At 40.7% G+C, this 230,686-nt stretch carries 193 protein-coding genes, 14 tRNA genes and 12 pseudogenes (2 of these 219 only partly in view); 68 read left to right on the forward strand and 151 right to left on the reverse strand.

Annotation, left to right across the window (positions count from 1 at the left end; genetic code table 11):
* From htpG to A4V03_RS08650, 5 genes are all read left to right on the forward strand, one after another.
* Positions 1 to 1,841, forward strand: the 3' portion of a protein-coding gene (htpG, locus tag A4V03_RS08630) for a molecular chaperone HtpG (RefSeq protein WP_065540352.1). It extends 205 nt beyond the left edge of the window; the window shows 1,841 of its 2,046 coding nt (coding positions 206-2,046); its start codon lies beyond the left edge, outside the window; the stop codon is at positions 1,839 to 1,841.
* Positions 1,842 to 2,012: 171 nt separating this feature from the next.
* A complete protein-coding gene (locus A4V03_RS08635) occupies positions 2,013 to 4,313 on the forward strand; it encodes a patatin-like phospholipase family protein (RefSeq protein WP_065538580.1) in 2,301 nt (766 codons plus the stop codon).
* 80 nt (positions 4,314 to 4,393) lie between these two features.
* A tRNA-Arg gene (locus tag A4V03_RS08640) sits at positions 4,394 to 4,467 on the forward strand.
* A gap of 20 nt (positions 4,468 to 4,487) precedes the next feature.
* A tRNA-Arg gene (locus tag A4V03_RS08645) sits at positions 4,488 to 4,561 on the forward strand.
* A gap of 21 nt (positions 4,562 to 4,582) precedes the next feature.
* Positions 4,583 to 4,656, forward strand: a tRNA-Arg gene (locus A4V03_RS08650).
* Positions 4,657 to 4,772: 116 nt separating this feature from the next.
* Here A4V03_RS08650 and A4V03_RS08655 read toward each other — a convergent pair.
* From A4V03_RS08655 to ligA, 5 genes are all read right to left on the reverse strand, one after another.
* Entirely contained in the window at positions 4,773 to 5,756 is a 984-nt protein-coding gene (locus A4V03_RS08655) for an ISAon1 family transposase (RefSeq protein ID WP_236588648.1), read from the reverse strand.
* Positions 5,749 to 6,120, reverse strand: coding sequence for an ISAon1 family transposase N-terminal region protein (locus A4V03_RS08660; RefSeq protein ID WP_065537581.1), 372 nt, complete (start codon positions 6,118 to 6,120; stop codon positions 5,749 to 5,751). Before A4V03_RS08660 ends, A4V03_RS08655 begins: the two co-directional genes overlap by 8 nt.
* Before the next feature lie 524 nt (positions 6,121 to 6,644).
* On the reverse strand, positions 6,645 to 8,300 hold the full coding sequence (locus A4V03_RS08665) for an IS1182 family transposase (protein ID WP_065538581.1): 1,656 nt from the start codon (positions 8,298 to 8,300) through the stop codon (positions 6,645 to 6,647).
* A gap of 169 nt (positions 8,301 to 8,469) precedes the next feature.
* Positions 8,470 to 9,363 carry a 4-hydroxy-tetrahydrodipicolinate synthase gene (gene dapA / locus A4V03_RS08670; protein WP_065538582.1) on the reverse strand — a complete coding sequence of 298 codons (894 nt, stop codon included), beginning with the start codon at positions 9,361 to 9,363 and terminating at the stop codon, positions 8,470 to 8,472.
* A gap of 59 nt (positions 9,364 to 9,422) precedes the next feature.
* Positions 9,423 to 11,423, reverse strand: coding sequence for an NAD-dependent DNA ligase LigA (ligA, locus tag A4V03_RS08675; RefSeq protein WP_065538583.1), 2,001 nt, complete (start codon positions 11,421 to 11,423; stop codon positions 9,423 to 9,425).
* A 75-nt stretch (positions 11,424 to 11,498) separates the two neighbouring features.
* Between ligA and trmD the strand changes: the two genes are divergently transcribed.
* Positions 11,499 to 12,176: a tRNA (guanosine(37)-N1)-methyltransferase TrmD gene (gene trmD / locus A4V03_RS08680; protein ID WP_004312919.1), complete on the forward strand. Its 678-nt coding sequence runs from the start codon at positions 11,499 to 11,501 to the stop codon at positions 12,174 to 12,176.
* A 216-nt stretch (positions 12,177 to 12,392) separates the two neighbouring features.
* On the opposite strand, the gene A4V03_RS08685 is transcribed toward trmD, so the two are convergent.
* From A4V03_RS08685 to A4V03_RS08705, 5 genes are all read right to left on the reverse strand, one after another.
* Positions 12,393 to 13,304, reverse strand: coding sequence for a dihydroorotate dehydrogenase (locus tag A4V03_RS08685; protein WP_065538584.1), 912 nt, complete (start codon positions 13,302 to 13,304; stop codon positions 12,393 to 12,395).
* A complete protein-coding gene (locus A4V03_RS08690; RefSeq protein ID WP_004312917.1) occupies positions 13,292 to 14,068 on the reverse strand; it encodes a dihydroorotate dehydrogenase electron transfer subunit in 777 nt (258 codons plus the stop codon). Before A4V03_RS08690 ends, A4V03_RS08685 begins: the two co-directional genes overlap by 13 nt.
* A gap of 76 nt (positions 14,069 to 14,144) precedes the next feature.
* A complete protein-coding gene (locus A4V03_RS08695) occupies positions 14,145 to 14,615 on the reverse strand; it encodes a helix-turn-helix domain-containing protein (protein WP_065538585.1) in 471 nt (156 codons plus the stop codon).
* Positions 14,616 to 15,835: 1,220 nt separating this feature from the next.
* Positions 15,836 to 16,855 carry a DNA polymerase III subunit delta gene (gene holA, locus A4V03_RS08700; RefSeq protein WP_065538586.1) on the reverse strand — a complete coding sequence of 340 codons (1,020 nt, stop codon included), beginning with the start codon at positions 16,853 to 16,855 and terminating at the stop codon, positions 15,836 to 15,838.
* A 24-nt stretch (positions 16,856 to 16,879) separates the two neighbouring features.
* Positions 16,880 to 17,656, reverse strand: coding sequence for an AMP nucleosidase (locus A4V03_RS08705; RefSeq protein ID WP_065538587.1), 777 nt, complete (start codon positions 17,654 to 17,656; stop codon positions 16,880 to 16,882).
* A gap of 63 nt (positions 17,657 to 17,719) precedes the next feature.
* On the opposite strand from A4V03_RS08705, the gene A4V03_RS08710 reads away from it, so the two are divergent.
* A complete protein-coding gene (locus A4V03_RS08710; RefSeq protein ID WP_065538588.1) occupies positions 17,720 to 18,169 on the forward strand; it encodes a type I restriction enzyme HsdR N-terminal domain-containing protein in 450 nt (149 codons plus the stop codon).
* 184 nt (positions 18,170 to 18,353) lie between these two features.
* Here A4V03_RS08710 and A4V03_RS08715 read toward each other — a convergent pair whose 3' ends face one another.
* Together A4V03_RS08715 and A4V03_RS08720 are read right to left on the reverse strand one after the other, a co-directional pair.
* The gene (locus A4V03_RS08715) at positions 18,354 to 19,184 is read right to left on the reverse strand and encodes a zinc ribbon domain-containing protein (protein WP_065538589.1); all 831 of its coding nucleotides are present in this window, start codon (positions 19,182 to 19,184) and stop codon (positions 18,354 to 18,356) included.
* Between the two features lie 5 nt (positions 19,185 to 19,189).
* Positions 19,190 to 20,284 (reverse strand): Nif3-like dinuclear metal center hexameric protein, encoded by a 1,095-nt coding sequence (locus A4V03_RS08720; protein WP_065538590.1) that lies wholly within the window; start codon positions 20,282 to 20,284, stop codon positions 19,190 to 19,192.
* 108 nt (positions 20,285 to 20,392) lie between these two features.
* Between A4V03_RS08720 and A4V03_RS08725 the strand changes: the two genes are divergently transcribed.
* Positions 20,393 to 20,806 carry a DUF4891 domain-containing protein gene (locus A4V03_RS08725; protein WP_065538591.1) on the forward strand — a complete coding sequence of 138 codons (414 nt, stop codon included), beginning with the start codon at positions 20,393 to 20,395 and terminating at the stop codon, positions 20,804 to 20,806.
* A 254-nt stretch (positions 20,807 to 21,060) separates the two neighbouring features.
* On the opposite strand, the gene A4V03_RS08730 is transcribed toward A4V03_RS08725, so the two are convergent.
* The 4 genes from A4V03_RS08730 to A4V03_RS08745 form a co-directional block, all read right to left on the reverse strand.
* Positions 21,061 to 22,716: an IS1182 family transposase gene (locus A4V03_RS08730; RefSeq protein WP_065538227.1), complete on the reverse strand. Its 1,656-nt coding sequence runs from the start codon at positions 22,714 to 22,716 to the stop codon at positions 21,061 to 21,063.
* A gap of 287 nt (positions 22,717 to 23,003) precedes the next feature.
* Complete coding sequence (locus A4V03_RS08735) at positions 23,004 to 23,285, reverse strand: hypothetical protein (RefSeq protein WP_065538592.1); 282 nt, start codon at positions 23,283 to 23,285, stop codon at positions 23,004 to 23,006.
* Complete coding sequence (locus A4V03_RS08740) at positions 23,282 to 24,076, reverse strand: ABC transporter permease (protein WP_065538593.1); 795 nt, start codon at positions 24,074 to 24,076, stop codon at positions 23,282 to 23,284. The genes A4V03_RS08735 and A4V03_RS08740 overlap by 4 nt, the downstream gene beginning before the upstream one ends.
* Positions 24,077 to 24,109: 33 nt before the next feature.
* A complete protein-coding gene (locus A4V03_RS08745) occupies positions 24,110 to 24,730 on the reverse strand; it encodes an ABC transporter ATP-binding protein (RefSeq protein WP_065538594.1) in 621 nt (206 codons plus the stop codon).
* Positions 24,731 to 24,895: 165 nt separating this feature from the next.
* Here A4V03_RS08745 and A4V03_RS08750 point away from each other — a divergent pair, with 165 nt between their 5' ends.
* From A4V03_RS08750 to A4V03_RS08790, 9 genes are all read left to right on the forward strand, one after another.
* The gene (locus A4V03_RS08750; RefSeq protein WP_065538595.1) at positions 24,896 to 25,807 is read left to right on the forward strand and encodes a helix-turn-helix transcriptional regulator; all 912 of its coding nucleotides are present in this window, start codon (positions 24,896 to 24,898) and stop codon (positions 25,805 to 25,807) included.
* A 24-nt stretch (positions 25,808 to 25,831) separates the two neighbouring features.
* Positions 25,832 to 26,206 (forward strand): hypothetical protein, encoded by a 375-nt coding sequence (locus A4V03_RS08755; protein ID WP_065538596.1) that lies wholly within the window; start codon positions 25,832 to 25,834, stop codon positions 26,204 to 26,206.
* Between the two features lie 375 nt (positions 26,207 to 26,581).
* Positions 26,582 to 27,070: a hypothetical protein gene (locus tag A4V03_RS08760; RefSeq protein ID WP_065538597.1), complete on the forward strand. Its 489-nt coding sequence runs from the start codon at positions 26,582 to 26,584 to the stop codon at positions 27,068 to 27,070.
* A 3-nt stretch (positions 27,071 to 27,073) separates the two neighbouring features.
* The gene (locus tag A4V03_RS08765; protein WP_065538598.1) at positions 27,074 to 28,192 is read left to right on the forward strand and encodes an SPFH domain-containing protein; all 1,119 of its coding nucleotides are present in this window, start codon (positions 27,074 to 27,076) and stop codon (positions 28,190 to 28,192) included.
* Positions 28,189 to 29,295, forward strand: coding sequence for a TFIIB-type zinc ribbon-containing protein (locus A4V03_RS08770; protein WP_065538599.1), 1,107 nt, complete (start codon positions 28,189 to 28,191; stop codon positions 29,293 to 29,295). Before A4V03_RS08765 ends, A4V03_RS08770 begins: the two co-directional genes overlap by 4 nt.
* A 41-nt stretch (positions 29,296 to 29,336) precedes the next feature.
* Positions 29,337 to 29,699, forward strand: a complete 363-nt coding sequence (locus A4V03_RS08775; RefSeq protein ID WP_065538600.1) for a hypothetical protein — start codon at positions 29,337 to 29,339, stop codon at positions 29,697 to 29,699.
* Between the two features lie 166 nt (positions 29,700 to 29,865).
* Entirely contained in the window at positions 29,866 to 30,408 is a 543-nt protein-coding gene (locus A4V03_RS08780; RefSeq protein WP_065538601.1) for a ferredoxin domain-containing protein, read from the forward strand.
* Positions 30,409 to 30,497: 89 nt separating this feature from the next.
* A complete protein-coding gene (locus A4V03_RS08785; RefSeq protein WP_065538602.1) occupies positions 30,498 to 31,613 on the forward strand; it encodes an agmatine deiminase family protein in 1,116 nt (371 codons plus the stop codon).
* Positions 31,614 to 31,642: 29 nt separating this feature from the next.
* Entirely contained in the window at positions 31,643 to 32,527 is an 885-nt protein-coding gene (locus A4V03_RS08790; protein WP_065538603.1) for a carbon-nitrogen hydrolase, read from the forward strand.
* 299 nt (positions 32,528 to 32,826) lie between these two features.
* Here the strand turns inward: A4V03_RS08790 and A4V03_RS08795 are convergent, their stop codons facing one another.
* From A4V03_RS08795 to A4V03_RS08805, 3 genes are all read right to left on the reverse strand, one after another.
* Positions 32,827 to 33,216 (reverse strand): GtrA family protein, encoded by a 390-nt coding sequence (locus tag A4V03_RS08795; protein ID WP_065538604.1) that lies wholly within the window; start codon positions 33,214 to 33,216, stop codon positions 32,827 to 32,829.
* A complete protein-coding gene (gene aspS / locus A4V03_RS08800; RefSeq protein WP_065540353.1) occupies positions 33,213 to 34,976 on the reverse strand; it encodes an aspartate--tRNA ligase in 1,764 nt (587 codons plus the stop codon). Before aspS ends, A4V03_RS08795 begins: the two co-directional genes overlap by 4 nt.
* Before the next feature lie 108 nt (positions 34,977 to 35,084).
* Positions 35,085 to 36,110 (reverse strand): diacylglycerol/lipid kinase family protein, encoded by a 1,026-nt coding sequence (locus tag A4V03_RS08805; RefSeq protein ID WP_065538605.1) that lies wholly within the window; start codon positions 36,108 to 36,110, stop codon positions 35,085 to 35,087.
* Between the two features lie 220 nt (positions 36,111 to 36,330).
* On the opposite strand from A4V03_RS08805, the gene spt reads away from it, so the two are divergent.
* The gene (spt, locus tag A4V03_RS08810) at positions 36,331 to 37,515 is read left to right on the forward strand and encodes a serine palmitoyltransferase (protein WP_065538606.1); all 1,185 of its coding nucleotides are present in this window, start codon (positions 36,331 to 36,333) and stop codon (positions 37,513 to 37,515) included.
* A gap of 285 nt (positions 37,516 to 37,800) precedes the next feature.
* On the opposite strand, the gene A4V03_RS08815 is transcribed toward spt, so the two are convergent.
* The 5 genes from A4V03_RS08815 to A4V03_RS08835 all read right to left on the reverse strand — a co-directional run bounded on the left by A4V03_RS08815 (position 37,801) and on the right by A4V03_RS08835 (position 42,038).
* The gene (locus tag A4V03_RS08815; protein WP_065537976.1) at positions 37,801 to 39,492 is read right to left on the reverse strand and encodes a transposase; all 1,692 of its coding nucleotides are present in this window, start codon (positions 39,490 to 39,492) and stop codon (positions 37,801 to 37,803) included.
* An 852-nt stretch (positions 39,493 to 40,344) separates the two neighbouring features.
* The gene (locus A4V03_RS08820; protein WP_065538607.1) at positions 40,345 to 41,328 is read right to left on the reverse strand and encodes an ISAon1 family transposase; all 984 of its coding nucleotides are present in this window, start codon (positions 41,326 to 41,328) and stop codon (positions 40,345 to 40,347) included.
* Positions 41,294 to 41,680, reverse strand: coding sequence for an ISAon1 family transposase N-terminal region protein (locus tag A4V03_RS08825; protein WP_024988949.1), 387 nt, complete (start codon positions 41,678 to 41,680; stop codon positions 41,294 to 41,296). The genes A4V03_RS08820 and A4V03_RS08825 overlap by 35 nt, the downstream gene beginning before the upstream one ends.
* Before the next feature lie 173 nt (positions 41,681 to 41,853).
* Positions 41,854 to 41,928: transfer RNA gene (locus A4V03_RS08830), tRNA-Pro, on the reverse strand.
* A 35-nt stretch (positions 41,929 to 41,963) separates the two neighbouring features.
* A tRNA-Pro gene (locus A4V03_RS08835) sits at positions 41,964 to 42,038 on the reverse strand.
* Positions 42,039 to 42,312: 274 nt separating this feature from the next.
* Between A4V03_RS08835 and A4V03_RS08840 the strand changes: the two genes are divergently transcribed.
* On the forward strand, positions 42,313 to 42,507 hold the full coding sequence (locus tag A4V03_RS08840; RefSeq protein WP_065540354.1) for a hypothetical protein: 195 nt from the start codon (positions 42,313 to 42,315) through the stop codon (positions 42,505 to 42,507).
* Positions 42,508 to 42,622: 115 nt separating this feature from the next.
* On the opposite strand, the gene A4V03_RS08845 is transcribed toward A4V03_RS08840, so the two are convergent.
* Positions 42,623 to 43,333 (reverse strand): tRNA1(Val) (adenine(37)-N6)-methyltransferase, encoded by a 711-nt coding sequence (locus tag A4V03_RS08845; RefSeq protein WP_065538608.1) that lies wholly within the window; start codon positions 43,331 to 43,333, stop codon positions 42,623 to 42,625.
* Between the two features lie 216 nt (positions 43,334 to 43,549).
* On the opposite strand from A4V03_RS08845, the gene lon reads away from it, so the two are divergent.
* From lon to A4V03_RS08860, 3 genes are read left to right on the forward strand one after another with little or no spacing between them, the layout of a single operon-like run.
* Positions 43,550 to 46,015 carry an endopeptidase La gene (gene lon, locus A4V03_RS08850; RefSeq protein WP_065538609.1) on the forward strand — a complete coding sequence of 822 codons (2,466 nt, stop codon included), beginning with the start codon at positions 43,550 to 43,552 and terminating at the stop codon, positions 46,013 to 46,015.
* Positions 46,012 to 47,142: a tRNA guanosine(34) transglycosylase Tgt gene (gene tgt, locus A4V03_RS08855; RefSeq protein WP_065538610.1), complete on the forward strand. Its 1,131-nt coding sequence runs from the start codon at positions 46,012 to 46,014 to the stop codon at positions 47,140 to 47,142. Before lon ends, tgt begins: the two co-directional genes overlap by 4 nt.
* A gap of 3 nt (positions 47,143 to 47,145) precedes the next feature.
* Positions 47,146 to 48,243: an LptF/LptG family permease gene (locus A4V03_RS08860; RefSeq protein ID WP_065538611.1), complete on the forward strand. Its 1,098-nt coding sequence runs from the start codon at positions 47,146 to 47,148 to the stop codon at positions 48,241 to 48,243.
* A gap of 220 nt (positions 48,244 to 48,463) precedes the next feature.
* On the opposite strand, the gene A4V03_RS08865 is transcribed toward A4V03_RS08860, so the two are convergent.
* Together A4V03_RS08865 and A4V03_RS08870 are read right to left on the reverse strand one after the other, a co-directional pair.
* Complete coding sequence (locus tag A4V03_RS08865; protein ID WP_065538612.1) at positions 48,464 to 50,023, reverse strand: IS1634 family transposase; 1,560 nt, start codon at positions 50,021 to 50,023, stop codon at positions 48,464 to 48,466.
* A gap of 259 nt (positions 50,024 to 50,282) precedes the next feature.
* Positions 50,283 to 50,786: a thioredoxin family protein gene (locus A4V03_RS08870; protein ID WP_065538613.1), complete on the reverse strand. Its 504-nt coding sequence runs from the start codon at positions 50,784 to 50,786 to the stop codon at positions 50,283 to 50,285.
* A 269-nt stretch (positions 50,787 to 51,055) separates the two neighbouring features.
* Here A4V03_RS08870 and serB point away from each other — a divergent pair, with 269 nt between their 5' ends.
* Positions 51,056 to 52,285, forward strand: coding sequence for a phosphoserine phosphatase SerB (gene serB / locus A4V03_RS08880; protein WP_065538615.1), 1,230 nt, complete (start codon positions 51,056 to 51,058; stop codon positions 52,283 to 52,285).
* Between the two features lie 46 nt (positions 52,286 to 52,331).
* The gene (locus A4V03_RS08885; RefSeq protein ID WP_065538616.1) at positions 52,332 to 53,594 is read left to right on the forward strand and encodes a DEAD/DEAH box helicase; all 1,263 of its coding nucleotides are present in this window, start codon (positions 52,332 to 52,334) and stop codon (positions 53,592 to 53,594) included.
* Positions 53,595 to 53,675: 81 nt separating this feature from the next.
* Here the strand turns inward: A4V03_RS08885 and A4V03_RS08890 are convergent, their stop codons facing one another.
* From A4V03_RS08890 to rfbC, 3 genes are read right to left on the reverse strand one after another with little or no spacing between them, the layout of a single operon-like run.
* On the reverse strand, positions 53,676 to 54,473 hold the full coding sequence (locus tag A4V03_RS08890) for a DUF4738 domain-containing protein (RefSeq protein WP_065538617.1): 798 nt from the start codon (positions 54,471 to 54,473) through the stop codon (positions 53,676 to 53,678).
* Positions 54,474 to 54,508: 35 nt separating this feature from the next.
* Positions 54,509 to 55,822, reverse strand: a complete 1,314-nt coding sequence (locus A4V03_RS08895; RefSeq protein WP_065538618.1) for a UDP-glucose dehydrogenase family protein — start codon at positions 55,820 to 55,822, stop codon at positions 54,509 to 54,511.
* 26 nt (positions 55,823 to 55,848) lie between these two features.
* Positions 55,849 to 56,397: a dTDP-4-dehydrorhamnose 3,5-epimerase gene (gene rfbC / locus A4V03_RS08900; RefSeq protein ID WP_065538619.1), complete on the reverse strand. Its 549-nt coding sequence runs from the start codon at positions 56,395 to 56,397 to the stop codon at positions 55,849 to 55,851.
* Between the two features lie 90 nt (positions 56,398 to 56,487).
* On the opposite strand from rfbC, the gene A4V03_RS08905 reads away from it, so the two are divergent.
* From A4V03_RS08905 to tnpC (A4V03_RS08930), 6 genes are all read left to right on the forward strand, one after another.
* Positions 56,488 to 57,579, forward strand: a complete 1,092-nt coding sequence (locus A4V03_RS08905) for an HU domain-containing protein (protein WP_065538620.1) — start codon at positions 56,488 to 56,490, stop codon at positions 57,577 to 57,579.
* 18 nt (positions 57,580 to 57,597) lie between these two features.
* Positions 57,598 to 58,125, forward strand: coding sequence for an FHA domain-containing protein (locus A4V03_RS08910; protein ID WP_065538621.1), 528 nt, complete (start codon positions 57,598 to 57,600; stop codon positions 58,123 to 58,125).
* Between the two features lie 33 nt (positions 58,126 to 58,158).
* A complete protein-coding gene (locus A4V03_RS08915) occupies positions 58,159 to 58,347 on the forward strand; it encodes a DUF3791 domain-containing protein (RefSeq protein ID WP_071807652.1) in 189 nt (62 codons plus the stop codon).
* An 8-nt stretch (positions 58,348 to 58,355) separates the two neighbouring features.
* Positions 58,356 to 58,724, forward strand: a complete 369-nt coding sequence (locus A4V03_RS08920) for a hypothetical protein (protein WP_065538622.1) — start codon at positions 58,356 to 58,358, stop codon at positions 58,722 to 58,724.
* Between the two features lies 1 nt (position 58,725).
* On the forward strand, positions 58,726 to 59,070 hold the full coding sequence (tnpB, locus tag A4V03_RS08925; protein WP_009131421.1) for an IS66 family insertion sequence element accessory protein TnpB: 345 nt from the start codon (positions 58,726 to 58,728) through the stop codon (positions 59,068 to 59,070).
* 87 nt (positions 59,071 to 59,157) lie between these two features.
* Positions 59,158 to 60,939: an IS66 family transposase gene (gene tnpC, locus A4V03_RS08930; RefSeq protein WP_065538623.1), complete on the forward strand. Its 1,782-nt coding sequence runs from the start codon at positions 59,158 to 59,160 to the stop codon at positions 60,937 to 60,939.
* A gap of 471 nt (positions 60,940 to 61,410) precedes the next feature.
* Here tnpC (A4V03_RS08930) and tnpC (A4V03_RS08940) read toward each other — a convergent pair.
* From tnpC (A4V03_RS08940) to A4V03_RS08985, 9 genes and pseudogenes are all read right to left on the reverse strand, one after another.
* A pseudogene (gene tnpC, locus A4V03_RS08940) lies at positions 61,411 to 62,980 on the reverse strand (IS66 family transposase).
* Between the two features lie 79 nt (positions 62,981 to 63,059).
* Positions 63,060 to 64,358: a hypothetical protein gene (locus tag A4V03_RS21120; RefSeq protein WP_201442221.1), complete on the reverse strand. Its 1,299-nt coding sequence runs from the start codon at positions 64,356 to 64,358 to the stop codon at positions 63,060 to 63,062.
* Positions 64,330 to 65,520: a hypothetical protein gene (locus tag A4V03_RS08950; protein ID WP_065538625.1), complete on the reverse strand. Its 1,191-nt coding sequence runs from the start codon at positions 65,518 to 65,520 to the stop codon at positions 64,330 to 64,332. Before A4V03_RS08950 ends, A4V03_RS21120 begins: the two co-directional genes overlap by 29 nt.
* 14 nt (positions 65,521 to 65,534) lie before the next feature.
* Positions 65,535 to 65,870, reverse strand: a complete 336-nt coding sequence (locus A4V03_RS08955; RefSeq protein WP_065538626.1) for an SHOCT domain-containing protein — start codon at positions 65,868 to 65,870, stop codon at positions 65,535 to 65,537.
* A gap of 32 nt (positions 65,871 to 65,902) precedes the next feature.
* On the reverse strand, positions 65,903 to 66,586 hold the full coding sequence (locus tag A4V03_RS08960; RefSeq protein WP_065538627.1) for a hypothetical protein: 684 nt from the start codon (positions 66,584 to 66,586) through the stop codon (positions 65,903 to 65,905).
* Positions 66,587 to 66,919: 333 nt separating this feature from the next.
* Positions 66,920 to 67,798 carry a hypothetical protein gene (locus tag A4V03_RS08965; RefSeq protein ID WP_065538628.1) on the reverse strand — a complete coding sequence of 293 codons (879 nt, stop codon included), beginning with the start codon at positions 67,796 to 67,798 and terminating at the stop codon, positions 66,920 to 66,922.
* 1,365 nt (positions 67,799 to 69,163) lie between these two features.
* The gene (locus tag A4V03_RS08975) at positions 69,164 to 69,649 is read right to left on the reverse strand and encodes an HU family DNA-binding protein (protein WP_065538630.1); all 486 of its coding nucleotides are present in this window, start codon (positions 69,647 to 69,649) and stop codon (positions 69,164 to 69,166) included.
* Positions 69,650 to 70,114: 465 nt separating this feature from the next.
* The gene (locus tag A4V03_RS08980; RefSeq protein WP_065538631.1) at positions 70,115 to 71,554 is read right to left on the reverse strand and encodes a tagaturonate reductase; all 1,440 of its coding nucleotides are present in this window, start codon (positions 71,552 to 71,554) and stop codon (positions 70,115 to 70,117) included.
* Positions 71,555 to 71,580: 26 nt separating this feature from the next.
* Positions 71,581 to 72,648, reverse strand: coding sequence for a LacI family DNA-binding transcriptional regulator (locus A4V03_RS08985; RefSeq protein ID WP_065538632.1), 1,068 nt, complete (start codon positions 72,646 to 72,648; stop codon positions 71,581 to 71,583).
* Positions 72,649 to 72,846: 198 nt separating this feature from the next.
* Here A4V03_RS08985 and uxaC point away from each other — a divergent pair, with 198 nt between their 5' ends.
* Entirely contained in the window at positions 72,847 to 74,253 is a 1,407-nt protein-coding gene (gene uxaC, locus A4V03_RS08990; RefSeq protein WP_065538633.1) for a glucuronate isomerase, read from the forward strand.
* Between the two features lie 146 nt (positions 74,254 to 74,399).
* On the opposite strand, the gene A4V03_RS08995 is transcribed toward uxaC, so the two are convergent.
* From A4V03_RS08995 to A4V03_RS09025, 7 genes are all read right to left on the reverse strand, one after another.
* The gene (locus A4V03_RS08995; RefSeq protein WP_236588648.1) at positions 74,400 to 75,383 is read right to left on the reverse strand and encodes an ISAon1 family transposase; all 984 of its coding nucleotides are present in this window, start codon (positions 75,381 to 75,383) and stop codon (positions 74,400 to 74,402) included.
* Complete coding sequence (locus tag A4V03_RS09000) at positions 75,376 to 75,747, reverse strand: ISAon1 family transposase N-terminal region protein (protein WP_065537581.1); 372 nt, start codon at positions 75,745 to 75,747, stop codon at positions 75,376 to 75,378. Before A4V03_RS09000 ends, A4V03_RS08995 begins: the two co-directional genes overlap by 8 nt.
* Positions 75,748 to 75,881: 134 nt before the next feature.
* Positions 75,882 to 75,954 (reverse strand) — tRNA-Lys (locus tag A4V03_RS09005).
* Between the two features lie 31 nt (positions 75,955 to 75,985).
* Positions 75,986 to 76,058: transfer RNA gene (locus A4V03_RS09010), tRNA-Lys, on the reverse strand.
* An 89-nt stretch (positions 76,059 to 76,147) separates the two neighbouring features.
* Positions 76,148 to 76,951, reverse strand: a complete 804-nt coding sequence (locus A4V03_RS09015) for an MBL fold metallo-hydrolase (RefSeq protein WP_065538634.1) — start codon at positions 76,949 to 76,951, stop codon at positions 76,148 to 76,150.
* Between the two features lie 82 nt (positions 76,952 to 77,033).
* Positions 77,034 to 78,422, reverse strand: coding sequence for a peptide MFS transporter (locus tag A4V03_RS09020; RefSeq protein ID WP_065538635.1), 1,389 nt, complete (start codon positions 78,420 to 78,422; stop codon positions 77,034 to 77,036).
* Positions 78,423 to 78,579: 157 nt separating this feature from the next.
* The gene (locus A4V03_RS09025) at positions 78,580 to 78,828 is read right to left on the reverse strand and encodes a DUF6965 family protein (protein WP_065538636.1); all 249 of its coding nucleotides are present in this window, start codon (positions 78,826 to 78,828) and stop codon (positions 78,580 to 78,582) included.
* A gap of 161 nt (positions 78,829 to 78,989) precedes the next feature.
* Between A4V03_RS09025 and A4V03_RS09030 the strand changes: the two genes are divergently transcribed.
* From A4V03_RS09030 to A4V03_RS09040, 3 genes are all read left to right on the forward strand, one after another.
* Complete coding sequence (locus A4V03_RS09030; protein WP_065538637.1) at positions 78,990 to 79,445, forward strand: DoxX family protein; 456 nt, start codon at positions 78,990 to 78,992, stop codon at positions 79,443 to 79,445.
* A gap of 87 nt (positions 79,446 to 79,532) precedes the next feature.
* A complete protein-coding gene (locus A4V03_RS09035) occupies positions 79,533 to 80,084 on the forward strand; it encodes a DUF3332 domain-containing protein (protein ID WP_065538638.1) in 552 nt (183 codons plus the stop codon).
* Between the two features lie 94 nt (positions 80,085 to 80,178).
* Positions 80,179 to 80,631 (forward strand): nuclear transport factor 2 family protein, encoded by a 453-nt coding sequence (locus A4V03_RS09040; RefSeq protein ID WP_065538639.1) that lies wholly within the window; start codon positions 80,179 to 80,181, stop codon positions 80,629 to 80,631.
* Here A4V03_RS09040 and tamL read toward each other — a convergent pair.
* Positions 80,585 to 82,894 carry a translocation and assembly module lipoprotein TamL gene (gene tamL, locus A4V03_RS09045; protein WP_065538640.1) on the reverse strand — a complete coding sequence of 770 codons (2,310 nt, stop codon included), beginning with the start codon at positions 82,892 to 82,894 and terminating at the stop codon, positions 80,585 to 80,587. The two genes, A4V03_RS09040 and tamL, sit on opposite strands and share 47 nt — an antisense overlap.
* Before the next feature lie 142 nt (positions 82,895 to 83,036).
* On the opposite strand from tamL, the gene A4V03_RS09050 reads away from it, so the two are divergent.
* On the forward strand, positions 83,037 to 83,801 hold the full coding sequence (locus A4V03_RS09050) for a TrmH family RNA methyltransferase (RefSeq protein WP_065538641.1): 765 nt from the start codon (positions 83,037 to 83,039) through the stop codon (positions 83,799 to 83,801).
* On the opposite strand, the gene A4V03_RS09055 is transcribed toward A4V03_RS09050, so the two are convergent.
* The 5 genes from A4V03_RS09055 to ileS all read right to left on the reverse strand — a co-directional run bounded on the left by A4V03_RS09055 (position 83,752) and on the right by ileS (position 89,870).
* Positions 83,752 to 84,138 (reverse strand): hypothetical protein, encoded by a 387-nt coding sequence (locus A4V03_RS09055; RefSeq protein ID WP_065538642.1) that lies wholly within the window; start codon positions 84,136 to 84,138, stop codon positions 83,752 to 83,754. The two genes, A4V03_RS09050 and A4V03_RS09055, sit on opposite strands and share 50 nt — an antisense overlap.
* 5 nt (positions 84,139 to 84,143) lie before the next feature.
* Positions 84,144 to 85,220, reverse strand: coding sequence for a DUF4296 domain-containing protein (locus A4V03_RS09060; RefSeq protein ID WP_065538643.1), 1,077 nt, complete (start codon positions 85,218 to 85,220; stop codon positions 84,144 to 84,146).
* Complete coding sequence (locus A4V03_RS09065; RefSeq protein WP_065538644.1) at positions 85,210 to 85,866, reverse strand: lipoprotein signal peptidase; 657 nt, start codon at positions 85,864 to 85,866, stop codon at positions 85,210 to 85,212. The genes A4V03_RS09060 and A4V03_RS09065 overlap by 11 nt, the downstream gene beginning before the upstream one ends.
* A 98-nt stretch (positions 85,867 to 85,964) precedes the next feature.
* Positions 85,965 to 86,345, reverse strand: a complete 381-nt coding sequence (locus A4V03_RS09070; protein WP_065538645.1) for a TraR/DksA family transcriptional regulator — start codon at positions 86,343 to 86,345, stop codon at positions 85,965 to 85,967.
* A gap of 36 nt (positions 86,346 to 86,381) precedes the next feature.
* On the reverse strand, positions 86,382 to 89,870 hold the full coding sequence (ileS, locus tag A4V03_RS09075) for an isoleucine--tRNA ligase (RefSeq protein WP_065538646.1): 3,489 nt from the start codon (positions 89,868 to 89,870) through the stop codon (positions 86,382 to 86,384).
* Positions 89,871 to 90,080: 210 nt separating this feature from the next.
* Here ileS and A4V03_RS20730 point away from each other — a divergent pair.
* Positions 90,081 to 90,236 (forward strand): annotated as a pseudogene (locus A4V03_RS20730) (DUF2776 family protein); the annotation flags it as partial.
* A gap of 110 nt (positions 90,237 to 90,346) precedes the next feature.
* On the opposite strand, the gene xylE reads toward A4V03_RS20730, so the two are convergent.
* The 4 genes from xylE to A4V03_RS09095 form a co-directional block, all read right to left on the reverse strand.
* Positions 90,347 to 91,801 carry a D-xylose transporter XylE gene (gene xylE / locus A4V03_RS09080; protein ID WP_065538647.1) on the reverse strand — a complete coding sequence of 485 codons (1,455 nt, stop codon included), beginning with the start codon at positions 91,799 to 91,801 and terminating at the stop codon, positions 90,347 to 90,349.
* 110 nt (positions 91,802 to 91,911) lie between these two features.
* Positions 91,912 to 93,228, reverse strand: coding sequence for a xylose isomerase (gene xylA / locus A4V03_RS09085; protein ID WP_065538648.1), 1,317 nt, complete (start codon positions 93,226 to 93,228; stop codon positions 91,912 to 91,914).
* Positions 93,229 to 93,270: 42 nt separating this feature from the next.
* Positions 93,271 to 94,794, reverse strand: coding sequence for a xylulokinase (locus tag A4V03_RS09090; RefSeq protein WP_024987507.1), 1,524 nt, complete (start codon positions 94,792 to 94,794; stop codon positions 93,271 to 93,273).
* 119 nt (positions 94,795 to 94,913) lie between these two features.
* On the reverse strand, positions 94,914 to 95,645 hold the full coding sequence (locus A4V03_RS09095; protein ID WP_024987506.1) for an NUDIX hydrolase: 732 nt from the start codon (positions 95,643 to 95,645) through the stop codon (positions 94,914 to 94,916).
* Between the two features lie 340 nt (positions 95,646 to 95,985).
* Here A4V03_RS09095 and thiD point away from each other — a divergent pair, with 340 nt between their 5' ends.
* Together thiD and fabD are read left to right on the forward strand one after the other, a co-directional pair.
* On the forward strand, positions 95,986 to 96,822 hold the full coding sequence (thiD, locus tag A4V03_RS09100; RefSeq protein ID WP_024987505.1) for a bifunctional hydroxymethylpyrimidine kinase/phosphomethylpyrimidine kinase: 837 nt from the start codon (positions 95,986 to 95,988) through the stop codon (positions 96,820 to 96,822).
* 50 nt (positions 96,823 to 96,872) lie between these two features.
* Complete coding sequence (fabD, locus tag A4V03_RS09105; RefSeq protein ID WP_024987504.1) at positions 96,873 to 97,760, forward strand: ACP S-malonyltransferase; 888 nt, start codon at positions 96,873 to 96,875, stop codon at positions 97,758 to 97,760.
* Positions 97,761 to 98,376: 616 nt separating this feature from the next.
* On the opposite strand, the gene A4V03_RS09110 is transcribed toward fabD, so the two are convergent.
* Positions 98,377 to 98,622, reverse strand: coding sequence for an RNA recognition motif domain-containing protein (locus A4V03_RS09110; RefSeq protein ID WP_065538649.1), 246 nt, complete (start codon positions 98,620 to 98,622; stop codon positions 98,377 to 98,379).
* A 398-nt stretch (positions 98,623 to 99,020) separates the two neighbouring features.
* Between A4V03_RS09110 and A4V03_RS09120 the strand changes: the two genes are divergently transcribed.
* From A4V03_RS09120 to A4V03_RS21765, 6 genes and pseudogenes are all read left to right on the forward strand, one after another.
* On the forward strand, positions 99,021 to 99,530 hold the full coding sequence (locus tag A4V03_RS09120; RefSeq protein ID WP_049702732.1) for a hypothetical protein: 510 nt from the start codon (positions 99,021 to 99,023) through the stop codon (positions 99,528 to 99,530).
* Between the two features lie 13 nt (positions 99,531 to 99,543).
* A pseudogene (locus A4V03_RS09125) lies at positions 99,544 to 99,966 on the forward strand (DUF362 domain-containing protein); the annotation flags it as partial.
* A 2-nt stretch (positions 99,967 to 99,968) separates the two neighbouring features.
* Positions 99,969 to 100,840: pseudogene (locus A4V03_RS09130) on the forward strand (4Fe-4S dicluster domain-containing protein); the annotation flags it as partial.
* Between the two features lie 238 nt (positions 100,841 to 101,078).
* The gene (locus A4V03_RS09135) at positions 101,079 to 101,885 is read left to right on the forward strand and encodes a patatin-like phospholipase family protein (RefSeq protein WP_065538650.1); all 807 of its coding nucleotides are present in this window, start codon (positions 101,079 to 101,081) and stop codon (positions 101,883 to 101,885) included.
* A 53-nt stretch (positions 101,886 to 101,938) separates the two neighbouring features.
* Positions 101,939 to 103,636: an alpha-amylase family glycosyl hydrolase gene (locus A4V03_RS09140; RefSeq protein WP_065540355.1), complete on the forward strand. Its 1,698-nt coding sequence runs from the start codon at positions 101,939 to 101,941 to the stop codon at positions 103,634 to 103,636.
* Between the two features lie 112 nt (positions 103,637 to 103,748).
* Positions 103,749 to 103,844: pseudogene (locus tag A4V03_RS21765) on the forward strand (PepSY-like domain-containing protein); the annotation flags it as partial.
* Between the two features lie 87 nt (positions 103,845 to 103,931).
* On the opposite strand, the gene A4V03_RS09145 reads toward A4V03_RS21765, so the two are convergent.
* The 6 genes from A4V03_RS09145 to A4V03_RS09170 all read right to left on the reverse strand — a co-directional run bounded on the left by A4V03_RS09145 (position 103,932) and on the right by A4V03_RS09170 (position 109,848).
* Positions 103,932 to 105,944 carry an alpha amylase C-terminal domain-containing protein gene (locus A4V03_RS09145; RefSeq protein ID WP_065538651.1) on the reverse strand — a complete coding sequence of 671 codons (2,013 nt, stop codon included), beginning with the start codon at positions 105,942 to 105,944 and terminating at the stop codon, positions 103,932 to 103,934.
* An 18-nt stretch (positions 105,945 to 105,962) separates the two neighbouring features.
* Positions 105,963 to 106,409, reverse strand: coding sequence for a YhcH/YjgK/YiaL family protein (locus A4V03_RS09150; RefSeq protein WP_065538652.1), 447 nt, complete (start codon positions 106,407 to 106,409; stop codon positions 105,963 to 105,965).
* A gap of 37 nt (positions 106,410 to 106,446) precedes the next feature.
* Positions 106,447 to 107,121, reverse strand: a complete 675-nt coding sequence (locus A4V03_RS09155; protein ID WP_084081132.1) for a DUF2461 domain-containing protein — start codon at positions 107,119 to 107,121, stop codon at positions 106,447 to 106,449.
* 277 nt (positions 107,122 to 107,398) lie between these two features.
* On the reverse strand, positions 107,399 to 107,995 hold the full coding sequence (locus A4V03_RS09160) for an aminotransferase class IV family protein (RefSeq protein WP_065538653.1): 597 nt from the start codon (positions 107,993 to 107,995) through the stop codon (positions 107,399 to 107,401).
* Complete coding sequence (locus A4V03_RS09165; RefSeq protein ID WP_065538654.1) at positions 107,979 to 108,986, reverse strand: aminodeoxychorismate synthase component I; 1,008 nt, start codon at positions 108,984 to 108,986, stop codon at positions 107,979 to 107,981. The genes A4V03_RS09160 and A4V03_RS09165 overlap by 17 nt, the downstream gene beginning before the upstream one ends.
* 127 nt (positions 108,987 to 109,113) lie before the next feature.
* The gene (locus A4V03_RS09170) at positions 109,114 to 109,848 is read right to left on the reverse strand and encodes a hypothetical protein (RefSeq protein ID WP_065538655.1); all 735 of its coding nucleotides are present in this window, start codon (positions 109,846 to 109,848) and stop codon (positions 109,114 to 109,116) included.
* A 288-nt stretch (positions 109,849 to 110,136) separates the two neighbouring features.
* Between A4V03_RS09170 and A4V03_RS09175 the strand changes: the two genes are divergently transcribed.
* A tRNA-Arg gene (locus tag A4V03_RS09175) sits at positions 110,137 to 110,210 on the forward strand.
* A 128-nt stretch (positions 110,211 to 110,338) separates the two neighbouring features.
* Here A4V03_RS09175 and A4V03_RS09180 read toward each other — a convergent pair.
* The 3 genes from A4V03_RS09180 to A4V03_RS09190 are packed head-to-tail and all read right to left on the reverse strand — an operon-like array spanning position 110,339 to position 116,903.
* Positions 110,339 to 111,793, reverse strand: a complete 1,455-nt coding sequence (locus A4V03_RS09180; RefSeq protein ID WP_065538656.1) for an AbgT family transporter — start codon at positions 111,791 to 111,793, stop codon at positions 110,339 to 110,341.
* Between the two features lie 29 nt (positions 111,794 to 111,822).
* Positions 111,823 to 112,551, reverse strand: coding sequence for a DUF5932 domain-containing protein (locus A4V03_RS09185; RefSeq protein ID WP_004317459.1), 729 nt, complete (start codon positions 112,549 to 112,551; stop codon positions 111,823 to 111,825).
* A 35-nt stretch (positions 112,552 to 112,586) separates the two neighbouring features.
* Positions 112,587 to 116,903: a DUF5113 domain-containing protein gene (locus A4V03_RS09190; protein WP_084081133.1), complete on the reverse strand. Its 4,317-nt coding sequence runs from the start codon at positions 116,901 to 116,903 to the stop codon at positions 112,587 to 112,589.
* Between the two features lie 153 nt (positions 116,904 to 117,056).
* Here A4V03_RS09190 and A4V03_RS09195 point away from each other — a divergent pair, with 153 nt between their 5' ends.
* Positions 117,057 to 117,995, forward strand: coding sequence for a ribose-phosphate pyrophosphokinase (locus A4V03_RS09195; RefSeq protein WP_065538657.1), 939 nt, complete (start codon positions 117,057 to 117,059; stop codon positions 117,993 to 117,995).
* Positions 117,996 to 118,195: 200 nt separating this feature from the next.
* On the opposite strand, the gene A4V03_RS09200 is transcribed toward A4V03_RS09195, so the two are convergent.
* From A4V03_RS09200 to A4V03_RS09340, 29 genes and pseudogenes are all read right to left on the reverse strand, one after another.
* Entirely contained in the window at positions 118,196 to 119,365 is a 1,170-nt protein-coding gene (locus tag A4V03_RS09200; protein WP_065538658.1) for an MORN repeat-containing protein, read from the reverse strand.
* Positions 119,366 to 119,450: 85 nt separating this feature from the next.
* Entirely contained in the window at positions 119,451 to 120,734 is a 1,284-nt protein-coding gene (locus A4V03_RS09205) for a M16 family metallopeptidase (RefSeq protein ID WP_065538659.1), read from the reverse strand.
* Positions 120,735 to 120,738: 4 nt separating this feature from the next.
* Positions 120,739 to 121,491 (reverse strand): 3-deoxy-manno-octulosonate cytidylyltransferase, encoded by a 753-nt coding sequence (gene kdsB, locus A4V03_RS09210; protein ID WP_065538660.1) that lies wholly within the window; start codon positions 121,489 to 121,491, stop codon positions 120,739 to 120,741.
* A complete protein-coding gene (locus tag A4V03_RS09215; protein WP_065538661.1) occupies positions 121,492 to 121,878 on the reverse strand; it encodes a 2-amino-4-hydroxy-6-hydroxymethyldihydropteridine diphosphokinase in 387 nt (128 codons plus the stop codon).
* A gap of 110 nt (positions 121,879 to 121,988) precedes the next feature.
* Entirely contained in the window at positions 121,989 to 124,316 is a 2,328-nt protein-coding gene (locus tag A4V03_RS09220; RefSeq protein WP_065538662.1) for a transglycosylase domain-containing protein, read from the reverse strand.
* A 60-nt stretch (positions 124,317 to 124,376) separates the two neighbouring features.
* Positions 124,377 to 124,625, reverse strand: coding sequence for a hypothetical protein (locus A4V03_RS21770; RefSeq protein ID WP_065538663.1), 249 nt, complete (start codon positions 124,623 to 124,625; stop codon positions 124,377 to 124,379).
* A 21-nt stretch (positions 124,626 to 124,646) separates the two neighbouring features.
* Positions 124,647 to 125,174 carry an HU family DNA-binding protein gene (locus A4V03_RS09225; RefSeq protein WP_065538664.1) on the reverse strand — a complete coding sequence of 176 codons (528 nt, stop codon included), beginning with the start codon at positions 125,172 to 125,174 and terminating at the stop codon, positions 124,647 to 124,649.
* 238 nt (positions 125,175 to 125,412) lie between these two features.
* Positions 125,413 to 126,972, reverse strand: a complete 1,560-nt coding sequence (locus A4V03_RS09230; RefSeq protein ID WP_065538665.1) for an ATP-binding protein — start codon at positions 126,970 to 126,972, stop codon at positions 125,413 to 125,415.
* A 664-nt stretch (positions 126,973 to 127,636) separates the two neighbouring features.
* A pseudogene (locus tag A4V03_RS21125) lies at positions 127,637 to 127,984 on the reverse strand (hypothetical protein); the annotation flags it as partial.
* A gap of 510 nt (positions 127,985 to 128,494) precedes the next feature.
* On the reverse strand, positions 128,495 to 130,255 hold the full coding sequence (tnpC, locus tag A4V03_RS09240) for an IS66 family transposase (RefSeq protein ID WP_065538666.1): 1,761 nt from the start codon (positions 130,253 to 130,255) through the stop codon (positions 128,495 to 128,497).
* An 82-nt stretch (positions 130,256 to 130,337) separates the two neighbouring features.
* Positions 130,338 to 130,685: an IS66 family insertion sequence element accessory protein TnpB gene (gene tnpB, locus A4V03_RS09245; RefSeq protein ID WP_065538472.1), complete on the reverse strand. Its 348-nt coding sequence runs from the start codon at positions 130,683 to 130,685 to the stop codon at positions 130,338 to 130,340.
* A 1-nt stretch (position 130,686) separates the two neighbouring features.
* Positions 130,687 to 131,055 (reverse strand): hypothetical protein, encoded by a 369-nt coding sequence (locus A4V03_RS09250; protein WP_065538471.1) that lies wholly within the window; start codon positions 131,053 to 131,055, stop codon positions 130,687 to 130,689.
* Positions 131,056 to 131,257: 202 nt separating this feature from the next.
* Positions 131,258 to 132,127: a glycosyltransferase gene (locus tag A4V03_RS09255; protein ID WP_065538667.1), complete on the reverse strand. Its 870-nt coding sequence runs from the start codon at positions 132,125 to 132,127 to the stop codon at positions 131,258 to 131,260.
* 325 nt (positions 132,128 to 132,452) lie between these two features.
* Positions 132,453 to 133,289, reverse strand: coding sequence for a LicD family protein (locus tag A4V03_RS09260; protein ID WP_065538668.1), 837 nt, complete (start codon positions 133,287 to 133,289; stop codon positions 132,453 to 132,455).
* The gene (locus A4V03_RS09265) at positions 133,286 to 134,344 is read right to left on the reverse strand and encodes an NAD-dependent epimerase/dehydratase family protein (RefSeq protein ID WP_065538669.1); all 1,059 of its coding nucleotides are present in this window, start codon (positions 134,342 to 134,344) and stop codon (positions 133,286 to 133,288) included. Before A4V03_RS09265 ends, A4V03_RS09260 begins: the two co-directional genes overlap by 4 nt.
* The gene (locus tag A4V03_RS09270) at positions 134,344 to 135,066 is read right to left on the reverse strand and encodes an IspD/TarI family cytidylyltransferase (RefSeq protein WP_065538670.1); all 723 of its coding nucleotides are present in this window, start codon (positions 135,064 to 135,066) and stop codon (positions 134,344 to 134,346) included. The genes A4V03_RS09265 and A4V03_RS09270 overlap by 1 nt, the downstream gene beginning before the upstream one ends.
* Entirely contained in the window at positions 135,063 to 135,812 is a 750-nt protein-coding gene (locus tag A4V03_RS09275) for a glycosyltransferase family 2 protein (protein ID WP_065538671.1), read from the reverse strand. The genes A4V03_RS09270 and A4V03_RS09275 overlap by 4 nt, the downstream gene beginning before the upstream one ends.
* Before the next feature lie 28 nt (positions 135,813 to 135,840).
* Positions 135,841 to 137,025: a glycosyltransferase family protein gene (locus A4V03_RS09280; RefSeq protein WP_065538672.1), complete on the reverse strand. Its 1,185-nt coding sequence runs from the start codon at positions 137,023 to 137,025 to the stop codon at positions 135,841 to 135,843.
* Positions 137,018 to 138,310 carry a hypothetical protein gene (locus A4V03_RS09285; RefSeq protein ID WP_141243588.1) on the reverse strand — a complete coding sequence of 431 codons (1,293 nt, stop codon included), beginning with the start codon at positions 138,308 to 138,310 and terminating at the stop codon, positions 137,018 to 137,020. The genes A4V03_RS09280 and A4V03_RS09285 overlap by 8 nt, the downstream gene beginning before the upstream one ends.
* Positions 138,311 to 138,421: 111 nt before the next feature.
* The gene (locus A4V03_RS21650; protein ID WP_065538674.1) at positions 138,422 to 139,258 is read right to left on the reverse strand and encodes an acyltransferase family protein; all 837 of its coding nucleotides are present in this window, start codon (positions 139,256 to 139,258) and stop codon (positions 138,422 to 138,424) included.
* The gene (locus A4V03_RS09295; protein WP_065538675.1) at positions 139,255 to 139,434 is read right to left on the reverse strand and encodes a hypothetical protein; all 180 of its coding nucleotides are present in this window, start codon (positions 139,432 to 139,434) and stop codon (positions 139,255 to 139,257) included. Before A4V03_RS09295 ends, A4V03_RS21650 begins: the two co-directional genes overlap by 4 nt.
* 134 nt (positions 139,435 to 139,568) lie before the next feature.
* Positions 139,569 to 140,737 (reverse strand): annotated as a pseudogene (locus tag A4V03_RS09300) (IS4 family transposase).
* Between the two features lie 152 nt (positions 140,738 to 140,889).
* Complete coding sequence (locus tag A4V03_RS09305) at positions 140,890 to 142,116, reverse strand: glycosyltransferase (protein ID WP_065538676.1); 1,227 nt, start codon at positions 142,114 to 142,116, stop codon at positions 140,890 to 140,892.
* Between the two features lie 111 nt (positions 142,117 to 142,227).
* On the reverse strand, positions 142,228 to 143,760 hold the full coding sequence (locus tag A4V03_RS09310; RefSeq protein WP_065538677.1) for a lipopolysaccharide biosynthesis protein: 1,533 nt from the start codon (positions 143,758 to 143,760) through the stop codon (positions 142,228 to 142,230).
* Between the two features lie 162 nt (positions 143,761 to 143,922).
* The gene (locus A4V03_RS09315) at positions 143,923 to 145,335 is read right to left on the reverse strand and encodes an undecaprenyl-phosphate glucose phosphotransferase (protein ID WP_065538678.1); all 1,413 of its coding nucleotides are present in this window, start codon (positions 145,333 to 145,335) and stop codon (positions 143,923 to 143,925) included.
* Between the two features lie 18 nt (positions 145,336 to 145,353).
* Entirely contained in the window at positions 145,354 to 146,484 is a 1,131-nt protein-coding gene (locus A4V03_RS09320; RefSeq protein WP_065538679.1) for a Wzz/FepE/Etk N-terminal domain-containing protein, read from the reverse strand.
* Between the two features lie 30 nt (positions 146,485 to 146,514).
* Complete coding sequence (locus A4V03_RS09325) at positions 146,515 to 148,929, reverse strand: SLBB domain-containing protein (RefSeq protein WP_065538680.1); 2,415 nt, start codon at positions 148,927 to 148,929, stop codon at positions 146,515 to 146,517.
* Positions 148,907 to 149,503 carry a UpxY family transcription antiterminator gene (locus tag A4V03_RS09330; RefSeq protein ID WP_065538681.1) on the reverse strand — a complete coding sequence of 199 codons (597 nt, stop codon included), beginning with the start codon at positions 149,501 to 149,503 and terminating at the stop codon, positions 148,907 to 148,909. Before A4V03_RS09330 ends, A4V03_RS09325 begins: the two co-directional genes overlap by 23 nt.
* A 335-nt stretch (positions 149,504 to 149,838) precedes the next feature.
* Positions 149,839 to 150,810, reverse strand: a complete 972-nt coding sequence (locus tag A4V03_RS09340; RefSeq protein WP_065540358.1) for a tyrosine-type DNA invertase cluster 3b — start codon at positions 150,808 to 150,810, stop codon at positions 149,839 to 149,841.
* Positions 150,811 to 150,941: 131 nt separating this feature from the next.
* Here A4V03_RS09340 and A4V03_RS09345 point away from each other — a divergent pair, with 131 nt between their 5' ends.
* The 8 genes from A4V03_RS09345 to glyA all read left to right on the forward strand — a co-directional run bounded on the left by A4V03_RS09345 (position 150,942) and on the right by glyA (position 157,111).
* On the forward strand, positions 150,942 to 151,352 hold the full coding sequence (locus A4V03_RS09345; protein WP_065538682.1) for a DUF4119 family protein: 411 nt from the start codon (positions 150,942 to 150,944) through the stop codon (positions 151,350 to 151,352).
* 231 nt (positions 151,353 to 151,583) lie between these two features.
* Entirely contained in the window at positions 151,584 to 151,928 is a 345-nt protein-coding gene (locus tag A4V03_RS09350; RefSeq protein ID WP_065538683.1) for an SH3 beta-barrel fold-containing protein, read from the forward strand.
* A gap of 24 nt (positions 151,929 to 151,952) precedes the next feature.
* Positions 151,953 to 152,732, forward strand: a complete 780-nt coding sequence (locus tag A4V03_RS09355) for a DUF4373 domain-containing protein (RefSeq protein WP_065538684.1) — start codon at positions 151,953 to 151,955, stop codon at positions 152,730 to 152,732.
* Positions 152,733 to 152,857: 125 nt separating this feature from the next.
* Positions 152,858 to 153,799 carry an aspartate carbamoyltransferase gene (gene pyrB / locus A4V03_RS09360; protein ID WP_065538685.1) on the forward strand — a complete coding sequence of 314 codons (942 nt, stop codon included), beginning with the start codon at positions 152,858 to 152,860 and terminating at the stop codon, positions 153,797 to 153,799.
* Positions 153,796 to 154,257, forward strand: a complete 462-nt coding sequence (gene pyrI, locus A4V03_RS09365) for an aspartate carbamoyltransferase regulatory subunit (RefSeq protein ID WP_009039537.1) — start codon at positions 153,796 to 153,798, stop codon at positions 154,255 to 154,257. Before pyrB ends, pyrI begins: the two co-directional genes overlap by 4 nt.
* Positions 154,258 to 154,369: 112 nt before the next feature.
* Complete coding sequence (locus tag A4V03_RS09370; protein ID WP_004303449.1) at positions 154,370 to 154,939, forward strand: flavin reductase family protein; 570 nt, start codon at positions 154,370 to 154,372, stop codon at positions 154,937 to 154,939.
* A 16-nt stretch (positions 154,940 to 154,955) separates the two neighbouring features.
* A complete protein-coding gene (locus A4V03_RS09375; protein ID WP_065538686.1) occupies positions 154,956 to 155,696 on the forward strand; it encodes a porin family protein in 741 nt (246 codons plus the stop codon).
* 134 nt (positions 155,697 to 155,830) lie between these two features.
* On the forward strand, positions 155,831 to 157,111 hold the full coding sequence (glyA, locus tag A4V03_RS09380) for a serine hydroxymethyltransferase (protein ID WP_065538687.1): 1,281 nt from the start codon (positions 155,831 to 155,833) through the stop codon (positions 157,109 to 157,111).
* A 343-nt stretch (positions 157,112 to 157,454) separates the two neighbouring features.
* Here glyA and A4V03_RS09385 read toward each other — a convergent pair whose 3' ends face one another.
* The gene (locus A4V03_RS09385; RefSeq protein WP_065538688.1) at positions 157,455 to 159,122 is read right to left on the reverse strand and encodes a formate--tetrahydrofolate ligase; all 1,668 of its coding nucleotides are present in this window, start codon (positions 159,120 to 159,122) and stop codon (positions 157,455 to 157,457) included.
* A 169-nt stretch (positions 159,123 to 159,291) separates the two neighbouring features.
* On the opposite strand from A4V03_RS09385, the gene A4V03_RS09390 reads away from it, so the two are divergent.
* Both A4V03_RS09390 and A4V03_RS09395 read left to right on the forward strand, forming a co-directional pair.
* Positions 159,292 to 159,483 carry a hypothetical protein gene (locus A4V03_RS09390; RefSeq protein WP_065538689.1) on the forward strand — a complete coding sequence of 64 codons (192 nt, stop codon included), beginning with the start codon at positions 159,292 to 159,294 and terminating at the stop codon, positions 159,481 to 159,483.
* 106 nt (positions 159,484 to 159,589) lie between these two features.
* Positions 159,590 to 160,132: an occludin gene (locus A4V03_RS09395; protein ID WP_065538690.1), complete on the forward strand. Its 543-nt coding sequence runs from the start codon at positions 159,590 to 159,592 to the stop codon at positions 160,130 to 160,132.
* A 105-nt stretch (positions 160,133 to 160,237) separates the two neighbouring features.
* Here the strand turns inward: A4V03_RS09395 and A4V03_RS09400 are convergent, their stop codons facing one another.
* Positions 160,238 to 161,254 carry an SDR family oxidoreductase gene (locus tag A4V03_RS09400; RefSeq protein WP_065538691.1) on the reverse strand — a complete coding sequence of 339 codons (1,017 nt, stop codon included), beginning with the start codon at positions 161,252 to 161,254 and terminating at the stop codon, positions 160,238 to 160,240.
* Positions 161,255 to 161,457: 203 nt separating this feature from the next.
* Here A4V03_RS09400 and A4V03_RS09405 point away from each other — a divergent pair, with 203 nt between their 5' ends.
* A complete protein-coding gene (locus A4V03_RS09405; RefSeq protein ID WP_065538692.1) occupies positions 161,458 to 162,360 on the forward strand; it encodes a helix-turn-helix domain-containing protein in 903 nt (300 codons plus the stop codon).
* A 179-nt stretch (positions 162,361 to 162,539) separates the two neighbouring features.
* Here A4V03_RS09405 and A4V03_RS09410 read toward each other — a convergent pair.
* From A4V03_RS09410 to atpD, 10 genes and pseudogenes are all read right to left on the reverse strand, one after another.
* Positions 162,540 to 165,147 (reverse strand): annotated as a pseudogene (locus A4V03_RS09410) (helix-turn-helix domain-containing protein).
* Positions 165,148 to 165,232: 85 nt separating this feature from the next.
* Positions 165,233 to 166,129 carry a F0F1 ATP synthase subunit gamma gene (locus A4V03_RS09415; protein ID WP_065538694.1) on the reverse strand — a complete coding sequence of 299 codons (897 nt, stop codon included), beginning with the start codon at positions 166,127 to 166,129 and terminating at the stop codon, positions 165,233 to 165,235.
* Between the two features lie 38 nt (positions 166,130 to 166,167).
* Positions 166,168 to 167,751 carry a F0F1 ATP synthase subunit alpha gene (gene atpA / locus A4V03_RS09420; protein ID WP_065538695.1) on the reverse strand — a complete coding sequence of 528 codons (1,584 nt, stop codon included), beginning with the start codon at positions 167,749 to 167,751 and terminating at the stop codon, positions 166,168 to 166,170.
* A complete protein-coding gene (locus tag A4V03_RS09425) occupies positions 167,751 to 168,311 on the reverse strand; it encodes a F0F1 ATP synthase subunit delta (protein WP_065538696.1) in 561 nt (186 codons plus the stop codon). The genes atpA and A4V03_RS09425 overlap by 1 nt, the downstream gene beginning before the upstream one ends.
* A gap of 5 nt (positions 168,312 to 168,316) precedes the next feature.
* Entirely contained in the window at positions 168,317 to 168,820 is a 504-nt protein-coding gene (gene atpF / locus A4V03_RS09430; protein ID WP_065538697.1) for a F0F1 ATP synthase subunit B, read from the reverse strand.
* A 121-nt stretch (positions 168,821 to 168,941) separates the two neighbouring features.
* Positions 168,942 to 169,199 carry an ATP synthase F0 subunit C gene (gene atpE, locus A4V03_RS09435; RefSeq protein ID WP_004295758.1) on the reverse strand — a complete coding sequence of 86 codons (258 nt, stop codon included), beginning with the start codon at positions 169,197 to 169,199 and terminating at the stop codon, positions 168,942 to 168,944.
* 111 nt (positions 169,200 to 169,310) lie between these two features.
* Entirely contained in the window at positions 169,311 to 170,450 is a 1,140-nt protein-coding gene (gene atpB, locus A4V03_RS09440) for a F0F1 ATP synthase subunit A (protein WP_065538698.1), read from the reverse strand.
* A complete protein-coding gene (locus tag A4V03_RS09445) occupies positions 170,434 to 170,868 on the reverse strand; it encodes a hypothetical protein (protein ID WP_008022610.1) in 435 nt (144 codons plus the stop codon). The genes atpB and A4V03_RS09445 overlap by 17 nt, the downstream gene beginning before the upstream one ends.
* Before the next feature lie 80 nt (positions 170,869 to 170,948).
* Positions 170,949 to 171,194, reverse strand: a complete 246-nt coding sequence (gene atpC, locus A4V03_RS09450) for an ATP synthase F1 subunit epsilon (RefSeq protein ID WP_065538699.1) — start codon at positions 171,192 to 171,194, stop codon at positions 170,949 to 170,951.
* Positions 171,195 to 171,206: 12 nt separating this feature from the next.
* Positions 171,207 to 172,724, reverse strand: a complete 1,518-nt coding sequence (gene atpD / locus A4V03_RS09455) for a F0F1 ATP synthase subunit beta (RefSeq protein WP_004315305.1) — start codon at positions 172,722 to 172,724, stop codon at positions 171,207 to 171,209.
* Positions 172,725 to 173,353: 629 nt separating this feature from the next.
* Here atpD and purT point away from each other — a divergent pair.
* Both purT and A4V03_RS09465 read left to right on the forward strand, forming a co-directional pair.
* The gene (gene purT, locus A4V03_RS09460; protein ID WP_065540359.1) at positions 173,354 to 174,520 is read left to right on the forward strand and encodes a formate-dependent phosphoribosylglycinamide formyltransferase; all 1,167 of its coding nucleotides are present in this window, start codon (positions 173,354 to 173,356) and stop codon (positions 174,518 to 174,520) included.
* A 20-nt stretch (positions 174,521 to 174,540) separates the two neighbouring features.
* Positions 174,541 to 175,011, forward strand: a complete 471-nt coding sequence (locus tag A4V03_RS09465) for a GNAT family N-acetyltransferase (RefSeq protein ID WP_065538700.1) — start codon at positions 174,541 to 174,543, stop codon at positions 175,009 to 175,011.
* Positions 175,012 to 175,186: 175 nt separating this feature from the next.
* Here the strand turns inward: A4V03_RS09465 and A4V03_RS09470 are convergent, their stop codons facing one another.
* The 4 genes from A4V03_RS09470 to A4V03_RS09485 form a co-directional block, all read right to left on the reverse strand.
* Positions 175,187 to 176,338, reverse strand: coding sequence for an acyltransferase family protein (locus tag A4V03_RS09470; RefSeq protein WP_065538701.1), 1,152 nt, complete (start codon positions 176,336 to 176,338; stop codon positions 175,187 to 175,189).
* 44 nt (positions 176,339 to 176,382) lie between these two features.
* Entirely contained in the window at positions 176,383 to 177,777 is a 1,395-nt protein-coding gene (locus A4V03_RS09475; protein WP_065538702.1) for an acyloxyacyl hydrolase, read from the reverse strand.
* A gap of 35 nt (positions 177,778 to 177,812) precedes the next feature.
* On the reverse strand, positions 177,813 to 178,436 hold the full coding sequence (locus tag A4V03_RS09480; protein ID WP_065538703.1) for a chloramphenicol acetyltransferase: 624 nt from the start codon (positions 178,434 to 178,436) through the stop codon (positions 177,813 to 177,815).
* 144 nt (positions 178,437 to 178,580) lie between these two features.
* Entirely contained in the window at positions 178,581 to 180,098 is a 1,518-nt protein-coding gene (locus A4V03_RS09485) for a DUF4301 family protein (RefSeq protein WP_065538704.1), read from the reverse strand.
* 106 nt (positions 180,099 to 180,204) lie between these two features.
* On the opposite strand from A4V03_RS09485, the gene A4V03_RS09490 reads away from it, so the two are divergent.
* The gene (locus tag A4V03_RS09490; RefSeq protein ID WP_065538705.1) at positions 180,205 to 182,421 is read left to right on the forward strand and encodes a RelA/SpoT family protein; all 2,217 of its coding nucleotides are present in this window, start codon (positions 180,205 to 180,207) and stop codon (positions 182,419 to 182,421) included.
* Between the two features lie 161 nt (positions 182,422 to 182,582).
* On the opposite strand, the gene A4V03_RS09495 is transcribed toward A4V03_RS09490, so the two are convergent.
* The 3 genes from A4V03_RS09495 to A4V03_RS09505 all read right to left on the reverse strand — a co-directional run bounded on the left by A4V03_RS09495 (position 182,583) and on the right by A4V03_RS09505 (position 185,422).
* On the reverse strand, positions 182,583 to 183,740 hold the full coding sequence (locus A4V03_RS09495; RefSeq protein WP_065538706.1) for an MFS transporter: 1,158 nt from the start codon (positions 183,738 to 183,740) through the stop codon (positions 182,583 to 182,585).
* A gap of 8 nt (positions 183,741 to 183,748) precedes the next feature.
* Positions 183,749 to 184,570, reverse strand: coding sequence for a 3-methyl-2-oxobutanoate hydroxymethyltransferase (gene panB, locus A4V03_RS09500; protein ID WP_065538707.1), 822 nt, complete (start codon positions 184,568 to 184,570; stop codon positions 183,749 to 183,751).
* 204 nt (positions 184,571 to 184,774) lie between these two features.
* Positions 184,775 to 185,422: an HAD family hydrolase gene (locus A4V03_RS09505; protein ID WP_065538708.1), complete on the reverse strand. Its 648-nt coding sequence runs from the start codon at positions 185,420 to 185,422 to the stop codon at positions 184,775 to 184,777.
* A gap of 150 nt (positions 185,423 to 185,572) precedes the next feature.
* Here A4V03_RS09505 and A4V03_RS20745 point away from each other — a divergent pair.
* Positions 185,573 to 185,722: pseudogene (locus A4V03_RS20745) on the forward strand (MATE family efflux transporter); the annotation flags it as partial.
* Here the strand turns inward: A4V03_RS20745 and A4V03_RS09510 are convergent.
* Positions 185,721 to 185,925: pseudogene (locus tag A4V03_RS09510) on the reverse strand (hypothetical protein); the annotation flags it as partial. The pseudogenes A4V03_RS20745 and A4V03_RS09510 overlap by 2 nt on opposite strands.
* A 124-nt stretch (positions 185,926 to 186,049) precedes the next feature.
* On the opposite strand from A4V03_RS09510, the gene A4V03_RS09515 reads away from it, so the two are divergent.
* The 4 genes and pseudogenes from A4V03_RS09515 to A4V03_RS21660 all read left to right on the forward strand — a co-directional run bounded on the left by A4V03_RS09515 (position 186,050) and on the right by A4V03_RS21660 (position 188,773).
* Positions 186,050 to 186,853: a metallophosphoesterase family protein gene (locus tag A4V03_RS09515; RefSeq protein ID WP_065538710.1), complete on the forward strand. Its 804-nt coding sequence runs from the start codon at positions 186,050 to 186,052 to the stop codon at positions 186,851 to 186,853.
* On the forward strand, positions 186,834 to 187,637 hold the full coding sequence (locus tag A4V03_RS09520) for a hypothetical protein (protein WP_084081202.1): 804 nt from the start codon (positions 186,834 to 186,836) through the stop codon (positions 187,635 to 187,637). The genes A4V03_RS09515 and A4V03_RS09520 overlap by 20 nt, the downstream gene beginning before the upstream one ends.
* Before the next feature lie 68 nt (positions 187,638 to 187,705).
* A pseudogene (locus A4V03_RS21655) lies at positions 187,706 to 188,437 on the forward strand (sigma-54-dependent transcriptional regulator); the annotation flags it as partial.
* A 33-nt stretch (positions 188,438 to 188,470) separates the two neighbouring features.
* Entirely contained in the window at positions 188,471 to 188,773 is a 303-nt protein-coding gene (locus tag A4V03_RS21660) for an ATP-binding protein (protein WP_353937933.1), read from the forward strand.
* A 223-nt stretch (positions 188,774 to 188,996) separates the two neighbouring features.
* On the opposite strand, the gene A4V03_RS09530 is transcribed toward A4V03_RS21660, so the two are convergent.
* Entirely contained in the window at positions 188,997 to 190,181 is a 1,185-nt protein-coding gene (locus A4V03_RS09530; RefSeq protein WP_065538713.1) for a uracil-xanthine permease family protein, read from the reverse strand.
* A 167-nt stretch (positions 190,182 to 190,348) separates the two neighbouring features.
* On the opposite strand from A4V03_RS09530, the gene A4V03_RS09535 reads away from it, so the two are divergent.
* Both A4V03_RS09535 and A4V03_RS09540 read left to right on the forward strand, forming a co-directional pair.
* Complete coding sequence (locus A4V03_RS09535; protein ID WP_065538714.1) at positions 190,349 to 191,815, forward strand: potassium/proton antiporter; 1,467 nt, start codon at positions 190,349 to 190,351, stop codon at positions 191,813 to 191,815.
* A gap of 280 nt (positions 191,816 to 192,095) precedes the next feature.
* Positions 192,096 to 193,760: a long-chain fatty acid--CoA ligase gene (locus tag A4V03_RS09540; protein ID WP_065538715.1), complete on the forward strand. Its 1,665-nt coding sequence runs from the start codon at positions 192,096 to 192,098 to the stop codon at positions 193,758 to 193,760.
* A 248-nt stretch (positions 193,761 to 194,008) separates the two neighbouring features.
* Here A4V03_RS09540 and nagA (A4V03_RS09545) read toward each other — a convergent pair whose 3' ends face one another.
* The 9 genes from nagA (A4V03_RS09545) to nspC all read right to left on the reverse strand — a co-directional run bounded on the left by nagA (A4V03_RS09545) (position 194,009) and on the right by nspC (position 198,495).
* The gene (gene nagA, locus A4V03_RS09545) at positions 194,009 to 195,181 is read right to left on the reverse strand and encodes an N-acetylglucosamine-6-phosphate deacetylase (RefSeq protein ID WP_065538716.1); all 1,173 of its coding nucleotides are present in this window, start codon (positions 195,179 to 195,181) and stop codon (positions 194,009 to 194,011) included.
* Between the two features lie 21 nt (positions 195,182 to 195,202).
* Complete coding sequence (nagA, locus tag A4V03_RS09550) at positions 195,203 to 196,369, reverse strand: N-acetylglucosamine-6-phosphate deacetylase (protein ID WP_065538717.1); 1,167 nt, start codon at positions 196,367 to 196,369, stop codon at positions 195,203 to 195,205.
* 252 nt (positions 196,370 to 196,621) lie between these two features.
* Positions 196,622 to 196,697, reverse strand: a tRNA-Gly gene (locus tag A4V03_RS09555).
* Positions 196,698 to 196,735: 38 nt separating this feature from the next.
* Positions 196,736 to 196,817: transfer RNA gene (locus tag A4V03_RS09560), tRNA-Leu, on the reverse strand.
* A 32-nt stretch (positions 196,818 to 196,849) separates the two neighbouring features.
* A tRNA-Gly gene (locus A4V03_RS09565) sits at positions 196,850 to 196,922 on the reverse strand.
* Between the two features lie 19 nt (positions 196,923 to 196,941).
* Positions 196,942 to 197,025: transfer RNA gene (locus A4V03_RS09570), tRNA-Leu, on the reverse strand.
* A gap of 23 nt (positions 197,026 to 197,048) precedes the next feature.
* Positions 197,049 to 197,130, reverse strand: a tRNA-Leu gene (locus A4V03_RS09575).
* 34 nt (positions 197,131 to 197,164) lie between these two features.
* Positions 197,165 to 197,237: transfer RNA gene (locus A4V03_RS09580), tRNA-Gly, on the reverse strand.
* Positions 197,238 to 197,355: 118 nt separating this feature from the next.
* On the reverse strand, positions 197,356 to 198,495 hold the full coding sequence (nspC, locus tag A4V03_RS09590; protein WP_065538718.1) for a carboxynorspermidine decarboxylase: 1,140 nt from the start codon (positions 198,493 to 198,495) through the stop codon (positions 197,356 to 197,358).
* A gap of 178 nt (positions 198,496 to 198,673) precedes the next feature.
* Between nspC and A4V03_RS09595 the strand changes: the two genes are divergently transcribed.
* Positions 198,674 to 199,231, forward strand: coding sequence for an NAD(P)H-dependent oxidoreductase (locus A4V03_RS09595; RefSeq protein ID WP_065538719.1), 558 nt, complete (start codon positions 198,674 to 198,676; stop codon positions 199,229 to 199,231).
* A gap of 50 nt (positions 199,232 to 199,281) precedes the next feature.
* On the opposite strand, the gene A4V03_RS09600 is transcribed toward A4V03_RS09595, so the two are convergent.
* The 26 genes and pseudogenes from A4V03_RS09600 to A4V03_RS09725 all read right to left on the reverse strand — a co-directional run.
* Positions 199,282 to 202,572 (reverse strand): efflux RND transporter permease subunit, encoded by a 3,291-nt coding sequence (locus tag A4V03_RS09600; RefSeq protein WP_065540361.1) that lies wholly within the window; start codon positions 202,570 to 202,572, stop codon positions 199,282 to 199,284.
* Between the two features lie 166 nt (positions 202,573 to 202,738).
* Entirely contained in the window at positions 202,739 to 204,253 is a 1,515-nt protein-coding gene (locus A4V03_RS09605) for a TolC family protein (RefSeq protein ID WP_065538720.1), read from the reverse strand.
* A gap of 123 nt (positions 204,254 to 204,376) precedes the next feature.
* Positions 204,377 to 207,463 carry an efflux RND transporter permease subunit gene (locus A4V03_RS09610; protein ID WP_065538721.1) on the reverse strand — a complete coding sequence of 1,029 codons (3,087 nt, stop codon included), beginning with the start codon at positions 207,461 to 207,463 and terminating at the stop codon, positions 204,377 to 204,379.
* 91 nt (positions 207,464 to 207,554) lie between these two features.
* Positions 207,555 to 208,646, reverse strand: a complete 1,092-nt coding sequence (locus A4V03_RS09615; RefSeq protein WP_065538722.1) for an efflux RND transporter periplasmic adaptor subunit — start codon at positions 208,644 to 208,646, stop codon at positions 207,555 to 207,557.
* Positions 208,647 to 208,732: 86 nt separating this feature from the next.
* Complete coding sequence (locus A4V03_RS09620; protein ID WP_065538723.1) at positions 208,733 to 209,809, reverse strand: 6-bladed beta-propeller; 1,077 nt, start codon at positions 209,807 to 209,809, stop codon at positions 208,733 to 208,735.
* Positions 209,806 to 210,264 carry a hypothetical protein gene (locus tag A4V03_RS09625; RefSeq protein ID WP_065538724.1) on the reverse strand — a complete coding sequence of 153 codons (459 nt, stop codon included), beginning with the start codon at positions 210,262 to 210,264 and terminating at the stop codon, positions 209,806 to 209,808. Before A4V03_RS09625 ends, A4V03_RS09620 begins: the two co-directional genes overlap by 4 nt.
* A complete protein-coding gene (locus A4V03_RS09630; protein WP_236588647.1) occupies positions 210,252 to 211,259 on the reverse strand; it encodes a DUF4221 family protein in 1,008 nt (335 codons plus the stop codon). Before A4V03_RS09630 ends, A4V03_RS09625 begins: the two co-directional genes overlap by 13 nt.
* Before the next feature lie 208 nt (positions 211,260 to 211,467).
* A complete protein-coding gene (locus tag A4V03_RS09635; protein ID WP_071807658.1) occupies positions 211,468 to 211,722 on the reverse strand; it encodes an NVEALA domain-containing protein in 255 nt (84 codons plus the stop codon).
* 104 nt (positions 211,723 to 211,826) lie between these two features.
* A complete protein-coding gene (locus A4V03_RS09640; RefSeq protein WP_065540362.1) occupies positions 211,827 to 213,479 on the reverse strand; it encodes an O-antigen ligase family protein in 1,653 nt (550 codons plus the stop codon).
* A 24-nt stretch (positions 213,480 to 213,503) separates the two neighbouring features.
* Positions 213,504 to 214,379 carry a signal peptidase I gene (gene lepB, locus A4V03_RS09645; protein WP_065538726.1) on the reverse strand — a complete coding sequence of 292 codons (876 nt, stop codon included), beginning with the start codon at positions 214,377 to 214,379 and terminating at the stop codon, positions 213,504 to 213,506.
* Positions 214,376 to 216,268, reverse strand: a complete 1,893-nt coding sequence (locus A4V03_RS09650) for a glutaminase domain-containing protein (protein ID WP_065538727.1) — start codon at positions 216,266 to 216,268, stop codon at positions 214,376 to 214,378. The genes lepB and A4V03_RS09650 overlap by 4 nt, the downstream gene beginning before the upstream one ends.
* The gene (locus A4V03_RS09655) at positions 216,259 to 218,268 is read right to left on the reverse strand and encodes a transglutaminase domain-containing protein (RefSeq protein WP_065540363.1); all 2,010 of its coding nucleotides are present in this window, start codon (positions 218,266 to 218,268) and stop codon (positions 216,259 to 216,261) included. Before A4V03_RS09655 ends, A4V03_RS09650 begins: the two co-directional genes overlap by 10 nt.
* A 154-nt stretch (positions 218,269 to 218,422) precedes the next feature.
* A pseudogene (locus tag A4V03_RS21310) lies at positions 218,423 to 218,617 on the reverse strand (6-bladed beta-propeller); the annotation flags it as partial.
* A gap of 268 nt (positions 218,618 to 218,885) precedes the next feature.
* Positions 218,886 to 219,938 carry a BF3164 family lipoprotein gene (locus A4V03_RS09665; protein ID WP_071807662.1) on the reverse strand — a complete coding sequence of 351 codons (1,053 nt, stop codon included), beginning with the start codon at positions 219,936 to 219,938 and terminating at the stop codon, positions 218,886 to 218,888.
* A gap of 167 nt (positions 219,939 to 220,105) precedes the next feature.
* A complete protein-coding gene (locus tag A4V03_RS09670; protein WP_065538729.1) occupies positions 220,106 to 220,975 on the reverse strand; it encodes a DUF1573 domain-containing protein in 870 nt (289 codons plus the stop codon).
* Positions 220,976 to 221,100: 125 nt separating this feature from the next.
* Positions 221,101 to 222,120, reverse strand: a complete 1,020-nt coding sequence (locus A4V03_RS09675; protein WP_065538730.1) for a 6-bladed beta-propeller — start codon at positions 222,118 to 222,120, stop codon at positions 221,101 to 221,103.
* Between the two features lie 58 nt (positions 222,121 to 222,178).
* The gene (locus A4V03_RS09680) at positions 222,179 to 223,231 is read right to left on the reverse strand and encodes a BF3164 family lipoprotein (RefSeq protein WP_024988738.1); all 1,053 of its coding nucleotides are present in this window, start codon (positions 223,229 to 223,231) and stop codon (positions 222,179 to 222,181) included.
* A gap of 179 nt (positions 223,232 to 223,410) precedes the next feature.
* The gene (locus A4V03_RS09685; RefSeq protein ID WP_065538732.1) at positions 223,411 to 224,292 is read right to left on the reverse strand and encodes a DUF1573 domain-containing protein; all 882 of its coding nucleotides are present in this window, start codon (positions 224,290 to 224,292) and stop codon (positions 223,411 to 223,413) included.
* Positions 224,293 to 224,295: 3 nt separating this feature from the next.
* Positions 224,296 to 225,339: a BF3164 family lipoprotein gene (locus tag A4V03_RS09690; RefSeq protein WP_065538733.1), complete on the reverse strand. Its 1,044-nt coding sequence runs from the start codon at positions 225,337 to 225,339 to the stop codon at positions 224,296 to 224,298.
* Positions 225,340 to 225,439: 100 nt separating this feature from the next.
* Positions 225,440 to 225,676, reverse strand: coding sequence for an NVEALA domain-containing protein (locus A4V03_RS09695; RefSeq protein ID WP_065538734.1), 237 nt, complete (start codon positions 225,674 to 225,676; stop codon positions 225,440 to 225,442).
* Between the two features lie 210 nt (positions 225,677 to 225,886).
* The gene (locus A4V03_RS09700; RefSeq protein ID WP_065538735.1) at positions 225,887 to 226,975 is read right to left on the reverse strand and encodes a BF3164 family lipoprotein; all 1,089 of its coding nucleotides are present in this window, start codon (positions 226,973 to 226,975) and stop codon (positions 225,887 to 225,889) included.
* A complete protein-coding gene (locus tag A4V03_RS09705) occupies positions 226,944 to 227,174 on the reverse strand; it encodes an NVEALA domain-containing protein (protein WP_065538736.1) in 231 nt (76 codons plus the stop codon). Before A4V03_RS09705 ends, A4V03_RS09700 begins: the two co-directional genes overlap by 32 nt.
* Before the next feature lie 176 nt (positions 227,175 to 227,350).
* Entirely contained in the window at positions 227,351 to 228,409 is a 1,059-nt protein-coding gene (locus tag A4V03_RS09710; protein ID WP_084081134.1) for a winged helix-turn-helix domain-containing protein, read from the reverse strand.
* 205 nt (positions 228,410 to 228,614) lie between these two features.
* Positions 228,615 to 229,538, reverse strand: a complete 924-nt coding sequence (locus tag A4V03_RS09715; RefSeq protein WP_065538737.1) for an Rpn family recombination-promoting nuclease/putative transposase — start codon at positions 229,536 to 229,538, stop codon at positions 228,615 to 228,617.
* 366 nt (positions 229,539 to 229,904) lie between these two features.
* Complete coding sequence (locus tag A4V03_RS09720) at positions 229,905 to 230,594, reverse strand: hypothetical protein (protein WP_065538738.1); 690 nt, start codon at positions 230,592 to 230,594, stop codon at positions 229,905 to 229,907.
* Positions 230,595 to 230,614: 20 nt separating this feature from the next.
* Positions 230,615 to 230,686: the end of an ATP-dependent helicase gene (locus tag A4V03_RS09725; protein ID WP_065538739.1), read on the reverse strand. 2,307 nt of this gene lie beyond the right edge of the window; the window shows 72 of its 2,379 coding nt (coding positions 2,308-2,379); the start codon falls outside the window, past its right edge; it ends in the stop codon at positions 230,615 to 230,617.

Below are 230,686 nucleotides of genomic sequence, written 5' to 3' on the forward strand. Positions count from 1 at the left end.
CTATTACTATTTCTGACCGTGGTATCGGTTTGACTGCAGAGGAAATTGAAAAGTACATCAATCAAATTGCCTTTTCAGGAGCTAACGACTTCCTGGAGAAATATAAGAATGACGCAAATGCCATTATCGGACATTTCGGACTTGGCTTCTACTCTGCTTTTATGGTTGCAAAGAAAGTGGAAATTATCACTAAATCATACAGAGATGGTGCACAAGCCGTAAAATGGACTTGTGATGGCAGCCCTGAATTCACTATTGAAGAAATTGAAAAAGCCGACCGTGGATCAGACATCATCTTATACATTGATGATGACTGCAAAGAATTCCTCGAAGAAACACGTATTTCCGAGCTTCTGAAGAAATATTGCAGTTTCCTTCCTGTTCCTATTGCATTTGGAAAAAAGAAAGAATGGAAAGACGGCAAACAGGTAGAAACAGCCGAAGATAATATAATCAATGATACCACTCCTTTGTGGACACGTAAACCTAGCGAACTTTCGGATGAAGATTACAAATCATTCTACAGTAAACTATATCCGATGTCTGACGAACCACTATTCTGGATTCACCTGAATGTTGATTATCCATTCCATCTGACCGGTATCCTCTATTTCCCGAAGGTAAAGAGCAATATTGAATTAAATAAGAATAAGATTCAGTTATATTGCAACCAGGTATATGTTACAGACTCGGTTGAAGGTATTGTGCCGGACTTCCTGACTTTGTTACATGGTGTTATTGATTCTCCGGATATTCCGTTGAACGTTTCCCGTTCGTATTTGCAAAGCGATTCGAACGTGAAGAAGATTTCAACTTATATCACAAAGAAAGTATCCGACCGTTTGCAATCTATATTCAAGAATGACCGCAAGCAGTTTGAGGAAAAGTGGAATGATTTAAAAATATTTATCAATTATGGAATGCTCACACAAGAGGATTTCTATGATAAAGCGCAAAAATTCGCCCTTTTCACCGATACAAATGACAAGCATTACACATTTGAAGAGTATCAGACCCTTATTAAAGATAATCAGACAGATAAAGATGGAAACCTAATTTATCTGTATGCAAATAACAAGGACGAACAATATAGTTATATTGAAGCTGCCACCAACAAAGGATACAATGTTCTGCTCATGGATGGCCAGTTGGATGTAGCTATGGTGAGCATGCTGGAACAAAAACTTGAAAAATCCCGTTTCACTCGTGTAGACAGTGATGTTGTTGACAATCTTATTGTAAAAGAAGATAAGAAAGGTGAAACGTTGGAAGCCAATAAACAGGATGCAATCACAACAGCCTTCAAGAGTCAATTGCCTAAAATGGATAAAGTTGAATTCAATGTCATGACACAGGCATTAGGAGAAAATTCAGCTCCAGTCATGATTACTCAAAGCGAATATATGCGTCGTATGAAAGAAATGGCGAATATTCAGGCCGGAATGAGTTTCTATGGTGAAATGCCTGATATGTTTAATCTAATTCTGAATTCAGACCATAAGTTGATAAAACAGGTATTGAATGAAGAAGAAAGCGCTTGTCAGGCAGAAGTAGCTCCGATACTTTCTGAAATGGACAATGTCAACAAACAACGCAATGAGTTGAAAGACAAGCAAAAGGATAAAAAAGAAGAAGAAATCCCCACATCAGAAAAAGATGAACTAAACAATCTGGATAAGAAGTGGGATGATCTGAAAGGTAAGAAAGAAGCTATCTTTATCGGCTACGCAAGCAATAATAAAGTTATCCGCCAGCTGATCGATTTGGCCTTATTGCAAAACAATATGCTAAGAGGTGAAGCTTTGAATAACTTCGTAAAACGTAGCATAGAATTGATTTAATATCGCCCCTTTAAACATTACACATACTTCAAGAAAGAGCATTCAACGTTAAATACATGTTGTAATGCTCTTTTTCAATTTAAAACAATCGGTAAAATATCGATTAATTGAAAAGTATTGTATATATTTGAACACTTAATAGACAAAAAATTCAATTGTTTGATTTGGGTTATGAGAAAGATTCTTTTAGTGTTAATTACTTTATGGCTGATTATTCCGGCTATCCATGCCCAAAAAGTAGGACTTGTATTAAGCGGTGGTGGCGCCAAAGGGATGACGCACATTGGTATCATTCGCGCTTTGGAGGAAAACAACATTCCTATTGATTACATTGCAGGCACTTCCATGGGAGCCATTGTCGGTTCTTTATATGCCATGGGATACTCTCCTGACGACATGGTAGAACTTCTCAAGTCGGAAGATTTTAAACGATGGTATTCCGGAGAAGTAGAAGAGAAATATGTATATCATTTCAAAAAGAATCTTCCCACTCCCGAATTTTTCAATATTCGTTTTTCATTCAAAGACTCACTGAAAAATTTCAAACCTCAATTTCTGCCTACCAGTGTTGTCAATCCAATTCAGATGAATCTCGTTTTTGTAGACCTGTACGCACGTGCCACAGCTGCTTGTAAGGGAGATTTTGATAAACTTCTTGTTCCTTTCCGTTGCATTGCGTCCGATGTATACAACAAGAAACAATTAGTCATGAAGGAAGGAGATTTAGGAGATGCCGTCAGAGCTTCCATGAGTTTCCCGTTCATGTTTAAACCTATTGAAATAGACAATGTATTAGCCTATGACGGAGGTATTTATAATAACTTTCCTACAGATGTCATGAGAGATGATTTTCATCCGGATGTCATCATAGGAAGCGTCGTGTCAACCAATCCCACTAAACCCAAAGAAAATGATCTCATGAGTCAAATTGAGAATATGGTGATGCAGAAAACCGACTATTCCATTCCGGACTCCATGGGGATTTTAATGACGTTCAAATATGACAATGTTAATCTAATGGATTTTCAACGCATTGACGAATTACATGATATAGGATATAATCGAACCATCAGCATGATGGATTCAATCAAAAGTCGTATTCATCGGCGTGTAAATCTGGACAATATACGTTTAAGAAGAATGGTATACCGGAGTAATTTTCCGGAGCTACGCTTTAAAAATATCATCATCGACGGAGCTAATCCCCAACAACAAGTATATATTAAAAGAGAATTTCATAAATCAGATAACAAAGAATTCACTTATGAGGATTTAAAACAAGGCTATTTCCGATTGTTATCTGATAAAATGATTTCCGAAATTATACCGCATGCAATTTATAATCCGGAAGACGACACCTACGATCTACATTTAAAGGTGAAATTAGAAAATAAATTTGCGGTGCGGTTGGGAGGAAATATATCCACTTCCAACTCCAATCAGATCTATCTGGGGCTTAGCTATCAGGATTTAAACTACTATGCCAAAGAGTTTATCCTCGACGGACAACTCGGAAAAGTGTATAATAACGTGCAGTTTATGGCAAAAATTGACTTCGCCACTGCCATTCCTACCTCATACCGCCTTATAGGCTCAATCAGTACTTTTGACTATTTCAAGAAAAACAAACTTTTCTCACGAAATAACACCCCTGCCTTTAATCAGAAAGACGAACGTTTCTTAAAATTGCAGGTCGGATTACCCTTCCTTTCGAGCAAGCGAGCAGAGTTTGGGGTCGGAATTGCGAAAATAGAAGATAAATATTTTCAGAAAAGCGTCATTGACTTTGGAAATGACAAATTTGACAAAAGTCGCTATGATTTATTCGGTGGATCAATCAGTTTTAACGGAAGTACCCTAAATTCCAAACAATACCCCACACGTGGATACAGAGAAGCTCTTGTTGCCCAAATTTTCGTTGGAAAAGAACGATTCTACCCAGACGAAGGAAGTATCACCACCAACAATAATAAAAACCATCACTCATGGTTGCAATTATCATACATGAAAGAGAAATACCATAATATGAGTGAACATTGGGTTTTAGGATGGTACTTGAAGGCATTATATGCCTCTAAAAACTTTTCCGAGAACTATACGGCTACAATGATGCAGGCTGGAGAGTTTTCTCCCACGCTACATAGTAAATTGACCTACAACGAAGCCTTCCGGGCCAATCAATTTATAGGGGTCGGTATTCGACCTATTTACCGTTTAAACCAAATGTTTCATCTTCGGGGAGAATTTTATGGTTTTATGCCCATTTATCCAATCGAAAAAAACTCGTTGAATAAAGCATATTATGGAAAAGCTTTCTCCAAGTTTGAATATTTAGGAGAAATTTCTGTTGTATGCCAATTACCTTTTGGAGACATCTCTGCTTATGTAAATCATTATAGCTCACCGAAAAGAGAGTGGAATGTCGGACTAAGTATAGGTTGGCAACTATTCAATTATCGGTTCATAGAATAATTTTCTACAAAAAAAAGTTGCTGAAAAGCTTGCTAATTCAGGAAAAGTCCGTATCTTTGCACCCGTTAAAACGAAATAATGGTCGCGTAGCTCAACTGAATAGAGTAGCTGACTACGGATCAGCCGGTTACAGGTTTGAATCCTGTCGCGATCACTTTTTTGAATTAACAAAATGGCCGCGTAGCTCAACTGAATAGAGTAGCTGACTACGGATCAGCCGGTTACAGGTTTGAATCCTGTCGCGGTCACTGAAAAATTGCAAAATATAGGGTCGCGTAGCTCAACTGAATAGAGTAGCTGACTACGGATCAGCCGGTTACAGGTTTGAATCCTGTCGCGATCACTTAATCCTCTGCATTTTATGTGGAGGATTTTATTTTTCTCCCCATTTCATCGAAGAAATCGGTCTTTTTCGGGCTCAGTTGTAATTCTTGGGGGATTAATATTTGTAACTTCCATTTATGCATATACCTTTGCTAGCCTAAAAAGGAAGAATCTCATATCCACGACTCCTCTAAATGATGCCCTAAATGCTTTGATTTTAGCATTGAATGCTTCTGCAGCTGCATTTGTACTCCTGTTCACAAAGAAGTTTAAAATCCTTTCGTAATGGTTCTCAATAGAGTTTGCTACTGTTGTGAATGTATCGTATCCATATTCTTCAATCTTATTATACCATAGTGCCAGCTTTGCTCTTGCTACATCCTTGTCATAGTTTGTGGAAAATATCTTTCCCAACTCCAATGAGTAGTAATATACGTGCTTAATATCTTCAAACTGCTTGAAAAGTAATTCTGCCCTGATTTTCTGACTCTTGGTCCATTTATCAGGTGATTTAAATAATAAATATCTGCTTCTGGCCAATAATTGCCTGAGTGTATCTCCGTTTTCGAGTTCTTCCGCTTTATATACTTCCCCCTTCTCTTTTGCCGCTTTCATGGCTTTATTCTCCTCTTTTATCACTTGCCATCTATATGTAATGCGCAACTCTTGTACAGCTTCATATACAAGTTTTTGTACATGAAACCTATCAATCACCTGCATGGCACGTGGAAAGCACGTTTTCGCAATCTTTTGCATGCTCCCTGCCATATCCAGTGTGATTTCTTTGACTTGATTCCGCAGCTCCTGTGGCATCTTTGTAAGTACCGCAATGATATCATCGGTTTTAGTGCCCTGAATTACAGCTATAATAGAACCTTTCCTGCCTCGCTTATCTCTATTTATTAAGATGGTATAAAGATCTCCCTTGCTTAAAGCCGTCTCGTCAATACATAGGTGATAACCCATATTCTTTGGATAAAGGATATACTCTTGGGCATGTGCTCTCTGATCCCAATTCTGGAAGTCACTCAGGTGGTCCTTATATTGGCTTTGAAGCTGTTTGCCATCCATGCAGTAATGCTCGGCTACACTTTGGCAGCTAACAGCGTGATTATCCAAGTAATTCTTTTAAAAAAGCACCGAACTCAGCGGTTATGCGAGTACCGGTGGCTACCAAACTCCAGTCACGACTATACGTCTGCCCGGTGGATGGATCTTCCCAGCGACGACGCTTGATACGTAAATAAACGGCTTTACCACGGATAGGGAAGTCCTGAACTTCAATCTCAGGGAGGAAACCTTTTGAGTGAAGATGGAGATCAGAGTACTCGGAAGGAATAGTCGCTTTCTCCTCTAAATAAAGAATAAAGCAAGTATCCTGAGATACATGATTGACTAGGGTGAAGTAATCAAGGATTCCTGAAGGCAAGAACAAGCTTAAAGAAGCAACAGGATCAATCGTTTGGGAAGAGGATGTTTTCATGATGCAAAAATAAGAATTTTAACGCAATCCCCCAAATTTTCAGACTGAGCCCCGAAAACCCTGTGGGTGATTAATCGTAAACGATGAGTTATAATACTGGTACCCAATCAAGCGGTTGTCTGACATACTTAATTTAATAATGCCTTAAAAGAATCTGTATTCTTACATTGCAATATTGGAATTTTTTCAAAATATTATGCCCACAGGGTTTTCGGACTGATCCGATAAAAGTATCTTGCACACCGTCTGCTGTGATTACTTAGTTGTTCCTTCCTGTTGACGGTAATTCCCATTTGTTTCAAGCACTTGAAACAAAGTGTTCATAGGCTTGAAACAAGGTGTTTACTTACTTGGAACAAAGTGTTTCATTACTTTGAACAAGTAATTTGATGCCTTGATTCTATAAATGGCTGCATAGTTTTCGGGAATTATCAGGAACTTTTTGAAAAAGACAAAGGAGGTGTGTCGTAATGCACGATACACCTTCTTTTTTATTCATTACTATACAACTCGGTTCATTTTCTTTAAGCTGCGATATTTTGAGGATTTCTTTGATTTATGTGTTCGCAACATCTAAATATAGCTACTGTAAACTCATAAAACCGTCTAATCAGCCAATCCATACCTTCTTTAGCCATTTTTGCACACATCTTTTTTATATTGAAGGCAACGGCAAAGAAGGCAAAGTCCATGAAGACCTTATCCTTTCCAAAATGGCGGAAACGTTTGTAATTCATATTGTTTTTCATTTGTCCGAACACGGCTTCCGGTTCTATGCATCTTTGTCCTCTGTGTTTCAGTCCTTCCTTGGAACATAGCAACTCTTTAGCTTTCTGCCTGTATTTTCTGAGCCTGTGATTCAGTTCTATCGTCCTGTTTCCTTTTGCTTTAAAACATCGGCATCTTAGCGGACAGCCTTCACATCTGACGGCTCTGTATCTGGCATTCTCGCTGACATATCCGGATGCGGTTTTCACATGTCCGGTCCCTATTCTTTGCATCTTCTGTCCCATGGGGCAAATGCAAAAGTCATGTTCTTCATTGTAGTAGAAGTTTTCCGCCTTGAACGGGTCCGGTTTGAACCTCGACCGCTGTTCCATGTGGAAGTAGTTGTACTTGACGTAGGCTTCCATACCGTTTTCTGACATGAAGCGGTAATTCTCCTCAGAACCGTAGCCGGAATCGGCCACCACCGTATGGGCCAACCTGTCATATCTGCCTGAGAAGGATTGCAGGAAAGGTATCATGGTCAGTGTATCCGTAGGGTTCGGGAAGAGTGCAAAATCGGTAATGAACTGGTTCTCGGTGCCGATCTGGAGGTTGTAACCGGGCTTTGTCTGGCCGTTACGCATGGCATCCTCCTTCATTCTCATGAAAGTAGCGTCCTTGTCCGTTTTGGAATAGGAGTTCCTGTCCTGCAGCGTGTCCAGATGGTTGGCGTATTCCTGCAGCTTGTCCCTGTGCTCCTCCAGTTCCTTCAGCTGTTTGCGTTTCTTTTTCAACGCAGTCTTTTCCTCTTTCGTGGAGGGTTCAGGAACCTGTTCAAGGGCTTGACGCAATTCTCCCGCCATTTCAGTCAGCATGGCCGGAGTGAATTCTATTTCCTCATTGCTTTCCGATGAGTTCTCCTGGGCGATGACATCGTCTGTCTGTTCCAACAGGACATGTATCTTCTTCATCAGACGTTCACGGTTCCGCTCAACCGTTTTTCGCCAGACGAAAGTATACTTGTTGGCTTTGGACTCAATCTTGGTCCCGTCAATATATTCCACATTCAGGCTGATGAAGCCTTTGGAAGAGAGAAGGAGTACGGTTTGGGTAAATACTTCGTTGATTTCCTTCTTCACCCGGTTGCGGAAACGGTTGATGGTAATGAAATCCGGTTTCTCATATCCGGCAAGCCAGATATAATGGATGTCACGGTGAAGGAGCTTCTCAATTTTCCGGCAGGAATAGACGTTGTTCATATAGGCATATAGAATGACCTTGAGCATCATCCTGGGATGGTAAGGGCTGCGGCCGCATTCCTTATACAACTTCCTGAAACTTTCAAGATTCAGGCTATCAACCAGAGCGTTAACCATGCGCACCGGATCATTCTCTGCAATATCCTCGTCAATTCTTTGAGGAAAAAGAACTGTTTGGTTGGGATTGTAAGGACGAAAATGTATCTTTGTCATAGTATAAATTGTATGCTTAAAGATACAAATTCTTTAGGTAATAACAAAGCCCCAGCTTGTGAAAGTAGGGGCTTTGTGCATAAAAAAAGAAGGTGCGCATTTTGACACACCTTCATTTATTTTAAACACTTCGATGTTTATTATAAACTAGTCAAGAATCCATCTTTTTTCAGCATTTAATATTTAATTCATTCAGAACCTTGCGTATTGCCTCAAATGTAGTAATACGAGTAGGAACCAGCGGCAAACGAAGTTTATTTTCAATCATTCCCATCGCATTTAACATTGATTTTACACCTGCCGGATTTCCATCAACAAATAACAGGTTAAATAATTCTGTAAATCGATGGTGAATAGTCAATGCATTGGCAAAGTCTCCTTGAAGCGCCAAACGTGTCATGCGACTAAATTCACGAGGAAAAGCATTACCAATTACCGAAATCACGCCAACAGCTCCCAATGTTATGAGAGGAAAGGTAATGCCATCATCTCCAGAGATTACATTAAAGTTTTCCGGTTTATTTTTAATAATATCATCCATTTGCGTGATATTGCCGGATGCTTCTTTAATAGCAATTACGTTATTGAAATCACGGGCAATCCGCAACGTAGTTTCAGCAGTCATATTTACTCCCGTACGCCCTGGGACATTATACAATACAATGGGGAGCTCCGTAGCTTCCGCAATCGCTTTATAATGCTGATAAATACCTTCTTGAGAAGGTTTATTATAATATGGCACCACAGACAGTATAGCATCAACCCCTGTAAAATCATCGTTTTTCAATGTTTCTACAATAGCACGAGTATTATTACCACCTACACCCAACAGAATAGGAATTCTTCCGTTAACGCGGTCAATTACCATCTTTTTTATAGTTTTCTTTTCTTCCTCGGTCAGAGTCGGTGTTTCAGCTGTAGTTCCCAGCACACACAAGAAATCCGCATTATTCTGCAATAGATAGTCCACCATACGCATCAACGCGTCATAGTCAACGCTCTCATCCTCTTTGAAAGGAGTAATCAGTGCTACCCCCATTCCTTTCAATTTAGTCTGTATCATGAGTTTTAATTATAATCTCTAATTTATTTAGCCGCAAAAGTACGAATATTTTTCTTATCTTACGATATAAGTTTCAGAAATTCGTCTTCGCTTAATATGGTTATTCCAAGTTTTTTTGCTTTTTCGAGCTTTGCAGGTCCCATATTATCTCCAGCCAGGATAAAACTCGTTTTTGCGGAAATGCTTCCAACATTTTTCCCTCCGTTTTTCTCGATAAGTTCCTTATATTCGTCACGTGAGTGATGGATAAACACACCGCTAATAACAATTGACTGTCCTGCCAACTTATCAGTGTATCCACTCAAATCTTCCTCTGTTCGATAAAGTTGTAGACCAGCTTCCTTTAGCCTGTTAACCAACTCACGATTAGATTCGTTAGCAAAATAAGCAAGTATACTTTGAGCAATTTTCTCTCCGATTTCATCGATACTTACCAATCTTTCAAGATCTGCCTGCTGTAAATCATCGATATTCTCAAATGACTTCGCTATCTTTTTGGCCACAGTCTCGCCAACAAAGCGGATTCCTAAAGCAAAGATTACACGCTCGAAAGGAACTGTTTTACTTTGCGCAATTCCCCTTACGATATTCTCTGCCGATTTTTCACCCATACGATCCAAACCTTTGATATCACCAGCTGTAAGTTTATACAAGTCGGCCGTATTTTCAATTAATCCCAAACGATAGAACATATCCACCGTTTCCGGCCCTAATCCATCAATATTCATAGCCTTTCGACTAATAAAATGCTCTATTTTGCCTTTGATTTGAGGAGGACAAGCTGTTTCATTCGGACAATAATGAGCAGCTTCTCCTTCATATCTGACTAATTTACTGCCACATTCGGGACAATTAACGATGAACCGAACCTTCTCACCAAGCATAAAACTACGCGCATCTTTATCTACTCCTGTAATCTTAGGAATAATTTCACCGCCTTTTTCCACATAAACCATGTCTCCAATGTGTAAATCAAGCCCCTCAATAATATCCGCATTATGCAAGGACGCACGTTTTACAACCGTTCCTGAAAGTTGCACAGAATCCAGATTGGCTACCGGTGTGACAGCTCCGGTCCTTCCCACCTGATAAGTCACCTTATTCAAACGGGTCAACGCACGTTCTGCCTGGAATTTATAAGCAATAGCCCATCGAGGAGATTTAGCCGTAAAGCCCAAATTCTTCTGTTGCCTCAAACTGTTCACCTTTAAAACAATCCCATCTGTGGCAACCGGCAGATTTTTACGCTCTACATCCCAATAATTGATAAATTCAAAAACCTCCTCTAATGTTTGGCACTTACGTGTCAAATCGGAGATTTTAAAGCCCCATTTTGCCGCTTCCTGAAGATTTTCATAATGCCCGTCACAAGGCAGGTTATCACCCAGCAAATAATACAAATAAGCATCCAGTTTGCGGGAAGCCACAATAGAAGAATTCTGCAACTTCAATGTGCCGGAAGCCGCATTTCTCGGATTGGCAAAAAGTGGCTCTTCACGCGCTTCCTTCTCTCGATTCAGTTCTTCAAACACTTCCCATGGCATAAGAATTTCTCCACGTATCTCAAAAGAGGCAGGATAATTATCACCATGCAATACAAGCGGAATAGAACGGATCGTTTTCACATTATCCGTCACATCATCCCCCTTTTCTCCATCACCACGGGTGACGGCACGAACTAACTTCCCATTTTCATAAGTCAGCGAAATAGAAGTACCGTCATATTTCATTTCACAACAAATCTCGAAATCCTCATTCAATGCCTTCCGGACACGATCGTAGAAGTCCGTCACTTCCGCTTCCGAATATGTATTTGCCAGTGACAACATAGGATATTTATGAGCCACTTGCGTGAAATTCTTGTTTAAATCGCTACCTACACGCATCGTAGGCGAATTTTCATCTTTATATTCCGGATGTGCCTGTTCCAAATCCTGAAGTTCACGCATCTTGTCGTCAAACTCTTTATCCGAGATTTCAGGAGCATTCAACACATAATAATTATAATTATGCCGGTGAAGTTCGGCACGCAATTCCTCTATTTTTTCCTTTATATCCATATTTCTTCGATTGTTTAAGGCAAAAATACATGTTTATCTTTGAATATTTGTACTTTTGCGAAAAATTAAAAGATTATGCGTATTGATATTATAACAGTTTTACCCGAAATGATTGAAGGTTTCTTCAATTGTTCTATCATGAAACGAGCTCAAGACAAAGGACTTGCAGAAATACATATTCACAATCTGCGTGATTATACCGAAGATAAATATCGCCGTGTCGATGATTATCCCTTTGGAGGGTTTGCCGGAATGGTTATGAAAATAGAACCCATTGAGCGTTGCATCAATGCTCTGAAAGCAGAACGCGACTACGATGAAGTTATTTTCACGACCCCCGACGGAGAACAGTTCAACCAGCCGATGGCCAACAGCCTCTCGTTGGCACAGAATCTCATTATTCTTTGCGGGCATTTCAAAGGTATCGATTATCGCATCCGCGAACACCTGATTACTAAAGAAATCAGCATTGGAGATTACGTATTAACGGGAGGAGAATTGGCAGCAGCGGTGATGGCGGACGCCATCGTACGTATCATCCCCGGAGTCATTTCTGATGAACAGTCCGCACTTTCCGATTCTTTCCAGGATAATTTGCTGGCAGCACCTGTATATACACGACCTGCGGATTATAAAGGATGGAAAGTTCCCGATATTCTCCTATCCGGCCATGAAGCAAAAATCAAAGAATGGGAACTGCAACAATCCCTGGAACGTACCAGAAAACTTCGTCCCGACTTATTGGGAGAATAAAATAAAGTGTAAATAAAAACGACGGTGAAGAATATGTAAATCCTCACCGTCGTTTTTATTTTACCTTCAGTTTATAAAAATCTTGCTGATAGCTAATCGTTAAACACTGACTTATTTTTCATCCGCTATTTCCAGCCTGCTTATTCTTCCTTTACCCAAAAGACAAATAGCATTTTTCTCGCAGACTTAGCGCGAATGGTTATTGTATGTTTTCAATTACACCTCAAGCGCACCAATAATTTCCTTTACAGACTTACATCCATGTCTTTCCAAGTAATTATTTATACCATCCTCCACTTTAATAGTGACAGCAGGATCTATGAAATTTGCCGTACCAATCTGGATAGCCGTCGCACCTGCAAGCATGAATTCGACAGCATCTCTCCAGTCCATAATACCCCCTAAACCAATGACAGGAATATTTACCGCCTTAGCAACTTGCCACACCATACGCAATGCGATAGGTTTTACGGCCGCTCCCGACATTCCTCCTGTTATCGTTGATAAAATAGGGCGTTTACGTTCCGCATCAATCGCCATACCCAGCAATGTATTGATTAATGACACGCTATCTGCACCACTTTCTTCTGCTGCACGAGCTATTTCGGTGATATCCGTAACGTTTGGGGAGAGTTTTACGATAAGTGTCTTTTTGTAAGCAGAACGCACTGCTTTCACTACTTCTGATGCCCCTTTTGCTGACACACCAAAAGCCATACCTCCTTGCTTCACATTGGGGCAAGAGATGTTTAGTTCTATAGCAGGAATTTTGTCAAGTTCATTAATGATTTCAGCCGTTTTCACATAATCCTCGATAGCAGACCCCGAAACGTTTACAATCATATTCGTTTGAATGTCTTTTATACGGGGATATATATGCTCTACAAAGTAGTGAACACCCTTATTTTGCAGTCCTACAGCGTTTAACATCCCAGAAGGAGTCTCTGCCATACGCGGATAAGGATTCCCTTCACGTTTGTGAAGAGTCGTTCCTTTTACAATAATACCACCTATTCGCGTTATATCAATGAAATCAGAGAACTCTTCACCATATCCAAATGTACCGGATGCCGTCATTACCGGATTCTTCATTTGTAATTCACCAATGTTTACACTCAAATCTGCCATAGTAGTTTATTTATATTAAAAACAGGACCTTCTTTACATACACACAAGTGACCTTCTGTCGTATTTTCCACACAGCACAAGCATGCTCCGATACCACAAGCCATTGTATTTTCCAAAGAAACTTCACATTCTATCTGATTACTTTTGGCATATTTTGCCACAGCCACCATCATTGGTTTAGGACCACAAGTGTAAATCTGCTCAAATCGTACCTTATTTAATATAGAATGTTGAGTTACGTATCCTTTTTCGCCATGGCTACCATCTTCCGTAGTAGTATACACCTCTCCATATTTGGCAAACTCTTCCAGTTGCAACAAATCTTTGTCGCTACGGGCACCTAACAAGAACGTAGGTTTGTGGCCTTTTTTAGCCAATTGTTCACCTAAATACAACATGGGAGCTGTTCCGACACCTCCACCAACTAATAAAAGCTTATCAGAAGCCTCTTGCGGCATTGTGTATGCATTTCCCAGCGGAAGCACCACATTAATTGTATCACCGGAATTAGCCTCTGCCAGACGTCTTGTTCCATCACCAACCAGCTGGATCAGAAACCAAACCTCATTTCGCTGTTTATCTACAAAATTAATAGAAATAGGACGACGCAAGAATGTAGTAGGCGAACCGTCCACTCGGATTTCTGCAAACTGCCCAGGTAACATTTCGGGCAGTAATGACTGAGACGTCAATTTTAGCAATACATAGTTTGCATTCAATCTGATATTCTCGGTCACTGTCAGATCTAAAATAAATTTCTTCATGTATGGATATAAAAGTATAAATTCGTATTCCGGGTGCAAAGATACAGGAAATTGCTCAAACCACCGATTTTACTCTTTATTTTTCAGGTCTAAACGTCTCATAGGTATTATCATCAAAAAATATTCTTATTTCCGTGATTTTCCTAGCAGGCTTTTCTATATACCTAATCTCTTGTTTTACAATCTCTTTAGGGGCATTTTCCGCGTTTCTTAATGGCATTTCCTTGCGATTTTCTGAAATAGCCGGCTCTTTGGACGAATTTATGAGATTCTCGTCGAATAAAGAAGGCAGATAATCGCTATTAGAAGAAGAAAAAGATGTCTCTTCTTGAGATGCCATCATTTCACCCTTTCCATAAAGCAACCATTCAAGATTTACATAGTCATACTTTTGATGGAGCTTCATTACAACTTCTAAACTGGGTTTATTCCGATCATTTAAAATATGAGAGAGAGTAGATTGTTGTACTCCGATTGTTTCAGCAAAAACTCTAGGAGGAACTTTTTCTCTCTCCATTATTATTCTGATTCTGTCTTTTATTTCCATACTACCTTCTTTTTAGTACAATTGTATGTATTATGCACCTGATTCACAAAAATACGTATTACATCATTGATAATACAAAGGTAAATATTTAAATTCACAAAAGCAAATCACAAATATAAAAATACCGATATCACAAAAGTATACAATGTTATACAATTCGAATATCACGTTTGTAACTCAAATAAAAACAGTAAATACAGACATATATCTTTAATTAAACAATTGTACATAAATTACAGATTTATAGACATATAATAAAGTTGGCTATAAACAAAGATACGGTTATTCACAAATATATACGCTACATAGGCGAGGCTTTTATAGTATAAATTGATAAGATAATGTATACCATACTGTTTTTCAATCAAATAAACGGGAAAATATTATTTATTAATAGTCATACAACTACATTTGTATATGTAATATTAGTATTGTAATTACATAAATATATCATTGTGAATATCTATTATTTTCCACATGTGTATTATATTCACATTAATACTTTATACATCGGTAACACATCAAATATACAAAAGTAAATATCGATAGTTGCAAAAGCAATAAAAGGAAGGAATCAATCCATACTTTACCAATGTATATTACTATTTTTATCTAATCATCCTTTACAATTTTCTCTAAAAAGCAAATCCTTGCGATATTTCTGTACGAATCTCCAGATATTTATTTTTTTTCGATTCTAGAAGGCTTATTTTTCGCATAAATAAATGATATACAATAAATTGAGTCCAATAAAGTGAATCTATATTTCTATTAAACTAGAAAAAAATCATGCTGTAACAATCCAATATAGTCTGAACTATCAAAATGACATTAATGGGCAACTTTAGAAAAAGAGAAAATCTCCATTCTCACTATAAAATAGTAGCATCAAAATCTTAAACGCTTTTTTGATAAAACTCAAGGATCAGTAAACTTTTCTCGTTAAGAAATTCAAGCTTTAGATTTAATGAAAATGTATTTTCTGAAGATAGGGCAATATAAAATTAAAAAAACAATTTGTGCGATTAACCCCAAACAGCAACTCTATAAAACGATGAAATAACTAAATTTATTTGTAAAAATAGAAAAATAGTCACAGAAAATAGTGAGGGGCTTTTTGTGATAAGTATAATTTCGGGAATATAAAAAAGACATATACTCCCCATTTCTATCTATGGTAAAAGTATATGTCTGATGATATATGTAATTCTTAATTCGACTTAATGCAAAATTTTAAACACCAGCTCGCGAAGAATATCCCCATCTGTCATAGAACTGTTTTGGACTCCTTTAGATTTTGCATCAGCATATCGTATTTCTCCAACAATTTGCATCGTCTTTACTCCACTATATTTTCGCATTGCCGCCATATAATCCCGAGCCTGCCACGGAGTTCTTAATCCTAGCATGTTTGCAATTCCCTGCTCTGATTTATCCGGTGCATAATAAGCCAACATCAAGTTGGAGTAAAAGCTAAATAATAGAGACAACGTCATTTGGATCGGATTAGTTTTCGGATTTTCTTCAAAATATTTTATTATTTTGTTCGCTTTCAATATATCCTTTTCCACTAAAGCACTGCGCAATTCAAAGTTATTATAGTCTTTGCTTATGCCGATATTCTTTTCTATCTGTTCAGGAGTAACACGCTTCTGTCCGGCAGGCAAAGTGATAATCAACTTTTCAAGTTCTCCAGTCAAACGACTTAAATCCGAGCCTACAAAATCAGCAAGCATAGAAGTTGCCTTCGGCTCCATATCAACTCCTTTTCGTTTCATATATGAAGCAATAAAACCAGGAAGTTGCGCATCTTTGATTTTTTTAGACTCAAACAATACACCTGTTTTTTCCACCTCGGCAGCCAACTTCTTTCTACGATCTAAAGTTCCATGCTTATGGCATACCACTAAGATAGTAGAAAGCAAAGGCTTTTGAAGATAATATGACAACTCCTCCATATTGCGCACGGCCTGCGCTTCCTTAACTACTACTACTTGATGTTCTGACATCATGGGATAACGCTTTGCGGCATTTATAATCGTTGCTACATCCACGTCAGCACCATACACAACAGTCAGGTTGAATTCTTTTTCCGTTTCACTCAACACATTATCCGTTATGTAATCTGCAATCAAGTCGATATAATACGACTCTTCTCCCATCAAGTAATAGATAGGGCGATACTGCTTTGCTCTCAATTCTTTGAGGATGTCATCACAGGTCAATTCTTGTTTTGCCATATATATTTTTTCAGAAAGACCGGATTACCAGTCGAATTTCAAGTGTTTAACAGTTTTCTTTTCATCAATAATCATACGCAGAGAAGCAATGCCAATTTCAACATGCTCTTCTACGTAATTCTTGGTAACCAGATTATCGCTTTTATCCGTTTTCACTCCATCGGGAGTCATTGGCTGATCGGATACCAATAATAATGCACCGGTAGGAATATGATTGGCAAAGCCACAACTAAACAGAGTTGCAGTTTCCATATCGACTGCCATAGCCCGTGTCTTTGTCAGATATTCTTTGAACGCATCATCATGTTCCCAAATACGACGGTTAGTGGTATATACAGTACCGGTCCAATAGTCGCGGCCTTTGTCACGAATGGATGAAGAAACGGCACGCTGCAACATAAATGCGGGCAACGCAGGAACTTCGGGAGGAAAATAATCATTGGAAGTTCCCTCCCCACGGATAGCCGCAATAGGAAGAATCAAGTCACCAAGCTGGTTTTTCTTGTCGATACCACCACATTTTCCAAGGAATAAACATGCTTTGGGGCGGATAGCACCCAGCAAGTCCATGATAATAGCAGCGTTGGGACTTCCCATACCGAAGTTAATCATTGTGATACCTTCGGCAGAAGCAGAAATCATATTTGCGTCCCTTCCTAAAATAGGAACATTAAACTGATTTGCGAAAATCTCGACGTACTTGTTGAAGTTAGTCAACAGAATATACTCTCCAAAATCCTCCAGGTTACGTTTTGTGTAACGCGGCAGCCAATTAGCTACGATTTCTTCTTTTGTTTTCATAATTATCTATTAAATTTGTGCTCCCAATAATGGGAGCCATTATTTAACTTACAAAAATAATAAATGTTATCGTTAAACCTACCAGCATTCGACACTAAAATAAATGTACGAAACGGAAAAAATGTAATTTTCGACGTTATTCGTAAACGATATGTCGCCCTTACCCCTGAAGAATGGGTACGGCAACACTTTGTTCACTTTCTTATTGCACACAAAGGATATCCGACTACCCTTCTTGCCAATGAAGTAATGGTGAAGTTGAACGGTACTACCAAACGATGCGATACAGTACTTTACCGGAGGGATTTATCAGCCCGGATGATTGTAGAATATAAAGCACCACACATTGAAATAACGCAAGCTGTTTTCGATCAGATCACCCGATATAATATGGTACTGAAAGTAGATTACCTGATTGTCAGCAACGGAATGCAACATTATTGCTGCCGTATGGATTATGAACATCAGAGTTATACGTTCCTACAGGATATTCCTGATTACCATTCTTTATAAAATAATCCGTTGTATTCATCCTCAAAAACAGCCATACCGACAAGAATAAAATAGTATCACTATCCCAACTACCCGTACAATAGGCACTTACTAATACCAAAAAGCCCTGCATTGCTGCAGGGCTTACTTTATATCTCCAAATAGTAACTTTACTACTACTTGACTGTTTACTTAACTACTTTTCTTATTCGGCAGTTTTTCTTCTAATAGCTCTTTTAGTAGTAGCTGCCGGAGCTTCTTCCACCTTGTGTTCGATTTGTACACCAGCTAATTCCGGGTCAATCATAATACGTCCGCAATATTCGCAAACGATTACTTTCTTACGAGAACGGATATCCAGCTGTCTCTGGGGCGGAATCTTATTAAAGCAACCACCACATGCGTCACGTTGCACATACACAATGCCCAATCCGTTACGAGAGTTCTTACGGATACGTTTGAAAGACTGCAACAGACGTGGTTCAATCTTAGTTTCCAAGTCTTTAGCTTTGTCTCTCAATTTCTCTTCTTCCTGTTTGGTTTCAGAGATAATTTCATCCAGTTCACTCTTTTTCTGCTCCAGATCTTTCACTCTTTCGTTAAGAATCTGATCGTTCTTTGTCACTTCAGCTTCTTTTCCTTCTTTATCAGCAGAGTATTCTTTGATTCTCTTTTCACAAAGTTCGATTTCCAATGTTTGGAATTCAATTTCTTTCGTCAAGAAGTCATATTCACGGTTGTTGCGAACATTATCTTGTTGTGACTTATATTTTTCTACTGAAGCCCTTGCTGCTTCAATTTCTACTCTCTTGCCGGCAATAGCAGATTTCAGTTCATCCACTTCAGCTTTGATCTTGTCGATACGGGTACTCAAACCAGCAATTTCATCTTCAAGGTCTTGCACTTCCAACGGAAGTTCACCTCTCAATGTCTTGATTTCATCAATCTTAGACAACATTGTTTGCAGTTGGAACAGTGTTTTCAGTTTCTGTTCTACCGTCAACTCATTCGGATCTTTTTTTGCTTCTCTAGCCATTTTACTTATAAATATTTTATGGGATTCGTATTTATTTTACTCAATTGGAGTGCAAAATTAGGAAATAAATCCCGGATTATGGAATAAAAAATTTCTTTTGTATATTGTTCGCTTTCGTAATGACCTATCTCTGCCATCAGAATATCTTCTTCATGACCGAAATAATCATGATATTTAATCTCGCCAGTAATAAAAACATCCGCTCCCGACCGGATTGCCTGTGGAAGCAAAAATGCACCTGCACCGCCACACAATGCTACTTTCTGTATCTCTCTTCCCATCAGCTTGTTGTGACGCAGCCCCCCTACTTCGAATGTCTTCTTGATACGCTTCAAAAATTCAATTTCTGTTTCCGATTCATCCAATTCACCGACAATTCCCGACCCCGCCTGCGACCAGTCGTTCAATAACGGATAAATGTCGAATGCCGGTTCCTCATAAGGATGAGCAGCCAATAATGCCTTGATGGTTTCCGCCTTCTTAAAGGCAGGAAGAATCGTTTCAATCCTCACCTCCTCTTCGTGGTGCAGCTCTCCGATTGTTCCACAAAAAGGATGCGTTCCCTCTTTTGCACGGAAAGTTCCCTCTCCTCTCAGATTGTAACTGCATGAATCATAGTTGCCTATATTTCCGCATCCGGCGGCAAACAATGCTTGGCGTACCACATCAGCTTGTGCGTAAGGGACAAAAGTCACCAACTTAACCAAGTTGCTCTCTTTCGGCTCAAGCACTTTCAAATTTTTCAATCCGATTTTTTCGGCTATTTTATAATTGACTCCACCTTGTGCATTATCCAGATTAGTATGCGCTGAATAGATTACAATATCATTCTTTATTGCTTTCAATATACAGCGTTCCACATAATCCTTGCCTGTAATGGATTTATATCCTTTAAAAATTAGCGGATGATGAGATATAATGAGATTGTAACCCAACGCGATTGCTTCATCCAGCACTGCTTCAGTAACGTCAAGACACAACAAAGCCCCTGTTGCTTCCGCTTCTGTCAATCCGATTTGCAGGCCGGCATTATCAAATCCGTCTTGCAATGGCAGAGGCGCGAATCGTTCAAGGGCGCTTACTATTTCCTTAATTTTCATTATTGGTAGAAAATTTGGTTGCAAAGATAAGAAAATAAAAGGGAACAACTGCTCATTGCCCCGCTTTTTTTAGTAATTTTGTTGCATATACTATAATAATTGAATACGATGAAAACAATTCTATCCTATTTTCTATTAGTTATTTTGACTGTTTCCTGTCAATTGAAGCCAAATGGGAACTCTGAAAAGTCTGTTACCAAAGATATGAGTAATGGTGATACAGAAGAATGTATTGCAGATACAGTAAAAGCTACCGCTATCTTCTGGATAGATAAGGCAGAGACAAAACACTGCAAAGAATGGGGTTTCCGTACAATTAAAGCTAAAGTTTTCATTTATGAAAACGGAAAGGTTGCCTTAAAAGCTTTCGTCAAAAAGCAATCACCAGACGCAGAGAAGTATATACGCCACCATCTCTCTAAATTTCAAGTCTCAGAAAAAATGTTTAAAAACGGATATGTGCAACCGGGAGAACAGTTTGTTCAACTTCGTTGCTTATATGAAAAACTCAAAGGGAAATAAGGAGCTGATTTGTTTCATATAGGAGAACTATTTGTTTCAAGGAATGAAACTAAATGTTTCATGCTTTGAAACTGTAGTTCCATCTGCGTGAAACATTAGTTTCATACCGTTGAAACTTTAGTTTCCATTGCTTGAAACTAAAATTTTAAATAACGTCAGTTCTATATAAGCTTATACTATTCCGATGGAGGTGTGTCGTAATGCACGATACACCTTCTTTTTTATTCATTACTATACAACTCGGTTCATTTTCTTTAAGCTGCGATATTTTGAGGATTTCTTTGATTTATGTGTTCGCAACATCTAAATATAGCTACTGTAAACTCATAAAACCGTCTAATCAGCCAATCCATACCTTCTTTAGCCATTTTTGCACACATCTTTTTTATATTGAAGGCAACGGCAAAGAAGGCAAAGTCCATGAAGACCTTATCCTTTCCAAAATGGCGGAAACGTTTGTAATTCATATTGTTTTTCATTTGTCCGAACACGGCTTCCGGTTCTATGCATCTCTGTCCTCTGTGTTTCAGTCCTTCCTTGGAACATAGCAACTCTTTAGCTTTCTGCCTGTATTTTCTGAGCCTGTGATTCAGTTCTATCGTCCTGTTTCCTTTTGCTTTAAAACATCGGCATCTTAGCGGACAGCCTTCACATCTGACGGCTCTGTATCTGGCATTCTCGCTGACATATCCGGATGCGGTTTTCACATGTCCGGTCCCTATTCTTTGCATCTTCTGTCCCATGGGGCAAATGCAAAAGTCATGTTCTTCATTGTAGTAGAAGTTTTCCGCCTTGAACGGGTCCGGTTTGAACCTCGACCGCTGTTCCATGTGGAAGTAGTTGTACTTGACGTAGGCTTCCATACCGTTTTCTGACATGAAGCGGTAATTCTCCTCAGAACCGTAGCCGGAATCGGCCACCACCGTATGGGCCAACCTGTCATATCTGCCTGAGAAGGATTGCAGGAAAGGTATCATGGTCAGTGTATCCGTAGGGTTCGGGAAGAGTGCAAAATCGGTAATGAACTGGTTCTCGGTGCCGATCTGGAGGTTGTAACCGGGCTTTGTCTGGCCGTTACGCATGGCATCCTCCTTCATTCTCATGAAAGTAGCGTCCTTGTCCGTTTTGGAATAGGAGTTCCTGTCCTGCAGCGTGTCCAGATGGTTGTCGTATTCCTGCAGCGTGTCCCTGTGCTCCTCCAGTTCCTTCAGCTGTTTGCGTTTCTTTTTCAACGCAGTCTTTTCCTCTTTCGTGGAGGGTTCAGGAACCTGTTCAAGGGCTTGACGCAATTCTCCCGCCATTTCAGTCAGCATGGCCGGAGTGAATTCTATTTCCTCATTGCTTTCCGATGAGTTCTCCTGGGCGATGACATCGTCTGTCTGTTCCAACAGGACATGTATCTTCTTCATCAGGCGTTCACGGTTCCGCTCAACCGTTTTTCGCCAGACGAAAGTATACTTGTTGGCTTTGGACTCAATCTTGGTCCCGTCAATATATTCCACATTCAGGCTGATGAAGCCTTTGGAAGAGAGAAGGAGTACGGTTTGGGTAAATACTTCGTTGATTTCCTTCTTCACCCGGTTGCGGAAACGGTTGATGGTAATGAAATCCGGTTTCTCATATCCGGCAAGCCAGATATAATGGATGTCACGGTGAAGGAGCTTTTCAATTTTCCGGCAGGAATAGACGTTGTTCATATAGGCATATAGAATGACCTTGAGCATCATCCTGGGATGGTAAGGGCTGCGGCCGCATTCCTTATACAACTTCCTGAAACTTTCAAGATTCAGGCTATCAACCAGAGCGTTAACCATGCGCACCGGATCATTCTCTGCAATATCCTCGTCAATTCTTTGAGGAAAAAGAACTGTTTGGTTGGGATTGTAAGGACGAAAATGTATCTTTGTCATAGTATAAATTGTATGCTTAAAGATACAAATTCTTTAGGTAATAACAAAGCCCCAGCTTGTGAAAGTAGGGGCTTTGTGCATAAAAAAAGAAGGTGCGCATTTTGACACACCTTCAACCATGCGGACAAAATTATATCGAACTTACGTTAAATAAAGGAAACAACTTGGAACTTGCTTCTTGTGACAGCAACATTTGCCATCACACTACCGTCACACCGTGCTGTCACACTCTAACCTCGCGCTAATCAGCCCTTTAAGCACCAAAATGTGACAGATGACAGCAAGTTTTATTTCTTATACATATAGAGAGAGGTTTTATTCTTAAGGGCATAACGTTCATCAACTACTCTATCCGTAGGGAAAAAAGTAAAAATCAATCGCCACTCTCCTTCCCGGTAGATGAATTTACGACCGTTCGCACCTCGAAGAATTGCCTTATGCTTTTCCTGCAAAAAGGTTTCAATACCTTGGGGCATCCCACTACCCATTGCTGCAAATTCCACTGTAACAAAGAAATGCGGTATGGATATTTCGGCGACTTTCTGAAATATATGGTCGGTTATTGTCATTTCTTAGTTTCTTTCGATACTTCCAGAAGCTTCCCATATGCATCAAATGACTTTCGCGAAGCCAATGAAATGGTTATCATCAACGACAGCATAGATGCAGCGAATGTGATTACCATTATCATCATCTGATATTTAATGGCAACGTTCGGAGTACTTCCGCCTAGAATCTGTCCAATCATTGTCCCCGGGAAAGCTACCAATCCCATTACCGCAATATTCGCAATCAACGGGCTGAATGATTTAATAATCGCCTGCCGGATAAACGGAGCCTGCGCTTCCTGTCTGGTAGCCCCGTTGCCCAATAAATATCTATATAATTGTTGTTCACGTTTCAATCCGCTATAATAAGTATTCAAGGCGATAACATTGCTCGAAAGCATATTCCCCATCAAAATACCGAATATCGGAATAAAGTATTGAGCACTGAAAATATTATCCAATTGAAGAACGATACCTATGAAATACAACCCTACCAACACGACACTGCACAGAAACCCAACTGAAACCGGAATCAGCAAAATACTGCGTTTCAACTGGGTACGTACCAATGCGGTTTGTCCGGCTACGAATATCATAATAATCACCCAAAGGAAATTAATCCAGGGATTATTCCATAAAAAAAGATATTTCAAGTACATGCCGATGAAGAACAGTTGGATAATCATCCGTATTGTACCGATCACGGCAGGTTTCAGTAATCCTGTCTTGAATTTCCATAAATAAAAGAACGGAATGGCAAGCAGAAGCAAGCCTATGGCTAAGTTATAATATGATATGTCAATCGTTCCCACGGTATATATTCTTACTGTTTTATTCGATTTGGATTATAGTTCTATTACATAATGACACCCCGATGCAAAGTCCTTGTCGTGAGACACAGCAAGTACAGCCGCTCCTTTTTCCGCCTGTCGCCGGAAAAAAGAAAGCACTTTATCGGTTGTTCCGGAATCCAAGGCAGAAGTCGGTTCATCTATGATAATGAGAGGTTTATCAAGCATCGCAGCCACTGCAAGCATAATACGTTGCCGTTGTCCGCCCGAAACTTCATTCACTCTCTTTGTATATAATTCGTGATCCAATCCTAATTCGTCAAAGCAAGCGAAAAGCCTTTCTTCCGAAAAAGGAACCGAGCGGTTCACTTTCAACTCGAACGGCAGGGCGACCATTTCTTTCACCCATTCAAATGGTAACGCTAACTCTTGCGGAATCCATGCAATCTGACGCCGGACACTATCAATAGTGGATCTATCAAGAAATATTTCCCCCACTCGAATAGTCCCTTCTTTCAATGGGACGAATCCCATCACTGCATTCAGCAACGATGTTTTTCCGCAACCAGATTGTCCTACGATACAGGTTGTTTCTCCCCGTTCCAGTTTCAGGTTAAAACCGGAGAAAAGCACTTCTGTCCCAAAGGTTATGCAGGCGTTATTGATATGTAACATTTATTTGTTCTCTTGAAATTCTCGCCAAAAGTACACAAAAAACAAGATTTTTCGGATATTGATGGGAAACAAAAGCGGGAGGTTTTGTATAAATTCGACAGAACGACATGTTTTGTCGTCATGGCTCATTATCTTTGCCGGTAGAAATCCAAAAGAAAGCAGACTATGGGAAAGAAATTGGAAGGCATACAACGAATGCTGGTTATTATCAACAAATTGAAAGAAAGGCAACGTTATGTTCCGCGTGAAGAGCTGGAGGAATATGTGCGGCTTCGCATGGAAGAGCGTGACGCGACGCCTGTTGATATTCGGACCATACAACGTGATTTTAAAAATATAGAAGATTTGTTCGGCATTTGCATCCGCTTTGACAAAAAATGGAGCGGCTATTATATCAATGAAGAGGACAGTCTGATTAACGAGCAATACGAACGCCTGTTGCTGAACTTCGATTTACTGAATGCTTTGGATAAGACATCCAATCTGCATACTTATGTCCTTGCCGAACATCACCGTCCGTCTGACACCGAATGCCTTCCGGCATTGATAAAGGCCATCAAATTCTCTCATCCGGTAGCATTCGATTATATATATGTACGCGAAGAAGGCAGAATGCGCAAAAAGAAAGTTCTTCCCCATTATCTGAAAGAAGACCAGCAACGCTGGTATCTCCTCGCCTACGATAATAACATGCTGAAAACATTCAACGTAGACTGTATCCGTAACCTCCGGATTTATTATGAAGAAACCTTCAAGAGAGATATGGATATTGATGCAAACGACTTATTTAAGGACAGTTATGGTATCTGGAACCAGCCGGATATTCCCATAGAAGATATTGAATTGAGTTACAGTGCACTAGATGGCAGATTCTTAAAATCTGTTCCTCTACACCATTCGCAGAAAATCATTGCAGACAACGAAACAGAATTCCGGATTACATTGCGCCTCCGTATTACCAATGATTTTGTCATGGCATTACTCGCACGTAGTAGCTCGCTTACGGTAATCAAGCCGCTACATCTTCGGGAACGTATCCGAAAAGTATATGAGGAAGCATTGCAGAGGAATACATAAAAATAGAACTTCAATTTCCTAAATATGAAAATAAAAAAGATATTCAGAACCGTAGGTATCTCGGCCCTTGTTGTTGTCTTTAGCTATTTTGTTTATCAAGACCAGCTGGCACAGAAAGAGTTAATGAGAAGTCTTGACAGGAATGCTTCATCCATTCATCCTGATTCCGACAATTGTTCATACACCTCTTCTTCACCGAGCAACGAAGACGAACTTCTTCTGAAAACAGAAAAGAAGGAAAATGGCTCCAACACTTATTACCCGGAAGATAATTTCAACGAACGTTTGGATGATTTTCTTGCCGATCCGGAAGATGAGATGACTTTTCCATCGGAAGTTTTCGATACACAAATAGATGAATGCGATGATGAACTGATAGAAAATGAGATTGATTATTAGCGAATAATTTATACGCTAAAAACAAAAAACAATGCCCTTGAAGTGTTATATTGCAAAAGATTGTCTATATTTGCAACGTTGTCACAAGTAGTTGTGCAACTTTACATATAATTAATAGATGAAAGTGTTTTGCTTTTATCCTTATTCGGGAAATCTGGTAAATTTCAAAAGGAACAGGGATAACAATAACACTCGTCACTTGTATTCCATTATGTGCTGTCATGTGCATATCTATACAAGTGTGGGGTATTGTTTATTTGTTCCTTAGGTTTACCAGAGCCTCCCGATAGATAAGCAGACGACTCCACACTTTCTTTTTTATAATTCGGTTATAATGGTGGAGTCTTATAACCAACTTTTTAAATCATAATATTTATGCAAAACGAATTACGCGCCAAAGGTTTCAGTGGTTTCATTACTTTTCAAGAATTGATAAAAGACAGTACCTTGATTCCTTCTCAAAAAGGAGTTTACATTGTACTGAGAGATAACATGGAAAAGCCTCATTTTGTGCCGAAAGGGACTGGAGGTTTCTTTAAGCAAAAAGACCCTAATATTGCGATTGCGGAATTAGAGAAGAAATGGGTAGATAATTCTTCCATCCTGTATATTGGAAAAGCAGGAGGAGAAAATAATCGTGCAACATTAAAATCTCGTATTGAACAATATATCAAATTTGGTCAGGGAAAACCTATTGGACACAAAGGAGGACGCTATATTTGGCAATTAGCAGATGCTTATTCCTTAATTGTTTGTTGGAAAACACTGTCCGAGGAAGAACCAAGGGAAGTGGAAAAACAAATGATTCAGGAATTCAAAGAAGAACACGAAGGGAAACGTCCATTTGCTAACTTGAAAGATTAAGAAATGGCTATAATTGACATTGTTAAATACGAACAACAAGAAGGGGTAATAGTGCACAAATTTCCTTCATGCGATTTACGTTGGGGAACACAATTAGTAGTCTATCCTGGACAAATTGCTTTCTTTGTAAAAGGAGGCAAAGTTTGTGATAAATTCACTGACGGTACATATACATTGAAAACCAAGAATATTCCTTTACTAAACAAGATAATTAATATCCCATTTGGCAATGATTCTCCTTTTCAAGCAGATGTTTGGTTTGTTAACACACTACAACGTCTTAGTTTGAAATGGGGCACTGAAACACCGATTCAACTTGAAGATCCCAAATATGAAATCATTGTTCCCGTAAGAGCCTACGGACAATATGGCTTTTGTATCAGTAATGCAGAGCTGTTTTTGTCTAGTTTTGTTGGTAATATGCCTCATTTTGATGAACAACAGTTGCAATCTTATTTCAGAGGATTGTTATTAATGAAACTAACAGATATTATTGCTAAAAAAATTATCTCCGACAAAATTCCGGTTCTAGAAATCTTAACACATTTACAAGAAATTTCCACTTATTGCGAAAATGAACTTAAACCTTATTTCGCAGACTATGGAGTTGAAATCATATTATTCAATATTATTTCAATCAATATTCCAGAAAACGATGTAAGTTTAGCTGAAATAAAAAAAGCCAAAAATCTTTCTGCAAGATTAAAGATTACAGGTAAAGAAAATTATTCATTGGAACGTTCTTTTGATGTAATGGATAAAGTTGCCGAAAATGAGAGTGGAACTGGGGCAGCATTTATAAATGCCGGTTTAGGGCTTGGTACCTCTTTGAATATAGGAAAACATATAAGTGAACAATTACTGTCAAACAGCGAAATTACTCCTCCACCAATTCCGTCCGCCATATCCTATTATCTTGTTGTAAATGGAAAGCAAGAAGGACCATATACAGAACAAGAAATTCGTAATGCATTGACTAAGGACTCCTATGTACTTAAGTTGTTAGCATGGAAAAGGGGAATGCCAGATTGGCAACCACTTAGTACATTCCAAGAGTTTGTTGATACTGATACAAAGAATTGTCCTCCCCCATTCCACAATAATAAAAATAATATATTATGAGTTTAGTAGATATAAAATGTCCCAATTGTGGTGCATCAATTCAATTAGATAACAGTAGAGAAAGTGGTTTCTGCTCTTACTGTGGATCAAAAGTACAGATTCAAGAAGCTATCAACAAAATTAAGATTGATAGGTCTGGGGATATAGAGAAATATTTATCTATAGGGTTCGCAGCTACAGAGATGGGCAATGGACAAGAAGCGTATGACTATGCCAATAAAGTATTGGAAATAGACTCTCAAAATGCAGAGGCTTGGGAATTAAAAATGTCGGGTATAGGATGTATGCCTGGTTATAATTGTCATCAAATGGTTGCAGCCGGTAATAAGGCTTTAGAACTCACAACCTCATCAGAAATAAGAAATAGAGTATATATAGCTCTTCTATCAATATGTCCATTTTATCTTCAAAATACGTATAACGAATTATTACAGGATTTACAAATACAAAAGGACTTATACGAATCTTATAGAAAGTTATATCCATCAACCGCTGCAGAACGAATGTTAAAAGAGGATTTTATTTTGATGTCTACATATGAAAATATGACTCAGATACCAACCTTACGTTTCACCGTTCCTGATGAAGAAATAGAGAAAAACGAAGAATTTGCAGAAATAACGGTAGAAATAGCCAAAGGATGGATTGCATGTGGATTGGCGTTAAATGAAAGATACAAGATTTATAATATGTATCTTTCAGATGAAGGATTGGAATATTGGAAAGATATTTTAGAAAAGATTAAACGGGGATTACCTGATAAGTATTTGACACAAGAGATTAGTTCTGATAATCTTAATTTAAACCAATTACCACCTAAATCAAATACTCCAAGAAGACGAGTAAATAATCCACCTCCTAAAAACGAAGGTTGTTACATTGCAACCGCTGTTTATGGTTCCTATGAAGCACCAGAGGTAATAATTCTTCGTCAGTTTAGAGACAACACTCTGAAAAAAACTTATTTAGGGAGATGGTTCATTAAAACGTATTATTACTTAAGCCCTCCTGTTGCAGAGAAATTGAAAAATGCAAAGTTCATCAACAAATTCATTCGTTCATTATTAAATAAATTGGTAAAACATTTAAGAAAAAAACACTAAATGATGAATTAATAAGTATAAATGGTATAAATTCTAACAAAATGAAAGATTCTACAAATTTTATTCTGCGTATTGAAAACACAGAAAGCAATACAAATAGAAGTTTAAAGATTGTAAGTAACAGTGATTTGGAATCACTTGAACAGCATGAGATGATAGAAAAGATTATTGATTCAGTATCAATAAAAGTTCTTTCAAAATCAATAGATCTTATTGATATGCCAAGTACAAAACTATATCTATATCAGCCTGTTGAGATAGATAAAGAATTATTTTTAAAACTTTTAGAAGACAGAGATCTTATTGAAGCTAAAAGTAGTATTATATCTTGTTTGGATGAGCTATCCAATGATAAGAAAAAAAGGATATTAGATGAACTCATATCACAATACACTAATATCTAATTCTGACAATGGAAAAACTAAATTCAACGAAAATGATGAAGAAACACTGTCATAATGGATGAGAGAAAATCTATTAATAGAACATAACTCCTATTTCTCTCGCCATTTAGTTCAGGTTTACCAATTTTCATTTATCTTTGCCTCACTAATTAATTCAAGAAAAGTTATGATACTGAACGAAAGAGATGCCCGTCACGAGCATGTACTACAAGTAGCCCGCCAAATGATGACGGCTGCGCGTACTGCTCCCAAAGGAAAAGGAATCGATATTATTGAAGTGGCACTAATCACGGATGAAGAGATTAAACAACTATCGGACACTATGATAGCTATGGTAGAAGAACACGGAATGAAATTTTTCCTTCGTGATGCTGACAACATTTTAAATGCCGAATGTGTTATATTAATAGGAACGTGCGAGCAGGCACAAGGCTTGAACTGCGGTCATTGCGGCTTCGCCACCTGCGCCGGACGTACCGAAGGAGTTCCTTGCGCATTGAACAGCATAGATGTAGGCATCGCCATAGGCTCCGCCTGTGCTACGGCAGCCGATTTGCGTGTAGATACACGTGTGATGTTCTCCGCCGGACTGGCAGCACAACGCCTGAACTGGCTGAAAGACTGTAAGACGGTAATGGCAATTCCGGTAAGCGCATCCTCCAAGAATCCGTTCTTTGACCGGAAGCCAAAGCAAGAAACAAATTCATAATAATACGTAATGATTGCGCAACAGGCACACTAATGACTGACGCAGACAATAAACTGATTTTATAAATAACTAAATAGATAATAGTCTTAATGGGAATCATGGTTGGACTTCCCAGCCCAAGCGGCTCGGAAAAAGATTTGCAGTTGAATTTCGGCAAAAATATGACCGTGCAGGTAGAAATGAGAGCACCTCATCTGCCCGCCGAATGGCATATGCAGAGTGGTATACAGTTGACATGGCCACACGCCGGTACAGACTGGGCATACATGCTGGCAGAAGTGCAAGAGTGTTTTATAAACATAGCCAGGGAAATAGCGAAACGAGAGTTGCTATTGATTGTCACCCCCGAACCGGAAGAAGTGAAAAAACAGATAGCCGCTACCGTCAACATGAACAACGTCCGCTTTCTGGAATGTGCCACCAATGATACATGGGCACGCGACCACGGAGCCATCACCATGATAGACACCGGCACCCCTTCCCTGCTCGACTTTACATTTAACGGTTGGGGACTGAAATTTGCTTCCGAACTGGATAATCAAATCACCAAACAAGCGGTAGAAGCCGGGGCTTTGAGAGGCCAGTATATCGACCGCCTCGACTTCGTTCTCGAAGGAGGTTCTATCGAAAGCGACGGAATGGGCACATTGCTCACTACCTCCGAGTGTCTGCTTTCTCCCCAACGGAACGGAAAGCTGAACCAAGCAGAGATAGAAGAATACCTGAAATCCACCTTCCATCTGCAAAAGGTTCTTTGGTTAGACCACGGCTATCTTGCCGGCGATGACACTGACAGCCACATCGACACTTTGGCACGTTTCTGTTCTACTGACACCATTGCTTACGTGAAATGCGATGACAAAGAAGACGAACACTACGAAGCATTGCTCGCAATGGAGGAACAACTGAAGACATTCCGCACCCTAGCAGGAGAACCCTATCGCCTGTTAGCCTTACCGATGGCAGACAAGATAGAAGAAGACGGCGAACGCCTGCCCGCAACTTACGCGAACTTCTTGATTATGAACGAAGTTATTCTATACCCGACATACCATCAGCCGGTGAATGACCAGAAAGCAAGTGAAGTGTTACAACAAGCATTTCCAGACCATCAAGTAATCGGAATAGACTGTCGTGCCCTGATTAAGCAACACGGTTCCCTGCATTGTGTCACCATGCAATACCCATTAGAAGTTATAAAATAACAAATGAATCAACCAAGTAACTATTCATTATGAAAAAGATAAAAGTCGGAATCATCCAACAATCCAATACCGCAGATATTCGGGTCAACCTGATGAACCTCGCAAAGAGTATCGAGGCTTGCGCTGCTCACGGTGCGCAACTGATTGTGCTTCAAGAGTTACACAACTCACTTTATTTCTGCCAAACAGAAAACACCAACCTGTTTGATTTGGCCGAACCCATCCCCGGCCCTTCCACCGGATTCTATTCAGAACTGGCGGCAGCCAATAAAGTAGTTCTTGTGACCTCTCTTTTTGAGAAACGTGCACCGGGACTTTATCATAACACTGCCGTTGTTTTCGACCGTGATGGAAGCATTGCGGGAAAGTACCGGAAAATGCATATTCCCGATGACCCGGCTTACTACGAGAAATTCTACTTCACTCCCGGAGACATCGGTTTTGAACCCATTCAAACCTCATTAGGAAAGTTGGGCGTATTGGTATGCTGGGATCAATGGTACCCGGAAGCTGCCCGCCTGATGGCACTGAAAGGTGCGGAACTTTTAATTTATCCTACCGCCATCGGCTGGGAAAGCAGTGACACGGACGACGAAAAAGCCCGCCAACTCAACGCTTGGATTATTTCGCAGCGTGCCCATGCCGTTGCCAATGGTCTTCCTGTTATCTCTGTCAACCGTGTAGGACACGAGCCCGATCCTTCTGGACAGACAAACGGCATTCTATTTTGGGGAAACAGTTTCGTTGCAGGACCGCAAGGAGAATTTCTGGCACAAGCCGGAAACAATCATCCGGAAAACATGGTAGTAGAAATAGATATGGAACGCTCAGAAAACGTCCGCCGTTGGTGGCCCTTCCTCCGCGATCGCCGGATTGACGAATACGAAGGACTTACCAAACGCTTCCTCGACTAAAGTTCAATGCAGAAGTTCCCCAATAAAGTTTACTCCCAAGACATAAGAGAGGAAATTTATAAATATCACAACCCCCAAAAAGGAAGCTGTCTAACGAATTCTAAATATTGAAAATCACCCACGCTACAGAGAGTTATAGCGTGGGTGAAATTATTAATGAGAGACTTGTCAGACAGCCCTTTCTATATTTATTATGTGAAAGATGTCCCCTACTACAGTAAGAAAATAAGAATGGCACAGAGCCAAAATCTAAATTTAAAACTCTGTGCCATTCCTATACACTATATATAATAACTATTTCATTGAAAAGTTATTTTCTTGTTAGCTAGAAAATTAGCCCCTCCATAAATAAACAACCCCAAAAATTGAGCCAGATATTCATTTACATCCAATCCTTCCACTAATAAAATAAGGAATAAGAATTGTGCTGTATACGCCAACCCGAAAGCAGAACAAAAGAATAGTATCTGTTTCCAGATACTATTCTTTTTATTTTCTACGGGGAATATCCAATATTTACACCAGATAAAATTATGGATTTGAGCTATCAGATACGCTGTTATATTAGCCACCATATAGTCGCCGTTAAATGACATTTGTTTCATCATTAACCACACAACCAACGCCATAATCAAAGCGTTCATTGTACCAATGACTATAAAACGGAATATGCGTACAGATTCTTTCACTCGCCCTCTTTCAAATCTACGATCAAGTTCAGTTCATCAAGCTGGCTCTGGTCGATTACAGAGGGTGCGTCCAACATCACATCACGTCCGGAATTATTTTTCGGGAACGCAATACAGTCGCGTATAGAATCCAATCCTGCAAACAAAGACACCCAACGGTCGAGTCCGTATGCCAAACCACCATGAGGAGGCGCACCATACTTAAAGGCATTCATCAGGAAGCCAAACTGTGCCTCTGCCTTCTCCGGAGTGAATCCAAGAATCTCGAACATCTTTGCCTGCAATTTCGCATCGTGGATACGGATAGATCCGCCGCCAACTTCCACACCGTTGATCACCATATCGTATGCATCTGCACGTACAGCAGCCGGATCAGTGTCCAACATCGGAATGTCTTCCTCTTTCGGATGAGTAAACGGATGATGCATAGCCATCAGACGACCTTCCTCTTCGCTCCATTCGAACATCGGGAAGTCAATCACCCAAAGGCAAACAAACTTATTCTTATCACGCAATCCCAGTTGAGCACCCATTTCCAGACGAAGCTCGCAAAGTTGTTTACGTGTTTTCATTACATCGTCGCCAGACAGAATCAGAATCAAATCACCCGGTTTAGCTCCGAATGCTTCTTTCATTTGCTGGAGCACCTCTTGCGTATAGAATTTATCTACACTCGATTTCACCGTTCCATCGGCTTCCACACGGGCATAAACCATTCCTTTCGCACCAATCTGTGGTTTCTTTACGAACTCAGTCAATGCATCCAGCTGCTTGCGGGTATAAGTCGCAGCACCTTCGGCACAGATACCACCCACATAAGCCGCATTATCGAATACTGAGAATCCGTGACCTTTCATGATATCCATCAGTTCCACGAATTTCATGCCGAAACGCAAATCCGGTTTATCGCTACCATAATATTTCATGGCGTCCGCCCAAGGCATACGTTGGAATGGTTCATTCAGTTCTACACCACGAAGAGTCTTAAACAAATGTTTAGCCATTCCTTCGAAAGTAGTGATAATATCTTCCTGCTCAACGAAACTCATTTCGCAGTCGATCTGTGTAAATTCCGGCTGACGGTCGGCACGCAAATCTTCGTCGCGGAAACATTTCGCAATCTGGAAGTAACGGTCGAAACCGGAAACCATCAACAACTGCTTCAAAGTCTGCGGAGATTGCGGAAGTGCGTAGAACTGTCCCGGATTCATACGTGAGGGCACCACGAAGTCGCGTGCACCTTCAGGAGTAGAACCGATCAAAACGGGCGTTTCCACTTCGATGAACCCCAGACTATCCAGATATTTGCGAACTTCAATGGTCATCTTATGACGCAGTTCCAAGTTGGAACGTACTGCGTTACGGCGTAAATCCAAATAACGGTATTTCATGCGGATATCATCTCCCCCATCCGTGTTATCTTCGATAGTGAACGGAGGAGTCATGGCAGTATTTAGTACGTTCAGTTCGGAAACAATGATTTCAATGTCTCCAGTAGGAATGTTTGCATTCTTGCTGAAACGTTCATTAACCGTTCCTGTCACTTGAATGACGAACTCACGTCCCAATTTATTAGCACGTTCACAGAGTTCAGCATTAATTTCTTCATTAAAAACCAATTGGGTAATTCCGTAACGGTCGCGAAGGTCAATGAATGTCATCCCTCCCATCTTACGGCTGCGCTGTACCCATCCGGACAGCGTGACTTGCTTGTTTACATCAGAGATTCTAAGTTCTCCACATGTGTGCGTTCTAAACATATATTTTTTATTTAAACGATTATCACTCGCGTTTTTATTTTGATTGAACCAAAACTGCGCAAAAGTACGCAATAATTTGTAATTCGGTGTCAGTAATCCGTTATTTTATCAGACTTTCTTTGTCAGTTTTTTCAATATTTTCTTGTTTTTATCTGTTATATTGTCGACGATGGCTTCATTCATCAATTTGATGCCATTCATATATTCCTGCGCTCTTTGGAGCACATTGGCTGCGTCCTTTTCCGGTGCTCGTGGCACTACCACGCGCAATCCTCCTTGAATCAGTTGAATGTTTATATTGGCATCCGTTTCCATGGGGTCACCATCAAAATGCACTACCCCCGGAGTAGTACGGCGGATGCACAACTGCTTACAACGGAAAGTCTTGATACGGCTATTTTGATCGATTGTTTTATTGAATAATTGAAAGGCTAATGAAGGAACGTCCAATACGGTGAACGGTTCGAGAATGGTCACATCCAGCAAACCATCTGTCAGAGTGGCTTGCGGTGCGATATAAGCATTGTTTCCGTATTGCGACGCGTTTCCGCAGGCAATCAGGAAGGCTTTATACTTGGAGACTCCGTTTTCCGTTTCCAACTCATACGTTTCCGGCTCATATTTAAGACTTTCCTGGAGAGTTTTCTCCAAATACGTCAATAGCCCCCGTTTTCCGGCAAGTGCAAACTTCAGACTGACAAACGCATCGAATCCTACTCCGCAAGTGCAGAAAAAATCTGTACCGTTGATCTTACCATAATCTATTACATCCATGCAACCTTCATTCAGCACTTCCAATGCCCTTTTCGGTTCCATCGGTATATGCAGATGCCTCGCCAATCCGTTACCCGATCCGCAGGGAATAATTCCCAACGCGGTATCAGTATGCACTAACGAACGGGCTATTTCATTGATCGTTCCGTCCCCACCAATAGCCACTACTATATCTGTTTTCTCTTCGGCAGCTTTGGCAGCTATTTCTACTGCATGACCGGCTCTTTCCGTATACACTACTTCCCAAGAGTATCTCGCCTTGTCTATTTTTCCATCCAGCAAGTTAAGAATCAATTCTTTACTTTGTGTTCCCGAAATAGGATTGACAACGAATTTTATTTTTTTCATTCTTTCGTTCATGCTATTCTTGTCGATTGTAGACGACAAAAGTAATATAAATATCTTAAATTTTAATCTATTAGAGGTTTCTAATCATACGAGAGCAACTTTTTTCTCTTAAAAAGAACAGATAAAAGTAAATTTTGTTATCTTTGCCCCCTGTTTTTAAACACTTGTTAAGATAAAAGGATGTAAGATCGTCAGCGAACGATTTGAGTATGAGTATAATAAATTATAATTCATGGGATTATTACAAGATAAGTTAGCTAAGTACGACCTGCCACAAAAGTTTATGGCACAGGGCGTTTACCCATATTTCCGTGAGATAGAAGGAAAGCAGGGTACAGAGGTAGAAATGGGCGGGCACGAAGTGTTGATGTTCGGTTCCAACGCATACACTGGCCTTACGGGAGATGAAAGAGTGATTGAAGCTGGTATCAACGCCATGCATAAATATGGTTCCGGTTGCGCAGGCTCGCGCTTCTTGAATGGTACGCTTGACCTGCACGTTCAGTTGGAGAAAGAACTGGCTGCCTTTGTTGGCAAAGATGAAGCGCTCTGCTTCTCAACCGGTTTTACAGTGAATTCCGGAGTTATTCCTGCTTTGACAGACCGCAATGATTATATCATTTGCGATGACCGCGACCACGCATCTATCGTAGATGGCCGTCGCCTCTCCTTCTCCCAACAATTAAAATATAAGCATAACGATATGGCGGATCTGGAAAAGCAACTTCAAAAGTGCAATCCGGATTCTGTAAAACTAATCATAGTGGACGGTGTGTTCTCTATGGAAGGTGACTTGGCAAACTTGCCTGAAATCGTACGCTTGAAACACAAATATAATGCTACCATCATGGTAGACGAAGCTCACGGCTTGGGTGTATTCGGTAAACAAGGACGTGGCGTCTGCGACCATTTCGGTCTGACTCACGAAGTTGATTTGATCATGGGTACTTTCAGCAAGTCACTGGCTTCTATCGGTGGATTTATCGCTGCTGATTCTTCTATCATCAACTGGCTACGTCACAACGCACGTACTTATATTTTCAGTGCATCCAACACTCCGGCTGCTACTGCATCTGCTCTCGAAGCTCTCCACATCATCCAAAATGAGCCGGAAAGACTTGAAGCATTGTGGGAAGCTACCAACTATGCATTGAAACGTTTCCGTGAAGCTGGCTTTGAAATTGGTGCAACAGAATCACCTATCATTCCTCTTTACGTACGTGACACAGAAAAAACATTTATGGTTACCAAATTAGCTTTTGACGAGGGGGTATTCATTAATCCGGTTATTCCTCCTGCATGTGCACCGCAAGACACTTTGGTACGTGTGGCATTAATGGCTACTCATACAAAAGATCAAATAGACCGTGCTGTAGAAAAGCTAGTTAAGGCATTTAAAACACTGGATCTTTTATAATCTACGAGAAATAAATCACTCATATCAAGTGAATAAAATAAAGTCTGGCACATTGATTTGTGTCAGACTTTTATTTTATCCCCCCCAGACCGTCCGAGAACTCTGATTTTCGCTGTAGGATGGCATTCTTGCAGCGGATTTGAGGTCGTAGAGACTATCTGGTGGAATTTGTTTTTCAATTGAAAGAATAAATTCTCTCATGATAATCGGTTTTAGAAGCTTAAAATGCACTTTAAAATGTGGTTATTACCTATATTCGTAAGGATGTGCACCTCGGCAAGTCTTTTATCGGAGTGCGGCAAGCAGTGCGGGTACACCTTTGAGACTTATAGCACGACGTAGGTTATAGGATAGACAGAGCAATCCCATCTCTGCACCTACTTTTGCAAAACCTTTTAGTAAAAAATAGTAGTATCCGAGCGTTCTTTTAATTGTCCCGAACGGATGTTCCGACAAACATTTGCGATTATCCATTTTCTTTTGGTCAAGATGTAGCACATAGCGTACCACCTTTTTCATAACGGTTATTCTTGTTGGTTTCAGATTCGCATTGCCGTCATTTGCTGCATCTTGTTTCCTTCGGGTATCAGCAACCTTTATTAGATCATCCTTACTAAAGTCCGCTTCCTTGAACTTGGATATGGTACACTTGCATTTGCATTTCTTGCAGGCCAACTTGTTGCAGTAACGTATATTGCCGTTTCGTTTAATGGATTTCTGTCTAAGAATCTCACCTTGCGGACAATAGACAAGGTTACGTTCGGCATCCCTAACGAAGAAGCCTTCAAGAGCTTTGGCACGCATTTGTTCGGAAGTCATGTCCAGCACTGCTGAATCGGATGTCGGCAATGTACGCTTTTTTACCTCAACAATTTCCATATCAGTTAAGATTCCGTTGTAGACATCGGGAATTACTCCGGCTTGAAGACATGCCTTCAAGTCCTCGGGGTTGGTACTAACTTTCTGTTCATCGGTTATGGTGTTTCCAATGTACTCAAACTCAACCTGCTCGGTGCAGCCACCGTCACGCCGGATGACATTGGGTACAATGCCCGATGCAAGTGCGTCGGTATGGTCTTCGGGGCATTCATAGCCCTTGTCTGCTGTAGTCTCAAGGATGTCAATCCCATAGTCTTTTTTCACATCTGTAGCTACGTTTGTTATTTGGCCATGGTCAGTAGGACTGTTAGTGACCCGGAAGCCGGCAATCATGTGGCTGTCCGCGTCAACAGCCGTCTGCATGTTATAGCCTACGCAGAAACCTTCATTCGCTTTCATCAGTCTTGCATCCGGGTCAGTAAGCGATATCTGTTTTTCATTAGACTCCTCTAATGTAGTGCGGTATGCTTCGTAACGGGCTTTGCGTTCTTTACAGACATTCAGTTTGTGCTCAAGTTCTTCTCTGGAAAGTTTGCGACCTTCTTCCCGATCGCATGAGTCAAGCTCTTCCATGTATAAAGTGATATGTTCATCCAAACGTTTGATACGGTCGTCAAGTTTGTTGAGCGTAAAATTGTTATCCTTGGCATTTACAGCCTTGAACTTGCTTCCGTCAATAGATATGTATGACTTGGAGAAGAGCTTCAACCCCATGCAGAACTTATTGAACTCCTTGAATACTTTAGTTATGCTATCCTTATTATCCTTGCGAAAATCGGAAATGGTGCGAAAATCAGGATATAATTTGCCCAGTAGCCACATCACCTCCACGTTGCATTTGCACTCACGGGCCAACTTGCGCGATGAACGCACTTGGTAAAAGTAACCATAAATATACAGTTTTAACAGGTCACGAGGGTCGTACCCGGGACTTCCCGTGGCTTTGGGAATGTTCCGTATAAACTCTAACTTGCCCATATCCAAACTATCAACGAATGCATCAAACAAACGAACCGGAGCATCCTCCTCAACATAGTCGTCTATGCAATCGGGGAAAAGTACTTTCTGTTGTCGTTCTTCACCTTTCTTATATGCCATAACTCTGTTTCTTAGCTTAGGTAAAGATAAGAAAAATGAATGAGAAGCATGAATATCTAATGTTAAACCATGCTACAAACAGGGGCTATTGCGGAGGGACAACGACAAACCTCTGTTTAAAGAGGAGTTCTCGGACAGTCTCCCCCAAAAAATAGGAAATCAAACTATAGACAGAGCCTCTGTTTTTCTTCTTTTTCCTCTATCCGAAATCCGACTACTCCTCACATACTTCAACTTATTCTAATTTTTATATTTGATGTTCCATTTCGTTTTATATGTCCTCCTGTTTGGAAAACAATCGCTTTAAATGTCGCCCGTCCGAAAAGCTCAGTTGTAATTCTTAGGGATTTGATTCAAGGCAATCACATTCCTAAAATTTAATTCATTCTATACTGTAATGAATGAGATTTTGTTTTCAATAACTGATTTGCATTAATATAACATGAACTTTTGATTTATAAGCTCCACCTGTTTCACCTTATAACTGAAACATCGATGAATAAGGAGATAGCGGGTGAAAGCGTAGAAAAAAACAGGTGAAGTCTTCCATTATCGCTTTCACCTTTTGAATTTATTTATACCGATTGCTGGACATATATAGCCACCGTGCTGAATGTATAGATGCAATACGGTGAGTATATAGATGCAATCTGTCGAATCTATAGATGTACCAATTCAAGTATTAACAGATGAGAACCAAGGTATTAACACCTGACAACTAGGCTATTAACATCTGACAGTTCATCTATTAGTACCAGACAATGGATTTGCTATAAGCATATTTTCATTAGCTATAATGATATCCGGATTAGCTATAATGATATTGGGGGTCACCCGTAAATTCTAGTGGGGTTATGCATAAATTTTAGTTAGTCTATACAAGAAAAACGGTATATCTATAACTCCTCTAAGTTGTGCTCTGAACTGTTTTATTTTTGCGTTAAACGATTCTGCTGCCGCATTTGATGCCCTATTAATATAGAAGTTTAATATTTCCTCGCTTCTGTCGTATAATGTAGCTGCTATGGTGTTAAACGAGTCAAATCCTGATTGTTCTACTTCCTGATACCACTTCGCCAAATTGGTTCTTGCTCCTGCCTTTATCGATCGTTTATTAAAAATCATCCTTAAGGAATGACTAAGGGAATATGCCCGTTTAATATCCGGATATTCTCTGAATAATATTGCAGCTCTGCGTTTCTGTGATTCAGTCCATTTTTCAGCAGATCTGAAAAGCAGATACCGGCTCCTCGCCAATAGCTCCTTACGTGTGTCACCATTCTCAAAAGTAGGAGAAACATATTTCTTCTTTAATCCTTTCGCTTCCTGTCTGGCATCTGTTTCTTCTTGTATAGCTTCCCAGCGATGTCCGATTCTGATTTCTTGTACAGCATCACAGGCTAACTTTTGAATGTGGAAGCGGTCTATCACACGGATGGCTGAAGTGAAGCATCTGCGAACGATCTTGCGCATGCTTTCTGACAAGTCAAGAGTGACTTCCTGCACCATCTGAAGCGCCTCCTCAGGGATTTGTTCTACCACAGCAATGACATCGTCGGCTTTAGTCCCCTTGACAATAGCTACGATAGCACCTTTACCGCCGTGGGCCTCTCTATTGATGATTATAGTATATAACTCCCCATTGGAGAGGGAAGTCTCATCAATACTCAAGTACGGACCCAGGTTCTCAGGAAACAGCAACCAGTTTTCAGCATGGGACAATTGGTCCCACATGCGGTAGTCACTTAAATACTCTTTATATTGCCGCTCAAACTGATCACCGTCAATATGATAATAACGTTCAAGAGAGCGGGCCGTAATCGGGTATTTCTCCAAGCAGTCCTTTTAAAAAAGACGCGAATTCTTTTGAATGTCGCGTTCCTTGGGCAGTAAGCTCAAAAGTGTTACAGATGATAGAACCGGTTTCTTTGTTGAGCCATTTACGCCGCCGTACACATAAGGTTACCTTACGGTCACGGATAGGAAAATCACGGATATACACCGCAGGAAGAAAACCTTTGGACTCTAAAGAGTGAACCGTAGGAGACAAGGGAGGAAGATTCTGCTCATCCAAATGAATGGTTAACATTTCAGCATCATTCTCTATTTCAACAATGTCAAAACAATCCAATAGCTCAACCGGAAGAATTAAGCGAGCAAGAACTAAAAGAGTATCGTAACTAGTCATAAAAGTTTTTTAGGGCAAAGATACTAATTGTTGAGAAGCCCACATGATTTTATCGGTGAGCCTTTATTTGCCCCAAAATAGGGGATAATTGGGTCTATTTTGCACAAACAAAAAAGCCGATACAAACTGCATCAGCTCAACACTATTCAATTTTTATTGACTTAATTTTCTCGTCGGGGTAGCGGGATTCGAACCCACGACCCCCTGCTCCCAAAGCAGGTGCGCTAACCGGACTGCGCTACACCCCGAAAAACTTTTAACAGAACCTCCTTTTTCTTTGTAGTCGGGGTAGCGGGATTCGAACCCACGACCCCCTGCTCCCAAAGCAGGTGCGCTAACCGGACTGCGCTACACCCCGCTACTTCTTGAAGGGTTGTTCTTTTCAAAAGCGGTGCAAAGATAGAGAGTATTTTTTAAATTAACAATAGCTAAACGAATGTTTTTTATCTATCATTTTTCAACATATTGAATCTCACAACTTTGCGTCTTTACTTTTTTTCTTGGCAGAGATCAAAAGCATCATCGGACACTATATTTGTGCGCAGTTGTCCTGTACATAAATCATCTATGAGTATGAACTATCTTTCGATGTTTTCTGTTTTATAAATAAGAATTTTAAAATGAAAAGCCTTATGAAAACAAGAAAACAAAAAGAAACAAGTGAAAAAGAATTACACTTGTTAGAGCAAAAAGGACATGAAAAAATGGCGAATGAAATTGTTCCCATTCAACAGGCGGAAGCATATCTCAATCCGACTCATCAAGCAGTTAAAGAAGCTGTTAAGATGCTAAATCCGGATACAAATAGTATGGGCAGCAGAGGATGATTTATCCTCTACTGCCCAAATTAATCCATCCAATTATACCCTATTGGGAGACAAACAAAAGGGATAATTCTTTGAACTATTTGCAAGTTTTAGATCAAACACCAGCGTCACTATATTACATGTTCAAATAATACTCCCGCGTCAACGCTATATACTCATTACTATACTGATGACGAGCCAATTCCGTCAACAACTCTTCTACCACACACTCCTGAGCGGTAAAAGAAAAGGTAATCAGCGTACGTTTTGAGACACCGCCAGGTTTAGTAATCACATGAAGCTGGCGAACCGCATACAACCTCTTCGCAGACGCAATCTCCTTTACCCGACCGGCCACATCCGACGGAATAACCACCGTAAAAAGTCCGTCGTCCGCCAACAACTCACAGACTCCTTCCAACAAATCGTCATAAGTCAATGAATCATTGTGACGAGCCACAGCCCTCTGCCGATCCGGACACTCCAGCGAATCGACAAAATAAGGGGGATTGGAAACAATCACGTCAAATTTATCCGAAGACCGATATTTCTTAAAATCAGTATGCACCACCTCTACCCGCTCCCGCCAAGGAGAACGAACCACATTTTCCCTAGCCTGTCCGGCCGCCGCCTCGTCTATCTCCAACGCCACAATCTTTGCATCTGGCATACTGCGTTGAGCCAACATTAAAGCCACTAACCCCGTCCCTGTACCAATATCCAATATCTGGCGCGCACCCTCAACTGAAGTCCAAGCTCCCAAAATCACCCCATCCGTACCGACTTTCATGGCACATTGATCATGCCACACTGTAAATTGCTTAAATTGAAAATAAGGATTCGACATTTTATCCGTTTATCTTAAAGCTGTTTTATTCTACTATTTTATTGCAAATCGCCAAAAATAAATAATAATTATGGAATACTCCCCCTACAAGCCGATATTTTGGCATTGTTTTTGTGTTTTTTATTCTACGCAGTGCTTTATTATTAGAGAGAATCAATTAACTTTGCAAACGATTTATGCATATCAGTATGGCATAAACTAAATTAAAACGAAAAGATGAAAGAAAGATATTTATTGGAAGATGGAAGCAATAACGGCTTCTCGCTAATCACTGACTATGATGGGAACGATGAACAGGCATTTGATGTAAATGTGAAATCTGGTGAAATTCTTCCGGTACTCCCTTTACGTAACATGGTGTTGTTTCCTGGAGTATTCCTACCAATTACAGTGGGTCGTAAGTCTTCTCTGAAACTCATACGAGACGCTGATAAGAAACATAAAGATATTGCCGTAGTATGCCAGAGATCGGCACATACAGAAGATCCGAAGCTGGAGGACTTGCACAATATCGGCACCGTAGGACGAATTGTGCGGATATTGGAAATGCCCGATCAAACAACGACTGTCATCCTTCAAGGAATGAAACGTCTGAACCTGATAAACATTATCGAAACCCATCCGTATCTGAAAGGTGAAATAGAACTTCTGGAAGAAGATATTCCAAGCAAAGACGATAAAGAGTTTCAAGCCTTGGTAGAAGCTTGTAAGGACCTGACAATGAGATATATCAAATCATCAGATGTGATACATCAGGATTCAGCATTTGCTATCAAGAATATCAACAGCCCGATGTTTATGGTCAATTTCATCTGCTCGAACCTGCCGTTCAAGAAAGACGAGAAGATGGACTTGTTGAGCATCCAGTCATTACGTGAACGCACATATCATTTACTGGAAATCCTGAACCGCGAAGTGCAACTGGCAGAAATCAAGGCATCCATCCAAATGCGTGCCCGAGAAGATATCGACCAGCAGCAACGCGAATACTTCCTGCAACAGCAAATCAAGACTATCCAGGATGAACTGGGTGGCAGCGGTCAGGAACAGGAAATAGAAGAAATGCGCCAAAAGGCAGAAAGAATGCATTGGAACGCAGAAGTCAGGGAAACATTTATGAAAGAACTGGCTAAACTGGAACGTACCCATCCGCAATCTCCGGATTACAGCGTACAGCTTAACTATCTGCAAACCATGCTCAATCTTCCTTGGGGTACATATACAACTGACAATCTGAACCTTAAAAACGCAGAAAAGACGTTGAACAAAGACCATTACGGATTGGAGAAAGTGAAAGAACGCATTTTGGAGCATTTGGCTGTATTAAAGTTGAAAGGTGATATGAAATCACCGATTATCTGCTTATATGGTCCTCCGGGAGTAGGTAAAACATCTCTTGGAAAATCCATTGCATCTGCGCTCAAACGGAAGTATGTACGTATGTCTTTGGGCGGTGTGCATGACGAAGCTGAAATCCGCGGTCATCGAAAAACTTATATCGGTGCCATGCCCGGACGAATCATCAAGAGCTTGATTAAAGCTGGTGCATCCAATCCTGTCTTTATCTTGGATGAAATAGACAAGGTTAGCGCCGACCGTCAGGGAGACCCCTCTTCCGCATTACTGGAAGTGCTTGATCCGGAACAGAATACTGCTTTCCACGATAACTTCCTAGATGTAGACTACGACCTCTCAAAGGTATTGTTTATCGCAACAGCCAACAACCTGAATACAATCCCCGGTCCATTGCTCGACCGTATGGAATTGATTGAGGTTAGCGGATATATCACAGAAGAGAAAATAGAGATAGCCCGCAAGCATCTGGTTCCCAAAGAGCTGGAAGCCAACGGACTTAAAAAGACAGATATCAAGCTTCCCAAAGATACGCTGGAAGCTATCATCGAGTCATACACCCGTGAAAGCGGCGTTCGTGAGCTGGAAAAGAAGATTGGTAAAATCCTTCGTAAATCAGCCCGACAGTATGCTACGGACGGTTATTTCACCAAAACAGAAATCAAACCGTCGGATTTGTATGACTTCCTGGGAGCACCGGAATATACACGTGACAAGTATCAAGGAAATGATTACGCAGGCGTAGTCACCGGATTGGCATGGACAGCCGTCGGAGGCGAAATCTTATTTGTAGAAACGAGCTTGAGCCGTGGCAAGGGCGGACGTCTCACACTGACCGGTAATCTGGGGGATGTGATGAAAGAATCTGCCATGTTGGCACTTGAATATATCAAGGCGCACGCTTCGGTCCTGAATCTGGACGAGGATATCTTCGACAACTGGAATATCCATATCCACGTTCCCGAAGGCGCAATTCCGAAAGACGGTCCGTCAGCAGGTATCACGATGGCCACCTCTTTGGCTTCTGCCCTGACCCAAAGAAAAGTGAAAGCCAACATTGCCATGACAGGCGAAATTACCCTTCGCGGCAAAGTGCTTCCCGTGGGTGGCATCAAAGAGAAGATATTGGCAGCCAAGCGTGCCGGAATCAAGGAAATCATCATGAGTGCCGAGAACAAAAAGAACATAGATGAGATTCAGGAGATTTATCTGAAAGGACTGACTTTCCACTATGTAAACGATATAAAAGAGGTATTTGCCATTGCGCTGACCAATGAGAAAGTGTCGGACGCTATTGATTTATCCGTTAAGAAACCCAGCCAGGAATGACATTTGAGTTACAATATACAGACACTAAAAGTAATGCCCGTGCGGGTCTGATTACCACAGACCACGGGCAGATACAAACACCGATCTTTATGCCGGTGGGCACACTGGGCACAGTTAAGGGAGTACATCTGACTGAATTGAAAGAGGATATTCAGGCACAGATTATTCTAGGCAATACCTATCACCTTTATTTACGTCCGGGACTGGATGTAATCGAGAAAGCAGGCGGACTGCACCGTTTTAACGGTTTCGACCGCCCGATGCTGACTGACAGCGGTGGTTTCCAAGTATTCTCTTTGGCTGGAATCAGAAAGCTGCGAGAAGAAGGAGCCGAATTTCGTTCGCATATCGACGGAAACAAACACATCTTCACTCCGGAAAAGGTGATAGACATAGAACGCACCATCGGCGCAGACATCATGATGGCATTTGACGAATGCCCTCCCGGTGATTCGGATTATGAGTATGCCAAAAAGTCATTAGGTTTGACGCACAGATGGCTCGATCGTTGTATACAACGTTTTAATGAGACGGAACCTAAATATGGTTACAAGCAAGCTCTCTTCCCTATTGTACAAGGTTGTGTCTACCCCGACCTGCGCAAACAATCAGCAGAGTTTATCGCGTCGAAAGGGGCCGAAGGAAACGCAATTGGCGGTTTGGCAGTAGGTGAACCGGTAGACAAGATGTATGAAATGATCGAGATTGTTAATGAAATACTTCCCAAAGACAAACCTCGTTACCTGATGGGTGTCGGAACCCCTGTTAATATTCTTGAAGGAATAGAGCGTGGCGTGGACATGTTCGACTGCGTTATGCCTACACGAAACGGACGAAATGGCATGTTGTTCACCAAAGATGGCATTATCAACATGCGAAACAAGAAATGGGAAACCGACTTCTCTCCCATCGAAGCCGACGGGGCTTCGAGCGTAGATACGTTGTACAGCAAGGCTTATTTGCGCCATCTTTTCCACGCGCAAGAGCTACTGGCCATGCAAATTGCCTCGATACACAACTTGGCATTCTATCTGTGGCTGGCAGGAGAAGCAAGAAAGCATATTATCGCCGGAGATTTTTCGACTTGGAAGCCAATGATGGTCAAAAGAGTATCAACTAGATTATAAGAAATGAAAAGCAATCGATTTATAAAACGGCTGGATTGGTATATCATCAAGAAGTTCTTGGGGACATACGTATTTGCTATTGCATTGATCATTTCTATTGCAGTGGTATTCGATTTCAACGAAAAGATGGATAAATTGATGGAGCATGAAGCTCCTTGGGATAAGATCATCTTTGAATACTACATGAACTTTATCCCCTATTTCTCCAATCTGTTCAGTCCGCTGTTCGTATTCATTGCTGTTATTTTCTTTACCTCCAAACTGGCAGAGAACTCTGAAATCATCGCTATGTTCTCCACCGGTATGAGTTTTAAGAGAATGATGCGTCCTTATATGATTTCGGCCGCTATCATTGCGCTGACCACCTTCACGCTAAGTTCGTACGTGATTCCTAAAGGAAGCGTGACGCGCCTGAACTTTGAAGATAGGTACATCAAACCCAAAAAACAAAATTCGGTAAGCAATGTGCAATTAGAGGTAGACAGCGGGGTTATAGCGTACATTGACAACTATAACAACGCCATGAAAACCGGTAACCGTTTTTCATTGGATAAATTCGTTGACAAGAAGCTGGTTTCCCATCTGACCGCACGACGCATCACTTACGACACTGCAACTATTCATAAATGGACAATCCACGACTATATGATACGCGAATTAGATGGTTTAAAAGAAAAAATCACTAAGGGAGACCGAATCGACTCTATTATCAATATGGAGCCTTCTGACTTTCTTATCATGAAAAATCAGCAGGAGATGCTAACCAGCCCCGAACTAAGTGACTATATAGAAAAACAAAAGCGAAGAGGATTTGCCAACATCAAGGAGTTTGAGATTGAATATCACAAACGCATTGCCATGTCATTCGCCTCTTTCATCCTTACCATCATCGGTGTATCGCTTTCATCCCGCAAAACAAAAGGTGGTATGGGACTCCACTTGGGTATCGGATTAGGATTAAGTTTTTCTTATATCCTCTTCCAGACGATTACCTCCACCTTTGCCGTGAACGGAAATGTGCCTCCTGCCATTGCAGTCTGGATTCCCAATATCCTTTATGCAGGTATCGCATTCTTCCTGTATCAGAAAGCACCCAAATAACCAGAAAGCAACAAATAAAAGGATTGCAAGCCTTCCGCAGTCTTCAGGAACTCGATCCGCAGACTATCCAAAGGCTTCGGATATACCGCAGAAAGAAAGATATAAAAACAAGAAGTTCCGCCTATTCCTGCTAATGCAAGTGTAGGCGGAACTTTTTTGTTGTATCCATTTCCTCTTTTGTCTATTCTCCATTCCTGACTTTATCATTGCGTCACCCAAATCATAACTCTAACCAATCATCAGTATCAATGAGGTACGCTATAGCTCTCTCCTCCTCTGTGAGGCAGAGAGTTTTTGTTATAGTGTCTTTATTCTCCGGACGTGCAATCTCAATAGTAACTATAGTCTCGGCTATCTTGAGTGTTTCATCTACAGAGTATGGACACCCAGACAATTTTAATAGCCTTTCAAGTTCCTTGTATACTTTCAAAGCAACGAAACATATACAAACATGAGCCTCAATTCTTCTTGGCGTGAAATGGAACATCGGTCTTACATCCAGCGTACCTTTGGTAATACGAAACGACCGTTCCACATTCCATAGATTCTGATAGGCTTCATAGACTTTCTCTGGACTTAGATCCGTATTTGTCTTATACCCTTTTAATCCATCCCATATTGCATCTTCCTTTATCTTTTCCTCATCTATACTGACTGTAATTCCAGAACTGACTGAAAGGAACTTGTTGTAGCCTCGTTTGTTGATGTCCGCCTTCGTCAGTGTTCCCTTAGAAAAACGTTTTCTTAGCCTTTCCACACCTTGTTCTCTATCGAATGCGTTCTTCTTTGCCCTTTCATCAGAGTATCCAACAATAAGCCTGTCTCCATCCGGATATTTGATATCATTGAACACCCCACACCGACGCTCTGTTGCAATTATTTTCTCCATTATCCGGCCGGATTCCTTCTTTATCCTGGCACCTATTATATACTTATATCCACCATCACGGAGTAGCTTTACATTCTTTGCGCTCATAAGCCCGGAGTCTGCAATTACTACAAAATCATTGCCGAGATTGAATCTTTGAACAAAATCATCTACGATGGGAAGCATTGTATATCCCTCATATTGTGAACCGTTAAACAGAGAATAAGACAAGGGATATCCTCCACGACTGACAAGAAGTCCTAAAACTACTTGTGAATTTGCATTTTTACCATCTTTGGAAAAACCGGATTCCCGTAACTCGTCCTTATTCGTTGTCTCAAAATAAAGGGTTGTGACATCGTAGAAAAGTATCCCTAAATTCCCGCCAAACAATCCTTTTGTATGCTTAACACTTATCTCCTGCACGAGTTCCTGCTGGGTATTATATAGTTTATCGAGATAACGATAAATCTTCTGTAAACTGACCTCTTCCTTGAAATGCCGTCTCAGATAATCCACTGTGGCCTTCTTGCTCATAGGAGAGCATATTCTGGATACTACAAGATGACGTAGTTCTTCATCCTGTATGATATTGAATCCGATTTTATCGTAAACTTTATTGATGATTCTCTGAGGTGAATTCAGAGAAGTACTTATTATATTGGATACTATGTACTCAGTCATTGAATTCTCTTCCCGTCTTAGTTTTTCACACTCATCATCAGGGAAGCTTATGGTTTGCTGTCCACCGTAATGGGCTATCCAATTCTTTCCTTCATTTACAAGTTGACTAATTTCATCCTCGGTTGTACCCACACCTATGACATGGAGTTCCGTAAATCTACTGGAACTCTTATCGGCGACGACAACACTGGTCGAACCGGATCGATTCTTTTTCCTACGCACAAACATAGCACGAAGATACAAAATTCCCGTGCGTCACCCAAATTAGACTTAAAAACACTGCTACAGATATCTATAGGGCAGGTTCATGAGAAAATTTTAAAAAAGTGATAAAGTCAGGAAAAACAAGAAGTTCCGCCTATTCCTGCTAATGCAAGTGTAGGCGGAACTTTTTTGTTGTATCCATTTCCTCTTTTGTCTATTCTCCATTGTTTTCACCTGACGGTGATCCGGAAAATCCCTCTTTCTCCTTACATTCCTAAAATCGTTAACCGATTTCTTTTACATAAGCAGAAAGATCTGCAGCAGAGATGTTTTTGGCTATTATTACACCATTTCCATCCAATAAATAGTTAGTGAATCCCCGATTTAAACGGTATTTCTTAAACAATCCGGAATCCTCGCCTTCTGTTTCCACGAAACAAGTGGGCGTAACTATTTGATCCTTACGAACAGTTTCCTTAAATATTGACTGATATTCGTCAAATGAAACAGAAACCATTTCCACATTATGAGAAGAACGAAGCGCATTGCTTAAACTTACGTTTTGCATCCGGGACTGCGCGTCATAACTTGCCCAAAAACTCAGCAACACATATTTGCCTTTCAAATTTCCCAACTTAAAGGCGGGTTGCTCATTTGACGTAGATTCGATTTTGAAATCAGGGGCTACGTCGCCCTCATTCAAACCTCCGGTAGGTTTGTCTTTCTCAACGAAAGCGGTCAAGGAACAAATCAGTAATACAACAAAAATCCATTTTACATACTTCATGTAATTCGGTTCTAGTTAATACTATCCGGGGACTGTCCTTAAACAGTGGTTTCTTCCCGAAACGTTGTCTTTTCAGGCATCAGGCGAAGAGGAATCCGCTGATTATCAGAGCCTTTGTTTTTTTGAAACCGAGTGCAAAGGTAAGCAAATATTAAATTAACTTCCAAGCAAATAAGCAAAAATCTCACTTTTCGGGTATAACTTTTTATGTTATTTAGCATAAAAACGAACTTTTTTCTCTACTTTTGCAAAGTTAAAGTCTATTTTTTATGCAACCATCAAATACTGAATTGATTCTGATTCGAGTTACCGGCGAAGATCGTCCGGGACTGACTGCTTCTGTGACTGAAATTCTTGCCAAATATGATGCTACGATCCTTGATATCGGCCAGGCAGATATTCATAATACCTTATCGTTGGGGATTCTGTTCAAGAGCGAAGAAAAACACTCCGGATTCATTATGAAGGAACTCCTGTTCAAAGCTTCTTCATTGGGAGTGACCATCCGGTTTGAACCTATCACCACCGAACAATATGACAATTGGGTAGGCATGCAAGGGAAAAACCGCTATATCCTGACAGTGTTGGGACGCAAACTTTCCGCCCGCCAGATTTCTGCCGCTACAAGCATATTAGCCGAACAGGGTATGAATATCGATGCTATCAAGCGTCTGACAGGTCGTATCCCGTTGGACGAATATCAGACTGATACACGTACTCGAGCTTGCATCGAATTTTCAGTAAGAGGTACTCCGAAAGACCGCATTGCCATGCAGGAGAAGCTAATGGAGCTGGCCAGCGAACTGGAAATGGACTTTTCTTTCCAACAAGATAATATGTACCGCCGTATGCGCCGCCTGATTTGTTTTGATATGGACTCTACCTTAATAGAGACAGAAGTGATTGACGAACTAGCCATCCGTGCTGGTGTAGGCAACGAGGTGAAAGCCATCACGGAAAGCGCCATGCGTGGAGAAATAGACTTTACAGAGAGCTTTACCCGCCGCGTAGCCTTATTGAAGGGGTTGGACGAATCGGTAATGCAGGAAATAGCCGAGAACTTGCCTATCACAGAGGGTGTAGAGCGACTGATGTATGTATTGAAGAAGTACGGTTACAAGATCGCCATCCTTTCGGGAGGGTTCACATATTTCGGTCAGTACCTGCAAAAGAAATATGGTATAGATTATGTCTATGCCAACGAACTGGAAATCATCGACGGTAAACTGACCGGACGTTACTTGGGGGATGTAGTAGACGGAAAACGGAAAGCCGAACTGCTCCGCCTCATTGCACAAGTGGAAAAGGTAGATATTGCACAGACCATCGCCGTAGGAGACGGAGCCAACGACCTTCCTATGCTAGGGGTTGCCGGACTAGGAATCGCCTTCCATGCCAAGCCCAAAGTAGTGGCCAATGCCAAGCAATCAATCAACACTATCGGACTGGATGGAGTGCTCTATTTCCTCGGATTCAAAGATTCTTACTTGAATATGTAATTAGACCAAAAAATAGATTATCTTTGCTGACAAATAAAATAAAAGAATGAAGTTTTCCGAACTACAATTAAATGCAAATGTACTTGAGGCGCTTGATGCCATGCGATTTGACGAATGTACGCCTATACAAGAACAAGCAATTCCAATCATACTCGAGGGTAAAGATTTGATCGCAGTAGCACAGACAGGGACAGGTAAAACAGCAGCGTTTCTGCTTCCTGTATTGAACAAATTATCTGAAGGTCAACATCCGGAGGATGCGATTAATTGTGTCATCATGTCTCCTACCCGGGAATTAGCTCAACAGATTGACCAGCAAATGGAAGGTTTTTCCTATTTCATGCCGGTATCGAGCGTTGCTGTATATGGCGGAAATGACGGGATATTGTTCGAACAACAGAAAAAGGGACTCACATTGGGAGCTGACGTTGTCATTGCTACTCCCGGACGTCTGATCGCCCATTTAAGCCTTGGATATGTAGATCTTTCCAAGGTTTCTTATTTTATTTTAGATGAAGCAGACCGGATGCTCGACATGGGATTCTACGAAGATATCATGCAAATAGTCAAATATCTGCCGAAGGAACGACAGACTATCATGTTTTCAGCAACAATGCCGACAAAGATACAGCAATTGGCAAATACGATCTTAAACGATCCGTCGGAAATAAAGCTCGCAGTTTCCAAACCTGCCGAAAAGATTATTCAGGCGGCATACGTCTGCTATGAAAATCAAAAGCTGGGCATCATACGCAGTCTTTTTATGGATGAGGTCCCGGAACGTGTGATTATCTTTGCTTCTTCCAAAATCAAGGTTAAAGAAGTTGCCAAGGCATTGAAATCAATGAAACTGAACGTAGGTGAGATGCATTCGGACTTGGAACAGGCTCAACGGGAAACGGTTATGCACGAGTTTAAAGCCGGACGAATCAATATATTAGTAGCTACGGACATCGTTGCACGTGGTATCGACATCGATGATATCCGCTTGGTTATCAACTTCGACGTGCCTCACGACAGCGAGGACTATGTGCACCGCATCGGTCGTACAGCACGTGCCAACAATGACGGGGTGGCACTTACGTTTATCAACGAAAAGGAACAGAGTAACTTCAAAAGCATTGAGAATTTCCTGGAGAAAGAGATTTATAAGATTCCCATCCCTGAAGAATTGGGAGAGGCTCCAGAATACAAACCGCGTTCGTTCAACAAAAACAGGAATAGGAATTTCTCTAAAAGAAAAGATTTCCGAGGAAAAAGAAACAACGGAGGGAAGAAAAGCAACTACTCTGCGCCCAGACAAAAATAGAATCTATAATTCTTTGTTTGGATAGAATCCGTATTTCTTATTGGGGAAAACCTAATTTCTATTTGGATAGAAGTAGAATCCTTATTTAGATGAGGTAATCTCCAAATCGCCTTTAAAACTCACTTCCATATTTACAATGCTATATATGGAAGTTTCCGGAATGGCTAATACAGCTTGATAATGGAAACCATTCCGGTTTACTTTCACAAACTTTGTATCTGACAGGATTGATTGTGCCAAGAAATCCACAGGAAGTACTTTGTCAAACATCTGTTTGGTTATATCGCTGGCAAACAGACTCCTTTTACCTTCGTATACACAGATGTGCATCACATTATCGTAGTACACATTATCCATACTAATCCCGTCCTCGGAATAAGTCGTCTTGATGACTTTCATCTTAGATGGATTAATATATACGTATGCACGATAGCGAGTGCCATTGTAGGTCACTACACTATCGCGTTTGGTTACTTCCGTATAAGTCGGAATCACTAGTTTCTGACGGACAAAATAAATAGAATCATTGAGATCTTCGGATTTATGCAGTTTTATTACATTATCCGTGATGGAATGAAACCAAAATATATGTTCTCCTTGCTTATTAATCTTGTAATAAGTGGTATCATTTCCATAAGTGTAAAGAATGTCCCGCATTATTTTAAATGCAATGGGAGTACTTTGTGCGTCTGCATAGTAGATGGTATCTCCTTCCACACGCATCAACGGGCTCTCCGTTTCATCGTCCAGCCAAATTCCCTGTAGTATCTCTTTTGCACTAAGATCCTCTTTCTCCTGTTGAAGAGAATGAGGACTCTTATTACCGCCACATGCCGCGAAAAGGATTGCCATTAACGATACAGCCACATTTTTCATCATCTATCTTAGTTTTGTATAAAGATACTCCTATTTTTTTATTTACCAATACAATGGTAAACAAATCCGAGCTCTTCCATCTCTTTTTTATCATATATATTACGTCCGTCCAACACTATTTGTTGAGACATCGTCTTCTTGATAACGGCCCATGAAGGCAGACGGAATTCTTTCCATTCGGTAACTAGCATCAATACATCAGCATCCAACACTGCATCGTACATGTCACAAGCATAATAGATTGTATCTCCAATTCTACGTTTGCACTCTTGTACGGCAGCCGGATCGTATGCACGCACCTTGCAACCAGCTTCTAGCAATTTATTGATCAGGACTAATGCCGGAGCCTCACGCATGTCATCCGTTTCCGGTTTAAATGCCAGTCCCCACAAAGCAACAGTCTTACCTTGCAAATCGCCATTAAACTGTTTCTTTAACTTCTCAAACAGGACGCTTTTCTGTTGTTCATTTACTTCTTCCACAGCACTAAGTACCCGCATACTATAACCGTTTTGTTCCGCAGTCTTAATCAATGCTTTCACGTCTTTAGGAAAGCAGGAACCACCATATCCGATGCCCGGATACAAGAATTTACGTCCGATACGGGTGTCCGAACCTATTCCGCTACGTACCATGTTCACATCCGCACCAACGATTTCGCATAAGTTCGCGATATCATTCATAAAACTGATACGAGTTGCCAACATCGAGTTTGCTGCATATTTAGTCATTTCCGCAGATGGAATATCCATGAAAATCACACGGAAATTATTCAATAAGAATGGCTTGTATAGTTTGGACATCAATTTCTCCGCACGTGCCGACTCTACTCCCACTACCACACGGTCCGGACTCATAAAGTCACTAATCGCATTTCCCTCTTTCAGGAATTCCGGATTAGAAGCCACGTCAAAATCAACTTTCATGCCTCTCTTATCCAATTCTTCCTGAATAACCGCGCGAACCTTACTGGCAGTACCCACCGGAACGGTACTTTTGGTAACTACCAATTTATACTGTTTCATATTGCGACCAATGGTGCGAGCCACCTCCAACACGTATTTCAAATCAGCGCTACCGTCTTCATCCGGAGGGGTACCAACCGCACTGAATATAACTTCCACGTCGTCCAGACAACTTTCTAATGAGGTTGTAAACTTCAATCGCTTTGCTTTCATATTACGGAGCACCATCTCTTCCAATCCATTCTCATAAATCGGAATATTCCCCTTTTGCAAAGATTCGATTTTCTCTTTATTCGTGTCTACACACGTTACATTCACGCCAATTTCGGCAAAGCATGTACCTGAAACCAGACCCACATACCCTGTTCCCACGATTGCTATTTTCATACTTGAGCTATTGTTTATTTAGAAATTCATTCAAAATAAACAGCGTCTTTAAAGGCAGTCCCCTCTCTGTCTTTCGCCGATAATACCATTTGCGAATCTGCCAACGGCCAATCTATCCCCAATGTTTCATCATTATACAAAATAGACGCTTCTGCCTGCGGAGCATACTTGTTATCTACCTTATACGTAAATACAGCTTCTTCGCTCAAAACTGCAAAACCATGAGCAAAACCACGGGGAATAAAAAATTGTCTCTTGTTTTCCTCACTAAGCAATACGCAAACGTGCTTTCCAAACGTAGGCGATGATTTACGCAAATCAACGGCAACGTCCAGTACCTTCCCTTTGAGAACACGAACCAGTTTCGCCTGACTGTATTCTCCTTTCTGATAGTGCAATCCGCGTAACACACCAAAAGATGATTTCGACTCGTTGTCCTGTATAAAATCTACAGGACCGATATTGGCATCAAACTCTTCTTTCTTATAGGCTTCCATAAAATAGCCCCGTTCATCGGAGAAAACTTTAGGCTCTATCAGCCATACTCCGTCTATTTCCGTCTGTATATAGTTCATTATTGATAGTGATAAATAAAACGATGCAAAAGTAGTGAATTTTTCGAAGTTTTCTGGGATATATTCAATTTATCTCGTAATTTTGCAGACATGATTGAATTGGCACAACATATAGAGACTTTACTACTGGAAAATGATTGCGTCATTGTTCCGGGCTTTGGCGGTTTTGTAGCGCATTACTCGCCTGCAACCCGCATTAAGGAAGAAAATATATTCTTACCTCCTACCCGCACAATCGGCTTTAATCCTCAATTAAAACTGAATGACGGCGTATTGGTGCAATCTTATATGTCAGCGTATGACACAAGTTTTGCTGACGCCAGCCGCATAGTAGAAAAGGAAGTAAACGAATTCATCGGTCTCCTTCATGAAGAAGGAAAAGCACATTTGGATAATATAGGCGAGATTCATTATAATGTTTACGGTAACTATGAGTTTATACCTTATGACTCTAAGATAACGACTCCTTCATTATACGGTCTTGATTTCTTTGAAATGCAGGAACTTTCCGTTCTGCAACAGAAAGAAAAAGTATGGGTACCGACTCATCAGGAGAAGGAAAAGAAGACTTTTGAAATTAGTATCAATCGTGCATATCTTCGCAATGCTGCAGCAATGATTGCTGCTATCGTTTTATTCTTTGCCTTTTCAACTCCGGTAGAGAATACCGATGTTCAAAAGAACAATTATGCACAATTATTACCCAGTGAGCTTTTTGAGCAAATAGAAAAGCAATCGGTTGCAGTAACTCCTGTGTATGTTAAGAGCGAGGCAATGCAACAAGCTAAGAAGCTTTCTGCTTCTTCAACAAAGGCTTCATCCACTAAAAAGCATACAGCAGATAAGGTCAAGACTTCCAAACCAATCGCAGTTAAAGAAGTGAAAGTGACCAAACAGGGAACATCAGCGACTACTGCCGCTACTGCCCCTGCGGTTAAATCTCAAAAAAGCGTTAACCATCCTTTTCATATCATTGTGGCAGGAGGAATCAGCCTGAAAGATGCAGAAGCCATAGCAACCCAATTAAAATCAAAAGGGTTTGCTAATGCAAAAGCGCTGAATATGGATGGAAAAGTACGTGTCAGCATCAGTTCATTCGACAACCGTAATGAAGCGACTAAGCAATTACTTGAGCTAAGAAAAAACGAAACTTATAAGAATGCCTGGTTACTGGCTAAATAAAAATCCCTTTTTAAAAGCATGAAACGAGTTCTTTGCCCTAAATGTGAGAATTACCTTTTTTTTGATGAAACCAAGTATAGCGAAGGCCAATCACTGGTATTTGAATGTGAGCATTGTGGCAAGCAATTCAGCATCCGGCTTGGAAAAAGCAAAGTAAAGGCTCTTAGAAAGGAAGAAAAACTGGAAGAAGAAGCTGAATCCCATAAAGAAGAATTCGGATATATCACTGTTATCGAAAATGTATTCGGTTATAAACAGATATTGCCCTTACAAGAAGGTGACAATGTCATAGGTCGTCGTTGCGTGGGAACTTCTATCAATACGCCCATTGAAAGCGGTGATATGAGTATGGACCGCCGCCATTGCATCATCAATATCAAACGTAATAAGCAAGGAAAACTTGTTTATACATTGAGGGACGCTCCGAGCCTGACAGGTACTTTCCTCATGAATGAGATCCTAGGGGATAAAGACCGTGTACGCATTGAGGATGGTGCTATTGTGACTATTGGGGCTACAACGTTTATTTTGCACGTTGCTGAATAAATTCTCCTTTTTATTTAAAAACATCTAATACACTTGCTAATAATTTATCCATATGGCGGCTTAGCTTTCTTAGACGAATGTTACGAGGCGGAACATTTGTTATCAATAGAAGATGCTATTAACAATATAGCCATTATCTGCAAAAACAATGGTAACCATTCTATTTTCCGCCTTGACACGCATCGCAACCCAGCATATCTTTGCGCCATAACCAATTACTAACAAAGATTATGGCAAAAGAAAAAGTAAACTACCAGGAGGTGTACGACCTCTATCAGCTGTGCTGCGAAACCAAAGACCTTCGCGAGTTCTGTGCGGATTATGGAGTGAATTACGACAAGTTCATGAACTGGCAGCGCCACCAGCTATGGAGTGAGAAGTTAGGCAAGACAGTCTGGGTGGAACAACCCAAGGTTGCCAAGGTGCAGATAACCGGCAATCCCTGCAACAGTCCAACCGTGAAAATGGAAGTGAAACAGCTTGAAGGTGAGCCTCCTATAAGATGGGTTAAGTTGCAATTGACATCAGGTGCCACACTGTTTCTGAGAAACACCACAGTTCTTGATTTGAGCTTGTTGCTTAATAAAATGATAGGATGATATGCTTGGACTGAGTGCTAACCTGAACTATTATCTGTTCAACGGTAATGTGGATTTGCGGAAAGGCATTTTCCGTCTGTGTGAGAGTATAAGGGAAGAGATGTCACTTGACCCGAGCGATGCATCCAATGTATATATGTTCATGTCCCGTAACCGGAAGGTTGTGAAGATACTTCATTACGAACGCGGTTTTTATGTGCTTTACGAGAAACGTCCTGTCATGGGAAAGTTCAAGAAACCGGTATTTGATGAGGTCTCCAAATGCTACCGGATACAATGGTCAGACATGGCCTATCTTACGGAAAGCATTGTAGTTGACAAGATGTACGTTAGTCCGAAAGATTAATATTAACGCATTGATTATCAATAAAATAATATAAAAATAAACGATAAGAAGTTTGCGTAACTGCCTGATTTTTCGTACCTTTATATCATGATTGATGAAAGGGCATACGAGTTACTTTGCTGCCAGTTGGGTTTGGCGAACGAGGAAAAGGCGGGGCTTCGCAAACAGGTAAACGAACTGATTGCGAGGCTTAAGGCTATTGAAGAATCCAATAAAGAGAACTCCAAGGCTCTGGCTGATACAATCAATGACCTTAAGGATTCCCTCGAAAAGCAATCAACTACGGTTGAAAATTATAGGAAGGAAATGGAGCTTATGAGAAAGCAGCTTGAAGCAAAAGACGAGGTGAACAGGATGCTGGCAAACGAGATTTCCAATCTCAGGCTTCAGCTTGAGGACAGCAGGAAACACCGTTTCGGTCGTACTTCCGAGCAAAGAAGGCTGCTGAACAACCGTAACATTGACAGGTCTGCAATGGAGAAATCCGAGTATGACGGTTCTGACAAGGATGAGGAGGATAATAATAAGCCCGATGGTAACGAAGCCGGCGGCAATATCTCTTCCGATAACGCAACAGCACAGAACAATAAACCTTCAAGAAGAAAGGAAACCGCACCACGTGCCGGAAAAACCAAATTGAAAGTTGACAAAGTGGTAGTGCATGAAGTTGACGAGTATTACACTCTTCCCGAAGGAGGACGGTTCATGAACCGCAACGGTATGCCTGATGTGTGGGAATACAGGGTCATAGAACATGTAAGGGCTCATAACGTGGAGCATGTGTACAAGGTGGCAAGGGTAAAGCTTGCAAATGGTACTTTTGTAAGTACAATGGAACATCCGCTGAAAAAACTTGGAGGTATTTTCTCCCCTGAGCTGCTTGCCCGTCTGCTCTGTCTGAAATATGACTTCAGTATGCCTGAGAACAGACAGATAAGACTGCTTGCCAGAGAGGGCATCCACATAAGCAACACCACACTGAACAGCTATATCCATAACGGAATCGCCAAGCTAAAGGAGTTCATGGAAGATGTCTTCAAGGGGTTTGTACAGCAGGCTGAATATCTTATGGTTGATGAGACGACCGAACTTGTAGGCATCGAAACAAAGGAAGGCAAGGCTTACAGGAGAAAGTACTTATGGGCATTCTTTGCAAAGCATATGAAGATGGTCTATTATCACTATAATAACGGCAGCAGGTCATCCGATGTGGCGAAGTCGTTCCTGGAACATTTTATGGGGACCCTTTCCACTGACGGATATACGGTTTACAGAATGTTTGATGGAGAAGACTCAAAGGTGCTTCATATAGGATGCTGGACGCACTGCAGAAGGTTGTGGGTTGACGCCTTGCCTTCGGACAGGACAGCGATGGAGATAATAGACTCCATCGGCGATATGTTCATGAATGAAGATCTGTTCCGCACCATGAAGCTCAGCGGTGAGCAGATAAAGGGGAAAAGACGGAAACTTACAGGACCGATCCTTGAAAGTATCCATCATAAGGTGGTCATGATGATGCAGGATGCGAAGATTATGGCTAACGAACTGATGAGAAAGGCTGTGAACTATACGATAAACCAGTGGAAATCCCTGAAAAATATCCTCAAGGACGGTTCTGCGGAAATATCGAACAACCTCTGTGAGCAAAGGATGAAACCTGTAAAGCTGCTGCTCAAGAACTGTATGAACATAGGCAGTGAGGATGCAGCAGGAAACTCGGCATTCATCTTCTCCCTGATAGAAAGCTGCAAACTTAATGACATAGATCCTCAGGATTACCTGAAGCACTTATTTGAATGTATTCTTCATGGTAAGGACTGCGACAAGAAGGCCCTTCTGCCATGTTTTTATAAATCGGAATGTTAAAACAAAAATATTTTCTTAAGGACATTTTTATTTTATCGGCTGAAAAACAGCCGATAAAATTGTCGTGGCGGAAAATAGTATGCTTACGCATTATTGATGCTCCTATCCTTATTTGTTTATGTTTACACTACATCCAAATGTTCCAAGGAAAATACCATTTGCGAGATTTCTTGTAGAGAAAATATCCTAATTAACTGCATAAAAGATACAATAGAGAGATGAATGCTTTTGATTAAAATAGACTCAAATCAAAATCCATTTTAGCCTTTATAATTAGTGAAGATTCCATAAAAACGAGAAGAATCTAGCTTTCCATCAAAGATTTTTTCTTTACCATGTGTTTATTTTTAATTCTCCCCGCTTTAGCGTAAGCTCCCGATAAATTACCTGTATAAATTATAGAACCGTTATATACATCTAATAAGTTTATAACGATTCTCTGTTTATAATAAGCTTTTCATTAGAGTATTGTTAGATTTCTTTGGAGTTTCTCAGTTTCCAGTAATTGGGTAGCAACTCTTTTAGGTCTTTTACTTTATCCCTTGTGTAATATGGCAACCAGGCAATTATATCGGTAAGCCATTCTCTGGGGTTAACTTGAGATGCTTTGCATGATGCCAACAATGAACAGATGACAGCTGTGTTTTCCGCCGCCTCATGATTCCCACAAAACAAGAAGTTTCTTCTTGATAAAGCTATTGGGCGGACTGCATTTTCAGCCAGATTATTATCAATTTTGAGCCTGCCGTCTTTGAGGTAATTTCTCATGCGTGGCCAGAGGGTATAGGCATAGACGATGGGGTGTCCCATCCGGCTTTTAGGAAGCACTTTCGGATAGGTTGTTTCCATCCATTGTTCCAGCTCATCAAGAATAGGAAGAGCCTATTCCTACCTTTTTGACATTCGCATTTCAGAGGATATTCCCTAGATGTCGGCCGCCTGCTCTATCCGGTAAAGTTCCTGTATTTTGGCCAGAACGTATTCAGCTTGAGACTTATTTTCCTCTTTGGCGGTCTCATAATGACGCCTGATATGGGCAAGGCACCCACAAGGCACACCCCTTCCTTACCTTCAAAGACGTTGTAGGCCGCATAACCGTCACTTTGAAGATATCCTTTAAATGGTTCCAATAAATTCCGTGCCGTTTCCTGTGAACGGGAACCGTCATCATAATGAAAGAATACTAATCCGCTGGTTACCGCCCTGACTATCCACAGGTATTCCCTGACAGCTTTGTGGCTTTGCTTGTTGATGACAGGCAATGTGGTTTCATCCACCTGGATGTAATCGACTGCTAAAACCTGCTTCTTGAGTTCATCGCACAAAAGCTTTAGCAGCTCACAGGCGGGTTTGAACCAGCCATGAAGCGTGTTTTCCGGGATTTTCAAACCTAAGTGATGGAACTCCCGTATCTGACGGTAGAATGGAACGTGATACTCATACTTTTGCAGGAGAATTTCTCCCAGCAGACTAGCACCCGAAAGTCCCTTATAAATAGGCAACAGTGGAAGATCGGCTATTACGATACCACCCTGATGTTCCTGGGGTAAAACGGTATTGTCTTTCAGTCCATATTTGGGACGTATGATTTCCTTTACATATAATTTACCTGGTTTAAACTCAAGTGTACGCGTACGTTCCTCGCCAATCTGTTTATACTTTGTAAGATCCAGGTCTTGCGGTTCTATGACAACTTCCACAACCGGAAGTCCTTCCAGCAGTTTACGGTTCTGCCGTTCTTTCTTTTTAGTAACCATAGGTGTTGTAGTTTGTCCGACTAAAGTTTCTTCCAAAGGTTCCGGTTCTAAGGATTGGGCCGGCTGTTCAAACAGGAATAGCTGATTTGGGTCCAGACGGGATAACTTTTCACTCTTACGACCAAAAAGTTGTCGGTTCAACCACGCTACCTGAACCAGGAGTTCATCCAGTTTGTTTTGTAACTGTTCATTCTACCGGGTCAGCTCTCTGATGGACTCAGACTGTCTGGCGTTAGTCTGTTGGAGTGGGCTACCAAAAGTTCTAATGTTTCTGTCTGAGTCACTATTTATGAGGATTTTGGACAACACAAAAATAAGAAAAAACTCTTACTTAAACAAGGTCTGGTCCATTGAGTTTCATTGTTATATATCACTTTTTCGTAACGCCTTCAATCGCTTGAGCCTCTTAGCGGATCCGTTATTAATTCCTTCCACTATCTCAATATTAATTCCTTTACAATAAAAGGTATCATCATCATAAGTTAATTTAGTCACTATTTTATAGCTATTAGATGCCCCTTTATTTATTTCTTTCATCAGCAATTTTACCTGCTTTTTATTTTGCTTAAAAATATCATCTTTAAGATAGACTGTATTTATATTACAGTCTGGAGATTGATACTTTGGAAAACCTAAACTATAAAATTTATTATACAATTTAGAACATCTAAATTTGGTACAATCCTTAGACTTTACAGTTCCCTTATCTTTGCACTTACCTTTATAATCACGGTTAACTTGTTGCTCCGCCCTAACGACTCGCCCTAAAGCATCCGTTTTATACATCATATTATTATAATGATACTGAGCATTTGGTACATTACACAAGTTTAATAGATTGATATTTTTGCATACAATCTTATTTCCCAATATCGCCCCATATTCTTCTCCCTTATAAATTATCAAAAACATGCTATCAGACTGTACAATCTTCACATTTCGTGGATTGATTAATTTTTTCTTTTTAGAAAGACATCTTCTGTGAGCATCTGCTGCTACAGCCCAATAATATAGATGCAAAATCTTCCGGCGAAACTCTGTCTTTGATAAATTTGCATATACTCTTACCGCCTCCGGGTGATTATTCAACAATATAGCTATTGCCCTTGAATGATTAATATCATCAAGCAGCAACTTGTTCAAATATTCGGAATTTTCCATTATACATAGAGAGTCTAAGGCTTGTTTTGTTAAAAGTTCCGAAAGTTGCGTAGTAGTTATTGCATTTCTTATGGAATCTTGCATAGCTTGCAATGTATTCATTACAACTCCATTTCCAAGCTTGGATATTTTAATATTATTTAATGGATTCAAATATGATTCCGTTTTAGAAAACATTAGTGGATACATTTCACTATATCGATATATTGGTATATCTTTATATTTTTCTAAGAGTTTAAGTTCTTTGGTTCGGTCTATTTCAATATCCTTCAATTTATTAGCCTTTTTTGTTATACTGGCTTTTGCTTCAGATTCAATTATAGAGTTCCAAAGAGAGTTTCCGATTTCACCCAATTGCTTTTCTGCCTCATTCACAATGCTTTGAGCGGCTTGATCTATAATCCAGTCAACTATCTGTGCATGTGCATTTCCCGAAATCATCAGCGATAGTATTCCTATTAATATTCGCTGTCTAGTTAGTAATGAAATTGATAAAACCATTTTGATTTTGTTTTAGTTGTTTTTCTATACTCTTTTTAATTAACAGATTCTGTCGTTCGACTTTTATTACAATTTCCTTTAAAACTTCCTGCATATACATTTCTCGAAAATGAACTTCTTTATCTGATAAATTAGATACAGCCATCATATCAAGTGCACCTTTACCAATAGTAGCCCAGAAACCAATAAATACACTTGCTACATTAGAAATTTTTTTCGTAGTTTCTCTGTCATCCACAAAATGTTCTCGTGCTTTACCTACTTTTACTAACATATCACTTGACACATTATAAGAAAAATCAAGTTCTGGAATAACAAAGTTAATTTTGGGAGGATTTTTTCTCCCAAAATATTGTGCATAATTAGCTCGTGCTTTATTTATAGAATTACAAAACTGACTTACTTCTATTTTCAACTTTTTTGAAATATCTTTTGTTGGAATACAAGTTCTCACTAATGCCCTATATTGTTCTGCAGCCGTTGTTACATCATCAGGTATCATACCTATCTGAGAATAGTATTTAGCTACTTCTTTATATCCACCAAATAAATATCTCCACACAGATTTCTCTATGTTAAAAAGAAGAGATTCCATCAAAACCATTTCCTCTTCACAATATTTGTGCACATTTTGCTGCAATATATTTTGGATTTCATAGGTTCTATCCTTTTTCTTGTTCTCTACAGAAAAATAGATATCATAATCTCGTAAATAACTACTAATATAAGACAATTCCTTATAAGATAATGAATCCAAAACACTCAATATACTTGTGTTTATAAAATCATTTATAAGTGCCTTTCGTGTAGGATATGCGACAGCATGCGATACAAGTTCTTCTACTGTACATTTCTCCAACTCATTTATAATTTCATTTTTCCTATATTCTCTTACCTTAAATAGGTAATCACCTAGAACAGATGATTTGTCAACCACAAGACACAATGTATCAATTTGTTCATAAGAATACTCAGAAAGATCAATTCCAGTTAAAAAAGCATCCTCTACTTGAGATCTGTTTTTTGGCTCCTTATTATAAATGTGTAGTAACCCTATTGCATCTTGACATAACAATGCTGTTGCAATATTCTTAGGGGGAAACTGTGCGAACACTTGTAAGGTAAATCCACACAAAAATAATAAAATTGATATTTTTTTCATTATTACTACTTCTACTAATTTTCCAATATTTTCTTTTTCTGTTCTTCAAATTCTTCTTTAGTAAGAACACCTTGATCAAGCAATGATTTTAACTTAATCAAACGGTCTTCTAGAGTTTCCTGCTTAACTGGTGGAACATTAGAGTCAGATGACTTATTTACAACATAAGTCACAATTATCCCAATAATAGCTCCAGGAGCTAAAGATAAAAATAGGGGGTACTGAGCATCTGATAATTTTTTGGGGAAACTTCCGAATATCATACACATTAAAATAAAAGCTCCTGCCCATCCTAGAAGTGCTCCAATAAACACTTTTTCTCCCATTGATTTTGATGTTTTACTTTCCATAACTATTAATTTTATATTTGTAATAATATGTTTTAGCGATTACTTGTATAATATTTATTCAGTGCACGATGATATAAAAGATGATTTATGAATAAAGCAAACAATATAATCCAAAATGCAAATTCAAACATATTGATGAACATTGAGCTAAACCCTCCTACACCAAGAAAGCCTGCAGTAATATCTGTTAATTGCAATATAGTACTATTGCTCATTACCTCTTTTTGTAAATCTACTGCATACTGAAAACAGAAGTAACAGCCAATAGATGTGCCTATAGCTATTGCTTCAATTACCCATCGGTTAATTCTCCTATTTACTAATCCAATGCCCTCAATTGAAGCTAGAATAATAAGAATTATCATAAAAATCAAACCGTAAGTTTTACCCATTTGCACCCTATCATGGATAGCATCAATGTCCGGATTTAGATTTGCTCCAGTCAATTCTTCTACAATTCCCCCTATTAATTCATGATCCTGAAAAAAGGAACGTACAGTTTGATCTTCTGGCATAAGTTCTGGAGTTATGGAACAAATATAACCGTAAATTATACATGCATACATTATATGTAACTGCGATATAACCAAAAGCCTTTCTACTGTTTTTTTTTCGAAAGATACATTTTCAATCTCTTGAATACGATTCCTAACAACAAGTACAAAACATAGCCCTACTATGCTACCTATTATAATTGCGATAAATATACTTCCCATAAAAATACGTGTTTATTCTATAATTATCCTACATAACCAATTTACAATCGGACATAAACTGCTTCACTTCTTCATCATCAACAATCTTCTTTGTTAAAGCATCATCGTTTGTATAAGTATACATCCAATTCGAAACATTCCACACCGCTCCATACGATAATTCCCTATTCCTCAGTACCTGCATTGCAGTACCTTCAAATGATTCAAATTTATTTATCCTGTATATATTTTATCATGTATTTTATCTTTCTACTATTTTAACAATATCCGATCTACAAATTGAAGACAATATACAGAGAAGCAAATTATGATAACATTTCATTTTTAATGTGATTACATTATTTCGTTTTCAATTAATTTTATTGCATTTTCTATTTGCGTTGGTCCATGTATTTGAAATAAATACAGATAATCATTATCAAGAGCTGTATTATATTTAATAGAAATTGTTGTGTTTCCGCATTTTAACGCAGCCAAAAGCATCAATAAGCCTTTCTCATTATAGATAAAAATACTATCTTTTCTAATATTATCAATTGGAACTGAAAGAGTCTCATTAGTAGAGTTATCTCGTATTTTTATAAATGCTTTCATTGGGTCATAGCAACAATACTCACCAGTAATCCATAATCTAATACCTTCATCGAAATTAAACCTTATATGTAGCTCACAATCAAATGATCTCACAGTCCCTCTTATATCAGTTTGGATAAACGGTTGTTTCAATATATCTTCTCCAAAATCATCCTTATAATATCCTTTTTTCCAATTTCCATAATCAATCTCTCCAGATCTTTCTATTCTTGTTCCATCTATTATTAGTTTTATATCTAAGCCATTTGTTTTTGCATCATAATTAACAGTAGCTTCTGTAATACCAGCATTGTGAGCTTTAAATCCTGAACATACATAGATATCCTCAGTAGAATTATAGCTAATTGGTACAACTACTTCTACTACTTCATACATTTTTTTATAGAACTCCAGACTATAGTATTTTACTACCTGTTCTTTAAATTCAGGCGTTCTTATTAAATCATATAAAGTTCTTTTCTTAGCATAAGCGTTTTTAAAAATATTATTTAATGGATTTTCCACAATTTCTTTTGCTGTATTTTTATTTTGTTGATGCCCACCATTACATGCAAACAGTAAGACAACGACTACGAATATTGTTGGTGAAATTACCAACAGATGATATTTAGTTCTCATATTTCAATTATTGATTAGTTGTTACAATATTTAATATCCTACTATTTTTCACAGAAGAAATACTAGATATTAGCAAGAAGAATTAGTAATAAAGTCAAAGAACCTCCCCAACCAGTATTAGTAGCAAATAATGATGTCCAACTTTAATATTTTGCCATCTAATTAAAGAGTTCGATTTATTCACTAGTGAACTATTTACTGTATCTTGCGCAAAATCTATCTTTACAATTTTATCATACACCCAAGCAAATGATTTCCAAATGACATTTTGACTTAACATAAAAATATTCTCCATAACACCATTATAAAATGATGCCTATAAGTCTCCAAATTCAGCAATGATTATTAATCTATAGGATACAAGAAAGGCGTGAGACTTGTCTGCCAGTTCATCGAAACTGAGGCATCGCCAAACGCCTTTCTAGTATGAACGAGAAGAAACAATACTCTCACGCCATTTTGACATATGGATACAGCATAGGCTGCACTAATATATACAAAACAGAATGAGCGTCATATTGCCTCTGCCCACTAGAATAAAATTTGGCGAATTTCAGTTTCGGGACAAAGCAAAAACGCTTTCTTATGTCTGCTAAAGCACAAATTGTGTCTTAACAATTGCAAAGATACGTTTTTTCTTCAATATGGCGCTCTAATGAGAGTATTATTTCTTCTTAAAATGCTTCTTCTTAAAAAACGGATAGCATATATTATAAAACTGATTTCATCATAATAAGTAAAATCAATTTCACCGTCACAACTCCAATAGCAGTTCGTTAAACAGCAAAAAAGAAAGTGTGGAGTTATTAGTCTATCTATACAGGAGGCTCTGGTAAGCCTAAGACATAAATAAACAATACCCCACACTCATAAAGCGTATGTAACAAAAATTACACATTGCGATACAAGTGATGAGTGCTATTGCCATCCTTATGTCTTTTGAAATTTACCAGATTTCCTGTATAAGGATAAAAGCTAAACACTTTCATCAATCAATATAATGTTGAGCAACTTACGCTGCTACAACGCTGCAAAGATAAAAATTATTTCTCACAAATAACATTTTTTGAAAAGGTTGATACAGGAAAAAATCAAAAGACCTTCTACTTCTTCTATGAAATAGACAACAAAAAGATAGGAAAACAAAATATAAGTCCAGAGGAAGTCCCGTTTTACGTATGCAATTCTTACTAAAACTCTACACCTAATAGCAATTTCACCGTTGGGCAACAGTGAAATCGTCGTTGGGCAACCATGAATTCGCCGTTGCCCAACGGTGAATTAGAGCATTTCTCTCTGAAATGTCAAAAAATAGGGAAAGTTCCCGAAAGAACTTTCCCTATCAAAAGCATTTTTTAGTAAAAACTAAGCCGCCGGATCTGGAGCTTCTCCTGAATCTCCTCCAGAAGAGCCACCACCTTCGTCAGGTTCTCCACCGTTATCCCCGTTAGAATTGGTTACATTATCTCCAAACAGTTCTATGTTAGCTGATCCAAGCATTGCCTTGAATGCACTTCCCGGAGTAAAGACTATCTTCCTCCTAATAATGGTATTAGCACCTACATCTTCTGCTTTATCCTGACTCTCTGCATTAATAGCTGGACGAAATGAACCGAACTCTCCCAACTTTACAGAAAATCCTTCCTCAATGAAAGAGACCATAGTATCCTGCACTCCTTTCAGTACCACATCCACCATTGCTCGATGAATGCCTGTTCGCTGATTTACCTCATCACACAACTTGTTATAGTTGATACTCCCAACTAGAACGTTTGCTGCAACATACTTTTCTACCTTATTTTCCTTATCGAAACATAAAGTGATTTTTTTCTTTTTATATCTGATAGCCATATACACTTAAGATTAAAAAGTTATACAATATTAGGAAGTCACACTACTGACTTCTCGACAAAGATATAAACACATTATGAGATTTACAAGCAAGACATCCATGATGAAAAAGATCTTGATTCATTGTATTTTACAAATGACTTTTTTATGTACAAAAAGATTATGTTCATCATATCAGGCTCGTTTTACCCCTATAATTCAAGCACTTACACAAGCAAGAAAAAGTAGAAAAATATTTAACATAAAAAGGTAAAATAGGCCATTAAGGGTTTGAGCCTTTTCAAACCGCAAAAAACGAAAAAAAAGAAGGTTATGGAAATAAAAAATATGAAGAATGCGAATTTAATCTTTAACTATTAATAACTTTCCGCCTCTTAATTATCTAACAATCAAGGGCATTTTGATAGTTGTTTTCTCTATCAAAATGCCCTCTACTTATTAACCTTATGGTTATAATATTATATCTTACAGAATACCTTTAACGGTCTCAAGCATTCCTTTTTCCTGGATAGAATCCAAGTTTGCTTTTACAGCTTCTGTCAATCCCGGAATCTTATTCAAATCTTCTCCCCAGATAAAGTCAGCAGCCAGAACACCTTCGGCTACTTTCTTTGTGCAACCTGTTGCCCAAAGTTCTTTCAGCAGGTTCATGATTTCAGGAGCATCATTCGGTACAATTTCAGCACCATCAGCACGTACACCACCTTTATAATAAGTAATGATAGCAGCCAAACCAAGCACCAGACCTTTAGGAAGCTCGCCTTTACGTTCGAGATAAGTCTTCAATCCCGGAAGATCACGAGTTTCATATTTTGGGAAAGAATTCAGCATAATGCTTGTCACTGCATGATCTACGAATGGATTGTTGAAACGTTCCAATACGTCGTTGGCAAATTTCTCTAATTCATCTTTCGGCAAATTCAATGTTTCCATCAATTCATCGAACATTACCTTGTGGATATATTTACCAATAACCTCATGTTCACAAGCTTCACGCACAATATTCACACCAGAAAGATAAGCAACCGGAGAAAGAACTGTGTGCGGGCCATTCAACAGAGTTACCTTACGTTCGTGGTAAGGAGCTTCCGAAGGAACAAACAATACATTCAAACCTGCTTTATCAGCCGGGAATTCTTTTGCTATTTCCTGCGGAGCTTCAATCACCCACAAATGGAAGATTTCAGCCTGAACAACCAAGTTATCATCATATTGCAGTTTTTCTTTGATAGCAGCAATATCTTTGCGTGGGAATCCCGGAACGATACGGTCTACCAATGTCGCATATACGCCACAAGCTTCTTCAAACCATGTTTTGAACCCATTACCCAGGTTCCATAATTCAATATATTGATAAATGGTTTCTTTCAATTTATGTCCATTCAAGAAAATAAGTTCGCAAGGGAAAATAATCAAACCTTTTGTCTTATCACCATTGAATGTTTTGAAACGATGATACAGCAATTGAGTCAGCTTACCCGGATAAGATGAAGCAGGAGCATCTTCAAGTTTGCAAGACGGATCAAAAGCGATACCAGCCTCTGTAGTGTTTGAAATAACAAAACGCATTTCAGGTTGCTCTGCCAATTTCATAAACTCGTCATTTTGAGAATATGGGTTCAGAGCACGACTGATTACATCAATCATTGTCAAGCTGTTAACTACTTCGCCTTTATCCAATCCTTGAAGATTAACATGATAAAGATCGTCTTGTGCATTCAGCATATCGACCATACCTTTATCAATGGGTTGAACCACTACTACGCTGCTGTTGAAGTCGGTTTTCTGGTTCATGTTGTAAATAATCCAATCAACAAATGCACGCAAGAAGTTACCTTCGCCAAATTGGATAATACGCTCCGGACGTTGTGTTTTAGGAGCAGTTTCTTTGTTTAATGCTTTCATGTTAGTTGTAATTTATAAAGTTGATGTTATACAAATTCAAAATAAAAATCAATATTCTCCTTAATCAGGATGTCGATAGGCATATACTTTACAGGTTCAACAGACTTCTTAAACACAACATGGTCACACAGAGCCTTCACCCCGCAATACCCTTGCAATCCCGGACGTTGCCCGATTAAATAATGCACATCACCTGATTTTAATAGTTCCACATTTGCTTTCAGAAGGTCATATCCTATCAGCCCTTTCATACTACGTCCCGCATGACGGAGATACTCTCCCAACTGATACACCCTGGAATTAAATACAACTCCCAGCGCAGCCTTCGGATGTGCCCGGAAAAACTCATCTAATGTCCGTTGATTGCTTTCCTGATCGGATTTATTGAGTATAACCTCATGGATTACCAGGTTGTTATATTCCTCGGCTATGTAACTCATAAAACCGTCCAAACGACGTTGCATCTGTATTTCAGCCGGGTTATCTTTATTATTACTTAAGAACAAGACCAACTCCTGACCTTCTCCCGCCGAATAGTTGCGCATCAATATTTTTGCTGCAATATATCCGCTCTTATAAGAATTCTGCCCAATATACGTCAAGGCTTTCGCTTCTTCCATATTGAAATCAACAAAAGCATAAGCTATCTTATTTTCCTGCAGGTAAGCTGTCAGCGCCAGCGTCTCTTCCCGGAAATTCGGAGAAATCAACACTGCGTCTACATTCTTTTCTTTTATAGAAAGGCAGGTTTTCTGATAACTTTTCTCATCTCCATGATGATAATACAGATAATCTATACTCACATTAAAAGGACGCAACTCTTGCCGGGCACGCTCAATCCCCTCGACTACCGAATGCCAATAGTCATGCTCTATATAATAAGGTATCAGGCAGAGGAAAGAATATTTCTTTTTAGCAGCCAAACCGATAGCAAACACATTGGGTTGATAATGAATCTCATCCAGTACCTTTTGTACTTTAGCTTTGCTTTTGGGAGATACATCGCCACGATTGTGCAACACCCTATCCACCGTTCCGGCGGAAACACCGGCCATACGGGCTATGTCTTTAATGGTATAGTTCTGGTCCTCCATAGTGCTAAAACTTAAATATTATAAATAATCGCTGCAAATATACGAATTATTTTGTTACTCCAAGTAAATTTTCTATTTTTGTGTTCGATAACGGTTAATAAAACTAAAACGATATTTACGCCTATTATCTTTAAAATCAATACTATATAGGTATAAATACAGAAAGTAATAATTTTATATACTTAAAACACAGTAATAATGAAGAACTTCATGGACGAAAACTTCTTGCTGCAAACAGAAACCGCGCAAAAGTTGTATCACGAGCATGCGGCTAAAATGCCGATCATCGACTATCACTGTCATCTTATTCCCCAAATGGTAGCTGACGACTACAAGTTTAAATCACTGACTGAAATCTGGTTGGGTGGTGACCACTACAAATGGCGTGCAATGCGTACAAACGGCGTAGATGAACGTTTCTGCACAGGAAAAGATACCACAGACTGGGAAAAATTCGAAAAATGGGCGGAAACAGTTCCTTATACTTTCCGTAATCCACTGTACCACTGGACTCACCTCGAATTGAAAACTGCATTTGGTATCAATAAAATATTGAATCCGCAAACAGCACGCAAAATTTATGATGAATGTAACGAAAAGCTGTCTCAACCTGAATATTCAGCTCGTGGAATGATGCGTCGCTATCACGTAGAGGTAGTTTGTACTACGGATGACCCTATCGATTCACTGGAATATCACATCAAAACACGTGAAAGCGGATTTGAAATCAAGATGTTGCCAACTTGGCGTCCTGATAAAGCTATGGCTGTAGAAGTCCCTGCTGATTTCCGTAGTTATGTAGAAAAGCTGGCAGAAGTTAGCAGTGTTACTATCTCCAATTTTGATGATATGATCGCTGCTTTACGCAAACGTCACGACTTCTTTGCAGAACAAGGTTGCCGTTTGTCTGACCATGGTATCGAAGAATTCTACGCAGAAGATTACACTGATGCTGAAATCAAGGCTATATTCAATAAGGTATATGGCGGCACAGAATTGACCAAAGAAGAAATTCTGAAATTCAAATCAGCCATGCTTATTATCTTCGGTGAAATGGACTGGGAAAAAGGATGGACTCAACAGTTCCACTACGGCGCTATCCGTAATAACAACACCAAGATGTTCAAATTACTGGGCGCTGACACCGGCTTCGACTCTATCGGTGAATTTACCACAGCCAAAGCAATGGCTAAATTCCTTGATCGACTGAATACCAATGGCAAATTGACTAAAACAATCCTTTATAACCTGAACCCATGCGCAAATGAAGTAATTGCAACTATGTTGGGCAACTTCCAAGATGGTTCTATCCCAGGAAAAATTCAATTTGGTTCGGGATGGTGGTTCCTCGATCAAAAGGATGGTATGGAAAAACAAATGAACGCCTTATCTGTGCTTGGTCTCCTAAGCCGCTTTGTAGGTATGTTGACAGACTCCCGTTCCTTCCTGTCCTACCCACGTCATGAATATTTCCGCCGTACATTATGCAACTTGGTAGGACGTGACATAGAGAACGGAGAAATCCCTGCATCTGAAATGGAACGCGTAAACCAAATGATTGAAGATATCAGCTATAACAATGCTAAGAACTTCTTCAAGTTCTAACGGATCAGTAGTTACATTATAAAAAATACCGCTACCAAAGTCGAATATGCTTTGAATAGTGGTATTTTTTTATGTTCTGTTTATTCGGATTGCCCTTTGGATGGCTCAGTTGTAATTCTTGGGGGATTAATATTTGTAACTTCCATTTATGCATATACCTTTGCTAGCCTAAAAAGGAAGAATCTCATATCCACGACTCCTCTAAATGATGCCCTAAATGCTTTGATTTTAGCATTGAATGCTTCTGCAGCTGCATTTGTACTCCTGTTCACAAAGAAGTTTAAAATCCTTTCGTAATGGTTCTCAATAGAGTTTGCTACTGTTGTGAATGTATCGTATCCATATTCTTCAATCTTATTATACCATAGTGCCAGCTTTGCTCTTGCTACATCCTTGTCATAGTTTGTGGAAAATATCTTTCCCAACTCCAATGAGTAGTAATATACGTGCTTAATATCTTCAAACTGCTTGAAAAGTAATTCTGCCCTGATTTTCTGACTCTTGGTCCATTTGTCAGGTGATTTAAATAATAAATATCTGCTTCTGGCCAATAATTGCCTGAGTGTATCTCCGTTTTCGAGTTCTTCCGCTTTATATACTTCCCCCTTCTCTTTTGCCGCTTTCATGGCTTTATTCTCCTCTTTTATCACTTGCCATCTATATGTAATGCGCAACTCTTGTACAGCTTCATATACAAGTTTTTGTACATGAAACCTATCAATCACCTGCATGGCACGTGGAAAGCACGTTTTCGCAATCTTTTGCATGCTCCCTGCCATATCCAGTGTGATTTCTTTGACTTGATTCCGCAGCTCCTGTGGCATCTTTGTAAGTACCGCAATGATATCATCGGTTTTAGTGCCCTGAATTACAGCTATAATAGAACCTTTCCTGCCTCGCTTATCTCTATTTATTAAGATGGTATAAAGATCTCCCTTGCTTAAAGCCGTCTCGTCAATACATAGGTGATAACCCATATTCTTTGGATAAAGGATATACTCTTGGGCATGTGCTCTCTGATCCCAATTCTGGAAGTCACTCAGGTGGTCTTTATATTGGCTTTGAAGCTGTTTGCCATCCATGCAGTAATGCTCGGCTACACTTTGGCAGCTAACAGCGTGATTATCCAAGTAATTCTTTTAAAAAAGCACCGAACTCAGCGGTTATGCGAGTACCGGTGGCTACCAAACTCCAGTCACGACTATACGTCTGCCCGGTGGATGGATCTTCCCAGCGACGACGCTTGATACGTAAATAAACGGCTTTACCACGGATAGGGAAGTCCTGAACTTCAATCTCAGGGAGGAAACCTTTTGAGTGAAGATGGAGATCAGAGTACTCGGAAGGAATAGTCGCTTTCTCCTCTAAATAAAGAATAAAGCAAGTATCCTGAGATACATGATTGACTAGGGTGAAGTAATCAAGGATTCCTGAAGGCAAGAACAAGCTTAAAGAAGCAACAGGATCAATCGTTTGGGAAGAGGATGTTTTCATGATGCAAAAATAAGAATTTTAACGCAATCCCCCAAGGTTTCAGACTGAGCCCTTTGGATGTCAATTTATATAACATCTATTCAATTAATCTGCTGTAAACCAACAAAAAAAGGAGTCAAATACCTCCTTTTTTGTACACCCTCAGGGACTCGAACCCTGGACCCATTGATTAAGAGTCAATTGCTCTACCAGCTGAGCTAAGAGTGCAACATGTTATTTTATTGCAACCTTGAATTTGTACACCCTCAGGGACTCGAACCCTGGACCCACTGATTAAGAGTCAGTTGCTCTACCAACTGAGCTAAGAGTGCTTAATTCCTCGTTTGCGGTTGCAAAAGTAGGTCTTTTATTTTATTTGACCAAACAATCATGCAGCTTTTTTACTATCTTTTTTTCGTCTTTATTCGAACACATAAAGCTCGGAAGGCGTATTTCGCTTTAAAGCAAGCAGTTGCACATCTTTACCTACAAGAATACCTTTGTTCTTTAATTTCCATTCCACCGTTTTATAAGCTAACTCCGGATGATTATTGTCTTTACTCAAATGACATAACCAAATATATCGCAAATGTTCAGTGATATTTTCCGCTAAAAATTCCGCAGTATCAGAATTGCTCATGTGTCCGGTTTTACTTGCAATCCGCTCTTTCAAATATTGAGGATAAGGTCCCATTTTAAGCATTTCCTCATCATAGTTAGCTTCAAGTATCAGATAATGGGCTTTACTGATATAATGGGCAGCTGTAGGAGTAATTTCTCCAAGGTCCGTTAAGAAAGAAAAGACTTTGCCGCCGATTTCAATGCAATAACCCACATTGTCCGTTCCATCATGCGGCACTTCAAAAGATTCGATATGAAAATCCTCCAAAATCATCGGCTCTTGCTTTTCCAGATAACGGACTGACGAGCTAAGCTTCTCCGTCATACAATAGCTACGATTAATCCCAGCATGAATACGTGCGGTGGTATAAACAGGAATATTCATTTTTTCTCCCAAATTACCCACAGCTTTGATATGGTCAGCATGATCGTGCGTTATGAATACCGCACGAATACTATCCATCAAGATATTATAATCTTTCAGTGTTTTTTTGATAGTACGTATGCCGATCCCGGCATCTATCAGTATTCCATAGGTTTCAGTGCCCAGATAATAACAGTTCCCACTACTGCCACTCGCCAGGCTTATAAATCTTACTTTCATGTTTTATCCTCTTAATTAAAATGCAAAATGCCGTCAACTTTTACAGCAAAGTGACGGCAAATATACATAAAAAAGAATAGAATTACCGAGAAGATTCCTTCTTTTTGTCGATGGATTCGGTGATTTTCGCAAATAATAGTAGCGCTACAGCGGCAATCAGACCAATAGCAGCAAAGTAATACCATATATAATGGGCATTTGCGCTAGCCGCCTCCCATGCTGCCCGTGTCTCGAACAAAGCAGGATCCGGACAATATTTGGTAAGCAGGATTCCCGCCAGACCAAAACCAAAGATAGAAGAAAGGAAAGAATGTAAATGACTGAATCCTAAATACATTCCTTCTTCGCCTTTAGGAGCCTGCAAAGAGAAATATTCTAGATAACGCGGCGAAATAAAACATTCGGCAAGTGCCTGTACCACTATACCTACAATCATCATCAGGGTAATATTGCTCATGTCAGTAATAAGATCATTGCCTAGCAAATTTCCACATGCCATCAGCAACGCCGAAAAAGGAATCAAAAACATTCCCACATTCATCGAAGTAATCGCACTGCGCTTTGCCATCAAACGCGTGATAAAGCTAACGCAACAAACCACCACAAAGGGATTCACATTAGCAATCCAACCCGGTTTCGCCGTCTCGCCGGCCAACCGGATCACATATTTAGGCATAGTGGCATAAAGTTGCTGTTGCACCATCCAAAACCCTGTAACAATCAGAATAAGAATCAATAAACGCCAGTTGGTGATGATTCGCATAAATCCTTGCCCAATCTCACGGAGACTTTTTCCTTCACCAGCCGTGTGTGTTGATTTATAAAGGAGAATAACAGAAAGCAAAGCAATAATTGTCATCGCACCGGAGAAATAATTAATATAGATATATGCCTGCTCCCCAATGACATTACGCAAAGGATCGATAATTGTTTTACCGGTAAAAGCACCTACATTTACCATCATATAAAAGATGGAATAACCACGCGCACGCGTTGCTTCTGTTGTTTCCTTAGCCACAGATGCAGAAATGATGGACTTAATGAAAGACCCTCCCACCATAAGCACAAACAAGACTGGCACAATAATCCACTGGGTATAGCTATCAGGCAAACCATTAAATTGAGTAGTGACGCCATAACTAACCAGACCGGCAGCTTCTAGCAAAGTAGGAAACACTCCCAATCCTAAATATCCGACGGATAATAAGGAAAATGCTATAATCATTGACTTCCGGAAACCTATCTTATCAGCATAAGCACCGGAAAAAATAGGAAGCAGATATAACCCACCGGAAAAAAGCCCGGAAATCATACTTGCTTCAAAATCATTAAAACCTAAAATGGAGGATAGATAAATAGTGAGAACGATGAAAACGGCATAGTATGCCATACGCTCAAACAGTTCGACTGTGTTGCTGACCCAAAATGCTCTCGTAAAGCCTTTAGCAGCATGCTGAGGGGAATTGTTCATGTATTTATTAATTTATTAAAATGTTAATTTGAGACAAAGATACGTTTTTTTGGTTTACTGCCAAGTGTACGTGAAAGGACGCTTTTATCCGACGTGATTAGAATGCATTTTTCTATATGATGAAATAACTTATCGCCCAACATGGAACGACCATTTACTACGATTCTTTGTTTTCCCATTTTTCCCTGAACTCCCATAATTGCTCAATAGTAGGATAAAAAGTCGGATTTTCCCAGTTTCTGGAAATCATAGCAATCAACGATTCCAAATACGATTGACCATCAATAATCGTAGTGCATTGATTGACCTGATATCTTTCAGTTGGATAATTCTTTGTTTCGAGCATCTTTTTTGCCCAGTTCAATAACTCCTGAACTGCTTCATTGTCATAAGTATGTTGCGCCATATCTTTAGAATTTTCCACAAAGATACAAAGTTTATTTATTCATAAACAAGGAATAACCGAAGAACTGACAGAGATTCTACAAGTTGTGCTATCAGCAAAGAACAATTTCAATATTTTTTATGTTTATATAAATAGAGATAAACTTAAAAATAGAACGACTTATGATTTATGATTTCTTATTCCCCACAAAATCGAATACAACAAAAGTGTCTTTGTTGCTATTGGCTGTCCGGATCATCTTCGGCATATTATTAATGAACCACGGTATCCAAAAATGGAGTAGTTTCCAAGAGTTGTCAACCGTATTTCCTGATCCGCTTGGCATAGGAAATCCCCTGTCTCTCGGATTAGCTATTTTTGGCGAGCTTGTGTGTTCAATGGCATTTATTGTAGGCTTCTTATATCGTTTAGCCATGATCCCGATGATTTTCACGATGATAGTAGCTTTCTTTGTAGTTCACGCAAATGATGTATTTGCTGTTAAAGAGCTAGCTTTCATTTATTTAGTAGTATTCATATTGATGTATATTACCGGTCCGGGTAAATTTTCAATAGACCATATCATCGGAAACGAATTGTCAAGACGAAAATCAAGAGCATACAAAAATTTAAAATAATCCCCCTGATTAATTAAAAAATATTATATTTGCATACTTATATGAGAGAAATTATCAATATTTTTTATTAATTAAAAATGTTTTAACATGAAAAGAGGGAAACTGACTTTAGTCGCAGTAGTACTTAGCGGTAGTTTATTATTCAGTTCTTGTGTAGGATCATTCAGTTTATTCAATCGCCTGTCTTCTTGGAATCAATCAGTTGGAAACAAGTTTGTAAACGAACTCGTGTTCCTTGCTTTCAACATTATTCCAGTTTATGGTGTAGCTTATTTAGCTGATGCTTTAGTTATCAATTCTATCGAATTCTGGAGTGGCTCCAACCCGATGGCTAACGTAGGTGACGTAAAGAAAGTAAAAGGAGAGAATGGCAACTACATGGTGAAAACTCTTGAGAATGGATATTCTATTACTAAAGAAGGAGAAACTGCTTCAATGGATTTGATCTACAACAAAGAAGCTAACACATGGAACGTCGTTGCAAACGGTGAAAGCGCTGAATTAGTAAAAATGAACAATGACGGCACTGCTGATTTGTTCTTACCGAATGGCGAAAAAATGAATGTAACGTTGGATGCTCAAGGCATGCTGGCAGCACGCCAAGCTACAATGAGCAATCTGATGTTTGCCGCCCGCTAAAAAATTAAAAGAAATACGAAGGAGATGAAACTACTTATTGAAGTTTCATCTCCTTTTTCAATCCCATCTTCCATTCAGCATATCTTCTTATACTATGAATAAACTATATACACTTATCTATTCTGTCCTAATATTCACTTGTCTGTCCTGTCAACAACAAACTCCCCAAACTCAAATAGAACAAACAACTATAGATTTCTGCGAAGCCTTCTATAATTTCAATTATCCGGCCGCCAAAGCATGGAGTACGCCTTCTTCCCTGTCCTATCTTAGCTTTTTAGCGTCTAATGTACGGCAAACTTACCTGGATCAGCTTAAGACACGAGGTGCTGCGAAAGTTTCTGTTATATCTAGCGAGATAGATGCTAATTCAGAGGAAGCAACGGTTGTTTGCCAAATAAAAAATACATTCGTCATTAATCCTGTTGAAGGAAAAATAGAATATATGAGCTCTCTGCAAGATACCCTCCAATTTGTAAGAGAAAATAATAAATGGCTGGTTAAAAAGGATATCCCACAGCAAAATGGAAAGCAAAGTCACGACTAAATTTAGGATAAATAATCGGGAAATGCTCTTTCTTCGTTTCATAGGCGGGATTGACAGCTTTCATACCTCCATCAAAACGAAGAATAAAGAAATCTAAATCCAGGCGAAGCCCTAGTCCATAGGCCACGGCTATTTGCTTATAAAACTTGTCAAACTTGAAAACTCCTCCCGGTTGGTTGGCATAACTCCGGATGGTCCAGATATTACCCGCATCAATAAATGCCGCTCCCTGGAATTTCCAGAATAATTTGCTTCGGTATTCAATGCTGGCATCCAGCTTAATATCTCCCGATTGATCGAGCAAATTTCCATTTCCGGCAAAAGAACCCGGTCCCAAATCGCGAACAGCCCATCCGCGAACACTATTGGCTCCACCTGAGAAGTATTGTTTCTCAAACGGAATCGTTTTTGCATTTCCATAAGGTACAGCTATTCCTACACCGGCATGAAACGCAAAAGAGTTACGATGGTCAATTCTGATATTCTTGGCAAAATCAAACTCTCCTTTCAGATATTGAGCATAAGGAATTCCCAAAATAGCGTATTCACCATTATTATTCTTCCGAATATTGGTAGCTTTAGACAGGGCATACATTATATTTCCTGCCGACTCGAAATTAAAACGGATGGAATATGAATTAGATGCAATCGTATTATTGATAATAGACCCTCCCACGCTATTATAATTATAGCTATATCCCATATTTACAATCAATCGATTCTGATAATTATACTGGAAAATATGGTTCTGCCCTTTATTAATATAGTCTTCTTTAAACCTGTCAGAAATACGAGGCAAATATAGAAAAGCAATATTAATCAAATCAATACGGTGTTGTATCTTCTGACGTTGCGTCCACTTGTAGCTCCAATTGGCAGAAGCCATCGTACGCAGGAATTCCGGGCGCAACTGATAATTATATTGCAAACCAAACTCTGTTGTCGCCCTGATTTTCCGTTTAAAATCAGAGGAAATGAAAGGGAACAGAAAATTAGGGAAGTTGATACTCGTTTCCACCCCGTACTCTGTATAGTTATTATTCGAATAACCTGCCTGAAGTCCGGAAATGACTTCATACGCTCCACGGAATTTTATCATAAAAGTTTCCGATCCGCGAAAAAGGTTCCTGTTTTGGAAAGAGACGGAAGCTGCCGCTCCCAAGTCACCGGCAGAATTAGTTCCCTCTACCTCGAAAGCTACTGATTTATGCTTGCTCTTAGTCAGCATCACATAACAATCGAGCATCGTTGAATCTCCTATTTGAGTCTCAATAAAACGGATATTCGTATATTTCAATGCCGATAAACGTCCAAAACTGGAATAGGTCTGCTGCACATCGCGCTCATTATACAGGTCGCCGGAAGCAAACCGAAGGTTATCCGTAAGAACTTTTGGACGCAAATAGAGTTTATCCTTATAGTAAATCGGATATCCCTTATAATGCACCGAATCATTGATGTCCACACTGCTCATTGCCGAGGACTGCAAAACATCATAATCCGTAATAAAATTAATCTTATTGATCCAATATTGCCGATGTGCTCTTGCCGAATCATTCGCATGAGCTTTATACATCTGCAAATGTTGAGTCAGATCTACATTATAAGTATTACGAACGGTATCGGCAGTATATCCGATATAATCTTTATTAAATTTATAGTAACCATTCCGAAGTAACTTATTCGTGATACGTTGCCTGTCCGCATCCAATACATTCACATCAAAATACATACCCTCCTTCAGCAAACTTCTGGCAGAATCCTGTTTAAGAAGCGCAGCTATTTTAGGATCATAAATATCATATTTGATAGATTGAACAACGTATGGCTTGCCTGCCGTTACGTCATAATAGACTTTGATCTTTTTCTTTTTTACTTTGGTCGAACGTTTCACTGTTGCCGCCATATATCCCATATTATACACAGCCTTAGTGATCTCTTCTTCAGAACGTTGTGCTTCGTCCTCGCTATATATTACGGGAGCATCCCCTATTCTTCTCAAGAACTTATTCCCCCATTTGGTTGAATCACGCCCCGACAGATTGTATACATAAAGTTGGGTCTTTATCAGACTGAACCACTTGGCATTAGGATTTTGACGAACATACATGCGCAAGAAAGAAGGCCGTATATTTTTCTGGTCCGTACGAATTTTAACTTCATCCAGCAGATAAGATCCATCCGGCACAAACTTAGTGGTAGTACACGAAGCAAGTGACAAGACAGCAGCAGAAGCAAGCAAACAAAGAAAATTTCTCCTCATACGGTTTTACATCGATAGCATGAAAAATGCGCCTACAAAGATAAATTATATTTTCCGATGGGGAAAATAATTTAAGAAAAAGAGAGGAAAGTAAGGGTAGATTGGAAATATCTTTATAGCTTTGCAAAAGAATATCAAATCTATGGCATCATTAAGTAAAAACAAAATAAAGTATATCCACTCGCTGGAACTGAAGAAAATACGTAAAGAAGAGCGGGTATTTCTGGCTGAAGGTCCTAAATTGGTAGGTGATTTACTCGGACATTTCCCCTGTCGTTTTTTAGCAGCCACTCCCTTCTGGTTTCAGGAGCATCCGGGTATTGACGCAAGTGAACTGGTAGAAGTTTCACAGGAAGATCTTTCACGGGCCAGTCTATTGAAAACTCCCCAACAGGTACTTGCTATTTTCGAACAACCACAATATACCTTGGATCCGGAGGCAGTTCGTTCATCACTTTGCCTTGCATTGGACGATGTACAGGATCCCGGAAATCTGGGTACTATTATCCGTTTGGCCGACTGGTTTGGCATCGAACATATTATCTGCTCGAAGAATACGGTAGATGTATATAACCCTAAGACCATACAAGCCACTATGGGTGGAATTGCCCGGGTGAAAGTACATTATACTTCCCTCCCCGATTTTATCCGGTCGCTCGGAGATACTCCTGTGTTCGGTACGTTCCTGGATGGAAAAAACATGTATGAACAACCATTGTCGGCCAATGGCCTGATCGTAATGGGAAATGAAGGAAATGGCATAGGGAAAGAGGTAGCCACATTAATCAATAGAAAATTATATATCCCCAATTACCCGGCAGGTCAAGAGACATCCGAGTCTCTGAATGTAGCCATTGCTACCGCAGTAATCTGTGCCGAGTTCCGTCGACAGGCTGCATGGAAGTAAAATCAAAAGGATAAAACAAATAAGGAAATAAAGCTTCCCCCTTCTTTTCTGCTTCCTGCAGATACTCATTAAAACATTGGGAAGATTGATTCGAAACACTGGGAAGATTGATTTGAAACACTGGGATGTTTTTTAAAATCATCCCAGTGTTTTTTATTTCTTCCACCTGACTTTCAGAAAGCAGCACAATCACTCCCGGTATCCATTCAACCGATTCAATCTCTTCGGTCAATGGGAATACATTTCGGACAACTCCTTCGTCAGTGATCTCCACCACCTGCTGCTTCATATATCCGATGGCAGGTATCAGCAAATAATGAGAAGCAAAGCGTTTCATTACAATCAGTTGTTTGAACGTCTTTGTTGTTGCTTCCTGCGTTGATTCATCTGGCGTTCTTTTCTTTGCTCTATCCGTTCCTTTTGGATATGCTGTTCCACCTGAATCTGTTCCGGCTTCTTTTCACGATGAGTTCCCGTACGACGACGGTTCATCTCTTCCGGTGTCAGACGCTGCATGTCATCTTTATTCTTGTCTATGACCTTATGTAAAGAGTCGGCATTTTCTTTAGTAGCTATCTTCTTCAAAGAATCCGCTTTCAATGCTTCTATCTTATTCAAAGAATCGCGTACGGCAAATGCAAGCGTATCTGTACAATGATAACGAGTCATCATGAAACGGTCGGCCAATACTGCCCCGCCTTTTTCCTGGCTATCCATCGGATAATAAATGAAACCTTTTATTTCTTTCATCGCACCTAATGTGTCTGCAAACAAACGAATTTGTTGCACACCCGATTCAGTCACCGTTTTCCAATGATTGATCGTATCTTTTTCATAAATCACCTGCATAGCCATAGTGACACCTCTTAAAGAGTCGGCAAGCATCGGCTCCAGGAAACAATACCGCACTTCCCATACCAGTGTATCCCGGTCTTTGTAGTTAGAGTCGGTCGGCAAAGTAAATACATATTGATTATCCATCATTTCACCGGTCAGACGTATCATACGCTGCCACGGCCAGACATCAATGCTATCACCTTGCTTGGTCATTTTCGGTTTCTTATCACGCTTGGCTATCAGGTCGCCAACAAGTTCCTGTTCGTCTCTCAAACGTTTTTTTACCTTATCATAAATTTTCGATAAAATCTCTGTGTTACGGGTATACCAAACCATGGATGAGTCAAATGCAGCTTGTGTAGTCCCGTATTTTTTGAAAACGGCGTCGATATACAATGCTTTCTTATAGTTCTCACTATAAGGCAAATTATCTCCCATAGACTTTGCCACATGATAATCATACAGCAAATTCTCCATCTTCGATTCCGAGATTACATCACCGGGTCTTTTCACTTTACACCCGGCTACCGCAAACACGAACATGCAGACGAGACACAGATGAAACCGAAATTTATTTTTCATGATCTGTAGCTTCCTTTTTATCTTTATCCAGCGAATGATAAGACTCATTCAAATATTTACTATAAAAGAGTAACAAGGCAATGATACCGCAACTGATAGCGGCATCCGCAAAATTAAAGATCGGGCTAAAGAATATAAAATGCTCTCCACCTACAAACGGCATCCACGTAGGCCAGTTTGTATCTATAATCGGAAAGTAAAACATATCCACCACTTTTCCGTAAAACCAGGTAGAATATCCACCACCTTCCGGCATGAAACTGGCAATCTGCGAATGAGTGCTTTCATTGAAAATAACTCCATAGAACACGCTATCTATGATGTTCCCCAAAGCACCGGTCAGAATAAGAGCCACACAAACGATATAGCCTGTTTTGAACCCTTTCTTTATGATTTTATAGAGATACCACCCTATCAATGCTACTGCAACAATACGGAATGTTGTCAGGAATAACTTGCCGAAGATTTCCATACCGAAAGCCATCCCGTTGTTTTCGGTGAAATAAATATAAAACCAGTCCGTCACACGATTGCTTTGATGCCAGTACATATGAGTTTTAACCCAGATTTTTATAATCTGGTCAATAATCAATACGGAAAAGATGACGAGAAGGGTAATTCTTCCCTTCGTGAATAATTTCTTCATGTGTTCATTATAAATTAAACATAACGAGCTACAAGTGCCGTGCGTAAAATTTGCGCAGCTACTTGTAGCTCGTCACTCGTAGCTTGTGTAGCTATCTATTATTTTTTACCACTGTTTTTGGCCTCAATACTCAAAGTGGCATGAGGAACAGCACGCAGACGCTCTGCCGGAATCAATTTTCCGGTTTCCCGGCAAATGCCGTACGTCTTATTCTCAATACGTATCAAAGCAGCCTGCAATCCCTGGATAAACTTCAACTGACGTTGTGCCAGACGGGTTGTTTCTTCCTTGGAAAGTGTATTAGCTCCCTCTTCCAACACTTTATATGTAGGAGATGTATCATCGGTATCATTACCATCCAATCCCATCAGACTCTTCTTCAACTGTTCATAGTCACGTTGGGCCAATTCCAGTTTCTCCATAATGATGGCACGGAATTCTTCGAGTTCCGCATCCGAGTATCTAGTCTTTTCTGCCATAATCTTACAATTTAAAAATGTTAATCAATGATAGTATTAGTTTTTCATCACATTCACGAACAGTGAGAAATCGTCAAAGTTAAGCTCTGTACCGTTTTCCACTTCATCAACAAGTTCCAAAGATGTGCCTAAAACCTGGTTACAAATATAAGTATTATATTCTTTTACCGCATCATCTGTTTGCGTATTTTTCGAGATTGTTATTTTTATTTTGTCTGTAATCTCGAAACCGCTCGATTTACGTATATTTTGAATACGGTTCACCAGTTCGCGGGCAATACCCTCACGACGCAACTCCTCGGTAACAGTCACTTCAAGCGCCACAGTCAGCTTGCCTTCGTTGGCCACCAGCCATCCAGGAATATCCTCGCTGATGATTTCTACATCTGTCGCTTCGATGATAGCTTCCGCCCCATCCAGGTTCAATGCATATTTCCCGTTCTTTTCCAATTCAGCGATGGCTTCCTGTGACATTTCAGCAACTGCAGCAGCTACTGCCTTCATCTGTTTTCCAAATTTCGGGCCGAGTTTCTTAAAGTCACATTTCACTTTCTTCACCAATACACCGGCAGCACCGTCAACAAACTTGACTTCTTTGATATTTACTTCGTTCATAATCAGGTTCTTCACGGCTTCGATATGAGCTTTCTGCTCTTCATCTACCACCGGAACCATGATACACTGTAACGGTTGGCGAACCTTGATATTCACTTTACGCCGCAATGCCAGTACCATAGACGTTACGTCCTGTGCCATTTGCATACGGGCTTCCAATTCCTTGTCTATAATCTCTTCCTGACATTCCGGGAATTCGGCAAGATGGACGGAAACCACATTGTCACGTCCTGTTGCAGTAATCAAGTCTGTATATAAGCGATCTGCGTAGAACGGTGATATAGGAGACATCAATTTGGCAACTGTTTCGAGACAAGTGTACAATGTCTGATAAGCAGACAATTTATCCTGTGTAAATTCACCACCCCAAAAACGTTTACGGTTCAAGCGAACATACCAGTTGGACAAATTATCATTCACAAAATCGGAAATCAAACGACCTGCCTTGGTCGGCTCATATTCATTATAGCAAGCATCTACCTCTTTAATCAATGTGTTCAATACAGACAATATCCAACGGTCGATTTCCGGACGTTCCGCCATCGGCACGTCGGCTTCCTTATATTCAAATCCGTCTACGTTGGCATAAAGCGCGAAGAATGAATAGGTATTGTATAAAGTACCGAAGAACTTACGGCGAACTTCTTCCACTCCTTCCACATCGAACTTCAAGTTATCCCACGGAGAAGAGTTAGTAATCATATACCAGCGTAACGGGTCGGAACCGTACTTTTCAATCGTAGTGAACGGATCGACAGCATTGTTCAAGCGTTTGGACATCTTGTTACCATTCTTGTCAAGCACCAGTCCGTTAGAAATAACAGCCTTGTATGACACGCTGTCGAATACCATCGTAGCGATAGCATGCAGCGTAAAGAACCATCCGCGTGTCTGGTCCACTCCTTCTGCGATAAAGTCAGCCGGATATACCTTGCGGTTGTCCAGCAATTCCTTATTTTCGAACGGATAATGAATCTGCGCATAAGGCATAGCACCCGAATCGAACCAAACGTCAATCAAATCAGATTCACGCTTCATCGGCTGACCGTCTTTCGACACCAATATGATATCGTCTACATACGGACGGTGAAGGTCAATCTTATCATAGTTCTCTTCAGTATATTCGCCCGGAACGAAACCTTTATCCTTGTACGGGTTGGATTTCATAAATCCGGCAACTACCGATTTTTCTATTTCATTATAAAGTTCTTCTACAGACTCGATACACTTTTCATCTGTATTATCTTCCGTGCGCCAGATTGGCAACGGAGTACCCCAATAACGGGAGCGGCTCAGGTTCCAGTCATTCAGATTTTCCAGCCACTTGCCGAAACGGCCTGTTCCGGTAGACTCCGGTTTCCAGTTGATGGTCTTATTCAGTTCCATCATCCGTTCCTTGCAAGCGGTAGAACGGATAAACCAGCTATCCAATGGATAATAAAGCACCGGTTTGTCTGTACGCCAGCAGTGCGGATAATTGTGGACATGCTTTTCTATCTTGAAAGCCTTGTTGTCTGCTTTCATCATCATGGCAATGACAATATCCAAAGATTCGGCAGCCTGCGCAGCTTTCTCATCGTATTTGCCATCCACCATAAATTGAGGATCATAAGCATTTTTCACCCATGCACCCTGATATTCTTTGTATTTATCTACATCAACACATTCTTTTACGAAATTCTCATCCAGCTCATTCAACAGATAGAATTTACCAGTCAAATCCACCATCGGACGAGTTTCGCCTTTCTTATTAATCATGAAAAGTGACGGGATTCCTGCAGCACGTGCCACATTCGCATCGTCTGCACCAAATGTAGGTGCAATGTGAACAATACCTGTACCGTCTTCTGTAGTAACATAATCACCCGGTATTACACGGAAAGCTTTATCACTAGCTTTCCAAGTACCATTTTCAGATACTTCAACAGGTTTTACCCAAGGAATCAACTGTTCATATTCCATACCGACAAGATCAGTACCTTTGTATTCAGCAATCACTTTAAACGGTACAAGTTTATCTCCGGCTTTGTAGTCCTCCAATTTCAGATCAGCAGCTTTTGCATTGAAATGTACATTCAATAAAGCTTTTGCCAAAACCACTGTTATAGGTTCTCCGGTATAAGCATTATAAGACTGTACAGCCACATAATCAATCTTCGGTCCCACACAAAGAGCCGTATTTGAAGGTAATGTCCATGGAGTAGTTGTCCAAGCGATAAAATAAGGAGTTCCCCATTCGGTCATTTCCGGTTTAGGATTCTTCATTTTAAATTGGGCAACAGCCGTTGTATCTTTTACATCCCGATAACAGCCCGGTTGATTCAACTCGTGTGAGCTCAATCCAGTTCCTGCAGCTGGTGAATACGGCTGGATCGTATATCCTTTATACAACAATCCTTTTTTATATAGTTGCTTCAATAGCCACCATAATGTTTCAATATAACGATTGTCATACGTGATATAAGGATGCTTCATATCCACCCAATATCCCATCCGATGAGTCAGGTCTTCCCACTCCTTGGTATATTTCATCACGTCTTTGCGACAAGCAGCATTATAATCGGCAACAGAGATTTTCTTACCAATATCTTCCTTTGTGATACCTAATGCTTTTTCCACACTCAGTTCCACAGGCAGTCCGTGCGTGTCCCATCCGGCTTTACGCTTCACCTGATAACCCTTCATCGTTTTGTAGCGACAGAAAATGTCCTTAATGGTACGAGCCATTACATGGTGAATACCCGGCATACCATTAGCCGAGGGAGGTCCTTCGAAAAACACGAACGAAGGACAGCCATCACGTTCTGTCATACTCTTGGCGAAAACCTGGTTCTCGTCCCATTTCTTCAGCACATCTTTGTTCACCTGCGAAAGGTCAAACTGCGAATATTCAGTAAATCTCTTACCCATAGCTGTCTACGATTTTACTATTTACAATTTACAATTTGAGGGGTATCCCCATTTTTAAGGGTGCAAATTTACAAAAACATTTGTTTAGTTGAGCAAAAAGCTAGGACTTTTAATCGGATTCGTGTGAAGTTAACGATTATAAACCGCCTACAGCCTAAACAAAACAGGTATCTCCTTGTTTTAGTGGGAAACCTAAAAGCACTTTAACTTATGAATTACGGTATTAGCATTTTATTCAGAGCAATCCCTTTGGCGATGGCTATTTTTTGCTTCAGTTACGGAACGTTTATTTGTAGTTATGGAGATGACGGGAGTCGTGTTGTGGCCGACCCTGTTGTGTTTTCACTCGGTATGAAGTGCATAGCCAAACTATAAACAATTATGACACCATACCATTGGTACGATGTCATAATCTTAATAGAACCATGCCAAGAAACCGAAGTCATAATGACATGATGAAATTACACTAACCTAATTTATTTGTTTTTCTTCCAAAGCTTGCTCATATCTTCCAGTGTCTTGCCTTTCGTTTCGGGCACCCAACGCCAAACGAAGATGGCGGCAGCTACACAGATAATTCCATAAAGGCTGTATGCGAACATCGGACTGAAATCGTACAATGCCGGGAAAGTGGAAGATATAATATAATTAAATATCCATTGGAAAGCTACAGCGATGGCAACTGCCTTGCCACGAATTGTATTCGGGAAGATTTCCGAAATCAATACCCAGCAAATCGGTCCCCAAGACATCATAAAGAATGCGGCATATACGATAACCGAAACTACCGGAAAGATTCCCTTTATAGCCATGCTATCACACATTGCTACCGCAAATGCCCCTACTGCCATACCGATAGAACCGATAATCAATAGCGGTTTACGTCCGAAGCGGTCTACTGTAAAGATAGCAACCAATGTGAAAATGATGTTTACGATACCCATAATAACCGTTTGCATCATACCGCCACCTTCTGCGCCTGCATTTTCAAAAATGCGCGGAGCATAATAAAGTACCGCATTAATGCCGATAGCCTGTTGGAATACGGAAAGAAGAATACCGATAACAATTACTGCCACTCCATAAGTAAAGAGTTTTTCTGTCTTTTCGTGAGCAGTAGCCTTGATATCATTAAGGATTTCCTGAGCTTTTGCTTTACCATTAATTTTTTCCAAAATAGAAAAGGCTTTTTCTTCCTGTTGTACCAACACCAAATAACGGGGAGTTTTCGGCACGAAGAACAATAACAAGCCAAAAAATGCAGCAGGAAAAGCTTCCGAACCAAACATATAGCGCCATCCTTCTTGTACAGTCCACATATCAGACTCAGAACTTACTGATAAAACACCGGCAGCATCTTTCAGAATAACAGGATTCTGATGGTCGCCCATAATCAGGTAATTCACAAAGTACACCACCAGCATACCGAAGATAATGGCAAACTGGTTGCACGAAACAAGCGTTCCACGAATGTTGGAAGGCGCTATTTCCGCGATATACATCGGACAAACGGCAGATGCCAGTCCGACGCCGATACCGCCTAAGACACGATAAAGATTAAACGTAATCAGCAAGTCCATATTTGGTTTTCCGTATTCGAAGAACAAAACCTCAGGATAATAAGAACCTAATGCTGAAAGGAAAAAAAGTACAGCGGCAAGCCTCAACGAATTACGGCGTCCCATACGGGAAGCGAAAATACCGGAGAGCGCACCACCAAGTACGCAACCTATCAATGCACTGGAAGAAGTGATTCCATGCATTACTTTGTTATATTGGAAATCAGAGGCTGAAAGAAAAAAAGCTTCCAATCCTTTTTCTGCTCCGGAGATAACTGCCGTGTCATAACCGAAAAGCAGTCCGCCCAGGATAGCAACGGATGTGATGGAATACAAATAGAGTTTGCTTCCTTCGTTCGTTGTATTGTTCATAGTTTCTTTAAGTTGGATAAAGTAGTGTGTAGTAGTTGGATTAGATATAAAAAGAAGGTGATAAAGCAGCAGTTCAACCACTGCTTTACCACCTTAATATTAGATTTTAATTAGCAATACATATTCAGAATTGCTTCATAAAGTTCTTGCTTGCCGCTAGTCTGTTTCGGTTCACCGTTTGCTTTTGCATAAGCAACTACATCTTCCAAAGTCAACTTGCCATCTTCAAATTCTTTACCTTTACCGCCATCAAATGAAGCGTAACGGTCGGCCAGCATTTTCTTGTATGGGGATTCGTTCAGCAGAGCAGCTGCACTTTCCAATGCACGAGCCATAGCGTCCATACCTGCGATGTGAGCGATGAAGATATCTTCCAGGTCGGTAGAGTTACGACGAGTCTTAGCGTCGAAGTTTGTTCCACCGTTACCTAAGCCACCGTTGCGGATTATTTGCATCATAGCTTGTGTCAGTTCGTAGTTGTCAATCGGGAATTGGTCTGTATCCCAACCATTCTGATAATCACCACGGTTAGCGTCGATAGAGCCCAACATGCCGTTGTCTACTGCTACTGCCAATTCGTGTTCGAAAGTGTGGCCAGCCAAAGTTGCGTGGTTTACTTCAATGTTCACTTTGAAATCTTTATCCAAGCCATGAGCTTTCAGGAATCCGATTACTGTTTCTGTATCTACATCATACTGATGTTTTGTCGGTTCCATCGGTTTCGGCTCAATCAGGAAAGTACCTTTGAAGCCACGGGCACGAGCATAATCACGAGCGATGGTCAGCATTTTTGCCAGGTGTTCTTTTTCACGTTTCTGATCTGTATTCAGAAGAGACATATAGCCTTCACGGCCACCCCAGAATACATAGTTCTGACCACCCAGTTCGATCGTTGCATCGATTGCATTCTTGATCTGAACAGCAGCACGAGCTACTACATCAAAATCAGGGTTAGTAGCAGCACCGTTCATATAACGTGCATGGCCAAATACGTTGGCAGTACCCCACAACAGTTTGATGCCAGTTTCAGCTTGTTTCTGTTTTGCGTATGCTACGATTTCTTTCAGGTTAGCTTCGTATTCTTCGATGCTTGCACCTTCAGAAACCAAGTCTACATCGTGGAAACAGTAGTATTCGATACCCATTTTCTGCATGAATTCGAAACCTGCGTCCATTTTATCTTTTGCAGCCTGAACTGCGTCAGCATTACCATTCCAAGGGAATTGCTTTGTTCCGCCACCGAATTGGTCGCCACCTTCAGCACACAAAGTATGCCACCATGCCATAGCGAATCTCAACCAATCTTTCATCTTCTTGCCGTTGATAACCTTTTCAGCATCGTAGTAACGGAATGCCATCGGATTCTTACTATCTTTACCTTCGAACTTAATCTTTTCAATTCCCGGGAAAAATTCTTTTGTTGCCATAATTCTTTTATTTTTTAAAATGGTTATTATTTAAATTGTTAATTATTTATCTGAAGAAAGAACCGGAGCCGGTATCTTGCCTGCCATTGATTTTTCAAGGCGATATTTCCATTTGGCATATGCGTCAGCATATTCCTGGCGTTTTGCCACATTAGGCTCAATCACATCCAGTTTGTCGAGTGTAGCAAATGCCTCATTGTTATCTTTGTAGATACCTGCACCGATGCCCGCACCTTTCGCAGCGCCTACGGAACCGTCTGTATCATAAAGCTCGATAGTGGCTCCCGTCACTCCCGCCAAAGTATCACGGAAGATAGAACTCAAGAACATATTAGCGTGTCCGGCATGAATCATCTTCACAGGAATTCCCATTTGCTCCATGATATCAATGCCATATTTAAAAGAGAATACAATACCTTCTTGAGCGGCACGAATAATATGATGCTTGCCATGCGTATTAAAATCCAGTCCACGGATACTGCAACCGATTTCTTTATTGTTCAGCATACGTTCGGCACCGTTGCCAAAGGGCAGGATACTGATTCCAGCACTGCCGATAGGAGCTTTGGAAGCCAATACATTCATTTCATTATAAGATATTCCTTCGGGAGCAATGTTGCGTTTCACCCATGAATTGAGAATACCCGTTCCGTTGATGCAAAGCAATACTCCCAAACGTGTCTGATCTATGGTATGATTGACATGTGCAAAGGTATTGACGCGTGACTGCGGATCATAGTTCACTTCACCGTTCACGCCATAAACCACTCCCGATGTTCCTGCCGTAGAAGCAATCTCTCCCGGATTAAACACATTCAGGGAAAGGGCATTGTTAGGCTGGTCGCCTGCACGATAGGTAATCGGTGTCCCTTCTTTCAGTCCAAGCTCTTTGGCAGCTATTGCATTTACACGTCCTTGTTCTGCAAATGTCGGCTTAATATCTGCAATCAAAGAAGAATCAAATCCGTAATAATCCATTAAGAAATCAGCCACCCGGTTGTTCTTGAAATCCCAGAACATACCTTCCGAAAGTCCGGAAACAGTAGTGCAGATTTCTCCACTCAACTTCATGGCAATATAATCGCCCGGCAGCATTATCTTATCAATCTGCTCATAGATGGCAGGTTCGTTTTCTTTAATCCACGCCAACTTGGAAGCGGTAAAGTTTCCCGGTGAGTTCAACAGATGAGAAAGACATCTCTCCTCCCCGATTGTCTCAAACGCTTTCTGACCGTATGGCACCGCACGGGAGTCACACCAGATGATAGCAGGACGCAATACATGCTGATTCTTATCAACACAAACCAATCCGTGCATCTGATAAGAGATACCGATGGCTTTAATTTCGGCGGCACTCACTCCGGATTCGGTCATAATAGCCTGTGTGGACAACTTTAAGTTTTCCCACCAACTCTCCGGGTCTTGTTCCGCCCATCCGGGATTCACTGCAATAATATTCGCTTCTGTTTTCGGAAAAAATGCCGAGGATACACATTTACCAGTCTCCGCATTTACCAAACTCGCTTTTACAGACGAGCTACCTATGTCATAACCTAATAGAAACATAATTTTATTTACGATTAAACGATTTACTATTTACGATTTAACGCTCAATGTCCGACAATTAATGCTTTAACATCCAACGCCTAATACTTAATACTTGATACTTGATACTTGAACAGGGTCTACCTCCTTACCTTATTATATATCTTCTTATCAAATTTATAATAACGGGCAGCACGGTGAGCCACTCCCTGTTGTTTTTCTTCCAAAGGAACTACATATTCCATCATGGCTATTTTTTTATGGAAGTTGCGCACATCTACGGCTTTGTCGTATACCAACTCAAAAAGGGTCCTTAATTGTGCGGCTGTAAATTTGCGCGGAAGCAGCTCGAACAACATGGAAGGATTGAATTCTACGAACTGACGGATATAAGTCATCGCTTCCCGGATAATCAAATTATGGTCGAAAGCCAATGTCTTGACGTCTTTCAAAGCGACCCAGCAAGCTTGGTGATCGTCCAGATTCTTATCCAACGCGCGGTCTATCTTCACCATCGACAAATATGCAATGGTAACAATACGCTCCACTTTTGACTGCATAGCTCTTTCCAACCAACGTACATCTTTCGGATTACTCGTTCTGTTTTTAGAACCAAATGCTTTAAACTGTATCAGATTCACATTTTTAAGTCCTGTCAGTTCATACAAAACTCGTTGTGCTGCTTCATCCAAGGCTTCATCCATATAGATAAGACTTCCGGGAAGTTTCATATCATGATATACTTCCCCATTATCCTCACCTGCACGTTTTACAAGCAACACTTTCAGTTGTTCTCCGTCAAAACCAATCACTACACAGTCTACTGATATATGATTGTTTGCCAAAGGTGTATTTTTCTGTATATTCTGCATATCTTTTTCTTTAAGACGATGCAAATATAGAGGCTAAAAACCATCAAAACAAAATAAGAATTATGCTATAAAACATTGTTTTTCATCGAAATACATATCATACATCATACAATATGAATAGTTAGTGTTATCTTACGAATTACAATATGTATTTTAGTATTTCCACGAGTGGATAATTTTATAAAGTACAAAAACCGGACGGACGCTTTATTATCAGTACTTTTCATATAAATTCCACTAAACGGAAACAAAGATACTTATTGTACTTTAAACGATATGTCATTTTGTACCTTATCGTTTTTTATTCTATCTTTGCAGAGTAAATATTAAAAAATCTAAAATGGAACATCATCCAGTCATTTTATCCATTGCCGGCTCCGATTGTTCGGGAGGCGCAGGTATTCAGGCAGACATAAAAACAATCTCGGCTTTAGGCGGATATGCGGCATCGGCCATCACCGCAGTCACCGTACAAAACACATTGGGAGTACGCACCATGCAAGCTATGTCCCCTGAAATTGTCCGCGGGCAGATAGAGGCTGTGATGGAAGACCTCCAACCTGTCGCAATAAAGATAGGCATGGTACATGATATTCAGATTGTCCGTGTCATTTCCGATTGTCTGAAAAAGTACAGACCGGAATATGTCGTGTACGACCCAGTAATGGTATCTACCAGCGGTCGAAAGCTAATGACGGACGAAACCATCGAAGAGATAAAGAAAGAGTTGCTGCCACTTGCCACCTTAATTACGCCTAATATAGACGAAGCCACCGTGCTCACGGGTAAAAGTATCCATAATATCCGGGAAATGCAGGAAGCAGCTGAAATATTGACGGATAATTTCCATACCAGCCTTTTAATAAAAGGCGGTCATTTGGAAGGAGACGACATGTGCGACCTCCTACATACTGCCGACTCCATATACCATATATATAAAGAGAAAAAGATAGAAAGCCGTAATCTGCATGGAACGGGCTGTACCCTCTCTTCTGCTATCGCCACCTGTCTGGCCAAAGGCTATCCCATGCAAGAATCCATCCGGCATGCCAAGAATTATATCACTCAGGCTATCATTGCAGGAAAGGACTTGCATATCGGTCACGGCAACGGCCCGTTATGGCATTTTCCCGCCCCCATTGCGCAAATGTGTACATTTTGTGCGGTTGTATCATAAAAATACGTAACTTTGCACCCGCAATTAAAAATCAATTAAATAATAAAAATATGAAAGCATTTGTATTTCCCGGTCAAGGCGCCCAATTCGTGGGAATGGGTAAAGACCTGTATGAAAACTCAGCTTTAGCAAAAGAATTGTTTGAAAAAGCAAATGATATCCTTGGATATCGCATTACAGATATCATGTTCAACGGCACAGACGAAGACCTTCGTCAGACAAAGGTTACTCAACCTGCCGTTTTCCTTCATTCCGTTATCTCTGCCCTTTGCATGGGCGACGACTTCCAGCCGGAAATGACTGCAGGACATTCGCTCGGCGAATTCTCCGCTTTGGTAGCTGCCGGAGCCTTGAGTTTTGAGGATGGATTGAAACTTGTGTATGCACGTGCAATGGCTATGCAGAAAGCTTGCGAAGCGACTCCTTCCACCATGGCTGCCATCATCGCACTGCCGGATGAGAAAGTAGAAGAAATCTGTGCAGCAGTAAATGCAGAAGGTGAAGTTTGCGTACCGGCCAACTACAACTGCCCGGGACAAATCGTTATCTCCGGCTCTGTGCCGGGCATCGAAAAGGCTTGCGAACTGATGAAAGCTGCCGGAGCCAAACGTGCCCTTCCGTTGAAAGTGGGCGGTGCTTTCCACTCTCCGGTGATGGATCCTGCTAAAGTAGAACTGGAAGCTGCCATCAAGGCAACAGAAATTCATACTCCCAAATGTCCGGTATATCAGAATGTGGATGCTCTTCCTCATACCGACCCTGCAGAAATCAAAAAGAACCTGGTTGCTCAATTGACTGCTTCCGTACGTTGGACACAATCAGTGAAGAATATGGTTGCCGACGGCGCTACTGATTTTACAGAATGTGGTCCGGGTGCCGTACTTCAAGGATTGATCAAAAAGATTGACGGTACTGTCAATGCTCACGGTATTGCATAAATATCCGTAAGACAGACTTATTTTTTAAAGGAGATAGAGTGTGTTGGTAATAGCTGCCAACACACTTTTTATTTTCATCCGATACCGTTCTTGGTAAAATGGGGGCTCAACCGCGCTGTAATTATGCTTCAATGCAGTCAACAATCACCGGCGGGAGAAAGTTTTCCGACAAGCGCCCCGTTTTGTTAACGGATGCAAACGCAATAGAAGATAGTTTGTCCGCATTTTGGAAAACGCAACAAACTATCCATCTATTTACATCATTTAACAATCAAGCATCAAATTCCGCTCCATCCTCGCTTCATGAAGCATTCATTTTCGTTTCTTCACGGATATTAAGTAAATATTTATTCAATTTTAGAACGAAGAAGGAACGAAGGTGAAACGAAGGTGATACGAAGGTGATACGGAGAAGTGACGAAAAAGCAGCGGACAAGCGGGGAAAAGACAAAAAAACGGAATCGTGGGGAAGGCTCCGGAAGGAGCTTGTTTTTTCGTTTTTTTATCAATCCGTTAACCAAGATTAAGCGTCCGGAGTGAACCGCCGAATGGAAAACCTTGGGCACGGATGTTGCAGAGCCATAACAAATAGCAATCACTATCTATTTATTCAATATTAGTTCCTTGGCAATGCTTCTTTCACTACCATTGAACGACCTACATATTCTGCACCGTTCAATTGTTTGATAGCATTGTTAGCTTCTGCATCATCCGGCATTTCGATAAACGCAAAGCCTTTTGATCTTCTTGTTTCCCGATCTGTGATTACCTTTACTGAAGCAACCGTTCCATACTCTTCCATTACATGTCTCAAATCTGATTCCTTAACGTTATAGCTAAGATTTCCAATGTACAAATTCATAAAATACAAATATAAAAAATTAATAATTCAACAAGAAAGTTTTAGGAAGATCTTAATTAGAGATGGATATGCTCAAATCAATGAGAAGATACACGTAAAAAATCAAATCGTAATAAACCTTTTTATTGTTGTTGGCACAAAGGAAAGCATTATTGGGAGATAATACACTATACCCCCTCCTTTTTCTTTTCTCAAAACATCTTTTTTATGAAAATAGGCCAATACTTAACGTTTATAAGTTGTTATTCAAAACGCAACGAAGCCTCCTTTTTTCTATTAATAATTTTAGACAGTTACTTAAACAAATAGTTCTTTGTCCGGATTAAACCTTTTCTGCAAAAAGAAGTCTAATTTTTTAAATATTATCGTTCTATTAAACATTAAAATTATCAACGAAAATGGAAACATCTGCTAAACTCTATTCACTGAATTACAGCAATGTAAGGACTTACCTCTTTGCCCTGCTATTTGTGGCAGGCAACATTGCACTTCCACAAATCTGTCATCTTGTACCATACGGTGGCCCTACTTTATTGCCGATCTATTTTTTTACGTTGATCGCAGCTTATAAATATGGATTTCGTGTGGGATTACTGACAGCAATTCTTTCTCCTGTCATCAATCACCTGTTATTTGCAATGCCATCGGGAGCTGCACTCCCCATTATATTGATAAAATCCGCTTTACTTGCCGGTACTTCCGCCTTGGCTGCACGAACACTGAAATCCGTTTCTTTATGGGCTATTCTTGGTGTCGTTCTCTCCTATCAGATTATAGGAACTGCTTTTGAATGGGCATTCATCGGAAATTTCCATGCAGCAGTGCAAGACTTCCGCATTGGTATTCCCGGTATGTTAATTCAATGGTTTGGCGGCTACGCCCTACTGAAAGCGATTGCAAAACTCTAAAGTAAAATCAAAAATGGACAGAAGGGACTTTTTAAAAACAGTAGCCATAACCGGTGCCGCATTGAGTATTCAGCATTCGGAGGCAATGGAGATATTAACCCAGACCATTAATAATACGAACGGAGGCAATCCGGACTTGGTAGCCGTCATGGGTGGAGAGCCGGAAGCTATGTTCCGCCGTGCTATCAGCGAACTGGGCGGTATGAAACAATTCGTCAAACCGGGACAGAAGGTGGTCGTAAAACCTAATATCGGTTGGGATAAAGTGCCGGAACTGGCAGGAAACACCAACCCGCAACTGATTGCTGAAATCGTGAAACAATGCTTTGCCGCCGGAGCTAAAGAAGTGACCGTATTCGACCATACGTGTGACGATTGGCAGAAGTGCTACAAAAACAGCGGCATCGAAGCTGCGGCAAAAGCTGCCGGAGCAAAAGAACGCTCTTGTTTGGACGCGTTTATTGTTCTACAATTTGCCCTATGGGTATTTTGCAGGATGTCATTGCATGCATTTCAAAATCAACAGGGAAAAAGAAAAAAAGATATAGTTACAGTCCCGCGAAAAACAAATGGCGTTGGGGCATACTCGGGCTGACAGTAATCGGGTTTCTATGCGGATTTACATTTATTGTAGGCCTGCTCGATCCATATAGTGCGTATGGACGCGTAGTAGTGCATATATTCAAACCTATCTACATGTTGGGGAATAATCTGTTGGAATCCGTCTTTTCCAAGTTCAACAATTATACGTTTTATCAGGTAGATACCTCTGTTTTAAGCATTTCTTCTCTTCTCATTGCTATTATCACTCTTGCAGTTATTTTTGTAATGGCATGAAATGCCCCTCTCATGTCCTGAAACCTGCTTTTATGGAGTATGGTTTAGCAGGTATGATGCAACCCACCGTCAGTTTTGAGAAAGGATTTTGTAACTTTGACTGTACTGTTTGCGGAGATGTCTGTCCTAACGGAGCGATCCTTCCTATAAGCGTGGAACAAAAGCATCTGACCCAAATGGGATATGTTGTTTTTATCAAGGAAAATTGCATCGTTTATACTGATGAAACCAGTTGCGGAGCGTGTTCCGAGCACTGTCCCACACAGGCTGTGGCAATGGTACCATATAAAGACGGATTAACGATCCCTCATGTAAACAAAGAAATATGCGTAGGTTGTGGAGGGTGCGAATATGTTTGCCCTGCCCGTCCATTCCGCGCTATCTATATTGAAGGAAATCCAGTGCAAAAAGAAGCCAAACCTTTTAAAGAAAGCGAAGAACATAAAATGGAGATAGACGATTTCGGTTTCTAACCAGCAAGGAGCTGAAGCAAACTTACATTCGTATACTTGTGCTCTATTGTGGTATATTTTAAATGCGGATAACACAGAACTGTTATTGCGTAAGCATAAAGTTTTGTTATCCGCATTTACTTGTGTTCTATGGATAACAAAAAACTGCTTATAACGTTCTCTTTAAAAAACTATTCATTATATTCCTCCTACTTTCAATAATTTCACTAAATTCGTGGCGAACTAAAGAAAGCAACTCATGGAGGTATTCACAAATAACAGGAATAGCCGGAAATATCAGATTGGCTATGCATTAAGCGGAGGATTTATTAAAGGATTTGCCCATCTGGGAGTTATGCAAGCTCTTCTAGAGCATGATATTAAACCGGAAATCATTTCTGGAGTAAGCGCAGGAGCACTTGCCGGTGTCTTTTATGCAGATGGCAACGAACCCCACAAAGTACTAGATTATTTCTCCGGACATAAATTCCAAGATTTAACCAAACTGGTAATTCCTAAAAAAGGGCTATTTGACCTTTGTGAATTTATAGACTTTCTCCGGACCAACATAAAAGCAAAGAACTTAGAAGATTTGCAACTTCCTCTGATTATCACAGCAACCGACCTTGATCATGGACGTATGGTACACTTTCATCGCGGCAGTATTGCTGAACGGGTTGCTGCTTCTTGTTGTATGCCTGTTATGTTCGCGCCAGTCAATATAGATGGCACAAACTATGTTGACGGAGGATTGATGATGAATCTTCCTGTCTCCACCTTGCGTAGAGTGTGTAATAAAGTGGTGGCAGTTAACGTAAGCCCCATTATGGCACAAGACTACAAAATGAATATTGTCAGTATTGCTATGCGCTCATTCCATTTCATGTTTCGCGCCAACACTTTTCCTGAAAGAGAAAAGTGTGATTTACTCATCGAACCATACAATCTATACGGATATAGCAATACCGAACTGGAGAAAGCAGAAGAAATCTTCGAACAAGGATACAATACAGCCAATGAGGTGCTTAATCAACTGTTGGAAGAAAAAAGGGAAATATGGAAATAACCTCCTATCCATCGGAAAAAAGAATAAATACGAATATTAATAATCTACTCTATATGAATGACGAAAATAAAATAATTATCTATCAAGTGTTCACCCGTCTGTTCGGAAATAACAACAATCATTGTGTTTACAACGGAGACATTACCACCAACGGTTGTGGGAAAATGGCTGATTTCACGCTCAAAGCACTTGGTGAAATCAAAAAATTAGGTACTACACATATATGGTATACAGGCATCATCGAACATGCCACTCAAACGGATTATCGCCGTTATAATATCAGTCCGGACCACCCTGCCATTGTGAAAGGAAAAGCAGGTTCTCCTTATGCCATCAAGGATTATTATGATGTAGATCCTGACTTGGCCAATGACGTACAGGGGCGTATGAAAGAATTTGAAAACCTAGTACACCGTACTCATCGAGCAGGTTTAAAAGTAATCATAGATTTTGTACCTAATCATGTAGCACGCCAATACCATTCGGACGCACAGCCCGACGGTACAACGGAATTGGGGGCTAACGACGACTCCAGCCAGTCTTTCAGTCCATACAATAATTTTTATTACATCCCACAAGCGGAACTTCATGCCCAGTTCGATATGAAAAACGGAGCAACAGAGCCTTACCGGGAATTTCCGGCTAAAGCTACCGGTAACAATCGTTTTGATGCTACGCCCAATATCACCGACTGGTATGAAACAGTGAAATTAAATTATGGAGTGGATTATCAGAATGGCGGTACCTGCCACTTCTCCCCGACCCCGGACACTTGGATAAAGATGCTGGACATTCTTCTTTTCTGGGCGTCGAAGAACATTGACGGTTTCCGTTGTGACATGGCAGAAATGGTTCCCGTTGAGTTTTGGGAATGGGCTATTCCTCAAGTAAAAGAGGTTTATCCTGAAGTACTCTTCATCGCAGAAGTCTATAATCCCAATGAATATCGTAACTATCTGTTCCGTGGCAAGTTTGATTATCTATATGATAAGGTAGGATTGTATGATACATTACGAAATGTAGCCTGCGGATATGAATCTGCCACTGCAATCACTCATTGCTGGCAAAGCCTGAATGGAATCGAGAAAAAAATGCTCAACTTTTTGGAGAATCACGATGAGCAACGTATTGCATCTGATTTCTTTGCCGGTAATCCGCGTAAAGGAATTCCTGCACTAATTGTTTCTGCATGTATGAACACCAATCCTATGATGATCTATTTCGGTCAGGAGTTCGGAGAGCTGGGTATGGATAGCGAAGGATTCAGCGGAAGAGACGGACGGACTACCATATTTGATTATTGGAGCGTAGATACTATACGCCGTTGGCGTAACGGAGGAAAGTTTGATGGGAAAATGCTTACTGAGGAACATAAGCATCTCTACTCTATTTATCAAAAAGTACTGACACTGTGCAACAAAGAGCAGGCAATCAGGAAAGGGGTATTTTTTGATTTAATGTATGCCAATATAAATGGATGGCGTTTCAATGAGCATAAACAATATACTTTTATGCGGAAATACAAAAACGAGATTCTGTTTTTCGTTATTAATTTCGACAGTCAACTGGTAGATGTTGCCATCAACGTGCCTTCACATGCCTTCGATTTTTTGCAAATTCCTCAAATGGAGTCTTATCAGGCTATCGATTTGATGACCGGTGCTGAAGAAGAAATAAGCTTATTACCTTATAAAACGACAAATGTTTCAGTTGGAGGTTATAACGGAAAAATTTTAAAGATTACTTTTTAGGAAAAAAGACTAGGAAACGCATATTCCTTATCGAGGCTGTCTAAAAAGTCGTTAGTAACTCCAACTTCCTGAAGGAGGAAAATGAGGATAGAACTGACTTTTTAGACAGCCTCAGTTATTCTATACTCCACAAGGAGTATTACTGAAAACACGCAACGTGAGTGATATGTATGATATTCTCGGACCAAGTACCCTTTTGGTAAACTAGAACTAAATCATTCAATAGCGCAATATACGAGAAAGCCCCTGCAGATATACAATGATAGTTGCAGGGGCTTCTTTTTTACAGATAAAATTATTTCTTCTTTCTAAGCACTACGGCGGTACGGGCAGGAATGTAGAGCTTCAACCACTCTTTCTTTTCCTTACTGTACAACGGATCGGCAATAGTGAAGTGCACTACAGAATCATCAGCCAAACCGTTTCCTCCAAATGCAACGTCGTCCGTATTCAGTATTACTTCATAGGCTCCCGGAGTTACCAGGAATCCATAATCGGCAAATGACTGTTTCGGATTAAAGTTAAAGACAAATATAAGGTCTTTACGGCCGTATGCCAATACTTGATCGCCATCATTATGCCATATTTCCTGAACAGGTGTCGTTTGAAAGTTTTTCACGCTCTTCAGAACTTTCAGCATATCCTTATCAAAATCACCCATATAATGATAAGTCAGATTCTTGTTGTCTACCAAATCCCATTGGCGACGGGCATATTTACATGACCATCCGTTACCTTCACGCGGGAAGTCAATCCATTCGGGATGACCGAATTCATTTCCCATGAAGTTCAGATAACCTCCGTTAATGGTTGAAGAGGTCAATAAACGAATCATCTTGTGCAAAGCGATACCACGGTTGACAACATAATTTTCATCTCCCTTTTGCATGTGCCAGTACATATCAGCATCAATCAAACGGAAGATAATTGTCTTGTCTCCCACTAATGCTTGGTCGTGGCTTTCTGCATACGAAATGGTCTTTTCATCCTGACGACGGTTGGTTACTTCCCAGAACATGCTGGAAGGTTTCCAGTCCTCATCAATCTTTTCTTTGATTGTCTTGATCCAATAGTCCGGAATGTTCATGGCCATACGATAATCGAAGCCGTAACCGCCATCTTCTACTTTTGCAGCCAGCCCCGGCATACCGGAAACTTCTTCCGCAATGGTTATCGCTTTCGGATTTACCTGATGAATCACTTCATTAGCCAATGTCAGGTAACAAATTGCATTATCATCCTGATAACCGTTGAAATAATCTCCATAGTTACAGAAGGCTTCACCCAAACCGTGACTATAATATAGCATAGAAGTGACTCCGTCAAAACGGAAGCCGTCAAATTTATATTCTTCCAGCCAGTATTTGCAGTTAGATAACAGGAAGTGAATCACTTCGTTCTTGCCATAATCGAAACATAGAGAATCCCAAGCCGGATGTTCGCGACGAACGCCCGGATAGAAATACTGATTCGGATCACCGGCAAAGTTTCCTAATCCTTCTACTTCATTCTTCACTGCATGTGAATGAACAATGTCCATAATCACAGCAATTCCCATCTCATGAGCGGCATCGATTAATGCCTTCAATTCGTCGGGAGTACCAAAACGGGAAGAGGCTGCAAAAAAGCTGGATACATGATAGCCGAAACTTCCATAATAAGGATGTTCCTGAATGGCCATTATCTGGATACAGTTATACCCCTCTTCAGCAATACGAGGAAGTATTTTCTCGCGGAATTCGTTATAAGTGCCCACTTTTTCCTCCCGTTGTGCCATTCCGATATGACATTCATAAATCAACAGTGGATTCGTATTGGGCTTGAATGTTTTCTTTTTGAATTTATAGGGTTTCTCCGGAGCCCAGACTTGTGCGCTGAATATCTTGGTCTGTTCATCCTGCACCACACGGGTAGCCCATGCAGGAATACGCTCGCCTTGTCCGCCTTCCCAGTATACATTCAGCTTGTATAGATCGCCATGATGAATGGCATCCGCCGGCAGGTTAATTTCCCAATTGCCATTCTTTAGTTTTTTCAGCTTATAGGCCGCTTTTTCCTCCCAATTATTAAATGTACCCACCATATAAATATGAGTAGCATTGGGCGCCCATTCACGGAAAGTCCATCCCTTATCGGTGCGATGCAATCCAAAATAAAGATACCCCGATGCAAAATCTGAAAGGGTTTGTTTCCCTTTATTCGTCAATTCAGCTTTCTTGTCTAATGCATGCTGACGACGCCCGGTGATAGCACCGGCAAAAGGTTGCAGCCAGGGATCGTTTTTTATGAGATTAAGTGTCTTTTCCATATCAGAATTGAATTAGGATTATGCTTTTACTTTTACAATTACTTTTTTCACACCATCTGGAGTGATGCCGGGGGCATGACCGTCTTGCGGGAAGAAGATAGCAAACATTCCCGGTTTTACGGCAACGTATGTTTCTGCCAATCCTTCAAAGAAAGTAATGTCTTTTTCTGCGTTATAAGGTGCATTTGCCGGAACACAATCTTTAGCAGCGGTATACCCCATAATTTCTGTTCCCGACAACGGGATTTGAATATCAATAAATTCGTTATGAGTCTCCAGTTTGGCTTCCTCTTTTGTTTTAGGTTTAGTTTGTGCGATATTCACGAACAGATCTTTCCCTTTCAGTTCTGTCTTACCAATTTCCATGGCTTGGAGGTCATGAGACTTCAAAAAGTCAATGGCTTGTGCAAACAAAGGATTTAAAGACGCATATTTCTCCAGATTTTCTAAAGTATCTACTACCATATAAGTTAAATTTTAAAGTTTATATTCTAGGCATTATTTATTCAAAATCATCAATCGTATAATTTATAAAATCAGCAAACCGCTTGAACTGGCGGAACGCTTTGTCCATCTGTTCCAACATATCCGGCCGGGTAAAGAAGTCATCAGGAACATTATATGAACAAACATACTCTTTACATTTCAAATAATCGACATACTTGAAGTCTTTCGGGAAGCCTTTCGGAGCTGTTTTCAGAAAATCCTCCCCTATCACCGGAAAGTATTTCTTAAACTCCGGATCTTCTACAATCGCAACAAATTCTTCGATATTGTCATAAATAGACTGACGCACTGCTTTCAGGATATTGGAAGGCAGACACAAGCTTCCTCCGGCAAGCATCGAACCATCCGGTTGCAAGTGGACATAATATCCACAATGGTCGGATTTCTTTCCTTTGGCATTGATATAGCCGCCGAAATGTATTTTATAAGGTGTTTTATCCGCAGAGAAGCGGGTATCCCGGTAAATGCGATAAGTACAGTCTTTGGGTTGAATCCCCCGGATAGTTTCATCAAACAGGGAAATGCGGGCAATCACTGTTGCCAAAAAGTTGTCGAACTCGGCACGGGCTGTTTCATATTCTGCCTTGTGCTCATTAAACCACTCACGATTATTATTCGCGGAAAGAGCTTTTAAAAACTGAAAGATAACGGGTATGTTCATCTTTATCATTTTCTATTATTACTCTACAAACGTACAAATTTTATTTCATATAAACTACAAAAGGGGGTAAAAGGACATAAAAAAAGCATCGGCCTGGTAAAACCGATGCTTTAACACATTTATCAAAAAAACAGACTCTTCTGTCTCTGACGTACTTTAGCTTTCACAAGTGGAGTACAATCTCTTTAATTAATCTTATATCTAATACTATGAAAAACACATAAATATAACAGTACAAAAGTGACATTTGTTCAGCAATACTCTGTATATTTCGGTTAATTATCGTTTATAGGATGAAATGTTCCTCATTTACAGGCAATACAATACGCTCCCAGTCAATCATGGCGTTGAATAACATGATATGAGAATAGTCGTTTAAATGCACTTGCGCGATGTCTTTCTCAACAATCAATTGCTTATTCAGAAGTTCCGCCCGCTTCGTTCCCCGAAGTAACGGATGAGCCGGAGTAAACCATGTGTGGCCATCGTAGAGGGCGATATTGGCAATAGAAGTATCTGTCAGATATCCGTCTTTCACGATTAAAATATCATCTGCCATTCCTCTTTGGGCATACAAAGCGTTCAGTTCTTCCCGATGTGTGCTTTTGTAAGTGTAATTAATGGTATCGGATTCTATCAGATGCAAAGAGGACACTTGCCGTATCTGATAGGGAGCATACGTGACTTCTTCTACTTCTTTTCCATACACAATCCGGCATTTATGAATCCCATTTAAAACTGGTGGCGATATATACTTACACAAATCAAGCGGAACACTATCTTTCCAAAAGACCGCACGGGTCCTATTGAAACGCTCTGTGTGATAATCAAGATTATAAATCTGTCCATCCTCTATCCGGATAGTCTCAATAAATGGGTACATATACTTTTTGTTTCATTTCGTTATATTCGCTTTCCGCATCGCTCTGACAGGTTATTCCACCTCCACTTTTAAAATACATTTTTTCTCCTTCCTGTTCTACAAAACGTATCATAACGGCACTATCCAAATTAGTTCCATCCGAATAGCCCATAATTCCTGTATAAAATCCTCTGTCGTAGGTTTCAGCTTCCCGAATAATCTGCATCGTTTTTTTCTTGGGGGCACCGGTAATGGAACCGGCTGGCAAAAGTCGGAAAATAAGTTCTCCCAAATGTTCCGGATAGTTTTCCGGCAATACACCTTGAATTTCAGAGCTTGTTTGAAGAATTGCTCCCTGATTAGTCTGCAACGTATCGATATACCGATACCGGGAAACAGACACTTGATTGGCAACCATGCTTAAATCATTACGAATCAAGTCTACGATAGTAGCGTGTTCTGCCGCCTCTTTAGGATCGTTCATCAATAATTGGGCAGCAGAAGGAATGGAAGCGTCAATAGTCCCTTTCATCGGGTATGAACTAATTTTTCCCTGATGAATTCTCACAAATATTTCTGGAGAAAAAACAGTAAAAGTGTCTTTAACCCATAGCTTATAAATCGCTTTAGAGTGATCATAAATATCTTTCAGAGTGAGATTGGTATCTACCGGAGTGCGACAAGTCAGATTTGTGAGAAAACTATTTCCTGCCAAGATATTCTGTCGAACAATATTAAACGAGCGTTGATAGGAATAGAAAGATTCTGCAGAAGGCTGCCAATGGATAGAGTTCGCTAGTTTAGCTGAAAAAGAGGGTGTATACTTTTCTGTTGACGTAGCTTGATTGGTAAATCCATTCAGATTATACAAAAGTTCAGTAGAATCAATAGCGGCAACCTCTTCTATATAAGATGCGTCCTGCAGATAATTGATGATAAAAACAAAAGGACGATGATGTTGTCCAAATTGATTCATCCGTTTGATGGCCTGTTCCTTATTATATAAGTGCATAAAATATTTCAGCGTTTAGAAACGACAAATGTACACAAAAAGCATAGATTAGAAAAAGATAGCAATAAAAAAGGGTTGCCCGGCGTATCATACAGGCAACCCTTTATCATTTATAAGATCGGTCAAATTACTTCATTGCAGCTTTCACTTGAGGAAGCATCTTTTTCACATTTTCATTTTCCGGAGAGATTTTAGCAGCCTCTTCCAAATAGTCTAATGCTTCTTTAAATCTTCCATCCGCTTTTGCTTTTTCTGCAGCATATTTGTCTGCGTCTGAATTTGCCAAAGGAGCAGCTTTCTTCAAGATATTAGCTCCGTCATTATAACACAAAACTCCTAAACTGTACAATGCATTTGTTTTATACTGTTTGTGATCCAACGGAATTACTTTCTTGAAACAATCTTCTGCTTCTTCTGCTTTTCCAGCTTTCTGTGCTGCAAGTCCTGTTTTTAGATAATGAAGACCATAATTCTTCACCATTGTCTTATTCTTAGGATCGACTTTCAGTCCTTCTTCTAATGTAGCTACATATTCAGCAGTCTTCTTTTGTGCATCTAAAGCCAAAGCTTTACGAGCATACGCATTTCCTATATTAAATTTTTTCTGAATAGCAATATCGAAAAAGGTCACGGCTTCCGCATACTTTTTCACTTCGTCTGCTGCTATACCACAATAGTAAGCTGTTGCAGAATCTTGATTATTAGTCTGTTTCAGATATTCGCTGAATTTCGCATACGCTACTGGATAATTTTTAGCATTAAATGCATCATTTCCTTCTTTTTTCAATTGCTCTGGGGTAGTTTGTGCAAAAACATTAGTCACTACAATACAAAATGCAAATAAAAAAATCAATTTCTTCATAACTTTATGTGTTTTTTAGTTGTTTATCGTTCAAAAGTAGAAGTTATAATAGAAAAACACAACCGTATTTTATTTTTTTGACCTTTTTGAAACCTATATAACTTTCGTTATTCTTCGTGAAAATGACGTTTTTCTATTTATTCATCCCAAAACATATAGAATTAAACAAAATATTTCTCTTTTATAAATTACTGATTCATAGCCATAAAGAAAAATATGAATAAAAAAGTGCCAGAAAGTTTTTGAATTTTCATAAAAAGCACTACCTTTGCATCCGCAAATAAGGATGGTTCCGTAGCTCAGCTGGATAGAGCAACGCCCTTCTAAGGCGTGGGTCAAGCGTTCGAATCGCTTCGGAATCACTTAGAAAAATCGCAAACGGCTATTAAAATAGTGTTTGCGATTTTTTTTCATTTAATAGATTCGTCCACATGTTGGCGGCTCAGTTGTAATGGCTCAGTTGTCTACTTGATATTTTTTCACGTACTGGCTATAATCCCATCGGTATTTTCAACAAATACCAGACAATAAACATCAATGTCCAGGCAACCAAGATACCTAATGAATATCTCCAGGTATATTTAAGCAATGAGCCATACGTAATCTGTTTATCATACTGCCGCATATAAGTCAGTACCAAAGGCATATAAAATAAGAAAGGAGTAATGGCATTCGTCGAACTATCTCCGATACGGAAAGCACATTGTGCTATATCCGGAGCAATTCCCATCTGCGCAAACATCGGAATAAAGATAAAAGACATAAAAGCCCATTTGGAGGTAGCAGATACCATAATAAGGTTTATCAATGCCGTAAATAGAATAAACAGGATGAGGGCAGACAAAGGAGCCGGTTCAAATGAAGAGAGCAAATCAGCTCCCATGATAGCTAAACATTTATCCAGATGGGAATATTCAAAACAGGCAAACATCTGTGCAGCAAAGAAAGCGATAACGAAATACACTCCAAGAAGTTTCATTGGCTGCGTAAGTCCTTCAATCACATCATTGTCGGTGCGATACCGTCCGGAACTGAATCCATAAGCCATCCCCGTGATACCTGCTCCCAAAGAAAGTAGGAATAAAATACCGGCAATAAAAGGCGAATGCATCAAACCTCCGTTCACCCCTCGCAAAATTCCATAAGAAGAAAAAGTGAGCCACAAAATAAGAGCAACATAAACAGCTGCAACAACAATGGAAATCATAATGGCACGCCGCTCTTTGCGAGACAAAGGATGATAAGCCACCACTTTCACACTGCCTTCATACTTTCCTAACGTGGGAAGAAGCCATTTTCGAGTAATCCAATACACAATAGCTGTAATGACTACCGTTGAAGCACTCATAAAGAAGTAGTTACAAAGAGGTTCCGTGTTCCCCTGATAACCCGTTTGCGCCAGTGCCGCCTCTTGTGTGGTATGCGCCAATAACGGGTCCATCGTACTCAATACAATATTAGCACTATACCCGCACGCAACAGAGACATAAGCTGTAACAATCCCTGCAATCGGATGAAGTCCCACCCACTGGAACAGCATAGCGGCAATAGGCAATAAAATAATATATCCACCATCCCCAATGGCATTCGACAACAAACCAAGCACAATCACCCACAAGATGATTTTCCTCTTTTCCTGCCGATTCCCTACTCCCATGCGGATGCATGCATCAATAAAACCGGAATGTTGTGCTACTCCCAGTCCGAACATAGCGATAATCACCATACCCAACGGAGCAAAGCCCGTGAAATTCTTAATAGCGTTCCGCAACCACCAACGTATTCCTTCCGGACTTAACAGGCTTTGTACGCGGATGTCTTCGCCTGTCTGCGGTAATGTCACTTTCAACCCATAGATATCACATATCCATGAAAGAAAGACCACTGCCATTGTCAGCAGAAGGAACATCGTAGCGGGATGGGGCATACGCCATTTATTCTTCATTACTTTCCAGAGGTATTACTTGCCATTAATTATTCTTCGTCAGGCTCCAGATTATCCAAGTCGATAATACGCAATTCCAGTGCACGTACTGCCAATCGGGTAGCATTCACTCCCACCCGTTCTCCATTCGGGAAAAGGCGTCCGATAAGATCATTCTGTCGTTTCTCCAATGATTTTACGCCGAAAGGCATCCCTTTCAGATTAGCAATCATCTCCTTCGTATATCCTAATGCCAAATGGCGGAGAAAACGTTCGTCGTATTCATCAATATCATAACTGATGACTGCTTCCTGACGCTTGGCATCGTTGGCTACAGATTTCTTGAAACGATCTACAATCTTTTCCAAAATCGGATAGTTGAATACCAGTTTCTTTCCGTCCATCACAGCCTGTACATCTGTTTTCGTCAGTAGTTCTCCCGTTTTGAGAATAATTCCGTCGGCACCAGCATTCAATACATCCACCCACAACTTTTCATTCAGAATCTCACCTGTGAAGATCAGTACCCGGACTCCTTTGTAGCGTTTGAATATATTCCGGCAAATGTCAACACCAATGGTCGTAGAACCTCCCAGTCCTAAGTCCAACAATACCAAATCGGGAAGCTGCGCCTCCATCAACGGCCAGAACTCACTTTCCGTCATTGCCGTACCGATCACTTCCGCATTCGGTATTTCATGGCGGAATATTTCTTCTGTTCCTTTCAACTCCAGTTTTACATCCTCTACGATAATAACTTTAAACTTCTGTTCTTCCATGTTTCTTATCTAATAACTTTTTATGTGTTCTCCTTTTATCGGCGCGGAACGGTGAAATAAACCGTAAATCCTCCGCCTTCAGCCAGCTCGGCATTGATACGACATCCTCTGCGTCCCGCAAATTCGTCATGGTCGCGGATAATCTGCTTGCATATCAGATATTCCGTTCCTCTCAACTCCCCTTTTTCACCGGAAGTCATACGTGCCAGATTCGGATAGAATAATTGGTTCAATTCTTCCACACTCTTTTCACGTCTCGTATCCGTAAAGAGAAAACGAATATATTCATTATCCTGACGTGCTTGCAGACGTATCACCCCATCTTCACGCACAGTCAATGATTCATCAATCAAATTTTCCAATAGAAAACGCAACTGGTTCACGTCTCCTATCACCTTCGCTTCCATCGGTTCTATCTCCAGTTCTATCTTCTCCGAACGGTTCTTCATTGATTTCTTGAAATATTTTCCGGCAGTGTCCAATACCTCCTGTACCGGAATCACAGTACGCCGGAAAGTGACTTCCTCCAATTGCCGGGAAGCACACGAACTCAAAATCGTAAAGATTCCTTTATAATATTCAATCAATTCCGTCATAGTCTCCACCGCTTCACGCTCCTCCGTTTCTGAAAGCTTCTGCGTATTCAACCGTCCAACAATCTGTTTGATTTTATTCGGATAATAGATCGTCTCATGTTTAATCGTCGACAAGCAGTTGTCAAGTACCATATTCTGTACATGCAACATACTGTCTTCCCAGGAAGCTCTGCGTGTTTCTTCATGCGCTGATTCAATATCCCGGTATTTAGTAGCCAGTTTCACCACTGCATTAAATACGACAATAGTCACATAGCGTGCTACCAGTTCAAAAAGCAGCCGGTCCGTTTCCTGTTCTGTTCCCTCTCTGCGCTCCAGATAAAGCACACCGACACATTGATGTTCACCTCCTGCTTCCACCATCAGCGGAATTGCCTGAAGATGCTGTTCAGAAAGATATGCTCCGGAATTAAAACACAGTTCTACCATCTCCGGCATTTCCTGTCCGGGACGAGAAGCGTATTCCAGCCGATGTGTCGTTTCGTTATAAACGGCAATTCCCATCCGGTCAATTGTCAATAGTTCATTCACCGGACCGAATGCTTCATTCACAATACGTTGCGGGATTTCTTTAAGTGTACTTTCCTCTCGTTGGAGTGCCTCTGCATTTTCTTGTTCCTGCGGTCTGACCAAAGATGCCGCAAATACCTTTTGATTAATCTCAAGCACCTGTTCGAGATTCAAACGATTCTGCAAACGTTTTCTCATATATAGGAAATAGTATCCGACCAAAGAAACAATCAGTAGAACAAAACATAAAATAATTCCTACTGTCTTATTCGTGTTCGACCGTTCCAACTGTCGGCAATACGCTTCGAGAGTCTGATCTTCTCCTTGCAACTTATACAAATCCGTAAATGCCGAATTATTGTAACTGTATGCATCCAACTGTTTCAAAGCCAAAAAAGCAACCGCCGCCTCATTCCTGATATCCAGAATCACATGATAATCCGAATCAAACAATTCGTTCCACCAACTGATTTCGGCAGGCGTTCCTTCACCCACCAGCTTCATATACCGATGCGGACGATCCGGACGCGCATATTTTTCATAATGCTCGTTCAACAAGAGTATAGCAGAATCTATATATTGCAAAGCAAATTCATAATTTTCAGCCACATTAGCAAAATAGGCGGCATTCGCATAATCTGACGCTGCATCCAGCAAATCCTCATAGGCAGAATCCGTAACTACCACTATCGAATCGCCCTCCTGCAACATGGGAGGAATCGGATCATGCAGACAAGAACTCACCCCAAACGGAAGCAACAGGCAAAACAACAAGACTCCCATCGCTTTACGCACTCCCGAAGGCAAACGGAAATAGAAACGACTCCCCTTCCCCAATTCACTCTCTACATCGAAGACGCATCCCCGGAACAATTCATTCGTTTTCTTATATTTCTCAATGATTCCCTTACAATTCATCAGTCCGAAACCACTTCCCTTATTTTCTTTCAGAACCTCCGGATCAGCTACATTTTTCATTCCGATAACACGAGAGTCATATACTTTCTCACCAATAATACGAGCCACATCTTCTTCGGAAATCCCCCTTCCGTTGTCTTCTACGGAAATCTCGACATACGCATCCGTAGTACGGGCATACACTTTGATTGTTCCTCCTTCCGGAGTATATTTTCGGGCGTTTTCAGCCAGCGTGTTAATCATGAACAAAGTCAATGCCCGGTCAGCTTTCACCATAACCGTGGTCGGTTCTATTTCCAACTTCTGATTTTTCATTTCAAAAGCACGTCTCCCTTTGCTTAACAGTTCAAAGAGTTCGTTGAGATCGAACGTTTCAATATTCAGGCTAAGCGTCCCCTGCTTCATCTTAATCCAAAGCGCCAAAATATCATTGTATTCATTAATCGTAGTTACCAGCTCGTCAATGTATTGATACTTCTCTTTCTTTATCTTTTCATGATCAATATATCCTCGTTCCGTCAACTTATGCACCTCATTCAAGATACGGTCAATATAAGGATTTATCCCATTCACAATGGCCAGACAAGCCTTCTTAATCAGATTTTGGCGTTTATTTCCCGCGATATGTTGTTCGTAAACATATCGTTGCTTTTCCAATTGCATCCGTTCGTCACTCAACGCTTCTACCATCTGCTCATTGTCCGCAGCCCAAACGATATACGGTTCAAGCACGTGCACCAAAGCTTTTTCATCACGGTTCAACCGATGCAAAGGAACCAGTGCTGCTTTTCCTTCCTCCGGAATTTCCAGCTGAAGACGCCCCTTCCCGAACAGTTGGTCGATGCCTTGTTGAATTAACGGAACATTCATTGGTATAGAAGAAGTGATGTCCCGGCAAAGAGCCAGTATCCGTTGCAGACGTTCCACATCTACTTGATTCCTCATTTTAGATCGCTTATTGAAAAGCCACCAAAGAATAACCACCAATACAAGTCCGGCAATAACCAAAGAGAGTACAAGCGTCATTTGTCGTGAATCGGATTCCAACGAAAGATAACGGCTCTCCAACTCTTTATCCTGACGGGTATAATTCAGAATATCCAAGTATATGTTCCGGTTATAATCAGAAGCATACTTCATCCCAAGCCCGGCATACGATACACTCAATTGTTCCCGAATCCTCGAAATCCATTCGGGCACCGTCTTTACGTCTTCCTCCATAATCCACGGAACTCCAGTATATGTCGTATCTCCTTCCGCATAAATGCGCAGCTTGTCCAACGTATCCACTGCATGATGATAATAAAGCACATGGTGTTGGTTCACACAATCTAACGCTTTTGTAAGCGTATCCAATGCTTCCGAATAACGTCCGTGCTCATTCATATACTTACCGATAGACACATACGCACCGGCAATCTGATACAAATCATTATACTCCCGGAATTTTTCAAGCGCAAGCTGCGCCATCCGCAAAGGTAAAAGCGAATCTACAGGAAAACCGAACTGATCCAGCGCATATCCCCTCCTTGTTCGAAAGAGTTCGAAGTTGTTGGGAGAAACCATCAGATTAGCCAGCCCTTGCAGACCATTTCCTTCAAAATAAGGATGATTAGTCTGAACCGCAGTCCTCCAAGTTATATATAGTTGGTCGAACTCACGCATTTTCCTATCCTCCGGCTTGGTGGCTTCCACCAATGAAGCCGATCCTTTGATATAATGATAATAAAGCAACTGATTAGTATCTGCCAATACTTCATTTTCCGGGATCTGATTGAGAGAAGCGATAGCTTCTTGTCGCTGCTGGAGATAATAGTAATATATAGAAGAAACAATGAAAAATTCGGTGAAAGCATAATCCAGTCGAAGTGCCTCGTGGCGGTCAGCAAACAAATCACTCTCTTCCCGAATACGTTTCATACGCCGGAGCGCACTGTTACGATAATCATAAAATTCTTTGTTCATAGCTGTCCGCTGACAAATCTTCATCAGTCCGATATCAGCAATCAACAGTTCAAGCTCATTTTTAGTCAGTTTATATACTTCCTTGTGTAACGCTTCCGCCCGGTCAAAATCCATCGCCATAAAAGCACAGAATCCGAGGTTATTGGATGCCTCCGCTTTACCCGACTTATAAAAATTTACCTGTTGATAAGCTTCATTGGCATATTTATAGGAGGAATCCAGGCTTCGATAACGATAAGTATACGCTTTCCCATTTAAAGAATCAATCAGGCGCACCTCTTTGGTTGGCACCATATCAGTGCACGAAAAAAAAGAGATAAACAACACTATACCTATTATATATAAAGGAAAACGTGAACTCATTTTTGACTATTAACTGTTTTCAGAAAGCAAATCTACAAATATTTCCGATAAGTTGGAGAGAAAAATATTTTTTATACAATAAGTCCTTCTAAATAATAAGAGAAATTCCTACCTTTGCAGGCAAATTAACAAATAGGTAACATCTATTACAAAATGAGCGAAAAAGCACCCTTTATGGTATTCTCGGGAACAAACTCGAGATATCTTGCAGAAAAAATCTGCGCGAGCCTGGATTGTCCTCTAGGAAATATGAACATTACCCATTTTGCCGATGGCGAATTTGCAGTTTCATACGAGGAATCAATTCGTGGCGCACATGTATTCCTGGTTCAATCCACTTTCCCTAACTCAGACAACTTAATGGAACTTCTCCTGATGATTGATGCAGCTAAACGTGCATCAGCAAAGAGCGTTGTGGCTGTAATCCCCTATTTCGGATGGGCTCGTCAGGATAGAAAAGACAAACCTCGTGTATCTATCGGGGCTAAGTTGGTAGCTGATCTGCTGTCTGTTGCAGGTATCGACCGACTGATTACGATGGATTTGCACGCAGACCAGATTCAGGGATTTTTCAATATCCCGGTAGATCACTTGTACGCATCGGCAGTATTCCTCCCTTACATCCAGTCTTTACAGTTGGAAAATCTGGTTATTGCTACACCGGACGTAGGAGGTTCAAAACGTGCCAGCACTTTCTCCAAATACCTCGGTGTACCATTGGTACTCTGCAACAAATCACGTGAAAAAGCCAATGAAGTGGCATCTATGCAAATCATTGGTGATGTAGAAGGTAAAAATGTGGTGTTGATTGACGACATCGTAGATACAGCAGGAACAATCACGAAAGCTGCTAATATCATGATGGAAGCTGGTGCTAAGTCCGTACGTGCCATCGCCAGCCATTGTGTTATGTCTGACCCGGCTTCTTTCCGTGTGCAAGAGTCTGCCCTGACAGAAATGGTATTTACAGACAGCATCCCTTATGCTAAGAAGTGCCCGAAAGTAAAACAGTTGAGCATCGCTGATATGTTTGCTGAAACAATTAAACGAGTGATGAATAACGAATCTATCAGTTCACAATATATCATTTAATAGCTGACAGGTGATAAATAATAATTGATAGTTGAAGTTATTACTTTCAACAGGAAATTATAAAATGGATAATGACTGCTTTTGGTTATTATCCATTTTTTTTTGTACCATACCTTTATCATCACTTCATTACCTGACGCATATATACAAAAAATAGGCCACGCAGTGCGCAGCCCATTATATTTATCATCTATCATTTATTATTGGAGTCTTCCGAATTTATAGGTTCCTTTTTTAATCACTTTTCCATCTTTATCTGTTTCTACAAAAGGACCATCCTTCTTTCCTTGTTTGAAAAAGCCATCGAAGCGATTACCATCTTTGTCGATTTGTACACCTTGCCCCTCTTCCAATCCATCAACAAACCCACCTTTATATTGCATACCAGCAACAGTTTTCAGAGTACCCTGTCCATTGGGACGGTTATCTTTCCAGTCACCGTCATAAACATCGCCATTGCTCCATTTATAAACTCCTTTACCGTCGCGTTTATTGTTTTTCCAGCTTCCTTCATACACAGCACCATTCGCCCAGGTAAAAGTACCTTTTCCGTCTTGCATGCCGTTCTTAAAATTACCTACATATTTATCACCGTTAGCATGATAATAAACTCCCGGACCAGTGCGCTCCCCTAAAAGATATGATCCTTCATAACGGTCACCCGTGTGAAAGTAATAAGTACCTTTTCCATGTTGAATATCATCCGCCCAGTCACCATCATATTTATCTCCATTGGTATACTCAAATACTCCTTTTCCGTGACGAACATCATCCTTCCAATCTCCATCGTATTTAGAGCTATCATCCCAGTTCATGGTACCTTTGCCATTCTTTTTATCATTTTTCCAGTGACCGGTATATTTGGCACCGTTTGCCCAAGTATATGCCCCTTCGCCTTCGCGCTTATCATTCACCCAATGACCTACATACAAATCACCATTATGATAATACATAGTACCTTCACCATGCTGATAATCCTGATACCACATTCCGTCGTAACGGTTGTTATTCATAAAATAATAGATACCTTTTCCGTGCTGCTGGTCCTGAAACCATTGTCCTTCGTACTTTTCTCCGTCAGGAAACATATAAATTCCATATCCTTCACGTTTCCCCTTCACATATTCACCTTCAAAGACATCGCCGTTTTTAAAAACCGTTTTTCCTTTTCCGTTCGGTTTTCGGCTTTTCATTTCTCCCGTATAGACACTGCCATCCTTAAAAGTATAGTTGCCAATCTTTATTTCAGTAGAAAATGTATCTTTAATTTTTCCGAAAAATCCGCCTTTCTTTCCTTCATTTTCTTGTGCCATTACTCCCTCTTGTGAGAGGAGAGCCAATAAAAGTGTAGTATATAGATATTTCCTCATTGGTTTTAGTCGTTACTCATTTTAGAATTACAATTTGGACAAAGATACAATTTCTATCCCAAACAGCCCACTTTCGGAAAGCAATTTATGACAACTTTTTACCTGCAATGACCTCTTTTAATGTCTCTTTGCACAAATAGCGTTGTGCCAAATCTTGTATTTCTGCAGGAGTAACCTCGTTTACAGCCAGCAGAGAACGTGAAAAGTAGTCATCATTCAGACCGGAAGTAGCAATAAAGATCCATGCATCCGATAGTGAAAAAGGAGACTCATAACTACGGCACATTTCGCCCAACATATAATTGCGTACGATCATCAGTTCTTCCATCGACACTGGCTCCTGATGCAGACGGTCTATTTCATGATATACTTCCTGTATCAACGGTTTCACATATTCATTATCCGTTTCTGTCGATATAGCCAGCAATCCGCTATCCGGATAAAACATGATTCCCGCTGAAATGCCATAAGTATACCCCTTTTTTTCACGGATATTAGACATCAGCCGACTGCCAAAATATCCTCCGAATAAAGTCATCAATACCCGGAGTTTCAGATAATCAGGATGGTTACGAGTGATGGTTGTATATCCCATCTTTACAGCACTCTGCATGGCATCCTCACGTTCTGTAAAAATTCTCTTTTCGGGAACGGCAGTAAACGGAAAACTTAATTTCAATGCCGGCTGTTGATGTTTACCAAAAGAAGTGCCGAATGTATCCGTCACCCGGCTGATAATATCCTCTGTCACCTTGCCGGACAAGAAAATAGAGCAATTGCCCGAATGGTAATACCGTTCATAAAATTCACGAAGCACTTCCGGAGTGATAGCATGATAATCTTCCTCCACCACTACTTTACCGCATGGATGCTGTTCGCCATAAAGCGACCTCAATAGACTGCGATGTGCAAGAAAATCAACTTTGGAAGTATTGACCAGATATTGTTGGATATTGGTATCAAGGATGGTATGCAATTCTTTCTCCGGGAAAAGCGGTTCTTTAATCATGGATTCTACCACTTCCAATGTTTTCGCCAAATACTTATTCAACGAATAAACAGTGATGTATGCATACTCCGACGAGCTGGACAGTTCGAGCCACGAACCGTAGTAATCCAGTTTCTCGGCAATGGTAGCAGCCGTATATTTTGTCGTACCTTCGCGCAACATCCGGTTTGTAAACAAGGCTTGCAGTTTCTGCGACTGCTGCCAACGAGCTCCAGCGATAAGCACATCCATGCGTATCACTTCCTGTTCACCCGCATTAATAACAGTCAATGGAATACCATTCGGCAATGTCATTCGGACGGGAGGAAGTATACAAAAATTTTTCAGGGTTTGTATTTCTGGTTGTATTTTACGATCCATACGATTAGATTCTATTCTTCAAAAACTCTTCTGCCCGTTCCAAGTCTTGTGGGGTATCAATTCCGATAGTTTCTACTTCACTAATGCCCACCTTTATTTTATATCCGTTCTCCAGCCAACGGAGCTGCTCCAAAGATTCAGCCAGTTCCAGAGAAGACTGCGGAAGCATGGTTATCTCCTTCAGCACATCTGTACGATAAGCATACAGTCCGATATGCTTGTAGTAGGTATGTCCCTTCAGCCAGTCCTGTTTTTCAGCATTACGCTGATAAGGAATAATGGACCGGCTAAAATAAAGCGCGTTCCAGTTCTTATTGACTACCACTTTCGGTGAATTTACATTTTCCAGTACAGCAAACGGTTCATCTACAGTAAAAGGTTTCACCAGCGTGGCAATCTGCGTGGTTACATCTTCGAAACAAGCCTTTACCACATCCAATTGTGAAGGCTGAATAAAAGGTTCATCTCCTTGTATATTGACCACTACATCAAAGTCACCTCCAATCTTTGTACAAGCTTCATAACAGCGATCCGTACCGCTTTTATGATGAACAGAAGTCATCACAACCTTACCTCCGAACGCCTTGACAGCAGCTTCAATACGCTCATCGTCTGTGGCTACATAAGCATCATCCAAAACGCCTGCCACTTGCTCATACACACGTTGTATAACAGTTTTTCCACCCAACATAGCCAACGGTTTTGCAGGAAAACGAGTGGATGCATAGCGGGCAGGTATAATTCCAAGAAATTTCATCTACTTAATAAATAATGAAGAATGGAAGGCAGATAATGACTGTTGTATATATCCCCTTTGCCAATCCTCCGGTTTTACTATTTTGTTATCATATAAAAGCATGTCAATGTCCAGACAAACTTTCTCCTCTTTTTTATCTTCCAGACGACGTCCGGACCTCTGTTCTATATCTTTCAGTATTTTCCTCACTTCCTCTTCATCCTTATCGGAAAAGAACAGAACTACTTGGTTGGAAAACAAGGCCGGATTCTTAAAAAACAAAGGTTCAGTTTCCAATTCAGGCGCAAAACAAATAGAAGAGAACGATTCAGTCAGTTTCTGTCTGGCAAAAGTCAAATTCTCTTTCCTGTTGTAATTACTCCCTATGCAAACAATATACCTATGCATTAAAAAATAAGTATTAGGTATTAAGTATTAAACATTAGATATTAAAGATATTATACCTACAGTTCAGTGCCCCAAACGCTACAGGTTAATACTTAATACTTATTTCAGATTTAGTTAAAAAGATCGTCCAATCCCCCCTCTTCTATCACCTCTCCGTCCGGAGTTTCCGAACCGGCACACGGATCAAACCCTTCAGGGAGTTTAAATTTCTCCTGCTGGTCATATCCCAAAGTCGGGTCATCATACACTTTCTTCATATACAGTGCCCAAATAGGCAAAGCAGCAGCAGCTCCTTGTCCATAGGTCATTCTACCAAAGTGAATGTCACGTTCATCACCTCCTACCCAACAACCGGATACCAGCGAAGGAGTGAATCCCATAAACCAGGCATCAGAGTTATCATTGGTCGTACCTGTTTTCCCACCCATATCGGCGGTAATTCCATAACGACGAACGCGCCCACCTGTTCCTTCATTAATAACAGCGCGCAGCATAACCAGCATTTTATATGCGCTTGAAATACTAATCACTTCCTCCATTTGCGGTGCAAAGGTAGAAAGCACATTACCATCACTATCTTCAATGCGTGTAACAAACAATGGAGCCACACGAATTCCTTTATTGGCAAAAGCTGTATATGCACTTACCATCTCACCAACAGAAATTTCACAAGGTCCTAGACAAAGCGAAACGACCGGGTCAATTGCTTTATTACGAACCCCAAAACTATGGATCAAAGGTACAAGATTATACGGATTCAGTTTGCCTATCAAATAAGCAGAAATCCAGTTGTCAGAATTAGCCAATCCCCACTTCAGAGTCACCATTTCCCCATAACGTTTATTGTTTGCATTACGAGGCGTCCAAGGAGTTCCATTCTCATCAATCAGCGTTTGCTCTACGTGGCGTATCTGATCGCAAGGAGAAAATCCATTTTCCATTGCTAATGTGTATAAATACGGTTTGATAGTAGATCCCACCTGACGACGTCCCACCATTGCCATATCATACTGGAAATATACATAATTCGGTCCGCCTACATAAGCCTTCACATGTCCGCTTACCGGATCCATCGACATGAATCCTGTCCGCAAGAAGGATTTGTAGTAACGGATTGAATCCATCGGTGTCATAATTGTATCTTTATCTCCCTTCCAAGAAAAAACAGTCATTTCTTCCGGGGTATCGAACGCCTTACGAATCTGCTGTTCCGAAGCTCCCGCCTCTTTCATAAGACGATAACGATCCGTCTGCTTCATAGCTTTTATCAGCAACTCCTCCACTCGTTTTTCCGGCAGTGATCTTGCGTATGGAGCATTTTTGCTTCCCTCTTTTTCTTTGAAAAACACAGGTTGCAAATAATCACCTAAATGTTCTTTTACTGCATCCTCTGCATATTGCTGCATACGCGAATTGATCGTTGTATAAATCTTCAAACCATCTGTATAAATATTATAATTCGTACCGTCTTTCTTTTTATTTTTTGCACACCAGCCATACAACGGGTTAGTTTCCCACGCTATAGAATCTTCGTAGAATTTTTGCATTTGCCAACCACGATAATCACTTTTTACCGGTTTCGGTGCTGTCATCACACCACGGAGATATTCGCGGAAATAAGTAGCCAATCCCTCTTTGTGGTCAACGCGGTTATATTTTAGTTTCAGCGGAAGAGTCTGCAAAGAATCACATTCTGCATCTGTGATATAACCAGCTTTACGCATCTGTTCAAGCACTACATTACGACGGCCACGGGAACGTTCGTTGAAACGGACAGGATTATAAAGTGAAGGATTCTTGCACATCCCTACCAACGTAGCTGCCTCTTCGATTTTCAAATCTTTCGGTTCGCATGCGAAGTATGTATGTGCAGCAGTTTTAATACCAACCGCATTATTCAGAAAATCAAACTTATTGAGATACATACTCAAGATTTCCTCTTTGGTATAGTAACGCTCAAGTTTCACTGCAATTACCCATTCAATCGGTTTTTGGAAAAGACGTTGAAGCGTATTCCTCGCCACTTTTTCCGTAAACAACTGTTTGGCAAGCTGTTGCGACAAAGTACTACCTCCACCTGCATTTTTCTGAAACATCAAACCACGTTTCACAAACGCACGGAACAATGCTTTGGCATCAATTCCAGAATGTTTAACAAAACGAACATCTTCTGTCGCAATAAGAGCATTGATAATACTGGGTGACAAATCCTTGTAAGCTGTGTACACCCGATTTTCCTTACTGTAAGACCACGTACCAAGTACTTTTTCATCTTCAGAGAAAATCTCCGTTGCAAATTTATAGCTCGGATTCTCAAGCTCCTCTACGGGAGGCATATAGCCAATCCAACCCTTTGAAATAGAGACAAAGATGACAACAATAGCCAACACAACGACTACCAAAAATATCCAAAGAGCTTTTATTATTTTTCGAATCATGTTTTTTCTTGCTTAAAATGACGTTTTAATTAAGATGCAAAGGTAGATAAAATCCGTTATTCAGCCAACGAGATTGATTAGATTTTCTATTTTACGAAACAAAACACAAACAGGCGGGAAAAACCCCGCCTGTTTTTCATTCACAATCAGCCCATTTATAAAATAATCAATCACAAATTTGCTCCCTGCACGCCAATCACTCCGGCAATTGCCCCAGCAACAGCAATAATCATCTTCAAAATGATACTCCACGTTTTCTTCATAGACATTTTTCTTTTTAATTAAACACTCAATAAGCTTTTTAATCATCAATCGTTCATTGACGATTCATTATGCGGCAGGATCCGGCGCTTCCCCATCCCCATTACCTTCATCTCCTCCACCTTCTTCACCATCATCCGGTTTTTCAGGATCATTAGAAGAAATTTTCATATTAAGCTTCTTCAGATATTCATCCAAGCTAATCAAATCCAACTTCTCATCCGCACGGGTGGCAGTTTTTGTGACACGTAGCTCCTTATTCGCTTGAAAAAAGATGCGAACACTATCTATGCTATTCGCATTGATATCCTTCGCCAGCTCTGCACCTTTGGAACGGGCAGCCAACATAAACACCCCTAATCCTTCAATATTCACAGACTTACCTTCCAGTAGCTGCTCTTTCATCTTTTCCACAAAATTCTGGATCACACTCTTGATATCACCGATAGACAAGGAAGAACGCTCCTGCATTTTTTGCGCTATATATTTCAGATTAACAGACTGACCTAAAGTAATCAGATGCGGATAATATCTCTTGGGAGAATTGGGAACACGCGGATCCGTCGGACGCGTAACGACTTTGTAAATTACACTCATACTACGTTTTTTTTAAAGATTTAAATTCAAATTATTTATTCACGTTTTGTTGATCAACCATGCAAAGGTGGTGCTTTTATTTCGAATAGAAAAGAAAAAAGCCCCATGCGGAGCTCTTTTTAAAAGAAAAATCGTATAACACGTTATAAATCAGCAATTTTTAAACAACCATCCCTACCAAAACCATATTTTGATATTTTTAAGATTGTTCATTTCACTAAAAATACTAAAAAAAGAATTATTCCTCCACAATATACCTGTCTATATTCCGAGTCTCCTTACTGAAATTCACACCCACCTTCACAAGACGCCTGCCCTCCAACGTATAAGGTATCAGATATCCCCTATCATCAATCTGTCTCAACGCTTCTTCCGCACTACCGTTCAACTTGAACTCAAACACATAGACAGCATCCTGTGTCTTCACCACGGCATCGGCACGACCGCGGGCACTACGAACTTCCGTCGACACGAACTGCCCCAACAAGGCGAAAACCACATAAAAGATGGCCTGGTAATGACGCTCCGTATTATCACTCAACTCGTAAGGAATACCGGAAAAGAATATTTTAAGACGTTCCATGAAAGCATCCACCTCGCCATTACGCAACTCACGCATGAACTTGGCGATGTGGAAACCGGTCGCGTCACTCGAGACCTCCGTGTAATAAGGAAGCAGGAAGTTAAGAAAGCCGTAACGGACCTCATCGTTCGGGAAACCTAACGTATACAGATACACCTCCCTGTCATATCCCTTGATGGTCAGATAACCGCTCTGGTAAATCATAGGAAGCGGATTGCCAACCTCGGCACGATACTCCGAAAAGGCGGAAGCGTCCACCTCCATCCCGTCTACCAATAAACGAAGGTCATAATCACTCTCCTTCAGCAAATCCACCAGATAAGTGGGAGTGCCCGTCTGGAACCAGTAATGGTCGAACTTGCAACCGTCGAATACATTCAACAGGCTGAAAGGATTGAATACCCCGGCGGCAGTCTCCTCAAAATGATAACCGTCGTACATCAAAGTCAAACGAGTGAGTATCTCATCGAAAGACTCTCCGTATTTCACGCACAAGGCATCTATTTCCGGAGCGAACGTCCGCACCAACTCCTCTTTCGTAATGCCGCAAACCGTGGCATAGGCAGGCTTCATGCTGATATCGTTCAACTGGTTCAAGTCGCTGAAGACGCTCACTTGAGAAAACTTGGTAACTCCGGTCAGAAAAACGAAACGAAGATAACGGTCAGAACTTTTCAAAACCCCGTAAAAGGCTTTCAATGTCCGACGGTATTCGGACAATAAGGATTCATCCAAAAGGGCTTGAAGCAAAGGTTTATCGTATTCGTCAACCAAGACGACCACCTGTTTGCCCGTCTGTTCGTAAGCTTGCTCTATCATATATGCGAAACGTTCTTCCGGACTACGGTCCTGTTTCTCAGTACCATATTTCAACTCCCATCGTTCCAAATATTGATTGAGCATAGCGGTCAAGTCTGCAAAAGTCTCATATTTCCGCGCATTCAAATCCAGATGAAACACCGGATATGACTCCCATTCAGTTTCCAGTTTTTCGATGGCAAGCCCTTGAAACAAGTCCTTACGCCCTTCGAAATAGGCCTCGAAAGTGGAAAGAAGCAGGCTTTTGCCGAAACGGCGGGGACGGCTCAGAAAATAAGGAACAGAAGCGGAAGCGAGCTGATAAACCATCGCTGTCTTATCCACATAAAGATAGTTACCCTCACGCAACTTTTCAAAAGTCTGTATGCCAATCGGCAATTTACGTACCTGTTCCATGTCAACTTTGTTTTTATGATAGATGCAAATATACAATTTTATTCCAAGAGCAACACCGCTTTTTTATTAAAATAAAGAACATAAACGCCATATTTCACATATAGACACAAATCCGTTTTGCATTTCCTGATATAGCACAACGGCATGCCAATACCACTAATTGTATAAATTGGCAATCTCACCTTAAAAACAAATATGCCAACGATCCTCACAGACAGTTGGCATATCTCACATATAGATACATATCAGTTTTTAGGCCGATATGAGGGATAAAGTTAGAAATATACCACTGTATTCTTCCTAACTTTGGTAAGCACTCAATTTAGGGCATCCCCCTTTGAAAGGGCACTTTTCAGTGCCCTAAATCGAGTTTTGTTAATTAATTAGTTTTGAAATTAACATTGGCTTGTAGCCAAAGTAATTTTGTCAGGAACCATGTTAACATAACCCCTGCATCCGTTAAAGATATTTTTGAATTTTGCCTTAAGTTCAGCCGATTTGCGAAGCTTACGCTCTTCCGATAACTGATTTTCCCAATCAGACTGTTTCGATTGCATGGATGCCATCCGCTCATTCAGTTGGTTTCCCTACTCAACACATCCTTTTTTGAGTCGATTTGAAGCCGTTCACGAATGATAGACAACACACGGCTGTGCTTGCAACGCAATTTCTCTACCATACGAACTAAATCCTGATAGCTTAAATTCTTTTGGGATAAATGTAGCCCATTGCTGATACGAATGTCAATCCATATACGAACAGGAGTGTCATTACTGCTTTTGGATACTGACTGAAGTTGAGCACTACTCTTGTTTTTTTCCGAATGGCTAATCTCAGGAGCACCATCAATCTGAACTGAAACTACTTTTTTCCGAGTATCCTTGAACCATTTCTGAAAAATGTTATAAGGAACTTTATTCTTAACACAAAACGATTGGAGAGATTCTCCATGAGGAAAAGCCTCGCTCTGGTACTGAAAGTAAAACCTTTCTAGATCTTCACTGTTATACATAATTCTATAAATTTGGTGGGCAGCGAAGGTATCACTTTCAATTAATAGCCTTTTTTTGACTGCTTACCAAAGAAAGAGGATACTATTATCTGGTATTATGAGAATAAATCGGGAAATATCAACGATCTTCACAGACAGTTGATATAGTGGGAAATTCACATCGGCTTTAACCTCCGATGCCAAGGCGTAGATCAGAAATGTGCCGTCGCGCTTTTTCTGATCTACAATGTAGGGGAATCATGCTGTAAACAGCATGAAGCTAGGGACCTACATTTTTCTTCATCTCACATACGAAACACTCACGTGTTTATTACATCTCAACATTTATTTTATACCATACCTTTTTTGTTAATTCACTACATAATTATTTTTCATCTAGAAGTTCGACCTACTTTTCTATCTATACAGATTAAAATAACAGACGTAATCATTCTATTTTCCGCCACGACAATTTTATCGGCTGTTTTTCAGCCGATAAAATAAAAATGCCCGCAAGAAAATATTTTTGTTTTAACATTCTGGTTTATAAAAACATGGTAGAAGAGTCTTCTTGTCGCAGTCCTTACCATGAAGAATACATTCGAACAGGTGCTTCAGGTAATCCTGAGGGTCTATGCCATTAAGCTTACAGCTTTCTATCAGAGAGAAGATGAATGCCGAGTTTTCTGCCGCATCCTCACTGCCTATGTTCATACAGTTCTTGAGCAACAGCTTTACCGGTTTCATCCTTTGTTCACAGAGGTTGTTCGATATTTCCGCTGCACCGTCCTTGAGGATATTTCTCAGGGACTTCCACTGGTTTAACGTATAATTGACAGCCTTTCTCATCAGTTCGTTAGCCATAATCTTCGCATCCTGCATCATCATGACCACCTTATGATGGATACTTTCAAGGATCGGTCCTGTAAGTTTCCGTCTTTTCCCCTTTATCTGCTCACCGCTGAGCTTCATGGTGCGGAACAGATCTTCATTCATGAACATATCGCCGATGGAGTCTATTATCTCCATCGCTGTCCTGTCCGAAGGCAAGGCGTCAACCCACAACCTTCTGCAGTGCGTCCAGCATCCTATATGAAGCACCTTTGAGTCTTCTCCATCAAACATTCTGTAAACCGTATATCCGTCAGTGGAAAGGGTCCCCATAAAATGTTCCAGGAACGACTTCGCCACATCGGATGACCTGCTGCCGTTGTTATAGTGATAATAGACCATCTTCATATGCTTTGCAAAGAATGCCCATAAGTACTTTCTCCTGTAAGCCTTGCCTTCCTTTGTTTCGATGCCTACAAGTTCGGTCGTCTCATCAACCATAAGATATTCAGCCTGCTGTACAAACCCCTTGAAGACATCTTCCATGAACTCCTTTAGCTTGGCGATTCCGTTATGGATATAGCTGTTCAGTGTGGTGTTGCTTATATGGATGCCCTCTCTGGCAAGCAGTCTTATCTGTCTGTTCTCAGGCATACTGAAGTCATATTTCAGACAGAGCAGACGGGCAAGCAGTTCAGGGGAGAAAATACCTCCAAGTTTTTTCAGCGGATGTTCCATTGTGCTTACAAAAGTTCCGTCTGCAAGCTTTACCCTTGCCACCTTGTAGACATGCTCCACGTTATGAGCCCTTACATGTTCTATGACCCTGTATTCCCACACATCAGGCATACCGTTGCGGTTCATGAACCGTCCTCCTTCGGGAAGCGTGTAATACTCGTCCACTTCATGTACTACCACTTTGTCAACTTTCAATTTGGTTTTCACGGCACGTGGTGTAGTTTCCTTTCTTCTTGAAGGTTGGCTGTTCTGTGCAGGTGTGCTACCAGAAATGGTACTGCTGCCGGTTTCGTTACCGTCAGCCTTATCGTTGTCATCATCCTTTCTGTCAGAGCCGTCATATTCGGACTTATGCAGTGCAGACTTGTCAAGGTTACGGTTGTTCAGCAGTTTTCTTTGCTCGGATGTACGGCCGAAACGGTGTTTCCTGCTGTCCTCAAGCTGAAGCCTGAGATTGGAAATCTCGTTTGCCAGCATCCTGTTCACATCGTCTTTTGCATCAAGATGCTTTCTCATAAGCTCCATTTCTTTTCGATAGTTCTCGACTGTTACGGATAATTCATTGATTGTATCAACCAGAGCCTTGGAGTTCTCCTTATTGGATTCTTCAATGGCCTTAAGCCTCGCAATCAGTCCGTTTACCTGTTTGCGAAGCCCTGCCTTTTCCTCATTCGCCAGACCCAACTGGCAGCAAAGTAACTCGTATGCCCTTTCATCAATCATGATATAAAGATACGAAAAATCAGGCAGTTACGCAAACTTTTTACTGTTCATTTTTATTATTCCATTGGATATCAATACCTTGTTATTCATCTTTAGGGCTTACATACATCCTGTCGACTACGATGCTTTCCGTCAGGTATGCCATATCAGACCACTGGATCCGGTAGCACCTGGAAACTTCATCAAATACAGGTTTCTTGAATTTCCCCATAACAGGACGTTTCTCGTAAAGCACATAAAAACCGCGTTCATAATGAAGTATCTTCACAACCTTACGGTTCCTGGACATGAACATATAGACGTTGGAGGCATCGCTCGGGTCAAGTGACATCTCTTCCCTTATACTCTCACATAATCGGAAAATACCTTTCCGCAAATCCACATTACCGTTGAACAGATAATAGTTCAGGTTAGTACTCAGTCCAAGCATATCATCCTATCATTTTATTAAGCAACAAACTCAAATCAAGAACAGTGGTGTTTTTCAGAAACAGCGTTGCGCCTGATGCCAATTGTAATTTTACCCATCTTATCGGAGCTTCACCTTCGGGCTGTCTCACTTCCATTTTCACGGTTGGACTGTTGCAGGGATTGCCGGTTATCTGGACTTTGGCAACCTTGGGTTGATCAACCTGGACTGTCTTGCCTAACTTCTCACTCCATAGCTGGTGGCGCTGCCAGTTCATGAACTTGTCGTAATTCACTCCATAATCCGCACAGAACTCGCGAAGGTCTTTGGTTTCGCAGCACAGCTGATAGAGGTCGTACACCTCCTGGTAGTTTACTTTTTCTTTTGCCATAATCTTTGTTAGTAATTGGTTATGGCGCAAAGATATGCTGGGTTGCGATGCGTGTCAAGGCGGAAAATAGAATGGTTACGGAAGTTTCCCCATCATCTAAGTAAGCAAAGATCTCTTTCCAGAATCGATTCAGATAGTTAAGAGCTTCTGTGTAATACCGGCTTCTAATCTCAAAAATTTGTTCGCGGTGAAGATAGAACTTTCAATCAATAGCCATTTTTTGACTGATGATCATATTCTTATTTTTGACTGATGATAGTTCCAGTTCTCTTTCGATTGCGGACATCACCTGAGCGTTCCACCTTGTACGTTCCTTATCAAACAGCCATCCCCACTTATTAAAATATTTAACGGCACTTTTAATATGAGTTCTCAGCATCTTTTTATTCTTATAAGATTCAGCCTTATGAGCGTGCACTATGGTAACATAAGGCCAAAACAATGTTTTATAATACTTATGAATACGGCGAGTTATATCAATATCCTCCATATACATAAAAATGTTTTCATCAAACAAACCAACCTTATGAAAACAATCTATACGGAAAAACATAAAACTACCCAATAAAAAAGGTATATCCATTGCCTTACCACGGTCATAATCTTTCAACAAAAAACGATGATCAAAAACTTTAGCTATCATTTTAGGCATGAATCGTCTGAATATTAAATTAACAGGAGTAGGCAACAAGCGACACACATATTGTAAATCCCCATTAGGATAAATTGTATTAGGTATCAATTGTCCTACATCAGAATTTTCATCCATATATCTACATATTTTCTCTAAAACTGAAGGTTCAAAATACACATCCGAATTAAGCACCAAATGGTATTTTTTGTCTGAATCAAGAACTTGTCTCAATGCTTGGTTATGACCAGCTCCATATCCCACATTATCACTGCCTATATATTCCACATTGGCATATTGCTGGCAAAAGTCTGCAATATACTGTTGATGAGAATTGTCAATAACATAAATTTGTGAAATAAGAGAAGAGGTTAATGATTGCAAGCATCTGGACAGTTCTTCTAGATTCGTCTTGTAAGTGACGATAGAAACTGTTATCATACTATCAAATACTATATTTTTTCTGTGACAAAATTTACAATTGAATACTCATTTATAATTTTCTAAAAAAGACTCCTTAAATCGTCTCCTGTCATCCAAGCTAATATTTAGACTATTTATACTGCATATATAATTTTCAGGCACTTCTGCTTCTAACATAAACTTTTCAAATTTCTTATCTATGCCTTAAAAAGCTATAGGAGTATCCAACACTGGAGTCATCAAACAAAACATACAAAGATCCATATCGTAACATCTTTAAATGTTTTAGTTCATAGGCTAAGATATCAATCTCTGAATCTTAATTTAAATATTTATTCTTAATCTAAATAGAACTCTTCTCAATCAATTTTGCATTATGCTGGTTCCTTTTATCAAGTGGTGGAGGAGTCATATAATTGGGTCCATAAAATTTAATAAGGAAGCTTTCCGTTTCAGTCATACCATTTACCATAATATCCTCGAAAGGAAGTTCTCTCCCTTTACCAAACCAATACTTAGGCTGCGTCTCACCCATTTTCTGTGGTCCTCCCAAAGTCGCACCATATTCACATTTATCCAAATCATATCTGCGAGATACCCAGTCTATAAAACATCCTGCCCAATGCTGACTTATTACTTTTTCAATCCGAGTAATTTTAGCAAAAGAAATGAAGAATGACTCTATATTAGAACGTTCCTTCTCCAAATCAACCTCATTACTAAAATTAGAAAATTTATAAAATAACCTAGCAGTCAGATATGCCACACTAAACATCTTATATTTAAAAGTTCCAGGATTAGGCACACCGTCAATAATGAGAATATCTACCCAAACAGGCATTTCTGCTCTTTTCAGGCCTTTTCCGACCTCAAGTTTATACCTTGTATCCACAACATGAGCAGCAGTCCATTGATGCCCTTTCTGTTGAATGGTATCTAAAAACATATATTGTGGAAATTCATTCTGATACAGCTTCAATCTCTCGAAATCTTTACGAGACATTGCAATATCCACATCATCATCCCACGGAATAAAACCTTGATGGCGTACAGCCCCTAATAGAGTTCCCCCATATACATAATACGTCAAATTATGACGTTTACAAATAACAAGAATCTCTTTCAAAATATTCAGACCAACCCGTTGAATTTCATTTAGATGTTCATACTTATCCATCATAATTTACTCAATATTTTAATTGTCCTTTGTATTCCTGATTGAATATCATACATAGCTCTCCAGCCTAATTTTTGAAGTTTTACACTATCAAGCCTTGCCTTCGTCGCTTTACTGTAGCCTGCGCACTCCACCGCATCAGGAATATCAAATACAACATTTTTTCCCACAATATCTGCAATAATCTTAGCCAGATCCTTTAACATAACATCTGAGAATTTGTCAGCGACATTATATGCCTCTCCTTTTTCTCCTACCAATAAAATATAAAACAATCCACATACGGCATCTGCCATATAAGTATAAGAATAATACTGAGTTCCTTTACTCTTAAGCACAATATCCTCCCCCACAATAGCTTTACAAATAAATTGAGATATAGCCTTAGTATCATTCATCAACATTGTCGGACCATAGGAACGGGTTAAACGCGGAATCACTATATCCAATCCTCGCTGTTTGATATAAGCCTGACATAAAGCTTCACCACACCTTTTGCTTTCAGGATAACCTGCCCTCATTGTATTACAATCAATATATCCACAATATTTTTCTTCAAATGTTTCAACATCTCCCCTATTCTCACCATAAATTTCATTTGAAGAAACAAAAGCACAACGTACTGCATGATGAGCACAAGCAAACTCCAACATATTCTGAGTTCCAATAATATTAGTGGTTATAGTGCCTATCGGATCTGTAGCATAAGCTATCGGATGCGTATTACTTGCCAAATGAAGAACATAGTCCACATCACCTATATCATTTCTCACAAAAGGTAGATTAATATCGTATGGTATAAACTGAAATAAGGAAGATTCATAACAATAACCGAATTTTAATTTAGCCTTATCCTCATTTCTTCCAAGAGCATAAATCTTACAATTCAATTTCCGTTCCTTGTTCAAATACATGACAACATCTATCAAAAAGCTACCAACAAGTCCGGTAGCCCCAGAAATCAACAAAGTCTTATCTTGTAACTTATTCCAAGGAACAGGTTGAGCAACAACATTCATTATATCCTCTTGATACAATGCATTTTCTATCAGTTTCATTATTTCAGCCAATTATCTTTTTCCTTTTTCAAATATCCTTTAAACATTTCCAAATCATCCTTCGTTGTCAATTTGATATTTTTATCTGAACCAGCTGCAAAATGAAGAGTTTCCCCCAATTCTACCATCATCGTATTAGTATAGGAAGAACCATAAATACCTATCTCTCTTTCAAATGCCTCATGATATGCCCAATCCAATTTTTCAAACTGATAAGCTTGTGGAGTGGAAACTCTTCTTAGACTTTCACGTGGAATATATTGTTTGGTTGTATTCTTGTCGTCAGGATCCACTACAAAAATTTGTTCATTATAAGGCAATGAAGTCACTGCATTTCCATACTTTTGAGCCTTCATGATCACATCCGTAAGAACCGTTTCGTCCACTAATGGTCGAATACCATCATGGATCACAACTATATCATCAGCACCTGCTTTACCTTCAAGATTGAATACACCATTTCTTATGCTCTCCTGACCAGTATTCCCTCCACTTATCACCCATTTAAGTTTAGTGATATTAAACTGATGAGCATAAGCCCAAAGAACATCATGCCAACCGTCAATGCATACCACCTCAATAACATCTATTTGAGGATGTCGCTGAAATCCTTCCAATGTATATATGAGGACAGGTTTATCATACACATTGATAAACTGTTTAGGAATGTCCTGACCCATTCGATGACCTGAACCTCCCGCAATAATTATTGCAACATTCATATTATTTGTTTTATATAATAAAAAAATCTCCTAACAATGACAGATATTGATTTCTTCAGAACAGTATTTATAGTTGAAAGAAGTGGATTCTTAAGCATTAAAAACTTTTTATTAATTTCATATCTTTCCTTAAAATAAACAGGTACATTTTTCAAAGCTTGAGAAGTCCCACCTATTACAAAATTAGCTACAACGACATGTACTAATTTCATCTTATAACCTGCATTTATAATTCTAACAATTAGATCATAATCTGCTATTATATGATATTGTTCATCAAAACCTTCCATTTGCTCTATTACATCCCTCAGCATTACCATGCCTTGATGACAACCCAAATTTGGAAGGCCAGATTTTAAACATCTAATACTACCATCTAAACGTATCAAATTAGTATCACCACTTAAGATCACAGTATTCGCATCTTCTTCTTTCATAAGCAGGCGCAAACCATCTTCCTCCAACCAATCATCACTGCCAAGATAATAAATCCACTTGCCTTTTGCCTTTTGCCACCCTTTGTTAAATGCATCATATATACCATTATCAGATTCTGATATATAACGAAAACGAGAATCAAGTTTCACGAAATTATTTACAATTTCTATCGTTTTATCTTTTGAATTTCCATCAATAACCAAACACTCCCAGTTTTGATAAGTTTGATTCATGACACTTTCAAGTGCTCTTTTTATAGTTCTCTCAGAATTATAAGTTGCAATAATTATAGAAACATCAAATTTCATAGACAACACTTATACAAATTTTTAAAAGTTATATCCCAAGAATTTCATCCATTATTATTCTAAATGACTCATCAAATTTCATTAAAGAGAATTGTTCTCTTGCATATTTGAAACAATCTTGACGCATTTTCAATATTTCATCATTGGACATTAATAATGTCTTTTGTATTGCGTCTTTGACACAAGTAATATGAAAGTCATCTAATATAATCATACAACTAGCAGACGCAAAACCACATTCTTTTGTTATAATTGGTATAATGCCATATGCCATACAAGTAGCTACCGCCGTACTCATTCCTTCTGAGCAAGAAGGAAACACTATAAAATTATGTTTAAGCACAATCTCTCTATTAAAGGTCTCCGACATCACATTTATACGACCTCTATTGAAAATATTTTTCCCTTTCAACTTATCAAATAATGAATACTCTTCTTTTCGTATGCCATAACAATTCAATGATATATCAGGCAGCTCCTTTATGGCATCTATTACGATGTCTAAACCTTTATGAATAAATCCACCGGAACCAAACCATAATATATTTCCTCTGTTCCCAGAAATTGCTTCTGCGATATCTACATCAGGAAATTTCCAGTCCTCATTATAAATAGCATTAGAATTTATTTGTCTCAATCTATTAAACTCTTTAAAATTCAACGCATTAAAATCTGAATTCATAAGAATACCATGAGTAGAAATCATAAATTGTTCTACATCTATAACCCCATTTCTTTTTATATCAGCATTTGTTTTTATTTTAGGATGACGCTCTCTAAAATAGTCCAGCCTTTCTTTGTATTTTGTTTCCACAACTAAAGGATGATTCTCTGTTACAAAATTTATTCTAATCGGTATATTCAATTTTGCACAGAATTCTTTATATGAATAACCTTGACCTATTATTACATCATACTTATGGTGTCCTAGAAATTTAAAAGCCGCTCTATCTGCATAATGACAAAAATCAACACAATACCCTCTTTTAATAAAATAATGAATCATTTGCGTTGCATGCAAAATATTAGCATGACACGGATTTCCATAATTTATATCAAGCATATTAGTATAGCATATCAAGACTCTCTGCTGTTGTTTATCACATAAATTCAAGTTAATATTGGTCAATTCTTTAGCACGAAAAAAGCGTCCTAACCTTTGAGCACGCCCAGGATACCTATCCTTTAATATAGTTAATATAGTTCTAATCATTTCTTTCTTCTATTTTTAATCGTTGAAAAAGTTGTCTGTGTTTTTTAGATAATAAGCCATTAGCCCAAACAATGAATTCTCCATCGCTCATACGCCTAAAATAGGAAGAATAACAGATAGCAATTAAAGCCCATAGATCCACATCTGTTATAAGAAAATTATTCACATCCTCGACCCAGCCCCATGACCATCTCCAAGCGATAAAACACCCTAATATGGGTATGATTTTATTATTTGATCTATAAACTGCAAGATAACTACCACGCATATATATTAATGAAAACAAAAGAAGACCAACCAATCCCTCCCAAGTCAATATATTAGACAAAACCATTTCATTCTTGTGACGTTCATTTTTGTTATAAGATATTGTTTTATCAAACCAAAACAAAACACCGCTATAGGTGATATCAAATCCTCTAGCAGGAGTACGTCCCCAAATTAAATACTCATTATCAATAGCAGAAGTTACCACATCAATATACAACAAACTTCGTGTATCTTTCTCCACCACATCACGTTCTTTGTTACTATGCACTACTTCTTCAACATCCGCCTTTCCTGCAAATACATCATAAGCATCACCAAATACAAAAACAAAGACTATTACACTACAAAAAAAACAGAATACCCGTCCAATTCTAATTATTTTGGTCGGCAACACATTACGAATATATATTGCAATTCCTGTTAATATAGCTACAGTTGCTTTTATGAATGGTGCCCTTTCTTCTTCTATATCTTTTGTTGCCAAGAGGACTCCCAACAACAAAATCATCATAGCTGTTTTCTTGGGGAATAAAGGGAAAAGACAAACAAGAACCAATATAGGCTGCATATAGAATTGAGTAAAGCCTAATTTAAAATAAAATAAAAACAAGAATGGAAGCCAAGCATATTTATACCATGTAGACAATAAGTTCAAAGAAATAGTAGGTCTACAAAACAACCAACACAATACAGGAACCAATAAAGAAACAATCCCCACAAATAACTGACGATATTCAATGTAATTATCTGCAACAACAAATCCTATGACAGATAATATGTAAGTCCATCTTAAATAAAGATTCACATATTTATAATCCTCTGTTAAGTATTTTGGACATAACACATTCCTATACATATAAATTATGGTTATCACCGCAATCTGAACAGAGAACATTAACCAATTACCAAAATACATATCTTCTTCCATACATACATTCGCATGACAAATAGCCATAAGAATCAGAAGAAAACTTAGTGTGTGCAAAATTTTGGGCGATAACATTAATCCTTTCATCTAAAACATTTAAGATTTTTCTAAATTCACACTATTTTATATGTACCCTTGCAATAACACAATATAACAGATTTAAATTTGAATTCTTATTTAAGTGTTTGCCTCACATATTCACCACAAATCATTAACTAACTTATTGATAATTATTGCTAACATTATACTCACAAGCAATGACAATATTATATATAGAACAAAGAAAGTTTCCAATGTTTTAAAAGAAAGCAATACAACAAAATGAATTAGATAAAATTCATAAGAGATATTACCCATATAAACTATAGGTTTAAATGATAAACATTTGAACCTATTTAAATAAACAACGGCAACAATCATAGCAGCGGCTATTGATTGTATAAACAGCAATAATGTAGAATCATCCCCCAAGAATATATTCCTAACATCAAGCATTATAATTGAAGTCAACAATAAAAACAGAGAATTTATTCTACTATGAGATAACCAATTACGAAATTTCACCGAATTATCTATAAACAAATGCATTAGAAGACCTATAATAAAGCAAAATAGAAATCTATATACAAATAAACCAAGAGTTAAGAATGCAATATAAACTAAAAGCTTCCACTTATATGAAAACCTATTAGCGAAATAGACTATTAAAGGCATTAAAATAAACATGCGCACTTCAACTACCATATACCATACAGGAGGATTTAGTAATTTGGTATCAGAAGGTATCAAAATAAATAATTGTTTTATCAATTCAAACAATGGAACACGACTTTGCCAAAAGCTATTGCTCCATTCTGTAAAATTTATCCGAATATAATCTAAAGACAAATTACACATCACAAAAGCCAATATCATAGTAACAATATAAGCCGGATAGATACGTTTTACTTTCTTTACCAAGCCCCTAATATAATTGTTAAATGAAAACAATTCATTATGAGCATAAAAGAATCCACTGATAGCAAAAAATATCATAACAGCCCTTGCCCATCCCAAAAAATATGCCAAGGTGTAGAAGAAAGCATAGCAACCAAGTTTAAATCATACATCCATAAAGAATGTGAGAAAAAAACGACTAATGCTGCCACACCTTTCAAACCTTGAATTGATAAATTAACTTCCCTACTCATTAAGATTTTAATATAGCCCATATATTCTATTAAAGAACATATAAATAACAACAATAAAATAGCGCACGTGAATCATTTCCTCTGCCCACCATAAATTGGGAGTCGTTCAGCATATATTGAATATCACTAGTGTCCACTAAAAATTAGAGGACGAGTTAAAAATTATAATTACTAAATAAATTTGGTCCATCAAGACCGCTTTGTTCTTTGACATCATTGAATTTAGTTTTGCTGAAGAGATCCTTTAATGGAGTCTTGTCCGTAAGAGAAATGCCAAGAATTTGTAGAACCTCGTATGTCGATCTATCCAGTTTCATATCATGTTGCATGATAGCCACAAGACAGTAGGCAATGATTGCTGAGTAGACTTGTATCTTTACAGCGTTCTCGGAAGTACCCCAAAATTTCTTTATTTTAAGGTGTTGCTTGAGCCATTTAAAGAACAGTTCTACTTGCCAACGATTCTTGTAAAGTTCCGCAACCTGTAAGGCTGGAATATGTTTTGCATTTGTCAGATAAATGAACTCCCGTTCGTCTTCTTCATCCCAAAACCTCACTAAGCGAATCGTTTCAGGATATGATTTTTGGGTATAGAAACCGGTAAGTTCAATCTCACAGTCGGACAATACTTAGGCAGACGTCGTTTCCATTTGAGTACTTTCGCCTTAATATTTGTTTTAGCCCGTACAACAAAGAACGAATCCATCATATGTATCTTATAGAGACGATGATAATCGTTATATGCACGGTCGAAAACATAGAAAGAGCCAGACTCATAAGGTATTACATCCATTGCCTTGACATCGTTTATCTTTGCTTCGGTTATATGGACAAAGGCAGGCACTTGAGTCTCTACGTCATACAACGTGTGGATTTTTATACCTCCCTTATGTGTACGAAAGTTAGCCCAAGGAAACAGCTTCAGACACAAGTCAATCGTGGTAGAATCGAAGGCATATACATTTCCGTTTAGTTTGAATATGTCATTTACTCTTTTCTTTCTGGCCTCGCTTATCATATAGAATGCGAAGTCCTCAAAAATACGGTAGTCCCGGTTCTCATTTGCTTTTGCAAAGTTACTCCGAGTGACATGTTTCCCAACCCCAAGATGGTAGCATTTCTCTTGATGTGCATTCAGCGCAACAATCAGATCACGAAGACTTTCGCGGTTGCACAATTGTCCGAACATCAAAGTAAGAAGTTGATTCCAGCAAGTAAAATGCTTAACATACTTGTTGCCATCATACTTCTTTACGATACGGAGAAACTTGTAGTTGTCTAAAAACTCAACCATTTGGGCGAAAACGTATTTGTCTTTATTCATATACAGCCTAAGTTAAGGCTGCAAAGTTATGATTTCAAATCGTTGCGCAAGAAAATCTCTTGTAACAAACTGTAATTCAATTATTTCAAAGAACTATTTTCGATTTTTAGTGGACAGTAATGATTGAATATATCAAATCATCCAACATATCTTTATTCAATTTTTAGATATTGATTAATCAGTTTTATATGGCTTTCTATAATATTTCTTGATGAATAAGAACTTCTATATTGCCCCATATCAAAAGTAATTTCTTTATTTAGTATACTTCTAATGCCTTTCGCTAAATCATCAGAATCTTTAAATTTTGCCAGATATCCTGTTTGACCTGTTTTTACTAGCTCCGGTATGCCTGTTGTATCAAAACCAACAACTGGAGTTCCACACAAGATATTTTCTAATATAACAAGGGAGAAATTCTCACATAAAGATGGTGTAACAAAAAGGTCACTTGCATTACATATAAGAGACAACATAGTATCATCATATACTCTACCTAAAAAACGAATGGGATATTTTGTATTGTCAACCGTTTCTTGATTATAACCACTTCCATATACTACTATCAGAATATTATCTAAATCTATTCTATTTATTGCTTCCTCAAGATATTTCCAACCTTTATAAGGATTATCTTGCCCCGCAACACAACCAAAAGTGATAATTATTCTATCTTGTGGCAAATTCAAAATCTGACGAACGACTTTCTTATCAATAGGTTTAAATATTGTTTCATCTATCACATTAGGAATTGTATATACTATTTTATTTCTTAACGCAAATGATTTTTTAGCACAACTTGCCATCCATCGACTTGGAGATATGAAATTAAGATTTGAATATTTTGAAAACAATCTTTCTTTAGATTTTAAATGTGCGCAAGGAAAAAAAGAATGCCATTCGAACATATTACAATTTTCACATGACAAATGATACCCTTCGCACTCCATACTATGATGGCATCCTCCAGTAAAAGTCCACATATCATGCATAAAAAAGAATATAGGTTTACCCGTCTTTGCTAAATTTTCTATATTATTAATAGACAACAAACCTGAAACCCAATGAACATATATAACATCCGCTTCCTTTATCAAGGACATTGAAACAAGATCTCGTCCTATAGCAGGCAAAGGTGTATAAAAATAAACATTTTTTCTTATACGGAAAGTCTTTATCTTTTTAACTCCATAATCTACAATTTTTCCAAATATTCTTCCTCGCTTAGCTACATTTACATAAGCATTATCCTTTTTAAAAGATGGCATCAAATTTAAAACATAAGAATCCAATCCATAATTTCGCATGATTGTACTAAGTCGATACGCTGCATTTCCAGAAGGTGGCATTGACGCCTGTATATGTACTATCTTCATCATCCAAATATTATTTTAATTTCATCAATATCATTAAAAGATCATTTCTTGCCGATTTTACAAAATCGAATTTTGAGTATATAAAATCTATATGTATTTATATTATATTTATCACTATTTCTTTTGAAAATTCTCTATATATTTTTTTATCATATTTCGTTCTAAATGATTTAATCCTAATACATATATAAAAAAAACAGAAGAACATAAACTCAAAATCACAACTAAAACAAAAGAATAAAACGTTTGATTCAAACAATATCTACAATAAGAAGGTATAATAATTGCTACTGATGCTACCAACATTAATTTTAATACGCTCTCCTTTAAATACTCAAAAACACTTAAACCAATCATTGAGTTAACTAATATTACACGGACTATCATTGTAATAAATGCAACAATTATAGATAGGACCATTACAGATATAGGAGAACCACCACAAAATAACACCAAATATCCTAAAGGTAACATAGACAATAAACACGAAGAAGTAATCATTTGATATTTCTTTATCCTTCCAGTCGCATTAGCTGCAACCATTACAGAATTTGAAATAGAATCTATCCCAGTTGCAATAACAGACAATATAATAAACGAAGAAGTATATTCAGGAATATTATCTCCAAGCCATAATTTTAAAATATAATCTATTTCTAGGCATACAGGGAAACATACTATAAAAAGCAAATAGCCAGTGTACTTAGAACTAACACAGATTAATTTTCTCATATAATCCAAATTATTAGCAGCATAACTTTTAGTTATTTGTGGATTCAATGCCATTTGTAGATTAATAGAAAATTGATTTAGCGCATTTGTCACTTGTAAAGAAATTCCCCTAGCTGCATTAATTAATGGACCCAAAAAAACATTGAGAATAATATTAGTCCCTTGAACAAAGGAAATACCTGCAAAATTGCCCATAAGATTCCAACCTGCAAAAAAAAATAATTCTTTCATCCCTTGACCATCTTTTACAAAAGAATATTTATAGGCTTTGAAATTCCGTCTGCAATAAATACCATAAATCAATCTAACAACCCCTTGAACTATCAATAATAAAATAGCATATATAACTAATTTATCGCCTTCCCAATGGTACAAAAAGAAAACAACACCCAATTTTAACAATACTTCCAATATAGATATATATGCAAATGCTGACATCTTTTCATGTGCAACAATCAAAGCATTATAAGGCACACTCATTATCAATATTACAGTTGACACTACCGCACAGTGATAAACCCATAAAGTAGCTTCAAATCTATCTTGTGGAATAATGAGTTTATTATATAAAAACCATAGACCTATTGTTTCTGCAATAAGAACCAATATCAACGAAATTATGGCATGAGTTTGAAGGCTCAATGAAAAGATTCTTTTCACCCCCTTTTGATTATTCCTACCTAATTCAAAAATAAGAAATCTTTGTGTACTTGCAGTCATAGAAGAATTTAGAAATCCAAACATCCCTATAACTCCTCCTACAATATTATAAATGCCAAAATCCATCTCCCCCAATGAATCAAGAACTATTCGGCTCGTATATAAAGCCACCCCCATTACAAGAAACATTCTCACATATAGAAAAATAGTATTTTTCGTAAGACGTTTATTGGTATCAGATGTTATTTGTTTCATTATAAAAAGGTTATATATACTGGTACTGAAAGTAATATCTTTCAAGATCTTCACTGCTATACATAATTATAGAAATTTGTTCGTGGTGAAGATAGAACTTTAAGTCAATAACCATTTTTGACTACTTACATAAAATTCACTCATTCCCAAATTAATTCCATGCTAATACGCATTCTTCTCCCCTACAATCACATTCACCACCGTCTTATAAATGATATATATATCAAGCAGCATTGTCCAATGCTCCATATACCAAATATCAGCCTTCACACGTTCCTCCATCTGGGAAAGTTCCTTTGTTTCACCACGGAAACCATGCGTTTGAGCCCAACCTGTGACCCCGGGTTTTATAAAATGCCGCACCATATACTTATCAATCAAACGGGCATAAGTCTCCGTATGAGCCAACATATGAGGACGGGGACCAACTATTGACATATCGCCCTTAAAGACATTGATAAACTGGGGAAGTTCGTCAATATTAGAACGACGAAGGAAGTTTCCAAATTTTGTTTTACGGGGATCATCAGCCGTAGCCTGTTTGCTGTCGGCTTCATCGTTCACTCTCATCGAGCGGAATTTGTAACACACAAAATCCACACCGTTCAAACCGGTACGCATCTGCTTAAAGAATACAGGACCGGGAGAAGTCAACTTGATGATACTTCCAACGATGAGATAAACAAAAGGAAAAACTGTTACCAGAAAAAGACCGGAGAAAACAATATCGAACAGACGTTTCAAGATACGGTTCTCCATCTTACTCAAAGGCTCATAACGCAGATTCAATATAGGCATATTGCCAACCATACTGTGCCAGATACGATGGGGAAAACCTTTGCAGACATTGGGAACACCATGAAAATAAAGCAAGTGGTTCTCACAATAATTCATGATAGAGAAATTATAACGCCCCTCCTCCATCGACAGGGAGCAAAAAACATGCTTGATTCCCGGATGTGCAGACATAAAGTCTGAAAATCCGTCGGGATTACCCAGATAGGAACATTGCGAGGAAAGCTCCTCATTCGGGTTGATGTCAAAATAACCTACAACCTCATACAACGAGGATGCCAGGGAATTCTCCATCTCTTCATACAATACCTGCATGTTATTGCCACCTCCTATAAAGACGGCATAACGACGGTGCTTGCCCTTAACACAATAAGCTATCATAAATTCACGGATGATAATGCGGTAAATGCTTAAAATGACAAAGAGGAAGGCAAAATAAGCGACAAAGAAGAACGGAGAATAGATAGAGATTCCACTGAAGGTCATGATACATGCCCAAAAGATGAAAAACGCTATTATATTCTTCAACACACGCAACACTAGTTGGTCGGGACGAATCCCACGACTGTCCCAGACCTTCCCGCGGGAGCCGGAACAGGCAAGATAACAGAGGGTCAACGAAGTCACCATCCAGGAAACCCGGCAGGAAAAAGGCAAAGAAACAAAGGCTTCTTCCCAAAAGAAAAGGAGCAAGAATAAAACCAGGTTCAGGATGATCAGATCTCCTAAAACTGCAATAAATTCTATGAATTTATTGATTTGGCTAGTGGTTGATACCATATCATATAAATATTGATTTTAGGCACATGCTTCTTTGAACTTATTCAGAAAATCTTTGCCGAATAAATTCCAAGAGATAACAATACAAACTGATAGGAAAATAAAAGCTAAGACATATACCTTACGACTGGTTCCCGAAGGTTCCAAGGGGACCACAGCAGGCTCTACGACAGCAAACACAGGCTTCTCTTCCTGAACCTTAGCCCTGGCAACCTGAAGCTGGCTGGCAACCTGGCTGTATACCTGGTAAGCAAGACTCATATCATTCTGCAAACGTTCCTGTTCGGTACGAACACTCTGCAAAATGATATTGTCATGAGAGTCCATATAGTCGGCGTACTTCTTTTGAGCGGCATAATATTCTTGTTGACGTTCTTTAAATAATTTCTCCAAATAGAGACAATCCTCTTTAAATTTGGAGGTACGATAGTCTATGATATATTCCTGCAACTTTTTTACCACAGAATCAGCTACGACTGCAGCAACTTTAGAATCCTGAAAAGTTGCAGTAACGGAAGTCATTGAGGTTTTCTTATCCACAGAAGCAGTGATCTTTTCCTTTAGAGTTTCAATTTTTTCCGTTTCCTTCTTTGAAAGCTCAATTATACCCTGACTTGTTTTATCAAATGTAATTTCATCTTCCTCAGTAAACAAGGACTTTACTCCACCAATTACCATGCCTGGAAGCCCGATTACATAACTCCACCAGGGAGAGGATTCTTCATCTAAATAAGTATTCAGTGTCATGACTTCATTCTTTGTTACCGGTATATCCATTGCAGAAAGTTCCAGTAGAAAAGGAGTGGAAGAGACAATATCAGCAGATAAGGAAGCATTCAAGGCATCGGTCCCATCTCCCATAGAAACTCCACTGCCTAAAAACGATGCGGCTAAACCGGATAAACCACCACCTTTGTTGTTACCCATTTCCGGAGAAAGGGTAACTTCAACCGTATACTGCTTAGGGATACTTATCGCAACAATAACACCTATAATTAGTCCGATACCGGCTGCCTTATAGATCTTCTTACGAATACCTATTACCTTACGAAGAAGATCCATCAAATCGATTTCAAGTTCCTCATCCGTATGAATATCCTGTTGCTGCTTTATTTCCTTTTCAGATGCTTGTTCCATCAAAGTAGACATAAAATAAATAAAGGTATTATAAAGTATTCGTTATTTCTTGATTAAATTGGCAAGAGAGGCAATCATCATACCCAAAGAGCTGAAAGAAGTGGCGTATCCCAGGATTTCACCCATATTAGTACGCTTCTTCGATCTGCTGGGAACGATAATCTCACAACCGGGCTCGATTTGTTTCTTACCGCTACCCTTGACCTTAGTCACCTGACCATTCATGTAAACGATGAACTTCTTGCTCTTCTTTGCATTGTCAGCATAACCACCAGCCTGATTCAAATAATAATCAATATGCTTACCAGATATATAAGAAACTGTGTTAGGAACCATCACAGCACCATTGATCTTAACCGTATTGGTACTTTTGGGAATAAAAACAACATCACCCTCACGCAAGACAATATCAGCCGTGCTACCCGGATTAGCCAAAGCTTTCTCCAAGTCAATACCCACCGTAAAATGGTTTTCCACATGAATATCCAAAGAATCCATCATAGCCTCACCCAACTGACGGCTCATCAAGCGGAGCACATCTTCCATACGTTTCTTCTCACCCTCAGTGGCGACACGCGTCAACTTGGCACCGCGCAGGTAAGCGTTTTTGGTGGAACCGCCGGCTTTACGGATCAAATCGGAAAGACGTTCCGTACGGCTGGTCATGGCGTAGGAGCCTTCGAACAGGATTTCACCTTCAACGGCTACATTCTGTTGGGCCTGATAGCCCGGGCTGCGGCGAACATAAACCTCATCGTACGGTTGAAGCACAAAACCCGGTGTACCATCGACGACAAAGCCTTCTTTCAGGGAGAATGTGTACGTCCGGCCGATAGTATCGTTATCCGCTGTACTATGGGGATTCCTGATTCTGCGAGAGACATCCACACGGACTACAGAAGCGGCTTCACGCAGCCCTCCCGCCTGAATGATCAGGTCTTCAAGCGTCATGTTGTCAGCGTACGGATAGGAAGCAGGTTTTGCCACTTCGCCATGGATGACAACATCCCCCCTGTCTTCCAGATCATGGATGCTCGGAATATAAAGAATGTCGTTTTTCGTCAGGATAATGTTTTGGGAAGTGCCATCCATGATGGCTTTAATGTCAACAGGGACAACTTCAGTAGTGAGGTCCTCACGCTGGCGATAAAGGACGGCACGGTTCAGGAAAGCATCACCCGTCAAGCCTTGGGCTTCATTCACCAGTTCGCGGACCGTATTCAGTCTGCCGTTGAGCTGGTAGATGCCGGGACGGTAAACGGCACCACGGATTTCAAGCTTATTGGTGAAGCGGTTGAGGATGGCCTCGGCGGTCACGACATCACCATTCCGCATTTTATAGACACTATAGTCAAGGTCCTTGACCGTGTTCACTTCATACTCCTGCCCGTTTTGGCGTACCACGCGCAAAGAACGGGTGTAGGCGTCGGCGTCAAAGCCACCGGCGTAACCGATAAGGGTGGACAGGTTCTCGTCCTTCTTCATCTCGAAACGCATCGGGCGTTTCACTTTCCCGTCGATCTTGACCAGGACCTCATAGGCGGGAACAATCACCACATCGCCTTCCTGAAGGCGGATGTCATCCTGGATGTTGCCTTTCATGATGAACTGGTAGACGTCGATCGTGGCGATGTTTTTGCCGTTACGTACCAATTGGACATTGCGGAGACTGCCTATCTCACTCACACCTCCCGCACGGTAAAGCGCATGGAAGACAGTAGAGAAGGAAGAAAGGGAGTAAGTGCCAGGCTGGACCACTTCACCCATCACATTGATCTGGATAGTACGGATGCCGCCCAAAGTCAGACGGATGTCGGAAGTGGGGTCGTCCGTATTATCAAGACCATTATATATCTTGTTTAATGTTCGCTTGAGATAGTCATTGGCTTCAGCAATAGTCATACCGTTCAGATTAACGGGACCGATTTTCTGGATGTTGATCGTACCGTCAGGGGAGATCTGTTGGCGGATCGTGTTCTGGCTCGCTCCCCAGATGTCGATGATCACTTCATCACCCGGACCCAGGCGGTAATTTAAAGGGGTGGCGATGTTGACACTGGGTTCAAAAGTCAGGTTACGGGTATTGAAGATGTTGCGTCCGAAAACCTGGTTGCTACGGGCAAGGTCTTCAGTACCAGGACGGTCTTCCAGTATATCGGAAGTGTTCTCGTCCATCTCTTCACGAAGGCGTGATTCATTGACATCCGTACCGGCAGCGTTGGAGGCATTGACATTGTTCTGTTGCTCATAGAGCTGCTTCACACGCATGGCCTGTTCCTTGGTCACGCCTTTGCGTGCCAGTTCGGAGGCGAGTTGCTTTTGTTCTTTTCCCTGCTTGATCCCCTCTTTGACATACTCCAATACCTGGGAGTCGCTCATGGTTTGAGCCATCAAAGGAGAGAAAACTCCCAACAGCAGAATAAATAAAAATACGTTAAAGTTTTTTTGTGTCGTCATTACTAATCTTTATGGGTTCTACATAACCGATTGGCATATCTACACAAGCACAGCCAAGCATATTTAAACGAACGGCAATCTTACTCTTCCCCCCGACGGTCACGAGTTCGCCGACAAGACCGCTCAAAGGGCCTTTGATCACACGGACTTTCTCGCCACGCGCCAATGGAGTGTCATTCATACAGACTGCTTCTTCGGAATAATCGAGCATGAAACGGAAACGGGCCATCTGCTCGTCAGGAATAACGGCAGGAGAGCTTTCACCACGCATCACCATATAACGGCTGACAGTGGAGAAGCTAAGGACTTCCATACGCTCCTTGGGAGTGACATGGACAAAAACCATCATGGGAAGCAAGACGGTGTCAACCACCTTCCGACGGTCGCTCCATTGATGGATCTGCTGCTGGACGGGAACAAAAGAATCAATTCCCATCTTAGACAAACGCTCGGCAACCTTCTTCTCGTGATGCATACGAACGAGTGCCACATACCAGCGTTTTGAGTGTGCTACGCCTTCCCCTGTCCCACTTATAGGCCCGGCATTTACGGATTTTGATTTATTTAAAATCATATTTTTTACCCCATGTGATTCCGTTACTTCTTAGGTAACGGATAATACATACACAAAACGTATACTATGATGAGAATAGAAATCACGCACATGACAAAGGCGTAGAATATGGAAAGGCCTAATACTCAATAGGGGAAATCTAGAGATCAGGCAATAAAAAGTATAGAGCATGGAAATGAGTTTATTTCATGTTCGGATAGTTTTTTGCTCTATGTTTCAGATAAAACGAAAAAAAGTGGAGGAATATTTGCTTTCTATTTGTGTTTTTGTCTATCTTTGCGTCAAATTTAAGTTCCGTTACCTAAGAAGTAACACACACATTTTAATTCTGATTATTAGCATTTTACAGTTTTTACGCTGCCTGCACAACAGTTTCTTACGTAAGATAAATTCCCTTTATTTACTTCTGTACGTTCTTTAAGCCCGAAACCTTTCAAGTAGATTTGGGTAGTTTTTATTGATTTGTGACCCAATGATTCACTAATCATTTCAATGGATACTCCCCGATACTTCGCAGTCGTTGCCCAAGAATGGCGCAGCGTATAGGAAGTGACGGGAGATTGCAAATGTAATGCTCTTGCCAAGTCCTTCAGAGAATTATTAAATCGACGGAGAGCGGACTGATATTCACGATACGCCCTTTCGTCTCGCCGCTGTTTATCCCCACGAAGAATATCGAACAGATAATCCGGACAGTCAGGATGAGAAGTTTCCTTGCTACGAAGCTGATTAATTATTTCCTTTGCAGTATTCAGCACTTCCACACTCATCGGGGTTTTGGTTTTGATACGATTGTATCGCAACACATTCTGATCGAGTGCCGATTTCTCCAAATGAGCTAAATCTGCAAACGACATCCCGCAAAACTGAAACATTAAGGCGGCAATGGCCTGCGTACGACGTAAACGTTCCGATTGGGGATCTTCATACAGAAGTTTATACAACTCTGAAACGGACAACGCTTTCTTCTGACAGACATCGACTCCCGTATACACATCATGAAACAATCGGGGAACATAAGGAGCACTGCCCGCTTCCACACCCTGATTGTAAATGCTGCGAAGCATACGCATATACGTAGAAATCGTATTAGGCTTCAAACCACAACCGTAAAGATACTGACCGTAACGTCGTAAACGCTCGCGGGTGATCTGCCTGAACGACACATTAGACGTGCCGCAAAATTTGCTGAAAGAAAAGATGGCATTTTTGTAAACATGCGCCGTAGAATAACGACCCTCCTTACGTAAACGATTGATGTAGTTCTCGCCACATCGGCTAAATCCATTTTTATTCATTATTTGCATCACTGGTTATTTTATATATATACTATTTGGCAAGCGGCAAAAAAAACAAATCTTTTTGCACCTTTAATGCCACTTGCCGAACACGTATCTTTTAATTAACAATTTTTAATAACAGCTAGAATTAATTAATCATGAAAAGAAAAAAAGCTGAAAAAGAGAGTAAAAACAACAAAGTAAAAAGAAACACTCAAACAAGAAAAAGAGGCTCCAGAATACAGCACAAGGAGGAAATCATCAGCGAAGAAGAAATGGAAAGAAGAAATGGAATCAGCGGAGACACGATACTTTATCTCACGATGTTTCTGAAGCTCTTTTTTTATGGTTTTTTCTTTTGTCAAAAGCCCAGAAAATTGATCTCTTTAGCTCTATTCATCCACCGGCAAGAAATATTGTACATCCGTAAGCGTGGAGGATATAAACTAATGGAATTCAGTAGTATACACACAGAACTGGCAGCCTTGAAAAAAACTGTAGAAAAACAGTGTGAAGAAGAAATAATGGAGAAAAGAAAAAAGGCTGAAAAATTCAAAAGCAGGTACTGATAAAACATTAATTGTATAGGTGAAATGTAAGACCTATTTTTGACACCGTTTTCAGTCGACTAGAAACAGGATGATTTTCTCGGAAAAAGAGTGACGGCATTATAATGAAATAGCGTCACTATAATAGAAAAAGAGTGACGCTATTTCATTATAATGCCGTCACTATCTTCAACGAGAATTTTATGACTTATAATTATCCAAATCATTTAAAATTTAAACAAAAAAAAGAACATGAGAAAAAAAATGGAGAAAAGCAAGTTGGCAATTTGCAAATTAGTGTGGAAAAAACGTATTGCCGCTGAAAAAAGCATTTCAGAAAAATGCGCAGATAGAATCGTACAAGAATGCATCAAGCTAATAGAGCACATGCTGTACGGAAATGTTATCATCGCTTTCTACAAGCAAGATGGAACATTCTGCTTAGAGAAAGGGACACTGGTAGGATACGAAAAATTCTTTCATAAAGAATTCAAAATTACAGTAAAGCAAGAGTCTGTCATCTATTGGAGTGAGGAACATAAAGGATGGAGAAGATTCATGATCGGAAACCTGATGGAATGGAAAGCTATCGTATAATTGAAAATAAAAAAATACTGAAAAATGAATATGATTAATAAAGGAATACCCTACTTCCCGACACCGGCAAACTTTTTTGACGAAGAAGTTATGGAATTATTAGAGGCCAAATATGGAGTGATAGCCTCGTATATCGTCATGCGATTACTGTGCAAAATCTATAAAGAAGGATATTACATCTCATGGGGAAAAGAACAATGTCTGATTTTTATCCGTAAAGTGGACACCGAAATCAAAGAGGGCATGATGGAAAAGATTATTGACCTGCTATTGGAAAAAGGATTCTTCCATAAGGAATTTTATGAGAAATACGGCATACTCACTTCGCAACAAATCCAAAAGGTGTGGTTCGAAGCTACGATACGAAGAAAAATAGATTTCTCTCAATTACCTTATTTATTAGAGACCAAACAGAAAAAAGGAACGCAAAAAGGAGAATCAAACAAAGAAAACGCCAACATTTTTCCCACTCAAGAGGATGTGAGTTCAGAAAATGCAGACATTTCCCGACAAACTAAACTAAAGGAAACCAAACTAAATTCTGAAGAGGAAGAAATAAGCGATGCTTTGTTTGAAATTCCGCAGTATGCCTACAATCAGGCCACTCACAACATGGACGGACTGATAGAAAGTCTGGAACGCCATAAAGTGACTGACTCGAAAGAGAAACAGGCGATTCTCCGGCTGTCGGACTATGGCAGAAAAGGTACCTTGGTGTGGAAACTGCTCTCCAACACGACGTGGAGCAAAATCGGAGCACCGGGAAAATATCTCATTGCAGCGTTGACCGGCAAACAGAAATAAACCGGCGTAAATAAAAGCCTATTCAAATTTTGCTTAAAAAGGTACGAAAAATCTGTGCTTTTCACAAATTCTTCGTACCTTTACGCTCCGGTAAAACAAGTTCTATCCACATAAAAGATAACAAAATGGAAAACAGAAGTTTAGTAACCATTGCCGAACATTCTAAAGAAAAAATCCTCTACATGCTCGAAATGGCGAAGCAGTTTGAAATGAACCCCAATCGCCGGTTATTACAAGGAAAGGTAGTAGCAACCCTGTTCTTCGAACCTTCCACCCGTACCCGCTTGAGTTTTGAAACAGCTGCCAACCGTCTCGGTGCACGAGTAATCGGATTCTCTGACCCCAAGGCCACCAGCTCTTCCAAAGGGGAAACACTTAAAGACACGATCATGATGGTGAGTAACTACGCAGATATTATCGTCATGCGACACTATCTCGAAGGAGCTGCACGATATGCCAGCGAAGTAGCCCCGGTGCCCATTGTCAATGCTGGTGACGGAGCTAACCAGCACCCGTCGCAGACGATGCTCGATCTTTACTCTATCTACAAGACGCAAGGAACGTTGGAAAATCTGAATATTTTCCTGGTGGGTGACTTGAAATACGGTCGCACCGTACATTCTTTGTTGATGGCGATGCGACACTTTAATCCGACTTTCCATTTTATCGCTCCCGAAGAGTTGAAAATGCCGGAAGAATACAAACTTTACTGCAAAACGCACCAAATAAAATACGTTGAACATACAGACTTTTCCGAAGAGATTATCGCCGACGCCGATATTCTGTATATGACCCGTGTACAACGCGAACGTTTCACCGACCTGATGGAATATGAACGGGTGAAGAATGTATATATTCTCCGTAACAAAATGTTGGAACACACACGTCCGAACCTGCGTATCCTGCACCCGCTCCCCCGTGTCAACGAAATTGCTTACGATGTGGATGACAACCCGAAAGCATATTATTTCCAACAGGCACAAAACGGTCTGTATGCCCGCGAAGCAATCCTTTGCGATGTATTAGGTATCACATTAGAGGACGTTAAAAACGATATTTTATTATGAGCGAAAATAAACAAGCATTGCAAGTAGCTGCCCTGAAAAACGGAACAGTGATTGACCATATCCCATCTGAAAAGCTCTTCACCGTGGTGCAACTGCTCGGTGTGGAACAAATGACAAGCAATATCACGATCGGATTCAACCTCGACAGCAAGAAGCTGGGTAAAAAAGGAATTATCAAAATTGCAGATAAATTTTTCTGCGACGAAGAGATTAATCGCATTTCAGTAGTGGCACCGCACGTCAAACTGAATATTATCCGCGATTACGAGGTAGTGGAAAAGAAAGAGGTAAAAATGCCGGATGAACTTCGTGGCATCGTGAAATGTGCCAATCCGAAATGTATTACCAATAATGAACCGATGAGCACCATCTTTCATGTGATAGATAAGGATAATTGCATCGTGAAATGCCATTATTGCGAAAAAGAACAGAGACGTGAAGAGATAACAATCCTCTAACTAACTACAGCTCACCACAGATTACACGGATTCACACAGATTTTTATTTTATGAGATAATAACATCTATATCTGTGTTAATCTGTGTAATTTGTGGTAAAAAAATGACAACTATGAAACAAGACTGGAAACCAGGAACGATGATTTATCCGCTGCCGGCTGTACTAGTCAGTTGCGGAAAAGAGGAAAGCGAATATAATATGTTCACAGTAGCATGGACGGGTACGATTTGCACGAACCCGCCCATGTGTTATATATCCGTACGTCCGGAACGCCATTCATACGATATTATCAAAAAGAACATGGAGTTTGTCATCAACCTGACAACCAAAGACATGGCTTTTGCCACCGACTGGTGCGGAGTTCGTTCGGGACGTGATTATCATAAATTCGAAGAGATGAAACTGACACCCGGACAGTGTACGGTGGTCAGTGCACCGCTGATTGAAGAATCACCCCTTTGCATTGAATGTCGTGTAAAAGAAATCATCTCTCTTGGTTCACACGATATGTTTATTGCTGACGTGGTAAATGTGCGTGCCGACGAGCGGAACCTGAACCCTGAAACCGGAAAACTGGAACTGGCGGAAGCTAATCCGCTGGTATATGTGCACGGAGGATATTACAATTTGGGAGAGAAAATCGGTAAGTTCGGCTGGAGTGTAGAAAAGAAAAAATCATAAAAAGAACGATGCCACCATGGATATGCTGCGTAAATTCATTTTTTTAGGTTTATTAGTTGCAGCCGGTAGTCCGGTTGTCGGCCAGAATTATAATGCAGAAAAAGTAGACCGTCCCAATACAAAAAAAATAAATATCGGTATTAAGGCTGGATTCAACTCTTCCATGTTCATGGTGTCTGAACTGAAAATTAAGGATGTGACTATCAATGAGGTGCAGAATAACTATAAGATAGGTTATTTCGGCGCTCTCTTCATGCGCATCAATATGAAAAAACATTTCATCCAGCCTGAAGTGTCGTACAATGTAAGCAAAGGTGAGATTACGTTCGACAAACTCGGTTCCCAGCATCCTGCCATTGAGCCTGATTACGCATCGGTGCAATCGGTGTTGCACAGTGTAGATTTTCCCGTTCTATACGGCTATAATGTGGTAAAAAAAGGGCCTTACGGAATGTCTATCTTCGCAGGTCCCAAGCTTCGCTACCTATGGGGAAAGTACAATGAAATCACTTTTAAGAATTTCGACCAAAAGGGTATTCACGAAAAGTTGTATCCGTTCAATGTCAGCGCAGTGATTGGCGTAGGTGTCAACATTTCACGTATCTTCTTCGATTTCCGCTACGAACAAAGTATAGGAAATATCTCCAAGTCTATCATTTATGATAATATCAACTCCGACGGCAGTACGGGTGTGAGCAACATTATTTTCCGTCGCCGTGACAGCGCGTTAAGTTTTTCATTGGGATTCATTCTTTAAGAATAAAATATCATTAAATCCCGCTTTTTACTAACATTTTTCATACTGTTCCTTCATTTTTTATTTATTTTCATTAACTTTGTGCGCTTGAAATAGGTATCTCGAATTAGAAATTTAATCTTACTTATAAAAGAATGAAAAGAGACGACATCATTTTCGACATCATCGAAAAAGAGCATCAACGTCAGTTGAAAGGAATCGAGCTGATTGCATCAGAAAACTTTGTGAGTGACCAGGTAATGCAAGCAATGGGGTCTTGCCTGACAAACAAGTACGCAGAAGGTTATCCTGGCAAACGATACTACGGAGGTTGCGAAGTAGTAGACCAAAGCGAACAAATCGCTATCGAACGCCTGAAAGAAATTTTCGGCGCTGAATGGGCAAACGTACAGCCACACTCGGGAGCACAAGCTAATGCTGCTGTTTTCCTTGCTGTTCTGAATCCGGGTGACAAATTTATGGGATTAAATCTGGCACACGGCGGACACCTGTCTCACGGTTCATTAGTAAACACTTCCGGTATCATCTATACTCCTTGCGAATATAATCTGAATCAGGAAACAGGACGCGTTGATTACGACCAGATGGAAGAAGTCGCTCTTCGTGAGAAACCAAAATTGATTATCGGTGGCGGTTCTGCATACTCTCGTGAATGGGATTACAAACGTATGCGTGAAATCGCTGACAAAGTAGGCGCTATCCTGATGATCGACATGGCTCATCCTGCTGGTCTGATTGCTGCCGGAGTACTCGAAAATCCGGTTAAATATGCACATATCGTCACTTCTACTACACATAAAACACTTCGCGGACCTCGGGGTGGTGTCATCATGATGGGCAAGGATTTCCCCAATCCATGGGGTAAGAAAACTCCGAAAGGTGAGATCAAGATGATGTCTCAATTACTGGATTCTGCCGTTTTCCCGGGTATCCAAGGCGGACCGTTGGAACATGTAATTGCTGCTAAAGCAGTTGCTTTCGGTGAAATCCTGCAACCTGAATTTAAGGAATATGCTAAACAAGTACAAAAAAATGCTGCCGTACTTGCACAGGCTTTGATCGACCGTGGATTTACCATCGTTTCCGGTGGTACAGACAACCACTCTATGTTGGTCGACCTGCGTAGCAAATATCCTGATCTGACAGGTAAAGTGGCAGAAAAAGCATTGGTTTCTGCTGATATTACCGTTAACAAGAACATGGTTCCGTTCGACAGCCGTTCGGCTTTCCAAACTTCTGGTATCCGTTTGGGTACTCCTGCTATCACAACTCGTGGTGCAAAAGAAGACTTGATGCTCGAAATTGCAGAAATGATCGAGACTGTATTATCTAACGTAGAAAATGAGGAAGTTATTGCACAAGTACGTGCACGTGTCAATGAGACAATGAAAAAATATCCTCTTTTCGCTTACTAAAACACAATTTTAAAGCTAGTAATTGTAAACTGTTATTAGCTTAATTCCCATTTAAGGTCTGTTCTTTACAAAAGGAGCAGACTTTTTTATTTATTAACGATCCCGTTCGAACCATCTGTCCGGTATTTCGTTTTTCTTATAAAAGAAATATATGATGCCATATATCACCCACACAAGTACGAATTCAACCGTACAGTGTGCAAGAAGAGAAAACAGAAGCGCACTGGACTCTATATACAGTCATCCCCGTCTTTCCACATTTATTTTATAGGGAAAGACAGGGATTTATTTTTACCGGTGTAGCGCCAGGACAAATGTTCTTTAAGTGTATATTTAAGTATAATCAGCTCAATCCTTCTATTTCTCCATCCACAATATCGATATGCAATGCTTGCGGTTCTTTAGGCAATCCCGGCATACGAAGAATTTCTCCGGCAATGGCTACAATCATTTCAGCTCCGTTATTGATTACAATATCTTTAATATGGAACTCGAAGTTGTTCACTGCGCCATAAATCTTAGGGTCGGCAGAGAATGAATACTGTGTTTTAGCAATACAAACCGGGTAATGAGTGATGCCCATTTTCTCGATCTGTTTGATACGGTTGCGTGCAATACTGCTGTAAGTAATAACGCTGGCTCCGTAAAGATTAGTAGCCACCTTTTCAATCTTCTGCTGTATATTATCTTCTTCCTTATATGTATAACGCAAAGGTTCGGACGGTTGATTTTCGATTGTATCTACTACCAGACGGGCCATGTCTACTGCCCCCTCTCCTCCTTCAGTGAACGCATTGTTGATGGTAAAACCGACTCCCAACTGTTCGCAATGTTCACGCAGTAATTCCATTTCTTCATCGGTGTCGGAAGCAAACTTATTGAAAGCTACGATAACCGTCTGCCCGAATGAACGAAGATTACGAACGTGCTTGTCGAGATTACGCAATCCTTCTTTTAATCCTTCCATATTCGGTTCTTTGATACGATCGAGACTGACACCTCCGTGCATCTTCAATCCTTGTGCCGTAGCAACAATCACAGTGAGACGCGGTTGGAGCCCACTCTTGCGACATTTGATATTGTAGAACTTCTCTGCACCAAGATCGGCACCGAATCCGGCTTCTGTAATTACATAATCACCGAAAGACATTGCTAATTTAGTGGCCAAAATAGAGTTACAACCATGTGCGATATTAGCAAACGGACCGCCATGCACAAAAGCTGCAGTTCCTTCGGTAGTCTGCACTAGATTAGGATGGATAGCATCTTTCAATAACACGGTGATGGCTCCTGCCACTCCCAAATCTTTCACTGTGAAAGGTTGGTCGTCATACGTGAAGCCCAACAGGATGTTTTCAATACGGCGACGCAGATCACTCACATCTTTGGAAAGGCAAAGAATCGCCATAATCTCCGAAGCAGGAGTTATATCGAAACCGGACTCCTGGGTAATCCCGTTGGATTTAGGTCCAAGACCGACAACGATGCTGCGCAACGAACGGTCATTCACATCAAGCACTCGCCGCCAAAGGATTTCTTTCAATCCGAAACCTTTTGCCTGGTTCTGATAGAGATAATTGTCAAGCAAGGCAGAAATCATGTTATGGGCAGAGGTGATGGCATGAAAATCCCCTGTGAAGTGGAGGTTAATCTTGTCCATCGGAAGCACTTGCGCATATCCGCCACCGGCCGCTCCTCCCTTCATACCGAAACAAGGACCGAGAGACGGTTCGCGAAGCGCAACAATCGCCTTCTTTCCAATTTTATTGAGTCCTAAGGCAAGACCGATAGATACGGTAGTTTTGCCGATACCCGCTTTGGTTGCCGTAATGGCAGTGACCAAGATGAGATTGCTTTTCTTCACTTTCTCTTCATCAATCAGTTGTTCAGGGATCTTTGCGATGTAGCGACCATAATTCTCCACTTCCTCGCGAGGAATTCCGACACCCTCGGCAACTTGCTTAATTTTCTTCAGCTCAATGCTGCGAGCAATTTCTATGTCTGATTTCATACAGAATATGATTAGTTTTATTTTTGAAAGAACAAAAGTATAACAAAAAAGCGAAATAGAGAAATTTAAGGTTCATCGGATATTTATATATCTATTTATCATGAACACTATAAACTGTTTTCACGCAATAACTGTTGTAAATGGCATAACCTAAAACAACAACTTAATTATGGAATGGATTATTAATCAACTAAGGGTACATCCTGAACTTGCTATTTTCCTGACGCTCTTTGCCGGACCGAAATGGAGCGTGCGTGTGTCACTTGTCAATCTGAATGAAACCGATTATGTAAAGATCGGACAAAGTATCAAGTTTGTTTTGGAAGAATATGCCCAAACATGGAAGGCATCCAAAGAATGAACTAAGTAGTTTATTTTATAAATAGGAATTTTTCTAAGAAAACATAACAGAAGCGAATAGTCAGGGAGAAAATCTCTATCTTTGTGGTAAATCAACCTTTACGAAGATGAAAAAACTGATTCTATTTCTTTCGCTGATATTATCGGTCGGTTTTGCATCCGCACAGTCGGAAATACCTTCCGATAGTATTCGTCGTGCTCCATCCACCCATATTAAAGAGTTTGGTGGCTTTCTGCTGGATATGGGGTTAATGAATGTAGCGACTCTCGAACTTCCCAAGTTTAATTTAGAGATGCCTAATATGACGAAAGATTATAATCAGCTCTTTCGTTTAAATACAGACGTTACTTATTCGCAAGGATTCACAGACTCTTTTTCTTCGTCTTCTTTCTCTGGTTTTTCCGGCTTTGGATATGGTTGGGGACTGTCCTCTTCTCCACAGTTTATGCAGATGGGGTCTTTCAAACTGAAAAACGGAATGAGAATCAACACCTACGGAGATTATGATAAGGATGGCTGGCGGGTGCCTAACCGCAGCGCTATGCCTTGGGAAAGAAATAATTTCCGGGGAGCATTCGAACTGAAATCGGCAAATGGTAATTTCGGAATACGAATCGAAGTGCAACAAGGACGAAATGCACCTTATTAAATAAGGTACTTCAATATACAACCCCGGAAGTCTGAAATAAAATCAAGTAGTCCTATAGATTAAATCAGACAGTCCGGAATTAAATTAAGTAAGTTCGGCACAGAATTAGGAAAGCTCGAAGGCCTTATCTGCCGCACTTATTGCGTTGGCAATGCGATCACACCATGAATCAAATTCCGGATCGGGTATTTGTGATTCCGGATGGGAAAGCATATAGTGTACAGCTTGTCGTAATCCGTCTGCCATGGAAGTATTGCATATAAAATCAGGAACCAACCGCTTTATCTTCGAGTTATCAAAGACTACCGTAGCTGCTTTATCTCCTAACAGTTCACCTCTGAAATCATAATGATCGCTATGTTTGGCAAGGAAATCGGAGGCTACGTGTAATGCATTCAGAGGTTTACCCAACGCGTCGGCAATGGTTTGATAAATCTGATTCCAGGTCATGCTTTCATCGGTAGTGATATGAAAAGCGTTCCCAATGGCATGAGGGTTCGCCATCAGTCCTACATAACCTTTGGCAAAATCTTTAGAGTGAGTCAATGTCCACAAAGAAGAACCGTCGCCGGGGATAATAACAGGTTTACCGTCAAGGATTCGTTTTAGTATCTGCCAGTTTCCCTTATCTCCGTGTACAGATACGGGAGGTTTTGTTCCGTTATAGGTATGGCTGGGACGGACGATTGTAACGGGGAAACCGTTTGTGCGATAGGCTGCCATCAGCACTTCTTCCGCTTCTATCTTGTTACGGGAGTACTGCCAATAGGGATTGACTAAAGGGGTGCTTTCGGTTATGCGGTAATCAGCCAATAGCTTTTGGTAGGCAGAGGCACTACTGATAAAGATATATTGCCGCGTTTTATTCTGGAACAGGCGGATATCACGCTTCACGTCTTCTGCCGTATAGCCGATGAACTGCGCAACCACATCGTAATGTTCGGACGCGATGGCTTTTGCCACGGTTTCTTCATCATTAATATCTGCAATGATACTGTGAATTCCCTCCGGCATCTTTTTCGAACCACGATTAAGGAGAGTAATCTCCCACCCTCTTTGTTGCGCCAATGCTACTACATCTGTACTGATCGTACCTGTTCCTCCAATAAATAATGCTTTCATAAAACCTGTTTTTTATATTCTCCGGAACAAATATATCAATTCCATCACTTACTTCCAGCAATCATTGCCATTTATTTTTCTGCCCGAAAGTTTAGTCGTATACAGATTACTGATTCTTATACCCATATTACTGATTTGCAGAATGAAATTAAAAAGATACCTTCAAATGTTTTATCTTTGTATCGGATTAATAACAGAAGCCTATGGATGAAATAACAAAAATTGAAACTGTCGATCAGTATGACCAATTGTTTGGACTGGAAACATTGCACCCTTTGGTGAATGTAATCGACTTCTCAAAAGCCACTAGGTCAGTTGAGTATATCCGTATGAATATCGGATTCTACTGCTTGTTCCTGAAGGATGCAAAATGTGGCGACCTCACTTATGGACGTAAGAATTACGATTATCAGGAAGGAACGGTTGTTTGTATGGCACCGGGACAAGTGAGCGGAATAGACAACCGCAACAGGCCTGCTCCCCGTACCAAGTCGATCGGCGTTTTGTTTCATCCCGATTTAATCCGCGGAACTTCATTAGGACAGCATATCAAGAACTATACTTTTTTCTCTTACGAGGTAAATGAAGCATTGCATCTTTCAGATCAGGAAAGAGAAATCGTAACTGATTGCATACATAAAATCAGGATCGAGCTGGAACATCCTATCGACAAACACAGCAAGCAACTCATCGTGCGAAACATCGAACTGCTGCTGGATTACTGTATGCGTTTCTACGAACGGCAATTCATTACACGTAACGAAGTGAATAAAAAGATTATCAGGCAATTTGATAAAATCATAAATAACCATTTCGAAACGAAGCTAGTACCAGCTGTCGATGTACTTTCAAATGAGTATTGTGCTAACGTGCTTCATTTATCTCCTGAATATTTCAACGACTTGCTGAAGCACGAAACGGGTAAATCTTTTAAAGAATACATCGAGCTCAAACGTTTCGAGATTGCCAAAGAGTGGTTGCTGAATACTGATAAAACAGTTAATCAGATAACACAAGAACTGGGTTTCCAGAATCCGCAGTATTTCAGCCGGCTATTCAAGAAAGTTACCGGTTGCTCTCCAAATGATTTCAGAGTACCTAACTAGAAATGAAATTCAAAAGGACTAGAGGACGACAAAGCAACAAAAAAGTCTTAATAAAATTTGAATTGAAATACACAATTCTTAATCTATGTTATGAAACACGCTTTTTTGCTTGGATTATTTGCAGATTTAGCAGAAGTCCGTATCTTTGCAATGTGTTTTTCATAGTATTAGATTTAAGGTTAACAAAGGTTGGAGCAAGGCGTTGCTCCTTTTTTTATGTCCATATGTAAGCTCTCCTCTTTAACTTCGGAAGCAGCCAATACAAACTTTATATCAGCATAGGAAACATCGTCTCCTAATGCTGCCTTAATGGCAAATATTCCCATGTATTCATGTTCTTCCAGATGCTTACGAATCTTCGCCAGATTTTCAGCTTTTACTACTTTTTCCACTTTAATTTTTCCTAAACGGACATAATATTCCAGATGCCCGGCAATGGTTCCCGATACCAATTCGCGAGCTTTGGCTATTTCATCTATGCTCATTCCCTGGCAGAACATTTCATAGCTGACTAATTTTGTATCTTTTTTCTTCTCCTTCCCCGCTTCTTTTTTCAGTTTCTCTGCTTCCTTTTTATCAGAGATGAGCATATTCATTATTTCCGGCCTTTCCAATTGATTTTCAGTCATATACTTACGAACAATACCTAATATTTCAAGCCCATACTTTTCCACCCCTTTTGCTCCGAAATAGGGTATCGCTTCCAAAGCTCTTGGATTATCCGGTAGCAGATTCACAATCCCCATCAACGCTTTCTGCTGCATAATAACATACGCAGGAAGATTCACCTCACGTGTTTTGGCTGTTCTCCATTCAGACAGGGCGCGATAAAGCTCCGGATGCAGAATATCCGTAGGCACTTCCACTTTCACCTTTTCAGCACCGCTACGTGTACGCTCTTTTCGTTCCTTCCGCTCTTTCTTTTCTTTCAACGCTTTCGAAGAACCGGAAGAGGAAGAATCGTCCTCAAGACTCAACATTACTTTAGCTTTCAACTTCAAATAATCCGTAATAGCGAATCTCCCTTTCGCAGATATAGCCTCCAACAAAGACTCTTTAATCCACAATGCATCATCCAACGCCTGCATACGTTCTGCCAACAGCTTTCTCAACTCTTTATTGTCAAGAGGCATATTAGTCTTATTATACAAAGCGCGAATCGGTTCCAACTCTTTATGAAAATATCCGGCACCTGAACGAATCCGCTCCTGTAACTCTTGATTCGTCGCATAGTCTTCACTCTCATGTATCAACCGGGTATATTGGTTACGGAAACGCAAGGACACTTCCACTACTTTCTCTTTGACATGAGATTCCAATGCCTTATATTCTGCCAATTGCTTCGGAAAAAGCTTATACAAATCTTCATCTATCAAACGAAGCAATCGTTTATAAGCCTGATCGATCGAATAGAAATTAAACAAATCACTCAACAAATCAAAGAAATACGCCTTTTGCATATCGTTCAACTGCTGACTGCCCGGCTTATTCTGCTCTACCGCTTTGGTGAAATTATCCACCGTAGCATCACTAATAATAGCTTCCCTCCGCAAAGGAGACTCCAACACCATTCCTTCCAAAGTCTTGCAACGGCTCAACGCCACATAAGTCTGCCCGTGCGCAAAAGAGTTACGCGCATCAATAATGGCACGCTCAAACGTCAACCCCTGACTTTTATGTATCGTAATGGCCCATGCCAGACGGATAGGGTATTGACGGAATGTTCCCTCTATCACTTCCGTGATTTCCTTTGTTTCTTCATTCAGCACGTACTTATAATTTCCCCACTCTTCCGGCAACAACTGAAATTCTGATTTATTCCCTTTCCCCCGCACGATAATGCCTGTATCATTAACAGTGACCACCTCACCAATCATACCGTTATAATATCGTTTCTCGGACGATGGATCATTTTTCAGGAACATAATTTGCGCTCCTTCCTTTATTGTCAGGAGTTCATCCGCAGGATACGAATATTCAGGGAAGTCTCCTTCTATCTCGGCACGAAAATGATACGCTTTACTAGGTAAAGATGCCAGTTCACGGTCATTTACTTTCTGTGCCTGATAATTATGTGTCGTCAGCCGAATATATCCTTCTTCTTTTTGTGGCTGGAAACCGGGCTGATAACGACGGTTCAGTTCATTCAGCACTTCATCGTCAGCTTTATTTTCCCGGATTTTATTTAATAAAGCCAGGAAGAATGTATCACTCTGCCGGTAGACTTTTCTAAGTTCAATGGTCATATATACCGTTTCTTTCAACGCATGGCTCGCAAAGAAATAAGGGGTTTCGTAATGCTTCCTCAACAGCTCCCATTCATTATCTTTCACGACGGGAGCCAATTGCTGCAAATCTCCAATCATCAATAGTTGCACCCCGCCAAATGGCTTCTCCCTATCACGATACCGCCGCAGAGTTGCATCCACCGCGTCCAACAAATCGGCACGAACCATACTGATCTCATCAATAACGAGCAAATCCATACTACGAATTATGTTCCGTTTTTCTTTACTGTAACGGTAATGCGTTTGGGAAGAATTAAAGGTGGTTTCCGGCACAAAAGGGGCAAAAGACAACTGAAAGAAAGAATGAATCGTTACTCCTCCCGCATTGATGGCTGCAATCCCTGTCGGTGCTAATACAACCATGCGCTTAGGGGTCTGTTCTTTCAAACGTTTAAGAAATGTCGTTTTTTCCGGTTCCGGCTTTTCCGGTAAGAAATAAATGTGTACCTGTATTTTCTATGAACTGCCAAGCTAGCTGTAGTTCCGGGTTATTTTCCATGCTTTTTCTAATTTTGGGTAAAGGTACTGAATATTCTTTTTCTTTCGTCTTGATACGAAAGAAAAAGAACCCAAAAGAAAGATGATTATTTCATGGAGCCCCCCACAATATCCAGCAACTCATTTGTAATCGCCTGTTGGCGACTCTTATTATACTGCTTCGTCAAATCCTGAATCAGTTCATTTGCATTATCCGTAGCCACTTGCATAGCCAGGGTACGTGCAGCATGTTCCGATGCATTAGAGTCGACAGCAGCGGTAAAAATTTTCTGGCTCAATACTGTTGGTATTAAGCTGGCGATCAATTCTTCCACATTCGGTTCGATGATATAATCATTGACAGTTTCATGCTCCTCTACCTCCTCCTTGTTCTTTCTGTCTTCTTCACTCACCACATTCGTCATATCAATGGGGAGATACGTCTCCCGGAGAAGAATCTGTACCCCCATTGATTTGAAGTGATGATAGATTATTTCCACGCGGTCCACTTCTCCTGCCACATACATATCCATCAGTCGGTGAGCCAATTCGGCAGCCTCCTGATACGTCGGTTTGTCGGAGAGCGTCGAAGAAGTCTCCTGTGGTTTGAATCCCATGCGTTTGACTGCTTCATCCACCTTCTTACCAATTGGGAATATCAAGATATTATCCTGTCCCAGGGTGCGGAACTCTCCGATCGTTTGCATCATCATTTTGATGACGTTGGCGTTGAAAGCACCACAAAGAGAAGTGTTTGAAGAAAAGACGACGATTGCTACACGCTTCACTTCACGCTCCTGCACATAAGGAGATTCGATGGGCAGGTCAGCGCTTAGGAAGTTGATCAGAATCTTGTTCAACTTCTTCTGATAAGGCAGCATATTCTCAATGGCTCCTTGTGCCTTGTGTAATTTGGCAGAAGCCACCATTTTCATTGCTGAAGTGATTTTTCGGGTACTTTTTACCGAATTTATTCTGGTTTTTACTTCTTTCAGTGAAGCCATTTTGTTAGTGGTTAATTATTAATAGTTAGTGATAGTGATTATAAGTACTGTTTCGCCACCATAGCGGCAGTCTCTTCGATAGCTTTAATCACGTTATCGTTGATCACGCCCGTTTTCAGTATATCCAATACATCCTCCTGATGATTCAGTTGCAGAGATTCGATGAAACTGCGTTCATAGTCCTGCACCTTATCCAATGGGACGTCATGTAGAAGTCCGTGCGTACCACAGTAAAGAATAGCAATCTGCTGCTCTACGGGCATCGGGCTGTATTGCGGTTGAATCAATAATTGTCCGTTCTTACGTCCTTTATCAATAGTCAGGGCAGTAATCGGGTCCATGTCGCTGCTGAACTTAGAGAAGGCTTCCAACTCGCGATATTGCGCCTGGTCAATCTTCAATGTTCCGGCCACCTTCTTCATAGCCTTAATCTGCGCGTTACCACCTACACGGGATACGGAGATACCGACGTTGATAGCCGGACGCGTACCCTGGTTGAACAAGTCAGTCTCAAGGAATATCTGTCCGTCGGTAATAGAAATCACGTTCGTCGGGATATAAGCCGATACGTCACCTGCTTGCGTTTCGATGATAGGCAATGCTGTGAGCGAGCCGCCACCTTTCACAATCCCCTTCAGACTTTCCGGGAGATCGTTCATTTCGCGTGCCACTTCTTCCTGACTGATAATCTTGGCAGCACGTTCCAACAGACGGGAGTGTAGATAGAAGATATCACCCGGATAAGCCTCACGACCGGACGGACGGCGAAGAATCAGCGAAACCTCACGATAAGCCACTGCCTGTTTGGAAAGGTCATCATAAACCACCAACGCATGACGGCCGGTATCACGGAAATACTCGCCGATGGCAGCACCTGCAAACGGAGCGTAATACTGCAACGCAGCCGGGTCACCAGCCGTGGCAGCTACAACCACCGTGTAGTCCAGTGCTCCGTACTCACGAAGCGTATTAACGATAGAAGCAACGGTAGAACCCTTCTGACCGATAGCTACATAAATACAATATACAGGGTCGCCTGCCAGGAAGTTAGTGCGTTGGTTGATAATCGTATCAATCGCAATGGCAGTCTTTCCTGTCTGGCGGTCACCGATAATCAACTCACGCTGTCCGCGCCCGATAGGAATCATGGCGTCCACAGCCTTCAATCCAGTCTGCAACGGCTGGTTCACAGGCTGACGGTAGATTACTCCCGGAGCTTTCCGTTCCAAAGGCATATCATACAGTTCGCCGCCAATCAGTCCTTTACCATCGAGCGGTTCGCCCAGCGGGTCGATCACCCGTCCCAGCATACCCTCTCCCACACGGATGGAAGCGATACGTTTGGTACGCTTCACAACGAATCCTTCTTTGATTTTGTCCGTCGGACCCAACAGTACAGCACCCACGTTATCCTCTTCGAGGTTCATCACGATTGCTTTGATACCATTGTCAAACTCCAGCAATTCATTGGCCTCGGCATTCCGCAGTCCATAGATACGTACTACACCGTCACTCACCTGGAGCACCGTACCGATTTCGTCAAGTTGCACATTGGCATTGATTCCTTCAAGCTGCTTGCGCAATATATCCGATACTTCGCTTACTCTTATATTTTCAGACATTATACAATTCTCCTATTCTTATCAATAAATTGTTGTTTCACTCGCTTCAACTGCGTAGCAACGCTTGCATCCAGCCGGTAGTCGTTGATATCAAAGATAAACCCACCTTCGATAGAAGGATCTATCACCGTTTCCAGCTCCATCCGGGCGTGCAGAATATGTGTAGCAGCCGACCGAATCCGGTCTTCTGTTTCCTTATTGACAGGAACGGCTGTAATCAGTTTTCCTACACCAATATGTTTCAACTTCCGGTAAAGATCCAAATACATCAGGCTGATAAATTGCAAATAACCTTCACGTCTATTTCGCAGTACCAAAGTGATAAATTGGATAAACTCTCTGGTCGATTTACCGTCACCATCAGCAGCTGTGCATACTAATGCCAACTTTTCCTTAGTCGTGATGACGGGATTATCAAGTGCTTCGCGCAGACCGGGTTGTTCACAAAAGCTGTGTGACAGGGTCAGAAATTCCTGATACAACTTGTCTTCCAAACCTTTTTTCTGTGCGTATTCAATGACAGCTTTTGCATAACGCATTGAGAGTATTCCGACTTCCATCTTCCTTAGTTCTTATTCGGGGTTAGTACTTCATCCAGCATGCGGTCGATCATATCCATCTGTGCATCCTTGTCATCAAGACTCTTACGGAGCACTTTCTCGGCGATGTCAACAGAAAGCACGGCCACCTGGCGACGGATGTCGCGGATTGCTTCGTCTTTCTCCACCTGGATTTGTTGTTTCACCGCATCAAGTTCTTTTTGTGCGGCAATTTCGGCTTGTTTACGGGCCTCGTGAACAATCTTGTCACGTTCTTCCATTGCTTCCCTCAAGATGCGTCCTTGCTCTTTGTTGGCGGATGCCACCAATGCGTCGCCTTCTTGTTTCAGTTTAGACAACTGGGCATTAGCTTCCCTCGCCACCTCCAAAGACTGATCGATATAGGTCTTACGGCCTTCCACCATCTTGATGATGACAGGGAAGCCGTATTTCGCCAATATCACGAACACAATCCCGAATGAGAGAAACATCCAGAACAGCAGGCCACTATCAGGTAATAGTAATGACATAATCTTTATTTACGATTTTACGATTTACAATTTACGATTTCGCGGCTGCTCATTGCATGAGGATCTCCCCCATTTAGAAACAGGGTTTTACGCCTGCGAAATTCGCTTGTTATATACCTGATTAGAGGAAGAACACCAACAGACAAACTACTACCGCCAACAGGGCCACACCTTCAATCAAGGCGGCGGCGATAATCATGTTCATACGAATGTCTCCTGATGCTTCCGGCTGGCGTGCGATAGCTTCCATTGCCGAACCACCAATCTTACCAATACCCAAACCAGCTCCGATTACTGCAAGACCTGCACCGATAGCTGCACCTAATTTACTAACTCCTACTGCTGCTGCAGTGGCTTGTAACAATACTGATAGTAACATAATTTTCAGTTTTAAAATGGTTTATATTTTCTCTTGTTTTTATTATTTAATTCCTCATTCCGCGCGTTTATTCCGTATTCGTTCAGTCACGTTTTCACCGCGTTTCATTGATTATTCTTCTGTTTTCACTTTGGCTCCTTCCTGTGCCAGTCCGATAAACACTGCCGACAACATCGTAAATACGTAAGCCTGGATGAAAGCCACCAGCAGTTCAAGCGCATTCATAAAGATGTTGAACAATACGGAAGCCACCGTGAGCGTGCCGTTCAGCGCAGGCCCCATACTTGCCGAGATAAATATCAGGCAAGTGAGCACCAGCATCGCCATGTGTCCGGCCAACATATTGGCAAAGAGACGGATCATCAAAGCAAACGGTTTCGTAAAGATTCCGAAGAACTCGATGAACGGCATCATCGGCACAGGCACTTTCAGCCACCAAGGTACATCGGGCCAGAAAATATCTTTCCAATAATGTTTCGTACCGAAGATATTGACTGCGAGGAACGTGCAGACCGCCAACACCATCGTGATAGCGATATTTCCCGTCACATTCGCGCCTCCGGGGAAAAACGGAATCAATCCCATCATGTTATTGATAAAGATGAAAAAGAACGCTGTCAGCAGATATGGCGCAAACTTCCGATAGTTGGGTCCGACACAACTCTTGATGATGTCGTCGTTCACCATCATGATGAACATCTCCATGAATCCGATAAATCCTCCCGGTGCTTTGGCTCCTTGCGGACGCTTCCTGTACCAGTGTGCCACGCTTAATACAATTACTAATAACAGCACACTGTTGAACAGCAAAGCAAACGTTACTTTCGTAATGGAGATATCCCATGGGCGAACCTGTTCGCCTGCAGCGTCATACTCTACCAGTTTGCCTTCATATTTGCTTCCTGCGGGAGCGATGGAAAGTCCTTCATACGTACCTCCATTCTCTTCGAGACGGGAAGAAAGGAACGTGTGCCAACCCGAAGTGCTACTATAAACAATAATAGGTAACGGTATAGTAATATGCGTGTTACCCCATGTTGTAATATGCCATTCGTAGGAGTCGCCAATATGCCCGAACACAATTTTTTTCACATCAACCGTGTTCTCCTGTTCCTCCTTCGGAGTAATCTCGCCCTGCGTCTGCTGCGCCACCGCCTCCCCCTCTTGCTCATGCGCAAGAACCGGCAAACTGACCGCTGCCATCAGGCAGAACAGAATCAACGGAGCTACTATGTTATGCAACTGTTTCATGTTTCTTCTTATTTTTCTTTTTCCGTTTCTGGTTCATCTCAAAAGAGAAGAAAAACCAGGTTTCGAATATCAGATATATCAAATAGAACGAGATAAACGTCAGTAAAAAAGCTCTGGCTTCTTCGCGTACAGCAAGGCAATAAATCAAGACCAGAATCAGCGAAAGAATCATCTTTATCATCTTCATTGCCAAATACAACAGTAACAATCTCTGCGGAGCGTGCCGCCGGCAAGCGTCGAACATATAGATGCTGGCTAACCCGAAGAAGTAAAAATAAACCGGTATAAACGGATACCCTCCGAAATAATGCCCCGGCAGAGCGAAGTGTAGGATAACAGCTCCGAGCGCCGCACTAATCACTGCAAATAAAGTATGCCAACAGATAAAGTTCCGTTTAGTTTTACTAATATTCATCATGTTACTGTGTTTTTCTGTAAAGTTATTATCTCGTTTTTTTCGATCTTTAGATACTTGATCTTTGTGCCGGAAGGCTTCTGTCAGGAAACACAGGCAGAAACCGTGCCGTCACTCATTTCGACAAAACCGCCCTGAATATCCATCGTGTGCTCTTCTCCCTCCATCGTCGTATAACTCAACGTTCCCGATTTCAACGATGATACAATGGGCGCATGCCCCGGCAGAATAGAAAACGAACCGATCATGCCCGGCAATGTGACAATCTTCACATCTCCGTCGAATATGCTCTTTTCGGGCGATACTATACTCAAATGCAGTTCTTTCATCACTCTATATTTTTATTTTTTCGCCTGTTCCAGCAATTTCTTACCTTTCTCTATTGCTTCCTCAATCGTACCGACATTCAGGAAAGCCTGTTCGGGAAGATAATCCACTTCTCCGTCCAGAATCATCTTGAATCCCTTGATGGTATCTTCAATACCCACCATCACACCCGGAACGCCTGTAAACTGTTCGGCTACGGCAAACGGTTGCGAAAGGAAACGCTGCACACGGCGGGCGCGGTTCACTACCATCTTGTCTTCTTCCGAGAGTTCTTCCATACCGAGGATAGAGATAATATCCTGCAATTCCTTATTACGCTGCAAAATTTGTTTCACTCGCTGCGCTATGTCGTAATGTTCTTGACCTACAATGTGCGGGTCAAGAATACGTGATGTAGACGCCAACGGGTCGACAGCCGGATAGATACCCAGTTCGGTGATCTTACGGTCGAGTACGGTAGTCGCGTCCAAGTGGCTGAAAGTCGTTGCAGGAGCGGGATCGGTCAAGTCATCGGCAGGCACATACACGGCTTGTACGGAGGTAATAGAACCTTTACGGGTAGACGTGATACGTTCCTGCATCGCACCCATTTCTGTTGCCAGTGTAGGCTGGTAACCGACGGCGGAAGGCATACGTCCCAAAAGAGCAGACACTTCCGAACCAGCTTGCGTGAAACGGAAGATATTATCGATAAAGAACAGGATATCACGTTTCTCACCTTCTTTCCCGGCGTCACGGAAAGATTCCGCTACCGTCAGTCCAGACAGTGCCACAGAAGCACGTGCGCCCGGAGGTTCGTTCATCTGACCGAAAATCAGCGACACCTGCGATTTCTCCAGTTCGTTATAATCTACTTTCGAAAGATCCCAGTGCCCTTTCTCCATGCTTTCCTTGAATGCTTCGCCGTAACGGATAACACCGGATTCGATCATTTCGCGCAGCAGATCGTTACCTTCACGGGTACGTTCACCTACTCCGGCAAATACAGAGAATCCGTTATGCTTCTTGGCGATATTATTGATAAGTTCCTGAATCAATACGGTTTTTCCCACACCGGCGCCGCCGAACAAACCGATTTTACCACCTTTGGCATACGGTTCGAGCAGGTCGATTACTTTGATACCCGTGAAGAGCACCTCTTGCACAGTTGTCAAATCCTCAAATTTAGGAGGGTCGCGATGAATGGAATACGCACCGTCGCGATTGAGTCCTTTCATACCGTCGATCGAATCACCGACTACGTTCATCAGTCGTCCTTTAATCTGTTCGCCTATCGGCATAGTGATCGGGCCTCCGGTGGGATACACTTTCATGCCTCTCTGAAGTCCGTCGGTACTATCCATCGCTACGGTACGCACCGTATTTTCGCCGATATGTTGCTGAACTTCTACAACCAGTATTTTGCCGTTTGGCCTCTTTATCTCCAGTGCGTCGTGGATGCTTGGCAGCACCAGTTCCGCATCCGTACCTTCAAAGTACACATCGACCACAGGGCCGATGACCTGCGAAATATGTCCGATAATCTGTGACATAAGCAATCTCTTTTATTTATATTATTCTTTTCTCTCCTTATAATAAGGAATAAACATTTTCGCGTTTTACCTAATTTCAATATTATAATAAACAGTTGAATTAATTTTTTGTTCAACTATTTTCTATATCCTAGAAACTTCTACTACCAGAAATAGTTAGATAAACAACTGCACAAATGTAGAAACAATTCTGTGTCGTTGTTACCACTTTTTCATTATTTGTCGTTCACTAACACTTATTAGACCAACAATAACTACACATTGACCAATTTAGACGAATTTCAGCTACAAATCAACGTAAAGACAAACTTTTAGATTACAATATATCAACAAACTAAAATCCTATATTCAGTTTCCTTTCTCATTACTTAGAATCAACGATTTAGCCATTACACAAAATAGTAGCACAAACAACTAGTTTTATGTTCGAGCACAGCAAACATAGTCTTCCTACGCTTTCCTTAAGAAAGTTTAAAGCCATGTTTCCTATTTTCTCACTATCAATTTCTCTATATTACACGTTTACACACTAAAATTGACACCAATCTTTAATATAATCAACGCATATACAAGTATAATCTCGTTTTTTTGCTGTAATTTTGCACCACTAATATAAAACACTCTAAATGATGAAGAAAATACTGTTACTCGGTTCTGGAGAACTAGGAAAAGAATTTGTAATTTCAGCTCAACGTAAAGGTCAACACATCATTGCTTGCGACTCATACGCGGGAGCACCTGCTATGCAAGTGGCTGATGAATTTGAAGTATTCGATATGCTGAACGGTGAAGAACTGGAGCGCGCTGTAAAGAAACACCAGCCGGACATTATCGTTCCGGAGATTGAAGCGATCCGCACGGAACGTTTGTATGACTTCGAAAAAGAAGGTATCCAGGTAGTCCCCAGCGCCCGTGCCGTAAACTTCACAATGAATCGTAAAGCTATCCGCGACCTTGCCGCTAAAGAACTCGGACTGAAAACAGCCAAATACTTCTATGCCAAAACATTGGACGAACTGAAAGAAGCTGCCGATAAAATCGGCTTCCCTTGTGTCGTTAAACCATTAATGTCATCCTCCGGTAAAGGACAGTCGTTAGTGAAAAGCGCTGACGAGCTTGAACACGCCTGGGAATATGGATGCAGCGGAAGCCGTGGCGATATCCGCGAGCTTATTATTGAAGAATTTATCAAATTCGACAGCGAAATCACCCTGCTCACCGTTACTCAAAAGAACGGCCCCACCCTGTTCTGCCCTCCTATCGGACACGTGCAGAAAGGTGGCGACTATCGTGAAAGTTTCCAACCCGCACATATCGATCCCGCACATTTGAAAGAAGCGGAAGAAATGGCAGAAAAAGTAACTTGTGCACTAACAGGAGCAGGACTTTGGGGAGTTGAGTTCTTCCTGAGCCACGAAAACGGAGTCTATTTCTCCGAACTTTCTCCACGCCCGCACGATACCGGCATGGTGACTTTGGCAGGAACACAAAACCTGAATGAATTTGAATTGCATCTGCGTGCCGTGCTCGGTCTGCCTATTCCAAGTATCAAGCAAGAACGGATAGGCGCAAGTGCTGTCATCCTCTCTCCGATTGCCAGCCAGGAACATCCTCAATATCGCGGACTGGAAGAAGTAACCAAAGAAGAAGATACCTATCTACGTATATTCGGCAAACCGTTTACACGCGTCAACCGCCGTATGGGTGTGGTACTTTGCTATGCTCCGCTCGATACTGATTTGGATGCGTTGCGCGACAAGGCTAAGAGAATTGCAGAGAAAGTAGAAGTTTACTAAACAAGAAAATCAGAAATAAGATGAATAGAATCCGCCAAGTAAACCTGTCTGATATTCCGGCATTGCAAGAGCTATATCAGCATACAGTTCTGACTGTGAACCGAAAAGATTATACAGCCGAAGAAGTAGCAGACTGGGCTTCGTGCGGAGACGACACATCACATTGGGGTGAGCTTTTCGAAGAGCAACATTATGTGGTTGCAGAAAATGAAGAAGGTGTGATTGTAGGCTTCGGCTCTGTCAACGATGACGGATATATGCACACGCTGTTTGTCCATAAGGACTTTCAGCATCAAGGCATTGCGACATCTTTGTATAAATATCTCGAAGCATACGCACAAGAAAGAGGTGCGAAAAGATTAACATCGGAGGTTAGCATCACAGCAAAACCGTTTTTCGAGAAACAAGGTTTTCAGGTTGATGAAGAACAAAAACGGAAAGCTAATCAAATGTGTCTCACCAATTATAAAATGAGCAAGCAACTCTATTAATCTATATCGTTTCACATCTAAAATGCAAATACATAGAATCAGTCTCACTTACTGACGAAGAGAAGACTTATTCTATTGATAAAAAACTCCAACCAATGCGACTTTATTCGCCACTTGGTTGGAGTTCTTTTTTTAGCTTTATGGAATGTTTTTCAGATACATAACAATGAAACTATCATTTTTTACTCAAGAAACGTTTTGCCAAATATTTACGTATCGGTTCGTCATACAGTTTCAGGCACAGATAAGCAAGCACGATACTCAAGACAAAGACGCACACGGCTACGTGCCAAGTCTCGCCCAACGTATAGAGCTTATTCTCAATCAGCCATGCATAGAACAGATACATCAACGGATAATGGATCACATAAACCGGATAGGATATATCCCCCAGAAATTTGCATACCTTTGTCGATTGCACGTCCGTAGTGGTGCCCGACGCTCCTATCCAAAGAATGATAGGGAAAGCCACAATCACACAAAACGCTTCATAAACACCATTCATGCAAAGCGGCTCTATTCCTTCGAGATAAGGAACAGCGAACAGGGCAATCAATGCAACGGTACATATCCAGAAAGCACCTCTCACCTTCATAGGCTTGAAGTTGCGCGACATCAGCATACCCAGTGAGAAAGGGAAAAGCATACGTAGGGAGCCGCCCAGGAAGTTAACCCCGTCCAGTGTCCAACCCACTCCTATGTTTCCATAAGTGGAGACATTGAAAACGGCAAACGCTGCCAATGCTGCACCCAGCAACACCACAAATACCGTCAGCGCCTTGTTGGACAAGCGACGGATGAACAACGCATACAGGATATTACCGATATACTCGAAAAATAACGACCAGCAAGGACCGTTCAACGGAAACATCTCACCATTGCCACGAACTTCATACCCCACGCCCGGCATGGCAGGAATGAAGAATATCGTGCAAAGAAGAGACAACATAACCATGGAAATGGCGACATGTGTTCCATCCCACTGTACACAACCCTGAATACAGAATGTGATAGCACCCAATACGGCACCCATAACGACCATCGGATGAAGACGTATCAAACGACGTTTAAAGAAATCTTTCATGGTGAGACTCTTGTCCCAACGGTCGTCATAAGCGTAACCGATCACGAAACCCGAAAGGATAAAGAAGAAATCTACGGCAAGATAACCGTGATTGAGAGTCTCGATATTGCCACCACCGGCAAAAGCGTAGCCCTCGAATACATGATACCATATCACCATAAGAGCCGCTACACCGCGAAGTCCGTCAAGAAGATCATAATGTGCTTTGGTATCTGCAAAGGCTGAAGAAGAAATGTTTGACATCTGTTTTTCTATTAATTAGTATTTTTTGTATAAACCCAGCAAGTTTAATGACGCACTTTAGGATACTTATTATTGAAACGGAACCCTAAGCCAAGCATCAAATAATTCGGTGTCTGAAAATTCTGAAGGTTGTAACCGATGTGAAGGAAAGAGCTGCGCGTCACGTCTATCTTCAACGCAAAAACCTGATACAGCCCCCGCAAATCACCACGCCCCAGCACATTCGTTCCCAAACCGACATTGATGGTAAAAAACGGCATTACATACTCCGCCCGTCCCGAAAGTCCGAGAGCAAGCTGATGCTGAATGCCCGGCACAAGAAACCTGCGTCCGGAAGTGCCGCTGCCTCCATCGTAATCGTACTCCACAATCCGGTCTTCGGTGTACACATTGGCACTACCGTCATAAACACCGTCCAGCGAGACGCCGAATCGCAGCTTATAATTGAGGTTGTACATCGGGGCAAAGTTGAATCCTGCCACGGGGTAACTGCCCGGTGAAGCTATCTGCTTCCCGCTTTCTACATACACGCCTTTCCGTCTCCACGAGCCGAACAACACAAGGTCATAACTGATATGAGAGGGAAAACGGAGAATATACGGCTTGACCAAAGACTTGGTCAGGTCGGATTCTTCACGGTTGAAGTTGTACACCAGACCGATTTTCGCTCCAGTGGTGTTCACTCCCGCGTTAGGGAATTTGGTGTTGCCGTTGGAGAAATGCGTAAAATCTCCACCGATGATAAAGTCAAAATAACGGGAAAGCGACCAATTTAAGTAGATACCTGCATTGAGATACGCATTCACCCGTGAACCTACCGCTCCGTTGTAGGAGTTGTAATCGTTATCGTATGGTTTCCATCCGGCAGAAAGGCCGAAATTCCACTCGTAATTGAGCGAAAGACGGGGATTGAAACGGGCGATGCGTGCGCCCTGAAAGACGTAGAACGTCACCGGATCACCGAGTTGCTTACGGTCGCCAAAGGTGGAGACGGCCAAGCCGAAGCCTTGGTAGGCTCCGCCGTAGATACGGTCGGCACAGGTGTTGGAACGAAACTTGAAGGAATATTTCAGATGAGCAGCAAAGGAACTTTGGATGGGCTTCCACCGTTCGTTCTCTCCTTGCAGGAAAGGATTGGTGGGGAACACGTATTGCGGCCGGGCTTCTATCCCCAACTGGTGAATGAACCGATGGGGAACGTAAGGAGCTACCGTGTCCATGCCACATTGCGGGAAACTGTTGCGCCGGAATCCATGAAGTTCTTCCTGCAATCGACGCACTTCTTCACGAAGTTCGCGGACGTCCTGCTGGAGTTGCTCCACGTCTTGCCTGACCTCTTTCACCTCCTGCCCCACTTCTTGCGCGCACAGCGAAGCAACGGGGAAAAGCAAGGCGGAACAGAATAGGATGATTTCCCGTCTGGGTATCTTTACTCTCATATCATAGTCTGGTTTAGTCTTTTTCAGAACGAAGTTTATAAATGGAGGTTCTTGATAAACTGCGCTACATGATAGCCATCCATCAATCCATGATGGCAAGTGACGGAAACAGGCATCATCAGCCTTTCTCCTTCGCGGAAGTATTTACCGGTGGAGATTTTGGGAACGCTGTCGCCCGAACGCATATTGGTAGGATGCTTCATATCGGTGAAAGAGAGCCACGGCACAGCCGAATAATGAATGGCGTTAGGATGAAACGTACCTCCTTTGTTGAGTCCCGTAGTGGCTTGCAGACGTTCCATCTCGGTTTTTGCCTGACGAATAAAAACGAGTTCGTCCGGATCGTATTCAAAGGCGGCAAAAGAAAAGGTGTGGTCGGCACGGGCCACAGTGGCTTCGGGCAGAAGACTGTCATAACACACCACTCGATCGCCTTCTATACGGTAACGGAACTCTTCCACAGCAGACGCAGCAGTCACGATACGGTGAAGGACGAGCAGGGAAAAGGAAACGCCTTTGTCTTTGGCTTCCTGATACGCGCGCGTACAATCTACATTGACTGTCACTCCAAAAAACGGATCGTCAAAAGCACTGAAATGTTCGTAATGTTCTCTTCTGTTCCAAGTAGCAATATCAATGATCTTCTCTATCTGATTCATTCTAAACACTCTTTTTTAAGTTTCACCACAGATTACACAGATTAACACAGATTGAATTCGGATGCATTCTTTTCTTCTTTTGTATCTCAACCATTAATCTCGGTAATTAAATCCGTGTAATCTGTGGTAAACATAGATATACAATTACTGGTGTTGTTCACGCAACAGGTCGTTCACCGTCTTCACCGGATTAAAGGTAGAAAGAGGAACTTCTACAAAGACGGTATTCCAGTCGCTCATCGCACCATTCCACAAGCCGGGAAGTTCGAGGGCTTTCAGGTCTTTACCGTTCTTCGATTTGTAGGAGATGAAGCCGGTAGCTTTATCTACATATTTCACCAGATCGAATTTATGTCCTTTATAATCACGCACAGCACATACAATATCTACCGGATTGAAATGCGTACCCTTCTCAAACATTTCTTTCTTCTCCAGATCGTCCATGTCGATCTGTGAGCTTTCGAGGATTTGCAGAGAGATAGTTCCGTCGCTGTTGTAAGCAAGGAACGGACCACCGCCAGGTTCGCCTACATTCTTCACCATTCCGCAGACACGCATCGGACGGTTGAACTTATTTTTAAGGTAAATGGCCAATACGGAGTCTTCGAGATCTTTTGTTTCCGGGTTCTTGCAGAAGAGTTTCTTTTGCAGGAATTGAAGCATTTCCATTATCTGGTCGTGCGTGTACTTACCGCTGTCAAGCAGCGTGAGGTATTCGAATACTTGTTTTTGCAGGGTCACGAGCACTCCGGCAATCAGTTTCTTATATGTAACGGTGTCGGCTTTCAAACGGTCGGGCACTACGTTGTCAATGTTCTTGATGAAGATGATGTCTGCATCCAAGTCGTTCAGGTTCTCAATCAGCGCGCCGTGGCCACCGGGACGGAACAGCAGTTTGCCGTTGTCACGGAACGGTTGGTTGTCCATATCGGCAGCAATGGTGTCTGTACTTGGCTTCTGCTCGGAGAAGGTGATGTAATAGTTTACACCGTAACGTTTGGCGAAGTCATCCACTTTTTCCGTCACAAGCTTCTTGAAAAGTTCACGGTGTTCGGTAGACACGGTGAAGTGTACATTTACTTTGCCACTCTTGCCGGCTGCATACAGAGCACCTTCGGCAAGATGTTCCTCCATCGGAGTGCGGGGTCCTTCGGGGTATTTATGGAATTTGAGCAGACCTTTCGGCAATGCGCCATAGTTCAGTCCAGCAGTCTCCAGCAGGGCAGACACCACTGCTTTATAATCACCTTCTTCCATCAATCCGGGAATGTCTTTTCCGGAAATACGCTGGCAGGCCACATTCAGATCGTCATAAAAAGCAAAATTCTTGATTCCGTCAAAAAAGGCCTGCTCGAACTTAGTAGTCGGCTGGTCATAATCGGCGGTCAGAAACTCGAATAGGTTCTTAAACATACGACTTGCAGCACCGGAGGCAGGCACGAACTTCACAACAGTCTTATCTGTGTTTGTATATGCATCCCAGGCGGCCAGATAAGCCTTCTGTTCTTCTGCGTCGGGAGCTAATATGCCCTTTTCGATGGAAGCAGCCGCATCCAGTTTTAAAAAGGGAAATCCCGTCTGGAAGCATGCTAATTGTTCTGCAATTTGCTCTTCCGTGATGCCTTTCTTGGCAAGCAACTCTTTGTCCTGTGTCGTTATCATAATATCTAATTTTATTAATTGATGCCCAAAAATACAAAATGTTATTTACTTCTTGCCGAATAACCGAGAAAAAAAGTAACTTTACATCGAATTAACAAGATTGAATATGGACGACTTTTTTACATTGGAGGAAAAAAAGGAGCTTTTTTCACTCTATCGGCATTTATTGCAGTCTGCCGGAGACAGTATTTTCTGGAAAGATTGCCAAAAGTTAAAGAAACATCTAATCAAGGCGGTCCTATGTAACGGTCTGCAACGCAATAACTTCGGGATGAATCCCGTCATCAGAGATTTACAAACGGCAGTGATCGTTGCCGAGGAAATTGGAATGAAAGGTTCGTGCCTCATCGGGATCATGTTGCACGAAATCGTAAAGGGGCATGTATTGTCTATCAACGAAGTGAGCGCCGAATATGGTGAAGACGTGGCAAGCATCATCAAAGGATTGGTGAAGACGAACGAGTTGTATGCCAAAAGCCCTGCCATCGAGTCGGAGAATTTCCGTAATCTGCTTCTTTCGTTTGCAGAGGATATGCGCGTAATCCTGATTATGATTGCCGACCGCGTGAACATGATGCGCAAAATAAAGGATATGGGCAACGAGGAGGACCGGCTCAAGGTAGCAAACGAAGCAGCATATCTGTATGCTCCGCTAGCGCACAAACTAGGATTATATAAGCTGAAATCGGAACTGGAGGACTTGTCTCTCAAATATACACAGAAAGAAACGTATTATTTCATCAAGGATAAACTGAACGAAACGAAAGCTTCCCGCGACAAATATATCGCCGCTTTTATCGAACCGATCCAACAGAAAGTGACAGAAGCGGGACTGAAGTTCGACATCAAGGGACGCACGAAGTCAATTCATTCGATATGGAATAAGATTCAAAAGCAAAAGACTCCTTTCGAGGGGATTTATGACTTGTTCGCCATTCGTATCATCCTGGATTCGGAACCGGATCCGGCGAAGGAGAAACAGGAGTGCTGGCAAGTGTATTCGATTGTGACGGATATGTACCAGCCAAACCCGAAGCGTCTGCGCGACTGGCTTTCAATACCGAAGAGTAATGGTTACGAGTCGTTGCACATCACCGTGATGGGCCCGGAAGGGAAATGGGTGGAAGTGCAGATACGTACCCGACGGATGGACGAGATCGCGGAACGTGGACTGGCTGCGCACTGGAGATATAAAGGTATCAAAGGAGAAACGGGCTTGGACGAGTGGCTGACTTCCGTGCGAGAAGCGTTAGAGAACGCGGACAACGACTCGATGAAGGTGATGGATCAGTTTAAGATGGATCTCTACGAGGATGAAGTGTTTGTCTTTACGCCCAAGGGGGATTTGTTCAAGCTGGCTAAAGGGGCTACAGTGCTTGATTTTGCTTTCCATATACATAGTAAGTTGGGATGCAAGTGTATCGGCGCGAAAGTGAACGGCAAGAACGTGCAGTTGAAGCAGAAGTTGAACAGCGGCGACCAGGTGGAGATCATGACTTCAAACACCCAGACTCCGAAACAGGACTGGCTGAATATCGTGACGACTTCCAAAGCACGCACCAAGATACGGCAGGCGCTCAAAGAGATGGTGGCACGCCAGCATGCGTTTGCCAAAGAGACGCTGGAACGAAAATTCAAGAACCGCAAACTGGAGTATGATGAAGCAACCATGATGCGCCTCATCAAACGTTTGGGATTCAAGAACGTGACGGAGTTTTATCAACGGATTGCCGATGGCGGACTGGATGTGAACGAGATTTTAGATAAATACATCGAACAACAAAAACGGGACAGCGATACGCACGATGAAATTGTTTATCGGAGTGCCGAAGGGTATAATTTGCAGACTACACAGGAGGAAACGACATCTAAAGAGGATGTACTGGTGATTGACCAGAATCTGAAAGGACTGGAGTTTAAACTGGCTAAATGTTGTAACCCGATTTATGGCGATGATGTGTTCGGGTTCGTAACGGTGAGCGGCGGTATCAAGATACACCGGTCGGATTGTCCGAACGCGAACCAGATGCGCGAACGTTTCGGCTACCGCATCGTGAAGGCTCGCTGGGCGGGTAAGTCGGAAGGTACGCAATATCCGATCACACTGCGCGTTGTAGGACATGATGATATTGGTATCGTGACAAATATCACTTCGATCATCTCGAAAGAAAATGGTATCACGTTGCGTTCCATCGGTATTGATTCGAACGATGGGTTGTTCTCTGGCACACTGACGGTAATGGTAGGTGATACGGGGCGTTTGGAGGCTCTTATCAAGAAATTACGGACGGTGAAGGGAGTAAAACAAGTGAGCAGGAATTAGTAATAATTACGGCAAAGAAATAAAAACAGTGAACGGTGAACATTTGCAGCAGGATGCGCAAATTGTTCACCGTTCGTCGTTTTATGGTTTGCCGATGGCTGTCTGCTATTTGTTTCTCTTCTTTCCAATAGGTTGTATACCCTGTACCTCCCGTTGATGATCTATCTTACCTTCTTCTTTATATAATAAGGATAAGTGACCAATACGAAAAACAGCAAAGCGATAGAAGCTACCATCTGTCCGGTATGGAGCATCTTGTCAGTGTCCAGTTCCATGTAGCACGCAGTAGCGATGCCCATGGAGATTCCGACTTCACTTGCCAGCAAATGGGTTGTATTAGCTGTACCGCGTTGGCAATGATGGGATAGTTTCACAAATATCACCAGAAATTCCGGCATGGTTAAACCTAAACCCAATCCCAAAAGTACGGAAGAGATGCTTATTGAAAGATCTGTATTCAATAAGAAGATGGATACCATTTCTAACCCGATTCCCATAATGATCAAGCGCAACGTTTTGTCTTTGAAAAAGAATAGGCGCGCAAAGAACAAAGAGACAATATATCCAAAGGCTGTGCCGACAAAGAATGGTACAGGGATTCCTATGTTTCCGAGTACGAAATCGTTTAGAAAAGGATGTAACAATGGAATCAGTAAACCCGAAACGAATGTTATCAGAATCAGATTGATAGCGGGAACCCATCCACGAAGCAATAAAAAGCGGTCGAAGGAATAGAGTTTTGTGACAATCGGTGCACGGAAAGGTACATATACCCCCGACAACACAAGAATTCCCACAGCTCCGGTTATGACAGATACAGTAAGCAGGTTGTGAAATGTGTAGCTTTGATAGAGCCAAACTCCGAGGATAACACCCACGATCATTCCCAAGCGTGCCATCCACGAGAAGTTGACATTTCCCGCGCTTCGTAATGTGGAGCTAGTGATATCGATAGCCAAAGTAATACCAGCAGTAGTGCCTATGCCAAAGGCCAGTCCTTGCACGGTGCTCAACAGGATTAGTTCTGTGAAGTTCGTCACAAAAGTGTACCCAATCGTCGCCACTACCATCAGGGCAGCAGCAAACATACATACGTATTTACGTTTGTAGGCATCTACCAGATAGGCATGGAAAGGACCGATGAGGAACATCCCCAAGGTGACAAAAAGAAAGATTACTCCAGTCTGTACGACCGGCACTCCGAGACGGTCGGCCATCTCTACGGATAGTACCGGAAATAACACATACAAGGATATAAACAACAGCAAATTAGCTACACATATCCGCATAAAATGAACTGTCCACAATTTAACTGCCATATACTATCTTAATATTGTTCCTTCTCGTTGGGGAAGTAGCAATTCTTCACGTCAGAAACGTAACGGCTAATGGCGTCGGTCATCACCGTGTACAAGTCAGCATAACGACGCAAGAAACGCGGACGGAATCCGTTGTTCATGCCAAGCATGTCCTGAACAACCAATACCTGACCGTCTACGTGACCGCCAGCACCGATTCCAATGATGGGAATAGTGAGTTCGGAAGCTACACGCTCTGCAAGGGTAGCGGGGATTTTTTCGAGTACAATGGCAAAACAGCCTGCTTCTTCCAATAAATGAGCGTCGCGAATCAGTTTGTCGGCTTCGGCTTCGTCTTTGGCACGTACGGTATAGGTTCCATATTTGTTAATGGATTGAGGCATGAGTCCCAAATGTCCCATCACAGGAATACCGGCACATACAATACGTTTCACCGTGTCGATGATTTCTTCACCGCCTTCGAGCTTCAATGCGTCAGCGTGACTTTCTTTCATGATGCGGATAGCGGAAGCAAGTCCCTCCATCTCATTGCCCTGATAAGATCCGAAAGGCATATCAACTACCACCATCGCACGCTTTACACCACGTACTACGGATTTGGCATGATAAATCATTTGGTCAAGCGTGATAGGTAATGTAGTCACGTTACCTGCCATTACATTAGAAGCGGAGTCGCCTACCAGGATTACGTCCATTCCTGCACCGTCTACAATCTGTGCCATTGTGTAATCATACGCAGTCAGCATAGATATTTTTTCGCCTCTCTGTTTCATTTCAACCAAGCGATGAGTAGTCACCTTTCTTGTGTCATCTGATATATAACCAGCCATGTCTTTTTAATTTATGATTTATGAATTATGATTTATGTCATTGATGTCTGCGCATTTGAACGCTTTCAAAAATTGCGGCAAAGTTATAACATTTAATTCATAACTGGGAAGGAAAAGCAAAAAATCCTTTCAAATGCTTCGCTTAGATAGTTGGAAGGCATTTGAAAGGATGAGTGGCTCACTGTTTATTTAAAGATAAAGTCATTATTTATGGAAAGAAATCAATTTTTCGTATGTCATTCCGGTGAAGTCGTCTATTATAGAATGGGCTTTTCCGGTGATGGCTTCGCGTGAGTTGGTGGTGGCAAGTCCGATTACGGTTGCCCCGGAAGTCATGCCGGCTTGCAGGCCGTGGAAAGAATCCTCAAAAACGTAGGAGTTTTCGGGGGTGGCTTCAAAGATTTCCATTCCTAGCAGAAAGCAGTCAGGAGCGGGTTTTGAACGGGCAAACATTTCTCCTGTCAGAATACGGTCTACCATTCCTTTAAATTCGGGATGGGCATTGTAGACGTTTGCCATCTTCTCTTCATTGGAGCTGGTGACTACGGCTATCTTAGCACCGTTCCGGCGAAGATCGGCTATGAAAGCTTCTACTCCGGGGATATATTCGTAAGACATCTTTTTCTCATAAACATTGAGCTCAGCGCTTATTTCGAGCTGTGCTTCGGGTTTGTCCGCGAAATACTTTTCATAGATTTGCGATAGCGTCTGTCCCTTAATACGACGTCCGAAATCTTCTTCATTCAGAAATTTCCGTCCTTGCTCGTCCCAAAAAACAGTGTACTGCGTTTCTGTATCCATGATGACACCGTCAAAGTCGAAGAGTACTGCAATTGCTTTTGTTGTATCCATATTAAACTATCTTTTTACCTAAAACATTAAACCTTGTGTATCTATCTCTGCAAAGTTCCGAATAATCATCGAATCAGGCAAATAATTCGTACCTTTGCAAAGCTAAAAAAAACGTAACATACGTTTTTATCCAACAAAATCTACTGGCACATGAGCAAAAACGACCCACATATTTTAGGTAAAGAACGTATCGGCAAATTGCTGTTACAATATTCCATTCCTGCGATTATCGAAATGACAATTACTTTTATCTATATTGATAGTATCTTCATCGGACATGGCGTAAGACCGATGGCTATCGGACGAACAAGGCAGTAGCAGCAAAAAGCAATGGATTCAAATCAATCTCGGCAAATTGATCGAGCCACGCCTGACCTGCAAAATAAGAAACAGTAGCGCTTCGGATAGGTGTTTACTACAAACTCGTTCAGAGGTTTCAGATTCTCCTTATATAGTTCTTTCAAGCGGACATCAAATGTATGGTTGGCATTTTCATCTCCAATCGGATACTGTTCCATATCTCCCATTTATTGTTCAAAGAGTCCTATTTGCCTGTTAGCCGATTGTCCATCCAAATAGAAAACTTTACATTTGCATTTAGTTTTCTAGACTATAAACAAAATAATTATGATGAGAAAGAGTGTATATGTATTCTTATCGTGCTTTTTACTTTCCGGATGCGGCATGATAGATTACCATCCATACGACGTTCGTATCAGCGGCGAAACAGAGGTCAACGCACATAATATCGAAAGAATAGAAGCAAACTGCCAAGGTAAAACGACCATACGCTTTGTGACTATGGGCGACTCGCAACGATGGTACGATGAAACGGAAGATTTCGTGAAAGAGATTAATAAACGGAATGATATCGACTTCGTTATTCACGGAGGGGATATGAGTGACTTCGGACTAACCAAAGAGTTTCTCTGGCAAAGGGATATCATGAACGGACTTAACGTGCCTTATGTAGTCCTTATCGGCAACCATGATTGTTTGGGAACGGGAGCAAAAACATACAAGGCAGTATTCGGTCCCACTAACTTCTCTTTCGTTGCAGGCAACGTCAAATTTATCTGTCTGAACACCAATGCACTGGAGTATGACTACTCTGAGCCGGTGCCGAACTTCACATTTATGGAACAAGAATTAACGAACAGACAGGACGAATTCAAAAAAACGGTCATTAGTATGCACGCACGCCCCCACACAGATGTATTCAATGATAATGTGGCAAAAGTATTCCAACATTATGTCAAACAATACCCGGGAATACAGTTTTGTACAGCTGCCCACACACATCACTTTCAGGATGACGTGATTTTTGATGATGGAATACATTATGTTACCAGTGATTGCATGGATCTCCGTGCTTATCTGGTATTTACAATAACTCCGGAAAAATATGAATATGAACTGGTTAAATACTAACTATATCTTGCGCGCAGGAGTATTATCCATACTTCTGTTACTTCCTGGTCTGATTTCAGCTACTTGCAAAACAGATACAATCATCAACTCGTACGAGAATGATTCACTCCATTTCATTATCAATGATGATTCAATTATCACTTTTCGCACAGGAGATTCTATATTTACGATCATCAGAGCGGACTCTGTATTGCCGGTTGCACCGAAGCAGGTCAAACACAGTCACTACGATAACCGGATTCACCGTTTCCGTAGAAATTGGGAACGGATTATCCCGACACACTCCAAAATACAATATGCCGGAAATATGGGATTACTCTCTTTCGGTACGGGATGGGATTATGGAAAACACAACCAGTGGGAAACGGATATACTATTTGGATTTATCCCAAAGTATTCTTCAAAGAAAGCTAAAATGACCATGACGCTCAAACAGAACTATATGCCCTGGAGCATTAATATTGGAAAAGGCTTCTCTACAGAGCCTCTTACCTGTGGGCTTTATATGAATACCGTATTTGGCAACCAGTTCTGGGTGAATGAGCCGGAGCGTTATCCCAAAGGTTATTATGGATTCTCCAGCAAGATACGTTTTCATATTTTCATGGGACAACGCCTGACCTATGATATTGACCCGCAACGCAGATTTTTGGCCAAGTCCGTGACCTTTTTCTATGAAATAAGCACGTGTGACCTTTATGTCATCAGTGCCGCAACCAATAGCTATCTCCGTCCGCGTGATTATCTTAGTTTATCATTCGGATTGAAGTTCCAGTGGCTATAAAAGAATTCATGATTTATGATTTATAACTTACTTTTTCGTAAGTTTGCGCATTACAAACTTGAACGAAAATGAATAAATCAGGAATAATCATCACTGTAGACGATAATAAAGGAGTACTGACTGCCATACAAATCCTTTTGAAAAATTACTTTTCCAAGATCGTCACACTCTCCTCGCCTACCACCCTGTCCAGTGTCATAAGGGAGGAAGCACCGGAAGTAATTCTGCTGGATATGAATTTCACATCAGGCATCAACACCGGTAATGAAGGTTTATTCTAGTTGCATGAAATAAAGAAAGTACGTCCGGAACTTCCGGTCGTACTTTTTACGGCTTATGCCGACATCGAACTGGCTATCATCCTGATAACAGGCGAAAACGGAACGGGGAAGGAAGTGCTGGCACGAGAGATTCATCTCCTTTCCAACCGCAAATACAAAGAAATGATTGCAGTGGATATGGGGACTATCACAGCGTCTTTATTTGAAAGCGAGCTTTTCGGACACGTAAAAGGTTCTTTCACCGACGCACACACTGACCGGATCGGAGAACTTGAGGCTGCCGATAACAGTACGCTGTTTCTCGATGAAATAGGCAACCTGCCTTATCACCTGCAAGCAAAGCTACTGACCGTCCTCCAACGACGAAGCATTGTGAGAGTGGGAAGCAACACGCCGATTCCCATTCATATCCGACTGATATGCGCAATCAACCGGAATCTGCAAGAGATGGTAGTCAAAGGTGAATTTCGGGAAGATTTGCTCTATCGCATCAATACCATTCATGTAGAGATTACTCCTGCGGACTTAATTGTATATGCAGATGAGAATCTTATTTCACAAGTAGTTATCAATCTTTTAAAGAACGCAATTCAAGCAATCGGCAATCAGCCGGATGGGAAAATTGAGTTGAAGGCGTCCTGCAATGACATGGAAGAAATATGGATTGAGATAAAGAACAATGGACCCGAAATCCCGTCGGAAATAGCAGAACATATCTTTATTCCTTTCTTCACTACCAAAGAAGGTGGCAGCGGAATCGGGCTTAACATTTCACGCCAAATCATGCGCCTTTCGGGAGGAAGCCTTACATTACTACGAGAGAAAGAGACAACGTTTATTTTAAAGTTCAATTAATTTCCTGTTTCCAGGCGGGAAACTGTAGTTTCCAGCATTAGAAACTGTAGTTTCCACGGCAAGAAACGGGAGTTCCTACGGTAGGAAACAAGAGTTCCCAAAGCAGGAAACTACAGTTTCCACGTAAGGATACTGCTGCCTCCCCGTAGAGACGCCACAATTATCCCATAGCTTTGCATGAAGAAATCAAGGCTTCTTTGATTATATAACTCTAGTTTCTTTTTTAATCTTCTTTGGGCAATATCAAATTGAGAACTACTCCTACCAAAGCTGCCAGACCGATGCCGGACAATGAAAAATCACCCCAGCTAAAAGCAGCGCCACCAATCCCGACAGTCAGCGTCAAAGACACAATAACAATATTTCTTGTACGGCTCAAATCAATGCAGTTATTCACGAGATTAGCAATACCTGCACAGGCAATCGTTCCGAAAAGCAGCAGCATGATCCCACCCAATACCGCACTAGGTATGGATCTTAGTAATGCGCTGATTTTACCGATAACGGAGAATAAAATAGCAGAGACGGCAGCTATTCGTACCACTTGCGGATTGGTGATCTTTGTTAATGACATGGCTCCTGTCACTTCCGAATAAGTAGTCACAGGAGGACCTCCCAGCAATCCGGCACAGAGACAAGCCAAACCATCCCCCAATAAGGTGCGATGCAATCCCGGGTCTTTTACGAAATCTTTTCCCGTAACCGTATTCACCACATAGACATCACCAATATGCTCTATCACCGGAGCAATAGCTACCGGAATCATAAACAACACCGGCTCCCATGAGAATTTAGGAAAGACAAACTGCGGCAATCCAATCCAAGCGGCATCTCTGACACCGGACAAATCCAAACCATAGAAGATCCATGCAGCCAAATACCCCACTACAATCCCACAGAAAATAGGTATCAGCTTCAAAAGTCCTTTAGCTTTCATCGAAACAATAACCGCAGTCAACAGCGAAAGCAGAGCCAGCACCCAGTTCTCTTTTGCCATATTCACTCCTGTTCCCGCCAATGACAAACCTATCAGAATAATGACAGGTCCTATGACAACAGGAGGAAACAGCCGTTCAATCACCCGCACTCCCTGCCATTTGACAAGCGCACTCATCACAAAGTAAACTAATGCAACTCCAACCATGCCGGATAAAGCGCCAGGCAACCCATAAAGTTCTGTCGCTTTAATGATAGGCGCAATAAATGCAAAACTACTTCCCAAAAAGATAGGAACCTTTCCACGCGTAACAGCATGAAAAATGAGCGTTCCGATACCTGCTGTAAACAGAGCTGTCGAAGGATCGAGCCCCACCAATAATGGGACAAGTACCGTAGCTCCGAAAGCCACAAACAAGAATTGTACTCCCACCACCCCTTTCCTCAAAGGTGTAAGATTATTTGAATCCATAAGTATAATAGTAGATTAATCTCTGCAAAATTAGTCTTTTTAGACAATTTAACTCCCTCTTTTCACAAAAATACATCTAAAAAGAGGTTTTATTTGTTGTTAATAATGTGTAACTTCGCACGGTGAGAATTAAAACGACAACTTTAAAACTTTATAATATATTGCCTATGATATTTACAGCAGAAAACACTTTACTTATCGGCTCTATCTTACTTTTCGTCAGCATTGTTGTGGGAAAAACCGGATATCGCTTCGGAGTACCTACTTTATTATTATTCCTCGTAGTAGGAATGTTGTTTGGGAGTGACGGTCTCGGTCTGCAATTCCACAATGCGAAAGAAGCGCAGTTTATCGGTATGGTTGCCCTTAGCATTATCCTTTTCTCGGGAGGTATGGATACGAAATTCAGAGAAATAAAACCTATTTTAGGTCCCGGTATTGTGCTTTCTACTGTCGGCGTATTACTCACAGCTCTTTTCACCGGGCTCTTTATCTGGTGGATATCAGGTATGAGCTGGTCTAATATTTATTTGCCTATCACCACTTCCCTACTTTTGGCTTCTACCATGTCATCTACGGACTCGGCTTCAGTGTTCGCCATTCTCCGTTCACAGAAGATGAATTTAAAGCACAACCTTCGTCCCATGCTGGAACTAGAGAGCGGAAGTAATGACCCGATGGCGTATATGCTTACCATTGTCCTGATACAGTTCATTCAGTCGTCTGGTATGGGAGCCGGAGCCATAGTCGGTTCTTTTGCCATCCAGTTTATCGTCGGTGCGGCTGCCGGATATGCACTTGGAAAGCTCGCAATCCGAATGTTGAATAAGCTCAATATTGACAATCAGGCCTTATATCCTATCTTATTACTTGCATTTGTATTTTTCACGTTCTCCATCACTGACTTATTGAAAGGTAACGGATACCTTGCCGTATATATCGCCGGTATCATGGTGGGAAACAATAAAATCATGCATCGTAAGGATATTTACACCTTTATGGACGGACTGACTTGGTTGTTTCAAATCATCATGTTCCTTTGCCTAGGACTGCTTGTTAATCCGCATGAAATGTTGGAAATAGCTGCCGTGGCAATGTTAATTGGTGTCTTTATGATTATTATCGGCCGACCGTTAAGCGTATTCCTTTGTTTGCTTCCATTCCGGAAAATTACGATGAAATCACGTATTTTCGTCTCCTGGGTAGGATTGCGCGGTGCAGTTCCTATTATCTTTGCCACCTATCCGGTAGTGGCGGGCGTAGAAGGTTCGAACCTCATCTTCAACATTGTATTCTTTATTACCATCGTGTCATTGGTGATACAGGGAACAACGATTTCTTTCATAGCCCGGATTTTGAATCTTTCCAAACCACTGGAAAAAACAGGAAATGATTTCGGAGTAGAACTCCCGGAAGAAATAGACTCTGATCTTAGCGATATGACCATCACCAGAAACATGCTGGAAAAAGCGGATACATTGAAAGATATGAATCTCCCGAAAGGCACACTGGTAATGATTGTGAAGCGTGGAGATGAATTCCTGATTCCCAACGGAACGCTAAAACTGCATGAAGGAGATAAACTGCTGCTTATCTCCGAAAAATCAAAAGAAGAAGAGACTGATTCTGACTAACCCCCGAAAAGATTGATTCTATACACTATAACTGATTCGTCTCCACGCATGAAACCTCTTGTCCTCACAAGACACCCGTTTCTCATTCATGCGTAGAGACGAAATGTTTTAAATAAAGCAACAGACTAGCTTTAAGGAAGAAACACGAAAGCGCTTTTGCAAGCCGTAAGAATTGTTCATTCCTCTCCGTTAATTAACCGTAAAACTTGAATTTAAAATGCGGTTAACATCAGCGAAGTATTAATTTTGCGCAGTTTTAAACTAAATGTGCAAAAATCGAATGGAACAAGAACATCAGTTCATTGATTATATTGAGCAAAGCATCATCAAAAACTGGGACAAGGATGCCTTAACTGACTATAAAGGAATTACCCTTCAATATAAAGATGTAGCGCGTAAAATCGCTAAATTTCACATCGTCTTGGAAAGTGCGGGCATCCAGCCGGGAGATAAAATAGCTGTCTGCGGACGTAACAGTGCTCATTGGGCAGTTACTTTCTTGGCAACAATTACTTATGGAGCCGTTATTGTTCCCATCTTGCATGAATTCAAAGCAGATAATATTCATAATATCGTCAACCATTCCGAAGCCAAATTACTTTTTGTCGGTGACCGAGTTTGGGAAAATTTGAATGAGGACGCCATGCCTTTTTTAGAAGGTATTGCTTCACTAACAGATTTCTCACCATTAGTATCACGCAACGAGAAACTCACTTATGCTTTTGAACACCGGAATGCAATATATGGTCGGCAATATCCCAAGAACTTCCGTCCAGAACACATTTGCTACCGGAAGGATCATCCTGAAGAACTGGCCATTATCAATTATACTTCCGGTACCACAGGTTACTCTAAAGGAGTGATGCTCCCCTATCGTAGCCTTTGGTCGAATGTGACTTACTGCTTCGAGATGCTTCCCGTTAAACCGGGCGATCATATCGTTTCCATGTTGCCTATGGGGCATGTATTCGGTATGGTATATGATTTCCTTTACGGATTTTCTGCAGGTGCGCACATCTATTTCCTGACGCGTATGCCGTCTCCGAAAATCATTTCTCAATCTTTCTCTGAAATCAAGCCAAGAGTGATCTCTTGTGTGCCATTGATTGTGGAAAAGATTATTAAGAAAGATATTCTCCCTAAAGTAGACAGCACAATAGGTAAGTTATTGCTTAAAGTGCCTATTGTGAACGATAAAATCAAATCGCTGGCACGGCAGGCTGCCATGGAGATTTTCGGTGGAAACTTTGACGAGATTATTATCGGAGGTGCCCCTTTCAATGCTGAAGTTGAGGCTTTTCTTAAAAAGATAGGATTCCCCTACACAGTCGCTTACGGTATGACCGAATGTGGTCCGATTATTTGCTCCAGCCGTTGGGAAACGCTGAAACTCGCTTCTTGCGGAAAAGCAACCAACCGGATGGAAGTCCGTATTGACTCGCCGGATCCGGAAACGCATGCCGGAGAAATCGTATGTAGAGGAATGAACATGATGCTGGGCTATTATAAAAATCCGGAAGCTACCGCGCAAATTATCGATACTAACGGCTGGCTGCACACCGGCGATCTCGGCACGGTGGATGAAGAAGGTTATGTAACAGTTCGCGGACGTAGCAAAAACCTGCTCCTCACTTCTAGCGGACAGAACATTTATCCGGAAGAAATTGAAAGCAAGTTGAATAATATGCCGTATGTTGCGGAATCTCTGATTGTCTTGCAGCACGAAAAGCTGGTAGCAATGATCTATCCGGATTTCGATGATGCTTTCGCTCATGGATTGCAACAAACAGATATTCAGAAAGTGATGGAACAAAACCGTATCGAGTTGAATCAGCAGCTTCCTAGCTATTCTCAAATAAGCAAGATAAAGATCCATTTCGAAGAATTTGAAAAGACTGCGAAAAAGTCAATCAAACGCTTTATGTATCAGGAAGCAAAGGGATAATTATCCCAGATGCACGATCAATAATCTTGCAATAGATGAGAACATAACCTAATAATAAAAACGGTGAACATCCTCAACACTGTCCACCGTTTCTTTTAATCTCCAACTATCTTTATTCTATACTATCTGTTTTTTATTTTTCACAATGAAATAATTTATTTTCATATTACATCTACTGTTTGTATATAACAGGAAAAAACGGGAAAAACGACTATAAGCCTCTCAATATCAGATTAGAATTTCAATGATTATTTATGCAACAGAATATCAGTTCCCGGAACGATCTTTCCCATTGACCATACGCAACGTACATTCAGTTCTTTGTCAAGAATCACAATATCAGCATCCTTACCCTTTGCCAACGCCCCTTTACGATCACTTACTCCAATTAAACGGGCAGGAGTTTCAGAAGCCATACGCACGGCATCTTCCAAAGGAATATTGGCTTTCTTTACCATGGTGCGAACCAACACATCCATCGTAGCCAAACTACCGGCCAACGCAGAATGATCCGCCATCTTGCATACGCCATCCTCTATGATATAACGAGAATCAATCGGTTCATTCCCTTCATAAGCGGCATACGCCAAAGCATCGGTAACAAGACAGGTATTCTCCACGCCTTTCAACTTATAAACCAGTTTCAGGATAGTGGCAGGCAAGTGAATACCATCCGCTATCACTTCCACAGTCATTCCATCCGTCAGATACACACTTTCCACTGTACCCTCATATTTATATTCACGACGTTTATGGAAACCCGGCATCGCATTATAAAAATGAGCAGCATGAGAAAATCCTACTGCAAATGCAGCTTTAATTTCATCGTATTCGGCTTCGGTATGTGTAACAGCAGTCATAATTCCTTTCGAATGGGTATACTTTGCAAAATCATGTGCACCGGGCAGTTCGGGACTAATATCCCAACGTCTGATACAAGACGTACGCTCCAACAAAGGAATATATTCATTTTCATCCGGAGTTTTCAGAAAACCGTCATACTGCGTACCCGCCATCTTCGGATTCAGATATGGGCCTTCGATATGCAGACCGAGAATCGGAGAATCCTTCTCTTTCATCAAATGCTCACATACATCGACTGCCTGGTAGATTCTTTCGAATGAAGTAGAGGACAAAGTAGGAAATATACCGGTAGCACCATGTTTCAGATGTGCATTGGTTGCGGTGCGGAAAGCCTCTTCCGTTGCTTCCGTATAATCATGCCCACCACCTCCATGTGCATGCATACTTACGAATCCGGGCACTATCGTCATCCCTCTGGCATCAATAACCGTTGCACCGATAACCGCTAAATCACTATTAGTTACCTCTAATATTTTTCCATCACAAACCAATACGGAACCATCTTTCAACCAGCCTTGCGGAGTAAGTATTCTTCCGTTTATTATTTGAGTCAACATAGTCTTTGTTATTTATTAGATTTAAAACAGTTTGTTGGTGCCTTCCACCAATTCTCCCATTGCCCATACGGCTCTCACGTTCAAGTCTCTGTCCAAGGCAATTATATCAGCATCCTTGCCACGCTCCAGCGTTCCTTTACGGTCGAGCACTCCCATAATCCGTGCAGGAGTTTCGGAAGCCATTCTTACGGCATCTTCCAAAGGAATTTCCGCCTTTTGCACCATGGTACGAATCAAACGATCCATCGTTGCAACACTCCCGGCCAAGGCTGAATGGTCTGCCAACTTACAAACTCCATCCTCAATAATCACACGCGGGTCAAAGGCAACCTGACTATCACTGGCGGCACAAGCCAACGCATCCGTTATCAGGCAAGTGCGTTCCACTCCTTTTATCTTATAGACAAGACGCAAGATCGTCGGAGGTACATGAATACCATCAGCCACCACTTCCACTGTCATATCATCAATCAGATAAATACTTTCTACTGTACCTTCATACTTGTACTCTTTCCGTTTATGGAAACCGGGCATCGCGTTATAAAAATGAGTGGCATGCGTATATCCCGCCTCATAAGCCGTCTGTATATCCTCAAATTCTGCCTGGGTATGTCCTACCGAAGCCAGTACACCTTTTGCCGTGATATATTTACCGAATTGCATGGCTCCGGGAAGTTCCGGTGCGGCATCCCAACGTTTGATACAGCGTGTTTCTTCCAACAACGGAATATATTCTTCGGGATCGGGATCTTTGATATTTTCCGGAATCTGTCCGCCTGCCATGTCTATATTGAAATAATGTCCTTCCAGATGAAGCCCGAGTACAGGGCTATTGGGCTCCGCCATCATTTTTTCGGTAGTTGCCGCAGCTGCACGGATCATCGGAATGGTAGAAGAAGAAAGGGTAGGAAAAATACTGGTGGTACCATGCTGCATGTGAGCCTTGATTGCTGTCCGGAAAGCCTCTTCGGTGCCTTCCATAAAGTCTCTTCCACCGCCACCATGAACATGGATTTCTACACCGCCCGGAACAATATACATTCCTTTGGCATCAATCAGTTTGGCTCCGATAATGGCAAGGTCACAATTGGTTACTTCCAGAATTTTGTTATCGCGAATAAGAACTGACCCATCCTTCAGCCAACCTTGAGGCGTCAGGATGCGTGCATTAATGATCTGTGTTAACATATCACAAATAGTTAAATTAATTAAAGGTCTGTATGAATCAATGACGCTCTTTTTCGGGGGGAGTACATTGATTTTTTCGTTTGCAAAATTACGTTTTTCTATTCAATCTATCGATAAAATCGTCCGATAAACTTCTAATAAAGTCCAATTTTCGGACTGATCCCGATTATCCAACCATCTATAAATCAGAATTCATCAATCATAAATAAAAAAAGGTTGCCAATCTTATCGATTGACAACCTTATGTCTATATGGAGCGGAAAACGAGACTCGAACTCGCGACCCTAACCTTGGCAAGGTTATGCTCTACCAACTGAGCTATTTCCGCAAACTAAATTTCGTCATTCAGAATTCTGAAGGATGGGGTGCCCAGAACAGGACTCGAACCTGCATGCCTCTCGACACACGCACCTGAAACGTGCGCGTCTACCAATTCCGCCACCTGGGCAAAACTTAGTTCCATTATTTCAAAGAAACAAGAGCGGAAAACGAGACTCGAACTCGCGACCCTAACCTTGGCAAGGTTATGCTCTACCAACTGAGCTATTTCCGCAAATTACTTTCATAAACTGTGAAGAGAAGGAGACTCGAACTCCCACGACATAACTGTCACTACCCCCTCAAAGTAGCGCGTCTACCAATTCCGCCACCTCTCCATAATTTTAAAGTTTAACCTTTGTGCCCAGAACAGGACTCGAACCTGCATGCCTCTCGACACACGCACCTGAAACGTGCGCGTCTACCAATTCCGCCACCTGGGCAAAGATTATTGTTCCAACATTTCAAAGAAACATGAGCGGAAAACGAGACTCGAACTCGCGACCCTAACCTTGGCAAGGTTATGCTCTACCAACTGAGCTATTTCCGCATTTTTTCGTTTGCGGTTGCAAAGGTAGGGATTTTCTGTAAACCTGCAAACATTCTGCCTACTTTTTTCACAGAAATCTGTTGACTTTGCATCGACCGCAAAACAATCATTTTGATTATCAACTCATTCGGTCACGATAATCCTCATAAGAAAATTGCTTGTAAATTTCAGTTTTCCCCTCTTTTGTCCAGATAGCGATGGCAGGATGATGAATTCCGTTAAACATATTTGTCTTTACCATCGTATAGTGAATCATATCTTCGAACACTATCCGCTCACCGATTTGCAACTCATGGTCGAAACTCCACAACCCCATATAGTCACCGCTCAGACAGGAATTTCCCCCGAGACGGTAAATGTAGTTTCCTTCATTCCCCATTTCCGCACCCCGAACGGCAGGCTGATAAGGCATCTCCAGGCAATCGGGCATATGACAGGTGAAGCTGACATTCAGGATGGCTGTCTTGATTCCACGGCTCTCTACAATATCCACGACTTCGGAAACCAATACTCCCGTCTGCCAGGTAAAAGCCGAACCGGGTTCCAGGATAATCTGCAAATGCGGATAGCGTGCCCTCAATCCTTGTAGCAGTTTTATCAGATGCTCCGTATCATAATCTTTGCGGGTCATCAAATGTCCGCCGCCAAGATTCAACCATTTTATCTGTGGGAACCAACGGGCAAACTTCTCTTCCAAATGTTCCAAAGTACGTTCCAACTCAAACGAAGAAGATTCGCAATGGCAATGGCAATGAAAACCTTCAATCCCTTGCGGCAGCGTCTCCGGCAACAAATCAGCCGTTATCCCGAAGCGGGTACCGGGCGCACACGGATTATAAAGTTCCGTTTCCACCTCCGAATATTCGGGATTCACACGGATACCACAGGAGATTCCACTTCCTTCGGCTACCGTCATCGGATAGAAGCGTTCGAACTGCGCCATTGAATTGAATGTGATATGGCTGCTGCAACGCATGATTTCCGGGAAATCCTGTTCTGTATAGGCAGGAGAATAAGTATGCGCCTTACTGCCGAATTCTTCCAGCGCCAAGCGGGCTTCATATACCGAACTGGCCGTTGAATGATTGATATATTCGCGGAATATAGGAAAAGAGCGCCACATGGCAAACGACTTGAAAGCCAGGATTATCTCCACTCCCGCCCTGTCGGCTACACTTTTTATCAAACTCAGGTTCTTTCTTAAAAGTTCTTCTTCCATAATGTAGCAGGGAGAAGGAAAACGGTTAAAATCTATCATATACAATATTATTATCTAAAAGTAACGTTTTACGAACGTGGATGCAAAAATACAAATTCAAAAGCAAAGAGGGATTGTTTTATTTTTAATTAAGATATTGCTTTTCGAGAACTTTTTCTTATGGTTAGACCTTTATATTATATAAGTAATTGTATCATCCTAAATAACCTAATTGAATATGCATAAAGATTTAAGAAAAGTAGTGATTCTGCTGGCTCATCCCAACATTAAAGAGTCACAGGCAAACAAGGCATTGATCGATACTGTCAGTGACATTGAAGGAGTGGCGGTTTTCAGCCTTTACGAACTGTCCGAGGAAATCGCTTTCAATGTGGACGAATGGAGCAAAATTATCTCCGATGCTTCGGCTGTCATCTACCAGTTTCCTTTCTACTGGATGGCTGCCCCGTCATTACTGAAAAAATGGCAGGACGAAGTGTTCACTTACTTGTCCAAGACTCCGGCTGTCGCTGGAAAGCCATTGATGGTGGTAACAACTACCGGTTCTGAATACGACGCTTACCGTAGCGGCGGGCGAAACCGCTTCACAACCGATGAGCTTCTACGTCCGTATCAGGGCAGCGCGATTCATTCGGGTATGACATGGCAGACACCCATTGTCGTTTACGGAATGGGAACCGCAGATGCGGGAAAAAATATTGCAAAAGGAGCGAATCTGTACAAACAACGGGTGGAAATGCTTATCAATAGCAGCAATGCCGGGAACAATTGGTAAGACAACGAAAAGCGTAGCTTTATCCTATCTAAAGCTACGCTTTAGCATCCTTAAAGCATAGCTTTAGATGCCACAAAGCTACGCCTCTTCAACGTCAGCACCGGTAAGAAAATAAATACCCCGATTACGGACATTATCAATCCCCCGATAGTGCCTGCCGCCAGCGGGAACCAGAAACCTTCTTTCTCCGCTCCCGCCATGAAAGGGATAAAGCCTAAGATAGTGGAAGCAACCGTCAGGAAGATAGGTATTACTTTCGTGTTCCAGGCTTTCACATAAGCCCGGAGCGGTGATAGACGCGGAAAACGCCTGCGAACGGAATTATATTCATTCAGGATATAGATACTTGCATTTACCGTAATACCGCAAAGCAGGACAAAGGAGGCAAAACCGCCCTGGTCGAAGTTCAGTTTGAACCAGTAGAACGTCAGGAACACGCCGATATAGGATACCGGAATCACAAAGATAATCGCCAACGGCTGTTTCAGAGAATTGAACAGGATACTCGTGATAAAGAAGATGATGGCAATCACTATCAGGAGCAGGCGATACTGCCTGTTGTCCTTTCCACCCCACGACCAGTTGTAACCCTCCGCCTGGGCAGTATATCCCATCGGAAGAAGTTCGTTGAACTCTTCCAGGTCTTTCTTCAGCAGTTTGTTTCCCTGTTCCGAAGAGCCGATATACTCATATTGCAGGCATAGCCGGTACTGCTGGTTCTCCTTCGCCACTTCCTGCGGCATCTGTCCCTTTTCCACAGTTGCCAGTTCCGAAAGCTTATACTCTTTGCCGCCCGCCTCGAAAGGGTAATGCTGCATCGCCCATACATCCCGTTCTTCCGACTGCCGGGAAGAAAGCTTTATCTTTTCCGTGCCCTCTTCCGTCACCACCGAACCGATTTCCATATTCCGCCCATATACCGGACGGATGGCGGAAAACAGTCTCCCGGCTCCAATCCCTTCCTCCGCCATCCGCCGTTTGTCCAGATTGAAATAGAATTCCGTATAATCATCCTTCCACCAGGAGAAATCGGAACCGATGGTCACTTCCCGGATACGGCGGTGGGACAAAAGCTTTTCTTTCAACTTTTCCGCCTGTGCATACAACTCGTCATAATTGTACCCGTACATCTTCACCCGGAAAGAGCCCGCATTCTCACGTACATTATTACTGAATCCCTGGTCCTGCAATCCGTAGATGCTCCAGTCGCCGCCGCCCAGTTGGAGCGCCTTGCCGATCATATTGGCCTTCAGCGTATAGGGAAAACCGCTTTTCTGGTGTTCTTTCGTGAAATAAATATGGATGGATGCCCTGCGGGCACTCTCTACAGAGGTCTGAAACTGCCTGATTTCCTTAAAGCCGCTCAGATAGGTTTCCATCTTCTTAACCAGTGCATTCATCTGTTCCAGTGTACTTCCATTCGGCAGATTGGCATTGGCGTGGAGCACCACCTCTTCATTGCGGGTAAAGTAACTCCCTTCGTATACCTTCTGCACAAACAGCCTTAACGTTCCTCCCAACGCCTTGTCAACCACCGGTTTCACCTTTTCCTTATAAGTGGAAGTACCCAGCGTCTTATTATAAGCTTCCGCCCACTTGCCGTCCCCTTCCATCTTTTCCGGAAGCAGAAATACCGGCAATCCGAAAGCCAGCAATAACAGTATGCAGACCGCCACCCGCCAACGGCAGAGAACCCGTATCAGCCACCTATAAAAGCGGCTGAAGTAAACCGGAACACGCCGCATCTTCGAACGTATCCACATAAAGGGACGCACGCTGCCCATCCGCTGTCCCGATTTCAGCTTCAGCTTCAACTTTGGTTTTGAAGGAGAAATTCTTTTCCGCCGTTCCAGTCCGATTTTATCAATCAGGGAAGGGACAAAAAACAGGGCGACCAACAAAGAAACTCCCAAATTGATAATCACCACAGCGGCAAAGTCCTGCAAATTAAGACGTATCTTCTCATCCAGGAAGAAAATAATAACCAGTGCCCCTATCGTTGTCAACGTAGCTGCCAGCACGGACATGAACACCTTCCGGTTCCCGCGCCTCAGATAGTGGTCGCTCATCACAATGGTATTGTCAATCACAAGATTCAAAGAGACGGTGATGCCTGCCAAAGAGTATAATTGCATCTCCAGTCCGAACGCATAATAAAAAATAACGGCTATCGCCATATTGACGGACAGGCTGACTACAATCAAAAACAGATATTCGGGACTGAAAGTAATCAGCAACACAAACAGAAGCAGAATGGCTACCGTCACTCCCGTACGCAGATAAATCCTGTTCAGTTCTTCCCGGATAAACTCTGTCGCGTCATAACCGGTGTGAATCTCATATCCTGCCGGAAGCTGTGACCGGATGCCGTCCATATACGCTTTCACTTCCTTGCTCAACGCCAACTGGTTAGCCGTTTCCTCCGCCACGACAGACAGGTAAATCGAATTCAGCCCGTTAATCCGGTAATAGCTCTGAGGCTGCTCTTCCACACGGGACACCTTCACCAGCTCATTCAGGCCGATCATTCTCCCGTCTTTCATCTTTACCTGTATGCGTCCCGCATCAAAATCCCGGCTTTCCGGTTCGAAGTCTTTGTTTTCAGATTCGGGAACCAGCGCCAGACGTATCCACTGCCTGTCCGAAGCGCCCTGTTCCACATCATAAGTACCCATGAACTCTTTCTGATAATGCAACCGGACCGCCTCACGGATATCATCCGTGCTTATCCCGAGCGTGCGCAACTGTTCGGAATCATACTCCAACCGCCACTCCATCGGGGTAGCACCGCTAAGGTTAATCTTATAAATCCCCGAAAGCTGTGCCAGGCGTGTTTTTATATGTTCTTCCGCGTACCGCTGAATCAACACAGGCGTAGCGGGCGCATTGATGGTAAACGTCATGAAAGGAGACTGGCTGCCCTGTCCCGGGCTCTGCATCTGAATATACGGGTAGCTCACCCCGTCCGGCAGTTCCGGCCACGTCTGGCGGATAATGGTGGAAGCTTCAAAGCGGGCGACTGCCGCATCCACATGCTTGTCCAAATTCACGCTGATACTTCCCCAACCGTTTCCCGAAGTGGAGTAAATTCCCCGAATCCCTTTCACGCGGGCAAGCATCGCCTCCAGTTTGCTGGTAGCCGTCATCTCCACCACACGAGCCGAGGTGCCCGGCATGCTGAAACGTACCGTGAAGCCGGGCAGCGTCCGTGACGGGTTCAGTTTGACAGGCAACAGCGGGACAAGCGCCAGCCCGACCAGCGCCACACAGACAAAAGCCACAATCAGCGTAAAGGCGGAAGCCTTCGGGGATTTGTTTATTTCAGATTCCATAGTTTGCATTATCATCATTCATTATATTTCACCACAGAGGACACGGAGGGCACAGAGGTTTAATCTTTTTTATTCACTATAGAGCAACACAGAGCCTCACACATTTATCGCCCTGTTTTACTTGCGGAAAGAGAACGGGAAGACCTCTGTGTCCTCCGTGTCCTCTGTGGTGAACTCATTTAACCAGCTTTCCCCCATTGAAATCGAACCTGTCCGAAAGGGAAAGCTTCGCGGCGAAGTCGAACAGGGTAAGCCGGCGTATCTTGTAATAATTCAGCCAGTAGCTCTGCAAGGCGGAAATATAATTCCGCTGTGCCTGCTGCTGGCGGTTGAGTGAAAGTGTCAGGCTGTTAATGTCCGCCTTGCCGATGATAAAACGCTGTTTCGTCTCATGATAAGCAAGTACGGACAGATCCAGCGCCTCTTCCGCGCTTGCTATCAGCTGCTGCTGGATATTGAAATCGCTCACTGTCATAATCACTTCCTCTTCGATACTAATCTCATCCTGGCGTGCCGAAATCTTCACCACGTTCAGGTTATTGCGCGCCATGTTATACCTGCCTTTGCGGACGCCCCAATCCAACAACGGGATAGAAACACTGACAGCCACCAGGTCCTGCTGCATCGGTTTATGGTACACATCCCCGAAATTATCCGCCACCTGGTTGAAACCGACGCTCGCGTTCACGCTCGCGTTGAAACGGGACTCTTTCTTTGTCTTGTCCACATTCCGCTGCGCTTCCAGCACGTTCTGCTTCAATTCCAGCAATTGGGGGTTGTTGCTTCTCCCCCAGCTCAAAGCCTCGTCCACCGGAATCTCTATCATGCCCGGACGGGAAGGGAGTTGCAGTTCGATTTGCGTATTCTTGTCCAGATTGAGGAAAGACGCCAGGGAGAACATCGCCCGTTTCAGGTCGCTCGCCTTGTTCCGAAGGGTGTTCTGCGCGTTGACACGGTCCAGTTTCAATGTCAGCAGGTCGGCTTGTGAGATGGCGGCTATCCGGTGGCGTTGCTGCCCGATGCGGTAGAGCGTGTCCGTAGACGCCAGGTTGTCCTTGGCGAGGTTGTATTCGGCCTGCGCCATGGCGAGGGAAAAGAAATAGTTCGTGGCCGTTTCCGAGACTTTCTCCACGTTATAAAGGAACTCCTTCTTCACGCGCTCGTATTTCAACGGTTCGATTCGGCGCTCCCACTTGAAAGGATTGTATCCTACCAGGCTCTGCGAGTATCCCAACCTTATAGGGACACTGGTGAGTTGTGTCGCGCTGTTCGCCCCGAAGCTGCGCATATAGGCAAGGTTCGATTCCAGGTAGAAGGTACCACCGGTCAGGTCGAGGTTCTGACGCACGCTCAGTCCGCCATAAGCATAGAACGACTGTTGCGTGCGGTATACGTCCAGGTTGGACCCCGAATCGTAACGCTTCGTTATATCACGGTTATATTGTGCCGGGGTGAGGTCCAGCGTCAGGCTGGGCAGGCGGTTCGCCTTGTACGTCCGGTATTCCCAATAGCCGGAGAGATACATGTTCTGCGTACGGAACGACTCCAGGGAGCTGTCGTTGGCAAGGGCGATCGTACGCTCCAGGTCGAGCACAAGGCGCTGCTGCGCATGCAGCCCTTGCAAACCGGTGCAGGAGAAAAACAACCCCGCAAGCAGGATTTTTTGGATGAGACGGAATGGATGGTTCATGGTTATCACTTTTTTATATAAGAGTTGTCAATGTTACAAACAAGAGGCATGGTTGTGCCAGGTAATGAATACGATAGTGCCAGACTATGGAAACTGTTGTGCCAGGCTATACGGACCGGAGTGTCAGGCCGGAGGCGCCGCCTTACGGCGGTAAATGAACCAGTAAAGCAACGGGATGATGAACAGACTGACAGCAGTGCCCACGGCCATCGTCCCTATCATGGCAACGGACAACGGCTTTTGCAGTTCCGAACCCATATCCGAAGAGAACAGGAGCGGGACCATGGCGGAAACCGTAGTCAGCGAGGTCATGATAATGGGACGCAGGCGCCTGCGTCCGGCTTCATGGATGGCTTCCAGCAAAGGGACGCCCGACTTGCGCAGTTCGTTGATGGCGTCCAGCTTCAGGATGGAGTCATTGATGACGATACCGCAGGTGACGATTAGCCCGATGGCCGACATCAGGTTCAGCGTATGCCCGCAAACCCAAAGCAGCAGAAGCGCGAATGCAACGTCTATCGGGATTTCCGCCAGGACAAGCAGGGGTTGCAGAAAGCTCTCGAACTGTGCAGCAAGGATGAAATACATCAGCAACAGGGAAACAAGGAGGATCACTACCAGTTCGTCCAGCATTTCCCGGTTCGAGAAGAAGCTGCCCGAAAAGCCGGTGTCCCACTCCCCGGTGTGTCCGGCTACCCGCTTCACGTCTTTTATCAGCTTCTCCGCATCGCGCACTCCGTAAAAATCGAAGGGCACAAATTCCCCGTTACGTCCGGCGGTGATGCTTTTCAGGTCTTCGGCGGGAGACACCTTCACCAGTTCCCGGAGCGGGATATATTCTATATTGCCCCGGCTATCCGGCTGTGTCTGCACCAATGTCTCCTGCAAGACCCTGTTCACGGTCTTTTCACTCCCCGCAATAGTAATCGGAAGATACTGCTGGTAGGAATGCAGCATGGTCACGCTGTTTTCACGGAAAGCCGTTTTCAGGACACGGTAAAGTTCGTTATAGGAGACACGGTAAAGCAGCAGTCTTTCCTTGCTGACGCTCAGGTCCAACTGGTTCTCAAAAGCGATGCCCGTAGGATTGGTTCCGGTTTCTTCTGCCAGCTCATGCTCCAGGTTGCGAATCGTTTCCGCAACAGGAGCCTGTGCCCTGTTACGGGCATAAAACTCGGCTGTGATATCCGGCTCACCCGTCACGAAGAGCTTCTCGAATACCGTCTCCGGTGGAGAGAAAGAAATGACAGAAAGCGGATAACGTTCCTTCAATCTCCGGTATATCTCCTGTTCCAATGGGGCAATCTCGCCGGAAGTTTCCGTACGGAAATAAAGTTCCGCTTCGGAAGAGGAAAGCTCCCTCTCCCGGTTCAGGATAAAATCCTGCCTGCCGACAGAAGCCGTCTGTTCCAGAAAACGGCCGTCCAGTTCCTTAAAAAGCGCGTCCACACGCTTCCTGTTTTCATCCACGTGGATATTCTCATTCCATTCTATGCGGACAACCAGCTCGTTTTCTTCGATACCGGGCATCCGCTCCTTGTCTATAAAGAAAAAGAAGAATACGCAGAGCGGAATGGAAACGGCGCAAAACAATACGCTGAACGTTTTATGACGGAACACCCGGTCCACTCCGGTGTCATAGAAACGGTCCAGTGTATGGTCTTTTACCGGGTTATTGAATGTAAAGGAGAGCCACTTCCGTTTCCGGGTACGGATACCTGCACGGTAGACCAGCAGGTAAAGGACGGGAAGCAGCATGATACCGGTAAAATAAGACACCAGCAGCCCTACCGTGACGGAGAAAGCCTGGTCGTAGAAGATGGCTCCGGCAATGCCGCTCATAAAAATCAGGGGGGCGAATACGGCGATGGTGGTCAGCGAGGAGCTCAGCATGGGCGTCACCACCTCGCTGGTCCCTGTGATACAGGCACGGCGCAGGGAATATCCCCGTTCGCGGTATTGCGAGATATTCTCGGTCACGATAATCGAGCTGTCAATCATCATTCCCAAGGCAAGAATCAATCCGGCAAGGGAGATGATATTCAGTGACATATGGCAAAGGTAGAAGAACACGAAACTGATGACGATGGAAACCACCATGCTGAGCCCGATGACCAACGGGGATTTCACGTCACCCAGGAACAGGACCGCTACCAGGCAGATAAAGAGGAATCCTAAAGAAAGGTTCTGCTGAAGATTGGAAATCGTGAAGTCCAGCAGTTCCGTCTGGTTGCGGCTGATACTGAAATCAATGTCCGGATAGACCCGCCGGAAATACTCCATCGTCCCTACCAGCGAGTTCTTCATCTTGTCCATATTCTCGTCCGCCTGCTTGATGACGGCCAGTGTCACCGCACGCTTTCCATTCGATAAGGAAACGCCCTTTTCCTTCACGGGCACGATATTGACCTTGCAGAAATCCTTCAACCGCACAATGCGGTCGTCCTTGCGCAGGTAGATATTCTCCACATCTTCCGCCGTACGCAGCAATGTCGAGAATCTGATATTATATTCGTAGTACCCGTCACGTACCGTCATGCTGCCCGGTTCTACATTGTTGGACGACAGGGCGGACTCGATATCCCCGATGGCAAGTCCCATCATGGCAAGCCTGTCCTCATCGGGCACAATCTGCACCTGGCGTTCCACCAGTCCGGTCACGTCCACCATGGCCACCTCTTCAAGCTGCTCTATCCGGCGCTTGATAACCGATTCGGCAAATTCACACAGGTCAAGAAAGGACTGCTGTCCCGTGGTAGTACTATAAGCGCTGTCATTCTTCAAGGTCAGGTTCAGGTAGAACACGGGGATGTCCGTCGCGCTCGCCTTGATGACTTTCGGACGTTCCGTTTCCTTGGGGAGATAGTTCATCGCGGCGTCTATCTTCTCGTTGACCTCGATAAAGGCAAGGTCCGTATTAGTGCCGAACTCGAAAGACAGGCGGATGATGCCTGCCCCGTCCCTCGATTCGCTATGGATGTCCTTCAAGGTGGAAACCTGAATCAGTTGGCTGCGCAGAGGTTTCACAATCGTGTTTTCCAGTTCGCGGGCGGAGGTATTGGCGGCGGAAACCTGTACGGTAATCTCCGGAATGGCGATATCCGGAAGCAGCGATACCGGCAGTGTGGAATAAGTCACCAGACCGATTATAAAACAGGCGGTGAAAGCCATCAGCACGGCGATAGGACGCCGGAGTAAAAATTTTATCATGCTTACTTTAGTTTTAGTCACGGATTACACGGATTACGCTGTTACTTTATGTTATCACAATTCTACAATCGTGTAATCCGTGACTTTTTTATTATCTTACATTTACTTCCGCTTCATGCGCCAGGTTCAGGTTTCCGGTCACAATAACCGTGTCTCCTTCCAATAAACCGTCTTCGACACCCTTTCGGGATTTGTCGGAAACAACATATTCCGTTGCGTTCTCCAGTCCCGTATGCACATAGTTCCACATGGCCCTGCCTTCTTTCAATGTAAACACCACTTGCTTGCCGGAACGCAATACCACAGCCGTCTTGGGAATCACCAGCTGTTCACCCAGGTTTCGCCTGACACTGACCCGCACATTCATACCGCTGAACAGCTTGCCTTCACCGTTCACGTCAGCCTTCACCTTCACCATTCCATTGGTATCCACCAACGGATTGACTTCGGATACGCTGCCCTCAAACGAGCTTCCCCCCGCATAAGGAATAACCGTCACCTTATCACCTTTTTTAATAAAGGCAAGTTCATTCTCCAATACGGTAAATTCTGCTTCCATCCCTTTGGTATCAAGAATAGTACAGAATACTTCCGAGGTATTGGCCGGGTTATATGGCTTCGAGAAAAGATTAGCCACCACCCCGTCAAAAGGCGCGGTAAGCGTCGCGTGTTCCGTCTCCCTTTTTGCCAGTTCGTACTGGGATTTCGACTGCTCATAACCGCTCTTCACTTTCGCAAGTTTCATTGTCTCCACAGGAACCTTACTGAAATCATCCGGCGTATATCCCTGCCCGATAAGCACATCTTTCAATTCCAGCTCAGCTTTCAACAGAGCGTCTTCCGCCTGGGACAGTTTCTGCTCCAGACGGAATTTGTCCAGTTCAGCCAGCTTTTGTCCTTTATGTACACGGTCGCCGTTCTTCACATAAATACGGGCAATGACTTCACCCGTTTCAAAGCGTAGGTCGGCTTTGCTGCGGGCGTTCACCTTGCCGTTGCTGACCAGTTCATGGGCAAAAGTACGCTTCTTCAGAATCTGGGTGGTAACTTCATTCTTTACGTCAGGAAGAACGGTGGAAATCCTTTCGTTTGCCTTCTCCACCATATCGTTCTTGCCTGAACATGCTACTAACACTACCAAAGTTCCACATAGTAATATACAAGAAAAGTTGTGTCGTTTCATACCATTTTTTTTAATTGCCCCAATATAAACATTTTTATTTTACTGACCTTTTGAAAGATGAATATATTTACACACACTATAATCGCCTATCTTTTTCTTATTCTACATGTCACTATAACAGGATTCTCGTCATTATCAGTAGGCAAACCTAACTTTTCCACCTCTTCACCTTGCAGGACAGAACATATCATATCACCCCGAACGTATGAAGGCCATATATTTATCTTTTTTCCATCAATGAGTATCGAAATACCTCTGGCATCTACAGGAGAACTTACAATATTCCTATACATCAACTTCATTGATGACACATCCCACACATCATAATAGATTTTATTGTCATAATAAAATCTTAAGAAATAAAAATCTTCTGAGAGAAATCCGTAATCTCCCCATATATATGAGTCCCGTTCTTTTTTCCTTTTTATATCTGTGAAAATTTCAAACGGCAAAGCTAACTCCCCTTTATCTATATAAAACAAAGGATTAACATTCTCGTTATTTATTTGGCACAAGGTATCTGTATCCATAAAACAAGGATAGCCATTAAACACATCAAAATCCCTCACTTCTACTATGTCTCTATAATTCATGACTTCCTTATTTCTTTTCCATATTTTTTTTACGACATTCCAATCTTTATTATAAAGTGTAATATCGCATTGTCTGTTGACTCCACTATATGCCACAAAACGGGAACTTTCAAGCATCTCTATTGACACAACAGAATCATTTGTATATTCCTTCAAAAAAGAGCCGTTATAATTATACGTTTTGATATTACCTCTTCTTTCAAGTACATACACCAACTTATCAGCACAATCGATACATACATCGTTCAATGATACATATTCTTCCGGTCCGTTCCCTTGCCTGCATATTCTTGATTCATATCTACCAGTTTCAATATTAAAAAAATAAAGAGTATTTATATCTCTAACAATTATTTTATCATCACAGAATGCCACAATTTGGCAATCACTAAGCAATGACTCATCTGTAGTTTCTAGAGGAATCACACTGACATCTTCAAATATATCAATATTTTCAACTTTAGAATCGACCTCTATCGACTCTTTCAAAGGCAAACATGTCTCTTCGTCTAACTTCTTAGTACATGAGAAACACAATAAAAAGCTCAACGCTAAAACACTTGTTTTCATAATACACTATTAAAATATTTTTCCACAATACTAAACCCATCTTCATAAGGAGACTGATAATATATATCAGTAATTTTACCATTTCCAAGTTGTAGTATACAGGGATATATCTTTTTATCAGCCTCACCTATCACCAACAATTGGTTATTTTTATCTATAAAAGCATTATCCATATCTAATTTTAGACGGTTTCTTAGATTTTTCATAGACACAATATGCGTAAAGATAAATTTTATCTTTTTATTACTTTTATACCGACAATAAAAGTCTTCTGCATACGTTATACATCCAGAGCATCCTTGATGAGGGATTATTATAATAAAATCTATTTGTTCTAATTCTGAGTCACTCCACACAGAAGATACAAAAGTATTGTAGGATTCTTTCAAATCATCTCCTTTGCAACCACACATCAGTATTATTGATAGTAATATTATACAATTTATTTTACACATAATACAAACAATTTATATTTCAAAACATTTTCATCACTTTTTTGAGGAATATGCAATCCATGCTCATTTACAAAAATGGCATATCGACTATTCAAATTGGGTTTACCAATAAAAGTTTCTCCTATAATTTGAAATTTATCATTCAAAATTACAACTGAAATTGCTTTTTGCCATCCTGGAATACCTTCATAATTGCTTTTTATTTCTGCTATTCTATAGTATACATTTCTATATTTATCATACAATATTCTAGAATAGCTATGGTTTTCTACAAAATGCCTTATTTTCAAATCTGAATCTATAGGTATATCCTTAGATCGATTTAAATAATACGTAGCATCAATCGATTGGCTTCCAGCATAATATTTATGCACTTCTTTTTCATTTCCAGAAATAGTATAAATATAATGTTCTGCAGGAAAACTTACCACATGCAAATCTAATAATTCATTATAATCAGAATATATCCATCTATAAAGACCACCTCCCCAATTCTTTTTATAAACATCAGAATATGGTATATAATAATCAATATCCTCTGACTGCAAATTAAAAGTTGTCATTATTTTACGATTCATGCCATCCTCATCACTATATTCCCCAGCCATACTTCCCCAAAAAGTAACAATACCATTTTTTAAAACAATTGGTGATATTCTGTTAATTGGCAAAGGAGCATATTTTATTTTAGGAAACAGCTCAAATGAATTCAATATATTTCCTTTATCGTCATATATGATTAGTTTTTTTTCATTATAATCAATAATTAAAATCGAATCACTATTTACCACTGTATATGAAGAGGGGAATGAAGATTGGATATTTATGGCATTTATCAAACTCCTTTTCTTATAATCATATATTAATATTCTTCTATTAGACAAGAAAGATAGTACTCCCAATTTATCATTATATTCTAAAGCTGTAAAAATATGAGAAGTAATAGAATCTAAAGGGAATTCAATGCTAAGACTATCAACTAGTTCATACTTCAAAGTACCAGAGTCCTCATAATAAGGATTCGCGTTCTCTCCATATTCACTACACGAATATAAAGCGGATATAAAAAATAATATTATACACAGACATCTCATAACGAATACTTTACAAATAACATTTACCTAACCGTTCCTGATTAGAGCCTATTCAAATTCCTCTAACATTCTTTAATATATCAAGTAATTCAAATAGGCTCAATACTAATTAGTTAGGATATTCTCCTTTCACACAATCATGTATCCAATACGAATTTTCACAAAAGTATACGGAACCATCAGTTGTACAATCTCCATTATTTTTATCTGTTTTACTGATACATCCTTCGCTACTGTCTGCCAATGATTCGAGATCACTCAACATCAAATTAGATATTTTTTTACAGTCTTGTGATTTACAAATGTTATAAATAGCAATAATACTAAGTACTAATACAATACCAAATAAAGTTTTCTTTTTCATTTTGTTTCTATTTTTGGTTCTAATTATTTTACTAACTTTTTATATATTCTCATATTTTTATTATATAATAGCATCTACTTCATTACATCCCCCTTTCTTTTTTATCAATACTCATTTACTTTCACACTATAGTCGACTATTATTTTCTTTACATCTTCTCTCATTTCACGAATAGCTGTCGATTGCACTTTTGGTTCTTTCGTCAACACTATTTCAGCAGCATATTTTAATTTTTCAGGTTGCCGATATTGGGGCTCCGCATAAAGTTTCACCAACAGATAATACGGATAAATCCGCCCCGGAAGCCGATGTGTAGAGCGAATCAGGTATTCTTCCGCTTTCTCATAATCTCCTAACGCTTGATAATTCTTGCCGATGATATTCAGAATCATAGGATCATTGCTATGCGCCATTGCTTCCTCCAATATCCTTGTCGAGTTATCATATTCTTTCAATTTATGAAGAGAATATCCGTATTCAAAAAGAAATGCCCCACGATTCGCTAATTCCGGGTATAACTTTCCGTAGTCTTCTTTAGCAGACTGATAAGCTCCTATATTATAGAGCATCTTACTACGATACCAATCCTTACATGCAGCATATTGATTGTTTCTCCAATAATACGTTCCCAATAGAGCCATCATCGAAATAAAAAGGAATAATATTACTTTAGAGCGCCCGATAGCACAAGCCGCCAACAGCAAATAAAATGTCACTGCAAATCCGGGAATCTGCATCGGATAAGAAGAAAAGGAAAATACCAAAAATGAAATTACTCCTCCACAAATACCTATTCTCCCTTCGCTACTCCCCTTCCAAAGACAAAATGCAATTACCAACGAGACAACCAATAAGAAAGGAATCCCATATTCCATCGCCACTTGCAGATATTCATTAAATGCATACTCCGGACTACCTGCCACCAACTCTTCTGTCTCCGAAAATTCCCCATTTGCAAAATAGTTTTCTTGCGCTCTGCCATAAGCTGAAACAAAGTTCCCTGTGCCATGTCCTATAACCGGACTTTCGGCAATTGCCATACTACTTATTTTCCACATGAACAAGCGTCCGTTGGCAGAAGTAGCTTTTAACTGAAAAAGAGCATAACCTGCCACTATGATCATAACGCTGCCTGCAATGCAAGCCAGTACTAGTCTTTTCTTATATTTTCGTCCAAACTCCTTTAATCTACTTCCCCATGAAACGCGCATTCCATATACCCATGTACCCGATATTGCGGCAGCAATCCATGCCGAACGGCTCATTCCGGCAGGCAGTACACAAAGAATCAACAGCATAACTCCTAATGCGATGTAATACTTTCCCTGTTCCGCCCATGTACGTCCTGTTTTTTCTTTCAAGCTTAGCCATTCATACAGGCAAAGCGGAAATATCATCGCCAAATATCCCGAATAAGGTCCCGGATTATAGAAAGAGCCTGTAAGTGCATATAAAGAGTGATTGGAAACAGCCAGGCCGTATATCTGCCTCAATCCCCAGACAGCTTCCATTCCACCCAAGACAATCAATACCCATGTCACGATGGTTGGAAAAGACAAATGTTTTTTTCTATTCAGACAGAAGGATAATAGACAGCAAACGACGAAAACAAAAAGCATGCGTCCCAACCATAGTTTTTGATATGCCATTTCACCGACAGGAATATCATTCGAAGTAGCAAAAACTACTACGCTCAAGATTGCCGCAACTCCTGTAAGAGTTATCACATCCGCCATATTCTTCTGTGTCATCCGCATCAATTCCAACTTTATTTTCGTTCCTTATTTGATTTTCTGCATAATTCTGTCCCAACGGGGTTTCTCCGTAAATTTATCTTCCGAATACCAAATACGGGTAGCCTTACCTACAATGTATTCTTCAGGCAACATCCCCCAGTACCTTGAGTCCTGCGAATTTGCCATATGATCACCGGAAACAAAATAATAGTTCTTTTTAAAGCGATATTGGGTAATCACACTGTCTCCCAATACTATTTGTCCGTCTTTTATACGTAGCCTCTTCTTCTGTTCCCACCCTATCAATTGCCTGTACAAAAGGCAGTTCGTACGGTTCATCATTACTATCTGACCTTTCTTGGGAATCGGCAAAGGTCCGAACTCGCGGATCGTCCAGCCCAGTTGTTTGTCATAAGGAAATGTACCTACCACAATGCCATGCTGTTCCGGATGCTTCAGATTCGCCAGATATTGCTGGGCATCGTAGTTTCCCAACTGTTCGTCACAACCACGTACTTTATAAAATCCCCCACGAATCTCCAATGTATCCCCCGGCAAAGCAATACAACGCTTTACGTAATATTGCATTACATCCATCCGGACACTGTCCCAACGATTCATTTGATAAGGGAAATTAAAAACCAGTATATCATTTCTCTGGAAACTCCCCCATCCGGGCATCCGGTGGATAGTGACATCCTCATTATCCAAGGCTGCAAACACATCGAACAGGCGAGCCCCTTTTATCATCTTATTAACTAATATCCGGTCGCCATCCTTCAATGCCGGTTCCATAGAGTCCGAAGGTATCCTGAATGAAGTAAAGCAGAACAGTTGCATCAAGAACAGAATAACCACCATACAGAATATGAAGAAAGCCAGATTCTCCAATATCGCCTGAATTCTCTTTATCATGCTCATAAGTTTCCCTTTAATTGAATCAATTTATAATAAGCTGCCAACCCCAACACACATTTCACACGTTCGTCATTTTCATCCAACAACCCGATGATAGGATATGTCTCTTTCTTCATCTTCTGTTGCAGATAATCCGCCCACACCTCCAATTGCTCCCAATGCATACCAGCATAATCAAAGTCCTGTTCCGCTTCTACAATAGCAGTTGTCATCATCAGCATATTGGCAGCCGCTTCTACGGCACAGTTTTCTAATCTCACCTGTTTACTGGCAACAGGATACAAGCCGATATCATACGGCGGGTATTTCTTGCTCCAATGAATATCTTCACAGTACTCGAATATGGGATCCAACAAACCTCTCATCCAGTCGGTACGATGAAAGAATAACAATGCCGGAAAACTCTTATAAGCTTCTCTGACATTACCCAATGTATCGCCCAAACAAAAAAGCTTATTATCCGAAGATGATATAAATCTGTGAGAAGATATAAAATTACGATAAGCAGGAAGCATTTGTTCCGCCAATGTCTTATCCCCCGCCTGAAACGCTTTGGTATTCCATCGGTTATCCAAAATATCACATTCCGCCTTAAGTTCCTTATATCTATTTCCTACGGATTTCATTAATTCTTTTACCTCCCTTGTCCCATCACTATTCCAAAGAGGAGACAGAGCCTCGCCATCATATTGTAGCACCTGTCCTTCTTCATATCCGACAAGTAATACCCCACTACTATCCTTATCCCTTTCATTTCCCACGTACAGCTTTTGAGACAAGATGGCATGACCATCCATACATGAAAAGGTTGTTTCATCCGCTGCCATAGCCAAATACAAGCTGTCGGACTTCACAAAACGCCAATCCTTATCGACCCAACTATCAATTTTCCTCTTGCCAAACATCCATTCCATATCCACGTCGAACAAAACCTCCACCGCATGTTCCTTTCCGCTTTCCGTACGAACCTGATAGGTAAGAAAACCGACAGGCCAGCCTGTCAGATCCCACTTTTCCGACAAGGAAGGTGAGACAAAGTCAACCTGAAGATCCACCTCTCCACATTGGAAAATAAATTGAGTCTGCGTAGCTTGCACATCCATCTTTTTCAGAGTTGCAGGTTTCGCTTCAGCATACGTTTTATTTTCTATATATAAGCCGAAATCCAACAAAGCAGGACCTCCCGTATTCCGACAATATGCAGCCAAGATATTATTATCTCCATCAATAATTTGACTAATCGCTTCATCAGTCAAACGCTGGCATTTCGTTTTATATGTATATCTACTCTCTAACAAATATTTTCCATTACAAAAAAGCTTTAGCCAATCATCGCATACATAACGGACATAAATTTTATGATTCCTCAAAGCGTCTTTATTATCCACCTTGACATGCCTGCGGACATAAATATTTTCCGCTCCCCACAAGGTATGCGCCGGATAATACCCTTTTACCGGACCAAACGCTCCTTTCCCTTCACTCCACCAAGAATCGTCATACCTCCTCTGCTCCCATCCTTTTCCCGGAAACAAGAAAGAATATTTTCCCGTCCACCCGACAGTATCCTCCGAGAGAGGTGCTAAAGGAGATATACGTAAAGAATCACCTCCCATGAAACGATAAAGTATACCGTCTACACGTAAAATACCAGTTATCGGAAATGCCTCTCCGGTTCTCAACTGCGGATAACTTTTATTTAATGTATCCCCCGTTAATTGGAGACTTAAACTAGGGGTAACAGCCAACAGTGTATGTCTGGAAGGAGCAATAACAGACAGATGCGAAATCTTCTCATCCGGACAAGAGCAAGCATATACCAAAGAAATGATACCTAAGATGATAATCATTCTCCATGCCACGACAAACCTGATATACGTTCTTATTTCCATAGTTGACTCCCGTTTTCATAAATAAAAATTCTCTCGTCCTTTCCACGAGTATGGTTCCGTAAAAATAACAATGCATTTTCCGGAATATCCCGAAATACTAATGAGTCGGCAGTCGCCTTGATTTTTCCGGCAGACTTCCAATCTTTGTCACAATAAAACAGCTCATATACATCACCAGGCCGAACATAATTGTCCCTGTTGCGTGGAGTATAGACTATACGGTCTACTTTTACTTCTCTTCCTAAATCCAATCCCGCCCATCCACCAGTGGGTTTGGAATAATCAAAAGAAGTCCATGTTTTCCCGTCAAACACATTGGTATATTCATGCGTTCCGTCATGTTGGTAACATCCGGGAGTACCTATGATTTTCCCTGATAAAGCCACGGTATCATCCTTCTCATAAAAAGCGACTTCTGCAACATTACATGCGCCTTTGGGAGGACCAAAATATCGTAGATAACGATACCCTTTATCAGACCAACTTTTTACAGTTGTATTCAAACGATTAGGTATGCCCTGTATAATAAACAGTGTATCTTCATCCGAGAAATCAGAACGATTACTTCCAGTAAAAATCCCCCCTATCATTCTGTTTCTAAAACTATTTTCTTCTTTAAGATTAAACTTAGCATACAAAACCATATCTTGCGTCTTTTTCCCAATAGAATAATAGTGAGGGAAATTAGTTTCTTTATCCAGATAAAAAGGATCAGTCAAAAAACATAGTGTTCCATCCTCATAAGTAGCAACTCTCATAACTGAACCATTACGAACATATCGGAAAGCCAGACGACTGGCATCATAGACTGTCCAATCAATCGGAATCCAACGATCCCTATTACTAGCACATAAATAAGCAATTCTCCCACTCCTTTCATCCTTATATTGCTTTTCTAAAGGGATAACCAGTTCTTTTTGGTATGAATACGCATAATCAGAAGTAACATCTTCAAACTTGGGAATACGCCAAAATGAATACACTTCTTCTCCATACTGTGCCATTTGCTTGTGTAAGTCCCTATTCGCACTAAAAGTATTTCTGTATATCTTGGCGGCTCCCTCCTTTTGATACAGGGAACATTTGCGAACACGTATTAAATTCTTCATGAAGTCAGAGATATATCCTTCCCCATTTTTATCCCAAAGCATTACCCAAAAGTGACCGGCATTGCCATCACCACGTACAGGCAAGTAATCTATCGCGCTAGGAATACCTAAAGCACGGAATAAATAGACTGCGAAATCCGTCAACTCTCTGCAACTGCCAGACTGATATTGCACAAATTCAGGTCCTATGTGTCCGAAAGAAAAGGGAGCTATAGAAGTAAAGAATGTCTTTTTATCCGGCAATCTCGCCATTAAATACCTGGCTGCCACTAATGGATCTTCTTTATCCAAGGTGTCAGACATCCGCAATGAATCCAGCAATGAATTGTATTTCTTATAATATGTCTCACGCCAATAAGCTAACGGTTCATCACCGATTCGATAAGGCAACAAGTATTCGCAAAATATTTCAAATGAGATATTCTTTCCCCAAGGTTGTTCCTGCCAGACTTTGAATGCCCAATCAATGTTATGGCATAGATAAGCAGAATCTATTTCCATGATATCGCGTTTTTTCTGAGGTTCTTTCATTGGACCAAAAACTTTTTTGACTGAATCGGCAACTTGTTGCGCTGTTTTACCCTTACGTACTTTTAGCCAAGCATAATAAGACTTATAATTCTCTAATTGTTCTCCATAGGAATAGGTATAAAAAGGCATATTTTCTATCAGAAAGCAAGCAGCTTTATATTTCAAACTATCAGCAGGATTCTTTTGATAATGACAAAGCACCTTTTCCAACTCTTTTCGGTTGTTGTCAGCAGATTGCAAAGCAACTTCGAGAGGAGTTATCGTTTCCTCCCTAAATGCTATCCTGTCTATCATTTGCCATCCTAGCCAGACAAGTAGCACCAGAACTATAAGTTGGATATATCGTAAGTGCTTTATCATATTCCTATTCATTTTGCGTTTCCACTAATTTTCAAATGAAATAGAGAACCTTCTGCATTCCATTCATTAACAAAACTGGTTATTCTATCTTGTTCTGACTCTTTACCAGACAATAACAATATAGCAATAAATATCAAACTAACTAAACGTGTCATTATTTCAAATAGTATTTCAATATTACAGGATTATCATCTTCTTTTAATGCCTCCATTTTATGAATTTCTTCAGATGACATAAGATTGCGATCTACAACTTTACTAACAAAATCCGGCTGACAAATAGAGAGCAAAACATTATCTACTATACCAAAGCAAGGATACATGATAAAAGGTTCTCCTTCTTTACATAAATAACCTTGTTGGTTCTATAAAATAAAGACGAATCATTCGTTTCGAGAGGAACAAGTTCTATTTTCTCCAAGAAAGACGAAGCATCCCGTATAGTCTCATGTACATCAACCGGTATTATTTCGATTTCTTCCGATAGTTTTTTATGACTATCAGAACAAGCGCAAGCAACGATTAATAAAATTATTACACTTATTTTTCTCATTATACTTATTCTTTAATATTAGAGATTGTATTGTCTTACATGAGTCGTATGTACTTCCACTGAATCTATTCCCACTGTGGCAATGGAAAATGCACAAGAACCGGATCTAAATCACAGACAATAGCATACATTGTTTTCCCATCTTTTGCCACACATATTTGTTTCAACATCTTATCGCTTTTTATCATCGCAATTTTATCACCATTCCAATTATACACATATATCATATCACCTGAAAATGACGCCAAAGCATTCTGACGGAATTTTTTTCCGGAATACAATAGGTACACATAATCTTCCGAGCATGTAGCCCACAAATAAACGAGTGGTGAATCTCTCGAGGCACCCGAATAATCTGTCGGATTATTTCTATACTCATAGTCCGGATAAGTAACAATAGTTTCCTTTCGCAAATGTAGAGAATCGTTTTCTAATTGATAGAAAGACAGCATATCCGCTGACATAAGATAAGCAACGAATTTCGTTCTTGAAGGAGAGGACGCTATACCAAACATATAAGCCTGCGAACGAACAATACCGGAAACAGTCTTTTCATCCTTATCCCTATAAGGCCATTCCCCAAGCGTACTATGCACCTGTCCATTGGAATCCAACACACAATACCTGTATTTTTCATAAATACCAGGAGCTATAAACTTCCCGTTAGCCATAGGATGAACTTCAAGTGGCAATCCACTGTCTATGCGAAAAGCAGGAGTAAACCGCACAGTGCCTGCGGTTGTTGAATTTGTATAATAAAACTTTTTTCTATTTATATCGTAAAATGAAAACGAACTTTCATTATGTGATTCTAAAGAAGAAAGTACAGTAAATTCAGATGGACCTTGCCCACGCATAGCAGCCTTTCCTAAATATTTTCCGGATTTTACATCAAAAAAAAGCAACATGGAATCAGACTTAGCATCCATAACCGCTAAAATTGAGTCTGATAATGCCATCTCTCTTGGGCTTCCTATTATATAATTATCCTCACAAATAATAGGTTGGCAGATGATATTCTCCACCCGAATAGTCTCCTGGTTACTTGAGCGACAAGATAATAGAAGAAGTATCAATATTCCCCCTAATAGTGGCATTTTATTCTTTGTATCTATCATATCTATATCAATTTTTAAGCTAACGGTTCATCATCAATTCGGTAAGGTAACAAGTATTCACAAAATGTTTCGAATGAAATGCTATCCTCCTATCATTTGCCATCCTAGCCAGACAAGTAGCACCAAAACGATAACCCAAATGCTTCATCAAACTTCTTGTTATTTACTCATTTCGCGGTTCCACTAATTTTCAAATGAAATGGAGAATCTTCTGCATTACAATACACGGTAATCGTTTTATTGAAATGTTCAGGTCGTTCTGCCTTATATTTCACCTTCACTTTCAAATTTCCACTTGGTTGAATAGGTTCTTTAGAATATTCCACTGTAGTACAGCCACAAGAAGTATAAATTTCTTCTACAACAAACGGATTATCACCTGAATTAGTAAATGAAAATTCAACTAGTTGCTCTTGCTTCCAATCAAAAATCCCCATATTCAATTGGGAGGTAGATAAAACAGCCGTTGTAAGTAATTTATCATCAACCTTTGCTGAATGACTCTTTCCTGTAATAATAGCTAGATAAAGCTCTCTTATCTTGGGATTATGAACGGGATTGCCAATAGCAACCACTTTATTTTTTTTATTCAATAAAAATGTCTGAAACATCATTTCAGTTGGAATATGATTTAATATATTCAACGAATCTTGTTCATCTATACAAACTGGATATTTAAAACGGTCAGTTACTAAGATGTTAGATATTTCTGTTTTATTTTTAGGAAAAAAGAAGAATAGAAATTGAACTGAATTAGAAGCCAATGAATCAACTTGCGACATAAAGCTTTTCCATGCAGGTAAACGCAATTTACAACTCGTACAACCTACTGAATCAACATAAACTACAACTTTATATTGACTCTGGCTTGAAACAGAATAGTCTACAGAATCCTTCCCGTTAATGGTAAAATAAAGTTCTGAAGGAAATATTAATTCTTTAGAGTTCCAATTTTGCAATACATTTAGGGCATGTTCTCGTTTATTATCTTTACATGACACTAAAAATAATAGTAAGATGGCAATTATATATTTCATATTCTTAAAGAAACCATTAAAATTATTTTTTCAACAACACCGAAGTTTCAGGAAATTCACCAAGGAACTTATACCAATCAGGTTCATATTTTATTTACGATTTAAAGATAATAATCAAAACGCTACTAAATAAGACCACTTAAATCCAAATAAGCAAATTGCATATCATCATCTAAACTCATTATGATTCGGTTATTCTTTTCATCATAACAAAAATTTAATATTTGACATTTAGTTTCTATAGTCTGAATGTAATTACCATTCATATCAAAAACTAAAAATTTAGTCGGACGATCTACTTTCATTCCACCAGAGCCACTATTATAAAAAGTCTCCTTACCTGAATAAAGCGCAACTATTTTATCTTTACAATAGGCTACTCCACCATAAAAACTAACTCTATTTGTTGATTTATCCCATTCCGGACCGTATATATTGTATCTTAAATTTCCGTTGAGATCACAAATCGTCATTAAATCATGATACAAATAGCATTCTACATAGCATCCACCCTTTATTGATAAATCAAAATCAACACGTTTCTTCTTTATATCAGGATGTTCATAAAGCATATTATCCATTTCTCCGGTTTTCATATTCCATTTAGTTATATTTTCATTATAACCTGAATTTCCTGTTGGTTTTATTATTAAAGCAAGATATAAAGAATCATTTATAGATTTATATTTATTAGGAAATGATCTTTCTGCCATTTTCGCTTTTACGGTTGGCTTATACAATGAATCTGAAAGAATACAATCTATATCATAAGCAAATATCTTTTGTTTACCATGATCCGATATACAAAATATGTGACTCATTCCATCTGTTCCAATATATCCCATATTAGTTATTTCATCAGGACCTTCACCTCTACTCAGTACACTTGTCAAATAGCTAAAATCATTCTTATTAAATATATGAATCAAATTATCTTGTGATTTAACATCACCTATTATTAAATACTCACCGACTATACATAATGGGCTTATTGGACCTATTAAAACATCATTAATTGCAATTTCTTTCACTCTATCTTGAACATCCAAAATATTTGCACGTTTATTTTGATATACTTCAGTCTTTGAATTTTGTGCACAACTCCAACAAACAGTTAGAAGCAAAATGTATAAAATTTCCCTCATAATATAACCTTTGGATTAATATTTATAAATTTCATTGCCCTCTTCGACATTAATTTAGCTATTCCCACTGTGGCAATGGAAATTGCACAAGAACCGGATCTAAATCGTAAGCAATAGCATACATTGTTTTTCCGTCTTCTGCCAAACATATTTTCCCTAACATTTTATCACTCTTGAGCATTGCTATTTTATTACCATTCCATGTATACACATATATCACATTTCCCGAAAATGAAGCCAAAGCATCTTGACGAAAGTTTTTTCCAGAATATAGTACATATACATAGTTTTCCGAACAAGTAGCACATAAATAATTTATTGGTGAATCCTTAGAAGCCCCTGAATAAACTGTCGGACTATTTCTATACTCATAGTCTGGATAAGTGAGAATAGTCTCTTTTAGCAAATGCACCGAATCGTTTTCTAATTGGTAGAAAGACAGTATATCCGCAGACAAAAGAGAAGCGATAAATTTCGTTTTAGAAGGAGAAGGCGCTATACCAAACATATAAGCCTGTGAACGAACAATGCCAGACACTTTCTTTTCATCCTCATCCCTGTAAGGCCATTCTCCAAATGTATTATGTACCTGCCCACTTGAATCCAGCACACAATACCTATATTCTTCATAAATACCAGGAGCTATAAACTTTCCGTTAGCCATAGGATGAACCTCAAGTGGCAATCCACTATCAACACGAAAAGCGGGGATAAATTGCACACCATCACCCATTACTGAATTAGTATAATAAAACGTTTTTTTATTAATATCGTAAAATGAAAAAGAACCTCCACCGTGCGATTCTAAAGAAGAAAGTACAGTAAATTCAGAAGGTCCTTGCCCACGTATACCAGCCTTTCCTAAATATTTTCCAGATTTTACATTAAAAAAAAGCAACATGGAATCAGACTTAGCATCCATAACCGTTAAAATTGAGTCTGATAATGCCATCTCTCTAGGACCTCCTATTATATAATTATCCTCACAAATAATAGGTTGGCAGATGATATTCTCCACCCGAATAGTTTCCTGGTTACTTGAACGACAAGATAATAGAAGAAATATCAATATTCCCCCTAATAGTGGCATTTTATTCTTTGTATCTAGCATATCTATATCAATTTTTAAGCTAACGGTTCATCATCAATTCGGTAGGGTAACAAGTATTCACAAAATGTTTCGAATGAAATGCTATCCTGCCTATCATTTGCCATCCTAGCCAAACAAGCAGTACCAAAACTATAAGTTGGATATATCCCAAATGCTTCATCAAACTTCTTGTTAATTACTCATTTCGCGTTTCCACTAATTTTCAAATGAAATGGAGAATCTTCTGCATTACAATACACAGTTATAGTCTTATTAAAATATTCAGGACGCTCCGCCATATAGTTCACTTTCAGAATTAAATTCTTCTCCGGTTGCACTGGCACTTTTGAATATTCTACAGTTGTACAGCCACAAGAAGTTATTACATTATCCACTACTAATAATTCCTGTCCAATATTAGTTAGAATAAATTCACAAGATTTTTGTTTTTTCCAATCAAACGCTCCCAAATCTATACACCATTTATCTATCATAACTTTTGTTTGCTTCTTATCTTCTGCCTCAGAAATCTTTTGCTTATCAAAAATTATATTCATATATAATTCTTTTATTTTAGGATTATGCATTGGATTACCTATAGCCAAAACCTTATTATGTTCATCTAACAAAAATGTGTGTAACATTGCATTGGCAGGAAAGTGATTCAATTTATTTAGAGAGTTATTCTTATCAATACAAACCGGAACATTAAAATTTTGTCTTTGCAACAACAATAATAAATCCGTTTCATCTTTAGGATGCACAAAAAATAAGAAAGAGACTTTGTTATCAGATATAGAATCTATTTGTTTCATCCATTCCTTCCATTGCGGTAATCTCAAATTACACCCCACACACCCTATAGAATCAGTATAAACTAAAATCTTGTATCCACTCTTAGGTATTGAATTATAAATAGAATCTTTACCTAATCGTGTAAAAACATAGCCACTATCAAATTTTATTTCGCTATTCGTCCATTCTTTAACCACATTAGCTATTTCAACATTTACTTTCTTTTGGCATGAATGAAAGCTCATTAATGCAGCAAATATGTTTATATATAATATAACTTTCAGCATATTTTATAAATCAAGATTATTGATAGAGAAAAAATAAACAGCAGGATCTAAATTCTCCGCTAATCCCAAACAATAAAGTTTCCCATCTTCTTTTCTGTAAGTTATAGATCTAAGCTGTCTATCTACATTCAAAATTTTCACAGGATTACCTTCCCAATCAAAAACCAGTATTTTCTTACAGAAAAATATATCATCTCCTTTTTTAACCGCATCTTCTATTTTATTCTCATTATAAAGAGCATAAATATACTTCCCATCTGATGTAACCGAAGAAACACTAAGCTTTGTATTTAAGGCTAAAACACCAGAATTTCGTTCAGACGACTTACTATAAACAGGTAAATTAACAACAGAAGATTTCACTAAATAGATGTTATTTGGATTTGAGTAGTTATAAATTTCCATTATATCACCATATACAGAAAACCACGCTAATTTTTTATTTTCAAATGAAACCAAAGAGGGTCCCTGCAAAGATTGTGATAAAACTTGCGGTAAAATATCATCAACTTTCGGCATTTCTCCTAAAGAAACAAAATTGTCATCATGTTTGACGACAAAACGAGCAGAATCCCCAACTATCATATAAAAAGCAAGATTATCATCATAAGCCAAAGAACTAACATTATAAGATGATGGTAAAGAGTCTTTTTCTATTGTTTCCGACAAATCATTAATAGAAAACAAAAAGATAGATTGGGACATCACATCATGTGCATAAAAACTATTATCATTATTCAATTGTCCTAAAGTCTGTATATTAATAGCTTCATTTACTCCTTGACCTTTTCGTAAAAATCGTTTAAAGGCATGGGTCTTAAAATTATAAGAAGATAACAAATAAGGTAACTTAGGCTCAGAAAAAATCAAATAATCACCTGCTGAAATAAAAATATCCGGTGACATTAATGAATCTATTATTACATTATTAAAGGGTAATAAAGTTATATCTTCTTTTTTTTCAAAAAGCTCTAAAAAAGTTATTTCTTTTGTGTTCTTACAAGAAAAAAAACTTAACAGCAATATGATTATAAATAGATTTTTCATACAAGTTTATTTATTTCATTCTTTACTTAAATCCCGATTATAAGGGAATTAGCCTATATAAACAAAGCAACTTCATATCAACTAATTCCCTTCATTTTAACTACTTATTCCAAGTACATTCCACGTAAGGAGCCTTTACATCATCCTTACAACTGCCCCAAAGAGCAGCGCAACACTTTATAGTTACGCCACCTTCTCCGCTATTAGCCAAAGCTTCAATATTACTTAAAGCCAAGTCCGACAACTTTACATTATTATTCTGTGAAGTATATATATTATATCCCGCAACAGCAGCAATAGCAACAACGGCAATAATGCCCATTACTTTCTTTTTCATTTTGTAGTTTTTTAAATTGTACTTTTCGTTTTTCTTCTGTATCTATCATTTCAACAGAATAGCAATAGTTTGCTACATTAATTTTTTATTCTTATGTTTGTATCTAAATAACCTCCTTTCTTTTTAGGGGTTAAGGAGCAGATGATATGTAAGCAAATCCGCCAAGATGAACAAACGCATCATTCTGCTCCTTTAATCATGTTAATTCTCTCATACGCTACCAAAACAAAACTTTAGTATTGGCTGATCGCTATTTACATCTGTCGCCATTATCGTTTTAGTAGCTTCATCTACCCAAATACCATATATATAATGATCGAGCACATACTTATACAGCGGTTCTCCTTTCAAGCTAAATACATAAATGTACTTTCCGCCGTCAGGAAGTTTTCCACTTTGCCTTGCTATCTCTTTAAAGGGCGTCCCATGAAACACCGCATAAATGGCACTATCCGTTACTTGAACATCACTGAATCCCATGATGCCTGTTGGTATACCATATCCATCGGATACTTTGAATTCAGGTTCGTCATGCTCACCGATACGAACAACATGAGTACTGTCTTTCAAGTTATAAACTTCAACCACCTCTCCCAGTTGAGTGACAGCAGCTAAAACGCCATTATGGGGATTATAATCTAAAAAGCTACGCCATGCCTGCGCTAATGCCGGACGGGCTTCTTGCAAAACTTTCTCATTCGCTGTAGGTATAGCGCCTATCTTCTCTATAAGTTTACCTTCGCAACTAACCTTTAAGAAACGACTCTCACCTGAATAGTCAGGAATGACAAATGTCGTATCATTATATATGGCAAAATCAAGCGGTCGAAGTATATCTTCATCCAATGTTACCGTTTCCTCACGAAGCAGTGAATCACCGGATGAAGAAAAATCTAACCTAGTTAATTCGCTTTTGTTGGCATCTAAAGTCCATAATTCATGGTTATACAAACGGAAGTTCTCCATTGACAACATTTCCGTTGGAGAATCGCCTCGCCTGCCAAAAGAGGATAGATACTGGAAACTTGGGTATTGAAATAAGTGCCCATAATAATCGGAACCATGTAAATCCATCACAATGGCTTTATCTCCTTCTATCCGTATCCGAAAAGGATAGCGGAACAAGGCTGTATCAAGCTCTATTACTTCTCCTTCCAGTTCTTTCTCTTGTGGAAATCTGGAATAAGGTAATACATTACCTACATATTCCTTATGTTTATGGTCACAAGAGATAAACAAGAAAAAAGAAAGAAACAGGAGACTTACATTATTTTTCAAGACTATATCCCCCAGCAACATATTTAACTTTAGTATGGACTACCGGACAATCTACAGATCCTGTTCCAAAACAATGATATACATTTAAACCTTCATCCGCCGCTAAAGCCTCTATATTATAATTAAGCAATGTATTGAATGTAATATTGTGATTAGTTGAACGTTTTGCTGTCAAATATACCACAGTACATAAAAATAAGAAGAATACCAGTTTTTTCATATTACTTTGTTGTTATAAGATTAATAATTGGGAGCAAAGATAGAAAACTGATAAAAAGAAACTATAAAATGTACCTGACCATTTCTGACCTGATAGAAAATATTATCTGAAAAAAATAACAATCATCTAAAAAGTGCCATTTCATCGAGATTTAAAGCTATTGAGAAAATTATATATTATAGAACCAATTGATACCCATCTACACATTTTTTTATATCAATAGAAGAATCCAATTCTTTTATGTTAGAACGTAAACGTGCTACCGCTTTATGAATCCGATCGGGAGTAGCACTTCCATCAGACCATAAACTCTCCCTTATATCACTATTCTTTAAAACATATCCTGTTTCTTCCATTCTTAGAAAAAGTTCTAATAACTTACTAGGCTGTGGCTGCAAAATCTTTTGTTGACCATTAAACTCTATCAAGTTCTGATCTGCATGGAATATAAAACCTTCATATAGCTTATAAGAACGTATAGAAGAACTATCTTTCATTTCTTTTATTATTTTCACAACAGGCTGTTTTATAACTCCTTTATCTCTTACGAAAATTATTTTACATTGTACAAACAAAATCAATTTGTAAATCATATACATATAGACTATGTATAGTAATAAACCTAAAATGATTTCCATGTATATTATATTCCATACGGAATAATAAAGATAAGCCATTACTTCTATTTCACAGGCATAGCCTATAGAAATAGTAAATAGCAAATTTGAGCACTTGCGCCATTCACTATAAGATGTAGATGCCGATGTTACATCACCAAACCTGTCTACAACGGAAACACATAATGCTGTCCCCATTGAGATACCCACTTTATTTAAATACTTTTTCCAAATAAGATTCAATGAATCCGGCTGAATGGGGTGTTCCATAAAAGCAACGCTATGAAGCAAACGAACATTAGTATCCGTAGTTGTATTATTGTAATGTTTTTCTTTATCCAACTTAAGCTTATACATACCTATGGAATCTACAATAGTTACTGAATCCGGTAATTCTGCATTTTTCATATTTGCCGTATTTGGAAGAGTAAATACCAAAGGACCTTCCACATTCCGACTTTTCACTTCCTGTTCAACCGCCTCAATCAAAGTAGCTCTTGCCTTCTGTTTAAGAATAGATAGCTTATACTCATAGGTATACTTACAAGTAAAGAAAAATACAACTCCACCGATGCAGGCAGCAATAAACAACAAAATAACATTATAAGTTCTCATCATGTTTCATTTTAGTTCCTTTTCAACCACAAAGGTAACATTATTTAATTAATTCACGAATAAGCCGTAACAATATCTATAGTGCGAGAAACAATATTCTCGCAGTTTCAGCAGAGTATCCTATTTTATGAATAAAAAAACGCTCCCAGCACAAATGGAAGCGTTGTCTTTATCATTTTAAAATTCACATTTTTCGGGGGCAATCCTTCTACAAACTTTTTATTTCTTCAATGGATAGTCCTGTAACTTGCGAAATGGTATCAAGTGGAATATTCAAAGATTTCATATTATGTACCATTTCTCTTTTTTCTTCCATACGACCTTCCATAAGTCCCTCGGCACGGCCCTCAGCACGACCTTCTGCACGACCTTCCGCACGTTCGGTATATATATTGTCACGTAGAATTACTATATTATCCAAATGACGATAATAAGCACTTAATTCTTCTTTAGTCATCTTATCCAGTTTCAGGCGTTGACGAGCCTCATCCAACCCCGGCGCTGTCGCACCATCAGGTATATCACCTGTATTCATATAATAAATCCATTCTTCCAACGGACTCTGGGCCACTTGATTGAAATCATTGACCTTCAGAATATAATATTCGGGATAAAGCTGACTGACACTATCTACTTTGAATGTCTGTTTCTGGAAAGGAGTTAATTCCAAAACATCTCCCTGATGGATTCCGCGGAATTCAGTTTTTCCATGATATACGATATCCTTTCCACTCCCTAAAGAGAAATATACAATATTGACACTATATACTTTCCTTACTTTGTCATACCCTTCCCCGCGGTTTATGTATTCGGTCACCAATTTAGAAGTGCCGAATAACATACGTTGGAAATACGCATACTCATTATTGTTTTGAACTTCAATTAAAATGAGTTCACCCTTTGAGTTTTCCGCAAGCATATCCACCCGATTATACTTGTCAAACTCGTCCTCTTGATTGCTCTCACTTTCCAACAGTTTCTGAATGACTATCTTTTCATTTAGAAGAGTGGTAAGAAAACCCTCGAGAACTGCAAAATTGGCTTTATTACGCAACAAGCGTTTCATTGCCCAATCGAAACGAATATAATTACTTGCCATAAGTTCGTCTCCTTTACCGTTTTCTTTTTTCATGCTGACAAAGGTAAGCAGAATAATGTTTGATTTCAAATAAAGTGCTCCATTTTTATGTATGGTCGTGTTTTAATATGAAAGTAACTTCTCCAACCAAGCTTTCACCTCCTCAGCAGTAGGATGAGTAGCCAATTCCAATAAAAAAGAAAAACAATATCCTATCAATAATAAGAATGTAATGTACTATCAATAATAACTATCGACAACAAAAAAACACATGTAATTCCTATATGGAGATGGCTATTAAAATGGTGACGCTATCCCACCAACATAGTGACGGTATGTGCTCAGGATAGCGTCACTATCCCAGGCACATACCGTCACTATATTTATGCCAGATATTTTCGGACTATTTTCCCCTTAAAATCAACGTTGCGTAGGCAAAGTAAACTCCTGAGAATCGCAAATCATTCCATTCTCGTCCGCCACTGCTACACGGAAAGTCACTTCACCGTCTTTCAGCTTCTCGCCCGCATGAATCGAGGCAGTGTAACGGATGCCTTCGCCCGGAAGGATTTCCTCTATCATCACCGAAGGAGAGATGCCGAGATGTTTCACCTTTCCGACCGTTTCTACGACAGGAACCACATTATATACAGGCTTCCGGCCTTCGTTCATAATTTCAAAGATTATCTTACTGTTCTCCCCTGCATCAATCACATGACTGCGGTTATCATCAATAAAACGAATCCTGCACAATTTCAGTTGGGCAAGCGGTCGCTGAATCTGCTGCGGCTGCTTCTTGTATTTCTGAGCACGGACTTCACGCACCTCAGGAACATAAGCGTCATCTTCTATCGGGGCTTGTTTGGGTGCAGTCAACACGCCTCCGATAGCTGCTCCGGCAATAGTTCCTACAATATTTCCGATGGCAGAACCACGGTAACCGCCGCGCCAGCCACGATTATTATCTCCGATAAGCCCGCCTATCGAACTTCCCAGACTACCACCGATAGAAGCACCTGCCACGATAGCTCCCGGATTCCCCATACGCCCGGACGCACATCCGCTCAAAATCAAAGCGGAAAGCAAAATTACTGTTAGTTGTTTCTTCATGAGCCTCTCTATTTTTTATCTTATTCTATCACCTTAAAACGGGCGAAACGCAATAATAGTTGCTTGTCACCCGCATTTTTAAAATGAATGGT

This window comes from Bacteroides caecimuris (assembly GCF_001688725.2).
In the GTDB taxonomy this organism is placed as follows: Bacteria; Bacteroidota; Bacteroidia; order Bacteroidales; family Bacteroidaceae; genus Bacteroides; species Bacteroides caecimuris.

Excerpts from the sequence above, each read along its gene's own strand:
- A4V03_RS09025 (WP_065538636.1), bottom strand. The coding sequence starts at position 78,828 with ATGGCGCAACATACTTATGACAATGAAGCAGTTCAGGAGTTATTGAAC.
- atpB (WP_065538698.1), bottom strand. The coding sequence starts at position 170,450 with ATGAAACAGTTGCATAACATAGTAGCTCCGTTGATTCTGTTCTGCCTG.
- A4V03_RS08735 (WP_065538592.1), bottom strand. The coding sequence starts at position 23,285 with ATGACAATAACCGACCATATATTTCAGAAAGTCGCCGAAATATCCATA.
- A4V03_RS08770 (WP_065538599.1), top strand. The coding sequence starts at position 28,189 with ATGAGTTTAGTAGATATAAAATGTCCCAATTGTGGTGCATCAATTCAA.
- A4V03_RS09315 (WP_065538678.1), bottom strand. The coding sequence starts at position 145,335 with ATGGTATCAACCACTAGCCAAATCAATAAATTCATAGAATTTATTGCA.
- A4V03_RS09250 (WP_065538471.1), bottom strand. The coding sequence starts at position 131,055 with ATGGCAAAAGAAAAAGTAAACTACCAGGAGGTGTACGACCTCTATCAG.
- A4V03_RS09490 (WP_065538705.1), top strand. The coding sequence starts at position 180,205 with ATGGACGACTTTTTTACATTGGAGGAAAAAAAGGAGCTTTTTTCACTC.
- A4V03_RS09425 (WP_065538696.1), bottom strand. The coding sequence starts at position 168,311 with ATGGAAGTCGGAATACTCTCAATGCGTTATGCAAAAGCTGTCATTGAA.
- A4V03_RS08840 (WP_065540354.1), top strand. The coding sequence starts at position 42,313 with ATGAAAACAAGAAAACAAAAAGAAACAAGTGAAAAAGAATTACACTTG.
- lepB (WP_065538726.1), bottom strand. The coding sequence starts at position 214,379 with ATGAGCATGATAAAGAGAATTCAGGCGATATTGGAGAATCTGGCTTTC.
- A4V03_RS09285 (WP_141243588.1), bottom strand. The coding sequence starts at position 138,310 with ATGAAAGGATTAATGTTATCGCCCAAAATTTTGCACACACTAAGTTTT.
- panB (WP_065538707.1), bottom strand. The coding sequence starts at position 184,570 with ATGGCTGGTTATATATCAGATGACACAAGAAAGGTGACTACTCATCGC.
- A4V03_RS09190 (WP_084081133.1), bottom strand. The coding sequence starts at position 116,903 with ATGAGTTCACGTTTTCCTTTATATATAATAGGTATAGTGTTGTTTATC.
- A4V03_RS09275 (WP_065538671.1), bottom strand. The coding sequence starts at position 135,812 with ATGAAATTTGATGTTTCTATAATTATTGCAACTTATAATTCTGAGAGA.
- A4V03_RS08985 (WP_065538632.1), bottom strand. The coding sequence starts at position 72,648 with ATGGAGGACCAGAACTATACCATTAAAGACATAGCCCGTATGGCCGGT.
- A4V03_RS09625 (WP_065538724.1), bottom strand. The coding sequence starts at position 210,264 with ATGTGTAAAATAAATTGTATAATATTACTATCAATAATACTGATGTGT.
- A4V03_RS09390 (WP_065538689.1), top strand. The coding sequence starts at position 159,292 with ATGGAATGGATTATTAATCAACTAAGGGTACATCCTGAACTTGCTATT.
- A4V03_RS08965 (WP_065538628.1), bottom strand. The coding sequence starts at position 67,798 with ATGAGAACTAAATATCATCTGTTGGTAATTTCACCAACAATATTCGTA.
- A4V03_RS09170 (WP_065538655.1), bottom strand. The coding sequence starts at position 109,848 with ATGAAGAAATTGATTTTTTTATTTGCATTTTGTATTGTAGTGACTAAT.
- ligA (WP_065538583.1), bottom strand. The coding sequence starts at position 11,423 with ATGGATATAAAGGAAAAAATAGAGGAATTGCGTGCCGAACTTCACCGG.
- A4V03_RS09370 (WP_004303449.1), top strand. The coding sequence starts at position 154,370 with ATGAAACAAGACTGGAAACCAGGAACGATGATTTATCCGCTGCCGGCT.
- A4V03_RS09700 (WP_065538735.1), bottom strand. The coding sequence starts at position 226,975 with ATGTTGCTGGGGGATATAGTCTTGAAAAATAATGTAAGTCTCCTGTTT.
- A4V03_RS09635 (WP_071807658.1), bottom strand. The coding sequence starts at position 211,722 with ATGAAAAAGAAAACTTTATTTGGTATTGTATTAGTACTTAGTATTATT.
- nagA (WP_065538717.1), bottom strand. The coding sequence starts at position 196,369 with ATGTTAACACAGATCATTAATGCACGCATCCTGACGCCTCAAGGTTGG.
- A4V03_RS09400 (WP_065538691.1), bottom strand. The coding sequence starts at position 161,254 with ATGAAAGCATTATTTATTGGAGGAACAGGTACGATCAGTACAGATGTA.
- A4V03_RS09140 (WP_065540355.1), top strand. The coding sequence starts at position 101,939 with ATGAATGACGAAAATAAAATAATTATCTATCAAGTGTTCACCCGTCTG.
- xylE (WP_065538647.1), bottom strand. The coding sequence starts at position 91,801 with ATGAACAATACAACGAACGAAGGAAGCAAACTCTATTTGTATTCCATC.
- thiD (WP_024987505.1), top strand. The coding sequence starts at position 95,986 with ATGGAACATCATCCAGTCATTTTATCCATTGCCGGCTCCGATTGTTCG.
- ileS (WP_065538646.1), bottom strand. The coding sequence starts at position 89,870 with ATGGGTAAGAGATTTACTGAATATTCGCAGTTTGACCTTTCGCAGGTG.
- A4V03_RS09720 (WP_065538738.1), bottom strand. The coding sequence starts at position 230,594 with ATGAAGAAACAACTAACAGTAATTTTGCTTTCCGCTTTGATTTTGAGC.
- A4V03_RS09715 (WP_065538737.1), bottom strand. The coding sequence starts at position 229,538 with ATGAAAAAAGAAAACGGTAAAGGAGACGAACTTATGGCAAGTAATTAT.
- A4V03_RS08725 (WP_065538591.1), top strand. The coding sequence starts at position 20,393 with ATGAAAACAATTCTATCCTATTTTCTATTAGTTATTTTGACTGTTTCC.
- tnpB (WP_009131421.1), top strand. The coding sequence starts at position 58,726 with ATGCTTGGACTGAGTGCTAACCTGAACTATTATCTGTTCAACGGTAAT.
- A4V03_RS09355 (WP_065538684.1), top strand. The coding sequence starts at position 151,953 with ATGAATATGATTAATAAAGGAATACCCTACTTCCCGACACCGGCAAAC.
- nagA (WP_065538716.1), bottom strand. The coding sequence starts at position 195,181 with ATGTTGACTCAAATAATAAACGGAAGAATACTTACTCCGCAAGGCTGG.
- A4V03_RS09255 (WP_065538667.1), bottom strand. The coding sequence starts at position 132,127 with ATGATAACAGTTTCTATCGTCACTTACAAGACGAATCTAGAAGAACTG.
- A4V03_RS09385 (WP_065538688.1), bottom strand. The coding sequence starts at position 159,122 with ATGAAATCAGACATAGAAATTGCTCGCAGCATTGAGCTGAAGAAAATT.
- A4V03_RS09535 (WP_065538714.1), top strand. The coding sequence starts at position 190,349 with ATGATATTTACAGCAGAAAACACTTTACTTATCGGCTCTATCTTACTT.
- A4V03_RS08635 (WP_065538580.1), top strand. The coding sequence starts at position 2,013 with ATGAGAAAGATTCTTTTAGTGTTAATTACTTTATGGCTGATTATTCCG.
- A4V03_RS09065 (WP_065538644.1), bottom strand. The coding sequence starts at position 85,866 with ATGAAGAAATTATTCACGAAGGGAAGAATTACCCTTCTCGTCATCTTT.
- A4V03_RS09665 (WP_071807662.1), bottom strand. The coding sequence starts at position 219,938 with ATGATAGATACAAAGAATAAAATGCCACTATTAGGGGGAATATTGATA.
- spt (WP_065538606.1), top strand. The coding sequence starts at position 36,331 with ATGGGATTATTACAAGATAAGTTAGCTAAGTACGACCTGCCACAAAAG.
- A4V03_RS09110 (WP_065538649.1), bottom strand. The coding sequence starts at position 98,622 with ATGAATTTGTACATTGGAAATCTTAGCTATAACGTTAAGGAATCAGAT.
- atpA (WP_065538695.1), bottom strand. The coding sequence starts at position 167,751 with ATGTCTGAAAATATAAGAGTAAGCGAAGTATCGGATATATTGCGCAAG.
- A4V03_RS08780 (WP_065538601.1), top strand. The coding sequence starts at position 29,866 with ATGATACTGAACGAAAGAGATGCCCGTCACGAGCATGTACTACAAGTA.
- trmD (WP_004312919.1), top strand. The coding sequence starts at position 11,499 with ATGCGTATTGATATTATAACAGTTTTACCCGAAATGATTGAAGGTTTC.
- serB (WP_065538615.1), top strand. The coding sequence starts at position 51,056 with ATGCAACCATCAAATACTGAATTGATTCTGATTCGAGTTACCGGCGAA.
- A4V03_RS09030 (WP_065538637.1), top strand. The coding sequence starts at position 78,990 with ATGATTTATGATTTCTTATTCCCCACAAAATCGAATACAACAAAAGTG.
- A4V03_RS09685 (WP_065538732.1), bottom strand. The coding sequence starts at position 224,292 with ATGCTGAAAGTTATATTATATATAAACATATTTGCTGCATTAATGAGC.
- tamL (WP_065538640.1), bottom strand. The coding sequence starts at position 82,894 with ATGAGGAGAAATTTTCTTTGTTTGCTTGCTTCTGCTGCTGTCTTGTCA.
- A4V03_RS09320 (WP_065538679.1), bottom strand. The coding sequence starts at position 146,484 with ATGTCTACTTTGATGGAACAAGCATCTGAAAAGGAAATAAAGCAGCAA.
- A4V03_RS09620 (WP_065538723.1), bottom strand. The coding sequence starts at position 209,809 with ATGAAAACAAGTGTTTTAGCGTTGAGCTTTTTATTGTGTTTCTCATGT.
- A4V03_RS09330 (WP_065538681.1), bottom strand. The coding sequence starts at position 149,503 with ATGATTTTAAATAAATCAAAATCCGTAAATGCCGGGCCTATAAGTGGG.
- A4V03_RS08950 (WP_065538625.1), bottom strand. The coding sequence starts at position 65,520 with ATGAAAAAAATATCAATTTTATTATTTTTGTGTGGATTTACCTTACAA.
- A4V03_RS09485 (WP_065538704.1), bottom strand. The coding sequence starts at position 180,098 with ATGATAACGACACAGGACAAAGAGTTGCTTGCCAAGAAAGGCATCACG.
- A4V03_RS09070 (WP_065538645.1), bottom strand. The coding sequence starts at position 86,345 with ATGGCAGAAAAGACTAGATACTCGGATGCGGAACTCGAAGAATTCCGT.
- A4V03_RS09595 (WP_065538719.1), top strand. The coding sequence starts at position 198,674 with ATGCATAAAGATTTAAGAAAAGTAGTGATTCTGCTGGCTCATCCCAAC.
- A4V03_RS09605 (WP_065538720.1), bottom strand. The coding sequence starts at position 204,253 with ATGAACCATCCATTCCGTCTCATCCAAAAAATCCTGCTTGCGGGGTTG.
- A4V03_RS09145 (WP_065538651.1), bottom strand. The coding sequence starts at position 105,944 with ATGGAAAAGACACTTAATCTCATAAAAAACGATCCCTGGCTGCAACCT.
- aspS (WP_065540353.1), bottom strand. The coding sequence starts at position 34,976 with ATGTTTAGAACGCACACATGTGGAGAACTTAGAATCTCTGATGTAAAC.
- A4V03_RS08790 (WP_065538603.1), top strand. The coding sequence starts at position 31,643 with ATGAAAAAGATAAAAGTCGGAATCATCCAACAATCCAATACCGCAGAT.
- A4V03_RS09480 (WP_065538703.1), bottom strand. The coding sequence starts at position 178,436 with ATGAATCAGATAGAGAAGATCATTGATATTGCTACTTGGAACAGAAGA.
- A4V03_RS08885 (WP_065538616.1), top strand. The coding sequence starts at position 52,332 with ATGAAGTTTTCCGAACTACAATTAAATGCAAATGTACTTGAGGCGCTT.
- tnpC (WP_065538623.1), top strand. The coding sequence starts at position 59,158 with ATGATTGATGAAAGGGCATACGAGTTACTTTGCTGCCAGTTGGGTTTG.
- A4V03_RS09690 (WP_065538733.1), bottom strand. The coding sequence starts at position 225,339 with ATGAAAAATCTATTTATAATCATATTGCTGTTAAGTTTTTTTTCTTGT.
- A4V03_RS09265 (WP_065538669.1), bottom strand. The coding sequence starts at position 134,344 with ATGAAACTGATAGAAAATGCATTGTATCAAGAGGATATAATGAATGTT.
- lon (WP_065538609.1), top strand. The coding sequence starts at position 43,550 with ATGAAAGAAAGATATTTATTGGAAGATGGAAGCAATAACGGCTTCTCG.
- tnpB (WP_065538472.1), bottom strand. The coding sequence starts at position 130,685 with ATGCTTGGACTGAGTACTAACCTGAACTATTATCTGTTCAACGGTAAT.
- A4V03_RS08895 (WP_065538618.1), bottom strand. The coding sequence starts at position 55,822 with ATGAAAATAGCAATCGTGGGAACAGGGTATGTGGGTCTGGTTTCAGGT.
- A4V03_RS09615 (WP_065538722.1), bottom strand. The coding sequence starts at position 208,646 with ATGAAACGACACAACTTTTCTTGTATATTACTATGTGGAACTTTGGTA.
- atpC (WP_065538699.1), bottom strand. The coding sequence starts at position 171,194 with ATGAAAGAACTGCATTTGAGTATAGTATCGCCCGAAAAGAGCATATTC.
- A4V03_RS09195 (WP_065538657.1), top strand. The coding sequence starts at position 117,057 with ATGAGCGAAAAAGCACCCTTTATGGTATTCTCGGGAACAAACTCGAGA.
- A4V03_RS09345 (WP_065538682.1), top strand. The coding sequence starts at position 150,942 with ATGAAAAGAAAAAAAGCTGAAAAAGAGAGTAAAAACAACAAAGTAAAA.
- A4V03_RS09470 (WP_065538701.1), bottom strand. The coding sequence starts at position 176,338 with ATGTCAAACATTTCTTCTTCAGCCTTTGCAGATACCAAAGCACATTAT.
- dapA (WP_065538582.1), bottom strand. The coding sequence starts at position 9,363 with ATGATACAGACTAAATTGAAAGGAATGGGGGTAGCACTGATTACTCCT.
- nspC (WP_065538718.1), bottom strand. The coding sequence starts at position 198,495 with ATGATAGATTTTAACCGTTTTCCTTCTCCCTGCTACATTATGGAAGAA.
- A4V03_RS09305 (WP_065538676.1), bottom strand. The coding sequence starts at position 142,116 with ATGATGAAGATAGTACATATACAGGCGTCAATGCCACCTTCTGGAAAT.
- A4V03_RS09200 (WP_065538658.1), bottom strand. The coding sequence starts at position 119,365 with ATGAGGAAATATCTATATACTACACTTTTATTGGCTCTCCTCTCACAA.
- A4V03_RS08910 (WP_065538621.1), top strand. The coding sequence starts at position 57,598 with ATGAAACGAGTTCTTTGCCCTAAATGTGAGAATTACCTTTTTTTTGAT.
- A4V03_RS08775 (WP_065538600.1), top strand. The coding sequence starts at position 29,337 with ATGAAAGATTCTACAAATTTTATTCTGCGTATTGAAAACACAGAAAGC.
- A4V03_RS09050 (WP_065538641.1), top strand. The coding sequence starts at position 83,037 with ATGGCATCATTAAGTAAAAACAAAATAAAGTATATCCACTCGCTGGAA.
- A4V03_RS08750 (WP_065538595.1), top strand. The coding sequence starts at position 24,896 with ATGGGAAAGAAATTGGAAGGCATACAACGAATGCTGGTTATTATCAAC.
- A4V03_RS08960 (WP_065538627.1), bottom strand. The coding sequence starts at position 66,586 with ATGGGAAGTATATTTATCGCAATTATAATAGGTAGCATAGTAGGGCTA.
- A4V03_RS08865 (WP_065538612.1), bottom strand. The coding sequence starts at position 50,023 with ATGTTTGTGCGTAGGAAAAAGAATCGATCCGGTTCGACCAGTGTTGTC.
- A4V03_RS09040 (WP_065538639.1), top strand. The coding sequence starts at position 80,179 with ATGAATAAACTATATACACTTATCTATTCTGTCCTAATATTCACTTGT.
- tgt (WP_065538610.1), top strand. The coding sequence starts at position 46,012 with ATGACATTTGAGTTACAATATACAGACACTAAAAGTAATGCCCGTGCG.
- A4V03_RS08980 (WP_065538631.1), bottom strand. The coding sequence starts at position 71,554 with ATGAAAGCATTAAACAAAGAAACTGCTCCTAAAACACAACGTCCGGAG.
- A4V03_RS09020 (WP_065538635.1), bottom strand. The coding sequence starts at position 78,422 with ATGAACAATTCCCCTCAGCATGCTGCTAAAGGCTTTACGAGAGCATTT.
- A4V03_RS21120 (WP_201442221.1), bottom strand. The coding sequence starts at position 64,358 with ATGGTTTTATCAATTTCATTACTAACTAGACAGCGAATATTAATAGGA.
- A4V03_RS09165 (WP_065538654.1), bottom strand. The coding sequence starts at position 108,986 with ATGCACTTATATAATAAGGAACAGGCCATCAAACGGATGAATCAATTT.
- A4V03_RS08955 (WP_065538626.1), bottom strand. The coding sequence starts at position 65,870 with ATGGAAAGTAAAACATCAAAATCAATGGGAGAAAAAGTGTTTATTGGA.
- A4V03_RS09160 (WP_065538653.1), bottom strand. The coding sequence starts at position 107,995 with ATGTACCCATTTATTGAGACTATCCGGATAGAGGATGGACAGATTTAT.
- A4V03_RS08665 (WP_065538581.1), bottom strand. The coding sequence starts at position 8,300 with ATGACAAAGATACATTTTCGTCCTTACAATCCCAACCAAACAGTTCTT.
- A4V03_RS08685 (WP_065538584.1), bottom strand. The coding sequence starts at position 13,304 with ATGGCAGATTTGAGTGTAAACATTGGTGAATTACAAATGAAGAATCCG.
- A4V03_RS09680 (WP_024988738.1), bottom strand. The coding sequence starts at position 223,231 with ATGCTAGATACAAAGAATAAAATGCCACTATTAGGGGGAATATTGATA.
- A4V03_RS09215 (WP_065538661.1), bottom strand. The coding sequence starts at position 121,878 with ATGCATAGGTATATTGTTTGCATAGGGAGTAATTACAACAGGAAAGAG.
- pyrI (WP_009039537.1), top strand. The coding sequence starts at position 153,796 with ATGAGCGAAAATAAACAAGCATTGCAAGTAGCTGCCCTGAAAAACGGA.
- A4V03_RS09350 (WP_065538683.1), top strand. The coding sequence starts at position 151,584 with ATGAGAAAAAAAATGGAGAAAAGCAAGTTGGCAATTTGCAAATTAGTG.
- A4V03_RS08760 (WP_065538597.1), top strand. The coding sequence starts at position 26,582 with ATGCAAAACGAATTACGCGCCAAAGGTTTCAGTGGTTTCATTACTTTT.
- A4V03_RS08805 (WP_065538605.1), bottom strand. The coding sequence starts at position 36,110 with ATGAACGAAAGAATGAAAAAAATAAAATTCGTTGTCAATCCTATTTCG.
- A4V03_RS09095 (WP_024987506.1), bottom strand. The coding sequence starts at position 95,645 with ATGCAGAATATACAGAAAAATACACCTTTGGCAAACAATCATATATCA.
- A4V03_RS09495 (WP_065538706.1), bottom strand. The coding sequence starts at position 183,740 with ATGGCAGTTAAATTGTGGACAGTTCATTTTATGCGGATATGTGTAGCT.
- A4V03_RS09650 (WP_065538727.1), bottom strand. The coding sequence starts at position 216,268 with ATGGAAATAAGAACGTATATCAGGTTTGTCGTGGCATGGAGAATGATT.
- fabD (WP_024987504.1), top strand. The coding sequence starts at position 96,873 with ATGAAAGCATTTGTATTTCCCGGTCAAGGCGCCCAATTCGTGGGAATG.
- A4V03_RS08695 (WP_065538585.1), bottom strand. The coding sequence starts at position 14,615 with ATGGAAATAAAAGACAGAATCAGAATAATAATGGAGAGAGAAAAAGTT.
- glyA (WP_065538687.1), top strand. The coding sequence starts at position 155,831 with ATGAAAAGAGACGACATCATTTTCGACATCATCGAAAAAGAGCATCAA.
- A4V03_RS09375 (WP_065538686.1), top strand. The coding sequence starts at position 154,956 with ATGGATATGCTGCGTAAATTCATTTTTTTAGGTTTATTAGTTGCAGCC.
- xylA (WP_065538648.1), bottom strand. The coding sequence starts at position 93,228 with ATGGCAACAAAAGAATTTTTCCCGGGAATTGAAAAGATTAAGTTCGAA.
- rfbC (WP_065538619.1), bottom strand. The coding sequence starts at position 56,397 with ATGAACTATATACAGACGGAAATAGACGGAGTATGGCTGATAGAGCCT.
- A4V03_RS09225 (WP_065538664.1), bottom strand. The coding sequence starts at position 125,174 with ATGAGTGTAATTTACAAAGTCGTTACGCGTCCGACGGATCCGCGTGTT.
- uxaC (WP_065538633.1), top strand. The coding sequence starts at position 72,847 with ATGAAGAACTTCATGGACGAAAACTTCTTGCTGCAAACAGAAACCGCG.
- A4V03_RS09340 (WP_065540358.1), bottom strand. The coding sequence starts at position 150,810 with ATGCAAATAATGAATAAAAATGGATTTAGCCGATGTGGCGAGAACTAC.
- A4V03_RS09705 (WP_065538736.1), bottom strand. The coding sequence starts at position 227,174 with ATGAAAAAACTGGTATTCTTCTTATTTTTATGTACTGTGGTATATTTG.
- A4V03_RS09475 (WP_065538702.1), bottom strand. The coding sequence starts at position 177,777 with ATGAGAGTAAAGATACCCAGACGGGAAATCATCCTATTCTGTTCCGCC.
- atpE (WP_004295758.1), bottom strand. The coding sequence starts at position 169,199 with ATGTTACTATCAGTATTGTTACAAGCCACTGCAGCAGCAGTAGGAGTT.
- A4V03_RS09205 (WP_065538659.1), bottom strand. The coding sequence starts at position 120,734 with ATGGATCGTAAAATACAACCAGAAATACAAACCCTGAAAAATTTTTGT.
- A4V03_RS09640 (WP_065540362.1), bottom strand. The coding sequence starts at position 213,479 with ATGCGGATGACACAGAAGAATATGGCGGATGTGATAACTCTTACAGGA.
- A4V03_RS09445 (WP_008022610.1), bottom strand. The coding sequence starts at position 170,868 with ATGATGAATATTAGTAAAACTAAACGGAACTTTATCTGTTGGCATACT.
- A4V03_RS09120 (WP_049702732.1), top strand. The coding sequence starts at position 99,021 with ATGGAAACATCTGCTAAACTCTATTCACTGAATTACAGCAATGTAAGG.
- A4V03_RS08920 (WP_065538622.1), top strand. The coding sequence starts at position 58,356 with ATGGCAAAAGAAAAAGTAAACTACCAGGAGGTGTACGACCTCTATCAG.
- A4V03_RS09655 (WP_065540363.1), bottom strand. The coding sequence starts at position 218,268 with ATGATAAAGCACTTACGATATATCCAACTTATAGTTCTGGTGCTACTT.
- A4V03_RS09220 (WP_065538662.1), bottom strand. The coding sequence starts at position 124,316 with ATGATTCGAAAAATAATAAAAGCTCTTTGGATATTTTTGGTAGTCGTT.
- A4V03_RS21650 (WP_065538674.1), bottom strand. The coding sequence starts at position 139,258 with ATGATATTTTTTGCTATCAGTGGATTCTTTTATGCTCATAATGAATTG.
- A4V03_RS09405 (WP_065538692.1), top strand. The coding sequence starts at position 161,458 with ATGGATGAAATAACAAAAATTGAAACTGTCGATCAGTATGACCAATTG.
- purT (WP_065540359.1), top strand. The coding sequence starts at position 173,354 with ATGAAGAAAATACTGTTACTCGGTTCTGGAGAACTAGGAAAAGAATTT.
- tnpC (WP_065538666.1), bottom strand. The coding sequence starts at position 130,255 with ATGATTGATGAAAGGGCATACGAGTTACTTTGCTGCCAGTTGGGTCTG.
- A4V03_RS09505 (WP_065538708.1), bottom strand. The coding sequence starts at position 185,422 with ATGGATACAACAAAAGCAATTGCAGTACTCTTCGACTTTGACGGTGTC.
- A4V03_RS09610 (WP_065538721.1), bottom strand. The coding sequence starts at position 207,463 with ATGATAAAATTTTTACTCCGGCGTCCTATCGCCGTGCTGATGGCTTTC.
- A4V03_RS08720 (WP_065538590.1), bottom strand. The coding sequence starts at position 20,284 with ATGAAAATTAAGGAAATAGTAAGCGCCCTTGAACGATTCGCGCCTCTG.
- A4V03_RS08975 (WP_065538630.1), bottom strand. The coding sequence starts at position 69,649 with ATGGCTATCAGATATAAAAAGAAAAAAATCACTTTATGTTTCGATAAG.
- A4V03_RS09000 (WP_065537581.1), bottom strand. The coding sequence starts at position 75,747 with ATGAAAACATCCTCTTCCCAAACGATTGATCCTGTTGCTTCTTTAAGC.
- A4V03_RS08890 (WP_065538617.1), bottom strand. The coding sequence starts at position 54,473 with ATGATGAAAAATGTGGCTGTATCGTTAATGGCAATCCTTTTCGCGGCA.
- A4V03_RS08870 (WP_065538613.1), bottom strand. The coding sequence starts at position 50,786 with ATGAAGTATGTAAAATGGATTTTTGTTGTATTACTGATTTGTTCCTTG.
- A4V03_RS09260 (WP_065538668.1), bottom strand. The coding sequence starts at position 133,289 with ATGATGGATAAGTATGAACATCTAAATGAAATTCAACGGGTTGGTCTG.
- A4V03_RS09530 (WP_065538713.1), bottom strand. The coding sequence starts at position 190,181 with ATGGATTCAAATAATCTTACACCTTTGAGGAAAGGGGTGGTGGGAGTA.
- A4V03_RS09055 (WP_065538642.1), bottom strand. The coding sequence starts at position 84,138 with ATGAAACGCTTTGCTTCTCATTATTTGCTGATACCTGCCATCGGATAT.
- A4V03_RS09155 (WP_084081132.1), bottom strand. The coding sequence starts at position 107,121 with ATGATAAAGATGAACATACCCGTTATCTTTCAGTTTTTAAAAGCTCTT.
- A4V03_RS09280 (WP_065538672.1), bottom strand. The coding sequence starts at position 137,025 with ATGATTAGAACTATATTAACTATATTAAAGGATAGGTATCCTGGGCGT.
- atpD (WP_004315305.1), bottom strand. The coding sequence starts at position 172,724 with ATGTCACAGATTATCGGACATATTTCGCAGGTCATCGGCCCTGTGGTC.
- A4V03_RS09230 (WP_065538665.1), bottom strand. The coding sequence starts at position 126,972 with ATGGAACAGGTACGTAAATTGCCGATTGGCATACAGACTTTTGAAAAG.
- A4V03_RS09295 (WP_065538675.1), bottom strand. The coding sequence starts at position 139,434 with ATGGGCTATATTAAAATCTTAATGAGTAGGGAAGTTAATTTATCAATT.
- A4V03_RS08660 (WP_065537581.1), bottom strand. The coding sequence starts at position 6,120 with ATGAAAACATCCTCTTCCCAAACGATTGATCCTGTTGCTTCTTTAAGC.
- A4V03_RS09600 (WP_065540361.1), bottom strand. The coding sequence starts at position 202,572 with ATGCAAACTATGGAATCTGAAATAAACAAATCCCCGAAGGCTTCCGCC.
- A4V03_RS09180 (WP_065538656.1), bottom strand. The coding sequence starts at position 111,793 with ATGAAGAATAAATGGCGTATGCCCCATCCCGCTACGATGTTCCTTCTG.
- atpF (WP_065538697.1), bottom strand. The coding sequence starts at position 168,820 with ATGTCATTACTATTACCTGATAGTGGCCTGCTGTTCTGGATGTTTCTC.
- A4V03_RS08755 (WP_065538596.1), top strand. The coding sequence starts at position 25,832 with ATGAAAATAAAAAAGATATTCAGAACCGTAGGTATCTCGGCCCTTGTT.
- A4V03_RS09135 (WP_065538650.1), top strand. The coding sequence starts at position 101,079 with ATGGAGGTATTCACAAATAACAGGAATAGCCGGAAATATCAGATTGGC.
- A4V03_RS09310 (WP_065538677.1), bottom strand. The coding sequence starts at position 143,760 with ATGAAACAAATAACATCTGATACCAATAAACGTCTTACGAAAAATACT.
- A4V03_RS09670 (WP_065538729.1), bottom strand. The coding sequence starts at position 220,975 with ATGAAATATATAATTGCCATCTTACTATTATTTTTAGTGTCATGTAAA.
- A4V03_RS09015 (WP_065538634.1), bottom strand. The coding sequence starts at position 76,951 with ATGAAAGTAAGATTTATAAGCCTGGCGAGTGGCAGTAGTGGGAACTGT.
- A4V03_RS08745 (WP_065538594.1), bottom strand. The coding sequence starts at position 24,730 with ATGTTACATATCAATAACGCCTGCATAACCTTTGGGACAGAAGTGCTT.
- A4V03_RS08715 (WP_065538589.1), bottom strand. The coding sequence starts at position 19,184 with ATGGCTAGAGAAGCAAAAAAAGATCCGAATGAGTTGACGGTAGAACAG.
- A4V03_RS09540 (WP_065538715.1), top strand. The coding sequence starts at position 192,096 with ATGGAACAAGAACATCAGTTCATTGATTATATTGAGCAAAGCATCATC.
- A4V03_RS08815 (WP_065537976.1), bottom strand. The coding sequence starts at position 39,492 with ATGGCATATAAGAAAGGTGAAGAACGACAACAGAAAGTACTTTTCCCC.
- A4V03_RS08705 (WP_065538587.1), bottom strand. The coding sequence starts at position 17,656 with ATGAAAACAAAAGAAGAAATCGTAGCTAATTGGCTGCCGCGTTACACA.
- A4V03_RS09035 (WP_065538638.1), top strand. The coding sequence starts at position 79,533 with ATGAAAAGAGGGAAACTGACTTTAGTCGCAGTAGTACTTAGCGGTAGT.
- A4V03_RS08765 (WP_065538598.1), top strand. The coding sequence starts at position 27,074 with ATGGCTATAATTGACATTGTTAAATACGAACAACAAGAAGGGGTAATA.
- A4V03_RS09675 (WP_065538730.1), bottom strand. The coding sequence starts at position 222,120 with ATGAGGGAAATTTTATACATTTTGCTTCTAACTGTTTGTTGGAGTTGT.
- A4V03_RS08825 (WP_024988949.1), bottom strand. The coding sequence starts at position 41,680 with ATGACTAGTTACGATACTCTTTTAGTTCTTGCTCGCTTAATTCTTCCG.
- A4V03_RS08905 (WP_065538620.1), top strand. The coding sequence starts at position 56,488 with ATGATTGAATTGGCACAACATATAGAGACTTTACTACTGGAAAATGAT.
- A4V03_RS08710 (WP_065538588.1), top strand. The coding sequence starts at position 17,720 with ATGTTATCGTTAAACCTACCAGCATTCGACACTAAAATAAATGTACGA.
- A4V03_RS09150 (WP_065538652.1), bottom strand. The coding sequence starts at position 106,409 with ATGGTAGTAGATACTTTAGAAAATCTGGAGAAATATGCGTCTTTAAAT.
- A4V03_RS09515 (WP_065538710.1), top strand. The coding sequence starts at position 186,050 with ATGATGAGAAAGAGTGTATATGTATTCTTATCGTGCTTTTTACTTTCC.
- A4V03_RS09090 (WP_024987507.1), bottom strand. The coding sequence starts at position 94,794 with ATGTTTCTATTAGGTTATGACATAGGTAGCTCGTCTGTAAAAGCGAGT.
- kdsB (WP_065538660.1), bottom strand. The coding sequence starts at position 121,491 with ATGAAATTTCTTGGAATTATACCTGCCCGCTATGCATCCACTCGTTTT.
- A4V03_RS09695 (WP_065538734.1), bottom strand. The coding sequence starts at position 225,676 with ATGAAAAAGAAAGTAATGGGCATTATTGCCGTTGTTGCTATTGCTGCT.
- A4V03_RS21770 (WP_065538663.1), bottom strand. The coding sequence starts at position 124,625 with ATGATTAAAAAGCTTATTGAGTGTTTAATTAAAAAGAAAAATGTCTAT.
- A4V03_RS09270 (WP_065538670.1), bottom strand. The coding sequence starts at position 135,066 with ATGAATGTTGCAATAATTATTGCGGGAGGTTCAGGTCATCGAATGGGT.
- A4V03_RS09465 (WP_065538700.1), top strand. The coding sequence starts at position 174,541 with ATGAATAGAATCCGCCAAGTAAACCTGTCTGATATTCCGGCATTGCAA.
- A4V03_RS09395 (WP_065538690.1), top strand. The coding sequence starts at position 159,590 with ATGAAAAAACTGATTCTATTTCTTTCGCTGATATTATCGGTCGGTTTT.
- A4V03_RS09325 (WP_065538680.1), bottom strand. The coding sequence starts at position 148,929 with ATGACGACACAAAAAAACTTTAACGTATTTTTATTTATTCTGCTGTTG.
- A4V03_RS08860 (WP_065538611.1), top strand. The coding sequence starts at position 47,146 with ATGAAAAGCAATCGATTTATAAAACGGCTGGATTGGTATATCATCAAG.
- A4V03_RS08785 (WP_065538602.1), top strand. The coding sequence starts at position 30,498 with ATGGGAATCATGGTTGGACTTCCCAGCCCAAGCGGCTCGGAAAAAGAT.
- A4V03_RS09060 (WP_065538643.1), bottom strand. The coding sequence starts at position 85,220 with ATGAAAAATAAATTTCGGTTTCATCTGTGTCTCGTCTGCATGTTCGTG.
- pyrB (WP_065538685.1), top strand. The coding sequence starts at position 152,858 with ATGGAAAACAGAAGTTTAGTAACCATTGCCGAACATTCTAAAGAAAAA.
- A4V03_RS09710 (WP_084081134.1), bottom strand. The coding sequence starts at position 228,409 with ATGATGAGAACTTATAATGTTATTTTGTTGTTTATTGCTGCCTGCATC.
- A4V03_RS09415 (WP_065538694.1), bottom strand. The coding sequence starts at position 166,129 with ATGGCTTCACTGAAAGAAGTAAAAACCAGAATAAATTCGGTAAAAAGT.
- A4V03_RS09520 (WP_084081202.1), top strand. The coding sequence starts at position 186,834 with ATGAACTGGTTAAATACTAACTATATCTTGCGCGCAGGAGTATTATCC.
- A4V03_RS08730 (WP_065538227.1), bottom strand. The coding sequence starts at position 22,716 with ATGACAAAGATACATTTTCGTCCTTACAATCCCAACCAAACAGTTCTT.
- A4V03_RS08690 (WP_004312917.1), bottom strand. The coding sequence starts at position 14,068 with ATGAAGAAATTTATTTTAGATCTGACAGTGACCGAGAATATCAGATTG.
- A4V03_RS08845 (WP_065538608.1), bottom strand. The coding sequence starts at position 43,333 with ATGTCGAATCCTTATTTTCAATTTAAGCAATTTACAGTGTGGCATGAT.
- A4V03_RS09185 (WP_004317459.1), bottom strand. The coding sequence starts at position 112,551 with ATGGAAGAACAGAAGTTTAAAGTTATTATCGTAGAGGATGTAAAACTG.
- holA (WP_065538586.1), bottom strand. The coding sequence starts at position 16,855 with ATGGCAAAACAAGAATTGACCTGTGATGACATCCTCAAAGAATTGAGA.